We start from the raw sequence: 226394 nt of genomic DNA, 5'->3' as shown, positions 1-226394 counted from the left end.
CGACCTGATGGCCGCCATGCTGGAACAGAAGATCGGTCATCCCAAGGCCGGCGCCAACACCGCCTGGGTACCGTCGCCCACCGCCGCCGTGCTGCACGCCCTGCATTACCACCAGGTCAACGTCCAGCAGGTGCAGCAGGAGCTGGAACGCAGCGACGTCGACGCCGCCCGTGGCGAATTGCTCGCCGGGCTGCTCAGCGTGCCGGTGGCCGAGTCGCCGGACTGGTCCGCCGAAGCCATCCAGCAGGAACTGGACAACAACTGCCAGGGCATCCTCGGCTACGTGGTGCGCTGGGTCGACCAGGGCGTGGGCTGCTCCAAGGTGCCCGACATCCATGACGTCGGCCTGATGGAAGACCGCGCCACCCTGCGCATCTCCAGCCAGCACATCGCCAACTGGCTGCACCATGGCGTGGTCACGGCCGAACAGGTGGACGAGACGCTGCAGCGCATGGCCAAGGTGGTCGATGGCCAGAACGCCGGCGATACGCTCTACGAGCCCATGGCCGGCCACTTCGACAGCTCCTACGCCTACCGCGCCGCCCGCGACCTCATCTTCAAGGGCCGCGAGCAGCCCAGCGGCTACACCGAGCCGCTGCTGCACGCCTGGCGGTTGAAGAAGAAGGCTGGCATTTAAACGCTTAGATGACAGGTGCTCAGCCTGATGGTGGGGGCACCTGTCGTACCCATTGCGTGGATTCTCAGCAAAATTTTTGGCTTTCCGTGAACTTCCGTCGCGCCCGGTCCAATGAGCTTCAATGAGCTTCAATGAGCTTCAATGAGCTTCAATGAGCTTCAATGAGCTTCAATGAGCTTCAATGAGCTTCAATGAGCTTCAATGAGCTTCAATGAGCTTCAATGAGCTTCAATGAGCTTCAATGAGCTTCAATGAGCTTCAATGAGCTTCAATGAGCTTCAATGAGCTTCAATGAGCTTCAATGAGCTTCAATGAGCTTCAATGAGCTTCAATGAGCTTCAATGAGCTTCAATGAGCTTCAATGAGCGACCAGGCAGGATGGAAAGCACGCGATGGCAGTGAAAGAGGACATTCTTCAGGCCCTACGAGAGCGGATAGGCACTGAACGCCCCTGGATGAGCTCTACCGAGTTAGCAGCACGTCTCGGTACGACCAGCGTGGCAACCGTGAAACGCCATCTGGATGTATTGGTACGATCAGGTTACGTGCTACGGACGGGGCAGCGTCGAGGCACCCGCTACAGTCTGAATCCGGAGTCGTCTGCTGGTCTTGTCGCTGAGGCTTCACCTTCGCTGTCGGCCGCGCAGGCGTTGAAGAATCAGCTCCTGCAACCGTTGGCGAGCCGTAGGCCGGTAGGCTATCAAGCCAACTTCGTGGTCGACTATGTTCCGAATCAAAGCTTCTTGCTTCCTGAGTCCTTGGCGCACGCCTTGGCCGCCGAAGGGGGCATGAGTGGTCAGCAGCCTGCGGGTACCTACGCTCGGCGCGTCCTTGAGCCGCTGTTGATCGATCTGTCCTGGTCATCATCGCGTCTCGAGGGCAATTCCTTCTCCCTGCTCGCGACCGAGGAGCTGTTCAGGAAGGGTACGGCAGACGGGGATCTGGACGCGGTGATGCTGCTCAACCACAAGGCGGCCATCGAATTTCTGATCGACGCGGTACCCGACTACGGTCTGACCGCTGGGGTGATCCACAACCTGCATGCATTGCTGATGCAGGATTTGCTGGCGGATAGCGCAGGGCTGGGAGCCATTCGACACAAGATCGTCAATATCTTGGGGACCACCTACTACCCGTGTCAGGTGCCTGCGCAATTGCAAGAAATGTTCGAACTCATCCTCGACAAGGCACGGCAGATCAACAATCCCGTTGAGGCCACCTTCTTTCTCTGGGTGAATTTGGCGTACCTGCAACCCTTCGAAGATGGTAACAAGCGTACCAGCCGACTCGCTGCGAACGTCCCGTTGATGCTCTATAACTGTGCACCGCTTTCTTTCTTGGATATCGAAGCCCATGATTATGCCTACGCGATGATGGGGGTCTACGAACACTGTAATGTCGCCCTGGCGGTCGAGCTGTTCGAGCAGGTCTATCGGCGTTCGATCGCTAAGTATGCCGTGCAACTGGCGGCGGTAGGCATTCCTGATCCGGTGCGCCTGCGGCTGCGCAGTGCCCTCGGCGATGCGGTAGGGGTCGTGGTGCGTGAGCATCGGTCGATTGAGCAGGCCATGGCCACCGTGGCGCTGGTGGAGGACGACGTCGCCATATTCCGGCAGATGCTCGTCGATGAATTGCGCGCCCTGGGTATCCATAACTGCGCCCGCTATCGGCTGACGCTCAGCCAGACCCAACAGTGGATCGACGCCGGACGGCCCCAGTAGCCGACCACCGCCCCTTCCCTTGCCACTGGCGAATTTTTATACTATCGGGTCCCCCGTTCCCGGGATCATCATCGCCACGAGGAAGACCATGGCCCGCGTTACTGTCGAAGACTGCCTGGACAACGTAGACAACCGATTCGAGCTGGTCATGCTCGCCACCAAGCGCTCGCGCCAGCTGGCCACCGGCGGCAAGGAGCCCAAGGTACCGTGGGACAACGACAAGCCCACCGTCGTCGCCCTGCGCGAGATCGCCGAAGGCCTGGTCGATGAGGAAGTCATCCGTCTGGACGACATCGTCGAAGAAGAGCCGCTGTTTGCCGCTTTCGAAGTCAACGAAGAAGCGGACGGCGAGGCCCTCTAAGCCATGGCCGCCGAGCCTGCGTATGGTGACGTCCGCCCGACCGGCATCGATTTGCTGGCCGAGCGCCTGGCGGACTACCTGACCCCCGACCAGGTCAATCTGGTCAGGCGGGCCTACTACTACGCCGAGCAGGCTCACGATGGGCAGCGCCGCCGCAGCGGCGAGCCCTATGTCACCCATCCGCTGGCCGTCGCCAACATCCTCGCCGACATGCACATGGACCATCAGAGCCTGATGGCGGCCATGCTGCACGACGTGATCGAGGACACCGGTATCGCCAAGGAAGCCCTGGTCGCCCAGTTCGGCGAAACGGTGGCGGAGCTGGTGGACGGGGTCAGCAAGCTGACCCAGATGAAGTTTGAGACCAAGGCCGAGGCCCAGGCGGAGAACTTCCAGAAGATGACCATGGCGATGTCCAAGGACATCCGCGTCATCCTGGTCAAGCTGGCCGACCGGCTGCACAACATGCGCACCCTGGATGCCATGCCGCCGGACAAGAGCCGGCGCATCGCCAAGGAGACCCTGGAAATCTACGCGCCCATCGCCAACCGGCTGGGCATGCACGATTTCTACGTGGAATTCGAGGACCTGGGTTTCCGCGCCATGCACCCGATGCGCGCCGAACGCATCCAGCGGGCGGTCAAGACCGCGCGGGGCAATCGCCGCGAGATCCTCGGCAAGATCCAGGAGTCCCTGGCCAACTGCCTGGCCCGCGACGGCCTGGACGGCGAGGTGGTCGGGCGCGAAAAGCACCTGCACAGCATCTACCAGAAGATGCGCGGCAAGCGTAAGTCGTTCAACGAGATCATGGACGTCTACGGCTTCCGCATCATCGTCGACAAGGTCGACACCTGCTACCGGGTACTCGGCGCGGTGCACAATCTCTACAAGCCGTTCCCGGGACGCTTCAAGGACTACATCGCCATCCCCAAGGCGAACGGCTACCAGTCCCTGCACACCACCCTGTTCGGCATGCACGGCGTGCCCATCGAGATCCAGATCCGCACCCGCGAGATGGAAGAGATGGCCAACAACGGCATCGCCGCCCATGGCCTGTACAAGGCCGGGGGCGACGAGCCGCGCGCCAGCCATCTGCGCGCGCGCCAGTGGGTGAAGGGCATCCTCGAGTTGCAGCAGCGCGCGGGCAATTCCCTGGAATTCATCGAGAACGTGAAGATCGACCTCTTCCCCGACGAGGTCTACGTCTTCACGCCCAAGGGTCGCATCATGGAGCTGCCCAAGGGCTCCACGGCCGTGGACTTCGCCTATGCGGTGCATACCGACGTGGGCAACAGCTGCATCGCCTGCCGCATCAATCGCCGCCTGGCGCCGCTGTCGCAGCCGCTGGGCAGCGGTGAGACGGTGGAGATCGTCACCGCGCCCGGTGCCCGGCCCAATCCGGCCTGGCTCAACTTCGTGGTCACCGGCAAGGCGCGCACCAATATCCGTCATGCGCTCAAGCAGCAGCGTCGCTCCGAGTCCATCAGCCTTGGCGAGCGCCTGCTGAACAAGGCGCTGTCGGGCTTCGGCACTCAGCTGTCGAAGATCTCGCCGATGCGCATCCTCTCGGTGCTGGGCGAGTACAAGGGCGTGGTGCTGGAAGACCTGCTCGAGGAGATCGGCCTCGGCAATCGCATGGCCTACGTGGTGGCGCGGCGCCTGGTGTCCGGCAGCGAGCAGGAAGAGCCGCTGGAGCCGCAACCCGGCACCACGCCGCAGGGGCCGCTGGCCATCCGCGGCTCCGAAGGCCTGGTGATCAGCTACGCCAAGTGCTGCACGCCGATTCCGGGCGATCCCATCGTCGGCCACCTGTCAGCCGGCAAGGGCATGGTGATCCACCTGGAAAACTGTCGGAACATCGCCGAATTCCGGCACAACAGCGAAAAATGCATCGTGCTCAACTGGGCCAAGGACGTCACTGGCGAATTCAGCGTCGAATTGCGCGTCCAGCTGGAGCATCAGCGCGGCCTGATCGCCATGCTGGCGAACAACGTCACCGCGGCGGACGCCAACGTCGAGAAGATCGGCATGAACGAGCGCGACGGCCGGATCAGCGTGGTCCAGCTGGTGGTCAACGTGCGCGATCGGGTGCACCTGGCGCGGGTGATCAAGAAGCTGCGCACCCTCAAGGGCGTGGCCGGTATCACTCGGGTTCGCAGCTGAGGTTGCAGCGGGTCGCCACGGGCTTGCAGAATCGAGCCTTTCCCGCACAGGAGCGACCCATGAGCAAGCAAGTGATCCACACCGACAAGGCGCCCGCCGCCATTGGCACCTATTCCCAGGCGATCAAGGTCGGTGACACCGTCTATCTCTCCGGGCAGATCCCGCTCAATCCGACCAGCATGGAGCTGGTGGACGGCTTCGAGGCCCAGGTGGTCCAGGTGTTCGAGAACCTCAAGTCCGTGGCCGAAGCCGCCGGTGGTTCGCTGGCCGATATCGTCAAGTTGAACATCTTCCTGATCGACCTTTCGCACTTCGCCACCGTCAACGAGATCATGGGGCGCTACTTCCAGCAGCCCTATCCCGCTCGCGCCGCCATCGGCGTGGCCGCCCTGCCGAAGGGCTCCCAGGTGGAAATGGACGGGGTGCTGGTGCTGGGTTGATCCCGGCACAAGACCCGTAGGTTGGGTCGAGCGCAGCGAAGCCCAACAACAGAGCACGCTGTCTGCTCCGTTTTGTTGGGCTTCGACGGTGGAGCCGTCTCAACCCAACCTACGGCTCTAATCCTGCTCCAAACGAAAAAAGCCGACCGTCTCGCGACGGTCGGCTTTTTCATACCCGCTTGGATCAGGCCGGGATGGACTTGATCTTCGGCATCCGCGCCCAGCAACGATGCTTGGCGATGGCGGCGAAGAAGTCCTGCTGCACCGCCTTGAAGTCACCGCCGGTGAGCAGCGCCTCGTCGGGGCTCAGATAGACCGCCTTGAGCAGCTGCTCGGCTTCGCCGGTGAGGGCGATGGCCTTGAGATGCTTGTAGGCTTCCAGCAGGTAGTGCTTGATCACGCCGTCGTCGAGCATGGCCTTGACGCTCTCGGCGCCACCCGGCACATAGACCGCGTCCAGCGCTACCGAAGGCATGCCCTCGGCCGAGCCGTCCACGGCCACTTCGCTGCCGTCGGCGGCCTTGACCGGGCCGGCGGTGGGGCCGAGCACCTTCACATGGGCACCTTCGGCCTTGAGCGCCTGCTTGATGGCGTCCACTTCGCTGGCGATGACGCCGTCACCGACCAGTACCGCCACCTTGAAGCCCTTGATGTTGCCGGACAGCAGGTTGAGCTGGCTCAGCGCCGGCGACTTGTCGATGGACACCTTGCGCGGCTGTACGGTGGGCGCGGTGGGCGGGGTCACGCCGATCTTCTTGGCGACTTTCTGCGCCAGTTCCAGATCGATGTTGGCGAGGATCTCGTTGACCTGCCGCTCGCGGATCCACATCCGCTCGACCTTGCCCAGCTCGAAGCTGTAGGCATCGGCGACGTGCGACTGTTCGGCTTCCGACAGGCTGTTGTAGAACAGCGTGGCCTGGGAGAAATGGTCGCCGAAGGTTTCGCTGCGCTCACGTACCTTGTGGCCGTCGATGCGCTCGTAGTAGCTCTCGAAGCCGCCATCCTGGGGCGCCGGCGGAGTCTCCTTGGGCCAGCCACCATCGATGGAGTTGGGCTCGTAGGAAGCGCGACCCTTGTCGATGGTCATGCGGTACTTGGCGTCGCGTTGGCCGTTGTGATTCGGCACCACCGGGCGGTTGACCGGCAATTCGTGGAAGTTCGGTCCGCCGAGGCGGCTGATCTGGGTGTCGGTGTAGGAGAACAGGCGACCCTGCAGCAGGGGATCGTTGCTGAAGTCGATGCCGGGCACGACGTGGCCGGGACAGAAGGCCACCTGCTCGGTCTCGGCGAAGTAGTTGTCCGGATTGCGGTTGAGCACCAGCTTGCCCAGGGGCGTGATGGGCACCAGCTCCTCGGGGATGATCTTGGTGGCGTCGAGGATGTCCCAGTCGAATTTGTGCTCGTCTTCCTCGGGGATGATCTGCACACCGAATTCCCACTCGGGATAGTCACCGGCCTCGATGGCTTCCCAGAGGTCGCGGCGGTGGGCATCGGTGTCCTTGCCGGCCAGCTTCTGGGCTTCGTCCCACACCAGGGAACGCACGCCACCGGCGGGTTTCAGGTGGATCTTGACGAAGACGCCCCTGCCGGCGGTGTTGATCATGCGGAAGGTGTGGATGCCGAAGCCCTGCATGCTGCGCAGGTTCACCGGGATGGCCCGGTCGGTCATGGTCCAGAGCACCATGTGCGCCGACTCCGGCACCAGGGAGACGAAGTCCCAGAAGGTGTCGTGGGCGCTGCCGCCGGTGGGGATCTCGTTATGCGGCTCGGGTTTCACCGCATGGACGAAGTCGGGGAACTTGATGGCGTCCTGGATGAAGAAGACCGGCATGTTGTTGCCGACCATGTCCCAGTTGCCTTCCTCGGTGTAGAACTTGATGGCGAAGCCGCGCACGTCGCGCACGCTGTCACCGGAGCCGCGCGGGCCCTGTACGGTGGAGAAGCGCACGAACACCGGGGTCTGGTGGTTGGGATCACGGAAGAGGGCGGCCTTGGTCAGGTCGGACCAGTCCTGGTAGGGCTGGAAGTAGCCATAGGCACCGGTGCCACGGGCATGGACGATGCGTTCCGGGATGCGCTCGTGGTCGAAGTGGGTGATCTTCTCCCGCATGATGAAGTCTTCGAGCAGGGAAGGTCCGCGGGTGCCAGCGCGCAGCGAATTCTGGTTGTCGGCGATCTTCACGCCGTGATTGGTACGCAGTGCCTGGCCGGTGGCATCGGAACGGAATTGCTCCAGTTGCTCGATCTTCTTCGAGGTGTTCTGGCGATCCTGGGTGTCGGTACCGGCGAGTTCACTCTTGGGGGGCGTAGCCATGGAAAGTCCTCATCAGGCGCCTGGAGGGCGCTCTTTGCGTCCCCTACGGAATGTGGGGCGAATTCAGGCAGTCCTCTAGTGACTCGCTGGCGAGAGCGGGTGTTCCGCTTGGCTGATACGAGGCGACGGGCTGTTCGCCTGGCGCCCGCCAGGATCTAGGCTGGCCATATGCCGTTATTGGCGTAATACCCGACAACAAGTGCTAAGCAGATATAAGCGCGCACGTTAAACTGCGCGGCTGGATCACCATCCTGTTGTCTGACGATACCCACAAGGTTTTTCCATTGATCGAATTCCACGCTGTCCACAAGACGTACCGCACGCGCGGTCGCGAGGTCGCGGCGCTCCAGCCGGTCGACCTGAGGATCGAAGCCGGCGAGATCTTCGGCCTGATCGGCCATTCGGGTGCCGGCAAGAGCACCCTGCTGCGCCTGATCAACCGCCTCGAAGCTCCCAGTGGCGGTCGCCTCCAGGTCGATGGCGCCGAGGTCACCACCCTGGGCTCGACCGAGCTGCGCGATTTCCGCCGCCGCATCGGCATGATCTTCCAGCACTTCAACCTGCTTTCGTCCAAGACCGTGGCGGCCAACGTGGCCCTGCCGCTGGAACTGGCCGGCGGCCGCTCGCGGGCGCAGATCGCCCAACGGGTCGAAGAGCTGCTGGCGCGGGTCGGCCTGTCCGACCAAGCGCGCAAGTACCCGGCGCAACTCTCCGGCGGTCAGAAGCAGCGCGTCGGCATCGCCCGCGCCCTGGCCACCGAGCCGAAGATCCTGCTCTGCGACGAGGCCACCAGCGCCCTCGATCCCCAGACCACCGCCCAGGTGCTGCAACTGCTCGCCGAACTCAATCGCGAGCTGGGCCTGACCATCGTGCTGATCACCCACGAAATGGACGTGATCCGCCGCGTCTGCGATCGCGTCGCCGTGCTCGATGGCGGCGCCGTGGTGGAGCAGGGCACCGTCGCCGATGTCTTCCTGCACCCGCAGCACCCCACCACCCGCCGTTTCGTGTTCGAGGCCGAGCATCAGGACGAGACCGAACTGGCCGACGCCTATGCCCATGTCGAAGGCCGCATCCTGCGCCTGACCTTCCGCGGCGAAGCCACCTATGCACCGCTGCTGGGCCACGTCGCCCGGGAGACCGGTGTGGACTACAGCATTCTCGGCGGTCGCATCGACCGCATCCGGGACGAGCCCTATGGCCAGCTCACCATCGCTCTGGTGGGCGGTGACCTGGACGCCGCCCTGGCTCGCTTCCAGGCCGCCGACGTCACCGTGGAGGTCCTGCGCTGATGGACGAACTCTTCAGCAACATCGACTGGGCCGAGATCTGGCAGGCGACCCAGGACACCCTGGCCATGCTTGGCTGGTCCATGCTCTTCACCCTGATCCTCGGCCTGCCGCTGGGCGTGCTGCTGTTCCTCACCAGCCGTCGCCAGTTGCTGGAACAGCCGCTGGTCTACGGCATCCTCTCCTTCGTGGTCAACGTGCTGCGCTCGGTGCCCTTCATCATTCTGCTGATCCTGATGATCCCCATCACGGTCTGGCTGATCGGCACCTCGCTGGGCGTCGAGGGCGCCATTCCGCCGCTGGTGGTGGGCGCCGCGCCCTTCTTCGCCCGGCTGGTGGAGACCGCCCTGCGCGAGGTCGACCGCGGCATCATCGAGGCGACCCAGGCCATGGGCGCCAGTCTCTGGCAGATCGTCACCCGCACCCTGTTGCCCGAGGCCCTGCCCGGGCTGATCGCGGCCACCACCGTCACCGCCATCGCCCTGGTGTCCTACACCGCCATGGCTGGGGTGATCGGCGGCGGTGGCCTCGGCGATTTGGCCATCCGTTTCGGCTACCAGCGCTTTCAGACCGACGTCATGGTGGTCACGGTGCTCTTGCTGCTGGTGCTGGTCCAGGTACTGCAGATGGTCGGCGATCGCCTCGTCGCCCATTTCAGTCGTCGTTGATTCGGGCTTCATCCACTTGAAGGTCTTGCACAAGGAAAATCCCAGATGTCGCTGAAACGTACCCTGCTGTCCCTGGCCTTCGGCCTAGGTGTCGCCACCGCCGCCCAGGCCGCCGAGACCCTGACCGTCGCGGTCAATCCGGTTCCCCATGCGGAGATCCTGGAATTCATCAAGCCGCAGCTGGCCAAGGAAGGCGTGGACCTCAAGATCAAGGTCTTCACCGACTACATCCAGCCTGATCGCCAGACCGATCAGAAGCAGGTGGATGCCAACTACTTCCAGACCAAGCCCTATTACGCCAGCTACCAGAAGAGCAACCCGAGCAGCGACCAGGTGCCGGTGGTGGCGGTGCACGTCGAGCCCTTCGGTGCCTATTCGCAGAAGATCAAGGACATCAAGGAGCTCAAGGACGGCGCCACCGTGGCCATTCCCAACGATCCGAGCAACTCCGGTCGCGCGCTCCTGCTGATCGCCAAGCAGGGCCTGATCACCCTGAAGGATCCGAGCAACGTCACCGCCACCCCGCGTGACGTCGTCGAGAATCCCAAGCACCTCAAGTTCAAGGAGCTGGAAGCCGCGACCCTGCCGCGCGTGCTGAACCAGGTCGACCTGGCGCTGATCAACGCCAACTACGCTCTGGAAGCCAAGCTGGTACCGACCAAGGACGCCCTCTTCATCGAGAGCGGCGAGTCGCCCTACGCCAACCTGCTCTACACCCGCGCCGACAAGGCCAACGACCCGGCCATCCAGAAGCTGGCCAAGGCCCTGACCACCCCCGAGGTGAAGCAATTCATCGAGAAGAAGTACCAGGGCGCCGTCGTTCCCGCGTTCTGAGCCTCAGCTCCACCGCCGTCGACGCCCGCAGAGGCGCCGACGGTTCCACCCCGCTTTAGGAAACTGCCATGAAGAAATTGCTCGCCACCGCCGCCCTGCTGGCCGCCAGCCTGACCGCCCACGCCACCGAGACCCTCAGCGTCGCCGCCACCCCGGTGCCCCACGCCGAGATCCTCGAATTCGTCAAACCCCAGCTGGCCAAGGAAGGGGTGGACCTGCAGATCAAGGTCTTCACCGACTACGTGCAGCCCAATCTGCAGGTGGCCCAGAAGCGCCTGGACGCCAATTTCTTCCAGCACCAGCCCTACTTGGATGAATTCAACAAGAGCCGTGGCACCGACCTGGTGACCGTCGCCCAGGTCCACGTCGAGCCCTTCGGCATCTATTCGCAGAAGATCAAGAAGCTCGACGAAGTCCGCGAAGGCGCCGTCGTGGCCATCCCCAGCGATGCCACCAATGGCGGCCGCGCCCTGCTGCTGCTGGAGAAGGCCGGGCTGATCACGCTCAAGGACAGCGCCAACATCCTCGCCACGCCCAAGGACATCGCCGAGAATCCCAAGCAGCTCAAGTTCAAGGAGCTGGAAGCCGCGACCCTGCCGCGCGTGCTGAATCAGGTCGATCTGGCACTGATCAACACCAACTACGCCCTGGAAGCCAAGCTCAACCCGACCCAGGACGCTCTGCTGCTGGAAGGCAAGGAATCGCCCTACGCCAACATCCTGGTCGCCCGCCCGGACAACAAGGACAGCGACGCCATGCAGAAGCTGGCCAAGGCGCTGAACACCCCGGCGGTGAAGCAGTTCATCGAAGAAAAGTACAAGGGCGCCGTGGTGCCCGCCTTCTAGGCGTTGCCTGACATGAAAAACGCCGGCCCAGTGCCGGCGTTTTTCATGGGGCTCAGCGGCGTTTCAGGGGCATGACGCCCACTCCCAGGCCAAAGGGCCGAAAGACCGCTTGCAGCGTCGCCAGGGTGGGATTGCCTTCGTCCGCCAATACAGTCCCGACATCCCGGCTCTAAAGCATAAATCCAGGCATCAAATTGCCGTTTTCACTGTAACCGGCGCGCTGCCTCGGCGGCCGACGATCACCAGCAGCACGGCGGCGCCGACGGCCATCAGCAGCGGCACGGCATGGCCGGTGAGCCACTGGCTGGCGGCGCCGGTGACCAGGGGGCCGACCAGGCAGCCGAGCCCCCAAAGCTGGGCGATGCAGGCATTGGCGCTGACCAGTTCGGCATCGCGATAGCGTTCGCCCACCAGGATCAGCGCCAGGGTGAAGAGACCGCCCGCAGTAGCGCCGAACAGTACCAGCAGCGGCCAGACGCCCGGGGTATGCAGCAGCAGTGGCAAGGCCAGGCTGACCGCCAGCAGGCCCAGGGTGCAGCCAAGGAACAGCCCCTGGCGCGAGAGGCGGTCGGCGAGCAGCCCCAGCGGCAGTTGCAGCAGGGCATCGCCCACCACCACGGCGCTGACCATGTACAGCGCCAGTTGCTGGCCGAAGCCCTGGTTGAGGGCATAGACCGGCAGCAGGGTAAGGATCATCGCTTCGAAGCAGGCGAACAGCGCCACCGCCCAGGCGATGGCCGGAGCGCCGCGGCAGAAGTCCAGCAGCGCTCGCCAGGCCGCGGTATGGCCGCTGGCCGCTGGCGCGCCCCGGCGACCGAGCAGCAGGGCAGCGCCGCCGAGCATGAGCAGGGCGCCGAGCCAGAAACCCTGGTCGCCCTCGGTCCCCAGCACCCCTAGCAGCAGCGGGCCGGCCAGCTGACTCAGGGCGTAGCTGCTGCCATAGAGGGCCACCAGGCGGCCGCGCCAACGATCGGTGATGACCTGGTTCATCCAGCTTTCGCCGAGCACGAAGACCAGGGTGAGGATGGCGCCCAGGGCCAGGCGCAGGAGCAGCCACAGCGGATAGCTGGGTAGCAGCGACAGCAGGATCAGCGAGGCGGCGCCGCTCATCAGGCACAGCCGCATCAATCGCGGGGTACCGATCCGCGCCGCCAGGCGTCCGGCCAGGCTGGCGCCGGTGAGGATGCCGAGGGCCGGCGAGGCGGCCATGACGCCGATGGCGAAGCTGCCATAGCCCCAGCCCTCCAGCCGCAGCGAAACCAGCGGCATCGACAGGCCGATGGCCAGACCGACGCTGATGACACTGCCCAGCACGGCGAAATAGATGGCCCAGGGCATGGGCGATGACGAGGAATTCATGGGCTCAGCCTAGCTGATGGAGACAGGGGGTGGACAGTCGCCAGGCGCAACCAGGGCGCTCTGGGTATCAGTCGGGCTCCGGCACGGTTGGCCTTTGCCAGGCTTTCGCGTAGCGTTCGCGCTACCTGAAGCCGGTTGGGAGATAACAGAACATGCGGAAATGGCAGTGCATCGTGTGCGGCTATATCTATGACGAAGCCCTGGGCTGGCCGGACGACGGCATCGCGCCGGGGACGCGCTGGGAGGATGTGCCCGAGGATTGGCTGTGCCCGGATTGCGGCGTGGGCAAGGGCGACTTCGAGATGATCGCCATCGGCTGATCACCCCGCTCCGCGTCCTCCACGCGGACACAAAAAAGGCATCGCAGAGGCGATGCCTTTTGGCTGCAGCGGCGATCCGTGCCGCCTCATGCTCAGCCTTCGATGCTGTCCTTCAGCGCCTTGCCGGGCTTGAACGCCACCGTGTTGCTCGCACGAATCTTGACCGGCTCGCCAGTCTGGGGATTCTTCCCCATGCGGGCACCGCGGTGACGCGGCAGGAAAGTGCCGAAGCCGACCAGGGTAACGCTGTCCTTGCGGTGCAGCGCATTCGCGATCTCATCCAACAGCGTGTTGAGCACGACGTTGGCCTGTTCCTTTGGAAGTCCGACTTTTTCAGCGATCACCGTCGCCAATTCAGGCTTGCGCATAGCTACCTCTCGTGGGGTCATTTTTAGCCGTGTGGGCGTCGCATGGCTTTCCTGGCAAAGCGATTACCCCCGAGATAGAGGGTGGCCCGACACAAAGATCGTTGGTGCGACAAAAGTCGAACCAGATAGCGTTATAAGGCAAACCCGAGAAGAGCGAAAGTTAATTAGCAGACTATTAGCCATTGGTAGGATGACCGATGCCAACTTGGGCATTTATCAGTCAATTCAGGGGCTTTTTGTGGACAGGATGTCCACTTTATGGAGTGGCCTTTGCATGGCACCAGGATGCTGCGAGGCTCTGGCAAGCCAGTATCGCGATCAGCGATCGTGCTGGCAGTCTGGCCTTGCGTCAGCGGACGCTGGCGCTGGATGAAGCGTGGCGGAGCGCCCCTTGGCCGCTCCGCCACCCGGATCAGGCCGGTGCCTGGGTCGGCATGACCGGTTGACCCGCCGGTGCCTGGCCTTCCAGGCGCCGCTCCAGTGCCTTGGGCTCGATCACCAGCCGCATGCCATTGCTGGCCTGGGTCCGTCCCCAGTCTTCCAGCAGTTCCATGCAGGCATGATCGATATAGGAGACGCGCTCCAGGGGCACGTGCAGGGTAGTGCCCGGCTTGACCTGCTCCAGCACCTTGGTCAGCTGGGGTACGCGCAGGAAGGTCGCGGCGCCCACCAGGCGCAGATCGGCCTGGTCCGGCTGGTCTTCGCGATAGGTCAGGCTGACCTTGAGCTGCGCCGCCTTGACCGCCAGGAAGGCGATCGACAGGCCAAAGCCCACCAGCACCCCGGTCAGCAGATCGGTGGCGACGATCATCAGGGCGGTCAGGGCATAGATGACCATGGGCGTCCGGCCATAGCGCTTGAGTCCGGTCAGCGACTTGGGATCGGCCAGCTTGACGCCGGTGAACACCAGCACGCCGGCCAGGCTCGCCACCGGCACCAGCTTGAGCACGAAGGGCAGGGCGGCGACGAAGGCCAGTAGCCAGAGGCCATGCAGGATGGCGGAGGCGCGACTGGTGGCGCCGGCCTGCACATTGGCCGAGCTGCGCACGATGACCCCGGTCATGGGCAGCGCGCCGACGGCGCCGCAGAGCAGATTGCCGATCCCCTGGGCACCCAGTTCGCGGTCGAAGTGCGAGCGCGGCCCGTTGTGCATGCGGTCCACCGCGGCGGCCGAGAGCAGGGTCTCGGCGCTGGCGATGAAGGCCAGGGCGAGGGCGGCCACCACCAGTTCGGCGTTGGCCAGCATGCCGAGATCGGCGAAGGTCACCCAGTCGATGGCGTCGGCCAGGTTGTTGGGTACCTCCACCCGGCGGATGTCCAGCGCCAGCCAGAGACTGGCCAGGGTCGCCAGGGTCACGCCGATCAGGGCGCCGGGCAAGAAGCGCAGCGTCTGTGGGCGAAATTTCTCCCACAGCCACATGCTGGCGATGGTCAGCAGCCCGATCAGCGCCGCCTGGGCGCCGCTGCCACTGCCGTTCCACTGACCCGCCGCGGTGAGGGCGGCGCCCGGGAAGGCCAGCAGGTTGGAAAGACCCGAGGCCGCCGGTTTGGCGTCCAGCATCACATGCAGCTGCGACAGCACGATGAGGATGCCGATGCCGGCGAGCATGCCGTAGACCACCGCCGGCGAGGTGACGCGGAACCAGGCGCCCAGTCGGGTGAAGCCGGCGATGAGTTGCAGCAGGCCGGCGAGCAGCAGTACCGGGCCCAGCGCCTCGATGCCATGGCGGTTGATCAGGTCGAACACCAGCACCACCAGGCCGGCGGCCGGACCGCTGACCTGCAGCGGCGAGCCGGCGAGAAAGCCGACCACCAGGCCACCGATGATGCCGGTGATGATGCCCTTGGCCGGCGGCATGCCGGAGGCGATGGCGATCCCCATGCACAGCGGCAGGGCGACCAGAAACACTACCAGTGAGGCCAGGGCGTCGCGCGACAGGTTGCGCCCCGGGGTCTGTTGATTGCCAAGCATGGTCCTGGTCCTCCAGCGACTAGGAAAAAGGGTGCCCGCGCGTCATATCACGTCATATGACACGGTTCGGGATTCAGGCGGCTAGCGGCTAGGGTGGACGATCCCGATGGAGCCCCAGGTGGGATAGTCCTGCGCGGTGCGCTGTTATGGCGAGGGGGCGAGCGGCCCGTCTCGGAGTGGCCAGCCGGCGAACCGGCTGGCCGCGGTGGATCAGGCCGGTTGCAGGCGTGGACGCGGGGTGGCGACCGGCATGTTTTCGCCATCCAGGGGCAGGAAGCGCTCCTGTTGGGCGTCGTACGCCTTGATCTCGCTGGTCTCGATGGAATAGACCCAGCCGTGGATCTGCAGCTGACCGCTGGCCAGACGCGACGCCACCGAGGGGTGGGTGCGCAGGTGGACCAGCTGGGCCACCACGTTTTCCTCGGTGAGGAAGCCCAGGGTGCCGCCGTGGCCGCAGTCGCAATGGCCATGGTCTTCGACCACGGTACGGGCGACCTCGGCATGGCGCAGCCAGACCTTTACCGTCGGCATCTTTTCCAGCGGATCGGGATTGAGTACGGCTTTCATGGCGCCGCAGTCGGAGTGGCCGCAGATGATGATGTGCTTCACGCCCAGGGCCACGACCGCGTACTCGATGGCGGTGGAGACGCCGCCGTTCATCTGGCCATAGGGGGGCACCACGTTGCCGACGTTACGGGTCACGAACAGATCGCCTGGCGAACTCTGGGTGATCAGTTCCGGAACGATGCGCGAGTCGGCGCAGGTGATGAACATGGCCTTGGGCGACTGCGCACTGGCGAGTTTCTTGAACAGCGCTTCCTGTTCGGGAAAGACATCCTGGCGGAAACGCTTGAAACCATCGACCAGCTGCAGGAGGGCCTCGTCGGGTGCGCCGAAGGTATCCGTGTTGTCGCTCATCTGTTTCTGACCTCTTCTCAAGTACGCAATGGCAGCGGCAAGCGCTGGTTAGTGGCTAGACGCCCCCTGGCATCGCCTCGATACGCCCCGGCCCTCTTGGGCGCTGGTGGCTTCATTGTCTGGCGGTCCATCGCGTATCCGGGCAGCGTCCTGGTACCCGGCAGGTCATCTTGGTGACCTCAACCTTAATCCACGCTGAAACAATAGCGCGTGACGGACAACGCAGAAGATATTTCAAACTTATACTGAGATCATCCAGCCATTATCGCAGCACGATCAGCGCATTTAGCCCTTTTATCGACACGAAGGTGGAATTTCGCCGCCGAATCGCGTTTTTCCCCGTGAAGAAAACGTGAATTGCGATAGCCGAGAAGATTTCTTTGGTGATCAGTGGCTTGCGAGAGATGTGCAAAAATGTGAACACAATGCCGCTGGGGCAAATCGAGCGTCTTTCGCCCGCTTTGCATCCAGCCTGTGATCTGCGGCACAGTGCCGCAGCCTAGACCTTTCGGCAGGCTTTCAATAGTCCCAATGCCCTATAGGACAAGGGTTTGCTGCCTTTGCTCGATAGCGGCGCAGAAATCCGGTCCGACAACGGACTTCAGGATTTGCACGCTGCGGTCGATAGCGGGGGCTTTCCAGGCTCAACGGAAACTCTCCATGTCCTTTCGCAATCTCTCCATCGCGCGACGTGCCACCCTTGGTTTCGCCTTTATCGGTCTGCTCCTGCTGCTGCTCGGCGGCACCGCCCTGGTCAAGATGAACGACATCCGCGCCTCGGGTCTGGCCATCGAGGACCGCGCCATGCCGCGCGTGGCCGCGCTCGACGAGCTGACCGCCCTGACCCTGCGCCTGCGGGTGCTGTCCTATCGCCTGCTGCTCAATCGCGAGCCGGAGATCATCGCCAAGACCCAGGCGCTGTTCCAGCAGCGCAACGGCCAGATGCGCGCCGCCCAGCAGCGCTACGAGGCGCTGATCCAGTCCGACGAAGAGCGCACCGCCTACAGCCGCTACGGCCAGTTGATCACCCAGTACGACGGTCTGCAGCAGCGCATGCTGGCGTTCTCCACCGCCGATCAGCTGGAGCCCCTGCGCCGCCTGCTCAACGAAGACCTGCTGGCCAACTCCGATGCGGTCAACGGCGTGCTCAAGCAACTCACCGACCTGGTGGATCAGCAGACCGCCGCGGCCAACGCCCAGTCCGCTGCCGACTATGGCCATGCCATCCAGTGGCTGGTGCTGCTACTGGCGGCCACGGCGCTGCTGACCGTGGTCTTCGCCTGGCTGCTGATCCGCAGCATCACCCAGCCCATCGCCCGCGCCGTGCAGGCCGCCGAGGTGATCGCCACCGGCGACCTCAGCCAGGAAATCCACAGCGAAGGCCGCGACGAGGCCGCGCGCCTGCTGCAGGCGATGAAAACCATGCAGGGCCAGCTGCGCCAGACCCTGCAGGGCATCCTCGGCTCGGCCACCCAGCTCGCTTCGGCGGCGGAAGAACTCAATGCGGTGACCGATGAATCCAGTCGCGGCCTGCAACGCCAGAACGCCGAGATCGAACAGGCCGCCACCGCGGTGAACCAGATGTCGTCGGCGGTGGACGAGGTGGCGCGCAATGCCGTCAATACCTCCCAGGCCTCCCAGGAGTCGGCCGGCGTGGCCCGTGACGGCCGCGACCTGGTGCAGGAAACCGTAGGCGCCATCGCCACCATGAGCGACGACGTCCAGCACGGCGCCACCCTGGTGGGCGATCTGGCGGTACAGGTCAACGACATCGGCAAGGTGCTCGACGTGATCCGCAGCGTGGCCGAGCAGACCAATCTGCTGGCGCTCAATGCCGCCATCGAGGCGGCGCGCGCCGGTGAAGCGGGTCGCGGCTTCGCCGTGGTGGCCGACGAGGTGCGGGCCCTGGCCCATCGCACCCAGGAGTCGACCCGCGAGATCGAGACCTCCATCGGCACCATCCAGCAGGGCACCGATCAGGCGGTGGCGGCCATGCGCAGCAGCACCGAGCGCGCCCAGTCGACCCTGGAAGTGGCGCGCGGCGCCGGCCATGCCCTGGAGCGCATCCATGGCGCCATCGGCGGCATCAACGAGCGCAATCTGGTGATCGCCAGCGCAGCGGAAGAGCAGGCCCAGGTGGCCCGCGAAGTGGATCGCAACCTGGTGAACATCCGCGAGTTGTCGGTCCAGACCGCCGCGGGTGCCGAGCAGTCCAGCGCCGCCAGCGCCGAGCTGTCGCGCCTGGCCGTGGACCTCAATGGCCTGGTCACGCGCTTCCGCCTGTGAGCCAGACGGTTCCGGCCGCTTCGGTGGCCGGACGCTGCGGCCCTAGCCGGGGCCGAGCAGTTGCAGCACGCCGGTCAGCACCACCAGCAGACCCAGGGGCGAGGCGAGAAAGGACAGCAGCAGGCACCTCAGGCGAGGGCCGCGCGGGGTAGGGCAGGTCGTCATGACGTCAGGCAGCTCCGTGGCGAGAACGGGCGCCACGCCTGGCGCCCGGGCGAATTTTCTCCTGTAGCGGCGGCGACGTCATGCCAAGAAAACGTAAAGTTGGGTAAAGCCGCGGCTACCCCGGGACGCCTGTTCCCGGGTAGTCGCCTGGCGGGTCAGACGCGGAAGCGCGCCGCCAGGCCGTGGATCTCGCGGGTCAGTGCGACCAGCTGGCGACTGGAGGTCTCGATCTGGTCGGCGCCGCGCTTGGACACGCCCGCCAGTTCGCGGATGTTGATCAGGTTGCGATCCACCTCCCGCGCCACCTGGGCCTGTTCCTCGGCGGCGCTGGCGATGACCAGGTTGCGCTCGTTGATGTCGCCGATGGCGACGAAGATGTGCTCCAGGCTCTGGCCGGTCCGCTCGGTGGTTTCCAGGGTGGTGCCGGCCAGGGTGTTGCTGCGCTGGATGGCGGTCACCGCCTGACCGGTGCCGGCCTGGATGTTGCCGATCATCTGCTCGATCTCCAGGGTCGACTGGCGGGTGCGCTGGGCCAGGCTGCGCACCTCGTCGGCCACCACGGCGAAGCCACGGCCGGCGTCGCCGGCGCGCGCGGCCTCGATGGCGGCATTGAGCGCCAGCAGGTTGGTCTGCTCGGAGACCGCGCGGATCACGTCCAGCACCTTGCCGATCTGGTTGGCCTGCTGCGCCAGGCTGGCGATCACGGTTTCGCTTTCGTTGACCGTGGTCTGCATGCTCTGCAATTCACTGAGCACCTGGGCCACCTGGCCGCGACTGCCAGTGGCCAGGCGATCGGATTCGCGGGCGGTATCCGAGGTGGAGGCGGCATTGCGGGCCACCTCTTCCACGGCGGTGGTCATCTCGGTCACCGCCGTCACGGCCTGTTCCAGTTCCTGCTGTTGCTGATTCAGGGTGCGGTTGCTCTGGGCCGTCACCTCGCCCAGTTCCTGGGCGGCGCTGTCGAGTTGCTCGGCGGTGCGATTGAGCTGGGCCAGGGTGTCGCGCTGGCGGCTCTGCAGGGTGGCGAGGCCGGCGAACAGCTGGCCGATCTCGTCATGGCTGCGCACCTCGATACGGCGGGTCAGATCGCCTTCGCTCATGGCGGCGAAGTGCTCGCCGGCTTCGTTGAGCGGGGCCAGTACCCGGCGGGCGATGAACCAGCCGGAGAGTACCGCCAGCAGCAGGGTCAGACCGACCAGCAGCAGGCTGCCGATCTGGGCCTGGGACACGCGACTGTCGGAGGCGGCGAGGGTGGCTGCGATACGGCCGGTGATCTCGTCGGTGAAGGCCTGGCGGGTGTCGGCGAAGGCCGTGCTGGCCCCCTTGGCCCCGTCGCTGATACGGATGTAGCCGGGCAGGTCGCCGGCCCGGCAGGCGGCGATCTGTCCTTCGACGATGACCTTGTAGGCGTCGAAGGCCTTGAGCATGGCTTCGATCTGGCCGCTCAGCTTGGGATCGCTGACGCTGGCCTGCATGTCGGTAATCAGCTTGCGGGCGATGTCCAACCGCTCCAGCGCCAGCTTCACGCCTTTCTCGGCCTTGGCCGCATCGCCGTTGACCCGGTCGAGCATGGCGGTATGAGAGTTGGCGCTGGCGCGGCTGATCCAGGTGGCGGCGTTGTTGACCTTGTCCAGCTGTTCCATGGTCAGACTATCCAGGTCGCGGACCTGCTGGGCACTGGTCCAGGCGCTGAGCCACCCATACAGGCAAGCCAGCAGCAGGCAGGCGACGAACAGGCTGAGCACGCTGTACATCCCGGTACGAATTCTTGTTGTTTTGTTCATGTTGGGCTCTCTGACGACGTCGCTGGCTGGGGTGCGCAATACGACTTTGGTAAGGCTTTTCGCCAGCAGTACGCCAAAGGCATGAGCAGGCGTCGATGGCCTGGAGCCAGTCGGTATCAGTTAAGCGCCGAAAAGTCGTCGGATGTCTTCAGAAGGACAGGCAGGGTGGGCCCGACGGACGCCGGGCCCGGAGGGATCAGGACAGCGGGGTGAACTGGATGACTTCGACCCAGTAACCATCGGGGTCCTTGATGAAGGCGATTTCCTTCATGCTGCCGTCGGTCAGGCGCTTCTGGAAGGCCACGCCCAGTTGCTCGAAGCGCTCGCAGGCGGCGCGGATGTCCGGGACCGCCACGCAGGTGTGGCCGAAGCCGCGCGGATCGCTGTTGCCATTGTGGTAGCTGAAGCCGGCATCGTCTTCGGTGCCGTGGTTGTGGGTCAGTTCGAGAATGCCCGGGGTGGACTTGCGCCAGTGCTGGCGGGCCTGCGGATCTTCCGGCACCTGGTTGCGATCGACCAGGGCAAGAAAGGTCAGGCTGAACTTGGCGTCCGGGAAGTCCTTGTGATCGACCACGGTGAAACCCAGCACGCGGGTGTAGAAGTCCAGCGAGGTCTCCAGGTTCTTGACCCGCAGCATGGTGTGGTTGAAGACGAACTCGCGGGTGGCGGCGTCGGGCTGGGCGGTCACGCCCGGCAGGTTGTCGAATTGGCTCAGCGACATCAGAAGTCTCCGGTGAAGGGGTGTGGAAATTGGAGAGGCGGCCCCGCGCAACGTTCCCGGCGGGAAAGGCGCCTGGGCGGTCGCTCACGAAAAAGGGCGGGAAGTCTAAAGGCTTCCGGAACCGCTGCCCAAGGCTTCCTGACGCTTCTGGCCGTTGCGCTGTGCGACGAATGGTCGAAACCACCCAGCTAGACCCGCAGTCGGATTTTACAAGCGCACTGCCTGTGCGATCCCAAGGAGACTGATATGAGCAGCACCAGCGACAAGATCAAGGGTACCGCCAAAGAAGTGGCCGGCAAGGTCAAGCAAGGCGTCGGCGAAGCCACCGACAACTCGCGCATGAAAGGTGAGGGTCGTGCCCAGGAAGCCGAAGGCAAACTGCAAAAGAACGTCGGCAAGGGCAAGGAAGCGGTCAAGAACACCATCGACCGCGCCTGAGTCCAGGCTGTACGGAAAAGGCCGCCCCAGGGCGGCCTTTTCTTTTGCCCGTCAGGCCGGATCCAGCTCCGGATAATGGCGGAAGATGCCGTTCTCGCTGAAGGCCAGGCGGCGCGGCGAGGCCAGGTAGGCGGCGATGTTGGGTAGCGCGGCCACCCGCTCGGCCACCGCCAGCACCCGGGGTATCTCCGGCGCCAGGCGCCGCATGGCGTTGGGGAAGGCATAGGTCAGGCCGGCCACCACCTGGAACAGCGACAGGTCGACATAGGAGCGACGCTCGCCCACCAGCCAGGTATCACCCGTCGGGTTGTAACCCAGCACGCGTTCGAAATAGCTCAGATAGGTACGGATCCGTTCCCCGGCAAAGGCCTTGGCCCGGCGCCGGGCTTCGTCCTGCTGCTCTTCGTAGGTCAGGAAGATGGCCACCGGATGATGGACATCGTGGGCCTCGGCGGTGAGATCGGTGATGGTCAGCTGCAGGCCGTGGACCCAGAAGCGGGATTCTTCATCGGCCGGTACCAGGTCCAGCCGTGGCCCGAGGAACTGCAGGATGTTGGCGACATGGGAGACGACCTCGTCGCCGGCCTTGAGAAAGGGCGGGGCGAAGGGCGGCCGACGGGTCTTCTGGCCTTGCAGGTAGTCCTCCATGGCGGGTATGCCCAGACCTTCGTCCTCCGGGGCATTGCCGACATCCAGATAGCGTGCGCCGGCCTCTTCGAGCGCCAGGCGGACGAATTCGCCACGGCCCTGGATGCTGGGCCAGTAGTGCAGTTCATAACGCATGGAAACCTCCGTCGTCTGCTGGGAATACGGGTCCAGAAAAGCTGACCCACGGCCCGCTGCGGAGGTTTGCCCACCACGCGGCTTTCACGACGAAGCGCACAACCAATTCCCGTCGCTGAGACTCCTATCAACCAGCGGCTCGCGATAAGGACGGTGGGATGACAGGCAACAGCAGGCGGAAGGTTCCATGCGCATAGGCATTCTCACCCACGTGAAACACCCGGTACGCCAGCCCTTCGCCGGCGGTCTCGAAGCCTTCACCTACGACATCACCCTGCAACTGCGCGAACGTGGCCACGCGGTGACGCTGTTCGCCAGCTCGGCCTCGGCGCCGGAGCTGGACGTGGTGCCCATCCTCGACGACGGCAACTACGGCGCGGACGGCTGTCGGCGCAAGCGCAACGTGCTCAGCTCCGAGTATCTCGACGAGCACCACGGCTATCTCGACTGCATGCAGCGCATCGATGGCCATGGCTTCGACGTCATCTTCAACAACGCCCTGCACTATGTGCCGGTGACCATGTCCGGCCTGATCCACACCCCCATGCTCACGGTGCTGCACACCCCGCCGTTCTTCGAGCTGATCAACGCCATCGGCGAATTGCACAGGCGCGGTGGCGGCCATTACTGCACCGTCTCCCAGGCCAATGCCGACAACTGGGCGCACCTCGCGCCGGCCTGTCACGTGATTCCCAACGGCATCGACCTCGACGCCTGGCGCCCGCGCGATACGCCGATCGGCGACCATGCCCTCTGGTTCGGCCGCCTGGTACCGGACAAGGGGCCGCACCTGGCGCTGGATGCCGCGCGCGAGGCCGGCGTGCCCCTGCGCCTGGCCGGCCAGGCCACCGACGAGCGCTATTTCCGCCAGGACATCGCGCCGCGCCTGGGGGACCAGGCCGTCTACCTCGGTCACCTGGACCGTACCGCCCTGGCGGCTGAAGTCGCCCAGGCCCGCGCCTGTCTGGTCACGCCCTGCTGGGACGAACCCTTCGGCCTGATCGTCGCCGAGGCCCTGGCGTGCGGCACACCGGTCGCCGCCTTTGCCCGCGGAGCCCTGCCGGAACTGCTCACCGCCGAGACCGGCGCCCTGGCTCCGCCGGGCGATGTGCCGGCCCTGGCGGCGGCCCTGCGCGAAGCCCTGTCGCTGTCCCGCGACGCCTGCCGGGCGCGGGCCGAGGCCCAGTGGAGCCATCGGCTGATGATCGACCGCTACGAGCGCCTGCTCGCCGATGTCGCCGCCGGCCGGGTGGCCCGTGGCTAGACCGCCCGTGACTAGACTGCCCGTGACTGAGCTGAACATCGGTTACTACGCCCACCATCAGGGCGCCGGCCACGTGACCCGCGCCCTGGCCATCGCCGCCGCTTTCGACGGCCCCTTGACCCTATTCGGCAGTCGCTTGCCCGAGCAGGTGGCACTGCCCAACGTCCGGCTCTGCCCGCTGCCACCCGACGTGGCCCCTGGCGTCGAGGGCGAAGCCTTCGCCTGCCTGCACTATGCGCCGCTGGGCGTGGCAGGATTGCGCGAGCGCATGGGCCTGCTGGTGGACTGGTTCCGCCGCGCCTGGCCCTGCCTGCTGGTGGTCGACGTCTCGGTGGAGGTGGCGCTGCTGGCCCGGCTGTGCGGCGTGCCGACGATCTACCTGCGCCAGCGCGGCAGTCGCTTCGATGCCGCCCACGAACTGGCCTACGCCAGTGCCAGTCGCCTGCTCGCGCCCTATCCGGAATGCCTGGAAGAGCCTGCCACCCCGGCTCCCTGGCGGGCCAAGACCTGCTATGCCGGCAGCCTGTCGCGCTATGCCGGGCAGCAGCCCGATCGCATGCGCGAACCCGGCACGGTCACGGTCATCGCCGGCCATGGCGGCACCGCCTTCGGTCGCGCGCGGCTGGTCGCGGCGGCCCGGGCCTGTCCCGACTGGCACTGGACGGTACTGGGTCCGGTGCTGGACGACGCCACCGAGGCACCGGCCAACCTGAGCTTCCTGGGCAGCGTCGCCGATCCCGCACCCTGGCTGACCCGCGCCGAGCTGGTGGTCGGCTCGGCAGGTGACAGCCTGGTGGCGGAACTGGCCGACCTGCGCTGTCGTTTCCTCTGTCTGCCGGATGCCAGACCCTTCGACGAGCAACTGTCCACCGGCCGCCTGCTGGCCGCGCAGGGCCTGGCGATCACCTGCGAAAGCTGGCCCGCCGTCGACGCCTGGCCGGAACTGCTGGCCAGGACCCGCGGGCTCGATCCCGAGCGCTGGATGGCGATAAGCGACGGCGCGGGTGCCCAGCGCGCCGCCGCCTGTATTCGGCAGGTCGCCCAGGAGGTGCTGGCATGATCGTCCTGACCCTGGTCAAAGGTCGCGAGCGGCAACTGGCCAATCTCATCCGTGGGCTGGAATTGGCACCGACGCCTCCGGCGGCCCTGGTGGTGGTGCAGATGAACGAGCCGCCGCGTGCGCTGCACAGCCCAGGCTTTCCGATTCAGGTACTTGCCGTGGAAGGCGACGGCATCCTGCCCCTGGCCGCCGCGCGCAATGCCGCTGTAACCGCCGCACCGGGCGAGGAACTGGTGTTTCTCGACGTGGACTGCATCCCCGCGCCCGGATTGCTCGCGGCCTATCGCCAGGCGCTGACCGCGCGCCCCGCGGCCCTGCACCAGGGCTTCGTCCACTACCTGCCGGCCGGCATCGCGGAAGGCGACTGGACCCCGGAGGAGCTGTTCGCCAGGGGTGTCGTCCATCCCCTTCACCGGGATCGTCCGCCGGGCGAGGCGATTCCCCATCCGCTGTTCTGGTCGCTCAACTTCGCCTGTACCCGCGCCACCTTCGGCCGCATCGGCGGCTTCGACGAGGGTTATCGCGGCTATGGCGGCGAGGACACCGACTTCGCCTTTCGCGCCCGCGAGGCGGGGGTATCCGTCTACCAGGCCGAGGCGCGCGCTTTCCATCAGTACCATCCGACCTATCACCCACCGCTCAACCATTTCGCCAGCATCCTGGAGAACGCCCGGCGCTTCCGGGCACGCTGGGGGCTCTGGCCCATGGATGGCTGGCTGCGCGAATTCGCCGCCGCCGGCTTCATCCGTTTCGATGAAAGCCGCGGGATAGAGGAACTCAGGACGCCCACGGCCGCCGAGATCGCCGCCTGCCGGGATGCCTCGGGCTCCGGCTTCTGACATCAGGGCGCAACCAACCCGGCTGCTGCCACTCTGAAGGTAGGGCGAACCTGCAAAGCCGCCGGGTGCAGGCCGAGCAGGTCCGCTCCAGGAATCCTTCGTGAGGAACGTTCGTCAGGAGCCGTTATGTCCTTGTTTGCCTTCAGCCTGCGCGGCGTTTCGCCGTTCACCCTCATCAAGCGTGCCGTCCAGGAATTCGTGGCCGACGACATGCCCACCTATGCAGCGGCACTGGCCTACCAGATGCTGTTTTCGCTGTTTCCCTTCCTGCTGTTCCTGATCGCCCTGATCGGCTTCCTGCACCTGCCGGACTTCTTCACCTTCCTGCGCGAACAGGCCGCCTACCTGCTGCCGCCCACCGCCCTGGATACGGTCAATCCCATCATCGACCAACTGCAGACGCAGAAGGGCGGCCTGCTGTCCTTCAGTATCATCATCGCCCTGTGGTCCGCTTCGGGTGGCTTCCGCTCGCTGATGACCGCCATGAACAGCGCCTATGACGTGGTGGAAAGCCGCCCGGCCTGGAAGCGCATTCCGCTGTCGGTACTGCACACCATCGGTCTCGCCGGGCTGCTGCTCAGCGCCGCCGCCCTCATGGTGCTGGGCCCTCAGGTGATGAACTGGCTGGCCGCCTATGTAGGGCTGGAAGACTACATGGTGACCCTCTGGGCGCTGATCCGCTGGCCGCTGGCGGTGTTCCTGCTGATGATCGCCGTGGCGGCGCTCTACTACGTCACCCCGGACGTGAAGCAGAGCTTCCGCTTCATCACCCCCGGCTCGGTGCTGGCGGTGGTGGTCTGGATCCTGGCGTCCCTGGGCTTTGGCTACTATGTGCAGAACTTCGCCAACTACAATGCCACCTACGGCAGCATCGGCGCCATCATCGTGCTGTTGCTGTACTTCTATCTGTCTTCAGCGGTGCTGCTGTTCGGCGCGGAAATCAATGCGGTGATCGAGCACCACAGCGACGACGGCAAGGAAAAGGGCGAGAAGACGCCAGGCGATGGTGGCGTGGAAGCCGACGAAGAGATTCAGGCGGGGCAGGAAGAGGGCGCCCAGCAAGAAGGCGTCTTGGGTGAAGCACGGGTGGTCCAGCGACCGAATGGCCACAACTGAAGAGGTAGGGTGGATAACGGCGCAGCCTTATCCACCGCTCATCGGCGACCCTAGTTGTGGAAAACGCCAGGCGGTTTTCCACTTTGCGGGTCTAGGCGTATGCCTCATCGCGGCCATGGCGGTCCGCCGATGCGGCCGCTCCTACGGCCAACCTATGTACCTGTAGGAGCGGCCCACGGCCGCGATCAGACGGCTACTCCCACGACTTCGTAGAAGCAGCCGCACCAAAAGCCTCTTACTTCGCCTTGCCCTGATTGGCCACCGCAGCCATCTTGGCGGCGACCTCGTCCGGGTCGGCCAGGTAGTAGTGCTTGGTGGGCTTGAGATTCTCGTCGAACTCGTACACCAGCGGCACGCCGTTGGGGATGTTGAGGCTGACGATGTCGCTGTCGGAGATGTTGTCCAGGTACTTGATCAGGGCACGCATGGAGTTGCCATGGGCGACTACCAGCACGCGCTGGCCGCTGCGAATGGCCGGGGCCAGGACTTCGTTCCAATAGGGCAGCACGCGCTCGACGCAATCCTTGAGGCACTCGGTGCGCGGCACCTGGTCCAGCGACAGACCGGCATAGCGCGGGTCGGCGGCCAGGGCCTGCTGCTCCTCGACGCTCTGCTCGGGCGGCGGGACGTCATAGCTGCGACGCCAGACCAGCACCTGCTCCTCGCCATACTTGGCGGCGGTCTCGGACTTGTTGAGGCCGGTCAGGCCACCATAGTGACGCTCGTTGAGGCGCCAGTCGCTCACGACCGGCAGCCACATCTGGTCCATGCCTTCCTGCACATGCCACAGGGTACGCACGGCGCGCTTGAGCACCGAGACATGGGCCACGTCGAAGAGGAAGCCGGCGTCCCTGAGCGCCTGACCGCCCTCGTGGGCCTCGCGGATCCCCTGTTCGGTCAGATCCACATCCGCCCAGCCACTGAAGCGGTTTTCCAGGTTCCACGCCGACTGGCCATGGCGGATGAATACGACTTGCGACATGCGACCTCCATCTTGGGATTCATTGTTTGGCTCACGCCTACGCGAAGCTGTGCCAAACATACCGCAGATGGAGGCTGCCGGCATGGGCATCACGGAAACCGTGATGCGTCCGGCACTCGCGTCGAACGTCAGGCCACCAGGGCGCGACGGGTACGTTCGATGACGCGTTCCAGCCCGGCCGCAGCATTGTACTGCTCGGGGTAGAGACGCTCGCTGCGACAGGCGACACCGCGCTCGTCGACCACGGTAAAGCTGAAACCGCCCTTGCGCGAAGCCGGGGTGGTGATGCATTGGAACGGTGCAAAGGCCGCTTGAAGGTGTTGCATGGCCGCGATGGCCTGATTTTGAATGTTCATCTGTCTATCCTTGGGACCCACGCTCAGTCGGCGCGGTGAAATAACTCCAGCAACCTCGTACCCATAACGGCCGACGGCTGAATCTCTGGCTGGAGGAAGGCAGCGTGTGGGCAAGATGCCCAGGCATGCAGGTAAGTACTTGGGAAGGCAGGCAACCGGCCGGGCACGAGATTCAGAGGCCAGGGCGGCAGATCCTGAGCAATCGAGGGATCGGTTTGATCTGGATGACGCTTGTTTCACGCTGTTACAGCGAGCGGAAAGGCGTCCAGCGATTGGGGTCAGCTTGGTACTAACTCGATCAAGCTAGCAGGATCGATGCCAACCGCGCAAGCCCGTCGGTCGGCGACGGGCCTGATGGTCACTAGCGCTCGACGAGCTGCATCCAGGCGGCGGGATAGCGCGTACCGGCCACCTGTTCCGGGGTAAACAGCCGAGCCAATTCGGCGCCCTCGGCCGCGCTCAACCGCACGTCGAGCGCGGCAAGATTCTCCTGCAGATAACGCCGTCGGCGCGTGCCGGGGATAGGGATGATGTCCTCGCCCTGTGTCAGCACCCAGGCCAGGGCCAGCTGGCCGGGCGTGACGCCCTTGGCGCTGGCCAGGGCGCGTACCCGCTCCACCCGTTCCAGGTTGTGCTGGAAATTCTCGCCCTGGAAGCGCGGACTCAGGCGACGATAGTCATCCGCGGCGAAATCCTCCGGTGACTTCAGGGCGCCGGTGAGAAAGCCGCGGCCGAGCGGGCTGTAGGCCACCAGGGCGACTCCCAGTTCGCGGCAGGTGGCGAGCACGCCGTGCTCCTGGGGATCGCGCGACCACAGCGAAAACTCGCTCTGCAGGGCCGCGATGGGATGGACCCGCTGGGCGCGGCTCAGGGTCGCGCTGGAGGCCTCGCTCAGCCCCAGGTAACGCACCTTGCCGGCCTGCACCAGCTCGGCCATGGCGCCAACCGTCTCTTCGATCGGCACCTCGGGATCGACCCGGTGCTGGTAGTAGAGATCGAGATGCTCGACGCCCAGCCGACGCAGGCTGCCCTCCAGCGCCTGACGCACGTATTCGGGCCGGCCATTCACCCCGCGGGTATTGGGATCTTCGCTGCGCACCAGGCCGAACTTGCTGGCCAGGAATACCTGCTCGCGGCGTCCGCGCAGGGCTCGGCCCAGCAATTCCTCGTTGTGATGGGGACCATAGGCATCGGCGGTATCCAGCAGGGTCACGCCGCGTTCCAGGGCTAGGTCCAGGGTGGCCAGGGCCTCGGTCTCGTCGGTGGCGCCATAGAACTCGCTCATGCCCATGCAGCCCAGCCCCATAGCGGATACCTGCGGGCCGTTGCGGCCCAGTTGTCGTTGCAGCATGACATTCGCTCCTTTCGTGAAAGACCGGTCCAGTCTCGCTATTGAGAGCCTGTGAACAAAGCTGCTATCAAGACAGGCAGTATTCGATGGGATTGAAGAATCTTGGACCGATTGACAGCCATGCGCGGCTTCGTGCGTATCGTCGAGCGCCGCTCCTTCAGCCGTGCCGCCGCCGATCTCGGCCTGTCACCCGCAATGGCGACCCTGCTGGTGCAGCAGCTGGAAGCCCATCTGGGAGTAACGCTGCTGCATCGCACCACCCGCCGGGTCAGCCCGACCCTGGACGGCGCCGCCTACTACGAGCGCTGCGTCGGCTGGCTGGCCGAGCTGGACGATATCGAGGGCGCCTTCAGCCAGCGACGGCGCCAGCCACGCGGTCGACTGCGCGTCGATCTGCCCGGTGCCCTGGGGCGGGCGCTGGTGATTCCGGGGCTGCCGGACTTCTGCCGCCGCTATCCGGAGCTGGAGCTGGTCGTCAGCGCCGATGATCGACCGGTGGACGTGATCGGCGAGGGCATCGACTGCGTGCTGCGCAGTGGACCCCTGCTCGACGAGGGCCTGGCCGCCCAGGCGCTGGGCGAGCTGGTGCAGGTGACCTGTGCCAGTCCGGACTATCTGGCGCACCAGGGCCGGCCGGACAGCCTCGCGGACCTCGCCCAGCACCAGCTGGTGCATTATCGCTCCCAGCGCAGCGGTCGTCGGCTGCCCTTCGAATTCCGGCGCGAGGGTGAGCTGCACTGCCTGGATCAACCCGGACGCCTGACCCTCAGCGGCGCCGACGTCTATGTCGGTGCCGCCCTGGCCGGGCTGGGCCTGATCCAGGTGCCGCGCTATCACGTGGCAGCGGACCTGGCGGCCGGCCGGCTGTGCGAAGTCCTGCCCGACCAGCCACCGCCGGACTTGCCGCTGGCGGCGGTCTACCCCCTGGCCAGCCAGACCTCACCGCGGGTACGCGCCTGGGTCGAGTGGCTGGATGAGGTGTTCGCCGCGGTCGATCCGGCCTGGTTGCGCCGCTGACGCGACCGCTATCGACCCGCTTCGCGCGGCTCTGGCTGACCATGACCAAAGGCCTGGCCCAGGTCATCGCCCGAGGTGGTGCGGTTGTCGTCGGTACGCCACTTGGCGACCTCGGCGGCGCTGACCGGGGCGGCGTCGTTGCCCCAACTGGCGCGGATGAAGCTGACCACGTCGGCCACCTGGGCATCGTTCAGGCGCCAGCCGAAGGGCGGCATGACGATCATCGACGGCGCGGTGTGCAGGCCGGGCAGGGTGCCGCCCTTGAGCACGATGTTGATCAGCGAACTGGCATCCGCGGTACGCAGCACCGGATTGCCGGCCAGTGCCGGGAACACCCGGTCGTAACCCTGGCCATCGGTGCGGTGGCAGGCGGCGCAGTTGTCCACATAGACCTGGGCGCCACGAGCGCTGTCATCGCCGCGCCAGAGCGCCGCGGCGGCACGCCCGTCGGCCTGGAAGGGCGCATCGTGCGGATCCCTGGCCGGCAGGGTCTTGAGGTAACGGGCGATGGCCTGCAGATCGGCGTCGCTCAGGTACTGCAGGCTGTGCTGCACCACCTCGGTCATGCCGCCGAACACGGCGCTGTCGGCGGAGCGCCCGGTCTTGAGGAATTGCACCAGCTGCGCTTCGCTCCAGCGACCCAGGCCGTCGCGCTGGTCGCCGCGCAGATTCTTGGCGATCCAGCCTTCCAGGGGCGCGCTGCCGGCCAGGAAATCCTTGCCATCGGCGGGCGAGAGGGCCTTTTCCTGCATGGTGAAGGCGCGTGGCGTGTGGCAGGCGCCGCAGTGGCCGAGGCCTTCCACCAGGTAGGCGCCGCGAGCCACCACCGGGTCCTGGTCCGGGGCCGGCTGGAATTGCACCACCTCGGGCGCGAACAGCTGGCGCCAGATCGCCAGGGGCCAGCGCATGGACAGCGGCCAGGGGATGTCGCTATCGCGATTGGCCTGCTCGACCGGCGCCACGCCGTGCATGAAGTAGGCATAGAGGGCGCGCATGTCGCCCTCGCTGACCCGGGCATAGGAGGGGTAGGGCATGGCCGGATAGAGGGTATGACCCTCCTTGGCGATACCCTGGCGGATGGCGGCATCGAAGTCGGCATAGCTGTAGGCGCCGATGCCGGTCTGCCGATCCGGGGTGATGTTGGTGGAATAGAGGGTGCCGATGGGCGTCTGCATGGGCAGGCCGCCGGCGAAGGGCTGGCCGCCCGGCGCCGTGTGGCAGGCCACGCAGTCGCCGGCCCGGGCCAGGTATTCGCCTTGCTTGACCAGCGCCGGATCGGCGTCTTCGGCGGCCTGGGCCGTCAGCGTCAGGCCGGCGCCCAGCAGCAGGGTCGCGAGGGTACGGAAGATCATGGGCGCGCCTCTCATGCCTGCACCAGCGGGCCTGGATTCTTCAGGTACTGCTCGCGGATGGCCCGCGCCGACCAGTAGGTCAGGGCCGCCACCAGGCCGGTGGGGTTGTAGCCCAGACCCTGGGGAAAGGCCGAGGCGCCCGGCACGAAGACGTTGTGCACGTCCCAGCTCTGCAGGTAGCGATTGACCGCGCTGGTCTTGGGGTCGGTGCCCATGATGGCGCCACCGTTGAGGTGGGTGGTCTGGTAGCTGGCGGTGTTGAAGTGACCGCCGAAGTCCTTGACCGAGACGCTGATGTGCTCGGGGCTCATGGCCTCGGCGATCTTCCTCATCTTGGCGGCCATGAAGCGGGTCATGCGGATGTCGTTGTCCTTCCAGTCGAAGGTCATGCGCAGCAGCGGCTGGCCATAGGCGTCACGGTAGGTGGGGTCCAGGTCCAGGTAGTTGTCGCGATAGGACTGGTGCGCACCGTGGGCGTCCATCGACAGCTGATGGTTGTAGTAGCCAGCCTGGGCCTTTTTCCAGGCGCTGCCCCACTGCGGCGTGCCGGGCGGATTGGCCGCCCCGGCGATGGGCCGGGTGCCGGCCTGGTTGACCCACATGGGCGAGCCGCCGACGAAGCCGTGCGGACCGTGGTCGAAGTTGTCGGCGTTGAAGTCGTCCACCGCCACGCCATTGCCACCGGCGCCGATGAAGGGATTGGTGTGGTGCTGGTCCTGGCGGAAGAAGGCCTTGATGGTGGCCATGTTCTGGTAGGCGAAGTTGCGCCCGACCACACCCTCGCCGGTCTTGGGGTCATAGGGCTGGCCGATGCCCGACAGCAGCAGCAGGCGCACGTTGTTGAACTGGAAGGCGGCGAGGATGACGATGTCGGCCGGCTGCTCCAGCTCCTGGCCCTGGGCATCCAGGTAGGTCACCCCGGTGGCCTTCTTGCCGGTGCTGTCGAGATTGACCCTGAGCACATGGGCCTGGCTGCGCAACTCGAAGCGCGGCTCCTGCTTGAGCGCCGGCAGGATATTGAGATTCGGCGAGGCCTTGGAATACATGTAGCAGACGTAGCCGCTGCAGTAGCCGCAGAAGTTGCAGGGGCCCATCTGGCATCCATAGGGATTGGTGTAGGGCCCCGAGGTGTTGGCCGAGGGCAGGTTGTAGGGGTGATAGCCCACGTCCCGCGCGGCCTTTTCGAACAGTTGCGCCGAGACGGTGTTCTTTTGCGCCGGCAATGGGAAGTCGCTGGAGCGATCCGCGGCATAGGGGTTGCCGCCCTTGCCGTCGCCTACGACCTGGCCCTTGACGCTCCAAGCGGTGCCCGAGGTGCCAAAGACCTTTTCGGCGAAGTCGAAGTAGGGCTCCAGCTCGCTGTAGCTGACGCCGAAGTCCTGGATGGTCATGCCGTCGGGGATGAATTTCCTGCCGTAGCGCTCTTCATAGTGACTGCGCAGGCGCAACTCCACCGGATCGACGCGGAAGTGCACGCCCGACCAGTGCAGGCCGGCGCCGCCCACGCCATCGCCGGGCAGGAAGACACCGAGCTGGCGGTTGGGCAGGGCGACGTCGTTGACGTTGTGGCGGATGGTGACGGTTTCCTTGGAGACATCGACGAACAGCTTCTTGCGGATGCTGTAGGTGAGTTCGTCGATCACCTGTGGGTAGGAGCCGTCGGGATAGGTGTCGCGGTAGCTGCCGCGTTCCAGGGCCACCACGTCCAGGCCGGCCTCGGTCAGTTCCTTGGCCATGATGGCGCCGGTCCAGCCGAAACCGACGATCACTACCTGCTTGCTGGGCAATACCTTGGCCATCAACCGCGCTCCCCGCGAATGGAGACCGGCGGCAGCGGATAGCGCTCGTCGCGCTCCACCCAGTCCATGAAGTCGGCGCGGGCGCCGGGAAAATTCACCAGCTTCCAGCCGACCAGCTGCTTGTTGCCGCCATGCAGCGGATCGCAATAGAAGCCCTCCTTGGTGTTCTGCAGCAGCTGGGCGAAGAACAGCCTGGCCGGCACGCCCTCGAGCGCGGCGTCACCGCCTTCCAGGGCCTCGAGGGCCGCGTCCTGCTCGGCGGGTGCCAGCTCGGCGAAGACCTTGCCGTGCTGCTGACGGGTCCAGCGATCCACCGCGGCGATGCCCAGTCGATAGAGGTCCTGGGGTACCAGGCGACTCTGGTAGCCCATCTCCGGTGCGGCATCGACGGCGAAGGGACCCTGCATGTACCAGAGGCCGCCGCGGGCATAGGCGGTCTGCATCTGCCGGTCAATGAATTCCGGCGCGCCGGCTTCCAGCGCGCCCGGGCCGAGTTCGTCCGCTGGAATCAGCCGGGCCACCGCGGCCTGCACGAAGGCCCATTCCTCGGCGGTGAAGAACACCGGTTGATAGTGGTCGGCGCGCGGACTGCTGCCCGGCTTGCTTTCCGGGGTGGATGCGGCGAGGGCTAGGCCCGCGGGGGCACCGCCCGCCAGGGCAACCACGGGAATCAGGCTCAGGGACTTGCGCAGGAAGTCGCGGCGGGCCGGGACGGAATCGTCTGCGGACATGGTCGGGGTCTCATCAGGTGCCCGACGTGAAACCGCAGGGCTTATGGTTAGCTAGCTAATATGTTGGAATATTACCAATATCCACTGGCCGCGGTTACATTTTGTCGCAGGTGTGCAGAGGCCACGCAGCCCGGCAAGTTCCCTCGCTCCTGTCGCGACGTAAAAAGCGTGCAGGGCGCGGCCTCGGATGATCCTGGTGCGACGACGACCGGTCGCGACGCTCCAGGCACGGCGATCTTTCCGCTGTGGGCGGCATTTCCGGCCGCGCGGAGCGGGACGCTGGCACTCAGGTCCCGCCTGAGTTACCTAAGGTTCCACCTTTGCGAGCACCATAAGAGTGCAAGTTGCACAAGGTGATACCTAACGAAGCAGGCCGATCAGACTTGCGCGCTTAAAAGAAATCACTTTGCACATCAGATGGTTAGTGCGATAGCTCGGTGGAACGCCGCTTTTTCGCCGCTTCCCGCGAGGCATTGCACCCTTTGAGTTCATTTTGTGCCGATTTCAGCGGGGATGGCGCGCAAGTTGCACTTGGGAGGCTTTCCGTTGTCAGGTAACACCTTATGTCCAACGTAGAATGCAACCTTTCTCCGGCGCTCAAACCGCGCCACGTGACCATGTTGTCCATTGCCGGGGTAATCGGTGCCGGTCTGTTCGTCGGCTCCGGTCATGCCATCGCCGCGGCCGGTCCGGCCGTACTGCTGGCCTATGCCCTGGCCGGCACCCTGGTGGTGCTGGTCATGCGCATGCTGGGTGAAATGGCCGTCGCCTCGCCCGATACCGGTTCCTTTTCTTCTTATGCGCAGCAGGGCATCGGTCGCTGGGCCGGCTTTACCATCGGCTGGCTGTACTGGTGGTTCTGGGTGCTGGTGATTCCGCTGGAGGCGGTGGCCGCCGCGGCCATCCTCAGTGCCTGGTTCCCGGCGATCGCCACCTGGCAGTTCGCCCTGATCATCACCGGCATCCTGACCGTGACCAACCTGTTCAGCGTCGCCAAGTACGGCGAGTTCGAATTCTGGTTCGCCCTGCTCAAGGTCATCGCCATCGTCGCCTTCATCGCCCTGGGCGCGGCAGCCCTGGTCGGCGCCCTGCCGGGTCGCGAGGTCAGTGGCCTGAGCAACCTGATGGCCCATACCGGCGGCTTCATGCCCAATGGCTTCGGCGCGGTGCTGGGCGCCCTGCTGACCACCATGTTCAGCTTCATGGGGACCGAGATCGTCACCATCGCCGCCGCCGAGTCCAAGGACCCGTCGCGGCAGATCAGCAGGGCCACCAACTCGGTGATCTGGCGGATCGCGCTGTTCTATCTGGTCTCCATCTTCCTGGTGGTGTCCATGGTGCCCTGGAACGATGCCCAGCTGCCGCTGGTGGGTTCCTATCAGCGTGCCCTGGAGATCCTGTCGATCCCCAACGCCAAGCTGATCGTCGACTGCGTGGTGCTGGTCGCCGTGGCCAGCTGCCTGAACTCGGCGCTCTATACCGCGTCGCGCATGCTCTATTCCCTGGCTCGCCGTGGCGATGCCCCGGCCAAGCTGGGGCGCGCCTCCAGCAGCGGTGTACCGCGGGCCGCGGTGCTGGCCAGCACGGCGGTGGGCTTCCTCACCACCATCGCCAACTACACCATGCCCGAGGCGGTGTTCAGCTTCCTGCTGTCCACCTCCGGCGCCGTGGCCCTGCTGGTCTACCTGGTGATCGCCGTGACCCAGCTGCGCCTGAGACGCAAGCTGATGGCCCGCGGCGAGCACCTGGAATTCCGCATGTGGCTGTTCCCCTGGCTGACCTGGGCGGTGATCGTCTTCATCGTCGGCGCCCTGACCGTGATGCTGTTCAGCGACGCTCATCGCTTCGAGATCCTGGCGACCGGTCTGCTGGCACTGGTGGTCGTGGCCATCGGCACCTGGGTCGGCCGTCGCCAGCCCGCTACGCCGAATCTGGCTGCCGCCGCACGTTGATCGCGAGAAGCTTCCGACGTCGCCAGGCGTTGGGAGCGCTCCTTTCTGGAGCACGAAGGCATTTCCAGGCTGGACAGCAGGTGCGGTAACAGGTAGAACAGCACTCCTGTTTTGTTGGCTCGCGGCCAACTGTACAGCTCTTATCTTCGCGATGTTCCCTCTGGTAACCAAATTTTGCACTGCAATGGTGCAAGACGTTACAGAATGACCCAAATTGCAGCAGTACAGTTGCAATTGTGTGCAAGGTGATCCGCGATCCTTTCCCTGTACTGTTACTGGTGGTAGCACTCGTCCGGCGAGACAATGGCGCCATTCGATGACCAGTACCCGTCACAAGCGGGAAGGAAAGCCACCATGGAACGCACCTTCAGTTCCTCGCTGTACAACGCCAAGCCCAGCACCCGTGTTCCCGCTGCCCTGCGCGTTATCTCCACCCTGTCCACCTGGCAGCGTCGCATCGCCAGCCGCAATGAACTGGCCCGGCTGGATACCCGTATGCTGGCTGACGCCGGTATCACCGAGGCCCAGCGCTACCAGGAAATGCACAAGCCGTTCTGGCGCTAAGCCCGGCAGCTGCACAGTTTCCACAGACCCCGCTTCGGCGGGGTTTGTTTTGTCTGCCGTCCGGACAGCGGACAGCAAAAAGCCCCGGCATGCCGGGGCTTTTCGTTACCGCCAGGGGTGGGCGGTTACTGCATGTTGTTCTGGTTGCGGGCGTCGACCTTGTTGGGCTTGTCGCTCTTGAAGGGCACCTCGGCAGCGCCGTCGGCACCCCCTTTGACGGTAGTCTTGCCCGGCACCTCGGTGGTGGCGGCGCCATTGACGGCCGTGGCGCTCTTGGAGGGATCAGCCGCGAAGACACCCGTGGCCATCGACAGCATCACAGCAGCGGTAGAGGTGATCAGCAGCTTTTTCATGAGTTCGGCCTCGTCGAAATGAACCTGTGTATCCGATGGGGCCCGCAGCGGAAGGGCGGCGGGCATCAGCTGCAGACGGACAGGTCCACAGCGCACATCTCAGTTGACTGCCGCCCGGAATGCCGGGTTCCAGGGCATTTGTGAACATTTGTGGGTAAGTCGCCGCTCCGGTAGCAGGCGTTTGCACCTGGCCCTCGGTGTAGCGCTTCCCAAGTGGCGTCAGGCACCTGACAATTCGTCAGACGAACCCCCTGCGGCGCGCGTGGTCAGTTCGCAGATCGCGCCTCTTCCACCAACAAGGACAATCATGAGGGCTCTCCGCCTTGCTCGCCTCTGCCAGGTAACGGCTGCTCTGACCCTGGTAACGCTGTTACCGGGCTGCTCCCAGGAGCAACCCCCCACCGAGGAACTGGCACGGGTGGTGGTGGCGCAGCTGAGTCCGATACGGGATAGCCAGCGCATCCCCTTCACCGGCGATATCCAGGCACGTGTCCAGGCGCCGCTCGGCTTTCGGGTGAGTGGCAAGATCAGCGAACGGCTGGCGGACGTCGGTGATCGCGTGCGCGAGGGCCAGGTGCTGGCCCGGCTGGATCCCCAGGATCTGCGCAACAACCTGGCCGCCGCCCAGGCCCAGGTTGAGGCCCAGGAAGCCCGTACGCGGCTGGCACGGCTGGACTTCGAGCGCCAGGCCGCGCTGCTGCCCAAGGGTTACACCAGTCGCAGTCAGTACGACCAGGCCCAGGCCACCCTCGATGGCGCGCGCAGCGCTCTGCAGACCGCCATGGCCCAGCGCGACGATGCCCGCAAGCAACTCGGCTACACCGAACTGCGCGCCAGCGCCGCCGGGGTGCTGACCGCCCGCCATGCCGAAGCCGGGCAGGTGGTACAGGCCGGGGCGGCGATCTTCGATCTGGCGGTGAGTGGCGAGCTCGACGCCGTCTTCGATCTCTACGAGTCCCTGGCCCGCGAACTCAAGGTCGGCCAGACCCTGCCCGTCATCCTGCAGGCGCAACCGGCGATCGCGACCCGGGGCACCCTGCGCGAAATCGCGCCGACGGTGGCCAGCAGCGGCACGGTGCGCATCAAGGTGCAACTCGATCGACCGCCAGCGGCCATGACCCTGGGCGCGGTGGTCAACGCCCAACTGGAGGGCGTGGCCGAGCAGGGCTTCGCCCTGCCCTGGACGGCGCTCAATGGCACCACCGAACAGCCCGCCGCCTGGCGCCTCAATGACGATGGCCGGGTCAGCCTGCAGCCGCTGCGCATCGAGCGCTACACCCGTGACAGCATCATCGTCAGCGACGGGCTCAAGGCCGGTGACCGCATCGTGGTCGCCGGTGGCCAGGCGCTCAGTCCCGGGCAGAAGGTCGAGCTCGCCGAGCGCTCCGCCTTCAACGAGGTGTGGCCATGAAGCCTCTGCTGCCGCTCTGCCTGCTGCTGGTCCTGGCCGGCTGTTCCGACGACGAGGCCCCGCCGCCGCCGATCCGGCCGGTGGCGACCCTGACCCTCAGTGCCCCGCCGCCCGGGCGCGAAGTCTTCGCCGGCAGCATCCAGGCGCGCTACGAGAGCGTGCTGGGCTTTCGCGTCGGCGGCCGCATGACCCGCCGGCTGCTGGACGTGGGTCAGCCGGTGCGGCGTGGCCAGTTGCTGGCGGCACTGGACCCCACCGATCAGGACAATGCCCTGCGCAGCCGCCAGGGCCAGACCGCCGATGCCGACGCCCAGTGGCGCGATGCGCGCAACGATGCGCGGCGCCAGCAGCAGCTGTTCGACCAGGGGGTCGGCTCGCGCTCCCAGCTGGACCAGGCGCTGACCCGGCTGCATACCCTGGAAGCCTCCCGCGAGCAGGCCCAGAGCGCCGAGCGCCAGGCTCGCGACCAGCGCAACTATGCCGAACTCCAGAGTGATTTCGACGGGGTGATCACCGCCTGGCAGGCCGAAGTCGGCCAGGTGGTGTCCGCCGGTCAGCCGGTGGTACGGGTCGCCCGGCCGGATGTTCGCGAGGCGGTCCTGGATCTGCCGGCCCAGGCCATCGGCCAGCTGACCCCGGGGCGCGTCCTGACCGTGCGCATGGCCCTGGATCCCGAGGTGGCGGTGCAGGGCCGGGTGCGCGAGATCGAGCCCCAGGCCGATGCCACCACCCGTACCCGGCGGGTGCGCCTGACCCTGGATGAGCCGCCAGCCGCGCTGCGCATCGGCAGCCTGGTGCAGGGCGAGCTGGAGTCGCCACCGGCCGCGGGCCTGCCGCTGCCGATCCAGGCGCTGCGGCGCCAGAATGGCCAGACCCTGGTCTGGGTGGTGGCAGGCCAGGGCGAGCAGGCGCAGGTGCGCCAGCGTCCGGTCGAGGTGCTGCGCGAGGCCGCTGGCCTGGCGTGGATCGGCAACGGCCTGAAGGCGGGTGAGCGGGTGGTGACGGCAGGGGTGAACAGTCTCGAGGAGGGACAGCGGGTGAAGGATCAGGAGGGCGCTCGGCCATGAAAGGCTTCAACCTGTCGGACTGGGCGCTGCGCCACCAGTCCTTCGTCTGGTACCTGATGTTCGTCGCCCTGCTGATGGGCGTCTTCTCCTACATGAAGCTGGGGCGCGAGGAAGACCCGTCCTTTGCCATCAAGACCATGGTCATCCAGACCCGCTGGCCGGGGGCGACCACCGAGGAGACCCTGCGGCAGGTCACCGAGCGGGTGGAAAAGAAGCTCGAAGAGCTGGATTCGCTGGACTACACCAAGAGCTTCACCCGACCGGGCCAGTCCACGGTATTCGTCTATCTGCGTGACACCACGCCGGCCAAGGCGATTCCCGACATCTGGTACCAGGTGCGCAAGAAGGTCTCGGACATCCAGGGCGAATTCCCCCAGGGCATCCAGGGACCGGCCTTCAACGACGAATTCGGCGACGTCTTCGGCAGCATCTATGCCTTCACCGGCGACGGCTTCAGCATGCGCCAGCTGCGCGACCAGGTAGAGCAGGTGCGCCGCGAGATCCGCAGCGTGCCGGGCATCGGCAAGGTGCAGCTGATCGGCGCGGAGAACGAGGTCATCTACCTGGACTTCTCCACCCGCAAGCTGGCGGCCCTGGGCATCGACCAGCGCCAGGTGATGCAGAGTCTGCAACAGCAGAATGCGGTGACCCCCTCGGGGACCATCGAATCCGGCGCCGAGCGCATCAGCGTGCGCACCAGTGGCGAATTCCGCTCCACCGCCGACCTGGCCGCCGTCAATCTGCGCATCGACGACCGCTTCTATCGGCTCACCGACCTGGCCGACATCCGCAGTGGCTACGCCGATCCGCCCAGTTCGCTGTTTCGCTACAACGGCCAGCCGGCCATTGGCCTGGCCATCGCCATGAGCAGCGGCGGCAATATCCAGACCTTTGGCAAGGCGCTTACCGAAAAGATGCAGGAGCTGACGGCCGACCTGCCAGTGGGCATCGGCGTGCACGTGGTCTCCAACCAGGCGCAGGTGGTGGAAAAGGCCGTCGGCGGCTTTACCCGGGCGCTGTTCGAGGCGGTCATCATCGTGCTGGTGGTGAGCTTCATCAGTCTCGGCGTGCGCGCCGGCCTGGTGGTGGCGCTGTCGATCCCCCTGACCCTGGCGCTGGTGTTCGTCTTCATGGAGTACAGCGGCATCACCATGCAGCGGATCTCCCTGGGCGCCCTGATCATCGCCCTCGGTCTGCTGGTGGACGACGCCATGATCACCGTGGAGATGATGGTGACCAAGCGCGAGGAGGGCGAGTCGCTGCACCGCTCGGCGACCTTCGCCTACGAGTCGACCGCCTTTCCCATGCTCACCGGCACCCTGGTGACGGTGGCCGGCTTCGTGCCCATCGGGCTCAACTCCAGCAGCGCCGGCCAGTACACCTTCACCCTGTTCGCGGTGATCGCCGTGGCGCTGCTCTTGTCCTGGATCGTCGCGGTGTTCTTTTCGCCGGTGATCGGCGTGCACATCCTGCCGAAGAAGGTGAAGCAGAAGGACCACGACCAGCCCGGCCGCCTGGCTCGCTGGTCCGACGGCCTGTTGCTGGGCGCCATGCGCCATCGCTGGCTGACCATCGGCCTCACGGTGCTGCTGTTCGCCGCGGCGCTGTTCGCCATGAAGTTCGTGCAGAACCAGTTCTTCCCGTCCTCGGATCGACCCGAACTGCTGATCGACTTCAACCTGCCGCAGAACGCCTCCCTCGACGCCACCCGCGCGCAGATGGACAGATTCGAGAAAACCCTGGCCGACGATCCGGACGTGGCCCACTGGAGTTCCTATGTCGGCCAGGGCGCGGTGCGCTTCTATCTGCCGCTGGACCAGCAGCTGGAGAATCCCTTCTATGGCCAGGTGATCCTGGTGGCCAAGGACCTGGAGGCGCGCAATCGCCTGCTGCCCAAGCTCAAGCAGCGGCTGCGCCAGGACTTCGTCGGCCTGTCCGGCTACGTCCAGCCGCTGGAGATGGGTCCGCCGGTGGGTCGGCCGATCCAGTACCGCATCAGTGGCCCCGACGTCGCCGAGGTACGCCGCCAGGCGCTGGCGCTGGCCAGTGTGCTGGGCAAGAGTCCCCAGCTGGGCGACTTCCTCTACGACTGGAACGAGCCGGCGCGGATGCTCAAGGTCGAGGTCAACCAGGACAAGGCGCGGCAGCTGGGCTTCTCCTCCCAGAACGTGGCGCAGATCCTCAATGGCGTGGTGACCGGTACCCCGGTGACCCAGGTACGCGACGACATCTACCTGGTCAATGTGGTGGCGCGGGCCAGCGAGGCCGAGCGGCGCTCGGTGGAAACCCTGGAGAATCTGCAGATCATGACGCCCCAGGGCGTCGCGGTACCGCTCAAGGCTTTCGCCCGTATCGACTACGCCCTGGAGCAGCCGCTGGTGTGGCGCCGCGATCGGCTGCCCACCATTACCCTCAAGGCCTCGATCCTCAGCGAGATCCAGGCGCCGGATCTGGTCAAGCAGCTGCAACCGGACGTGGATGCCTTCATCGCCAAGCTGCCGCCGCGCTACCAGGTGGCGGTGGGTGGGACGGTGGAGGAGAGCAGCAAGGCCCAGGGCCCGATCGCCGAGGTGGTGCCGCTGATGCTGTTCCTCATGGCCACCTTCCTGATGATCCAGCTGCACAGCATCCGCAAGCTGTTCCTGGTGGCGAGCGTGGCGCCCCTCGGTCTGATCGGCGTGGTGCTGGGCCTGATCCCCTTCGGTCAGCCGCTGGGCTTCGTCGCCATCCTCGGGGTGCTGGCGCTGATCGGCATCATCATCCGCAACTCGGTGATCCTGGTGACCCAGATCGACGCCTTCGAACAGGCCGGTCGCTCGCCCTGGGACGCCGTGGTGGAAGCCACCCGGCACCGCCGCCGGCCGATCCTGCTGACCGCCGCGGCGGCCAGCCTGGGCATGATTCCCATCGCCCGCGAGGTGTTCTGGGGGCCCATGGCCTACGCCATGATCGGCGGCATCGTCGCGGCGACCCTGTTGACCCTGCTGTTCCTGCCGGCGCTGTACATCGCCAGCTATCGCATTCGCGAGCCGGGCCGTGAGGGGCGATGAACGAAGCGGTAGGGCAAAAAAACGGCCTTCTGGCGGAGGTCTCCAGGGGAGACATCTGCCAGAAGGCCGCAAGGAGCTATCCAAGGAGCCACTGCCGGAGGGAAGGATTCGCGCGGTCAGAATGTCGAATCCACAGCAGCTCACCGCACCACTATCGTGCGTGCGACTTTTTCAATAAAGTGACGGCTTGACGAAACTCCATTGCGAAAAAGGCAATAATGGATATTTTCCAAGGCATGCGCATCTTCGTCCGGGTGGTGGATCTGGGGAGTCTCACGGCTGCCGCCCACACCCTCGCCCTGTCTACCGCCCAGGTGTCGCGCCTGCTGGCGGAACTGGAAAGCCACCTGCAGACCCGGCTGCTGCACCGCACCACCCGGCGCCTGGCGCTGACCGAGGCAGGCGAGCGCTACCTCGAACGCTGCCGACGCATCCTGCAGGACGTCGGCGAAGCCGAAGCCGAAGCCAGCGGCGCCCATCTCAAGCCCCATGGCCATCTGCGGCTGCATTCCATGACCGGCCTGGGCACCCAGTTGCTGGCGCCCCTGGTGTCACGCTTCTGCACGCGCTATCCCCATGTCGAGATCGTCATGACGCTCTCGCAGAACCATCCGGCGCTGCTGGAGGATGGGCATGACATCGCCATCACCCTGGATACCGAACTGGCCGATTCGGATTTCGTCGCCCAGCGTCTCGGCGGTGTCTACAGCGTGGTCTGCGCGGCGCCCAGCTACCTGGCGCAGCGTCCGGCGCCCAAGGTGCCCGCCGATCTTGCCGAGCACGACTGCCTGCGCCTGATGGATCCGAACTTCTCCGAACGCTGGGTCTTCGCCGGCGAGGACGGCGAGCAGCAGGTCGCGCCGCGCTATGTCTTCCAGGTCAACGTCGCCGAGGCCCTGGCCAGCGTGGCCCGCCAGGGCATGGGCATCTGCCTGCTGCCCAGCTACATCGCGGTCAACTACCTGCGCGATGGCAGTCTGGTGCGGCTGCTGCCCAACTTCCGCCTGCGCGAGCGCAACATCCATGCGCTCTATCCCTCGCGGCGCTTTCTCGACGCCAAGATCAAGACCTGGATCGACTTCCTCAAGGAGGAATTGCCCGAGCGCCTGCAACTGGAGAACCGGGTGCTGGAAGACCAGCGCTACTGGGCCAAGGACTAGGCTTTGTCTGAAAAGCGCCTGCGCTCGGCCATGCGACGTTAAAGATCCGCTGGATCGCCAGCCCGGTCCGCTTCCTCGCGGATTTTTGCCTTGCCTAACCTTCGCTCGGCGACTTTTCAGACAAGCACCAAGGCAGAGCTTGTTGCGGGTTTTGTAACAGTGATTTAGTTAGCATACTATTTATTAGGCTGCGTTCTTTACCTAGAATGGTCCTGTACCCCGATGAACATGACCTGTTAGGAGTTCGCCATGAAACGTTCTCTGTCCGCCCTCGTGCTGACCCTTGCCACCCTGACCGCCGCCCAGTTCGCCGCTGCCGACGACAATCCCAGCCTGAGATACAAGCTGGTCGATCAGAATCATGCCGCCATGCAGCACTACGGCGATCAGGCCGCTCCCGCCGCCGACGCGCGTCGCTGAGCCGCTCCGCTTTCGAAAGACCACCCCTCCTTGCTCCTTTGGTCTTTCTCCGCCGCACCCTTCGGGTGCGGCTTTTTTATATCTGCGGCACACTGGGCCCCTGACCTTGTCGAGGTGCTCATGACCGCCATTTCCGCTCAACGACTTGCCGACCTGCGGGCCTTCCTGGCCGAGCAGGACGCCGATGCCTGCCTGATCCCCAGCGCCGATCCCCATCTGTCCGAATACCTGCCGGAACACTGGCAGGGCCGCGCCTGGTTGTCCGGTTTCACCGGCTCCGCCGGGCTGCTGCTGGTAACACGCCAGGCCGCTGGCGTCTGGACCGACAGCCGCTACTGGGAACAGGCCGCCCAGGAGCTGGCGGACAGCGGCATCGATCTGATGAAGCAGGTCGCCAGCCAGTCCCAGGCCCATCTGCAGTGGCTGGCCGAGCAGGTGCCCGCGGGCGGTACGGTATTGGTGGACGGCCAAGTGCTGTCGCTCGGCGCCGCGGCGGCCCTGCGCCGGGCACTGGAACCCAAGGGTATCCGGCTGCGGACCGACCTCGATCCGCTGGCGACGATCTGGACCGGGCGCCCTGCGCTGCCGGTCGCGCCGGTCTATGCCCATGCGGCGCCCCATGCGCCTCAGCCGCGCAGCGCCAAGCTCGCCCAGGTGCGCCAGGCAATGGCCGAGGCCGGCACTGCCTGGCATTTCATCTCTTCGCTGGACGACATCGCCTGGCTGCTCAACCTGCGTGGGGCGGATGTGCCCTACAACCCGGTGTTCCTCGCCCATCTGTTGCTGGGCAAGGACAGCTGCCAGCTGTTCATCGACCCGGCCAAGGTGCCGGCCGAGATCCGCACGGCCCTGGAAGCGGACGGCGTGACCCTGGCCGACTACCACCAGGCCGCCGCCGAACTGGCCAGCCTGCCGGCGGGTAGTCGCCTGCTGGTGGACCCGGCGCGGGTCACCCTGGGGCTGGCCGAGGCCGCGCCCCAGGGTGTCGAGCGGCGCGAGCAGATCAATCCCTCGACCCTGCTCAAGGCCTGCAAGACCGCCGCGGAAGTGGCCCAGGTGCGTACCGCCATGGAAGAGGATGGCGCGGCGCTGTGCGTCTTCTTCGCCCGCTTCGAGGCGGCCCTGGCCCGCGGCGAGCGCCTCACCGAGCTGACCGTGGACGACTGGCTGAGCGAAGCCCGCGCCGCCCGGCCGAACTTCGTCTCCCTGAGCTTCGCCACCATCGCCGGCTTCAATGCCGGCGGCGCCCTGCCGCATTACCGCGCCACCGAGGAGGCCCATGCCGAGCTCCAGGGCGACGGCCTGCTGCTGATCGACAGCGGCGGCCAGTACCTGGGCGGCACCACCGACATCACCCGGGTGGTGCCCATCGGCACCCCCAGCGCCGCCCAGCGCCGCGACTTCACCCTGGTGCTCAAGGGCATGCTGGCGCTGTCGCGAGCGCGCTTCCCGGCCGGCGTCGCCGCGCCGATGCTCGATGCCCTGGCGCGCGAGCCGATCTGGGCCGCCGGCATCGACTACGGCCACGGCACCGGTCACGGCGTGGGTTATTTCCTCAATGTGCACGAGGGACCGCAGTCGATTTCCTTCTATGCCACGGTCACCCCGCACCATGTGCTGCGCGAGGGCATGATCACCTCCAACGAACCGGGCATCTATCGGCCCGGCCAGTGGGGCGTGCGGCTGGAAAACCTGCTCTTGTGCACGAGTGCGGAAACCACCGAATTCGGCGATTTCCTGGCCTTCGAGACCCTGACGCTCTGTCCGCTGGACACCCGCTGCCTGGATCTGGCCCTGCTGCGCAGCGACGAGCTGGACTGGCTGGATGGCTATCACGCCGAGGTCCGCCGCCGCGTGCTGCCGCTGGTCGAGGGCGCCGCGCGCGACTGGCTGCTGGCCCGCACCGAACCCGTCGCGAGGACTGCCCGATGAGCAGCAACGCCCAGCAATTCGCCAGTGACAACTATTCCGGCATCTGCCCGGAAGCCTGGGCCGCCATGGCCGCGGCCAACGTCGGCCACGAGACCGCCTATGGCAACGACACCTGGACGGCGCGCGCCGCCGATCGCTTCCGCCAGCTGTTCGAGACCGACTGCGAGGTGTTCTTCGCCTTCAACGGCACCGCGGCCAACTCCCTGGCCCTGGCGGCGCTGTGCCAGAGCTACCACAGCGTGATCTGCTCCGATACCGCCCACGTCGAGACCGACGAATGCGGCGCGCCGGAGTTCTTTTCCAACGGCTCCAAGCTGCTGCTGGCTCCGGCCCATCAGGGCAAGCTGACGCCGGGCGCCATCCAGCAGATCGCCACCAAGCGCGCCGACATCCACTTTCCCAAACCGCGCGCGGTGACCGTCACCCAGGCTACCGAGGTAGGCACCCTCTATGGCCTCAACGAACTGCAGGCCATCAGCGCCACCTGCCGCGACCTCGGCCTGCACCTGCACATGGACGGCTCGCGCTTTTCCAACGCCGTGGCCGGCCTGGGCTGCACCCCGGCCGAGGTGACCTGGAAGGCCGGCGTCGACGTGCTCTGCTTTGGCGGTACCAAGAGCGGCATGGCGGTGGGGGAGGCCATCCTCTTCTTCAATCGCGAACTGGCCGAGGACTTCGAATACCGCTGCAAGCAGGCCGGCCAGCTGGCCTCCAAGATGAGATTCCTCTCCGCGCCCTGGCTGGGCGTGCTGGAAAACGACACCTGGCTGCGCCACGCCCGCCATGCCAACGCCATGGCCCAGTTGCTGGCCGAGCGCGTTCGCGACGTGCCCGGGGTGGACTTCATGTTCCCGGTGGAAGCCAATTCGGTATTCCTGCAGCTCTCGGAACCGGCGCTGGAATTCCTGCGCAACCGCGGTTGGCGCTTCTACACCTTCATCGGCAGCGGCGGGGCGCGTTTCATGTGCTCCTGGGACACCGAAGAGGCGCGGGTACTGGAACTGGCGGCGGATATTCGGACGGCCATGGGCGGGTAGGGCGCAGCGCGGCCGCTCCTACAGCAGCCAGATAGCCTGTAGGAGCGGCCCATGGCCGCGATCAGATCTGGCACGGGGATTATCGCAGCCGTGGCGGTGCGCCGATGGAACGGGCCCCGACGATTGATCGCGCTTTGGCCAGGGCGGATGGCGATGAACGCCTGCTCGGCCAACCCCCTCTCTCCTTGGGAGAAGGCTGGGGTGAGGGTATTCCTCGCCACGCTGTTCCAGTGGAAAAGGCTACGCCGTTTTCCACGCTACTGCGGCCCGTAGGTTGGGTTGAGAGGGCTCTACCGTCGAAGCCCAACATTGGCGACTCCGGGGCGATGTTGGGCTTCGCTGCGCTCAACCCAACCTACGGCGGCTCTGGGTGGAAAACGCAATGCGGTTTTCCACGCTACGGTGTTCACCGGGGACGCCGCCCGCCCCAACCGTTACCATGGCCGATCTCCTTCCCGTCTCCCGCGATCCATGGCCAAGAAGTCCAGCAAAGTCCTCACTGCCGCGGTCAATCCCGCCGCCCCCACGCTTATCGACGTGGCCCGGGTCGCCGGGGTGTCGCCGATCACCGTCTCGCGGGCGCTGAATCGACCGGAGATCGTCAGCGAGGCGGCGCGGGAGAAGGTGCTGGCGGCGGTGCAGGCCACCGGCTACGTGCCCAATCTGCTGGCCGGCGGTCTGGCCTCCAATCGCAGTCGCCTGGTGGCGCTGTTCGTGCCGACCATCGTCCACTCCATCTTCGCCGAGACCGTCCAGGCGCTGATGGCGCGCCTGTCCCAGGCCGGCTACCAGACTCTGCTGGGCCTGACCGGCTACAGCGCCGAACAGGAAGAGCAGCTGCTGGCCGCGGTGCTGGGGCGCAAGCCCGATGGCATCGTGCTGACCGGTACCCTGCATACCGCCGCCAGTCGCCAGCGCCTGGCCCAGGCCGGCATCCCGGTGGTGGAGTCCTGGGACCTGGGCGAAGACCCGCTGGACATGCAGGTGGGCTTTTCCCATGAAGCCGTGGGCCGGGCCCAGGCCGAGCATCTGCACGCCCGCGGCTATCGGCGCTTCGCCGTGGTCTCGGTGGATGACCCCCGCGCCCTGCGCCGCTGTCGCAGCCTGGTCGCGCGGCTGGCCGAGTTGGGCGTGGCGGAACCGCCGCTGGAGATCCTGCCAGCCCCCGCGCTGGTGGAGTCCGGGCGAGCTGGCCTGCGCCAGCTGCTGGCCCGTGACGAGGCCTTCGACGTGGTGGTCTGCAGTTCGGATACCGTCGCCCAGGGCGTCATGGCGGAAGCCGCCAGTCGCGGACTGCGCCTGCCCGAGGACCTGGCGGTGCTGGGCTTCGGCAATCTCTCCAGCGCTGCCCAGATGCACCCGGCGCTGTCGTCGGTCAGTGTCGAGGGCGATCGCATGGGCACCCTGGCGGCGGAGGCACTGCTGCAGCGTTTCAACGGGGGCGACCAGGGCCGGGAAGCAGTGCGCATCGACACCGGTTTCCATATCATCGACCGCGCCACGACCTGACCGTCGGTCCTTATCTTGTTAGACGTCGTACTTGTATGGTTGCGCAATCATGGCTTAGTCTTGGGCAAACGCAAGGGCTGAGACCGATTGTCGCATCGAGCTATGATTGCGCAATCATCCATGGCCCCGTGCTTTCAATAAAAACAATCACGCAAGAGGGATCCCCATGGATGCCACAAGACCGACCCGGGTGCGCTACCTGATCCTGTTGATGCTGTTCGTCGTGACCACCATCAACTACGCCGACCGCGCCACCATCGCCATCGCCGGCTCCAGCCTGCAGAAAGACCTCGGCATCAGCGCCGTGACCCTTGGCTATATCTTCTCCGCCTTCGGCTGGGCCTATGTGGCCGGGCAGATTCCCGGCGGCTGGCTGCTGGATCGCTTCGGTTCGAAGAAGGTCTATGCCGGCAGCATCTTCTTCTGGTCGTTCTTCACCCTGCTGCAGGGGCTGGTCGGCGGTCTGCCGGTGGCCTGGGCGGTCACTACCCTGTTCATGCTGAGATTCCTGGTCGGGCTGGCCGAGGCGCCGTCCTTCCCGGGCAATGCGCGTATCGTCGCCGCCTGGTTCCCCACCGCCGAACGCGGGACCGCCTCGGCGATCTTCAACTCGGCGCAGTATTTCGCCACCGCGCTGTTCGCGCCGATCATGGGCGGCATCGTCTTCCACTTCGGCTGGGAGCACGTCTTCGTCATCATGGGCGTCCTGGGCATCCTGTTCTCCGCGGTCTGGCTGAAGTACATCCACAATCCCAAGGAGCATCCGCGCATCAACGCCGCGGAGCTGGCGCACATCCGCGACAACGGCGGCCTGGTGGACATGGACAACGGCGCCCGCCAGCAGGGTGGCGGGCCCAAGTGGCACTACATCACCCAGCTGCTGACCAATCGCATGATGCTCGGCGTCTACCTCGGCCAGTACTGCATCAACGCCATCACCTATTTCTTCCTGACCTGGTTCCCGGTGTACCTGGTGCAGGAGCGCGGCATGACCATCCTCAAGGCCGGTTTCATCGCCTCGCTGCCGGCGATCTGCGGCTTCATCGGCGGGGTGCTCGGCGGGGTGATCTCCGACTACCTGCTGCGTCGCGGCCATTCCCTGACCTTCGCCCGCAAGCTGCCCATCGTCTGCGGCCTGCTGCTCTCCACCAGCATGATCTTTTGCAACTACGTCGACGCCGACTGGATGGTGGTGGGCTTCATGACCCTGGCCTTCTTCGGCAAGGGCATCGGTGCCCTGGGCTGGGCGGTGGTGGCGGACACCTCGCCCAAGCAGATCGCCGGTCTCTCTGGTGGCCTGTTCAACACCTTCGGCAACCTGGCCTCCATCACCACCCCCATCGTCATCGGCTACCTCATCGCCGCCACCGGCTCCTTCAAGTGGGCGCTGGTCTATGTCGGTGCCAATGCCCTGGTGGCCGTGTTCAGCTACCTGTTCATCGTCGGTCGCATCCAGCGCGTCGAGCTGCGTACCGCCGACGGCGAGATCCTGGGCGCGACCCAGCCTGACCCGGCCCGGGCCTGAGCCCCGGCAGAGGATAAGAATATGAACCTGATCGATCACCGTGATTCGCCGCGCTACATCAAGCTCCATCCCCTGGACAACGTCGGGGTGGTGGTCAACGAACCCGGCGTGGCCGCCGGCACCGCCTTCGCAGATGGCCTGACCACGGTCGAGGCCATTCCCCAGAGCCACAAGGTCTCCCTGGTGGATCTCCAGGAGGGCGCCGAGGTGGTGCGCTATGGCGAGGTCATCGGCTACGCCCTGCAGGACGTTCCCGCCGGCAGCTGGATCACCGAGGCCCTGCTGCGCATGCCGGAGCCGCCGGCGCTGGACAACCTGCCCAAGGCCACCGCGCCCGGCCAGGTCGGCGAACCCCTGGAGGGCTATACCTTCGAGGGATTCCGCAATCCGGACGGCAGCGTCGGCACCCGCAACATCCTGGCGGTGACCACCACCGTGCAGTGCGTGGTGGGGGTGCTGGACCACTGCGTGGAGCGGGTACGCAAGGAACTCCTGCCGCGCTACCCCAACGTCGACGACGTGGTGCCGCTGTCCCACAGCTACGGCTGCGGGGTGGCCATCAACGCCCCGGATGCGGTGATCCCCATCCGTACCCTGCACAACATCAGCCGCAACCCCAATTTCGGCGGCCAGGCCCTGGTCATCGGCCTGGGTTGCGAGAAGTTGCAGGCCAGCCAGCTGATGCCCGGCGATGACCTTACCGCCGGGCAGAACGAAGAGGAGTGGCTGTTCCGCCTGCAGGATTCGGCCAACGGCTTCGCCGGCATGGTCGAACAGATCATGGGGCTGATCGAGGCACGTCTGGCGGTGCTCAATGGGCGCCGCCGCGAGACGGTGCCGGCCGCGGAACTGGTGGTGGGCATGCAGTGCGGCGGCAGCGACGCCTTCTCCGGCATCACCGCCAATCCGGCCCTGGGCGTGGCCGCCGATCTGCTGGTGCGGGCCGGCGCCACCGTGATGTTTTCCGAGAACACCGAGGTGCGCGATGGCATCCACCTGCTGACCCCGCGCGCCGCCACTCCCGAGGTGGCCGACGCCCTGATCCGCGAGATGGACTGGTACGACCGCTACCTGGAGCGGGGTATGGCCGATCGCAGTGCTAATACCACCCCTGGCAACAAGAAGGGCGGGCTGAACAACATCGTCGAAAAGGCCATGGGGTCGATCGCCAAGTCGGGTACCAGCCCCATCGCCGGGGTCATCGCGCCCGGCGAGAAGATCCGCGGCAAGGGCCTGTACTTCGCCGCCACCCCGGCCAGCGACTTCATCTGCGGCACCCTGCAACTGGCGGCGGGCATGAACCTGCACATCTTCACCACCGGCCGTGGCACCCCCTATGGGCTGTCCATGGTGCCGGTGATCAAGGTCTCGACCCGCACCCAGCTGGCCGAGCGCTGGCCGGACCTGATCGACATCGATGCCGGACGCGTGGTGAGCGGGCGGCTGTCGCTGGAGGAGATGGGCTGGGAGATCTTCCAGTGCTACCTGGACGTGGCCAGCGGTCGCCGCCAGACCTGGGCCGAGCGCCATCGCCTGCACAACGACCTGGCGCTGTTCAATCCGGCCCCGGTGACCTGATCTATGCGGTAATGAAAAAGGGCCGATCCCCCTGGGATCGGCCCTTTTTTCTGAACGGCGATTTTACGCCGTGACGTCGCGGCGCGCTCAGTCGGCGAGGGCGCTACCGCTGACCGGTCGCAGGCGCTGCTGGCCGTCGTCTTCCGGATCACCCATCAGCACGTAGCCGAGGATGATGCCGACGAAGAGATTGCCGACGCCGATATCGAAGAGGTCGGTGGTCCAGCCGATCAGGCAGAGGCAGAAGGCGATGGCCAGCAGGGTGTGGCTGAGGCGGTCGGGCGCGGTGTGCAGGCGGATGAACACCGGCAGCTGCATGGCATAGCCGAGGATGCCGACCACGCCGAACACGCACCAGAGATAGACCACGCTGCTGTCGCTGGTGACGAAGAGGTCGATCCCCGGAACGGGGAAGGCGGCCATGGAGCTGCCGAACAGGCCGAAGCCGGCGCCTTCCACGGTCCAGCCATGGCGGCTCATTTCCGCGACGACATTCGGCCAGGTGTTGACCAGGCGATCGTAGAAGGAGGCCAGGCCGCTGTCGCTCGTCACCACCAGGGGGTCGAAGTCGCGGATCAGGCTCAGCACCGGCAGCAGCATGCCACCCACCACCGCCAGCAGGATCAGCGCATAGGTCGGCCACTGGAAGCGACGGGTCATCATCAGCGCCAGGGTAAAGGCGAAGGCCGCTGCCGGCGCCTTGCTGGTGGTGAGCAGGATGCCGAAAAAGCCGACCAGGGCGACCACCAGCCAGAGCGTCCTGGAACGGGCGAACTGCGCGAGGAACAGGCAGTAGACCGCGATCAGCGCCGCCAGCACGTTGGAGACCCGGGCGAAGCCGGCGATCCGGTCCTCTTCACCGGCGACCCACTGGGTATTGCCGGCGATGTCGTTGCCGCCGAGGTTGTAGCTGTAGCCTTTCCAGGGCACCGAGGTGTACTTGTCCAGGGCGATGCCGACCAGGCTGGCGAGCAGCAGCAGGAACATGGCCCGGCCCAGCAGGCGCCGCTGCTTGAGCAATTCGCGGCCGCAGACCAGGCCGAACAGCAGCGGGCTGTAGACGAACAGCGAGAACAGCACGTTGTTGAAGGTCCCGCCGTGCAGCAGGGCGAGGGCGGCGTAGGCCAGCCCGGCGAACAGGCCGACCCAGATCACCCGGGGCAGCTTGACCGTCGCCACCTGCAGGGCGAACAGCGCCAGGCAGGCGATCTTGGGCAGATAGACCAGCGCCGAGGCGCCGACCATGTCCAGGGCATAGCGCAGAAAGCCGGAAAAGGTCTCGACGACCAGCAGGCCGATGGCCGTCCACACCATGAGGGTGGAATAGCGCCATTCGAGCACACGCTGGAAGGGGGAGGGGGTGGCGGTTGCAACCGACATGATGATCATCCCTGTCTTGATGCCGATGGCGCCGGAGGCCACCAGTCCTGACGTAAGAAGCGAGGACCGTCGGGGCACGCCACCTTGGCGTTATCGACGGACTGCTGACGCAAAAGCGAAGGCGGGCACGCTACCGCCAGCGACGAATGAAACCAGTCGCGGCGAGGGCGTGAGAAGTAAGCCGAAGGGATGATAGCGGAGGGCTTCCGGCGCCTGTCAAACGGCGCCGGGCCGACCGGAAATCCTCAACGCGGATATCAGAAGCAGGCCACAAAAAGCCCGCTAATTGACCATCCGCCAGGTCAGGGGGTAGCGGTAGTCGCGGCCCTGGTTGGCCTTGATGCCGGCGATCACCGTCAGCACGAAGGCCACACAGGCCACCAGCAGCATCAGCGGAAAACCGATCAGCACCCACACCAGCAGCCAGCAGATCATGTGCAGCAGGGTGACGGTGAGCTGGAAGTTCAGCGCCTCCTTGCCCTGGCGGTCGATGAAGGGGTCGTCCTCGCGCTTGAACTGCCAGACCACCAGCGGACCTATCACGTTACCGATGAAGGGCACCACGAAGCCCAGGAAGGCGGCGTAGTGGCAGAGCATGGCCCAACGCCGGGCTTCGGCGCTGGGGGCGGGGACGAGATCGTGCATGAGGGCTTCCTTACTCGCCGCGCAGGGCGGCTTGCTGGAGCTCGAACAGGTCACGCAGGCCACCCTGGGCCAGTTCGAGCATGGCGTTGAGTTCGGCCGGCTGGAAGGGCGCGCCTTCGGCGGTGCCCTGAACCTCGATGAAGCCACCGGCATCGGTCATGATCACATTGAGATCGGTCTCGGCGGCGGAGTCTTCCAGGTAATCCAGGTCGAGCACCGGGGTGCCCTGGTAGATGCCCACGGAGATGGCGGCCACCATCTGCTTGAGCGGATTGCCCTTGAGATTGCCACGGCGCTTGAGCGCGCCCAGGGCGTCGACCAGGGCCACGCAGGCACCGGTCACCGAGGCGGTGCGGGTACCGCCGTCGGCCTGGATGACGTCGCAGTCGATGTAGATGGTGTTCTCACCCAGCTTGGACAGGTCGACGGCGGCGCGCAGCGAACGACCGATCAGCCGCTGGATCTCCAGGGTCCGACCGCCCTGCTTGCCCTTGGCTGCTTCACGCTGATTCCGTTCGCCGGTCGCACGCGGCAGCATGCCGTATTCGGCGGTGAGCCAGCCCTGGCCCTTGCCCTTGAGAAAGCGCGGCACCCCGGCCTCGACGCTGGCGGTGCAGATCACCTTGGTATCGCCGAACTCCACCAGAACCGAACCCTCGGCGTGCTTGGTGTACTGACGGGTGATGCGGATGGGGCGCAGCTGATCGGCGGCGCGGCCACTGGGACGCTTCATTGCGGGCTTCCTGTAAGGCGTAGATATCAGGTCCATAGTATAGAGAGCGTCCGGCTCATGCGACACGGATGCATTGGGTCGCTCCGATCAGGTGCGCTAGAATCGTGCGTTTTACATGCGTGGTCGCTCGGGATCGCCCCAGATCCGCGCATCGTCAGACGAGGATCCTGCCATGGTGCACAGCATGACGGCGTTCGCCCGGGTCGAGCGCCCGGGACCCCAGGGCACCCTGAGCTGGGAGTTGCGCTCGGTCAATCATCGCTACCTGGAGCCCCACCTGCGGCTGCCGGAGACCTTTCGCGATCTGGAGTCCGGCGTGCGCGAGGCGCTGCGCCGACGACTGTCGCGGGGCAAGCTGGAGTGCGTACTGCGCGAGGAGCGCGACGAGAGCGTGGCCCTGCGCATCGATGCCCGCCGGGCCGCGCAGCTGGTGGCCGCCGCCGAAGACATCGCCGCGCTGATCGCACGCCCGGCCAAGCTCGATCCCCTGGCCGTGCTGGCCTGGCCCGGGGTGCTGGCGGGCGCCGAGGTGGATGGCGCCGAACTCAAGGCCCAGACCCTGGCGCTGTTCGAGGCGGCGCTGGATGAATTGCTCGACGGCCGGCAGCGCGAGGGGCGCGAACTGGCGCGACTGATCGAGGAACGCCTGGCCCAGGTGCTGGCGGAGGTGGCGACGCTGCGCGCGCTGCTGCCCGAGCTGCTGGCACTGCAGCGGCGCCGTATCCTCGAGCGCTGCGCCGAGGCAGGCGTCGAGTTCGAACCGTCACGGCTGGAGCAGGAACTGGTGCTGCTGGCGCAGAAGAGCGACGTGGCCGAGGAGCTGGATCGGCTGGAGACTCATGTGGCCGAGGTGCGGCGGGTCCTGGCGGGCAGCGGCGCGGCCGGACGACGGCTGGATTTCCTCATGCAGGAACTCAATCGCGAGGCCAATACCCTGGGTTCTAAGGCCATCGACGCCCGTGCCTCCCAGGCGGCCATCAATCTCAAGGTGCTCATCGAACAGATGCGTGAGCAAGTGCAGAACATCGAATAGGCGGACCTTCATGACAGCCCTTCCCGGCACCCTCTACATCGTTTCCGCGCCCTCCGGCGCCGGCAAGACCAGCCTGGTCAAGGCCTTGCTGGATGCCCTGCCCGACATCCGCCTGTCAGTCTCCCACACCACCCGCGCCATGCGCCCGGGTGAAACCGACGGGGTGAACTACCACTTCGTCGATTGCGCGACCTTTACCAACTTGCTCGAACACGGCGACTTCCTCGAACACGCCGAGGTGTTCGGCAACTATTACGGTACCTCCCAGGCTGCCCTGGAACGTGACCTCGCCGAAGGTCACGACCTGATCCTGGAAATCGACTGGCAGGGCGCCCAGCAGGTCCGCCGCAAGCTGCCCCATGCCCAGTCGATATTCATCCTGCCGCCGAGCCAGGCCGCCCTGCGCCAGCGCCTGGACAATCGCGGCCAGGACAGCGCCGAAATCATCGAACGCCGCATGCGCGAGGCGGTGAGCGAGATGAGCCACTATGTCGAATACGACTACCTGATCATCAACGACGATTTCGCCAGCGCCCTGGAAGACCTCAAGTCGATCTTCCGCACCCGCCAGCTGCGCCTGGATCGCCAGCAGCGCCGCCACGATGACCTGCTGGTGGATCTGCTGGGCTGATACCGGCATCACGGCTCGCGTCCTCGGGGCGTGGGCCTGGCTGTTCCGCGTGGCTTCCGGACCGGGCATTCGACTGGTCCTCCGGGTTCTGAAATATTTGGTTACATTTTTCCCGGGCTTTGCCTCGGGCCGGTGACGGCTATCGATATTTTGGCCTTCGCGCTATTTATCTGGTTTTACGCAAGCAAGATTAGCCACCCTTTGCCGATCACTGGCTCTACTTGAATGCAGGGCCGCTTTTTATATGCCTATATAAAAGGTTAAAACAGCGGCCTGCTATTTGTGGCTGATCTATTCTGCCGGATGGCCAATCGTTGCTATTTGTTTAAATAAACGTTGGCTAGGCTTTTTTGACGACTGTCGAAGTTTCCCGCGGGCTGATATCGGGCGCCGAGATATCAACGTCGTTTTTGCTGGACCTTATCTGATTGCCTGACAACTTTCAGCGGAGTGCTTATCGGAGCTGACTTCGGTCATGAGCGTTCTGCTGCCTGCTCAGGCTGCCAGAGCCGCGTGGCTGCGCGCTTCGCGGGAATGTTCAGCCTTTCAATAGGACTTCCATTTGTTAGATGACTGTCGTAATAGGAGCGCTCGACATGAAATTGAAACCTATGGCCGCGCTGATAGTGGCAACCCTGATGGGGAGCACCGTTCAGGCAGCGGAGTCTTTGAATAACGGCCCTTACTTGCGGCTAAAGGTGCTGGGTAATACCGGTTTCGTCCTCAACAGATTGAAGTCGGAAGACACCAGGATCGTCGGCAGCGGTGAATACGACTATCTGGTAGTCGGGCCCAATGTGCAGGTCGACGGCAACGTCAAGAAGGAGATCAACAACGCCCTGGACCAGGGCAAACGCGTGATCTTCGACAATCAGCCCGGTCAGCACCTGGCCAGTGAGAACGCGGCCCTGGCGCTCGGCATGACCGTCGAGGCGGATGCCCTGATGGTGAGGAAGCCGGAGAAGGCCACCGGCCTGCTGATGACCCCCGTCGATCGGCCCCCGCGTACCGATGCCCTGTCCGCGAGCAAGGCCCAGACCGGCAAGCAGGGGCAGGCGAGCAATACCATCGAAAATGTCTTCGGACTTTGAGGGACCAAAGCCATGAATACCTTCGTTGAATCCACCCTGGTCGGGGCGCTCGGCTTCATTCTTTCGATCGGTCTGGCACAGGCTGGCGAGTGTTTCACCGACCACACCGAGCCCGTCATCCTGGGTGACGGGTCCCGGGCCTTCTCCACCCAGCAGGCCGCCAAGACCTGGGAGGACTGGATCTGGCGCGGACCGATCTTCCAGTGCTCGACGCGCGGGACCATCGACTGCACCTATACCTGGGGCGAGACCAAGACCTCCAGCTACGGCTGGTCGGTAGGGGTCAAGCTCAACGGGGAAAAGCTGCCCTTCATCGGCAAATACCTGAGCATCCTCGGCGTCGATGGCAGCTACAAGCAGGATCGCTCGATGAGTACTGCCTTCACCTGGGCCGTGAGGATAGAACCGGGCTATCGGGCGCAACCCATCCAGGTGGTGGAACGGCGCTGGAAGAGCGGCCAGTTCCGCGGTGCCTGGGTACGGACCGGCAGTTGTTCACGAGGCATCTCCAACCCACCCGGGATGCACTGGTACGACTGGGATTCCAAGCGGGTGGTCAGCAGCTGGAGCGGCAGCGTGGAGGTGAGCAGATACGCCACCTACCACGTCTATCGCTAGACCTGCGCCCGCGCCAAGGCCGGGTCATGGCGACCCGGCCTTGGCCGTCGAAGCGGCTGCTGGTCGAGTACCCAGGCCGTCCGCCGCCAACGCTCGTCAAAACCGCTCTTTGGATGGATGGCGATGGGGGCCTGGCTGATCACACTCAGCACGGGTCGTCCGTGCGCGACGCCCTCCTTGCAGTACGGTCGATTCCGCCATCTCGCCGGGGTCGCGGCTAGTCGTCCTGTCCCCGGTAGATTCCACTGGAGCGGAAGACCGTCATGAAGACCCCTACCTTGCTGGCGGCGCTGCTCGCTGGCTTCGCAGCGCCGGCATTCGCTGTCGAGCAGAGCATCACCCTGACCCAGACCGGTAATGACAATCAGGCCACCCTGAACCAGAGCGGTGGTCGCGCCAATAGCGTTGAGCAACTGCAAAGCGGCGACGGCAATCGCACGACCCTCGAACAGCGCCAGGCCTTTGGTGCCCAGGCGCGGATCGAGCAGACCTCCAGCGGCAATGGGCTGCAGATTTTCCAGGAAGGCAGTAATCAGCAGATTGCCGTGACCCAGTTGGAAAACGGCAACCACTTCGCAGAAATCACCCAGACCGGCGGTGGCGCGGGTAACAGCCTGGAACTTGAGCAGCGCGGCAATGCGGCTTCCGCCTATCTGCGTCAGGCGGGCGATCTCAACGTCCATAGTGTGCGTCAGGCGGGTTTTGGTGGGAACGAGCTGCGGGCGACCACTGCCGGGGATGGCAACCGGCTGATGGTGGAGCAGCGCAGCGGCGGGGTGGCCGAGGTAGTCCAGACCGGCAACGGTAACGCCGTGCAGCTGACGCAGAGCGTCTCATTCGCCGGCGGCAGCGCCACCTTGCGCCAGCAGGGTGATGGCAACGGCATCCAGGCGGACCAGGTTACCAGTCGTTATCGCAGTACCCTGGCGCTGACCCAGGCGGGCAATGGGAACCAGGCGACGCTGTCACAGCGCGCCGGCTTCAGCGACATCACCTTCAGCCAGCAGGGTAACAACAATGGGCTGAGCGCCGCTCAAACCGGTTTGGAAGCCCGGATCGCCGGCATCAGCGCAGGCGATGCCAACCAGGCGACCTTCGTCCAGAGCGGCGTGCGGGTGGAGGCGGAGCTCCAGCAGCAGGGGAGTGGCAACCTCGCGTCCATTACCCAGGACACGGTGCCGGACAGCTTCAGCGGCGCCAGTGCCTTCATCGGCCAGACCGGCGATGCCCATTCGGCGGCGATCGACCAGGTCGGCTCCACGGCGCGCATCACGCAGAGCGGCTTCGGTAACCAGGCGACGGTCTACCAACGCTGAAGGGAGACCGGCTGACCCCGACCGGGATCAGCCTGCCGAGGGCTTACAGCTTGATCCAGGTCGCCTTGAGCTCGGTGTACTTGTCGAAGGCGTGCAGGGACTTGTCGCGACCGTTGCCGGACTGCTTGAAGCCGCCGAAAGGCGCGGTCATGTCGCCGCCGTCGTACTGGTTGACCCAGACGCTGCCGGCACGCAGGGCGCGGGCGGTCCTGTGGGCCTTGGAGATGTCGCGGGTCCAGACCGCGGCGGCCAGGCCGTATTGGGTATCGTTGGCGATCTGCACGGCTTCCTCGGCGGTGTCGAAGGTGATCACCGAGAGCACCGGGCCGAAGATTTCTTCCCGGGCGATCTTCATGGCGTTGCTCACGCCGTCGAAGATGGTCGGCTCGACATAGACCCCGCCGGTCTCTTCCAGGGTGCGCTTGCCACCGGCCACCAGGGTGGCGCCTTCGGCATGGCCGGCTTCGATGTAGCGCAGCACGGTTTCCAGCTGGGTGGTGTCCACCAGGGCGCCGACGTTGGTCTCGGGGTCCAGTGCATGGCCGGGCTTCCAGCCCTTGAGGGCCTCGACCACCAGCGGCAGGAATTCCTCCTTGATGGAGCGCTCCACCAGCAGGCGCGAGCCGGCGGTGCAGACCTCGCCCTGGTTGAAGGCGATGCCGCTGGCGGCCGCGGCGGCGGCGTCCTTGAGGTCGGGGGCATCGGCGAAGACGATGTTGGGGCTCTTGCCACCGGCTTCCAGCCAGACGCGCTTCATGTTGGATTCGCCGGAGTAGGCCAGCAGCTGCTTGGCGACCCGGGTGGAACCGGTGAAGACGATGGTGTCGACGTCCGGGTGCAGGCCCAGGGCCTTGCCGACCTGATGGCCGTAGCCCGGCAGCACGTTGAACACCCCGGCGGGGATGCCCGCCTGCTGGGCCAGCTGGGCGACGCGGATGGCGGTCAGCGGCGATTTCTCCGAGGGCTTGAGCACCACCGAATTGCCGGTGGCCAGCGCCGGGCCGAGTTTCCAGCAGGCCATCATCAGCGGGAAGTTCCAGGGCACCACGGCGGCGACCACGCCGACCGGTTCGCGGGTGACCAGGCCGAGCTGGTCATGGGGCGTGGGGGCGACTTCGTCGTAGAGCTTGTCGATGGCCTCGGCGCTCCAGCGGATGGCATTGGCCGAGGCGGGCACGTCGATGGAGAAGGAGTCGGCGATGGGCTTGCCCATGTCCAGGGTTTCCAGCAGCGCCAGCTCTTCGGCATTGGCCAGCAGCAGGTCGGCGAAGCGGATCAGCACGCGCTTGCGCTGGGCCGGCGCCAGGTGCGCCCAGGTACCCTTCTGGAAGGCGGCGCGGGCGGCGGCCACGGCCAGGTCGGCGTCGGCGGCGTCACAGCTGGCGACCTTGGCGAGGAAGCGTCCGTCCACCGGACTCAGGCAATCGAAGGTGGCGCCGGCGGCGGCGTCGACATAGGCGCCGTCGATGAAGGCGCGACCTTCCAGGGTGAGACCTTGGAAGCGCTGCTCCCACTCGGCGCGGCTGGGCAAGCTCATGGGTGACTCCTCGCTAATGGCGGTGAGCAGCCACCCTAAACCGGCCCGGGAGGGTTATCAATATATTTGACAGTCGGCCGCCAAGGGCGCCGAAACGTGCATTTTATCGAACGCTGCGCTGGCGTTGGCGACTCAAGGTCAGGGCTGGCCGCGCCGTGGCCAGGGCGCCGCGCCGTTGCCGGGGCTGAAAGCACTGCTGGGTGAGCGGCGCCTCGACGCTGGCGTCCAGGTCATCGAGCCAGCCGTCCACGGCGTCTTCCAGGGCGGCGACGGTGAGCTGCCCCAGCACCTGGTGGGCGATGAGATTGCCCAGGCTGGGCGCCGTGGATTCGCCAGTGGCGCCCCACCAGGCGGCCAGGCGCTGCTGGAGGCCTTCGAGCAGACGATGGAGACGATAGGCCGCGGCCAGCAGCGCCAGGCTGGCGGAGGGCGCCTGGGCCAGGGCCGCCGGGGCGAAACCGGCCAGGGCGCGCTCGAGCACCCCGGCCAGGGGCGCCTCGAAGGCCACCGCCCGCGCCTGCAGCAGCAGGGCTTCGAGGGCATCGGGCACCTTGTCGACATAGGCACTGGCGAAGCGCTCCAGGGCCGCGCCGCGGGTGGCGTCGGCGCTGGTGGTGCGCGCCGCCTGGTCGGCAAAGGTGCGACTGGCCTCGCCACTGTCCCGAGCGCGCACCTGGGTGGTCTGGATCACGAGGCGCAAGGCGGCGGTATTCATGGCAGGGTCCTGCAGGGCTGAGCTGTGTTGGACGCCTCCAGGGTGGGCGGGTCACACCGTTCGTCCGGTGCCGGCAGCCGTCAGTGCCGGAGCATGAAGGTGTCGTATTCCAGGTCGTCCAGCACCCGGTCCAGGCGGTGCAGGCCGAGCAGCACGCAACAGGCCAGGGAGACGGTGAAGCCGTAGCCGAAGAAACTCGGACCCAGTTCGATGCTGAGCAGGGTCAGCGCCAGGTTGAGGCCGAGAAACAGGGTGCAGAGCATCAGCACGGTGTCGCGCCGGTCCAGGTAGAAGAAGACGTTGAGCAGGGCCATGAATACCACCTGGATGCTCACGCCCACCACGTCGATGTAGAACAGCGGCAGGTAGTAGTGCGACATGCCGAGCCAGGCCAGCAGCTGCGGCGCCAGCAGGAACACCAGCACCAGGGTCAGGCCCTGGACCTTGCAGATCTCCAGCAGGCCCTGGCGGATGGCCAGGATCATCTGTTCCTTGAGCTGGCTGATGTGCTGCAGGGTCTCGCCGCCGCGCACGGCGTTGAACACCCGCTCGTACCATTCGGCGAAGTCGGTCTCGATGCGCACCAGGAACACCGCCATGCCGGGGATGATGGCGAGGTAGGCGAGAAAGATCGGCAGGTCGTAGAGGATGGAGGCGCGCAGGGGGCCGATGACGGCGTCGGAGGTCAGCGGATTGAACCAGAAGACGAATTTGTCGACCCAGATGCCCAGGTTGTAGAACAGCCCGGTGACCAGCAGGCTGAGGAAGATCTGCTTGCGATCGAGGAAGTCGAAGGCCACCAGGCGGTCGGCCGGGTACTCGCGGATGATGTCGTAGAGAAACATGAACAGCAGCGCGGCGTGGCCCAGCAGCAGGGCCATCAGCAGGCCGTTCATGCCGAGGAAGCGCAGCACGAAGGCGGCGGCGATCATGATGGCGTAGCCCAGGGTCATCACCACCAGGATGCGGTTGTAGGCCTTCATCCCCGACAGGAAGATGATCACCAGCCAGAGATCGCAGAGGGTGACGAAGTTGGCCAGGACCAGCAGCCGGTAGGCGAAGGGCTGGTCGAACAGGGTGGCCAGCAGCAGGAAGCCCAGGCCCCCGGCGACCAGGGTCACCAGCAGCAGGATGCCCACCAGATTGGGCAGGATGCTCGTCTGTTTCTCCTCGAACAGCCGGTCCGAGACGAAGCGGGTGAAATACAGCTGCAGGCCGCCGGTGAGGATCAGCGAGCTGGCCATGAGGTAGGTCACCGTGACCAGGAATTGCCGGATCAGCACGCTGGGGGTGACGATGCCGGTGGCCAGCACGCCGATCAGCATGACGCTGATGATCGACAGCACCCAGGGGCCCGAACTGATCAGACCGGCGTAGACATAGGCACGCAGGGTGGCGGTGTAGGAGTCGCGCGCGAGGATCTTGCGCAGTTCGAAGCCGATGCCGGCCATGTCAGACGATCCTCCCGATGGCGTCCTGGTAGAGCTCGCGATAGCGTTCCAGCATCAGCGGCTCGGTGTAGTAGCGATTGACCCGGGCCAGCCCGGTGCGCTGCGCGGCCTGCCAGCGCCCCGGATTACGCAGCAGGGCGAGGATGGCACGGGCGGTGGCCTGGGGATCGGCGATGGCGACCACGCTGCCACCGGTGCCCAGGGCGCGGTCCTCGGGGATGGAGCCCTCGATCAGCTCGCGGCAGGAGCCGACGTCGCTGCTCACCACCGGCACGCCGGCGGCCCAGCCTTCGAGGATCACCAGCGGCTGGGCCTCGCTGATGGAGGTCAGCACCATGAGGCCGAGCTTGGGCAGGATGTCGCCGATCTTCTGGAAACCGAGGAATTTCACCTTGCCCTCCAGGCCCAGGCTGGTGACCAGGCTGTGGCATTCGGCGGCGTATTCCTCGTCTTCGTCTTCCGGACCGACCACCCAGGCCTCGGCCTCGGGCATGGCGCTGATCACCCCGCGCATGGCGCGGATGAAGGTCTTGACGTCCTTGATCGGCACCACCCGGCCCAGGAGCCCGACCACCGGCGGCACGCCCTCGGGGCGGCGCTCCAGGGCGTCCTGCCACTGGGTGAGGCTGATGCCGTTGGGGATCACCCGGCAGCGCGCGGGATCTGCGCCGTCCTGGATCTGCCGGCGGCGGTTGCCGTCATAGAGCGAGATGATCGGATCTGCGGCCTTGTAGGTGAGCAGCCCGATGCGCTCGAAGAAGCGGATCCACAGCCGGCGGATGTAGCTGACGTCCACGTCCAGCCCGGTGCGCAGGGCCTCGTCCGGGCCTTCGGCGATCCACTTGGCCTGGGCCAGGTCGATCTTGCGCTCCTTGGTGTAGATGCCGTGCTCGCTGAGCAGGAAGTTGCAGCCCCAGCGCCGCTGCAGGATGGCGCCGAGCATGCCGGCATAGCCGGTGGAGATGGAATGGATCATCCGCGGCCGTGGCAGGCGTCGCGCGGCCTCGGCCAGCATCAGCAGCGGCGCCTGCATGGCGCGCAGGGTCCAGAGGTAGTCGACGAAGGACGGGTCGGTGCAATAGCGCTCGTAGCCCTCGGTGATGGCTTCCCAGCTGGCGCGGCTGTACATGAAGTCGTCCAGGGTCACGCTGCCCTGGGCGAAGGCGTCCACTAGGGCATCGCCCTGGGCGGCGCTGGGTTCGTCCGGGTGGTGCAGGAAGGCGTGCAGATCGCGCAGCAGCTGCACCGGCGCCTGGCGCCGCGGACTGATGGGCGCGCCCTTGGGCACCCAGGAGCCGGCGAGGAAGTGTTCCTCGATGTGCACCACGTTGGGCGGGATGGCGTAGTGGCGCTTCTCGTAGTTCTCGCGCTGACCGCCGATGAAGAACACCGAGAAGGTCAGCTCCGGCAGGCCGAGGATCAGCTGGTTGACCCAGCTCGACACCCCGCCGCGCACATAGGGCCAGGTGCCCTCCAGGAGCAGGCAGACATCGGGCGTCACGGTCGCGGCGGGGGCGTCTTTCATAACCAGTACTTCACCAGGGCGGCAAACGGCGGCCGCTTCTTCAGATCCGCCGGCAGGCTGTCGAGCAGTGCCGGGATGACCGCGTAATCGCGGCGCAGAAAGGCGATTTCGGCGCGGAAGGGCGCCAGCTGGGCCAGGGGCACGCCCGCTGCTTCGGCGGCCTGGAAGAATTCCAGGGCCCGTTCCGGCTCGCCCTGTTCCAGGGCGATGCGCCCGGCGAGGATGCGCAGCTCTTCGTTTTCTTCACCGGCCAGGGCCAGTTCGACATGTTCCCGCGCCTGGCCGAGCACGTGGCGCAGGACGCTGCCCTGGGCCAGGCCCAGATAGGCCAGCTCCCAGTAGCCGCGGGCCAGGGTGCCGTGCAGCGCCGGCTGGCGTTCCGCGGGCGTGCTGGCCAGTTCGCCGAGCTGGGTCTCGATGCGCTGGTTGATCTGGCTTTCCTGCTGGTCGAGCATCGAATAGGCGAGCAGGCGCACGTCGTCGGCCGGATCGCGCAGGGCCAGCTTGAGGATGGGAATGGCGTCGCGCCCGGGCATGCGGCGGGTGGCGAACAGCGCGGTCAGGCGCTTGTCGGCACTGGGTGCATGACGCAGCACGTCCTGCAGGCCGCCATCGCTGAACAGCATCTCCTCGCGGCGCTCCAGCGGGCGGAACGGCAGATTGGGCACGCTGCGCGCTTCCCAGGCGATCTCGCGGCGCTTGCGCGGCAGATAGAGCGCCGGAAAGACCGCGGCGATCACCCCGGCCGCGCCCACCAGCGGAATGAAGAAGGCCAGGGCGAAGAGGAACAGCGGACTCCAGGGCAGCGGGCGCTGATAGCGCTTGGGCAGCAACAGCCAGACGCCACCCGCCAGCAGGGCACTGCCGGCGGCATGGGCGGTGACGAAGGCCAGGGCCGCCGCCGCCACCGGCAGGTTGGCGAACAGCAGCGCCCAGCTGCTGGCCTCGAAGGCGAAGGCGCCGCTAAACAGCCACTTGCTGTTCATGCAGGCCACACTCGTTGAACAGGAAGACGCGCAACTCCTGGGCGCGGGTCTTGGGCAGCAGCTCGTGTTCATGGCTGCGCACGCCCAGGCTTTCCAGGGTGCTGTCCTGGCCATGGCGTTCGGCCAGCAGCTGGCGCAGCCGGCGGCGATAGCCTTCCAGGCCATCGGAAGAGGTCAGCGGCAGGAGCACCAGCAGGCAGGGGTGGCCCGCCTGGTTGGTCAGGCGCAGTTGCAGGTCGAGGCCGCGGCGACTGCCCTCCAGCAGCGCCAGGGCGCGCTCGCCACCGTCGGCCTCGGTCATCTCGAAGCAGAACAGGCAGGCGGGCAGGGCGTGCTGCTGGGCATCGCGCAGCGAACGCTTGAGATGCTGGGAGAATTGCTGGGCGTCGTCGTCGGCCAGGGCCAGCGCCTGGTGATCGCTGCCCAGCAGGTCGGCGATATGGCCGGCGAGGATGGTCAGCAGATTGAGGGTGCGTTCGTTGAAGGAAAAGAACGGCATCTGCTCGATGGCCAGCACCGCCAGCAGCCGCTCCTCGGTGTCCAGCAGGGGCACGCAGGCCTGCAGCGCGGAATGCCGGGTCTCGCCGCGCTCCAGCAGCGCCTGGCGGATGCTCAGGGTCTCGCCGCGTTCCAGGGTCAGGCGCACCAGCAGGTCATCGGGATCAACGCCGGGCATCTCGCCCTGGCTGGCGAGGGCGCGACGATCCACCCGGCCATTGCCATCGACCCGGTACAGCCCGGCCACCCGCAGCGAGCCGTACTGGGTCAGCAGGCCGACGATGGGTTCGGCCAGGGCCTGCAGGGCGTCCTGCTCGCGGGGCACCTCGCGCAACTGGCGGCGCAGGTCGAGCAGGGAGCTGCGCAGGCTGAGGTCGTTGCCGGCGACACGCTGTTCCAGGCGATCGTGGGAGATGCGCAGGAGGTGGTGGGCGCGGGTGAATTCGTCCAGGCGCAGCTGGCGATAGTCGTTGGCCAGGTCCAGGCGCTCCAGGCGACGATTCCAGAGATCGCGGAATTCACCCACCAGCATGGCGCTGAGCAGCACGCCGACGATAAAGGACGGCGGGATCTCCTCGTAGGCCGGATAGCCCTGGCGGTGCAGATAGAGCAGCGCCACCACCAGCAGGCTGGCGCTCACCAGGCCACGCATGAAGCCATAGCGCACGCCCATCAGGATGGGCGCGAAGACCACCCAGGGAAAGGCCAGGCCGACCATCAGCGGGTCTTCCGGCACCAGCCAGAATCCCAGTCCCAGGGCGGCCGCCGTGACCAGCAGGGTTTCCAGCCAGGACAGGCGGCCACTGGCGCGGGGCGCCAGGGTGTAGTCCTTGTGGACGGATTGCAGGGCCATCAGCGCAACTGCAGCTCTTGCGCGGTGCCGCGCAGGACCTTCTGCGCGGTGGCTGCCAGGCTCTCGCGCGACCAGCCGGAGCGGGCGCCGCTGTTGCTCCAGACCACCCGGCCGCTGGCCGGCTCGATCACCTGGAGGGTCACGCCCACCGCCGGCTCGCCGTCCAGGCCGTTCTTGTACTGCCACTCGTCCACGCTGCCGGTGAGCACGTATTGCAGATTCTGCTGCCGCGCCCAGTCCAGGGCCGCGCGCTGGCGGGCCTTTTCGTCGTCGCTGGGATTGCCGCCCTGGCTGTCGTCGTAGACCTGCGGGCGGATGCCACGCTCGCCCAGCACGCTGACCAGGATCTGCGCGGCACGATCGCCGGCCATGGGAGCCTGGGCATAGTTGGCCAGGGGCACCAGGCCCCAGCGCGCATCCTTGGGCAGGGCCTCGCCGCTGGGACGGGTAAAGCTCGAGCAGCCGGCCAGCAGCACGGTGGCGACACTGGCGACGAGCAGACGCGTGATGTTCATGAGGTTTCTCCCTTGAAGCGGCCTAGCGACCGATTCGATTGCTGTATTGAATGCCCAGGGTGCTGCCGGCCTGACCGCCGCTGCCCTGGGGCGCGGACTGGTAGCCGGCGGTGAACGCCAGTTCGTCGTCGCCGAGCACTACCATGCCCAGGCCGACATTCAAACCGTAGTTGAATTCGCGCTCGGTCCACTGCCAGCCGACCAGGGTGTCCACCAGCCAGCTGTACTGGGGATGGGTGCGGTTGAGCGAACCGGGAATGCCGCGCCGCCAGCTGCTGCCGACATAGAGCTGGCCATAGCGATCCTGCAGGAGCTGGGTACCGCCCAGGGCCTCCAGGTCGGCCACGGTGACCTCGCCGTTCTCGCCACTGCCGGCCAGCGGCTGCAGGTAGCGGGTAACGCTGGCGGGCAGGGTGCTGCGCGCACTGTTCTGCTGGTAGGTGATGCCGCTGCGCACCTGCCAGGCGGGACCTTCGAAGAAGATCATGTGGCTCAGCTCCAGGTTGAAGGCGAAGCCGCTGCCTAGGGCATCCCCGTCCCGACTGGAATAGCGGTTGTGCGCCGCCCGCCAGCTCAGCTGGTCGCGTGGCGTAAGGTTGTGGCGACCCGCCAGGCTGACACTGTCACGCCGGCCCAGGGCGCGCAGATAGCCGCTCTCGTCGGGTTGCCGGTGCCAGTCCAGGGCCGCCTCGATCTCGGTGTTGCCATCGATACGCCAGGTGCGGGCGACACCCAGGCCCAGGCGATTGCTGTCCGACCGCTGGCTGGCGTCGACGGTGGTTTCCAGACCGCCGTCGGCCAGATTCTTCAGCACCTTGAGCAGCATCTGGTGTTCGTTGCCCAGGGCATCGGACTTGAGGCCGCTGCTCTCCACGCGATTCTGCTTGAGCTGGACATCGGCGTAGACGTCATCGCTGAGTCGCCGGGCGGCGCGCACCTCGCTGCCCTGTTCGACCAGGCCGCCATAGTCGCGGCGCTCCCAGCCGGCCTGGACGCCATTGGGCGTGCGCTCGGCCTGCTCGGTGGCCTGGCGCAGCAGCTGCCGCTGGATGACCTCCGGTGGTTCGTCGCCGGCGGCCGTCAGGGCCGCGGCCTGGGCGTCGCCGGCATGGCCGAGGCGCTGCAGCACCTCGACGCGCTGCGCCGGATCCAGATCGCCGGCCGCCAGCAACTTCTCCAGCTCGCCACGATTCTGCCGGCGCAGGACCTCCTGCAATTGCTCGTACTGGCGGACCTTGAGCCCGCGGCTCTTGGCCCAGGCCAGCCATTCGCTCTTGAGGCCGTCGTCGTTGTTCTGGCTGAGGGCATCGAGCCACTGGTCGAACCAGAGTTGCAGCATGCTCGGCGAGCCGTCCTGCCAGGCGCGCGCCTGGGCCAGCGCCGCCTGGGGGCCGCGCAGGCTGGAGAGCAGGCGCAGGTAGGTGGCATAGCGCTCGGGGGTGGCCGGCACCTCGTCGTTGGCCAGGTGCGGCGTGACCGCCTTGCGCAGCCGCAGCGCCGCGTCCTGGTGACCGGCGGCGTCCAGGGCGTCGGCATAGGCGGCCTGCACCAGCCAGTCCTGGGGATGGGCGTCCAGGTAGCGGCGATACCAGCCGAGCGCCTCTTCCGCCTGGCCCAGCAGCACCAGGCCGCTGCCGAAGGGCAGCCACAGCACGTCGCTGTCGCGGGCCCGGCCCTTCCAGTCGCGCAGCAGGGTGGCCAGTTCGGCCTGGCGATTCTGGTCGATCAGTAGCCACAGCAGCCGTTCGCGGAATCTGTCGTCGTCCGGGAAGCGCTGCAGCGCCTGGCGATAGCCCTCTTCGGCCTGGGCGACGCGGCCACGCTGGAAGTCCAGACCCGACCGCGCCAGCCAGACGGCGGGGTTGTCGGCCGAGGCCGGCGCGCGCGCGGCACTGGCCAGCAGCCGCTCCAGCGCCGCCGTGTCCTTGAGTTGCTCGGCCCATTGCAGGGCGTCGCTCAGGCGCTTCTGGTCCTTGTGCTTTTCCCAGCTCTTTTCCAGCAAGGCCAGGGCCTTGCGCGGCGCCGTGCGCAGATAGATCGCCAGCAGCCGGTCCTCGTCGTTGGCGGCCAGGCCCTTGTCGCTCGCGGCCAGGCGTTCGAAGGCCAACTGGGCCTCGCCGTCGCGCTCCAGTTCCCAGGCCAGCTCCGCCCGCAGGCGCCAGTAGTCGTCGCCCTGCCGCTGCTTGGCCGGCATGCCCTCGAGCACCTTCCAGGCCTCTTCGGGCTTGAACAGCTCCCAGACGGTGCCCGCCCAGGTCAGATACTCCGCGCTGGTCAGCGGGAATTTCTTGCCGAACGCTGCCCAGCCCGCGGCTTCGGCATCGCCCTGCTCGGTACGGGCCAGCAGCTGCTGCAGTCGCTCCCAGGCCAGGCGCTGCCTGGGCTGACGCCTGATGTAGTCCCGCAGCCAGCGCTCCTCGGCGGCGGGATCGCCCAGGGACTCGTAGGCGAAGATCAGCGCATCCAGTTCGGTCTTGTCCAGCTGGCGCTGCCGCGATGCCTCGGCCAGCAACTCGGCCACGGCATCGAAGCGAAACGCCCGGGCGGCCAGCTTCCAGGCGTGGTCGCGACGGGCCGGATCGTCCTGGCGTGCCAGCAGACGCAACCAGAGGTCGAGGGCTTCGTCCATATGCCCGGTCCATTCGCCCAGCTGGGCCAGTTCCGCGAGCAATTTTTCATCGTCCGGGCGCAGGGCCAGCAGCTGATGACCTTCCTCCCAGGCCCGCTCGGTGTCGCCGCGGCCCAGGGCCAGCCGGTAGGCGGCCTCCAGGGCGGCGGGATCGTCCGGTTGCCACTCGCGCCAGCGCTCGATCAGCCGCTGGGCCAGATCCAGGCGCCCGCTGCCCTGGGCGGCCGCCACCCCGGCCTGCAGCCAGGCGAGACCGCTGGCATCGGCTGGCAGACGCGGCAATTCCTGCTCCAGCAGGGCGGCGGCCTCGGCGCCCTGGCCGGCGGCGAGCCAGGCATCGAAGGCCTGGTGCCGGTAGCCCTGGCGCTGTTCGGCCGAATCGGCGAGATCGGCCAGGCGCAGATAGAGACGCGCGGCCTCCTGCTGACGGCCACCGGCCAGACTCCAGCGCGCCGCCTGTTCCAGCCACTGCTGGCGCCGCGGCGGATCGCGCCGGGCCAGCTCGACGTAACGCTGCGCCGCCGTGGCCGGATCCGCCAGTTGCAGGGCGCGCTCGGCCACCCGTTGCAGCTGGGGCGTGCTCAGGGTCGCCACGTCCAGGGCGCTCAGGCGTTGCGCCAGGCGTTCGCGATCGGCGTCGGCCAGACCTTGCGGCTGGGCTTCCGCCTGCAGGATGTCCATTTCCAGAGCGTAGAAGGGCGTCGAGGCCAGGGGCTCGGGCAGCAGTTGCAACTGACGCCGCGCCTCGTCGATGCGCCCCAGGGCGATCAACTGGTCGATCAGCTTCATGCGCAGCCCGGTATCGTCGGGCGTCGCCTTGAGCAGCACCTGCGCATAGCTGATGGAGACCTGGTCGGCCGGTTCCTCGCCGGGCAGGAAGACCTGCTTGCCATGAAAGGTCAGCACCAGCACCAGCGCGGTGAGGAGCGCGACCCCCAGCAGTGTCCAACCGCTCAGGAGCCGGGTTTTCTTAGCCGCAGACGATCTCACCGTCACTCACTCGTGTTAGCGGAAGTTTGAACGTCAGCAGTCCGGCCTGGCCTGATTGGCCCCTGTAGCGCTCGCGACCGACCCGCACCTCGCAGGCCGAGGGTGCGCGAAGGGTCATCTCCAGCGGAAATTGCCCGGCGAAGGCGAAGCGGATACGCGTCGGCGACAGGTAGTCCCATTGCTGCAGCGGGATGTTGGCCTCTTCGAGGGCGGGGGTGGGATCGCGGCTGTCGCGCAGGACCAGCCGCGCCTGAGCGCCGGCCAGGTGGACGTAGCGTCCCTGCGGCAGGTCGCGGACCCCGGCGATGCCCTTCGAACGCTGCAGATCCGGCCAGCCCAGGCGCGGATCCAGGCGCAGGGTGCGCAAACCGTCGAGGGCCTTGATCGACCAGCTGCCGTCGTCTTCCCGGGCCAGACTGGCGGTATAGAAGCCCCGCAGGCGGCTCAGGTAGTCGCTCATCCACAGCGACAGCGGATGCTCGGCGGCCATGCCCTGGTAGATCTCTTCCATGACCTTGAGCGAAGCCTGCTTGGTGCCCGAATAGAAGTGGTAGTAGAGATTCAGCCCGCGCAGCCGGCGGGGATGCTCGGTGCGCTCGAAGGTATAGAGCAGATCGCGAAAGCCGTAATAGGGACCGCGCCAGAGATTGGTGTAGACGTTCTCGTTGATGATGGGCGCATAGAACTGCAGACCGCCCGGGGTGGGGCGGATGAAGGGATACAGGCCGCTCACCGAGGGCTGCGACCGGGTGATGTGCGAGTTGCCGCCGTTCACGTTGAGCAGGCCGTTGTCGTAGGCGAGCTTGAGGGTCGCCGCATCGGGTTGGGCGTCACCGGACCAGAACACCATCTTCACCGGCTTCTGCGGGGTGGTCAGGCGTTCATTGATATAGCGCGTCGAGCCCACGATCTCCCGGGTTAAATCCACCTTGTCGTAGCCGGGAATCTGCATCATGTAGCCGTACTGGGCTTCGAAGTTCTCGCTCTGCTCGGAGACCGCCGGTTGCCAGAAGAACGGATGGCTGAAGGTGTGGGTGGCCACCTCCACCTTGGGATCGGCGAACAGGCGGCGGGCGATCGGCTCCAGTTGCGCGGTCAGCTCCGGATAGCGGCCCTTGGGGCCGACCTCGCCTTCGATGATCGAGGCCGAGGTCAGAAAGGGATGCGGCTGGATGAACCGCTCCAGCACCACCTGGCCGGAAAAGGGCGCGCCCGGAATCTCCGCCTTGGACGCGAAGGCGTCGCCGTCGATGTGCACGGTGGCGATGCGCCGGCCGTTTTCCGTGGTCGGATCGGGCACCGGCAGGGGCGGCAGTTGCAGCGTCTTCGCCGTGAAGGCGAAGGGGTCGATGATCCAGCGACTGGCTTCGGGACCGTCTTCCATGACATAGGGGCCGAAGGCGAAGCCGCCCCAGGCGGCCACGCCCATGGGCACGAAGGTCCCGCCCGGACCGCTCAGGCTGACCACCGGTGTCGGCCCGCCGGGTAGCGTCTGCACGGCGGGCAGGTCACGCGTCCGCAACTTGACCGGTGCCTCGAAGTTGCCGGCGAGGGCAGGGTCCGCCACCTTGAGGGTCAGGTTGTCGGGCAGCGGCTTGCGACTGACGCCCAGGCCCAGTCGCTTGAGCAGGGCCTCGTTGTCCAGCGGCAGGCCGCCAAGGATCAGCAATGGCGTCTTTTCGTCCAGGCGCTGGCCGATCCAGTCGCTGAAATCCCGCGAATTGGGCGGCGGGCCACTGGTCATCCAGACCACCACCCCGGCATAGAGGGCGCTGGGCCAGGCCGCGGGCAGTGGCTTGGAGGCATCGAAATAGTCCAGGCGATAGCCCTGGTACTCCAGGGCGCTGCCCAGGAAGCGGTGCACCGCCGACTGGCGCAGGGCGCCTTCCCGACCATCGTAGAGCAGCGCCAGTCGGCGTGGCTGCAGGGCCACCGAGCTGATGCCCAGGGTGTTGAGGTCGGGGGTGGTGATATAGGGCACGTAGCCTTCGTCGCGCAGCCGCTTGGCCAGGCGCCGGGCTTCGTCGCGCTGCTCCGGCGGCAGGTACTCGATGGCGATGACCGGGATACCGGCACTGCGCGCCGCTTCGATCCGCGGCTGCAGCCATTCGCGATCCGCGGCGCTGACCGGGCGATAGGTCTTCTTGCCGGCATCCCAGCCCGCGTAGATGGATTCGACCGCCATGGCGGCGGCGACCCCGGGCAATTCGGGTTGCACCTCGAAGCCGCGATTGAAGAACAGCTTGAGCGACGGCTGACGGCGGTGCAGGTCGGCCAGCAGGCTCTTGAGCGCCAGGCGCTGGCTTTCCCGCTGGTCCTCGGCCACCAGCTGGAAACTGTCGAGGGTATCGAGGAACAGCCCGGTGTAACCGGCCTTGGCCAATTGGGCGGCGCGCTCGAGCAGATAGGCACGCCAGACCGGCGATGCCAGGTTCATCACCTGGCTGCCCCAGGCCTTGTTGGCCACCGGGCTGGCACCGGCACTGAGGCCGGCCTTTTCCAGGGCCGCCGCATCGCCGGCGAATTCGCCAATGGACAGATAGGCGAAGGGTTGGGCGCCGGCCTCGTGCAGGGCGCGGACATCGGCGGCGCTGGCATGGCCGGGTTCGAGCACCACCCAGTCGAACTGCGCGAGTTCGGCTACCGGCGGCTTTTCCGCGTACCAGAACGCCACGCTGGCGGGCGCCGCTAGGGCCGTCCCCAGGAGGGACAGATAGCCCAGCAGCCCTACTGTCAGCTTGCGCCACCAACCGAAGCGGGACCTTGCTCTTGTTGCCTTACCTGACGCCACACCCAGTCCTTAAACGTGCCCAACTTCGGTATCAGGTTAGCTACATTACGCAAAAGCGTGACGAAAAACTGCCTGCGCCAGGCCGAGCGGCAGCAATTACGGGGCTAACAGGTATCGAAATAATTAATCGGCGACGGGCGAGGCCGTCTAGGCAGCGGATTTCAGATTTTCTGGCGGGAGAAATTGCGGGGATGCAGAGGGGGGTGTAGCAGAAAGTCAGAGGAATTGCCGTCATGCGCGGCGGTAACCGGCATGACGGCAAGCGAGCGCTATTACTTGAAGCTGCTGTTCAGGCTGGCGCTGGAGGACAGGATGTTGGTGGAACCCAGCAGTTGGCTGACGAAGCGGTTCCAGCGGGTGATACCGGCCGGGCCAACGAAGACCACGTCCTGCGGCTGCAGATGGAAGTTCTGCGCCAGCACATAGGCGGTCGGGTTCTTGGCCGCCAGGTGGAAGACCTGGGCAGTGGCACCCGGCGCCTTCAGATCTTCCGGGCCACGGATGACGTAGACGGCATCGGCGTTGGCGGTTTCCTGCTGGATGCCACCGGCCTCGCTCAGGGCTTCCATCAGGTTCAGGTTGGTGATCTTGTAGCTGACCGCTGCCGGGGAGCGGACTTCACCGACCACGTATACCTTGCGGGCATCGTTGTAGGGCAGGTGGATGCTGTCACCGTCCTTCAGGTAGATGCCGTACAGCTTGGAATCCTTGCGGTTCAGGCTGTCGGTATCCAGACGGTATTCCTTGCCGTCGCGGACCAGGGTCACGCCAGTCAGGTCGGCGCCACCGCTGTTGGCCACACCGACCTGACCCAGGGCTTCCACCAGGGTGATGGGCTTGGTGGTCAGGGGAATGGCATCGCCCTTGTTCACAGCACCGGAGATGGTGACCTTCTGGCTGCCGAACTTCAGCACGCTGACGTCAATCTGGGGATTGTCGATGAAGGTGGCCAGACGGCGGGAGATATCGGTGCGGATCTCTTCCAGGGTCTTGCCGGCGGCGCGCACGGTGCCGACGTAGGGGTAGAACAGGGTGCCATCCGGACGGACCAGGCGACCGTTGGCTTCCAGCTGCTGCTGGGCGCCGGACGGAGCGGTCAGTTCGGGGTGATCCCAGACGGTGATGTAGAGCAGGTCGCTCGCACCGACGCGGTAAGCCTGCGGCTTGTAGTCCAGCAGGGGCTTGAGGTCGGGAGCCTTGGACAGGGCCGCGGAATCCTGGCTCATCAGCAGCGAGCTGGTGATCGGGATCAGCTGGACCTTGGTGCCCTGGATGCTCGGATCGCTCTTCAGGTCGTCCTGGTCCAGGTACTGACCCGGGGAGTAGGCACAACCTTGCAGGACGATGCCGGACAGCAAGGCCAGAGCGGTAAATTTGGTTTTCATGTCATTCGTCCTTGATTGCTGATTGAGTGTGAGCAAGAGGAATAAATCGGAAGGTAGAAGCAACGAGCCGGTTATTCATGGTGTTCCTTCGCGAGACGCGGCGAGCCTCGACGGTGGACCAGGTTCCATGTGACCCGTCTGTCCAGCGTGCGAGAGAACTCGAGGTCTCAGCTTTTAGTTGTATGAGCACCTGAGTCTGCTGGTCTAGGACTGGCCTTTAGCCATCGAGTTCAGCGCCCCGGGAGCGGAAAAAGGTGACGCCGTTCGAAATCTGTCACATCTCCGCTAACGAGGTCCTATGACTTGGCAGTCATGTTTGTTCAGGTGTTTTTGCAGCAGGGCCGTCTGCGGCTTCTCCGCGCCGTTCTTCGGTTCGATGGCCAGAGGATAGTCGCCCCAGCCCGGACCGGCCGCCCAATAGGCGCTGGGTACGCACTGCTCGCCCAGATAGCTCAGCAGATTGTCCATGGCTTCCAGCCACTGTGGGTGTGCAGGTATCCCATATTCGCCAACGAAGCCGCGCAAATTGTGCTGTTTCAGCCATTCGATGAAGGGGCGGGTTCTTTCCACGCCGATCATGGGATGGACGCCCTTCATGCCCGAGGCGTAATTGCCGCTGGAATCGTCGTCGAAGTAGATATGGGCCTCATAGATGAGGTTGTCCGCCGGATCCTTGATCAGCAGATCGCCATTCACCTGGGGCCAGCGCTGGGCACTGGACCAGCTGTCGCCGGCGATGAAGATCGGCGTCTGCATGTCGACGCTGCGGATGCTGTCCACGGCCGTCTGCGCCGCGCGGGGCCAGAGACCCTGGGTGTCGTGGGGCTCGTTCATGACATCGTAGCCGTACAGCGCCGGATGCTTCTGGAAGGTCAGGGCCAGGCGTTTCCAGGCATCGGCGTAGCTGGCGTAGGGCACCTGGGACGAGCCGATCAGCTGACCGCGATAGCGCGCGTAGTTGTGCATGTCCAGGATCACGCGGATACCGTACTTGTCGGCGAAATCCAGGGTGCGCTGCAGCAGCGCGACCTGGGCCTGGTCCAGGTCACCACCCAGCTGGGGTTGCACCCGCTCCCAGAGGAAGGGGAAGCGGATGAAGCGGATGCCCTTGGCCGCGTAGCGGCGGAAGTAATCTTCGGTGGGATAGAAGTAGTTGGTGCCTTCCACGCCGGGCAGGACCTGGCCGGCGAAGCCGGCGGCCGACATGTTGATGCCGATGAGGTCCACCTTGGCCGTCGCCGACTCGGGCTGAGCCTGGCCATAAAGCGCCGCGGACAACAAGATGGTGGCCAGCAGGCCACCACCGATACGACGTTTCACTCGTGACACGGACAGCACCTCTCGTGTGTTGCGGAAATTCGTCAAGGCAGGCTCCCTCAGGAGCTCTGCTGATAGACCGGCGTGGGTTGCAGCGGCGGTGTGCGCCGGGCGAAGTATTCCAGCGCCAGATAGTCCACGGTCACCCGGATGGTCCAGGCGATGGCGGCGCCCATGATGGAGAAATGCTGGATGCAGACCACCAGCAGACCCAGGTAGGGCAGCAGTTCGGCGAGATGGATCATCGCGGTGGTCCGCGAATGACCGCGGGCCTGGATCTTGGCGAAGGGAATCTGCGCCAGGGCGTTGAAGATGAAGCCCACCACCAGGATGCGCAGGATCTGCGCGGCATCGCCGCCGTACTCCGGGCCCATCCATACGGTCATGATCCAGGGCGCCAGCGCCAGGATCGGCAGCACCATCGCCAGACTGATCAGCAGCAGGCCCCAGAAGGCCTTGTTGGCCTGGCGCGCGGCGTCCTCGCCGCTCTTGCTCAGCAGTGGGAACACCACCCGGGCCACGGCATTGGGGATGATCAGCATCCGCGAGACCGCCTCGGCCGGGGCGGTGTAGAAGGACACCCGGCTGGCGCCGACCATGTGCGACAGCACGAAGCGGTCGAAGTAGACCATCAGCGGACTGATGATGTTGCTTACCGTCATCCAGCTGCCGAATTTCAACAGCTCCTTGAACACCTCGGCCTTGAAGGTACGGATGCCTTCCGGGAAATCCTTGTGCAGCGGCCAGTAGGCCAGCGCCATGGAGACGATCCGGGCCAGCACCAGGCCGATCACGGTGGCGGAAAAGCTCGGTTCGATCAGCACCGCGATCAGCGGCGCGATCGCCAGCAGACTGTTGGAGAAGGTCCGCAGGATGTTGAATTCGCCGAAGCGCTCGTTGCCTTCCAGGTAGGCGAACCAGACCGTCGCCAGCAGGAAGGGCGGGACGCACAGGCTCAGCCAGCGAAAGCCGGCCACGGCATTGTCGAAATGCTCGGGCGAGACGTGCAGCAGACTCACCACCTTGCCGGCGCCGAACCACAGCAGCAGCGTCGCCAGCAGACTCAAGCCGATGACGGCGCCGGTGGCCGTACCCATGACCAGCCGGTTGCGCTCCTTGTCGCCGTGGTGCATGGCGACGGCGCGGATCACCGCGCGCGACAGGCCGGCATCGAACAGGGTGGCATAGCCGACAATGGCGAAGGCCAGGGTGAACAGGCCGAATTGCTCGACACCGAGCAGGCGCGACAGCACGCCCATGGTGGGCAGCGCGATGGCACTGGGAATGACGACACCCAGGATGTTCCAGGTGCTGTTTTTGATCATCGACATCGTGGGGGTGAAAACTCCTTGGGGCCGCCCGGCGGACGCCGGGCGGCACGAGGGATCAGACCGGGCGAGCCAGCTGGCTGCTCGGGCGCGGGTAGGGACTGCTGACGTAGGTCTCCGGGGCGGACGCGGAGCTGTAGTGGTGCAGCGTGCGCAGCGCCTGGATCACCATCAGGTAGCAGATGGTGGCTTGGAGGTACTCGAAGAAGCCGGCCAGCGGCCAGATCACCAGCTGGGCCAGGGTGGCGGTCACCACGAAACCGGTATCGGGATGCAGCATCTTCGCCCAGCGATAGTAGAGGAACAGCGATACCGGGATGATGATGAAGGCCAGGAAGCCGAAGCGGAACAGGGTGCCGAACACCCCGACGTCGGAGAGGAAGAAGTACTCGCCGAAATAGGGGATGAAGCCGTTGTTCCACATCAGCGACAGCGAGCCGCTCGGCAACCAGTGGTTCTGGCTGAGGTGGGAGAAGATGAAGCCGAGGGTCTGCTCGCGCACGCCGTCGGTAGGACCGTCCTGCACCGACTGGGCATAGAAGTCCAGATTCAGCCCCAGCACCTTCATCAGATCGGGGAAGATGAAGAAGGGCGACAGCAGCAGCCCCGCCACGCAGATCCAGACGATCGACTTGCTCTTCAGGCAGAACACGGTGAAGCACAGCGCCAGCACGATCAGCTGACGGGTCTGGGTACCGAACACCAGGGTCAGCAGGAAGAACATGGCCAGCACGATATGGACGGTCTTGCTGCGCGCCGAGCCATCGATCGGCGAGATGCCCTTGTTCCAGGTCTGGATGCAGTAGAAGTAGGCCAGGCACAGCGCCGGCGCACCGATGGAAGAGCGATCCGGACGGTCGAAGGAGGACTGCTTGTCACGCAGGTCCGGCAGCGCGCCGAACTTGAACATCCAGGCCATGACGGCGGCCAGCAGCGCGGTGATCAGCAGGGCCTTCTCGAATTGCGAGGCGGTCATGTTGCGCCCGAGGAACATCAGGGTGGCGAAACCGAAGCAGAACAGGATCCGCCGCTCCTCGATCAGGCCATAGATCAGCGGCTGACCGTAGAACAGGAAGGAAAAGATCGCCGGCAACCCGATGAAGACCACCGACGAATAGACGGCGTAGGTCATCAGGATCTTGAATTCGCGCTGCTGGGTGCCAATGCTGGTCAGCAGGTAGAAGAAGGTGAAGGCCATGCAGATGGCCAGATACAGCTCGTTCAGGTAGAGGATGCCGACCGGGTTGTGCGGGCTCTCGCCGAACACGTCCAGGTGCAGGATCAGCAACGGGATCAGGAGAACGAAGGAAACGGTACTTTTACGGAGAATGCTCATAGACCTACCCATCCAGACGGGACCACCGGACGGCTTGTCCGGTGGTCATCTTCCTTGCGGCTGAGAACGCTGCGGGGCAGCCACTCAGGTGCGTCGACTGCTGCGTTCCTTGAGATAGATGGGCAGGATGCTCAGCGCATCGTGCACATAACGCTTGGCCAGCCGCTTGGGCTCCGAGCACAGCCGGTGCAGCCATTCCAGCCTGGCTTTCTGCATCCAGCGCGGTGCGCGCTTGACGGTGCCCACGGCGAACAGGATGGACGCGCCGATGCACAGGCCGACACCGGTACGCTTGCTGCTGTCGATCTGCCGCGCGAGCTTTTCCTGACGCGGCGCCCCTACGGCATAGAGGATGAATTCCGACGGATTCTGCATCACGAAGTCGACGCATTTCTGCGTCTCCAGCGGATCGTTGATGAAGCCCATCGGCGGATTGTAGTGCGCCAGCTGGATGTGCGGATACATCCGGCGCAGCTTGCCGACGTCGTTCTCGCTGGAGCCGATCAGCACCACCGACAGGCGCTCGTCGTTGGCCTTGCGCAGGATGCTCAGGGTCAGATCGCTGCCGGTGATGACCTCGGGCACGGCGACGCCCAGCGACTTGAGGATGGGCATCAGGATCCGGCTGTCGCAGATGCGCTTGCCGGCGCGCTGGTAGGACTCGCGCATGTCGGCATTGCTCTGCAGCTGCACGACATGGTCGATGTTCGGCGTGACGATGTAGCTGTAGGGCCGATGGATGTCCTGGCTGATCGAGTTCAGCAGCTCGTCCTTGGTACCGGTGAAGAAGTCGATACCAAAGGCTTGGGTGCGTAGGTTAGACATGCATCGTCGCTCCCTTGAAGGCGCCCTTGACGCCAGACCAGGCCAGTTTCGGATTCTTGAATTCCTTGAGCACGGTGATGCCGGACAGCAACACGGCGGAGACCAGTGCGTAGGGGGTACCGTGGAACTTGCGATTGAAACGCGTCGCCGCGCGGTTGCGGAAGTAGTGATAGAAGGCGCTACGTCCACCCGAGCTCATGGAGCCGTAATGATAGAGCTGGCTCTCGGGTGAAACCTTAAGGGCGACGCCCTTGCGCTTGGCCTGGTGCTGCCAGTCCACCTCTTCGGAGTACATGAAGTAGGCTTCGTCCATGAATCCGATCTCGGTCAGCAGGCTGGCGCAGAACGCCATGCTGCAGCCCATGATGTAATCGGGTTCACGGTCCAGCTTGGCGATCTCGCTGACCTCGATGTCCTTGCCCAGCAGCTTGGACTTGCCCAGCAGCGGATAGAGGATGCCGCCGCCATAGCACTCCAGGCGACCGGTCTGGGAGCTCAGGATCACCGAACCGACGATGGTCTTGGGCGCGCGCTGCAGTTCGGCCAGCAATGGCGCGAAGGCATCGTCCTTGACGTAGGCGTCGTTGTTGACGACCCAGAAATGCTTGACCGCCAGATTGTCCAGCGCCCAGCGCATGCCGTAGTTGTTGCCACCGGCATAGCCGTCGTTGCGCGGACTGGCGAGCACGGTGACCTGGCTCAGGCCGTTTTCGGCCTGCCAGCGTTGCAGGACGTCGATGGAGCCGTCCTGGGAATCATTGTCCACCACCACCGTGTGATCGATGGACGGGCAGTGCTTGAGGATGCTCTCCACACAACTGATGGTTTCGTTGGGGGCCTTGTAGTTGAGCACCATGACTACGTTCATTGGCGTGTTCCTATTCTTCAGAATCATCAATCCGGTACAGCGTCGAGATCCAAGGCTGCCAAGCGTGGCCGGGTTCAGAGGCGAACCCTTCGAAATCGCTGTGTGAGGTAGTTTCTTGTTCGATGCGCCTGTACGAATACTGCCGCGATCCCTGAAGGGATTGGCTGGACGGCGCTCAGGCCGTCCAGCCGGGGTCGTGCATCAGCTCTTGGCGTCCTGCTCGTAGGAGTAGTGGTAGTTGCCATAGGAGCCGTAGTTACTGGCCTTGCGTTCGACGGCGTTGAAGATCACGCCCTTGAGCGGAATGCCGTTGAGGTCGAAGCGGCGCTTGGTCGCCTCAAGCTCCTTGACACTGTTCACGCCGAAACGTGCGACGATCAGGCTGGTACCGGCGTGGCTGCCGATGATGCCGGCCTCGGTCACCGCCAGGATCGGCGGGGTGTCGATGATCACGATGTCGTACAGCTCGCTGAATTTCTTCAGCACGGTGGTGAAGCGCAAGCTCATCAGCAGTTCCGACGGATTCGGCGGGAACTGGCCGCAGGAGACGAAATCCAGGCTGCCGACTTCGGTCTTCTTGATGGCGTCGTTCAGGGCGATGCGGCCACTCAGCAGATCGGACAGGCCGTCCTGCTGCTTGGTGTTCATCAGCTTGTGCAGATAGCCCTTGCGCATGTCGCCGTCGATCAGCAGGACGCGCTGGCCGGACTCGGCGATCACCGCGGCCAGGTTCGAGGACACGAAGGACTTGCCGACGCCCGGGCTGGGACCGGAGATCATCAGGATGTTGTTCTTGGCCTCGATCATGGCGAAGTGCAGGCTGGTACGCAGGCTGCGCAGCGCCTCGGTGCTCAGATCGGTCGGATGGGTGATGGCGGTCAGCGAGGATTCGCCCGGCTGCTTGGTGCCCAGTACCTTGGTGGTGTCCGCCTGGTTCTTGCTGTAGGGGATCGAGGCGTAGACCGGCAGACCGATCTGCTCGATGGCTTCCGGGGTCTCGACACCGCGACGCAGGGTATGGCGGGTGTAGACGATGGCCAGGCCGACGATGCCGCCGAGGATGATGGCGACGGCGATGATCAGCGGCTTGTTGGGCGCGGACGGATCGTCGACGTTGGCGTTGGCGTTGTCGATGATGCGGACGCTACCCACGGTACCGGCGCGAATGACTTCCAGTTCCTGAGCCTTGTTCAGCATCAGCGCATAGGTCTGGCCGGTCACTTCGATGTCGCGGTTCAGACGCAGCAGTTCCTGCTGGGTTTCCGGCAGCACTTCGACGCGCTTCTGCAGCTTGGCGCGCTCGGCCTGGAGTTGGCCCAGCTGGCTCATCAGCGCCTGGTAGGCCGGGTGCTGGCGAGTGAACTTGCGATCCATCTCGGTGCGCTTCAGGTTCAGCTCGGAGATCTGGTTGTCCAGGGCAACGGTCTGTTCCAGGACACCCTTGGTCTCGCTGTCGATATCGACCGACTTCTTGTTGGTCTGGTAGTAGTTCAGCGCGGACTGAGCCTTTTCCAGGTCGGATTTCACGACCGGGATCTGGGCACGCAGGAATTCCAGACTCTGGGTGGACTCGGCGGCGTTGCGATCGATGTTCTGCTGAACGTAGATGTCCGCGACTTCCTGGACGATGGCCTGGGCCTTCAGCGGATCCGCGTCCTGCAGACCGACACCGATGATGCCCGACATCTTGCCGCGCTCACCGGCGACGATGCGGCCTTGGTATTCCTGGATGGTCTTGGAGAAACGCTTCTTCATGATGGTGAATTCGGTGCCGGGGCGAGCCTGCAGCGTAGTCACCTTGATCTGGTACCCGGCATTGCTCACCGGCTGGCCGAGGCCACCGTGCAGTACCACTTCGTCGTCGGCATTGAAGACGGTGAAGTTCTGGTTGTCCTCGACCTTCAGCTTCATCGGCTTGTCGAGATTGCTGTCCGGTACTTCCAGCTGGTCGATGACCAGCTTCTCGCCGCCCCAGGCAAAGCTGTTCAGGCCGAGCAGGGGAGAGGCGACGTCGGTTTCATTCTGCGGATCGAAACGACGTGCGACGAAGTTGCCGATCAGCGGGAAGTAGCGCGGCTTGACCTCGATATCCAGCTTGAGGTTCTCGATCGCCTTGCCGATCACGGAGCGCGACTTGAGCAGCTCGATCTCGGTCACCGCCTCGGGCATGGGCGGCGGCATGCCGGTGGACTGATCGGTCAGTCGGGTAACGCCCTTCTTCTCCATTTCGATCTGGATCATGGCGTTGGACGAATACATCGGCGTGGCCAGGATGGCATAGCCGATACCGAGCGCAGCGAAAATGCCGATTACCGACAAGAGTTGCCATTTGTAATCGATCAACATACCGAAGAGTGCGGAGAAGTTGATATCCGACTCATTCTTAACTTCGGGAGTAAAGCGAGGCATCGTGGTCATGAAATTCCTTCTTCCCTATTTGATGTATGGAAGCCAACTGTCTACACAGCGCGTCAAAAGTATTTGGACATTTTGAAACATCTCTTTAGAAAGGCGATAAGGGTCTGGTACTTCTTGATTGCTCAACCATTTCCCGATCAGAAAAACCTTACCCCTGACTTCAGGAGCAATACTTTCGACGGAGCGTGAGTGGAACTCTTCCATGGTCAAAATCAAATCCGCCTTGCGCAGCATCTCTGCATCCGCCTGGCGAGCTTTGTGGGTCGTGAAATCGATGCCGTTCTCCCGTAGTAGTACCTCCTGAGCGGTCTTCTCGATGCCGTGGCCGACCAGCGCCCTGATGCCGGCCGAGCCGACCTGGACGTCACGGCCTTCCAGGGCCTTGGCCAGTAGTGCTTCTGCGACCGGGCTACGGCAGATGTTCCCTTCGCATACAACCAATATCGACTTGATCATTCTTCAAAACCTTCCTGTTGTCCGGACAACAGGTATCGACGGCAGATAGCCCAGCAATCCCCTTGGGAGTTGCTCGCTGCCGATGTAATTAGAGTCAGGAGTCCAGGCTCCAGATCGTCGTGCTGAGCAGTGGGGCCAGCGGCCCCGGCCAGACTCAGTATGCGTTCTTATTGATGAAGCCTTTGAACAGCGTGAGGAAGATGATCTTGACGTCCCACCAGAAGGACCAATGGTGGATGTAGTCCAGATCGAACTCGACGCGTTTCTGCATCTTGTCCAGGGTGTCGGTCTCGCCGCGCCAGCCGTTGACCTGAGCCCAGCCGGTAATGCCGGGCTTCATCTTATGGCGGAGCATGTAGCCCTGCACCAGCTTGCGGTACTGCTCGTTGTGAGCGACGGCATGGGGGCGGGGACCGACGATGGACATTTCGCCGCGGAGTACATTAATGAATTGAGGCAATTCATCGAGAGACGTACGTCGTAAAAATGCACCAAACGGGGTGATCCGGGAGTCATTCTTGGTGGCCTGGGTGACCTTGGCGCCGTTTTCCATGACCTTCATGCTGCGGAATTTCCACACTTCGATCGGCTTGCCATCCATGCCGTAGCGCTTCTGCTTGAAGAAGATCGGACCGGGCGAGGTGATCTTGATGCCGATGGCGATGGCCAGCATGGGCAGGGAGATCATGGCGAGGATGATCGAAGCCAGCACGATGTCCTCGATACGTTTGACGATATGGCTGGCGCCATCCATCGGGGTATCGAAGATGCTGATGCTGGGCAGGCCGTCCAGGCTTTCGCTGCGGGCGTGCAGCAGGTGGAACATGAAGATGTCCGGGATGATGTACACCGAAGCCGTGGTGTCGCTCAGCTCCTGGACCAGCCAGTTGATCTTGCTCTGATCGGCCATGCCCAGGGTGATGTAGACCTTGTCGACCAGGCCGGAGCGGACGTCCTGCATGAGTTGGTCGAGGCCGCCATTCAGCGCCGGGCTGGGCACGCCTTCCTCACCGGTATCCTGGTTGTCGCTATAGAAGCCGGCAATGCGCAGGCCCATCCAGGGCGCCGTGCTGATGGTGTGCGCCAGGCGCTGGGCAACCATGCCGTTGCCGGCGATGGCGACATTGCGGGTATTGATGCCAGCCTTGCGCAGGGAATGCATGATCGAGCGCAGCAGCACGCGATAGCCGCACAGGGTGCCCAGCGTCAGACCCAGCCAGCCCTGCATCACGCCAGGCGTCAGATAGGACTGATCGAAGAAGAAGTAGTCCACCATGAACACGGTCGCGAAGGTCAGCACCCAGTAGGTGGCGATCTTGAGCAGTTCATCGGTGATGCGCTCGCCGCGCCAGGAACCATAGACGTGGTTCAGCTCGGTGAGGAAGTGGAAGATCAGCAAGGACAGGAAGATGACGACCCAATGCTCGGGACGCATGCCGGTGTCCGACGCCCAGGTGCCTGCCACGTAGGCGCTCAGCGTGATCACGGCGAGATCGAGCAGGCGGTGTGCGAGCGAGATTGCCGAGGAATTCGTATGCAAAATGCCGCGTTCTTTCAAATTCATGGTTCCATCCTTGTGCGTATACCGTGCACGAACTTTCAACTGGGCGAGGCAGCTACCAGCGTATGAAATGTTCACTATGGCGCTCTAGGACCGATGACTGACCACCGATCGCTAAATGCCATGATGGCTGTAGCGACGTTAGGACTCGGCACTGATTAAGAGGTTCACACGGTAGAAAGGCCGGACGACGCTGTCGAGTTGCCCCAAATCAGGGCAAATAGCACGCCAGTCGGTCTGCGACGGGGGGAGGGAAGTGAAGAAGGGCGGAGTGCGTCACAACGCGGGCGGACGGCTGGCACACTTCTCTCGCATCAGGGTGCGATGAGTGGCTTGCCCGGGCAGCGGGAGGGGGTAAAACGTTCCGTCGGACTTTAATGCGGGATGCGGAAGTTGTGAGCTGGTTCGCCAAACAATGAGACAGCCAGACCGGTCAGGTCGGGTGTAGGCCAGTCCCTGGCCTGAAACACGCCTCAATGGCGATGGTGGGACTGAAAACTCAGGGGGGAATTGACGGGGAGGCTGGAGATCTTGGAATGCCAGGCTGAGTTTCTCGTGTTGTCGTGCGAGAACAGCAGGAACGACCAGCTGACAAGGAGGGAGGCCACCGCAAGCCAGGGCAGCTGGGCTTGGGCGAAGACGAGGCAACCGGCAACGCCGGTCCAAACGGGCAGGTAGTAGCGCATTTTTGTTATTCCTGCTTTTTTTGCGAGATTGCAACCTAACTATTGTGCAGACTTTGTGAGAAGTCCATCACCAAAAGGTATTTTTTACACTCCTCCGCTCAGATTCCGACAAACGTGCAGGGTAGAGCGGCTGTAGGCCTATACCAAGCGGCGTTTTTCCGCGGTCAGCAGCAGGTTTCGCGGTGTCAGGCTGGCGGGACAGAAGGTCCCCAACCTCACACTGTAACCTTGCTCCTGTAGGAACAGCGCCTGGTCCAGCACCAGCCAGAGCTCCAGAGGACGCCGGAACAGACCGGGCAGCAGTTCGAGATTACGAACTTCTGCCAGCCGCTGGAAGCCCCGGTGTTCCCAGAGGGGCCAGTCGATCCCGGTGGGCAGCCGCAATCCCTTGCGCCGCGCCAGTTCCGCACCGAAGGCCGAGAAGGGCTGGCGCAGCCAGTGGCTGGGCAGCGGCGGCGTATTCAGATAGGTATCGCAGCCCCTGATCTCGCGCTGCAGGAGATCGAATCCCAGCCGGCGGGCCATGGACAGGTCTCTGTCCCGCCGCACCCGCTGCCCGCCGGTGACGGTTTCACAGAGGGCCAGGCGCAGGGCTTCCCGGTCCAGCCGCAGCGCCGAGGCCTTGGCCGGCACCGACAGCGGACCATATGCCGCAGCGGCGATGCGGTCATAGCAGCAGGGCGCCAGGGCCAGTTGCTGGCAGCCCCGTTCCGCGGCCACCCTGAGCAGCTGGACGTGCAGGTCGCCGCAGGCGTGCAGGGCGACGGGGGTGTCGCGACTGCCGAGCGGTGCTCCTGCCAGCGGCTGGAGCACATCGGCCTGATAATGGTGCACCAGGGTTCGAGCCCGGTGGCTGAGCCTTTCGCCCTCCTCGACGAGAGCCGCATCGACCTCCAGGCAGACGGCCGGCGCACCCTGATGGGTCAGGTGCCTGGCGAGGTGGCCCTTGCCCGCACACCAGTCGACCCAGCGCTGTACGGGTTGCTGAAAGTCCAGCGTGCGGGCGAAGGCTTCTATCTGCAGCCATTTGCGTCCGGGCACGTCGACTTCCTGCCTGCCAGGCCGATCGCGACCGGGCTGCGCCTGGCGCTCCTCGACCTGACCCAGCGCCAGCGAGGTGGCGGCCAGCGAGCGGAAGGGTTCAGGTGCTTCCAGCAGCTGGGGAGTATTATGGGCCGCCTCGGCCGCTTCCAGACTGCGGGCCCGCAGCCAGCGGGCCAGATCCGGATGGCTCGATTCCCAGGCCAGTTCGCGTTCGACGAAGGGTCTGGGCCGCCACAGGTGCTGATGCCGGGTCAGAAAGAGATCCAGGGCGGTGAAGCGGTCTAGCAAGTCGGCGGCAAGCATGATGGCATTAGGCAATGACGGGATTGGCAGGAAGGCAGGGCCTGGCCACTATTGTCACTTCGCCCAGGCAGACTTGGGTATCGAAATTTCCGGCGCCCGGCTGCGCCAGCTGAGCCTTGCTCGACGACATTCGGACCCTGGCTTCCGGTAGCTGAAGCGCGCGAGGCCGAGCGGTGACCGTGAGTCAGCTTGATGAATCGATTTATCTCAAAGCCGGACATCTGGTCGTGTCACCACTACTTGTCGCGCTAACATTGTCTGTTCGGTATATCCCAGAAGGAAAATCCTATGAAGCCAACCTCCCCGCACAAGCTGCGTCTAGCGTTCAGATCCCTGCTGAAATCGGACAGTTGCTACCACACGGCGTCCGTCTTCGATCCCATGTCGGCGCGCATCGCCAATGATCTCGGTTTCGAAATGGGCATCCTTGGCGGGTCGGTGGCTTCCCTGCAGGTGCTGGCCGCGCCGGACTTCGCCCTGATCACCCTGAGCGAGTTCGTCGAGCAGGCCACGCGCATCGGTCGGGTCGCCCGGCTGCCCATCATCGCCGACGCCGATCATGGCTACGGCAATGCGCTGAACGTGATGCGCACCATCACCGAGCTCGAACGCGCCGGGGTGGCTGCCCTGACCATCGAGGACACCGTGCTGCCGGCCGGCTATGGCCGCAAGTCCACCGACCTGGTGAGCGTCGAGGAAGGCATCGGCAAGATCAAGGGCGCGCTGGAAGCCCGTATCGACGAAGCCCTGAGCATCTTTGCCCGGACCAATGCCACCGAATTGAGCACCGCGGAAGTCATCTCCCGCACCAAGGCCTACGAGGCCGCAGGCGCGGACGGTATCTGCATGGTCGGCATTCGCGATTTCGCGCACCTGGAAGAGATCACCCAGCACCTGAGCGTGCCGGTGATGCTGGTGACCTACGGCAATCCCCAGTTGCGTGACAACGCCCGCCTGGCCAAGGCCGGGGTGCGGGTCGTGGTGAACGGCCATGCCGCCTACTTCGCGGCGATCAAGGCGACCTATGATTGCCTCAGGGAGCAGCGCGACATCACCGCGTCCGACCTGTCCGCATCGGAACTCTCCACCAAGTACTCGACACTGCAGGAGTATCGAGTCTGGGCGCGGGAATTCATGGACGTGAAGGAGTAACCATCAGGCCGTGCTCAGCGAACTCGGCTGCAGGCCCTTGCTGGGAAAGGGCGTCACGATGTCCAGATCCAGGTCGGCGGGCAGGTGCAGGGCGGCGACCCGGGCTTCGACGAAGGCGCGCATTTCCTGACGGAAGCGCTTGGTGGCGAAGCGCTCGGCATTCTGCCGGCACGCCTGCTGGCTGATCGGTGTTTCCAGGGCCTCGAACTGGCGCACGGCGGCGCATAGCGAGGCAGCGGTCTGCTCCGGATAGAAGACGCCGGTCGGCTGTTGCGTATCCAGGCCGCGCACGGTTTCCAGGACGCCACCCCGGCCATAGGCGATGACGGGGGTACCGCAGGCCTGGGCTTCGATGGGGGTGATGCCGAAATCTTCCTCGGCGGCAAAGACGAAGGCCCGCGCCCGGCGCATGTGATCCAGCAGGCAGTCGAAATCCTGGTAGCCCAGCATGGTGACGTTGGGGCCGGCGACTTCCTTGGCCTTCTCGAATTCGGGGCCGGCGCCGATCACCACCAGCTTCTTGTCGGGCATCGAGCTGAAGGCTTCGACGATCATGGGCATGCGCTTGTAGGGCACCATGCGCGAGGCCGTGAGATAGAAGTCCTCCTTGCCGCCGCTGGGCGTGAAGCGACTGATGTCGACCGGCGGATAGATGACCTTGGCTTCGCGGCGATAGGCCTTGCTGATGCGCCGGGCGATGAAGTGGGAGTTGGCGACGAAGGCGTCCACGCCAGCGGCGGTGCGCTGATCCCAGATGCGGACGTAGTGCAGGATGACGCGCGCCAGCTTGCCCTTGAGGCCGCGGTCGAGACCGGCTTCCTTGAGGTACTGGTGCTGCAGGTCCCAGGCGTAGCGGATGGGCGAGTGGACGTAGCTGATGTGCAGCTGGTCCGGACCGGTCAGGACGCCCTTGGCCACCGCATGGCTGCTGGAGATGATCAGGTCGTAGCCGGACAGGTCGAGTTGCTCGATGGCGTGCGGCATCAGCGGCAGGTAGGTCTGATAGCGCTTCTTGGCCTGGGGCAGGCGCTGGATGAAGGTGGTGGTCGCCTGCTTGCCCTGCAATTGCGCCCGATCCTCGTCCGAAAGGAAGTCGATCACGCTGAACAGGTCCGCCTCCGGCCAGATGTCGAGCAGTTCGGCAAGCACGCGTTCGGCGCCAGCAAAGGTTACCAACCAATCGTGAACGATGGCGATTTTCATGTCGTCTTCCTTAAGCGTGAAATGAAATCAAGTGCTGGTGCTGATTCATGGAGTGCGGGTCTTTCTGGTCACTGCATATCCCCAGGGCAGCCGGGTGATCTCGATGCTGTCCGAAGGGCTGTCGAGCTCGTGCAACTTGATGGTTGGGCTTTGTGCAAAGACGGTGTCTGTTGCAGGCGTTTCGCAAGCAGCGGCGTTATCCGGACATTCCGCGGTCGCTGCCGCGATGTCGTCCGAGCCGCCTTGCAGTAGGTGGCATTCAGCGACCTGAAGGACGCGCCCGGACGTTCTCGTGTCGTTGTCGAGCGTCAGGGGTACCGAGGAGCGGCTCTGGCCTGCCATGGCGTTGCTTGTCTCTTCCATGAGTTCTTGATCGCTGAATTATTGTTCTGTGGTCGTTTCAGGCGGCCCTGGCCGTGGTCTTCGAGGAGCTCGCCAGGGCGCTGTCCAGCAGGTCGGAGACCTTGCTGGCCGAGGTCTGCCAGTTGAAGCGCTGGATGTTGGCCAGGCCCTTGGCGCGGAGCGCCTCCCTGAGCGGTGCGTCCTGCAGGATGGTGCGCATCGCCTGGGTGATGCTGGCCGTCTCGTAGGGGTCGAAATAGAGGACGCTGTCCTGCAGCACTTCCGGCATGGAGGCGGTATTGGCCGAGATCACCGGGCAGCCGCAGGCCTGGGCTTCGAGGGGCGGGATGCCGAACCCCTCGTAGAGCGACGGAAAGACGAAGGCGGTGGCCTGGCGATACTGGCGCGCCAGTTCGGCATCGTCGATGCGGCCGAGCAGCTTGACCCGCGGATCCCTGGCGGCCAGGGTCGCCAGATCGCTCTGGCCGAACACGGCGTGGCTGTCGCCGACGATACGCAATTCGACCTTGAGGTCCCGCGGCAGGGCGGCGAAGGCTTCCAGCATCCGCGAGAAGTTCTTGTGGTAGCTGGGCGAGGACACCGCCAGCAGATAGGGGGTATCGGCGCTGTCGATTCGCGGCGCCAGGGTGAAGGCGTCGGCGACGGCATTGGGTACGACCGTGATCGAGTCGCTCGGGTAGCGATAGAAGCGCGAGATCTCGTCCCGGGAGAATTCACTCACGGTGATCAGGGCATTCGAGCGCTTGAGCAGCATGGGGATCAGGCAGCGGTACGAGGTGCGGAATTTCCACGAGTAACTCTCTGGAAAGCGCACGTAGTTGATGTCGTGGTGGGTGGCGATCTGGTTGGTATAGAGCAGCGGCGCCGTGCTGCACAGCGACAGCAGCAGGGGGCTGCCCTGGCTCTTCAGCCAGTTCGGCAGGTCCCATTGCTCCCAGCGCTGGCCCTGGCGGGTGCCGATGATCTCGATGTTCAGCCGCTTGGCCACGTCGGGCCTGACGACGCCGGGCGGCGCGACGAAGCGCAGGTCGGATCGCAGCTTCGCCAGCTCCAGCGAGATGCATTCCGCGAAGCGCTGGACGCCGCGAAGATCCTGGGTGATGAAGCGGGAATTGACGATGATCATGATTCTGCCCGTTGCCGTGACCTGGGGTGGATCAGTTGGAAAGCTGTGTGTGAGGTACGTGAAGCGGCTTGGTGGAGCCGTGTTGCGCCTTGCCCAGGACGTCCTCGAAGAGCGTCAGGTACTGGTCAAGCATGGTGTCCATGCTCAGCAGATCGGCCACCGCGGTGCGACTCAGCAAACTCAGCCGCTGGCGCAGCTCGGCATCGTCATGCAGGCACTGCAGGGCGCGGCCCAGGGAGTCGCGGTCGTCGGGATTGCAGAGCAGGCCGTTGACCCCATCGCGGACGATCTCCGGCAGGCCGCCCATGCGGCTGGCGATGACCGGTTTGCGGAAGGCGCAGGCCTCGACGGCGACCATGCCGAAGGGCTCGGCCCACAGCGACGGCGCGACGAAGACGTCGATGCTCCGATAGAAGGCCTCGGGCTTCTGATAGCCGACGAAGCTGACCTTTTGCGGATCGGCCATTGCCTTGAGCTGGGTTTCGTAATCCAGCTGGCCCTTGCCGGCGATGGTCAGGGTCGCGTTGAGCGACAGCCGCTGGAACTGCTCGATCAGCCAGCCCACGCCCTTGTTCTCCGACAGGGTGCCCATGTAGCCGAAGCGGACGACGCCGTCCGGACTAGGGGTCGCGGTCTCGGCATTGCTGCCGGCGATCAGGCTGGCGTTATGGATCACCTGGCGTGGAACGCCGCCGAAGTAGCCCTTGTTGACGATGGTATCCAGCAGGTAGCGACTGACGCCGACGACGGCATCCACCTTGGCGGACTGCTCGGCGTGGGGCCGGCGCAGGGCCGCGCAGCTGCCACAGAGTTTCTGGCAGCTCTGGCCCTTCTTGAACAGGGTGTTCTTCGGGCACAGCAGGTACATGTCGTGCAGCACCTGCACGATGGGAACGCCGCTGGCGCGGATCTCGTCCCAGGCCGCGACCGACCAGCCGGACAGGTTGTGGCACACCACCAGGTCCGGCTTTTCCTGTTGCAGCACCTGGCGCAGGGGCGCTCGCATCGCGCTGTTGTACTGGTCGCGAAAGTGCCAGCCGAAGCGCGCCAGCGGACCGGGGCGCTGCTGGGTCAGGGGCCAGTAGAAATTCTTCAGCCCGGCGCGATAGACGCGAACGTCGTTCACCGTCTCCTGCCGCACACCCTGCTCGGGACCGGTCACCAGCACGGCCACGTCGTGACCGCGCTGCTGGAAGCCTTCCACGCTGCGTTGCAGGATGAGCTCCGCGCCACCGCCCACATGGGGCGGATAGAAGCTGTTGAGAAAGAGCAGTTTCATAGCGGATAGCTGCGGTTTATCCCCAGCGCGCCGGTTTCGCCGTCCTGGACCGCCTGCCGGATCAGCGCCAGGCGCTGACGGCTCTTGTCGTCACGGGCGAACAGCTTGAGCAGGGTGTGGAAGACGTAGCGGTTGAGGCTGTACATCGGCCGCGAGCTGGCCCAGACGTTCTTGTCGAACCAGGCCTGGTTGCGCGCGGCGTAGTAGGCACGGAAGTCCGAGCCGGCCTGCAGGTAGTTCTGGTAGACGTTGCTGGTGCCTTCCTTGATGTTCCAGGAGTGCTCCAGTTCTTCGAGCTCCGCCTCGGTGACCATGAACAGCTTTCCGCCGGCCTGGGTGATGCGGTAGGTGTACTCGGTGTCGTCGGAGTAGAGCACCAGCTCGCGCAGGGGCAGGCCGATGCGCTCATAGAGGCTGCGGTGGGCGAGCATGCCGCCATAGGGGGCGAAGGGCAGCTCGACCAGGGCTTCCGGCTGGCCACCGCGCGGACGGCCCCAGGGCAGGCGGCGCCAGATCTTGTAGGGGATGCGGGCCACGTGAAAGCCGAAGTAGCTCGAACGCGGCTGGGTGATCATCCGCGTCGGGATGCACTGGGCGATGTCGGCCTGCTGGGTCGGCCGGTAGCCGAGCACGGCGACCTTGTCGCGACCGTGGACGGCGCCGAGTTCGTCGAGGCGACGGTGCAGCACGTCGAGGGCATCGCCCAGGGGTGCGTTGTCGTCGTCCATCATCCAGATATGGGTGGTATCGGTGGCCAGGGCCGCTTCCAGGGCCACGGCGTAACCGTTGGCGGAACCGGTGTTCTCGCTCAGGGCGATCACCTTGACCTGACCGGGCCAGCGGGTCTCGAGGCTATCCAGCGACACCGTCGCCGCATTGCTCACCACGACGACCTGGTGAATGGTGCGTTCGGCCAGGGCGCGGGTGACCAGCTGCTCCAGATAGCCGAGGCGATTGCCGTAGGTGACGGTAACGACCGTGGTCTTGCATTGCATGAACAGATTCCTCCAAAGGGCCTTACAGTTCTTGGTCAGGCGCGCAGCCGCTGGTTGACGGTGGCGACTGCCGACAGTTGATCAAGAGCGACGCTGACCCGTTGTTCGCGTTGCAGGATGCGCAGCAGGATGATGGCCCGTTCGTTGCCATCGGCACTCAGGAACACGGCGTCCATTTCCAGCTCCTGGCTGTACTGGACCCGCACGGTCTCACCGGGCTGATGGCTGGGTGCAGGCTCCGCCAGCGCGGCGAGGCGCTGGCGGATGTCGTCGATGATGCCTTCGCTCACGGCCGTCGGCTGGGTGCCGAAACTGACGATCCGATTGACGCCGCGCGTCGAGCGGATGGGGTACCAGTTGTCGTTCACGTCGTTGAGCTGAATGAACAGGTACCCCGGGAACAGCGACTCGCTGCCGCTCGCGCGACTTCTGCCGGTGGCCTTGCGCTCGCGCTGGGGCCGGAAGCAGACGTAACCCTGTCTGCTCAGGTTTTCTTCGGCGCGGACTTCCTGGTTGGGCTTGGTCTGCACCAGATACCAGTGACCGGCGGGATGGGCGAGCGTCATGGGCGAGTTCCTTCTCTAGGGGCAGTCAGGCGCGGCGGAGCGGCGTATCAGGTACGGGGGCCGTATTCGTAGTAGCCGTAGACGCCATCGTCTTCCATGGACGTCGAGGCCTTGCGCTGCACGCCGTTGAGGATGGCGCCCTTGATGGTGATGCCGTTCTGGGCGAAGCGACGACGGGAGTTCTCCACCGCCTTGAGGGTGCTCTGACCGAAACGGGTGACCAGCAGCGTGGTGCCGGCGAGGCGACCCACCAGGGCGGCATCGGTTACCGCCAGGATCGGCGGGGTATCGATGATCACCAGGTCGTAGAGGCTGCCCACTTCGTCCAGCAGACGGGAGAAGTTGGCGTGCATCAGCAGCTCCGAGGGATTCGGCGCGGCCTGGCCACAGCTGATGATGTCCAGTTGGGCGATACCGCTCGGCACGATGGTTTCACGCAGCTTGCTGCGACCGGTCAGCAGCTCGGACAGGCCGGCTTGCGGTTGCAGGCCGAACACGCGGTGCAGATAGCCCTTGCGCATGTCGGCGTCGATCAGCAGCACGCGCTGACCCGATTGGGCGACCACGGTGGCGAGGTTGCTGGAAACGAAGGATTTGCCGACGCCCGGGGTCGGGCTGGAAATCATGATCACCCGGTTCTTGGCTTCCAGCATGGCGAAGTGCAGGCTGGATCTCAGGCTGCGCAGGGATTCCACCGCCAGGTTGGCCGGTTGCACCACGCTCAGCAGGTTGGGTTCGCCGGTACGGGTCTTCTTCTTCAGGCGACGGTTCAGGCGCTCCTGATCCTTGGTGAAGGGCAGGGTGGAATAGACCGGCAGGCCGATCTGCTCGACGGTGTCGGGATTCTCGATGCCCTTCTGGAAGGCCTGGCGGACGAACACCACCACCACGGAGGTGACCAGACCCAGCAGCAGCGACAGGATCAGCGCGATCTTGCGATTGGTGGCCGGCTCGTCGAGGTTGACGTCGGCGTTGTCGACCAGACGCACGTTGCCGATGGTGCCGGCGCGGATGATGTCCTGTTCCTGGGCCTGGTTGAGCAGCAGCTGATAGGTCTGGTTGGTGACCTTCATGTCGCGGTTCAGGCGCAGCAGTTCCTGCTGGGTGCTGGGCAGGGCTTCCACCTTGCGCTGCAGACTGCGTTTTTCCACTTCCAGCTGGGCGAGCTGGTTCAGCAGGGTCTTGTAGCTGGGGTGATCGCGGGTATAGAGGCGATCGTATTCGGCCTGCTTGAGCTTGAGCTGGGAGATGTTGGTGTCGAGGGTGACGATCTTGTCCAGGACGGCCTTGGTTTCCAGGCTGATGTCCACGGAGCGGCTGTTGGTCTGATAGCTGTTCAGGGCCGCTTCGGCGCTTTCCAGGTCCTTGCGCACCGCCGGCAGCTGGCCGCGCAGGAAGTCCAGGCGCTGGGCGGCTTCCGCCGAGCTGCGCTCGACGTTCTGCATGACGTACAGGCGGCTGATCTCGGACAGGACGCTCTTGGCCAGGTCGGGATTCTCGTCCGCCAGGGACAGGTAGATGATCCCCGACTCCTTGCCGGCTTCGCTGGTCTTGATGCGATTCTGATAGAGCTGCGCGGTGGTGATGACGCGATTGCGGGTCACCTTGAATTCGGTACCGGGGCGCGCGGTCAGGGTCTTGATCTGCATGCGATAGCCGTTACCGGTGGCCATCTGGCCGACCTGGCCGTCGAGCAGGGGCTGCTTGTCCTTGTCCAGCAGGCGATAGCGACCGTTGCTGCCGGCGACCACCGTCAGGGTCTCGCCGTACATGTCGTCCGGGACGTCGAACTGGAAGACGTCGATCTGCTCGCCGCCCCAGGCGAAGCCGCGCAGTTGCGGCCAGCTGTCCGCCAGCTGACCTGGCTTCTCGGCTTCGTAGTGGCGCCACAGGTAGTGGCCGATCAGCGGGAAGAAGCGCGGCTTGGCCTCGATGTCCAGGCGCAGATTCTCCACGGTCTTGGTCAGCACCGCGCGCGACTTCAGCAGCTCGATCTCGGCCACGGCCGGCGAGGCCGAATTGGGTCGCACCACGGTCTCGGCGACCGCCGTGAGCGCATTCTTCTTGGGTTCGATCTGGATCATCGCCCCGGCGACGTACTGCGGGGTGGACAGCACGGCGTAGGTGATGCCCACGGCCAGAAAGCCCGCGGTGATGCCCGCGATCAGCTTCTTGTGGTCAAGAAGCGTGAGGGCCATCGTCTTGAGATCCAGATGTTGTTCTTCGTGTTGTTCGAACGAAGAGCGCTGCATGACGGTCATTGGGGTCCCTTCCTTTTAGCTGGATACCTGGCAGCCGGAAAACTGCTCTGTGTAAGTTCAGTAGGTGACGCGTTTGGGGGCGAAGCGTCGGCCGATGTTGAGGGTGATGTTGCTGACCGCCCGCAGAAGCGCCTTGACCTTCTGCGTCGGTGGAATCGAAGACAGCGAAAGACTCAGGACCTGGCGCAGGAAGAAGACATGCAGGTCGCGCTCGCCCAGCCGGTAGTAGTAGTTGGCCAGGCAGTACTGGGTGTGGAGATCCATCTGCAGGCGCTTCTGGCTGGCACGCATGGAAAAGATCCCGCCCTCGTGCACGCGGTAGGCGGCGGGGCGGATCTCGTCCATGAACTTGCCCTTGCCGTGGGCTCCGAGCAGCGACCACCAGACGATGTCCATGAGCGCAGCGGTTTCCAGCTCCGGCGGCAGTTCCCGCAGGACATTGCGGAAGCAGGCGGTCAGGGTGGACAGCGGCAACGCCTTCTTCAGGTCGGTTTCGCTGCGGTCGTAGTGATCCTGGCCACCGAAACGCTGCGGATTGACGATCCCCTTGCTGTTGAAGGCATAGGAAGCGTGGAAGGTCAGGGCGTAGTCCCGGTTGTTCTCCAGAAAGTCCACCTGCAGCTGCAGCTTGCGCGGATCGTTCCAGTAGTCGTCGCCTTCGCAGTAGGCGATGTAGTCGCCGCGGGCGTGCTGGAACACCGGCATGCCATAGGGCTTGCCCTGGCTGTACTGGTTTTCCTTTTGCAGGATCAGGCGGATCAGCCGGGGATAGCGGCGCTCGTAGTCCTTGAGAATTTCCCGGGTGCCATCGGTCGAGGCGTCGTCGTTGACGATGATCTCGAAAGGAAAATCGGTCTGCTGGCGCAGGAAGCCGTCGATGGCCTGGCCGATGTACTCGCGATGGTTGAAGGTCAGGCAGACGATGCTGGCGACCGGCCGACTGCAATCCGTCGGCCAGTTCTTCATGATCTCTGCTTCGGTCCGAGCGTCCATGTCAGATACCTGCTTTGTAGAGTTGGGAAAACAGGCGCGAGCGGGTCTGTTTCGGAGAACAGAGCACGTAGCTCAGCGCCATCAGCACCAGGGTCAGGCCACCGCCCAGGGCGAGGGTGGCCAGGATGGCGAACCGCTCCTGCGGTTGAATCTCTTGGTACAGCAGCTTGCTCAGGCCCACGCCGATGGCGGTCACCACCACGGCCACCAGCAGGTCCTGGTTCCAGTAGCGCTGCAGATTCGGCGCGAAGCGGCCGTGGACGATCATCGGCCAGATCACGAAGGGGATCAGGCGCATGAAGAACCAGGCCAGCGCTGCGCCATAGGCGCCGTAGTGCAGGACCACCAGGATCACGATGGGCACCGAGATGGCCGCGGATACCAGGCTGTACCAGACGTGCAGGCGCAACTTGCCGTAGGCGTACTGCAGATAGAACTGGAACTGGCTCAGGGCGAGCAGCGCCGCGCCCAGGGCGTACCAGAACAGGATCGGCTCGCTCCAGTGCGCGGAGACCTTGTCGCCGGTCCAGGCGAAGACCAGCGCCTCGCCATGGAAGGCCACCATGGCCGCCAGCGGCAGCAGGATGGCGAAGGCGAAGCGCGCCGCGTTGCGATAGAGCCGTTCCAGTTCGAGCGGTTTGTCCTGGGACACCAGGACCGTCATGCGCGGCAGCAGGGCCTGTACCAGCGGATTGGTCAGGGTGACGATGCCGGTGGAGATCAGCGCCACCAGGCTGAAGTAGCCGTACTCGGCCAGGGGCAGCGCCTTGGACAGCACCAGCTTGTCGAGCTGGGTCAGGGCGATCCACAGGATCGAGGTAAAGGACATGCTCAGGGCGAAGGGCACGATGGGCTTCACCCGCTGCCAGTCGAAGCCGCTCCACCAGGTGGGGTTGGGCAGCAGGCGATAGGCCTTGAGCGCATAGACCAGCATCTCGAACACGGCGACGAAGGCCTGGAACACAAAGAAGTCCAGCGGCTCCTGGGAAATCCACATCACCAGGATCAGGCCGCCGAAGTAGCGGACGGTGGCGATCAGCACATTGACCAGGTTCAGCCAGCCGTGCAGCTCGACCCCCTGGACGCCGCTCTTGTACAGCGTCGACAGCAGGCGGAAGGCGATCATCAGCCCCATCAGGCCGATGCAATGGGCCACGGTCTCGGTGGGCAGGCCCTGGACGTTGAGCCAGTGACCCGCCATCCAGTCCGCATTCAGCTCGATGGCGACGAACGCCAGGGTCGCCAGGGGAATGAAGATGAATTCCAGCGAGCGCAGCAGCTGACCACGGGTGCGCCCGGCACCGGTCTGGCCACGGCCATGGGCGACATCGCGCACCAGGGACGCGGAGATGCCGACGTCGAGGAGTTGCAGCCAGGTCTGCAGCACGGCGAAGAAGCCGATCAGACCATAGGTTTCGGCACCCAGATGACCGAGATACATCGGCTGGATCAAGATGCCGATCAGCAGCGCATAGGCTTGGCCGGCATAGTTGATCAGGGTGTTGCGCAACACCGACACTTTCGCGGGACTGGTCATGGGAGATAGCGGGCCAGGGTCAAGTTAGAGCAGGAGAGGAGTCGCCGGGAAAATCCCAGCTCGGCAGCAGCTGTGCCGGGGTGATGAGTGCCCGCAGGGATTCCATGCTGGTCTTTTTCTGCTGCGCCAGGAGCAGGGTGTCGATCAGCAGGTCCTGGGTCGCCTGCGGCAGGTCCGGATAGAGCGGCACGCAGAGGATGCGGTGACTCAGCTTGCGCGAGACCGGCTTGATCGCCTGGGGCTGCAGGTAATCCAGGGTTTCCAGCGACGGATAGAAGTAGCGGCGCGGGTTGATGCCGACGGCGTTCAGGGCCTTCTTGGTGTCGAGCAGACTCGGCTCGTCACGCAGGGCCACCGGGAAGTAGCTGTAGTTCAGCTGGGTGCCGTAGGTGGGACGCTGCAGGTCGAATGCGCCCTGCAGGCGTCTCTCATAGTGCTGACCGATGACGGCGCGGCGGGCCAGGATGTCTTCCAGTTCGTCGAGGATGCACAGCCCCATGGCCGCGGAAACCTCGTTGAGCTTGGCGTTGATGCCCACGCCTTCGATGCGTTCGGCATCGACGATGCCGAAGTTGATCATGCGGCGGACGCGCTCGGCGAGTTCGTCGTCCTCGGTGATGATCGCGCCGCCTTCGATGGTGTGGAACAGCTTGGTGGCGTGGAAGCTGACGGTGGTGATGTCGCCCCACTGCAGTACCGAGCGGCCTTCGAACAGGGTGCCGAAGGCATGGGCGCCGTCGTAGACGACCTTCAGGCCGTGGCGGTTGGCGACCTGCTGCAGGCCGCGGACATCGCAGGGATTGCCGAACACGTGGGTGGCGACGATGGCCGAGGTGTCGTGCTCGATGGCGGCTTCGACGTTGGCCGGATCCAGGTTCCAGGTTTCCGGATGGATGTCGGCGAACACCGGCCGGATCCCTTCCCAGTGCAGGGTGCTGGTGGTGGCGACGAAGCTGAACGGCGTGGTGATGGCGCTGCCGGTCAGGCCCAGGGCGCGATAGGCGACCTGCAGGGCCAGGGTACCGTTGTTGACCAGGATGATGTTTCTGACGCCCAGGTAGTCGCGCAGGCGCTCTTCGAGCTGAGCGTGCAGAGGGCCCTGGTTGGTGATCCAGTTGTTGGCGTAGATCTTGTCGATATACGCCTTGAAGCGTTCCTTATCGCCAAGGTAGGGCTTGGTCACATTGATCATGATCCGGTACCTGCTTATCGAGTCCTTGATACGTGTCGGTTCGGTCAAGCGTGTTCGGCGACCGGACTGGCCGGTTGCCGGAAGGCGGCGCCGGGCTTGTCCAGACGTTCCAGAACCGACTCCAGGGCCTCGCGACTGGCATCGTTGTGGAACTGCCAGACCCCGTAGATGCGTCCGGAAAAGGACGCCTCGCTCCCCAGGCGAGGATCCACTGCCAGTCCCGAGCCCAGGCCGAACAGGTGCAGGCCCTTGAGGCGCTGGCCGTGCTGGTCCAGTGGGCTGCCGGCGGCATCGGAGTCCAGACCGCCGCGCAGGGTGCGCAGGGTCAGCGGACGGCCGTCCTGGCAGCGCAGCTCGGGCACGATGGGCTGGTAACCCATGCCCTGCACCAGCAGGGCGGCGCTGTCGAACAGCGTCTGGGCGCTGGCCAGTTGTTCGGCGCTGCCATCCAGTTGCAGCGTCTTGACCTTGACCGGGGTACCGCCGATGCCCTGACCGACAAGGACCTGGCGGCCGATCTCGTGGGCGCGGTAGCGCAGTCCGCCGGAGCGGTTGACCCGCTTGGAGATGGGGCAGATGTCCTGCAGCGGGTCGAAGGCGTAGCCGGCGGCCAGGGCTTCGGCGGCGGTCTCGTAGAACAGCCGGATCGGTGAGCGATGGACCAGGGTCAGTTCGCGCAGACCATCGTGGTGCAGGGCGCTGGCCAGGTTGTCGAGGGCGGAGAAGGCGCTGTGAGAGCCACCGACCACGCAGATCGGACCGCCATCCTTGAGGCGGGCCCGATAGCGCTGGCGCAGGGCTTCGGGTTGCAGGCGCAGCAGATTGTCGGAGCTGTCGATCGAGGCGCTCTGGGGCAGCTGCAGGCCCATGGCCTGGATGCTTTCTTCGAAGCTGTGGCGGGTCTGCTTGCCGCCCAGGTTCAGCACCAGGCTGGAGGTACGGACGCGGCGGATGGCGCCGGCCTGTTCCAGCCAGACGACATAGCTCGAGCCTTCGCAGGTCACTTCGATGATGCGGGTCTGGCGCCAGGTGGGGATGCCGTACTGGCGTTCGAGCCAGGGCAGGACCAGGCCGGCGGCCTGCTGGAAGAGCTGGCCGACGATGGGCAGCGCCGGTGCTTCCTGGGCATTCAGCTTGAGGTGGCGAAAGGTCGGGGACGCTTGCAGCGGGGCCAGGATGGGCGCCAGCAGCGGATCGCGCAGGCAGTCCAGAAAGACGTCGCTCACCGAGTTGGCGATGATCTGATAGTCACCCAGCTTGCCGGCGCCGAGTTCGGTCCCGGCGTCGACGATGATGGTGCCGGCCTGGGCGAGTTGCTCCAGGGCACCGCGCTTGATGGCATTGAACAGGAATCCCAGGCCTGCCGGACCGGCGCCGCCAATTAGACATCCTAATGTCGATTCCGATAGATCATTCCTTGCCATCGGGGCTTCCTCTCTGTGCGCCTTCGAGGCGCAATTAACGTGATTGAAACTGGCTTTCACAGTGCCCGGCAGTCAGCAAAAAATGCAGCGGATCGTTTTAATCTTTATTGACTTAATGACCGTCTGATGAATGTCGGTCAGTACCTGTTTTAACTCTTGCCAATAATTAATCCGCAGGTGTCGGCAGCAGAAGTAAGCGAACTTGCTCGAGCCTGTCTGCCAAGCACTTTCCACACTCATCCGGGCCAGGCTGCTGGTGACGGAGGCAGGCCGAAGTTGGTCTGGCTGAGCCACTTTTCGGCCTGGTACGGGCACGGTTGAAGTTGCCTGGGGGAAAAGAATTAAGTCCCGCTCGGGTGACATCCCTGTAGTCCTGCAGGTGCTTGCTGGCACGGTGATCGTCCCCTTCTGTCCAGCACCGGGCATGGCTACCGCACAGGTTTGCCGTGACGTGGGTGGTAACCGGTCCAATCGGGACATGGCTACCGCACGGGTTTGCACCTGGACGGGATGAACAGAGGGTTATTTACCGATATCAAGACCTGACAATGTTTGAGCAGGAACTTGAGAAGCCATCGGCGAGACGCAGAGGAGGGGGGAGGTAATGCTGTCTTCCCTGACCTGAACGGCGGCTGGTTCAGCGCGCAATCCCAGCGCTACTTCGAACTTGTCGCAATGATTGTCAAAAGGGTTAGCACTGTCAACGCGAGGTCCGGAGGGGAAATCCGGCCAGCGAGACGGCTATCGGCGCTGTTGTTATCGAGGAATCGCCAGCCAAATGAGGTGTGCTTGGCAAAAAATCGTCCAGCCGCGCGGCTTTTGGTGAAGGGGGTCGCAAAGCTTCTGCTGTCGAGGTCGATAAGTGTGACGAATATTTTGGCGATTGGTTAACAGAACCCGGGGCCCTAGTAGACGACCGGCGAGCACGAGAAATCAGCCTTTCGACATTGGGTATTACTGACTTCACGGCCTGCCTGACCAGCCTTCCAGCAGGGCGGGAAGCTCGCTCAGGCTGCGGATCTCCGCATCCGGCTTGCCAGGACCCTGCCAGGGGGTCTGCAAGGGGTTGAACCAGACGGCGCGGATACCGGCGCGCTGGGCGCCGGCGACATCGTCCACGGGGTTGTCGCCCACATGCACGGTGGCGTCGGCAGCGATGCCGGTGAGACGCAGGGCCTCGCGGAAAGGCATGGGGTCGGGTTTGCCGACGCCCAGCTGCTCGGCATTCAGGGCAAAGCGGAAGTAGTCGGCCAGGCCGATGGTCTGCACATCCGCATTACCGTTGGTCAGCACCCCCAGGGTATAGCGATCGGCGAGGCGCTCCAGGGTGGGGTGGACGTCGTCGAACAGGGTGACCTGCTGGCGAGCGGCCAGGTAGACCGCGAAGCCTGCTTCGGCCAGCTGGGCAGCCTCGGGCTCGACATAGCCGGCATCGAGCAGCGCCTGATGGATGACCCGGCGGCGCATCTCGCTGACCCGGTGCTTGAGACCGGCGTCCTGCTGCAGCAGGTGATCGCGGATCGCCCAGAGGTGCTCGACCGGAACGCTGCCCAGCCGCGGCGCGGAGGCGGCGAACCAGTCACGCAGCAGGGCTTCGGCGGAATGGATGACCGGCGCGATTTCCCAGAGGGTGTCGTCGAGGTCGAAGGTCACGAGGCGAATCGTCATCGGCTGGCCTTGCGCTTGGCGCGGGGGTGCGCCTTGTCATAGACCTCGGCGAGCTGGCCGAAGTCCAGGTGGGTGTAGATCTGGGTGGTGGCGATGTCGGCGTGGCCGAGCAACTCCTGGACCGCGCGCAGATCGCCGGAGGCGCTGAGCATGTGGCTGGCGAAGCTGTGCCTGAGCATGTGCGGATGCAGGTGCTGGCCCAGTTCGCGCACGCCGGCCTCGCGCACCCGCAGCTGTACCGCGCGGGGCGTCAGGCGCAGACCGCGCTGGCCGATGAACAGGGCGTCGTCGCGCGGTGCGGCCTGGAGCCGGACCCTGAGCCAGGCCTCCAGGGCGTCCCGGGCCTTGCTGCCGATGGGCAGCACCCGCTCCTTGTTGCCCTTGCCGCGCACCTGGACCAGGCCCTGGGCCAGATCCACGTCCGCGAGGTCCAGCCCGACCAGCTCGGAGAGGCGCAGTCCGGAGCTGTAGAAGAGCTCCAGCAGCGCCTGATCACGCAGGCCGAGAAAGTCGTCCTCCACGGCGCCATCGAGCAGCTGCATGGAGCGGTCGACGTCGAGCACCTTGGGCAGGGCCTTCTGTGCCTTGGGGGGCGTGAGTCCATGGGCCGGATCCTGGCTGCAGTGGCCTTCGCGGATCAGGTAGAGATAGAAGCCGCGGCAGGCCGACAGCAGCCGCGCCAGGCTGCGACTGGAGGCGCCGGCCCGGTGCAGCTGGGCGATCAGGGCGCGCAGACGGCGACCGTCCAGGCCGCCCCAGTCGCTCAGGCCTTCGGTTTCGACGAAGGTCAGCAGCTTGCGCAGGTCGCGCCGGTAGCCGTCGAGCGTGTGGGGCGAAACCTGGCGCTCCAGCCGCAGGTGGTCGAGATAGGCATCGAGCTGGACCTGCATGCTCCGCTCCCGGGCTCAGCGCACCGTACGCAAGGGGACGGGAAAGCGCGGCAGTACCCGCGCCAGGACTTCCGCGACGTGGCTCAGGAACAGCGTGCCCAGGCTGCTGCGATAGTGCTGGGGATCGGGGCTGCCGATCGCCAGAACGCCATGCAGACCCTGATGGGAGAGGGCGGCGACGGCCGCGGACCCGACCTCTTCCTTGGCCGAGTCGCCGAACAGGAAGGCCAGTTCGTGGGCGCGCAGGACACCGCTGGTGGTCTTCTCGCCGCCCAGCAGGCCGCCGATCACCTTTTGTGCTTCGGCAGGCGTGACGCTGCGGCCGACCGGCAGGGGATGCTCGTGGAACAGGATGAGGCCGACGTAGGGCACCTTGAATTCATGGCGCAGGCTGTCCTCGACGGTGCCTATCACCTCTTCGAGGCTGTTGGCGTCGAGCAGGCCGATGATCAGCCGCCGGGTCTTGTCGAACAGCCGGTCGTTGTCCCGCGCCACGTCCATCAGATGGGCCAGGCGATGGCGCATCTCGCCATTGCGATCGCGCAGCAGACCCAGTTGCCGCTCGACCAGGGAGATGGCGGTGCCCCGCTGGTGGGGGACGCGCATCTCCGCCAGCAGCTCTTCGCGATCGGCGAAGAAGTGCGGATGATCCAGCAGCCAGTCGGCGACCTGGTCCGCGGTCAGTTCCGGGGTGTCGCTCATACTCTTACCTGGCCTTCATAGACACGGGTGGCCGGACCGGTCATGAGCACCGGTTGACCGACGCCGTCCCACTCGATGTTGAGCAGGCCGCCCGGCAATTCGATGCTGACCGGCGATTTCAGCCAGCCCTGGCGGATCCCGGCCACGGCGGCGGCGCAGGCGCCGGTGCCGCAGGCGCGGGTCTCGCCGACGCCACGTTCCCAGACTCGCAGGCGGGCGCGCTGGGCGTCGATGATCTGCAGGAAGCCGATGTTGGCCTTTTGCGGAAAGCGCGGATGGCACTCCAGCTTGGGACCGAGGATGAGCACCGGGGCCTGGTCGACGTCGGCGACCCGCAGCACGCCATGGGGATTGCCCATGGAGACCACCGCCAGCTCGACCGTCTCGCCCTCGACCTGGACGGCATGACTCAGGGTCTCGGCCTCGGCGATGAAGGGGATCTCGGCCGCCTGCAGGCGTGGGGCGCCCATGTCGACGCGGACCTGGCCGTCGCCCTTGAGGTGCAACTCGATGATGCCGCCCTTGGTTTCGACGCGGATCTGCTTCTTGACCGTCAGGCGCTTGTCGAAGACGAAGCGGGCGAAGCAGCGGGCACCGTTGCCACACTGTTCGACCTCGGAGCCATCGGCGTTGAAGATGCGATAGCGAAAGTCCACGTCCGGGGTGCTGGGGGTCTCGACGATCAGCAGCTGGTCGAAGCCGACACCGGTCTTGCGGTCACCCCACAGGCGAACGTGCTTGGGCTGGATGTGCGCGTGCTGGCTGATCAGGTCGAGGACCATGAAATCGTTGCCCAGACCGTGCATCTTGGTGAAGCGCAGTTGCATGGAACTCCCCTCAGGCCGGCAGCCGGCTCTCGCCTGCGAAGAGTTCTTCCAGCGTCTCGCGCCGACGGACCAGGTGCGCCTGGTCGCCATCCACCATCACCTCGGCCGCACGGCCACGGGTGTTGTAGTTGGAACTCATGGTGAAGCCATAGGCCCCGGCGGAGCGGATGGCCAGCAGATCGCCTTCGGCCAGGACCAGCTCGCGGTCCTTGGCGAGGAAGTCGCCGGTCTCGCAGATGGGACCGACCAGGTCGTAGCGGCGGGCGTCGCCCTGGCGCTCGGTCACCGGCTCCACCGCCATCCAGGCCTGGTACAGCGCCGGACGGATCAGGTCGTTCATCGCCGCGTCGACGATGGCGAAATCCTTGTGGGCGGTGTGCTTGAGGTATTCCACGCGGGTCAGCAGGATGCCGGCGTTGGCGACGATGAAGCGGCCGGGTTCGAACACCAGGGTCAGGTGGCGCCCAGCGATGCGTTCGCGGATGGCCTGGATGTAGTCGCCGGCCAGCGGCGGCTGTTCGTCGCGATAGCGCACGCCCAGGCCGCCGCCGAGATCGAGATGGCGCAGGACGATACCGCGCTCGGCGAGGCGATCGATCAGCGCCAGCAGGCGGTCGAGGGCATCGAGGAAGGGCGGCAGGGTGGTGAGCTGGGAGCCGATGTGGCAGTCCACGCCGAGAATCTGCAGATTCGGCAGCTCGGCGGCGCGGGCATAGACCGCCTCGGCGTCGGCGATGTCGATGCCGAACTTGTTTTCCTTGAGACCGGTGGAGATGTAGGGGTGGGTACCGGCGTCGACATCGGGATTGACCCGCAACGAGATCGGCGCGACCACACCCAGCTCCGCAGCCACCTGTTGCAGCCGTTCCAGCTCGTCGGTGGATTCGACGTTGAAGCAGTGCACGCCCACTTCCAGGGCGCGGCGCATGTCGTCTCGGGCCTTGCCTACCCCGGAGAACACCACCCGGTGCGGATCGCCACCGGCGGCCAGGACGCGCTCCAGCTCGCCGCGGGAGACGATGTCGAAGCCGGCGCCGAGGCGGGCCAGGACGTTGAGCACGCCGAGGTTGGAGTTGGCCTTGACGGCAAAGCAGACCAGGTGCGGCAGACCGGCCAGCGCATCGGTATAGGCGCGGTACTGGCCCTCGATGTGCGCTCGCGAGTAGACGTAGGCGGGGGTGCCGAACTGCTGCGCCACGGCGCTCAGGGCTACCCCTTCCGCATGCAGTTCACCTGCACGGACAGCGAAGACTTCCATGGTGGCTCCTTAGAACACGTCGTGGCGGTGTTCTTTGGCGGCTTTCTGGTCGTCGGGCAGGTACAGCGGGCCTTTCTGACCGCAGCCGGCCAGCAGGCAGGCGCAGGCGATGAAGAGGAGAGACAGGCGCTTCATGACGCTAAACCTTTATTCAGGCGAATATTGCCCGGAGTATAACGGGGTTGAGCGACTCTTTGACACGCCCGGATGGCTGAAGCGCAGCTGCCGGCAGCAGCCGCGACTGGACGCCATCTGGGCGGCCCGCTACCGTGCGGCGATTCTTTCCCTTCTTTCGAGGATCGTCATGAGCCGGCTCAGCGAAGCGCAATTCCATCACCTCGTCGACCAGACCCAGCGCCAGGTCGAAGACGCCTATGACGACAGCGGGCTGGACCTCGATCTGGAAAATGCCGGTGGCGTGCTGACGATCAAGTTCGACAATGGCAGCCAGGTCATCCTCAGCCGTCAGCCCCCGCTGGTGCAGCTCTGGGTGGCGGCGCGCTCGGGTGGCTATCACTTCGACTGGGATGGCCAGAACTGGATCTGCGACACCTCGTCCGAGACCCTTGGTGCGCTGCTGGTACGGGTCACCCTGGAGCAGACCGGCGAGAGCGTGGCCCTGCCTGGGCTATGACGACCTGCGGTCGGTGCGGCTTGACCGCTGCCGCGACCTCTGTGCTAGCGTGACCTAAGAGCTTGTTCAAAAGCTGCTGCGCGTCGGCCAAACGGCGTTGAAAATGTCCTGGATCGCCAGCCCGGTCGGAATGCTCATTTACTCTTTGTAAACTCCGCTTCCTCAGCCATCTTCGCCTTGTTTGACTCTAACTCGCGAGCTTTTGAACAGGCTCTAACGGCGCCTTTCGAGCGCCGTTTTCTTTTGCCGCCCGTGTCGCGGCTTCCCACTGGGTGTCTGTTGCCCGTCATCTCGTTGGTCCGCCGCTGCTCGCGGCAGGGGCCGCGTCGTCTTGTCCTCCAGGAGTCCGCCATGCGCCATGCATCGCCCATCACCGTTTCCGCCGTCGATCTGCCCCGTCTCGAAAGGCTGCTCGACGCCCTGCCCGAATTCGGGCCCGTGGCCGAGGCCCTGGACGAGGAACTGGCCCAGGCGCGAGTAGTGGCGCCCGAGGAGATCGGTGCGGTAGTCACCATGAATTCGCGGGTGCGTTGCCGCGAGACCGATACCGGCAAGGAATACCAGGTGGTACTGGTCTATCCGGAGGACGCCGGTGGCGAGGGGCGGGTCTCGGTGCTGGCGCCGGCCGGCAGCGCGCTGCTCGGGGCGACGCCCGGCGAGCACCTCAGCTGGCCGGTGCCCGGCGGCAAGGAGCAGCAGGTTGAGCTGCTGGCGCTGGAGCCGGCCGAGGCCTAGTCGTCCGCCGGTTCCGGCAACTCGGGCAGGGCCCGTAGCAGGCGCTCGTAGTGGGCGCCGTCGAAGGGGCGGTCGGCGTCGAGCATGGCTGCGATCTCAAAGGACAGCGCCTGGGCCATCAGCAGCACCGCTTCCTCGCGGTCATAGCCGACCAGGGTCAGCTTGTTGAGTACGGCCTGGACATAGTCCGGCTCGCCGGCGGCGAGCTGGTTCTCCACCGCTTCGATCAGATGGGAGGAGACAAAGGATTCTTCGTCATCGGCGTGGTCAATCATGTCTGGATACCTTTTGTTACAGTGCGACCCCTGATTCTGGCCTGGAGTCTTCTCGATGATCACCTGCTATCGCCTGTCCGCCGACGAGCTGGTCGCGCAGCCCTTGTCGCCGGGAGACCCGCTGCCCGCGGATCTGCTCTGGGTCGATCTGCTCGATCCCAGTGAGGCGGAAGAGCGCTATCTGGAGCAGGCACTGGCGATGGATATCCCCACCCGGGAAGAAATCGCCGAGATCGAGGAATCCTCGCGACTCTATCAGACCGACCAGGCCCTGCACCTGACCACCACCGTGGTCAGCGGCTTCAGCGAGCATCAGCCGCAGGCCTCGGTGGTCAATTTCGTGCTGACGCCCGAGTGGCTGGTGACGGTGCGCTACGCCGAACTGGCCGCCTTCAAGACCTTTCTCGGCAAGGCCCAGCAGCAGGCGAGCCAGCACTGTCGCAGCGATGTCATCTTCGCCTCGCTGCTGGACAGCCTGGTGGATCGCGTGGCCGACATCCTCGAATCGGTACAGGCGCATCTCAATCGCCTGGCCAAGGCGGTGTTTCGCGAACCCCTGGATCCGCAACAGGCCAAGCAGCCGAAGACCGACCTGCAATCCATCGTCAAGCAGCTCGGTCGCAGCAACCAGCTGCTGGCCCAGCTCAGCGAGAGTTTGCTGGGCATCAACCGCATCGTCTCCTACCTGCGGCGGGCGGGTGCCACCTGGATCTCCGGGACGGCCAAGACCTGGCTCAAGACGCTGGAACGCGACGTCCGCTCGCTGAGCGATTACCAGGCCAAGATGAACGGCGAGATCGGCTTTCTGCTCGACGCCACCCTGGGCCTGATCAGCGTGGAGCAGAACAACATCGTCAAGGTGTTCACCATCGCCTCGGTGCTGTTCCTGCCACCGACCCTGGTGGGCACCATCTACGGCATGAACTTCAAGGTCATGCCGGAGCTGGACTGGCATTTCGGCTATCCGCTGGCGCTGGGCGCCATGGTGGTCTCGGCGCTGATTCCCTATGCCTGGTTCAAGTTTCGCCGCTGGCTGTAGCCGGCGGCATCCATCGCACCGCGAGGAGGCAAGTCTATGCGTATCGGATTCATCGGTCTGGGTGGCATGGGCCAGGGCATGGCCGCCAATCTGCTCAAGGCGGGCCATGAGGTGGTGGTCTGGAATCGCTCCCCGGAGCCGGTCCAGGCCCTGGTCGGGCAGGGTGCCCGCGCGGCAGCGACGCCGGCGGAGGCCTTCGATGTGGCGGTGGTCTTCAGCATCCTGGCCAATGACGCCGCTACCCGTGAGGTAGTCCTCGACAGCGGCGCCCTGCAGCAGGCGCGGGCGGGACTGATCCACGTCAGCATGGCCACCCTGTCGGTGGCGCTGGTCGACGAACTGGTCGCGCGCCATGCCGAGGCGGGCGTGGGTTATGTGGCGGCGCCGGTGTTCGGGCGCACCGACGTGGCCGCCAGTGGCCAGCTCAACATCGTGGTGGCGGGCGATCCCGAAGCGATCCAGCGCGTCCAGCCGCTGCTCGATGTGCTGGGACGCAAGACCTGGCCGGTGGGCGCGGAGCCGCGGCAGGCCAACGTGGTCAAGATCGCCGGCAACTTCATGATCGCCAGCGCCATCGAGACCATGGGCGAGAGTACCGCCCTGGCGCGCAGCTATGGCGTGGCGCCCGCAACGCTGCTGGAGATTCTCACCAGCACCCTGTTTGCCGCGCCGGTGTATCAGAACTACGGGCGCCTGCTGACCGAGCGAAAGTTCTCGCCGGCGGCCTTCAAGCTCAGCCTGGGACTCAAGGACGTCGGCCTGGCCCTGGCGGCCGGTCAGGAAAAGGCGGTACCGCTACCCTTCGCCAGCGTCCTGCGAGACAACCTGCTGGAGGCCGTCGCCCAGGGCGAGGGCGATCTGGACTGGATCGCGCTGGGGCAGAGATCGCACAAAAAGGCCGGCCTCGACTGAGAGCCTGCTCAAGGTCTGCTGCGCGTCGGCCAAACTCCGTTGAAAAGGCCCTGGGTCGCCAGCCCTACCTAGGCGGCCCCGTCGCAATGCTCGTTTACCACTCGTAAACTCGCGCGAGCCCGGTCCGCTTCCTCAGGCCTTTTCGCGGGGCCGCCCAGGCCTTTGAATAGGCTCTCGCGGCTACTTGCAGGCGGTGCCCAGCGCCGCCAGCGACAGCGGGTAGAACTGCAGGTTGTAGCCCGAGGTCTTGGCCTGGCTGCAGCGCTTGGTGCTGTAGAGGCCGTAGTCGATGATCATCACCGGCTTCTTCTGGGTGCGGAAGTAGCTGTAGGCGTTGCACTCGGCGTAGTCGTAGCAGCTCTCGTTGAGGGCGAAGTCGAACTTGCCGTAGAGGCTCGGCACCAGGTCCACGGCGTTCTTCAGGCCCACCAGCAGACTGCGCCTGTGCGCCTCGTCGGCCAGCCAGTTGAGGAAGTCCAGTTGCTGGGCCCTGGTCAGCTTGAGGCCGTTGGGGTTGCTGAAGGCGTCGACGTTGTCCGGGTCCACCCCCTGGCAGCCCTTCTGCACCGCCAGGTCCAGCCGCTTGGCCAGCAAGGCGCGGACGTCGGCACGGCGGATGTCCAGCCAGCGTTCGCCCGGCCAGGCGTCCAGCGCCTTGCCCAGAGCGGCCTTGGGATAGAGCGCGGCGTCGGACCGCCAGTCTTCCCAGGTGCCGGCGCTGAAATAGCAGATCACCGTCTTCCCGTTGCCCTTCAGGTTGGCGATCACCGCCTTGCTGGTGTCGTAGAGATCGATGTCGTAGAGGGTGCGATCGGGCTTTTGCAGCACGCCGTTCAACTGGACATGCCAGGTGAGCGTCTGTGGCAGCGGCGGCGGCAGGGCGGCCTGGCTGGACGCCGCGGCGAACATTCCGCAAAGCAGGATGGAACAGGCTGAAAGGCGCATGAGACTTGACTCGAACGGCTGGTCAAGTCTCCAGTATCGGCTGCCGGGTCGCAGTCCTGAGCGCCAGTCGTCGAACCTATCAACGGCTGGTCGGCCGTCGCCTGACCGGCTTTCCGGCCCCCTTGCGCAGAGAGCCCTGGCCTAGAGCCCTTGTCTTCGGATCAGGCGCCTGCTCGGCGGTGGAATGAGCCCTTGCGCCCGGTCGCCCTGCCGATGAGCGGCAGGGGCGAGGTCTTCGGCCGGCGGCTTGCTCGCCCGCGGAGGTGTGAGCGAGAAGCGCAGTGGCCGGATCAGCGCTGGGCCAGCAGCGCGCGACCGCGTTGCACGGCGGCGCGGACCTGGGCCGGGGCGGTGCCGCCGATGTGGTCGCGGGCATTGACCGAGCCTTCCAGGGTCAGGACGGCGAAGACGTCCTGCTCGATCTGGTCGCTGAAGCGCCGCAGTTCGTCCAGGCTCATCTCGGCCAGGTCCTTGCCGCTGTCCACGCCGTACTTGACCGCGTGGCCGACGATCTCGTGGCAGTCGCGGAAGGGCAGGCCCTTGCGCACCAGGTAGTCGGCGAGGTCGGTGGCGGTGGAGAAGCCGCGGCGGGCAGCCTCGCGCATGATCTCGCGCTTGGGCTTGATGGCCGGGACCATGTCGGCGAAGGCCCGCAGGGAATCGCGCAGGGTATCGGCGGCGTCGAACAGCGGTTCCTTGTCTTCCTGGTTGTCCTTGTTGTAGGCCAGCGGCTGGCCCTTCATCAGGGTCAGCAGGCCGGTGAGGGCGCCGAACACCCGGCCGGTCTTGCCGCGCACCAGTTCGGGGACATCGGGATTCTTCTTTTGCGGCATGATCGAGGAGCCGGTGCAGAAGCGGTCGGGCAGGTCGATGAACTGGAACTGGGCGCTGGTCCAGAGCACCAGTTCTTCGGAGCAGCGCGACAGGTGCATCATCGCCAGGGAGGCCGCGGCGCAGAATTCGATGGCGAAGTCGCGATCCGAGACGCCGTCCAGGGAATTGCCGCCGATGGCCTCGAAGCCCAGCAGTTCGCAGGTGACCTGGCGCTGGATGGGGTAGGTGGTGCCGGCCAGCGCGGCGCTGCCCAGGGGCATGCGGTTGACGCGCTTGCGGCAGTCGACCAGGCGCTCGTGGTCGCGGGAGAGCATCTCGAACCAGGCCAGCAGGTGGTGGCCGAAGGTCACCGGTTGCGCGGTCTGCAGATGGGTGAAGCCGGGCATGATGGTGTCGGCTTCGGCCTCGGCCAGTTGCAGCAGGCCTGCCTGCAGGCGGTTGAGCTCGACGAGGATGGCGTCGATCTCGTCGCGCAGCCACAGGCGGATGTCGGTGGCCACCTGGTCGTTGCGGCTGCGTCCGGTGTGCAGCTTCTTGCCGACCACGCCCAGGCGCTCGGTCAGGCGCGCCTCGATGTTCATGTGCACGTCTTCCAGGTCGACGCGCCACTCGAAGGTGCCGGCTTCGATCTCGCCGCGGATCTCTTCCAGCCCGGCGACGATGGCGTCGCGCTCGGCTTCGCTGAGCACGCCGGCCTGGGTCAGCATGCGGGCATGGGCCTGGCTGCCGAGGATGTCGTGGCGGTAGAGGCGCTTGTCGAAGTCCACCGAGGCGGTGAAGCGGGCGACGAAGGCGTCGACGGGTTCGCTGAAGCGTCCGCCCCAGGACTGGTTGGTTTTTTCGCTGCTCATGGATCGGCCTGCTGCTGGGCTTGTCGGTAAGGGTGAGAAGGGGCCGATGATAGCAGTCCTGGGCGGGCGCCGGCCCGATTCAACGGAGCCGACTTGCCGACGAGTGGTATCTGACCCACACTGCCTCCATGATACTCGAACGCCGCAAAACTCCCCGACCGGTCAAGGTCGACGACTTCTTCGTCCCGGCGCTCTGCGAACCGGAAGCCCTGCTCGTGCTGGTGGTGCTGGCCGAGCTGCTGGTGCTCGTCCTGGTGCTGGCAGAACCCTTCACCCTGCAGTTCAACTGGATCCGCCTGGCGCTGGTGTCGCTGTTCGTGCAGTGGATCGTGCTGCTGTCGGCGGCGCTGCTCTGTCGCCTGCGGCCCTGGTTGGCACGCCATCGACCGGTGGTGGCGGGCGGCTTCTGCTGCGCCATCGTGGTGGCGCTGACGCTGCTCTGCACCCTGGTGGCCGACTGGTTGCAACTGGCCGGACCGCTGCAGCGGGTCGGCGAGGTGCGGCTGTACATGAGACACGCGCTGATCGCCCTGATCATGTCCATGCTGCTGCTGCGCTACTTCTGGCTGCAGAGCCAGTGGCGCCGCCAGCAGCAGGCCGAATTGCAGGCGCGCATCGAGTCGCTGCAGGCGCGCATCCGCCCGCATTTCCTGTTCAACAGCCTGAACAGCATCGCCAGCCTGGTCGCCCTGGACGCCGACAAGGCCGAACGCGCGGTGCTGGACCTGTCGGCACTGTTTCGCGCCAGCCTGGCCCAGCCAGGCAGTCGGGTACGCTGGTCCGAGGAACTGGAACTGTCGCGGCGCTATCTGGAAATCGAGCGCCTGCGCCTGGGCGATCGCCTGCAGCTGCAGTGGGACGTGGACGGGGTGCCGGCGGACCTGCCGATTCCCCAGCTGACGCTGCAGCCGCTGCTGGAAAACGCCCTGATCTATGGTGTCGCGCCGCGCATCGAAGGTGGCCTGGTGACCATCTTCGCGACCTACCGGGACGGGGTCTTCGAACTGGTCATCAGCAATCCCTATGACCCGGAGGTGGAGCAGCAGCCACGCCCACCGAAGGGCACCCGTCAAGCTTTAAGCAATATCGAGGCGCGATTGACGGCACTTTTCGGACCAGCTGCGAGTCTCAAAATCGAACGCCGCGACCAGCGGCATACAACGTCTCTTCGCTATCCATGCGAGCGACTCATGCGGGAAGCCTGAGCTTATGAATGTCCTGATCGTCGATGACGAACCCTTGGCGCGCGAGCGTCTGGCCCGTCTGGTGGGGCAACTGGACGGTTATACCGCCCTGGAGCCAACAGCCACCAACGGTGAGGAAGCCCTCGCTTTGGTCGAAAACCTCAAGCCCGATATCGTCCTGCTCGACATCCGCATGCCGGGTCTGGACGGCCTGCAGGTGGCCGCACGACTCTGCGAGCGCGAATCGCCGCCTGCGGTGATCTTCGTGACCGCCCACGACGAATATGCGCTCGACGCCTTCCAGGTCAGCGCCGTGGGCTATCTGGTCAAGCCGGTGCGGCAGGAAGACCTGGCCGCTGCGCTGAGCAAGGCCCAGCGTCCCAACCGGATGCAGCTGGCTGCCCTGACCAAGCCGCCGGCCAGCGGTGGCCCGGGTCCGCGTAGCCACATCAGCGCTCGCACCCGCAAGGGCATCGAGCTGATCCCGCTGGACGACGTGGTCTACTTCATCGCCGATCACAAGTACGTGACCCTCAGGCATTCCGGCGGCGAGGTGCTGCTGGACGAGCCGCTCAAGGCGCTGGAAGACGAATTCGGCGAGCGCTTCGTGCGCATCCACCGCAATGCGCTGGTTTCCCGCGAGCGCATCGAGCGGTTGCAGCGGACGCCCCTGGGTCACTTCCAGCTGTTCCTCAAGGGCATGAACGGCGACGCCCTCACCGTCAGCCGCCGCCATGTGGCCGGTGTGCGCCGCCTGATGCACAGCATCTGACACGTTCATGGGCCGACGACCGGCGCGCAGCGCGAAAGCGGCGCCGGTCGATTTGCTATCATGGCCGGCAATCTGACGTCCTGACGTGCCGGTAATGCCCATGCCCCGCGAAATTCGTATCGCCACGCGCCAGAGTGCCCTGGCGCTCTGGCAAGCCAACTTTGTCAAAGACCGCCTCGAAGTGGCGCATCCGGGTCTGCGGGTAAGCCTGCTGCCGATGATCAGTCGCGGAGACAAGCTGCTCGACGCGCCGCTGGCCAAGATCGGTGGCAAGGGCCTGTTCGTCAAGGAACTGGAAAACGCCCTGCTCGAAGGCAGCGCCGACATCGCCGTGCACTCCATGAAGGATGTACCCATGGAGTTTCCCGCCGGCCTCGGCCTGTACGCCATCTGCGAGCGGGAAGACCCGCGCGACGCCTTCGTCTCCAATCGCTACGACGGTCTTGCCGAATTGCCCCGGGGCAGCGTGGTGGGGACGTCCAGCCTGAGACGCCAGGCCCAGTTGCTGGCCCTGCGCCCGGATCTCGAGATCCGCTTCCTGCGCGGCAACGTCAATACCCGGCTGGCCAAGCTCGATGCCGACCACTACGACGCCATCATCCTGGCCGCCGCCGGGCTGATCCGCCTGGGCTTCGCCGCGCGCATCCGTGAATGCCTCACCGTCGAGGACAGCCTGCCGGCAGGTGGCCAGGGCGCCGTGGGCATCGAGTGCCGGACCGACGATGCCGAGGTCCATGCGCTGCTCGAACCCCTGCACCATTTCGACACCGAACGCCGGGTCGCTGCCGAGCGCGCCCTGAATCGCCGTCTCAATGGCGGCTGCCAGGTGCCCATCGCCTGCTATGCCGTGCAGCAGGGCGAGTTGCTCTGGCTGCGCGGTCTGGTCGGCCAGCCCGATGGCGGCCTGCTGCTGCGCGCCGAGGCCCGCGGCCCGCTGAACGATCCCGCCACCCTTGGCGTGGCGGTGGCCGAGGACCTGCTCGCCCAGGGCGCCCAGGACATCCTCGATGCCGTCTACGGGACCAGCGGCGCATCATGAGCGGCTGGCGGCTACTGCTGACCCGGCCGGCGGAGGAGAATCCACCGCTCGCCGCCGCTCTGGACCAGGCGGGTATCGCCACTGCCAGCCTGCCCTTGCTGGACTTGCAGCCGCTGGCGGAAACGCCCGCACAGCGCTCGCTCTGGCTCGATCTCGATCGCTATGCTGCCGTGCTGGTGGTGAGCAAGCCGGCGGCCCGTCTGGGCCTCGCCGCCCTCGATCGATACTGGCCGCAACCGCCGCTGCAGGCCTGGTTCGCCGTGGGTGCGGCCACCGCCGCCGTGCTCGAAGACTATGGGCTGTTGGTGCACCACCCCCAACGCGAGGACAGCGAAGGCCTGCTGGCCCTGCCGGCCCTGGCCGCAGCCCTGCAGCGCCCGGCACCCGAGGTGCTGCTCCTGCGCGGGGAGGGCGGCCGTGATCTGCTGGTCGAAACCCTCACCGCCCGCGGCGCCCGCGTCGAGGTGCTCGAACTCTATCGCCGCCAATGCCCGGAGTACCCCGCAGGGCAGGTCCTAGAGACTCTGGCAGCGGAACGCCTGAATGCCATCATGGTCAGCAGTGGGCAGGGTTTCGCGCATCTGCAGGCCTGTGCGGGTGCGGATTGGCCCGCGGTGCGCCGTTATCCCCTGCTGGTACCCAGCGCCCGTGTGGCCGAACTGGCTCGCGCCAGCGGCTGCCAACTCATCATCGAGTGCCAGGGCGCCAGCGCCAGTGCCTTGATCGCCGCGCTTGCCCATCACCATCCGGATTGACCCTACAAGGAATTCCCGTGAGCGAAACTCAAGCCCCCCGCGCCGACGATGTCTCTCCCGATCCAGTCGTGACTCCCGCCTCGCCGCCGCCATCACCGCCACCGGCAGGCGTGCGCCGCAAGGGCTCGGGCAAGGCGTCCGGCCTGGCACTGCTGGCCCTGCTGGTAGCCGCCGGTGGCCTGGGTGTCGGCGGCTGGAGCGTTTGGCAACTGCAGCAGGTGCGCCAAGCCGAGCAGAGCCAGGCCGCCCAGGCCGAGGATCTGCGCAGCCAGTTGCGCCAGCTGGAAAACCGCAACCAGGCGTTGAGTGCCGATCTGGGCCGCCTGCCCTCGGCCAACGAGCTGGAAGAGCGCCGCCGTCAGCTTGCCGAGCTGCAGGGGGACCAGCAGCACCTCGCCGAGCAGTTCAAGGAGGTGGTCGGCCAGAGTCGCCAGGCCTGGCGCCTGACCGAGGCCGAGCACCTGCTGCGCATGGCGACCCTGCGCATGACCGCGCTGCAGGATGTGCCCAGTGCCCAGAACCTGCTGCAGGGCGTCGATGACATCCTCAAGGCGCAAAACGATCCGGCTGCCTTCAACGCGCGTCAGCAGGTGGCCAATGCCCAGCAGACCTTGCGCCAGCTGCCCGATCTGGACCGGACCGGGCAGTTCGTCCAGCTGGCCTCGTTGCGCAACCAGGTGCAGAGCCTGGAGCCCCTGCCGCCGCGCTTCTCCACCACGGTGGCCGACCAGCCCGGCGTGGAAAAGGCCGCGGTCCCGCCGAGCAATGCGCTGCAGCAATGGTGGCAGGATTTCCGCCAGCGCATCTCCAGCTACTTCCGCATCGACTTTTCCGCCGATCAGCCGATCCGTCCGCTGCTGGCCGAGGAGTCCCTCGCCCAGGTGCGCCTGGCCATGAGCCTGGCGCTGGAGCAGGCACAGTGGGCCGTGCTCAACGGCAATCAGGAGGTCTATCGACTCTCCATCGAGCAGGCCGAAGACGTCCTCGCCGCGCACTTCAACAACCAGAATCCAGACAGCCGTGCGGTCAAGCTGCGTCTGCAGGAGCTGGCCGAGCGCCCGGTCACCTTCGAAGCGCCTGACCTGACCCCGGCCCTGACCGCGCTGCAGGCCTACATCGCCCAGCGTCAGCAAATCCAGCCGAACAATGCCGCCGCCGGCGCGGCTCAGGAGAATCGCCCATGAAGCGCCTGTACCTGCTGTTCCTGTTCGCCCTGCTTGTCGGCCTGGGCGTCGCCGTGGTGCTGGCCAAGGAGCCGGGCTACGTCCTGCTGTCCTACAGCAACTTCCGCTACGAATCGAGTCTCTGGGCCTTCCTGGCGATGCTGGTGGCCGCCTGGCTGGCGCTCTACATCCTCAAGCTGGTGCTGGGTGCCCTGGGTCTGACCGGCAAGGTGCTCAACCCCTGGTCGCGGCACAATCGCCAGCGCCGCCTGGAGCAGGCGCGCCACAAGGGGCAGCTGGAACTGGCCGAAGGCAACTGGAGCGGGGCCCTCAAGCATCTGAAAGGCGCCGCCGAGCACGCCGACCAGCCGCTGTTCGTGCTGCTGGGCGCTGCCCGCGCCGCCAACGAACTGGGTGACCTGGAAGAACGGGATCGCCTGCTGCGCCAGGCTCGCGAGCGCGAACCCCAGGCCGAGCTGGCCATCGGCCTGCAACAGGCGCGGCTGCAGATCGACCGGGGCCAATACCTGGAAGCCCGCGACAGCCTGGCGCCGTTGCAGGCCAAGTATCCGAAGAATGGCGAGGTCCTGCTGCATCTGCAGCGCCTGCAGGTGACCCTGCGTGACTGGCCGGCGCTGATCGCCCTGTTGCCGCAACTGCGCAAGCAGCAGGTGCTGCGGCCCCAGGAACAGGATGACCTGGAACGCAAGGTCTGGATCGCCACCCTCGACGAGGTTCCCGCCCAGGGCGCGGAATCGGCGGTGGATTCCCAGTGGCAACAGGTGCCCACGGCGCTCAAGGGCGATGCCTCGGTGGTACTGGCCTATGCCCGTCAGCTGCGCGCCATCGGCCGCGACGATCTGGCCGAGGAGGTGCTGCACATCACCCTCAATCGCCAGTGGGACGAGCGCCTGGTGGAGCTCTATGGCCAGCTGCGTCCGCGTGACGCCAGTCGCCCGCTGCACCATGCCGAGGGCTGGCTCAAGGACCGACCCCAGGACGCGGTGCTGCTGCTGGCCCTGGGCCGGCTGTGCATGAACAACCAGCTGTGGGGCAAGGCACGCGAATATCTGGAGCGCAGCCTGGCGCAGCGGCCGTCCGCGGTCACCGCCGGTGAACTGGCACGAGTGGCCATCCAGCTGGGCGATGTGAACCGCAGCCAGCAGCTCCTGCAGAGCCAGTGGCGCGAGTCCGACGCCCCTTCGCTGCCGACGCCCAGGGTCTGACGGCGCACCTCGTCTGCCCGGGTCCTTGAAAGGTGCCCGGGCTTTCACTACCGTAACGTCCCAATTCCCTGTTGGAGACGGCGCGTCCGTGACTAGTCCCCGCTTCATCTTCCTGTTCATGGCCGCCACCTGCGCGGTGCTCATGGGCGTCGGTCTCTATCTCGAACACGTGGTCGGCCTCGAGCCGTGCCCGCTGTGCGTCATGCAACGGATCTTCTTCATCCTGGTCGGGGTGGTGGCGCTGATCGCCGGCATCCAGGCACCGGGCAAGCGTGGGCGGCGCATCTATGGCGTGGTCCTGCTGCTGCTGGCCGCGGCCGGTGCCGCCACCGCCGGCCGCCAGGTCTATCTGCAGACGGTCCCGGCGGAAGAGCTGGCGGCCTGCCTGCCGAGCCTGGACTACATGATGCAGGCGCTGCCCTTCCAGGAGATCATCCGCCTGGTCCTGCACGGCACCGCCGACTGCGCCGAGGTCAACTGGACGCTGTTCGGTCTGAGTATCCCGGAATGGAGCCTGCTGGCCTTCGTGCTGCTCATGGCCCTGAGCCTGGTCAAGGTCTTTCGCCGTCGCTAGTGTGGGGTTTCTGAAGCTCGCGCAAGAAGTGGCGAGTGAGTCTTGTTCGGTTCGGCGCCCCGGGCGGGCCAGGCGCCGGGACGGGTCATGGCAGGGCTATGGCGAGGAGTGCCAACGACGTCCAAGGCGGTCCGCCACTGCGGACAGGAAGCGCCGCCAAAATTGTGTGGTTAACTGCTGAAGCGCCACATTGGGCCTTTCTCCGAGCAACGGCACTCGCCTGGCGAGACGATGTCGGTATAGTTCCTGATAACCCCCGGGCGTCTGCGCCCGGACCGTCTTGCCCGTATAGAGAGCTGCCGTCATGCTAGAAACCTGCCGCAATGCCCAGGAACGCTGGGGTGGGGTCCACCAGCTGATCGACCGCTGGCTGATTGCCCGCCGCGAGCTGGTGACCGCCTACGAAACCCTGGACATGGAGCCCCTGCTGGGTCCGGTGCGCGAGGTCGGTGAACTGGAGCGACTCTGCGACATGCTGGTCGACTACATGTCCACCGCGCATTTCGAGATCTACGAGCAACTGGTGGCCGAAGCCCGTGAATTCCAGGACGAGCGCGCCATCGAGTTCGCCGACAGCGTCTATCCGCGCCTGCAGGCCCTGACCGACGCCGCCCTGAACTTCAACGACAGATTCGAGCGCGGGGCCTACCGGGACCCGGGTCTGCTGACCATCGAACTCAAGCTGCTGGGCGAAACCCTGCGCGAGCGCTTCGAGCTGGAAGACTGCCTCATCGAGGTGCTGCACACCTCGCACCAGCAACCGCGTCTGGCTTCGGTCTAGACTCGGATCATCCGCGCCGCCTCGGCCAGCAGGTCGAGGTCCGCTGCGGCTGCCTCGCGCGGTGCCAGCGCGTGCAGCCAGTCCTCCTGGTCCCGTGCCTCTCGGCACGGCCAATGGCCGGCGAGTCGCGCCAGACGCGCGAGCTGTTCACGTTCCGCTGCCAATTCCAGTCCCTTGAGCTGCTCGCGCAGTGCCGCCAGGCTTTCGTCCGCGCTGGACGCCGCCTTCCAGGCCTGCCGTAGCTGGCGCAGCGGACGCACCACCGTATCCTGCCAGTGCTGCGCGGCGCGGCGCAGCCGCGTCAGGCCTTCATTGTCGAGGGCGCAGGCACGCCGATCCAGCCAGAGTGCCGTCAGCACCAGGCAGACATCGGCACCGGCTTCCTGCAGACGCAAACAGGCGCCTTCCACACCGGGCCGGGCGTATACTGCCAACGCGAATTCCCACAGGTCCTCTTGCATGTCCGCCTCCCCATTCGTGGGTGGTGGAGCTGCTACACTCCGCCGCCATGATCCGACTACAGAACCTTACTCTACAGCGTGGTCCCCAGCGTCTGCTCGAAAGCGCTGAGCTGACCCTGCATCCCGGCCAGAAAGCCGGTCTGATCGGTGCCAATGGTGCCGGCAAATCCAGTCTCTTCGCCCTCCTGCGCGGCCAGCTCGGTGCCGACGCCGGCGACTGTCACATCCCGGCGGCCTGGCGCATCGCCCACATGCGCCAGGAGGTGGATACCCTGGAGCGGCTGGCGGTGGACTATGTGCTGGATGGCGACAGCGACTTGCGCCGCATCCAGCGCGAGCTGGCAGCCGCCGAGGCGGCCCAGGACGGCAACGCCCTGGGCCGGCTGCACGCCGACTTCGAGGCGGCCGACGGCTATACCGCCGACGCCCGGGCGCGCAAGCTGCTGGCCGGACTGGGCTTCACCGCCGCGCAGATGGAACGCCAGGTCGGCGACTTCTCCGGTGGCTGGCGGATGCGCCTGAACCTGGCCCAGGCGCTGATGTGCCCTTCGGACCTGCTGCTGCTCGACGAACCCACCAACCACCTGGATCTGGACGCCATCCTCTGGCTGGAAGACTGGCTCAAGGGCTATCCCGGCACCCTGATCCTGATCTCCCACGACCGCGACTTCCTCGATGCCGTGGTCGATCACGTGGTGCACCTGGACCAGCAGAAGCTCAATCTCTATCGTGGCGGCTATTCCAGCTTCGAGCGTACCCGCGCCGAACGCCTGGCGCAGCAGCAGCAGGCCTATGACAAGCAGCAGGCCCAGCGTGCCCACATGGAGAAGTACATCGCCCGCTTCAAGGCCCAGGCCACCAAGGCGCGCCAGGCACAGAGCCGGATCAAGGCCCTGGAACGCCTGGAAGAGCTGGCGCCGGCCCATGTCGACTCGCCCTTCGAATTCGTTTTCCGTGAGGCGGACAAGCTGTCCAGCCCACTGCTCGACCTGGCCGAAGGCCGACTCGGCTACGGCGAGACCACCATCCTGCACCCGGTCAAGCTGCAGCTGGCGCCGGGGGCACGCATCGGCCTGCTCGGCCCCAACGGCGCCGGCAAGTCGACCCTGATCAAGACCCTGGCTGCCGAGCTGGAACCCCTCGGCGGCCGCCTGCAGCGCGGCGAGAACCTGGCCATCGGCTACTTCGCCCAGCACCAGCTCGATTCCCTGGACGCCAAGGCCAGTCCGCTGCTGCACCTGCAGCGCATCGCCCCCGGCGAGCGCGAGCAGGGTCTGCGTGACTTCCTGGGTGGCTTCGACTTCCGTGGTCCGCGCTGCGACGAGGTGGTTTTGAATTTCTCCGGTGGCGAAAAGGCCCGGCTGGCCCTGGCGCTGATCGCCTGGCAGAAGCCCAACCTGCTGCTGCTGGATGAACCCACCAACCATCTGGATCTGGACATGCGCCTGGCGCTGACCCTGGCGCTGCAGGAATTCGCCGGGGCGGTGCTGGTGGTCTCCCACGATCGTCATCTGCTCAAGAGCACCACCGACGAATTCCTGCTGGTGGCCGATGGCAAGGTGCAGGCCTTCGACGGCGACCTGGACGACTACAGTCGCTGGCTGGTGGATTTCCGTGCCCGGCAGGTGCTCGTGGCGGACGGCGACGCGGCGGTCGACAAGACCGATCGCAAGGCGCAGCGCCAGGCCGCCGCCGCCCTGCGCCAGCAGCTGGCGCCGCTGAAGAAGGCCGCCGACAAGCTGGAAGCCGAGCTGGGCAAGCTGCAGGAAAGGCTCGCTACCCTGGAAGCCCGCCTGGGTGACAGCGGACTCTACGACGCTTCCCGCAAGGAGGAGCTGCGCCAGGCGCTGGCCGACCAGGCCACTGCCAAGACCCGCGAAGCCGAGCTGGAAGAACAGTGGCTGGAGGCCCTGGAGCGGTTGGAAGGTCTGCAAGCCGAACTCGAGGGGGCCTGATGACTCAGTGGCTGTACACCTGGCTGCCGGGTTGGGGCGACTACCTGCTGGTGGCCGGTCAGGTGGCCCTGGTGCTGCTGCTCGGCTACGTGCTGCAGCGTATCGTGGCCCGCGCCGTCACCGGCCTGGGCGAACGCTATCCGCTGCCGCCGCAGATCGTCCTCGGGCTGCGTGGAGTCCTGCGCTGGCTGATCATGGGCAGTGCCATCCTCATGGCGCTGGAGCGCTTCGGGGTCTCCGCGGCGGTGCTCTGGACGGCCATTTCCGGTTTCGTCGCGGTGGCCGCGGTGGCCTTCTTCGCCATCTGGAGCGTGCTCTCCAACCTGTTCTGCGCGGTGCTGATCTTTACCGTCGGCCCCTTTCGCCTGGGCGATCGCATCGAGGTGCTGGACGCTTCGGACAAGCCGGGCATCAAGGGGCGGGTGGTGGCCATCAACATGCTCTTCGTGACGCTGCAGGAACTGGACGATAACCAGGAAGCCACCCTGGTGCAGATCCCCAACACCCAATTCTTCCAGAAGTCGGTCCGGCGCTGGCGCGATGCCGACGGCTCCTTCGATTTCCATCTCGACAGGTGAATCCATGAGTCTGCAGGTCTGGACCGGTTTCTTCATTGCCTGCTGGATGATCAGCCTCTCGCCGGGGGCGGGCGCCGTCGCCTCCATGAGTGCCGGCGTCAACCACGGTTTCCGGCGCGGCTACTGGACGGCGCTGGGCCTGCAACTGGGACTGGCGCTGCAGATCGCCGTGGTCGCCGTGGGCGTCGGCGCCTTGCTGGCGACCTCGCAACTGGCCTTCACCCTGATCAAGTGGTTCGGCGTGGCCTATCTCGCCTACCTGGCCATCCGCCAATGGCGCGCCGCGCCGCTGGACCTGGGTGAGCAGGTGGTCGGCGAACGTCTGCCACCGCGGATCGGTGCCCTGGTCATGCGTGGCTTCCTGGTCAACGTGAGCAATCCCAAGGCGCTGATCTTCCTGCTCGCGGTGTTGCCGCAATTCGTCGATCCCCACGCGCCCCTGGCCGCGCAGTATCTGCTCATCGGGGTGACCATGGTCACCGTCGACCTGATCGTGATGGCCGGCTACACCGGTCTGGCTGCCCGGGTGCTGACCCTGCTGCGCACGCCTCGGCAGCAGCGCATCACCAACCGGGTGTTCGCCAGCCTGTTCCTCGCCGCGGCCGCGCTGCTGTCCACGGTGCGCCGCGCCGCGGTCTGAAGCCGGGCGCTACCAGACCACCGGCTGTCCCTGCCAATCCCAGAAACTGCCGGTCTCGGCCGGCGCCCGTGCGGCCAGCACCTCCAGCAGCCGTTCGGCCGCATAGGCGGGGGTGAACAGCTTGTCGGCCGGTACCCGGGCCTGGAAGGGCCGGGACAGCGCCGTGTCGGTGGTGCCAGGGTGCAGGGCCAGCACGCAACTCTGCGGATTGAGCCGAGCGAGTTCGATGCTGGCGCAGCGCAGGCCTTGGTTGAGCGCGGCCTTGGCCATCCGATAGCCATACCAGCCGCCCAGCTGGTTGTCGCCGATGGAGCCGACCCGCGCCGAGAGCGCGGCGATCTGACAGGGGTGCTGGCCCTTGAGCAGCGGCGTCAGCTGGCGGATCAGCAGCAGCGGCAGCACGGCATTGGCCAGATAGCTTTCCAGCAGCCCGGCCTGATCCACCTGCGTCAGACTCTTCTCGGCGCGCGCCCGCGCGCCCTGCAACAGCCCCGAGGCGCACAGCAGCAGATCCAGGCGGGACGTCTCGTCAGCCAGGCGGGCCGCGAGGTCGGGCTCGGCCAGCGGATCGACGTCGAGGCCGCGCAGGCGCGGGCCATGGCGCCGCTCCAGCGCGGCCAGACCGGCATGCCCTTCGGCCTGACGGGCGCAGGCCCAGACCCGCGCGACGTCGTCGCGGGCCAGCAATTGGTCGCACAGGGCCAGACCAAGGCCGCCGGTGGCGCCATACACCAGGACCTGGGCGGGCTGCTCCAGGCGTTGCCAGAAGGTCATGGGAGACTCCAGTCAGATCGCTATCCCTGTCCGACCGCGCCGCCGCGCTGGGGTGCGCCGCCGCGGCGCGGTATCCTGGGCTTTTGCCGGAGAAATCCCCCGTGATCCTGTGGATCGATGCCGATGCCTGTCCGCGCGCCGCCAAGGAGCTGGTCTGCAAGTTCGCCCTCAAGCGCAAGCTGGAGGTGGTGCTGGTGGCTGGCCAGCCGCAGATCAAGCCGCCCTTCGCCTGTGTGCGCCTGGTGGTGGTGCCCAGTGGCCCCGACGCCGCCGACGACCATCTGGTCGAGCAGGCGCAGCCCGGTGACCTGGTGATCTGCAGCGACATTCCCCTGGCCGACCGGCTGGTGAAGAAGGGCGTGGTCGCCCTCGATCCGCGCGGCCAGGAATTCGACGAGCGCAACATGGGCCAGCGCCTGGCCATGCGCAATCTGATGACCGACCTGCGCGACCAGGGCCAGATGGGCGGCGGCCAGGCCGGCTACGGCGAACGTGATCGCCAGGCCTTCGCCAATGCCCTGGATCGGCTGCTCACCCGCCTCCAGCGCAGCGCTGCTGGCTAGGTGCGGAGCGTCGGCTAGGCCGGGACGGCCGCGATGGCGGGTTGCTGCAGCCAGGTGCGCAGTTGCGGCAACGGCATGGGCCGGCCGAACAGATAGCCCTGCATGAAGTTGCAGCCGTTGGCCTGCAGGAACTGGCGTTGCTCGCTGGTTTCCACCCCTTCGGCGACCACGTTGAGGCCCAGCTTGTGCGCCATGGCGATGATCGCCGCGGCGATGGCCATGTCGTTGCTCTGCTTGGGGATGGTGCGGACGAAGGCGCGATCCACCTTGAGCGAGTCCACCGGCAGCCGGCTCAGATAGGCCAGGGATGAATAGCCGCTGCCGAAGTCGTCGATGGACACCCGCACGCCCAGCGTACGGATCTCGCCGAGCACCTCGACGGCCACGTTGAGACTGTGCATCAGGGCGTTCTCGGTCACCTCGAGGATCAGCGCCGACGCCGGCAGGTCCTCGGCCTGCAAGGTCCGGGCGATGGATTGGGGCAGCAGACGATCGCTCAGATTGAGTGCCGAGCAATTCACCGAAACGCGCAGTTCCGCATGCCCCTCACGGTGCAGCTGGGCGAGATCGGCGCAGGCCTGGCGCATGACCCAGCCATCCAGGTCGGCGATCAGGCCGGTTTCCTCGGCGACGCGCACGAAGCGTTCGGGGCTCAGTGGGCCCAGGACCGGATGCTGCCAGCGCACCAGCGCTTCCAGGGCCACCGGAGCGCCGCACGGATCGACGATGGGCTGATAGGCGACGTGCAGGCCGCCCTGGGCCAGGGCGTGGCGCAGGTCCATCTCCAGGCTGAGCAGGTCGTCGGCGTCGCGCTGGAGATCGGTGGTGAATCTCTGGCTGCGATTGCGTCCGCTGCGCTTGCAGTGGCCGACCGCAAGGCCCGCGCTGCGCAGCAACTGGCCGGCGTTGGCGCCGTCCTGGGGATAGTGGGCGATACCCAGGCTGAAGGTCATGGCGATGCGCTGTCCGGCCAGTTCGAAGGGCGGGCGCAACTGCTCCAGCAGGCGCATGGCCAGGGGCTGGCTGTCGCCGCGCTGGCCGAGCGGCAGCAACAGGCTGAATTCGTCGCCGGCATAGCGGGCCAGCGGCAGGTCGTTGTCGAGCACCGCGCGGATCCGCTGCGCCATCTGGATCAGCAATTCATCGCCAAGGGCATGCCCGAGGCTGTCGTTGATGCGCTTGAAGTGATCGATGTCCAGCATCAGCAGGGCGAACTGCTCACCGGTGCGCGCCTGGCCGATGGCCCGGTCGACGGTCTGGATGAAACTGCCGCCGTTGAGCAGGTGGGTGAGGGGGTCGTGCAGGGTGATCTGATCGAGGGTGGTCGAGACCCGCTCCAGCCGCAGGCGCTGGGCATTGAAGCGTTCGCCGGCCCAGGCGGCGAGCAGCCCCACCATGATGATGAACAGGGTGCCGAGGGCGATGCCCATGCCCAGCTCCAGGTGTTGATTCATTTCTGCCAGGCCGTCGGGTTCGAAGCCGATCGGCACGGCGAGGGTCAGGGCGGCCATGCCGGTGAAGTGCATGGAGACGATGGCGAAACCCAGGACCAGGCTGCCCAGCACGCGCAGCCAGAGGGTCCTGAGGCCGGTCCTGCCGCGCAGGCGGAAGGCCAGCAAAAGGGCGCCCAGGGACGCGAGGCTGGCGATCACCACGGAAATCACCACCAGCAGCGGATCATAGAGCTGCACGGCGACCGACTGCATCGCCAGCATGCCGGTGTAGTGCATGGTCGCGATGCCCAGGCCGGCGGCCAGGGCCGCGAGCAGGTACTGCGGTGCGGTCAGGGACTCGCGCCCGATCAGGTGCATGACCGTGTAGGACACGGCGACGGCGATCAGCAGCGAGGCCAGGGTCTGCAGGGGTGCATAGTGCACATGGATGCCGATCTTGAACGACAGCATGGCCAGGAAGTGCATCGACCAGATGCCTCCGCCCAGGGCGACGGCGCCGATCAGCTTGGCCAGTTCGCTGCCGCGGCGGGAGCGACTGTTGGTCACCCAGTCGGCCATGGCCAGGGCGGTGTAGCCGGCGGCGCTGGCGATCAGGTACGCCAGGACCACGAGTAGGCTTTCGTACTCGTTGGCAGCCAGGATCTGATGGCCGGGAGGCAGCAGGGTGGAGAAGTTCAGCATGCTCTATCGCCAGCGTGCACACGAGGTTTCGGGAGGGGTTGATGCTCAGGGCATCGGCAGCGGTAGCTGGGCCTTTAATCTGTTCGATCGACGTACCGGTTAGGGAGCGGCCTGCCGTCAGGCCTTGGGTGTCCGGCTGCGGCGCCATAGCCAGAGCAGCAGGCCGATCACCACCAGGCCACCTAGCACCATCAGTTCATACCGCTTGAGATTGCCCAGCACCCCTTCGAGGACGGCGCCGAAGTGAAAGGCGGCATAACCCAGCACCGTGGCCCAGACGATGGCGCCGATGCCGTTGAGGATCAGGTAGCGCGCCGGCGGATAGCCCGACAGGCCGATCGCCACCGGCATCACCGTGCGCAGGCCGTAGACGAAGCGAAAGCTCAGCACCCAGAGATCCGGATGGCGCCGGATGTGCGCCAGCGCCTTTTCGCCGGCGGCTTCCCACTTGGGTTTGCGCGCCAGCAGCTTGCGCCCATGGCGCCGGCCGAGGAAGTACCAGAGCTGATCGCCGGCATAGCTGCCGCAGAAGGCGACCAGGATGACGGTCTGGATGTTCATGTAGTCGCGGAAGGCCAGGAAGCCGGCCAGCACCAGAATGGTTTCGCCCTCGAAAAAGGTGCCGAGAAAAAGGGCGAAATAGCCGAAATCGTGGAGGAATTGTTGGAGCATTCGGCGCTACACGAGGTGAATAAAGATGGCGCAGCCTACCCCGGTTGGTGTCTGGAAAGAAAGTGTGACGGACTTCCGTCCGCCGGGTGCCAGACGGTCAGGCAGGGATTTCGCTGCGACCCTGTGTCACGCCGGGTCCAGCCGGCGTCTGCCTTGGATAGGACCTATAGGCACTCCATATTGTCATCTGCTGTTACCAATCGGTCATGATTGTGGCCTATAACCCATCACACTGACCCGTGATCCGGGTCTGGGAGTCGATCGTGAGTTTTACCCCCATCAGCCGTAGCTATCCTGCCACTCGCATGCGCCGTCAGCGCCGCGACGAGTTTTCCCGTCGTCTGATGCGCGAGCATGTGCTGACGGTGGATGACCTGATCCTGCCGGTCTTCGTGCTCGATGGCGAAGGCCGTCGCGAGGCCATTCCCTCGATGCCTGGCGTTGAGCGGCTGTCCATCGACCTGCTGCTGGAAGAGGCCGCCGAACTGGTGGCGCTGGGGATTCCCGCGGTCGCGCTGTTCCCGGTCACGCCCACCGAGCGCAAGTCGCTGGACGGCGCCGAGGCCTACAACCCCGACGGCATCGCCCAGCGCGCCACCCGGGCCCTGCGCGAGCATTTCCCGGAACTGGGGGTGATCACCGACGTGGCCCTGGATCCCTTCACCACCCACGGCCAGGACGGCATCCTCGACGAGCGCGGCTACGTGCTCAACGACATCTCGGTCGAGGTGCTGGTCAAGCAGGCGCTGTCTCATGCCGCTGCCGGCGCCCAGGTGATCGCCCCGTCGGACATGATGGACGGTCGCATCGGCGCCATCCGCGCCGCCCTGGAAGACGCCGACTATCACAACGTGCAGATCATGGCCTACTCGGCCAAGTACGCCAGCGCCTACTATGGGCCTTTCCGTGACGCCGTCGGCTCGGCCGCCAACCTGGGCAAGGGCAGCAAGGCCACCTACCAGATGGATCCGGGCAACAGCGACGAGGCCTTGCACGAGATCGCCGGCGACCTGGCCGAGGGCGCCGACTCGGTGATGGTCAAGCCGGGCATGCCCTACCTGGACATCGTCCGCCGGGTCCGCGAGGAATTCCGCGTGCCGACCTTCGTGTACCAGGTGAGCGGCGAGTACGCCATGCACATGGCCGCGATCCAGAACGGCTGGCTGTCCGAGGCCGTGATTCTCGAATCGCTCCTGGCCTTCAAGCGTGCCGGGGCCAACGGCATCCTCACCTATTTCGCCAAACGCGCCGCCCAACAACTTCGCCAGGGGCCTTCGCGTTCCTAAGGAGCTTCAATGAGTAGCCAGGGTTTCGTCGAAACCGATCTGCAACAGCCCGTCACCGCCGAGTCTCTGGAGACGCCGGAGGAGGCGATCGCGACGGACGTCGAGGTGCAGCCGTCCGCGCCCGTGCTCGAGGTGCCTGCCGCCCCCAGCGTGCCGGCGGCCAACGTGGACGACAGCAGCCTCTACATCCATCGCGAGCTGTCGCAGCTGCAGTTCAACATCCGCGTGCTGGAGCAGGCTCTCGACGAATCCTATCCGCTACTCGAGCGCCTCAAGTTCCTGCTGATCTTTTCCAGCAACCTGGACGAGTTCTTCGAGATCCGCGTGGCGGGCTTGAAGAAGCAGATCGCCTTCGCCCGCGAGCAGGCCGGGGCCGATGGCCTGCTGCCGCACCAGGCGCTGGCGCGCATCAGCGACATCGTCCACGGCCAGGTGGACCGGCAGTACGCCATCCTCAACGATGTCCTCCTGCCGGCCCTGGCCGAGCAGCGGATTCGCTTCATCCGCCGTCGTTACTGGGACGTCAAGATCAAGGCCTGGGTGCGCAAGTTCTTCCGCGACGAGATTGCGCCCATCATCACCCCCATCGGCCTGGACCCGACCCATCCCTTCCCGCTGCTGGTGAACAAGAGCCTCAACTTCATCGTCGAGCTGGAGGGCATGGACGCCTTTGGTCGCGACTCCGGTCTGGCCATCATCCCGGCGCCACGCCTGCTGCCGCGGATCATCCGGGTGCCGGAGGAAGTCGCGGGCCCCGGCGACAACTACGTCTTCCTGTCCTCGATGATCCACGCCCACGCCGACGATCTCTTCCCCGGCATGAAGGTCAAGGGCTGCTTCCAGTTCCGCCTGACCCGCAACGCCGATCTCTCGGTGGACACCGAGGATGTCGAAGACCTGGCGCGTGCCCTGCGTGGCGAGCTCTTCTCCCGCCGCTACGGCGATGCGGTGCGGGTCGAGGTGGTGGACATCTGCCCGAAACACCTTACCGACTACCTGCTCAAGCAGTTCAATCTGGGCGAGAGCGAGCTGTACAAGGTCAACGGCCCGGTCAACCTGACCCGGTTGTTCTCCATCACCGGGCTGGACAGCCATCCGGAATTGCAGAGCGCTCCCTTCACGCCGACCATTCCCAAGCTGCTGCAGAAGAAGGACAACCTCTTCAACGTGCTGGGCAAGCTCGATGTGCTGCTGCTGCACCCCTTCGAGTCCTTCACTCCGGTGATCGACCTGATGCGCCAGGCCGCCAAGGACCCCAACGTCCTGGCGATCAAGCAGACGCTCTACCGCAGCGGCGCCAACTCCGAGATCGTCGACGCCCTGGTGGACGCGGCGCGCAGTGGCAAGGAGGTGACCGCGGTCATCGAATTGCGCGCGCGCTTCGACGAGGAGTCCAACCTGCAGCTGGCCAGCCGCCTGCAGCAGGCCGGCGCCGTGGTCATCTATGGCGTGGTGGGCTTCAAGACCCACGCCAAGATGATGCTGATCCTGCGCCGCGAGAACGGCGAGCTGCGCCGCTATGCCCACCTGGGTACCGGCAACTACCACGCCGGCAACGCCAAGCTGTACACCGACTACAGCCTGCTGACCGCCGACGTGGCCCTGACCGAGGACGTGCACAAGCTGTTCAACCAGCTGATCGGCATGGGCAAGACCTTGCGCATGAAGAAGCTGCTGCACGCGCCCTTCACCCTGAAGAAGAACCTGCTGGAGATGATCAACCGCGAAGCGTTGGCGGCCAGCGAAGGGCGGCCGGCGCAGATCATGGCCAAGGTCAACGGCCTCACCGATGCCAAGGTCATCCGCGCCCTCTACAAGGCCAGCCAGGCCGGGGTGAAGATCGACCTGGTGGTGCGCGGCATGTGCTGCCTGCGCCCCGGTGTACCGGGTGTGTCCCACAACATCCAGGTGCGCTCCATCATCGGCCGCTTCCTGGAGCACAGCCGCATCTACTACTTCCTCAACGGTGGCGACGAGAAACTCTATCTCTCCAGCGCCGACTGGATGGAGCGCAACCTCGACATGCGCGTCGAGACCTGCTTCCCGGTGGAAGGCAAGAAGCTCATCACCCGGGTCAAGAAGGAGCTGGAAGGCTATCTCACCGACAACACCCAGGCCTGGGTACTGCAGGAAGACGGCAGCTACATCCGGCAATCGCCGACCGGCAACCAGAATGCCCGCAGTGTGCAGGCGACGCTGCTGGAGCGATTGGCCAGCCCGGTGGTGAATACGCGCTGAGGAAGTTTCGGGCCCATGCCGACGTGGGCCCTGGCCGGTTTCGTAGGTTGGGTTGAGCGGGAGCGAAGCCCAACAATGTTGAGTCGTTACTGGGTGCCGGGCTTATGGGTGCATTCGCTGATTATCGAGTGTTTTGATGGTTTTGTTTCGCCCACCCGGGCGAGTCACTTTTGCCAGTCGCGGCAAAAGTAACCAAAAACGCTGTCCCCACGTTTCGGCCCTCCGCTTCGCTCCGGGTCCCCTCGCTCCGGCGCCGCTCCAGTGGCACGGCACGAAGGGGCCTCCTGCCCCTCGCGCCTTGCTCGGCGTCCTGCCTCGCATCCCCTTCCGCGGCACCTACACTCGGCCTCACTGATGGGGACGAGGCGCCAGCCTGAGGATTCGGTATTTACTGTCTCTGTAGCGTGGAAAACCGCGCAGCGTTTTCCACTGTTGGGCACCGACACCATCAGTGGACAAGGCTTCGCCGTTGTCCACGCTACGGGCTACGGGCTACGGGCTACGGGCTACGGGCTACGGGCTACGGGCTACGGGCTACGGGCTACGGGTTATTCAACTAAAACTTTCAGGCTAGCGAATCGCCCCGTTCAGGAGGGCGAACGCCGGTGTCGTGGAGTGGGTCGAGCCGCATGGATGCGGCGAGAGGCCTAACGGGCCATGGACGGCCCGTGTAGGCCGACCCCGGAACGACGCTGGCGTGAGCGGACCCGGCGCGCAGCGTAGGGCCGGATGGTCGGGGCAAGCGTTTTTGCTTACTTTTTTCGCGACTGAAAAAAGTGAGTCGCCCGAGTGGGCGAAACAAGGAGTACCAGAAGACTTCGATAAAGAGCCAATGCACACAAAGAGTTGGGTACTAAAAACTCGAGGTGAAGCCCCCGCACCGTTGGGCTTCGCTTCCGCTCAACCCAACCTACAAAAAGTCCCCTCACCGCACGCTCAACTTGTACCCCACCCGCTCCAGCCACTGCGCCTCCTGTTCGAAGTCGGCCTGGGTCAGGGGGTTCTCCGCCAGCCAGCCATCGGGGAATTGCACGTCCAGACTGCGCTCGCCGGCGCTGAGCTGGACGTCCGGAATGCTCTTGTGGCGGATGTGGTGGAAGAGGATGGCGTAGCGCAGCAGCAGCGTCAGGCGCAGCAGCGGCTCGCCTTCCGCGCCCAGCTCCTGCAGGCGCTCCACGGGGATGTTGCGGCGATGGCCGCGCACCAGCAGGGCCAGGGCCTGCTGGTCGCGGCGGGAGAAGCCGGGCAGGTCCGAGTGCTCGATCAGGTAGGCGCCATGCTTGTGGTACTGGTAGTGGGCGATGTCCAGGCCGACGCCGTGCAGGCGCGCCGCCCAGCGCAGCAGTTCGGCATGATTCTCGTCGGTCAGGGCCCAGGCCTCGGCGACCTGTGCCAGGGACTTCAGGGCGCGCTTTTCCACCCGCTCGGCATGGCGCTGATCGACGTGGTAGCGCTCGGCCAGGGCGTTGAGGGTGCGTTCGCGGACGTCCTCGTGGCTGTGCCGGCCGATCATGTCGTAGAGCACCCCTTCGCGCAGGGCGCCTTCGGAGAGGTGCATTTCCTGCAGCTCCAGGGCCTTGAACAGGGCTTCGAGGATGGCCAGGCCGCCCGGCAGGATGGCGCGTCGATCCGGCTTCACGCCGTCGATGTTGAGCAGGTTGATGTCGCCCTGCTTGAGCAGCTTGCGCTTGAGCCACTCGATGCCCTCCGGGGTGATCTCGCCATTGCCGCGGCCGGCGGCCTGGATCGCCAGGGCCACCGCACGGATGGTGCCGGAAGCGCCAAGGGCCTGGTGCCAGCCCATCTCGCGCAGGCCCTGGTCGATGTTCATCAATTCCAGGCGGGCGGCGGTGTAGGCACGGGCGTACTGGGCGGCGGTGATCTTGCCGTCGGCGAAGAATCGCTTGGTGAAGCTGACGCAGCCCATCTGCAGGCTCTCGCGCTGCAGGGTCTCGAAGCGCTGGCCGATGATGAATTCGGTGCTGCCCCCGCCGATGTCGGTCACCAGGCGGCGTCCGGGCACATCGGGCATGGAGTGGGACACGCCCAGATAGATGAGGCGGGCCTCTTCGCGACCGGAGATGACCTCGACCGCATGGCCGAGCACGGCTTCGGCGCGCTGGATGAATTCGCCGCGGTTGCGCGCTTCACGCAGGGCGTTGGTGCCCACCACTCGCACGGCGCCGCGCGGCATGCCGGCGATCAGCTGGGCGAAGCGGCGCAGGCAGTCCAGGCCGCGCTGGATGGCCTCTTCACTGAGCAGGCGCGACTCGTCCAGGCCGGCAGCCAGCTGGATCTTTTCGCCCAGCCGCTCAAGGATGCGGATCTCCCCGTGGGAATGGCGCGCCCGGACGATGTGAAAGCTGTTCGAGCCCAGGTCGATGGCGGCGATCAGTTCGTGGGGTTCGGCTGGCGAAGGCTGCATCTGGAGGCTCTCGGCGATAAACCGCGCCATCGTGCCAGCTAGCCGGTGACGGCTTCAAGCGCACAGCGGTTACGGTTGCGCAAAGTGGCAGAAAAAATAGGGTTTTTCCGCCTCATGAAGCCACCTGGCCGATGAACTGGGCCAGTTCCGGCGTCTGCGGACGGGCGAACAGCTCCTGGGGATGACCGCTTTCGTGAACCTTGCCCTGGTGCATGAACACCAGCTTGTCGCCAACCTCGCGGGCGAATCTCATCTCGTGGGTGACCATGATCAGCGTCATGCCCTCGCGGGCCAGCTGCTTGACCACCGCCAGCACCTCGTTGACCAGTTCCGGATCCAGCGCCGAGGTGATTTCGTCGCAGAGCAGCACCTTGGGCGACATGGCCAGGGCGCGGGCGATGGCTACCCGCTGCTGCTGACCGCCGGAGAGGCGGTCCGGGTAGCTGTCGAATTTCTCCGCCAGACCGACCCGATCGAGCATTTGCCGCGCCAGGGCGCGGGCCTCGTCCTTGCTGGTCTTCTTGACCACCTGGGGCGCCAGCATCACGTTCTCGCCCACGGTCAGGTGCGGAAAGAGGTTGAACTGCTGGAAGACCATGCCGACCTTCTGCCGCAGCGATCGGAGATTGACCCGCGCGGCGTCCAGGTATTCGCCATCCACCTCGATGACGCCGTCGTTGATGGATTCCAGGCCGTTCAGGGTGCGCAGCAGGGTGCTCTTGCCCGAACCGCTCTTGCCGATGATGGCCACTACCTGGCCTTCCTCGACGGTCAGGTCGATGCCCTTGAGCACATGGTGGTTGCCATAGTGTTTGTGCAGGGCGGTCACTCTAAGCAGCGGCATGCAGTCTCCTTTCCAGCCAGCGTGCGGCCAGCGACAGCGGGTAGCAGAGGATGAAATAGCCCAGGGCGGCGAGGCCGTAGACGGTGAAGGGCTGAAAGGTGGCATTGGCGAGCATGCCGCCGATCTTGGTCAGCTCGGTGAAGCCGATGATGGAGGTCACCGCGGTGCCCTTGACCACCTGCACCGAGAACCCCACGGTGGGCGCCACGGCGATGCGCAGGGCCTGCGGCAGGATCACGTGGCGCAACTGTTCGAAGCGGGTCAGCGCCAGGCTTTCCGAGGCTTCCCACTGACCGTGGGGAATGGCTTCGACGCAGCCACGCCAGATCTCGGCGAGATAGGCGCTGGTGAACAGGGTCAGGGCCAGGCCGGCGGCCAGCCACGCGGGGACTTCCAGACCCAGCAGCGACAGCCCGAAGAAGGTCAGGAACAGCTGCATCAGCAGCGGGGTGCCCTGGAACAGCTCGATGTAGCCGCGCGCCAGCAGGCGTAGCGGCCGGAGCGTCGAGTTGCGCGCCAGCAGGACCAGTGCGCTGGCCAGGCCGCCGAAGAGGAAGGCCGCCAGCGACAGCACCAGGGTCAGGCCGAGGCCGCTGGCCAGGCTGCGCAGGATGTCGGCGAGCGTGAAGTCCATCAACGCCTCCTGACGATGAAGAAGACGCCCAGCCAATGCAGCGCCTGACGCACGCCAATGGCCATGAGCAGATAGATGAGGGTGGTCAGCAGATAGGTTTCGAAGGCGCGGAAGTTGCGCGACTGGATGAAGTTGGCGGCAAAGGTCAGCTCCTCGGTGGAAATCTGCGAGCACACCGCCGAGCCCAGCATCACGATCACCAGCTGGCTCGACAGCGCCGGCCAGACCTTGGCCAGGGCCGGACGCAGGATCACGTAGCGCAGGGTTTCGAAGCGGGTCAGGGCCAGGGCCGCCGCCGCTTCCAGCTGGCCACGCGGTATCGCCTGGATGCCGGCGCGGATGATCTCGGTTGAATAGGCGCCGAGGTTGATGACCATGGCCAGCACCGCCGCCTGGCCGGCTTCGATCCGCACCCCGATGGAGGGCAGGCCGAAGAAGATGAAGAACAGCTGGATCAGGAAGGGCGTATTGCGGATCAGCTCGACGTAGACCCCGAAGGCCTGGGCGAAGGGCTTCAGGCGCCAGGCGCGGCAGGTGGCACCGACGATGCCGATGAGGATACCGAAGAAGCCACCGATCACCGTCAGCTCAAGGGTGTAGAGCGCCCCCTTGAGCAGCAGGTCGCTCTGCGCGAGCACGGGCTGGAAGTCGAACTGATACGCCATGGCGCGTCGATCCTCAGAGAGCGGCCGGCAGGGGATCGCCCAGCCATTTTTCGGAGTTCTTGCTCAGGGTGCCGTCGGCGCGGGCCGCATCGATAATGGCATCGACCTTGTCCTTGAGCGCCGGCTCGTTCTTGTTGATGCCCACGTACACCGGCGAGTCCTTGAGCTTGACCTTGAGCACCGGTTCCTTGGCCGGGTTGCGGGCGCCGATCACCTTCATCACCACGCTGCCGCTGGCGATCAGCTCGGACTGCCCGGCCAGGTAGGCGGCGATGGTGGAGTTGTTGTCCTCGAAGCGCTTGATCACGCTGTCCTTCGGCGCCACGTCGGTGAGCGCCAGGTCTTCGATGGAGCCGCGCGTGACCGAGATCACCTTGCCGGCCAGCTGCTCGGGTGTGCTGATGGTGGCATCCTTGGGGCCGAAGACGCCGAGATAGAAGGGCGCATAGGGCTTGCTGAAGTCGATGACCTTTTCCCGGTCGGGATTCTTGCCCAGGCTGGAGATGACCAGGTCCACCTTGCCGGTGGTCAGGAAGGGAATGCGGTTGGTGCTGTTGACCGGGGTGACTTCCAGCTTCACGTTCAGCTTGTCCGCCATCAGTTGCGCGGTGTCGATATCCAGGCCGCGCGGTTTGAGATCCGGGCCGATCGAACCGAAGGGCGGGAAGTCCTGCGGCACGGCGACCCTCAGCACGCCGCGCTGCTGTATATCGGCCAGTTGATCGGCCTGGGCGGAAGTGTGCAGGGCGGTGAGGCCCAGGGCGAGCAGGGAGAGGGCGGTCCAGCGCTTGAGCATGACGAGACTCCGGAAGCAGGATGGGATGGCTCTACCAGTGCATTTCATGTGCCAGCCGCCTGCCAGAGGGGCGCAAGGGCCGTCAGGCTTGAGGATTGGTCTTACTGGTCTGAACAGTTGCTCCAGGACAGCCGCCTGCGCTGGCGCCTGCAGTGAGCCGCTTTGGTGCGCGGTTGTCGCGGCGTGCTCTGCCTTGGGGCTGCACTTGAAGTCGCTGGAAATTGGGCATAAAAGGCAAGCTTCCGGACTGACTGGCCTGACCACGCCATGCCCCTCGCTGCCACTCGCGCCGTACCCCAATATGCCGTCGACGCCATTCGCCGACTGATCGAGACCGAAGGCTATGCCCCCGGTGCGGCCCTGCCCGCGCAGCGTGAGCTGGCCGAGCGGCTGGGGGTGAGTCGCGCCTCCCTGCGCGAGGCGCTGTCCACCCTGAGCGCCCTGGGCCTGGTCAGCGTCCAGCCCGGGCGCGGCGTCTATGTGCAGGCAGCGACGGGTGCGGTGGACGGACACTGGCCCTTCGCCGACGAGGTGACGGCGGCCCATGTCTTCCAGCTGAGATTCGCCCTGGAAGGCTTCGCCGCAGGGCTGGCCGCCGTCACCCTGGGGCCTGCCGACCTGGATCGCCTGGAGGTCAATCTGGCCGCCCTGCACCGGGCGCTGCGGGCCAACGAGCTGGAAGAGGCGGCCGTGCTGGACTTCGACTTCCATCGCCAGCTGCTGCTGGCCGCGGACAACCCGGCCATGCTGGCGGTGATCACCAGCAGCCCCGAACGCTTCCACGAGAGCCAGAAGCTGCCCTTCGTGCGCCCCGAGCGGGCCCTGGAAACCTGGCAGGAACACCGGCGCATCCTCAGGGCCCTGAGCCGCCGCTCGCCCGCGTCGGCGCAAAAGGCCATGCGCGAACATATCCGCAATGCGGCCCTGCGCAGTGGAACCCCCTTCACGGTTCCTGCTGTCTAAACAGCGATCCACGATCGGTGGAACGGTGACCGGTCAGGGTTGCAAAGGCTTCGGAAATGCAGCTCGACTCCGCTTTCTCAGGCCTTGTCGCCCGTTTGCCAGATCGTGAACCACTTCTGCCATCAATGCCGGTCATAGCCACCATCAATGTTCGAATGCTTTCGAAGTGACGGCAGCAGGGCTATCATGGCCATACTTCAAGTCGCACCCGAATTCGGAGAGAGTCAATGAGCGAATACATCACCAACGTCAGCGACGCCAGCTTCGAGCAGGACGTGCTGAAGTCCGACAGCCCCGTGCTGGTCGACTACTGGGCCGAATGGTGCGGTCCGTGCAAGATGATCGCGCCGGTTCTGGACGAGATCGCCAAGGACTACCAGGGCAAGCTCAAGGTCTGCAAACTGAACATCGACGAAAACCAGGACACCCCGCCGAAGTACGGCGTGCGTGGCATCCCGACCCTGATGCTGTTCAAGAACGGCGCGGTCGAGGCCACCAAGGTCGGCGCCCTGTCCAAGTCGCAACTGGCCGCCTTCCTCGACGCCAACGTCTGAGGCAGCCAGTCGAAAGCCCCGCCATGCGGGGCTTTTTTATGCCCGGACGGCTGGACGAGTACCCATGCAGGTGCTAGATTCCAGCCACGACCCCATCAGCGGGCCGTCTTCTCATCTGCTGTAGCCGTCAGTTCTCCTCTTCAGAACGCATCCCGCGAAGCTAATCTCGCATCCGGCCGCTCAGCTCGAATCCCTCCTTCGCCTCTTCTCACGTCAACATACGTCTATGAATCTGACCGAACTCAAGCAAAAGCCCATCACGGAACTGTTGGAAATGGCGGATGCCGCGGGCTTGGAAAACATGGCCCGGTCCCGCAAGCAGGACATCATCTTTGCGCTGCTCAAGAAGCACGCCAAGGGTGGCGACGAGATTTCCGGGGATGGCGTGCTGGAGATCCTGCAGGACGGCTTCGGCTTCCTGCGTAGCGCCGACTCCTCCTACCTGGCCGGTCCCGACGACATCTATGTCTCTCCCAGCCAGATCCGCCGCTTCAACCTGCGTACCGGCGACACCATCATCGGCAAGATTCGTCCGCCGAAAGAGGGCGAGCGCTATTTCGCGCTGCTCAAGGTCGACACCATCAACTTCGACCGTCCGGAAAACGCCAAGAACAAGGTGCTGTTCGAGAACCTCACGCCCCTGTTCCCCACCAAGCGCCTGACCATGGAAGCCGGCAACGGCTCCACCGAAGACCTCACCGGTCGGGTCATCGACCTCTGCGCTCCCATCGGCAAGGGTCAGCGCGGGCTGATCGTCGCGCCGCGCCCAAGGCCGGCAAGACCATCATGCTGCAGAACATCGCGGCCAACATCACCCGCAACAATCCCGAGTGCTACCTCATCGTGCTGCTCATCGACGAGCGTCCCGAGGAAGTGACCGAGATGCAGCGCACGGTGCGCGGTGAAGTGGTGGCCTCCACCTTCGACGAGCCGCCGACCCGCCACGTGCAGGTCGCCGACATGGTGATCGAGAAGGCCAAGCGCCTGGTCGAGCACAAGAAGGACGTGGTCATCCTGCTGGATTCCATCACCCGTCTGGCCCGGGCCTTCAACACCGTGATCCCCAGCTCCGGCAAGGTGCTCACCGGTGGTGTCGACGCCCATGCCCTGGAGAAGCCCAAGCGCTTCTTCGGCGCCGCGCGCAACATCGAGGAAGGCGGCAGCCTGACCATCATCGCCACCGCGCTGGTAGAAACCGGCTCGAAGATGGACGAGGTGATCTACGAGGAATTCAAGGGCACCGGCAACATGGAGCTGCCCCTGGAGCGTCGGATCGCCGAGAAGCGCGTCTTCCCGGCCATCAACATCAACAAGTCCGGCACCCGCCGCGAAGAGTTGCTCACCGACGAGGAAGAGCTGTCGCGCATGTGGATCCTGCGCAAGATCCTGCATCCGATGGACGAGATCGCCGGCATCGAATTCCTCCTCGACAAGTTGCGTCAGACCAAGACCAACAGCGAGTTCTTCGATTCGATGAGGCGCAGCAAGTAAGGCGCAGTCGCATGCAAAGGCCGGGAAATCCCGGCCTTTGGCGTTTCTGGGCCAGTGCTTTCTCGATGCGCGACTCAGGCGGTAGACTGCCAGACTTTCCCCAGCGCCAAGAGGCCGCATGCAATACCGAGATCTGCGTGACTTCATCCGCAGCCTGGAGCAGCGTGGTGAACTGAAGCGCGTGACCGCCCCGGTCTCGCCGATCCTCGAGATGACCGAAATCTGCGACCGGACCCTGCGCAAGCAGGGGCCGGCGCTGCTGTTCGAGAATCCCGTGGGCTTCTCCATGCCCGTGCTGGGCAACCTGTTCGGTACGCCCCAGCGCGTGGCGCTGGGCATGGGCGCCGAGGACGTCGGCGCCTTGCGCGAGATCGGCAAGCTGCTGGCCTTTCTCAAGGAGCCCGAGCCGCCCAAGGGCCTCAAGGACGCCTGGTCGAAGCTGCCGATCTACAAGAAGGTCATCAGCATGGCGCCCAAGGTGCTCAAGGATGCGCCCTGCCAGGAGGTGATCGAAGAGGGCGAGGCGGTCGATCTAGGCAGGTTGCCGATCCAGCACTGCTGGCCGGGCGACGTGGCGCCGCTGATCACCTGGGGTCTGACGGTCACCCGCGGACCCAACAAGGAACGCCAGAACCTCGGCATCTATCGCCAGCAGGTCATCGGTCGCAACAAGCTGATCATGCGCTGGTTGAGTCACCGGGGCGGCGCGCTGGATTTCCGCGAGTGGTGCCAGAAGCATCCCGGCCAGCCCTACCCGGTGGCCGTGGCCCTGGGCGCCGATCCGGCCACCATCCTCGGCGCCGTCACCCCGGTACCCGACACCCTGTCCGAATACGCCTTCGCCGGCCTGCTGCGCGGCAGTCGCAGCGAACTGATCAAGTGCGTGGGCAACGACCTGCAGGTGCCGGCCAGTGCCGAGATCGTGCTGGAAGGGGTCATCCATCCGGGCGAGACCGCGCCGGAAGGGCCCTATGGCGATCACACCGGCTACTACAACGAGGTCGATACCTTCCCGGTCTTTACCGTGGAACGCATCACCCGCCGCCGCGACCCTATCTATCACAGCACCTACACCGGGCGGCCGCCGGACGAGCCGGCCATTCTCGGCGTGGCGCTCAACGAAGTCTTCGTGCCCATCCTGCAAAAGCAGTTTCCGGAGATCGTCGACTTCTACCTGCCGCCGGAAGGCTGCTCCTACCGCATGGCGGTGGTGACCATCAAGAAGCAGTACCCCGGCCACGCCAAGCGGGTGATGCTGGGCGTCTGGTCGTTCCTGCGGCAGTTCATGTACACCAAGTTCGTGATCGTCACCGACGACGACATCAATGCCCGCGACTGGAACGACGTCATCTGGGCCGTGACCACGCGCATGGATCCCAAGCGCGACACCGTGATGATCGACAACACTCCCATCGACTACCTGGACTTCGCCTCGCCGATCTCCGGCCTGGGCTCGAAGATGGGCCTGGATGCCACCCACAAGTGGCCGGGCGAAACCACCCGCGAGTGGGGGCGGGCGATCGTCAAGGACGAAGCGGTGGTCAAACGGGTGGACGAGATGTGGTCCAGTCTCGGGATCGACTAACGGAGACGACGATGAAGGTCACCCTGCAGCCCTCGGGTGCGGTACTGCAAACCCAGCCCGGCGAAGCCATCCTGGCCGCCGCGCAGCGCCTCGGCTACAGCGGGCCGCACAGCTGCCGCAATGGCAATTGCCAGCTCTGCGCCGCGCTGCTGGTGGAGGGCCAGGTCGCCCAGCACGGCCAGACCGTCGATCATGGCGAGATCTATGTCTGCGTGGCCGTACCCCTGAGCGACTGCCTGCTGCAGTGGGACGGCGTCCTCGCGCCTGGCGAATTGCCGGTGCGCCAGCTGGCCTGTCAGGTGGTGGCCCTGGATGACGTGGGTGGCGATGTCCGCCGGGTGCGCCTGCGTGCTCCCGCCGGGCGGCCGCCGCGCTATCACGCCGGTCAGTACCTGCTGATCCAGCGCGACGACGGCAAGCAGTCGGCCTTTTCCCTGGCCTCGGCGCCCCACCAGGGGCGTGAGCTGGAATTGCACGTGCTGGCGCGCGAGGCCAGCAGCCAGGCGCTGCTGGCGCAACTGGAAAGCAAGGGCATGGCCCAGGTCGAGCTGCCCTATGGCGACGCCCACCTGGCCGAACTGCCTGAAGGCCCCCTGGTACTGATCGCCGCCGGGACCGGCATGGCCCAGATGCACAGCCTGATCGAAGACGCCCGCACCCGGGGCTTCGCCCATCCGGTGCACCTCTATTGGGGCGTGCGCACGCCGGACGACTTCTATGCCATCGAGGCCTGGGACGCCTGGGCGGAACTGCCCAATCTCACCCTGAACCGGGTGGTGAGCGATGCCTGTGGCTGGGAAGGGCGCTGCGGTCTGCTGCACGAGGTGGTGCGTGCGGATTTCGCCGACCTGAGCGGCCTGCATGTCTATGCCAGCGGCTCGCCAGCGATGGTCTATGCCACCCTGGACGCCTTGGTGGAAGCCGGCATGGACGCGCACCAGATGCGCGCCGACGTCTTCGCCTACGCGCCGCGGAGTTAATGCGGATTGCTACGGCGCACTAGCATGGCCGCGATGGATACGTCCGTAGGGTGGAAAACCGCGCAGCGTTTTCCACCTTGAGCCCCGGTGGATGAGGCTACGCCGTCATCCACGCTACGGGGATCCTTTCCAGGCTCAGCGCGCCGACTTGGCCACCATGCCGGTGTGTCTCAGGGTCATCGCCAGGAAGACGATGGCCAGGACGCAGGAGCCGATCAGCAGCATGAAGCCGCCATCCCAGCCGAAGTGGTCCACGGTGTAGCCGACCAGGGCGTTGGCCGCGACCGAGCCTCCCAGGTAGCCGAACAGCCCGGTGAAGCCCGCGGCGGTGCCGGCGGCCTTCTTGGGTACCAGCTCCAGCGCCTGCAGGCCGATCAGCATCACCGGCCCGTAGATCAGGAAGCCGATGGATACCAGGGCCGCCAGGTCGATGCCGGGATTGCCTTCCGGGTTGAGCCAGTAGACCAGGGTGGCGACCAGCACGCCGAGCATGAACACCACGCCGGTGGCGCCGCGGTTGCCGCGGAACAGCTTGTCCGAGAGCCAGCCGCAGAGCAGGGTTCCGGGAATGCCGGCCCATTCGTAGAAGAAGTAGGCCCAGGAGGTCTTGTCCACCGAGAAGTGCTTGGCTTCCTTGAGGTAGGTGGGGGCCCAGTCCAGCACGCCATAGCGCAGCAGGTAGACGAAGACGTTGGCAAAGGCGATGTACCAGAGCAGGCGATTCTTCAGCACGTACTCGACGAAGATCTCCTTGGTGGAAAATTCGCGTTCGTGACCTTCGCTGTAGCCCTCGGGAAAGTCCTGTTTCCAGTGTTCCACCGATGGCAGGCCGCAGGACTGCGGGGTGTCGCGCATGGCGATGAAGGCGAAGACCGCCACCGCCAGGGCCACCACGGCCGGGACATAGAAGGCGGCGTGCCAGTCGTTGAACCAGGCCAGGCCGAGCAGGAACAGCGGGCCGATCAGGCCGCCGCCGACGTTGTGGGCGACGTTCCACACCGAGACCACCCCGCCACGCTCCTTCTGCGACCACCAGTGCACCATGGTGCGACCGCTGGGCGGCCAGCCCATGCCCTGGAACCAGCCGTTGAGGAACAGCAGGACGAACATGATGCTGACACTGGAGGTGGCCCAGGGTGCGAATCCGAACAGCAGCATCACCAGCGCCGACATCACCAGCCCGAAGGGCAGGAAATAGCGCGGATTGGAGCGGTCAGAGACCAGTCCCATGAGGAACTTGGACAGGCCGTAGGCGATGGCCACCGCGGACAGCGCCACGCCCAGTTCACCCCGGCTGTAGCCTTGCTCCACCAGGTAGGGCATGGCCAGCGAGAAGTTCTTGCGCAACAGGTAGTAGCCGGCGTAGCCGATAAAGATCCCGGCGAAGATCTGCCAGCGGAGACGGCGGTAGACGGGATCGATGCGATCGGCGGGCAGCGGCGTGCGATGGGCCGCGGGGGCGAAGATTCCAAGCATGGGAGCCTCGGTATTGTTATAAGTATTAATCGAAAACGAACATTCCAGGTTCGTTTTCGAATATTACAATGATATTACAGCCTGCATAGGCTTTTCCGCCCTGTGGCAGCGAGCGCCAGGATTCCCCCTTGATCTGTACGGGTTGCGCGCCTAGGGTGGCGCGTCTTTGCTGCCGTTTTCACGAGTCGTCATGCCTGCCTGGAAAGTCCTGTCCTCCCGCGCCCTGAACCTGGCCACCGCCCTGTTCGAACGCTATCCGCGGCTGATCGCCCTGGCCGGCTTCATTTCGGGGATCTGCAGTTTCCTGCTGGTGGACCGGCAGAAGGGCTTCGCTCCGGTGATGGCGGTGATCATGCTGGCGAGCTGGGTCTGGCTGATGCTGGAAAACGTGCTGCGGGGCTGGGTCAGCCGGCGTTTCGGCTGGGAATTGCCGCCACCGCTGCTGCGCTACGCCACCCAGTTGATCCACCAGGAAAGCCTGTTCTTCTGCCTGCCGTTCTTTGCCATCACCACGGCCTGGAACAGCGGTCAGGCGCTGTTCACCGGGCTGATCGGCGCGGCCGCCCTGGTCTCCATCATCGATCCGCTCTACTACAAGGCGCTGGCGCCGCGGCGCTGGGTATTCCTCAGCTACCACACCCTGACGCTGTTCGCGGTGCTGCTCACCGCCCTGCCGATCATCCTGCACCTGACCACCACCCAGAGCTACGAACTGGCCCTGGGCGTCGCCGTGCTGCTGTCCTTTCCCAGTCTGGCGGTGGCCTTCCGGGTACGCCTGGGCTGGCGCTGGCTGGGATTGCTGGGTCTGTGCCTGGCCATTGGTGCCTTCGGCTGGCTGGGCCGCGCCTGGGTGCCGCCGGCCACCCTGTGGCTGACCGACATGGGCATGAGCACCAACTTTGACAGCCTCAAGCGCCAGCCCGGCGATGCGGTGAAGAGCCTGAGCAGCGCCCAGCTGCGCACCCAGGGGCTCTATGCCTTTACCGCCATCAACGCACCGCGCGGCCTGAACGAGCGCATCTACCATGTCTGGCGCCATGCCGGTCAGGAGGTGGATCGGATTCCGCTGGATATCAGCGGCGGTCGCGAGGCGGGTTATCGCGCCTGGACCCACAAGCAGAACTTCCCCGGCGACGTGACCGGCCGTTGGCAGGTGCAAGTGGTGACGGACGTCGGCCAGGTGATCGGAACCCTCAGGTTCGAGGTGACCCCTTGAATCCCGCTGGCTATGCTGCAGCCATTCACCTCTAGAGGATTCGCCGTGAAAGCCGTCGCTGCCGTTTTGCTGTCCTTCTGCCTGGCCTTCGGTGCCTGGGCGAACGAAGAGAAGAAGGAAGGGGAGGCACCCAAGACCGAATTCTACAACCTGACCCCGGCGCTGGTCGGCAACTATGGCAGCGGGCCCAAGCTCAAGTACTACAAGGCCGACATCGCCCTGATGATGACCGGCAAGGAAGCCAAGGATAAGGTGGAGTTTCACGAGCCACTGATCCGCAACCAGCTGGTGATGCTCTTCGCCCAGCAGACCGACGAGACCCTGGCCGGCGTGGAAGCCCGCGAGAAACTGCGCCAGGAGGCGCTCAAGCAGGTGCAGAGCGTGCTCACCCAGGAGGAGGGCAAGCCGCTGGTGGAGGACCTGCTGTTCAACAACCTGATCATCCAGCCCTGAGGCCGGCGCTCAGCCGCGCGCCGCGGCGACGATCGCCGTCCACTCCGCCGGGCTGACCGGCATCACCGAGAGGCGGTTGCCCTTGCGCAGCAGGGCGAAGTCGGCGAGCTCCGGCAACTGGCGCAGGCGCGGCAGGGTCAGCACTCGCGGAAAGGCCTCGACGAAGGCGACCTGGCGCGCCGTCCAGGGATTGTTCTCGGCGCTGGCCCTGGGCGCATGGTAGGGGCTTTCGGGGTCCAGGGCGGTGGGGTCCGCGAAGGCCGCGCCGACGATGCGGCCGATGCCGGCGATGCCCGGTTCGGCGCAACTCGAATGATGAAAGAAGAACAGCTCGTCGGGTGCCATGGCGCGCAGGAAGTTACGCGCCTGGTAATTGCGTACCCCGTCCCAGCGCGCCTGGCCCAGGTGTTCCAGGTCGGCTAGCGAGAACTCATCGGGCTCGGATTTCAACAGCCAGCAGGCCACGGTTCGTCTCCTGACGAATGGAGGCTCGGGAGCTTCCAGGAAAGGGTCTGGTCGATTGCAAGGGGCGACCGCTTGTCGCAGAATGCCGCCCATTCCGGATGTAGTCTGATCGTACGCGCTGAGCATAACAGGGCGACGTCCTGTCCTGCCCAAAGGTGCCAGCAAGGGGGTGGCCCAGCTCGATGAAACGCAAACCTGATCTGTTATGGGTGCTGGTCTTGATCTTTACCCTGGGCGTGGTCACCACCGGGTACACCCAGAGTTTCTGGGAACAGCACCAGAGCCAGCAGCAGTACGCCCGCTATGCCAGCGACGTTCAGCCGACGCGGGAAGTCTCTCCCATCCGCTGAGCGTACCAGTCGCCATCGCTCACCACGGCCGCCATGGGCACGTCCCAGGCTGCCAGTGCCAGTCGCTCCACCTTCTGACATTCATGGGCGCAGCCGATCAGCTGCGGACTGTGCCATTGCCGCCGGCGCGCCAGGTAGGCCAGGTTGCGGTCATAGAAGCCTTTGCCCATGCCCAGGCGTCCGCCCTGGGGATCAAAGCCCACCAGCGGCATCAGGATCAGCCCCAGGGCCCAGGTCGGCCGACTCAGGCGCCGATCCGGGCGCGGCTCGGCGATACCGAAGCGATTGCGCACCCAGGATTCGCCGTGACCGACGCGCTGAAAGATCATCGCCGTCCGCGGCCACCGCGAGAGCACGGGCAGATAGGTGGCCTTGCCGCGGCGCTGGGCTTCTTCGAGCAGTGGACGCGGATCGATCTCGCCATCGCTGGGCAGATAGAAGGCGATATGTCGGGCGCGGCGAAATAGCGGATGCTGGGCGAGTTGCCGATAGAGCTGGCGGGCGGCCTGGCGTTGCTGGACGGGGGTGAGGGCGCGACGTCGCTGGCGAAGAAGCTTGCGCAGCGCGGGCCTGCTGAGATCGGGAGAAGGCGGGATGGTCATGGAAAAAAATGAGCTCTCCGGAATGCCGCTGCCGGTGTAGCCCTTGAACCCTTGGTTCAAGGTGGGAGAAGTCGTAGACCTTTAGGCTTTCCGCCGTAGCGGACATGCACACCAGCCTTACGAGCAACCCCCGGGGTGTTGCTTATCGGCTCGGGGACATGACCGACTGGCGCACACACCAGAGAGTGACCTCCAGTATACGCCCCTGAGCCGGGATGCAAACCCCCCTGCCGATCCACGGCTGGCGGTCAGGCGGTGGTGTCGTGTTCGGTGATCAGCGCCCGATCGACGCGATCCAGCAGGTCGCGTACCCGCTCGCGAGTGCTGCTGACTTCCAGGCTGACGTCGTCCTGGCGGTGCAGCAGTTCGTGGGTGATGTTGAGGGCGGCCATCACGGCCACGCGGTCGGCGCCGATGACCTTGCCGCTGCCGCGGATCTCGCGCATCTTGCCGTCCAGGTAGCGAGCGGTGCTCTCCAGGTTGGCGCGCTCGTCAGCCGGGCAGCTGATGCGATATTCCTTTTCCATTATCTGGACGGTCACGGTCTCGATGCTCATGAGTCCTGCTCCAAAGCTTTCAGGCGTAAAATCATCGCTTCGACCTTCGATCTGGCCAATTCGTTCTTTTCGATCAACTCGGCACGCTCCTGGCGCCAGTTGCGCTCGCCCTGGCGCAGTTGTCGATTCTGCCGCTGCAATTCCTCAAGACGCAGGAGCAGGCGCTCCACACGGTCACCGAGGGCTTCCAGATCGGCGTCGAGGGGCGTGTCGCGAGACTCGCGCATGAGGGCTACAGCTCCAGAAGGGTGCAACGAGATTGGCCGCCGGCGGGGTCAGCGCGTAGGATAAGGCTTCATTCTAGCCAGCGCCTCCCCTCGACGCCATGTCCAGCTCAGCATCCGCCTACGCCGCCTTCTCCACCCTGCTCGCCGAGGCCGCTTTGCCGGTCTCGCCCGCCGAACTCCACGGTCACCTGCTCGGGCGGGTCTGTGGGGGCGCGGGCTTCGACGAGAACGACTGGCTGGCCGCGGCCAGCGAGCTGCTCGGTGGCGCGCCTGGCGAGCGTCTGCAGGCGGCGCTGTCGGGTCTGTTGGGCATGGTGCAGCAGGAATTCGCCGGCCAGCAGGTGGCCCTGGTGCTGATGCTGCCGCCGGACGAGGTGTCGCTCGCCGAGCGCACCGCTGCCCTGGGCCAGTGGTGCCAGGGTTTCCTGGCCGGTTTCGGACTGTCCGGGCGTACCGGCGAGGTCTCGGGCGAGGCGCGCGAGGTGCTCGAGGACCTGGCGGCCATCGCTCAGATTCAGGAACCCGCCGAGGAAGGCGAAGAGGGCGAGAACGACTTCATGGAAGTCACCGAATACCTGCGTGTGGCGCCGCTGCTGCTGTACGGCGAATACGGGCGCGGCCCCACCCCCGAACCTGCGCCCGTGGTGCACTGAGCGGCCATGCCGCGGATCCACAAGGCCGAATTCGCCCGTCGCCGCCGCGCCCTGATGGCCGAGATCGGCCACGGCGGCATCGCCCTGCTGCCCGCCGCGCCGGTGTGCCTGCGCAATCGCGACATCGAGCAGCCCTATCGCCAGGACAGCGACTTCCAGTACCTCACCGGATTTCCCGAGCCCGAGGCCCTGGCCGTGCTGATTCCCGGCCGGGCCCACGGTGAATACCTGCTGTTCTGCCGCGAGCGGGACGCGGAGCTGGAGCGCTGGGAAGGCCGGCGCGTCGGTCAGGAAGGGGCGCTGGCCGACTATGGCGCGGACGATGCCTTTCCCATCGGCGATCTCGACGACATCCTGCCCGGCCTGCTGGAAGGCCGCGAGCGGGTCTACTACGCCATGGGTGCCCATCCGGAATTCGAGCGGCAACTGCTCAACTGGATCGAACTGATCCGCGCCAAGGCCGACCAGGGCGCCTCGCCGCCGCGGGAGCTGCTGGCGCTGGATACCCTGCTGCACGACAGCCGGCTGTACAAGTCGGCCGCCGAGGTGCGCCTGCTCAAGGCCGCCGCCGAATTGACCGGTGCGGCCCACCTGCGCGCCATGCAGGCCTGCCGGCCGGGGCTGCGCGAGTATCACCTGGAGGCGGAACTGGACTACTGCTTCCGCCAGGGGGGTGCCCGACTGGCGGCCTATGGCTCCATCGTCGCCGCCGGGGCCAATGCCTGCGTCATGCACTACCAGGCCAACGACGCGCCCCTGCGCGACGGCGACCTGGTGCTGATCGATGCCGGGTGCGAACTGGAATGCTATGCCAGCGACGTGACCCGCACCTTTCCGGTCAATGGCCGCTTCTCGCCGGAGCAGCGGCAGCTGTACGACATCGTGCTGGCCGCCAACCAGGCCGCCATTGCCTGCGTGGCGCCCGGGCGGCACTGGAACGAACCCCACGAAGCCACGGTCAGGGTGATCACCGAGGGGCTGTTGGCGCTGGGTCTGCTCCAGGGCGAGCTGGACGAGCTGATCGAGACGGGCGCCTGTCGGCAGTTCTACATGCACCGCGCCGGCCACTGGCTGGGGCTGGATGTCCATGACGTCGGCGAATACCGCATCGGCGATCAGTGGCGGATGCTGGAGCCGGGCATGGTGCTGACCGTGGAGCCCGGACTGTATATCCCGGTGGAGGCCGAGGTGCCGCGCAAATGGCGCGGCCTGGGTATCCGCATCGAGGACGAGGTGCTGGTGACGCGCAGTGGTTGCGAGGTGCTGACCGCCGGCCTGCCCAAGGCGGCCGCGGAGATCGAAGGCTTGATGGCGGCCGCGCGCGACCGCCGGGAGAACGCTCATGCAACGTCCTGATATCGCCATCATCGGTGGCGGCCTGGTGGGTGCCAGTCTGGCCCTGGCCCTGCAGGCCGGCGCCAAGGCGCGCGGCTGGCGCATCCTGCTGGTGGAGCCCTTCGCCCCCGGCGACACCTATCAGCCCAGCTACGATGCCCGCTCCTCGGCGCTGTCCTACGGCTCGCGGCTGATCTACCAGCGCCTCGGCGTCTGGGACGCCCTGGCCGAGCATGCCGAGGCGATCCGCAAGATCCAGGTCTCCGATCAGGGCCGCTTCGGCGTGACCCAGCTGCTCGCCCGCGACGAGAATTTGCCGGCGCTGGGCTATGTGGTGGAGAACGCCTGGATCGGCCAGGTGCTCTGGCAGGCCCTGGATCGCGAGGTGGTGGAATGGCGCTGCCCGGCGGAGGTGCGCACGCTCACCGCCATCGCCGATGGCTATCGCCTGGAGCTGGATGATGGCGACATCCTCGAATGCGGCCTGGCGGTACTGGCCGACGGCGGCCGCTCGGCGCTGCGCGAGTCCCTCGGCATCGAGGTGCGGCGGACGGTCTATGAGCAGACCGCGCTGATCGCCAACGTCTCGACCAATCTGGGTCATGGTGGTCGCGCCTTCGAGCGCTTCACCCCGCACGGCCCCCTGGCGCTGCTGCCCCTGCCGGGTCAGCGCAGCGCCCTGGTCTGGACCCAGCCGGATGCCGAGGCGCTGCGACTGCAACAGGCGCCCGACGCCGTCTTTCTCACCGAATTGCAGCAGGCGGTGGGCTATCGCCTCGGCAGCTTCACCCAGGTCGGTACCCGCCATGCCTATCCGTTGACCCTGCTGGAAGCCAATGAGCAGGTCCGCCCGCACCTGGTGGTCCTGGGCAATGCCGCCCACAGCCTGCACCCCATCGCCGGCCAGGGCTTCAACCTGTCCCTGCGCGATGTCGACAGTCTGGCCGAGTGCCTGCTGGAGAGCGCCGCGGTGCCCGGCGATTTCGCCACCCTGCAGGACTACCTGCAGCGCCAGCGCCTGGACCAGCAGCTGACCATCGGCTTTTCCGACCGTATCACCCGGCTGTTCTCCAACAGCCGGCCCTGGCTCAGTGCCGGACGCAACCTGGGCCTGGTCGGCCTGGAGCTGTGCCCGCCGGCCAAGAGTGCCTTCGCCCGCCAGGCCATGGGCCTGGGTACCCGTCCCTGACCTGCGAGGAGAAACGAGCATGCTGACCCATGCGGATCTGGTGATCGTCGGTGCCGGCATGGTCGGCAGCGCCCTGGCCCTGGCTCTGGCCGACAGCGGCCTGTCGGTGGTGCTGCTCGATCGCGGCCCGCTCACGCCGGGCGCGGTCGAAAGCGACCTGCCCTTCGAACCCCGGGTCAGCGCCCTGTCGCTGGCCAGTCAACGCATCCTGCAACGCCTCGGCGCCTGGGACGGCATCCTCGCACGCCGCGTCAGTCCCTACCAGGCCATGCACGTCTGGGACGGCTCTGGCACCGGCGCCGTGCATTTCGATGCCGCCAGCGTGCATGCCGAGGTGCTTGGCCATATCGTCGAGAATCGCGTGGTGCAGGACGCCCTGCTCGAACGCCTGGCCGAGGCCAACGTCCTGCTCCTGCCCGAAGCGCGCCTGGAATTGCTGCGCCGCTCCGGCGACCAGTGGCTGGTGCAACTGGCTGGCGACCGCCAGATCCGCGCCCCGCTGGTGGTGGCCGCCGATGGCGCCACCTCCGCCGTACGCCGCCTGGCCGGTCTGGAAACCCGCGAGTGGGACTATCTGCACCATGCCATCGTCACCAGCGTGCGCTGCGCCGAATCGCACCAGCGCACCGCCTGGCAGAGATTCACCGACGACGGCCCGCTGGCCTTCCTGCCGCTGGACCGCGGTGGCGATACCCGCTGGTGCTCCATCGTCTGGTCCTGCACGCCCAAGCAGGGCGAGCGGCTGATGGCCCTGGACGACGCGGCCTTCTGCCAGGCCCTGGGCGAGGCCTTCGAGCAGCGCCTGGGCAAGGTGGAATGCAGCGACACGCGGCTGTGCATCCCGTTGCGCCAGCGCCATGCCAAGCGCTATGTGGAACCCGGTCTGGCGCTGATCGGCGATGCCGCCCACGTCATCCACCCGCTGGCCGGGCAGGGCGTCAACCTGGGCTTTCTCGATGCCGCGGTACTGGCCGAGGAGTTGCGCCATGCCCAGGCGCGCGGTGAATCCATCGCCGAACAGCGGGTGCTGGAACGCTACGAGCGCCGCCGCATGCCGCACAACCTGGCGATGATGGCGGCGATGGAAGGCTTCCAGCGGCTGTTCCAGGACGACCGCCTGCCGCTGCGCTGGCTGCGCAACGCCGCGCTCAAACAGGTCGATCGCCACTTCGAAGCCAAGGCGCTGTTCGTCCGCCGCGCCCTGGGCCTGTCCGGCGATGTGCCGGAACTGGCCAGGGTCGTGGCCTGACGGCTCAGGCGTCGCCCAAGGATCCGGCCAGCTCCAGCACCTGCTGCCGCCAGGCGGCCTCGCGGGGCAGGGCGAGGAAGTGCGGGTTGAGGAAGGACTCGCGCATCTCGTAGGTGAGGGGCTGGCCGTCCAGGGTCAGCACCTCGCCGCCGGCGCCTTCCAGCACGCCCTGGGCGGCGGCGGTATCCCACTGGGAAGTGGGGGCGAGTCGGGGATAGAAGTCGGCCAGGCCTTCGGCCAGGAGACAGAACTTGAGCGAGCTGCCGACGCTGACCCGCTTGGGTTCGCCTACCAGGGTGTTCAGTCCGTCCAGCAGGCGTTCCTGCGCCGGACTGCCGTGGCGGCGGCTGGCGACCACGGTGAAGGCGTCTTCCGGCTGGACGCGCACGCCGATCTCGATGCCGTCTTCACCCTGGATGCGGAAAGCGCCCAGTTCCCGGCCGCCGCTGAAGCAGACGTCACGGGTGGGGATGCCGACCACGCCGAAGATCACCTGGCCACGTTCGACCAGGGCCACGTTGACGGTGAACTCCTCGCTGCCGTCGATGAATTCCTTGGTGCCGTCCAGGGGATCGACCACCCACCAGACGTCCCAGGCGCTGCGCGCCGCGAAGGGGATGTCACAGGCTTCTTCCGACAGCACCGGGACGTCCGGGGTCAGCCGCGCCAGGCCGTCGGCCAGTACCCGGTGGGCGGCGAGGTCGGCGGCGGTCACCGGCGAGTCGTCGCTCTTCTGCCGCACCGCCACGCCCTGCCGCCAATGGGGCAGGATGGCCGCGCCGGCCTGGCGCACCAGGTCGATGACGTTGAGCACCAGGGGGGCGGTAATGGAAACGGGCGCCATCATGCCGGCAATTCTCCGCGTTGGGTGAGCAGGTCGCGCACCAGATAGAGGGCGGCCAGGGCGCGGCCTTCGGAAAAGCGCGGATTCTGCACCAGCTGCGACAGCTCGCGCAGGTCGACGCTGCTGACCTCGAGCGGCTCGGGTTCATCGCCCGGCAGGCGCTCCGGATAGAGGTCGCGCGCCAGCACCACATGGATGCGCTGACTCATGTAGCCCGGGCTCAGCGACAGCGCGGTGAGGTATTCCAGCTGATGGGCGCCGAAACCGGCCTCTTCCTTGAGTTCGCGATTGGCGGCGTCGAGGATCTCTTCGCCCGGTTCCACCAGGCCCTTGGGCAGCGACAGTTCGTAGTCTTCCACGCCACCGCAATATTCCTCGATGAGCAGGGCGCGGGTGGCGTCCTGCAGGGCCACCACCATCACCGCACCGTGGCCGGTGCCCTTGTTGGCCAGGCGCTCATAGGTGCGCTCCTCGCCATTGGCGAAGCGCAACTGCATCTCCTCGACGGTGAACAGGCGGCTCTTGGCCACGATCTGTCGGGCGAGAACAGTGGGTTTCTGGCGCATGGACGGCTCCTGGGCTGGGCGGACGGGTATGATAACCCGCCTGTTACATGATCCGGAGTCACCATGACCCCTCTCGACTGGAGCCGTATCGATACCGTGTTGCTGGACATGGACGGCACCCTGCTCGATCTGCATTTCGACAACCATTTCTGGCTGGAGTACCTGCCGCAGCGCTATGCCGAGCGCCACGGCCAGTCCCTGGCGCTGGCCAAGGCCGAGCTGGAGCCGCTGTTTTTCAGCCACCAGGGCAAGCTGACCTGGTATTGCCTGGACTTCTGGAGCGCCGAGCTGGGTTTTTCCATGCGCGAGCTCAAGGAGGAGATCGCCCACCTGATCGCCCTGCGTCCGGATGCCGACACCTTCCTGGCCGCCCTGCAGCGCGCCGGCAAGAAGGTGGCGCTGATCACCAACGCCCACCGCGATTCCCTGTCGCTGAAGCTGGAGCGCATCGAGCTGGCGCCCTATTTCGACCGGCTGATCAGCTCCCACGACTATGGCTTCCCCAAGGAAGAACAGCAGTTCTGGCACGCCCTGCAGGCCGACTTCGCCTTCGATCCGGCGCGCACCCTGTTCATCGACGACAACCTGCCGATCCTGCGCAGCGCCCGCGACTACGGGGTTGCCCACCTGCTGGCGATCCACGAGCCGGACAGTCGGCGCGGACCCAAGGACAGCGAGGAATTCGAGGCGGTGCGGGATTATCGCGAGCTGCTGCCGCAGTGACGACTGTTGCAGTCCTGGCGACCCTCACCCCGGCCCTCTCCCGGCGGGAGAGGGGGCAGAGCGCCTGGAGGTAATCCGTGGACATCAAGCAACTGCGCTTTCTTATCGCCCTGGACGAGACGCGGCACTTCGGCCAGGCCGCGGCGCGCTGTCACGTCACCCAGCCAACGCTGTCCATGCGCCTGCGTGGCCTTGAAGACGAGCTGGGGGTGGAGCTGGTGCGCCGCGGGCAGCGCTTCGAGGGCTTCACCGAGGCCGGTCAGCGCATCCTCGCCTGGGCGCGTACCCTGATGGCCGCCCACGACGGCCTCTATGCCGAGGCGCAGGCCTTCCAGGGGCAACTGGTAGGTACGCTGCGGGTCGGCCTGGTGCCGCTGGCCAGCTTCGATCCCATGCCGCTGCTGCAGCACCTGCGCCTGCTGCACCCCAAGCTGCATTTCCAGCTGCAGGTGCTGAGCACCGAGCGCATCCTCGAAGCCGTGGCCAGCAATCGCCTGGAGCTGGGCATCTCCTACCTGGAGCACCTGGACCCGGCGCGCTTCGACAGCCTGACCCTGACCGAGACGCGCATGGGCCTGCTCTATGACGAGCGGCATTTCAGCTTCGACCAGGCCGCGCTGGACTGGCAGGCGGTGGCCGGATTGCCGCTCGGCCTGCTGACCGGCGCCATGCATTTTCGCCAGTCGGTGGACCACGGCTTTCGCAGCCTGGGCCTGACGCCGCAGCCGGTGCTGGAGACCGATGCGGTCTATCTGCTCCTGCAGGCGGTCAATGCCGGTCTGTGCTGCGCCGTGGTACCCCTGGCCGGCGGCTTCGATCGTCTTACACCCCATGCCCGGCTGATTCCCATCGACACGGCCCGTACCCTGACGCCCCTGGGCCTGCTCATTCGTCGGACCGAACCCCGACTGGCGGTCGCCGATGCCTGCTTCCAGGCGGTCAAGGCGCTCTACGCCGAGAGTGATAGATAGCGTTTATCAAGGCATCGGTCATAGCGATTAGACGCCCCGGGATGTGCTGGTTAATCTTTGATCTGTGTCAAACCGCCGCAGGTCGTTTTCGCCCATGTCCCAGGAATCGCCAGACCTCGTTGCCGCGCCCCCCGCTGGCTATGCCTTCGCCGAGCTGGAGCAGCCTGCCGCGCGAGGCGAACAGCCGCTGGCCGAAGAGGTGGCGCTGGCCATCGCCTACAACGGCATCAGCCATGCGGTGATGATGGCGACCCCGGCCGACGTGGAAGACTACGTGGTCGGTTTCAGCCTCAGCGCGGGTATCGTCGATGCCATCGACGACATCTATGGCATCCAGGTGCGGCGCGTGGGCGAGGCCCTCAATGTCGACGTCGAGATCAGCAGCCGCACCTTCTGGGCGCTCAAGCAGCAGCGCCGCCAGCTGGCCGGGACCAGTGGTTGCGGCCTGTGTGGGGTCGAGGCGCTGGAACAGGCGCTGCCGCAGCTGGATCGACTGCGCAAGGTGCGGCTGCCCCCGGCCGCTCATCTGCACGACCTGCGCCAGCGGATCGATGCTGCCCAGGATCTTGGTCAACGCAGCGGGGCGGTACATGCCGCGCTGTTCATCGACGGTCAGGGTGAACTGACCCTGTGCCGCGAAGACATCGGCCGCCACAACGCCCTGGACAAGCTCATCGGCGCCCTGCTGCGCCAGCGCCAGCCGGTGCGCGAGGGCTGCGTGGTGGTCACCAGTCGCTGCAGTCTCGAACTCATCCACAAGGCGGTGCGTGCCGGGCTCGCCACCCTCATCACCCTGTCGGCGCCCACCGGTCTCGCCGTGGAATGGGCGCGCCGCCATCGTCTCAATCTGATCCACCTGCCGCACCGGTCCCCACCGCGGGTCTATGCCCCGGCGCCCGTTGCCCCTTGATCCCACAGGTATCGCCATGAACAAACCTCAGCAGTCCTTCAAACCCTATCAAGGCCCCGCCGCCGGCTGGGGCGCCCTGAAGAGCGTGGTGCACTTCTGGCTCGACAGCGGCAACGCCTTCAAGAATCTGCGGACGCTGCTCAAGACCAACCAGGACCACGGTTTCGACTGCCCGGGCTGTGCCTGGGGCGAGGCGCCGGAAAACGGCCTGGTGAAGTTCTGCGAGAACGGCGCCAAGGCGGTCAACTGGGAAGCCACCAAACGCCGTGTCGATGCGGCCTTCTTCGCTCGCCACAGCGTGACCTCGCTGCAGGAACAGAGTGACTACTGGCTCGAATACCAGGGCCGGCTGACCGAGCCGCTGCGCTATGACGCCGCCACCGATCGCTATGTGCCCATCGCCTGGGACGCCGCCTTCGCGCTGATCGCCAAGGAGCTCAAGGCCCTGGCCAGCCCCGACGAGGCCGAGTTCTACACCTCGGGTCGCGCCAGCAACGAGGCGGCCTTCCTCTACCAGCTGTTCGTGCGCGCCTATGGCACCAACAATTTCCCCGACTGCTCGAACATGTGCCACGAGGCCAGTGGCGTCGGCCTGGGTCGCAGCATCGGCGTCGGCAAGGGCACCGTGACCTATCACGACCTGGACGAGGCCGATGCCATCTTCGTCATCGGCCAGAATCCCGGCACCAACCATCCGCGCATGATCGAGACCCTGCGCAACGCGGTGAAGCGCGGTGCCCAGGTGGTCTGCTTCAACCCGCTCAAGGAGCGTGGCCTGGAGCGCTTCCAGCATCCGCAGAATCCGCTGGAGATGCTCACCAACGACTCGCGGCCGACCAACACCGCCTATTTCCGTCCGGCCCTGGGCGGTGACATGGCGGCGCTGCGCGGCATCGCCAAGTACCTCCTGCAGTGGGAGCGCGAGGCCGCCGCCAAGGGTGGCAAGCGCGTCTTCGACCATGAATTCATCGCCGCCCATACCCTCGGCATGGACGACTACCTGGCCCAGGTCGACGCCACCTCCTGGGAGCTGATCGAGCGTCAGTCGGGGCTGTCGCTGCACGAGATCGAGCAGGCCGCGCGCATGTATGCCCGGGCCGAGAAGGTCATCATCTGCTGGGCCATGGGCATCACCCAGCACCGCCATTCGGTGGCCACGGTGCAGGAGATCGCCAATCTGCAGCTGCTCTGCGGCCAGATCGGCAAGCCTGGCGCCGGTCTCTGTCCGGTGCGCGGCCACAGCAACGTCCAGGGTGATCGCACCATGGGCATCGACGAGAAGGCCCCGGCCTGGCTCAGCGACGCCCTGGCCAAGCGCTTCGCCTTCGAGCCGCCGCGCAACCGCGGCCACAATACCGTGGAGGCCATCGCCGCCATGGAACAGGGGCAGGCCAAGGTCTTCATCGCCCTGGGCGGCAACTTCGCCCAGGCCACTCCGGACACTCCGCGCACCCACAAGGCGCTGCGCAAGTGCCGGCTGACCGTGCACATCGCCACCAAGCTCAACCGCAGCCACCTGGTGACCGGGCAGCAGGCGCTGATCCTGCCCTGCCTGGGTCGTACCGAGACGGACGTGCAGAAGGGCGGCAAGCAGGCCATCACCGTGGAAGACAGCTTCAGCATGGTGCATGCCTCGGCCGGCATCCTGCGGCCGCTGTCGGCGCAGATGAAGTCCGAGCCGGCCATCGTCGCCGGGCTGGCCAAGGCCGTGCTGGGCAACCATCCGGTGGACTGGGACTGGCTGATCGAGGACTACGACCGCATCCGCGACCTGATCGCCGACGTCATCCCCGGCTTCCAGGACTTCAATGCCCGGCTGGCCGCGCCAGGGGGCTTCTACCTGGGCAACAAGGCCGGGCGCCGGGAGTGGAACACCGCCACCGGCAAGGCCAATTTCGCCGCCAATGCGCTGCTGCATGACCTGCTGCCGGACGCGGTCCGCCGCCAGGGCGTGAAGCCGGATCTGATCCTGCAGACCATGAGATCCCACGACCAGTACAACACCACCATCTACAGCCTGGACGACCGCTATCGCGGCGTGAAGGGCCAGCGCGACGTGGTCTTCGTCAACCAGGCCGATCTGGATCGGCTGGGCGTGGCCGCCGGCGAGAAGGTGGATCTGGTCGCCCTGTGGGACGACGGCATCGAGCGCCGGGTCCGCGGCTTCACCGCGCTGCCGTTCGACATCCCGGTCGGCCAGGCCGCCGGCTACTACCCGGAGACCAATCCGCTGGTGCCCCTGGAGAGCTACGGCGAGGGCAGCTTCACGCCCACTTCCAAGTTCGTCGCCATCAAGGTCGAGAAGGCCAGCGCCGGCAACCGCATCGCCTCGGTGGCCTGAGCAGGGTAGGCTGTCCTCTCGATTCGGGAGGATAGCCATGCAACGCATCGTTACCTGGCTGGGTGAAGATCCGGTTCGCTGCCACCTACTTGCCATCCTCGCTGGACTACAACTGCCCGACGCCTGGCTGGCTGCAGGCTTCGTGCGCAACCTGGTCTGGGATCGCCTGCATGGCCATGCCGAATCGACGCCGCTGGCGGATCTGGATGTCATCTATTTCGACGCGACCGACTGTCGACCCGAGCGGGATAGGGAGATCGAAGCGCTGCTGTTGCAGCGAGCGCCAAATTGGCCTTGGTTGGTACGCAATCAGGCCGCCATGCACCTTCGCAATGACGATGCGCCCTATGGCTATAGCCTGGATGCCATGCGTTTTTGGGTCGAGGTAGAGTCTGCCCTAGCCGCGCGCCTGACCGCCCAAGGTGCGCTCGAAGTCGTCAGTCCCTTCGCCCAGGAAGGGCTTCTGGCCCTGCATCTCACGCCCAATCCCTGGCGGCCCCGGCCTGAAGCCTTTCGCCAGCGGCTCGCGACCAAAGGCTGGCTGGAGCGCTGGCCGCGATTGCAGGTACGGACGGATCGCCTGAACGACGACCAGGGTTGAGCAGCAGCGGCGCTGGGAAGGCGTCCATTGCCAGGAACTCGGCAACACGCCAGGCCTTGCCGCTGTAGTGACGTCGAAAGGCCTGTGCAGGAACTGTCGAGGGGTTCGGTGACAAACCCTGAGCGCCAGGTGGAACTACCTGTTAAGACAAGAGATAACGTTCAACCGATAACAAAAGAGCGTAGGTCGTGGAGCTCTTGTTTCAAGTTTATGACTATTGAGAATGCTCTTTCTCCAAAGACTGACGAACTTTGGTAAGGATGAAGGCTTTATTACTGCCATAACTTCGCGGTTGGTTTTAAACCGATAACAGGAATTCTTCCGTTCCAGGCTTCCGCCTGGTTGAAGTGTCGCCGAAGTGCATGGGGAAGACGCCCTTGGGCGTCATGCCTGAATGAGCCCCCCGGTCATCAACGTCCGGGGGTTTATGTCCGTGAAAGGCCGGCCAGGAGCTCAGCGGAACGGGAGCCGGCCAGGCCTCAGACCCTGAAGCGCGACGTCAGCTCTTGCAGCTGCAGGCTCAGGTTGGCCAGTTCGGTGCTGGAACCGGCGGTTTTCTCGGTGGCGGCGGCGGTCTGGTCGGCGACTTCGTGGACCTTGACCACGCTGCGGCTGATGTTTTCACCGGCCGCGCTCTGCTGCTCGACCGCGGTGGCGATCTGCTCGTTCATGGCCTCGATCTCGCTCACCGCACTGCTGACGCTGCCCAGGACCACGCCCGCCTGGCGGGTCAGGTCGACGCTGTCGCCGGTCAGCTGGATATTGCGGTCCAGGGCGGCGCTCATCTTGTCGGTGCTGCCGTGCAGCCGGGTGATGAGGCTGGCGATCTCGTCGGTGGAGGAGCGCGTCCGCTGCGCCAGGCCGCGCACCTCGTCGGCGACCACGGCGAAGCCACGTCCCGCTTCACCCGCGCGAGCGGCCTCGATGGCGGCGTTGAGCGCCAGCAGATTGGTCTGCTCGGCGACCGCCTTGATCACGTCCAGCACGCCGCCGATGCGGTCGGCGTCCTGCCTGAGCAACTCCATGGTGGCCTGGGTGCTGTCCACTTCCTGGGCCAGGGTCTGGATCTGGGTGGCGACCTGGTTGACCATCTCATCGCCCTCGCGGGTCTTGAGGGTGGCCTCGCGGGCGGTCGTCGACGCCTGTTCGGCATTGCGCGCCACCTCATTGATGGTGGCGCTCATCTGCTGCATGGCGGTGGCGATCTGCTCGGTTTCCATCTTCTGTGCCGAGGCGCCAGCGCGCGTCTGCTCGGTGATGGCGGAGAGTTCTTCGGCGGCACTGGCGACCTGGATGACGCCATCCTTCTGCTCGCGGACCAGGTCGCTCAGATTGACGATCATGAGCTGCATGGCCGCCTGCAGCTGACCGAGTTCGTCCTTGCGCTCCACCTCGATCTGCACGGTCAGGTCGCCGGCAGCGAGCTGCTCCACGGTCGCCAGGGTCTGGCGCAGCGGCGTCACGATGGAGCGGGTGATGATCCAGGCCGCGATCAGGCTGAGCAGTATCGCCAGCAGCAGCCCGCCAAAGAGCATCAGCTTGGCCTCGCGGATATCATCGAGGCGGAACTGGTTCTGTATCTGCTTCATTTCGTCGGAGGTCTTGAGCAGCACCTGGATATGCTGGTAGAGGCCCTGATTAACGTCCTGGTACGCCTTCTGGATACTGAACAGCTGTTGGACCTGGCGCTGATACTCGTCAAGGAGCCCTGGCAGCTGCTGCAATTCCGGGGTCGAGGGCAGGGTCTTGAGTACCTCGCCGACCCTGTCCAGGGACGCTTGCAGGGCCTCCTGCTGGGGGGCGGCTGACTTGAGTACATAGAGGTGCAGGTGGATCCGCAGCTGCTGCAGCGCCGCCAGCAGGGAAGGCAGCGGTGCGCTGGCCTGATCGCCTTCGCGGTTCAGGGCGCCGGACGCCTCCTGCAACCGCTTGTCCAGCATATCGCCCGTGTTGCGCACGTCCTGAAGCGTGGTGGTGCGGTCCTGGGTCACCTTCAGCGTCTGCCGATAGAGGTCACGGTATTCCTTGAGGGTCTGTTCGGTACGGGCCAGCAGCGCTTTGCTCTCCGGGCGTTTGAACAGCGGACGGGCATCCTGCAAATGCTGTTCGAGGGCATCGATGCCGCCTTTCCAGCGACCGGCCTGGTCCGCTTCCGGCAAGATCGCAAAGTCCTTGCGGGCATTGCGCATGTCGCGGGCGAGTAGCCCGATCTGGGTGAACTGTTCGATCAGGTTGCCGCGTCGGCCCAGGGCCTGGATGCCGTTCCAACCGGTATAGGCGATAGCCAGGGTCAGGATGATCAGGACGGTAAAGCCGGAAAACAGCTTCGTACGAACACTCATGTTGCTCATTTTCATGGGGCTATTTCCCAACGTTCGGCGGAAAGTTCCGGGGTTCGAGGAGTGCTGAGGGCGTCGGATTCTAGCCGAGGGTCATGGGGAAAAGTTTGGTATTTACAACATTTAAATAATGGTAAGTCTAATATTTATATAGGGACCTGAAGAGGGGTTTTGCTGTTTGCCAGTCTCCGGCATCAGGGCTATTGAAGAGTTGGATGTTTGGCCGGAAGTTTGAATGGAACGAGTGGTGCTGTTTCTAATAGGCTATTTTTTATTAGTCATGCTTTAGTGATGCGGCCAAAGGGTGGGGATCGAGAGGCCCTGGCCTGGATCCGGCAGGGAAGGGCGGCTGGAGGCCTCGTCGCCAGCAGGTGCGGCCCCCTGGCGGGGATGAGCGACGCCTCGCGCCATCAGTGGTTGTCCGGCGAACCCTGGAATGCCGCTAGACTCCATAGAAAGGTCATCCGCTTTCCCTCTCCGGCAAGGAATCCCCATGTCCACCACGGAGCGTCGCCGCGCCTTTCTGCAGCATCCGGGCTTTTCACGACTGTTCGCGCCAGGTCGTCTGACCCTGGGCTTTCTGCTGCCGCTGGAAGGCTATCCCGACGATCCCATGCCGACCCTGCGCGACCATGCCCGCCTGGCGCGGCTGGCCGACCAGCTGGGCTTCGCGGCGCTCTGGGCGCGCGACGTACCCTTCTACGATCCCGGCTTCAACGACGCCGGCCAGGTGTTCGAGCCCTTCACCTATCTCGGCTACCTGGCGGGCATCACCCAGCACCTGACCCTGGCCACCGGCAGCGCCGTCATCACCCTGCGCCATCCGCTGCACCTGGCCAAGATGGCGGCCTCGGTCGACCAGTTGAGCGATGGTCGGCTGGTGCTGGGTGTGGCCTCCGGCGATCGTCCGGTGGAATACCCGGCCTTTGGCCTGGAAAGCGAATTCGAGCGGCGGGGCGAGCGCTTTCGCGATGCCTTCGAGATGTTCCGGCTGGCCGGCGAGACTAATTTTCCCCGGGGTGAATTTCGCCGTTTCGGCGATCTGCAGGGATTGGCCGATCTGGTGCCCAAACCGGTGCACGGCCGCATCCCGGCGCTGGTGACCGGACGCAGTCGGCAGACGGTGGACTGGATCGCCGCCAAGGCCGATGGCTGGTTCTACTACTTCGTGCCCGCCGAGCATGTCCCGGCCCTGACACGGGTCTGGCGCGAGGCGCTGAACGAGATCGGTGGGCGCGAGCTGTTCAAGCCCTTTGCCCAGGGGCTGTTCTTCGAGCTGGCCAGCGATCCGGCCCAGCCGCCACGGCCCATCCATGCCGGACTGTCCTGCGGACGGCGAGCGCTGGTGGACTACCTTGCCCAGTTGCAGGAGGCGGGCGTCAATCACCTGGCCCTCAACCTGCGGCCCTCGCGGCGTCCGGCCAGCGAAGTGGTCCAGGAGCTGGGCGAATTCGTGCTGCCGCATTTTCCGTCCCTGGCCTGAAGCCAGTGCCTTGGTGTGAAGCCAGGTAACACTTGCCAGGCTAACGATCTCTCCTCGTCGGGCAGGCTCTCCTATGGCAGGGGTTCAACCTGGTCGCACCCCTTGGCCTGATCTCTGCATAGTCTTGCGATCTGTTACCCGCCTGCTGGTGCAACCGGATCGACGGTAGAACCTCATGGGTTGCACTTGGTTGCACTTTTCTTTCGAGCGGCGCTAAGCTGCGCCGAATTTCGACGCCTTCTTGCTTGAGGACCTGCGCATGGCCACTACCACTACCCTGGGCGTAAAGCTCGACGAAGCCACTCGCGATCGTCTCAAGGAAGCGGCGCGCCGCATTGATCGGACGCCTCACTGGCTGATCAAGCAGGCCATCTATACCTACCTGGAAACCCTGGAAAGTGGCGCGACCCTGGCCGATCTGCAGGGCATCGCCCAGCGGCTGGCAGAAGGCGACAACGAAGCCGTCGAGGCCCTGGCCGATCCGGTCTACCAGCCCTTCCTGGAGTTCGCCGAAAGCATCCTGCCGCAGTCCGTCCTGCGCTCGGCCATCACCGCCGCCTATCGCCGGCCGGAAGAAGAGCTGTTGCCGCTGCTGCTGGAACAGGCGCGCCTGCCCGCGGCCCAGGCCAAGGCGACCCACGAGCTGGCCCATCGCATCGCCGAGAAGCTGCGCAACGCCAAGGGTGCAACCGGGCGCTCCGGAATGGTGCAGAGTCTGCTCCGCGAGTTCTCGCTGTCCTCCCAGGAAGGCGTGGCCTTGATGTGCCTGGCCGAAGCCCTGCTGCGCATTCCGGACAAGGGCACCCGTGATGCCCTGATCCGCGACAAGATCAGCACCGGCAACTGGCAGCCGCACCTGGGCAACAGCCCGTCACTGTTCGTCAATGCCGCCACCTGGGGCCTGCTGCTGACCGGTCGCCTGGTGTCGACCCACAACGAGGCTGGCCTCACCAGCTCGCTCAATCGCCTCATCGGCAAGAGCGGCGAACCGGTGATCCGCAAGGGCGTGGACATGGCCATGCGCCTGATGGGCGAGCAGTTCGTCACCGGCGAGACCATCGCCGAGGCCCTGGCCAACGCCAGCAAGTTCGAGGCGAAGGGCTTCCGCTACAGCTACGACATGCTGGGCGAGGCCGCCCTGACCGAGGCCGACGCGCGCCGCTACCTGGCCTCCTACGAGCAGGCCATCCACTCCATCGGCAAGGCCTCCCACGGTCGCGGCATCTACGAAGGCCCGGGCATCTCCATCAAGCTCTCGGCCCTGCATCCGCGCTACAGCCGCGCCCAGTACGACCGGGTGATGAGCGAACTCTATCCGCGCCTGCTGGAGCTGACCCTGCTGGCCAAGCGCTACGACATCGGCCTGAACATCGACGCCGAGGAAGCCGATCGCCTGGAGATTTCCCTGGATCTGCTGGAGCGCCTGTCCTTCGAGCCGCAACTGGCCGGCTGGAACGGTATCGGCTTCGTCATCCAGGCCTACCAGAAGCGCTGCCCGCTGGTGATCGACTACCTGATCGACCTGGCCAGGCGCAGCCGTCGCCGCCTGATGATCCGGCTGGTCAAGGGCGCCTACTGGGACAGCGAGATCAAGCGCGCCCAGGTGGAAGGCCTGGAGGGCTATCCGGTCTATACCCGCAAGGTCTACACCGACGTGGCCTACCTGGCCTGTGCCCGCAAGCTGCTGGCCGCGCCGGAAGCCATCTACCCGCAATTCGCCACCCACAACGCCCACACCCTGGCCGCCATCTACCAGCTTGGCGGGCAGAACTACTACCCCGGCCAGTACGAATTCCAGTGCCTGCACGGCATGGGCGAGCCGCTGTACGAGCAGGTGGTAGGCAGCGTCAAGGACGGCAAGCTGGCGCGGCCGTGCCGCATCTATGCCCCGGTGGGCACCCACGAGACGCTGCTGGCCTACCTGGTCCGCCGCCTCCTGGAGAACGGTGCCAACACCTCCTTCGTCAACCGCATCGCCGACCATTCCATCTCCCTCGACGAGCTGGTGGCCGATCCGGTGGTGCAGATCGAGCAGCAGTCCACCAGCGAAGGCGCCATCGGCCTGCCGCATCCGCGCATTCCCCACCCGAGCGCCCTGTACGACGCCGAGCGTTGCAATTCCAGCGGTCTGGACCTGTCCAGCGAACACCGCCTGGGCTCGCTGTCGGCCGCGCTGCTGGCCAGCGGCAACACTGCCTGGGAAGCCCGCCCGCTGCTGGGTCGCACCAGCGAGCCGTCGATTCCGCAACCGGTGCTCAATCCGGCCGATCGCCGCGATCGCGTCGGCCAGGTCAGCAACGCTACCCGCGCCGATGTCGACATCGCCCTGGAAGAGGCCCTGGCCGCCGCCCCCATCTGGCAATCCACCCCGCCCGAGCAGCGCGCCGCGGCCCTGGATCGCGCCGCCGAATTGATGGAGGCCCAGCTGCAGCCATTGATGGGCCTCTTGGTGCGCGAAGCCGGCAAGACCTACGCCAACGCCATCGCCGAGGTGCGCGAGGCGGTGGATTTCCTGCGCTACTACGCCGCCCTGGTGCGGCGTGACTTCGCCAACGACAGCCACCGCCCCCTGGGTCCGGTGGTCTGCATCAGCCCCTGGAACTTCCCCCTGGCCATCTTCAGCGGTCAGATCGCCGCGGCCCTGGCCGCCGGCAACACCGTGCTGGCCAAGCCGGCCGAGCAGACGCCGCTGATCGCCGCCCAGGCCGTGCGCCTGTTGCTGGAAGCCGGCATCCCCGAGGGCGTGCTGCAACTGCTGCCGGGCGAGGGCTCCACCATCGGCGCCGCCCTGGTCAACGATGTACGGGTCAAGGGCGTGATGTTCACCGGCTCCACCGAGGTGGCCCAGATCCTGGCGCGCAACATCGCCGGGCGCCTGGATGCCCAGGGCCGGCCGATCCCGCTGATCGCCGAGACCGGCGGCCAGAACGCCATGATCGTCGACTCCTCGGCGCTGGCCGAGCAGGTGGTGACCGACGTGGTCGCTTCCGCCTTCGACAGCGCCGGTCAGCGTTGCTCGGCCCTGCGCGTGCTCTGCGTGCAGGACGACGTGGCCGATCGCGTGCTGGAGATGCTCAAGGGCGCCATGGCGGAGTGCCGCCTGGGTAACCCGGAGAATCTGGCCATCGACATCGGCCCGGTGATCGACGGCGAGGCCAAGGCCACCATCGACAAGCATATCCAGACCCTGAGAGGCAAAGGCCGCCGGGTGCACCAGGGCGGTCGTGTTGAAGGCGATGCCATCCACCGCGGCACCTTCGTCATGCCCACCCTGATCGAGCTGGAGAGCCTGGCCGAACTGGGTCGCGAGGTCTTCGGGCCGGTGCTGCACGTGGTGCGCTATGGTCGCAAGGACCTGGACAAGGTCATCGACCAGATCAACGCCACCGGCTACGGCCTGACCTTTGGCGTGCACACCCGCATCGACGAGACCATCGCCAAGGTGATCGAGCGCGCCCATGCCGGCAACCTCTACGTCAATCGCAACATGGTCGGCGCGGTGGTCGGGGTGCAGCCCTTCGGCGGCGAAGGCCTCTCGGGCACCGGTCCCAAGGCGGGCGGTCCGCTCTACCTCTATCGCTTGCTCAGCACGCGTCCGGATGGCGATCCCGCCGTGGCCCTGGCCAAGGGCAGCACCGGCGAAACCGAATGGCAGGTGCGCGACGCCCTGCGTCAGCAGGCTGGCAATCCGCTGGGCGCCCTGCACGACTGGGCCAGGCAGCAGGGCTTGGGCGAGCTGGAACAGGCCTGCCTGAGGTTCGCCGAAGAGTCCCTGAGCGGTCTGACCCGTCTGCTGCCGGGCCCGACCGGGGAGCGCAACAGCTACAGCCTGCTGCCGCGCAGCCGGGTACTGTGCCTGGCGGCCGACGAAGGCGATCTGCTGCTGCAACTGGCGGCGGTCATGGCGGTGGGCAGCACGGCCCTGATCGAGGAAGCCCACAAGGCCACCCTGAATCGCCTGCCGCAGGCCGTGCGCTCGCGGGTGCAGGTTGCCGCTGACTGGCGCAAGGACGAAGTCGCCTTCGAAGCGGTCCTGCACCACGGCGATTCCGATCAGCTGCGCCAGGTCTGCCAGCAGGTGGCCAAGCGCAATGGCCCCATCGTCGGCGTCCAGGGCCTGGCCCGTGGCGAGACTGCCATTCCGCTGGAACGCCTGCTCATCGAGCGCGCCTTGAGCGTGAACACGGCAGCGGCCGGCGGCAATGCCAGTCTGATGACCATCGGTTGAGGGCTCGTCGGGCTGAGCTGGATGCAGCGAAGTCCGACATTCGCGCAGCCGTTGGGCTTCGACGATGGAGCTGTCTCAACCCAACCTACGGCAGTTCATTCGTAGGTTGGGTTGAGCGCAGCGAAGCCCAACAGGCAGGCCATGGCCTCGCTCAGGCGAGACTCCAGCAGGGCCTAATACTGCGCCCCATACCCCTCAGGCTCCACCGGAAAGCCGCCGTCGTTCGCCGCGATCAGCTTGTTCAGGCGTACCGGGATGGCCTTGGCCGCCGGTACCTTGCTGCCTTCGGCATGGTGCCAGAGCGGAATCAGGGCGTTGCATTCCGGGTAGTAGCCGCCACAGGCGCCTTCCGGGATGTTGTAGGGCGTGACCCGCAGCGGCCCCACTTCGCGGCGCACGCCATCGTCGGCCACCGTCGACACCTGCACCTTGTCGCCTTCGGCCAGGCCCAGGCGTTCGATGTCGTTGCGATTCATGAAGAGCACCGCCCGGGTACCCTTCACGCCGCGGAAACGATCGTGATAGCCGTAGATGGTGGTGTTGAACTGGTCGTTGCTGCGCAGCGTCATGAGGGTCAGGACGTCACGCCCGCTCGCGGGCATGTCCGGATCCTCTTCCAGGCTGCGTGGCACGATGAGGTTGGCCTTGCCGGTTTCGGTCTTCCATTCGCGCTTGGCTGCCGGCAGCGGGCGATGGAAGCCACCTACCTCCCACATCCGCGCATTGAAGTCGTGGAAGATCTCCGGAAAGGAGAGGGCGATCTCGTCGCGGATCAGGGCGTAGTCTGCCACCCAGGCATCCCAGGCGACCCTGGGGTTGTCGGGCAGGGTAGCCTTGGCCAGCCCGGCGACGATGGCTGGCTCGGACAGCAACTCACCCTCGGGCGGCTCGGCCGCGCCGCGCCAGCCGTGGATGCAGCCGGTGCTGTCCTCGGTGCTATGGGCCTGCTCCACCTCGTTCTGGCGATCGATCTCGGTACGCCCCAGGCAGGGCAGCAGATAGGCTTTGTCCGCCGGCACCAGATGATTGCGATTGAGCTTGGTAGCAATCTGCACCGACAGGCGCAGGGTGCGCCAGGCGGGCTCCATCAGGCTGGTCTCGGGAATGGCGCGCAGGAAGTTACCGCCCAGGCCGATGAAGGCCTTTACCGAGCCGTCGAGGATGCCTTCGCAGGCCTCTACGGTATTGCGGCCCTTGTCTTGCGGCGGGGCGAAGCCGAAACGCTCGCCCAGCTGCTTCAACGGCGCCAGTTCCGGTTTTTCGGTGATACCCACGGTGCGCTGACCCTGGACATTGGAATGCCCCCGGACCGGACAGATACCGGCGCCAGGCTTGCCGAGGTTGCCGCGCAGCAGCAGCAGGTTGGCCAGCATCTGGATGGTTTCCACCCCGTAGCGATGCTGGGTCAGCCCCATGCCATAGATACCGATGACCTTCTGGCAGCGGGCATAGACGGCGGCGGCCGCCTCCAGCGCGCTGCGGGTGAGACCCGACTGGCGCTCCAGCTGGGGCCACTCCTGGCGTTGCAGCCATTCGCAGAAGTCGGCGAAGCCATGGCAGTGCTCGGCGATGAAGGCATGGTCGAGCACCGCGGGCTGGCCCTGTTCACGGGCCTGGTCATCGGCGGTCAGCAGCGCCTTGCACATGCCGGTAAGGGCCGCGAGGTCGCCGCCCGGCTTGAGCTGATGGTACTGGGTGCTGATCTGGGTGGGATGGTCGGTCAGCATCTCCACCGGCGATTGCGGATTGACGAAGGTCTCCAGGCCACGTTCGCGCAGGGGGTTGAAGGTGATGATGGGCGCGCCGCGTTTGCGTGCTTCCTGCAGGTCATGCAGCATCCGCGGGCTGTTGCTGCCCGGATTCTGGCCAAAGAACAGCAGGCAGTCGGTCTGATCGAAGTCGTCGAGGGTCACGGTGCCCACGGTCACGCCGATGCTCTTGGGCAGGGCCACCGAGGTGCTCTCGTGACACATGTTGGAACTGTCCGGCAGGTTGTTGGTGCCATACAGGCGGGCATAGAGCTGATAGAGGTAGGAGGTCTCCAGCGCGGCACGACCCGAGGCGTAGAAGATCACCGAATCCGGATCCAGTGCCTTGAGCTCGGCACTGATGTCGGCGAAGGCCTCGGCCCAGCTCACCGGCCGATAGCGATCGCTGGCGGCGTCGTAGCGCAGGGGGTGGGTCAGGCGTCCGACCTCTTCCAGGTCGTAGTCGCGCCAGCCGCGCAGTTCGGTGAGGGAATGGCCGGCAAAGAACTCCGGTCCGCACCTCTTGCTGGTGACCTCCCAGGCGGTGGCCTTGGCGCCGTTCTCGCAGAATTCCAGCGGGTGAGGCTTGCCGGGCTTGGCCCAGGCGCAACTCACGCAGGCGAAGCCACCGTGCTTGTTCTGCCTGGCCAGCAGGGCGCCGGACTTGAGCGGCACCCGTTCACGCAGGACGATTTCGGTCACCGAGCGCGCCGAGCCCCAGCCACCGGAGGGCGCATCGTAGCGTTCAACCTTGGGTTTGCCGATCTTGCTCATGGTGCGCCTCGTGTGACGGTCTGGCGATGTGCCTGTAGGTCATGGGACGGCGCGTCTGGGAGTAAGGTTCTGGCGGTCAGCCCGGCGGTGCGGCGAAGCCCAGTTGGCGCCAGCCTTCGTAGACCGCCACGGCCACGGTGTTGGACAGATTGAGACTGCGGCGATTGGGCAGCATGGGCAGGCGCAGCCGCTGTTCGGGCGGCAGGGACTCCAGCACCTCGGCCGGCAGGCCGCGACTTTCCGGGCCGAACAGCAGGGCGTCGCCCGGCGCATAGGCAATCTCGGTGAAGGGATGGCTGGCCTTGGTGGTGAAGGCCAGCAGTCGGGGTGGCTGCAAATCTGCTATACAGGCCGCGAGGCTGGCATGGGTCCGCACGCTGGACCACTCGTGGTAGTCCAAGCCGGCGCGGCGCAATTTCTTGTCGTCCAGCGCAAAGCCCAGCGGCTCGATCAGATGCAGGCGGCAGCCGGTGATGGCGCACAGGCGAATGACGTTGCCGGTATTGGGCGGAATTTCCGGTTGGTAGAGGATGATGTCGAACATGAAGGGCAGGGCGCCTGGCAAAGCGCCTATGGTACTGCGCCGCCGGCGCGCCGTCGCGAGCGGGGGCGGGCGATGAACCTCTGGCGCCGGCTGGTCGACTGGCTGCTGCGCGAACAGCGCGCCCGCCGGGACGAACTGGCGCGGGTGGAGGATCCCGACCTGCTCAAGGCCGAATGGCGCAGCCAGCGCCAGCGCCTGACCCTCTGGCTGGCCTCGGCGGCCCTGGGCGCCGGCCTGTTCGGCATGATCATCGGCCAGCTGGTGTACCAGCGTACCCATCCCGATCCCTGGTCGTCCGAGGCCCGCCGCCCGGTCATCCTGGGGGTGGACAGTCGCCAGGAAGCCGGCCGCTTCGAGTTGCTGATCACCGCCGATCGCTCGCTGTTCTACGAACGCTATCGCCCCGACGGCGCCCTCAGCCTGCGCCTGCCCCGTGCCCGCTGGGACGGCGGCGAACGCCAGGGGCGGGTGGCGCGGCCGGGCGGCAGCTTTTCCTGGACGGTGCGCCAGGACGGACAGGACCTGAAGGTTTTGCTGGTAGGCGTCGGCGGCGCCCTGCAGGCCAGTGATCGTATCGTCGAGGAAGGCGAGGACTGGGTGCTCCACGTCGAGGTCCCGCTGACCCCCTGAAATGCCCCGTTATCAGGCAAAGGACTGGTGGTTTGCACCAGAGCGGAACGGGATGTGGCGCCGGGTTGCCCAGATGCTTCGCCTTCCGCCGAAGGTCGTGCCGTCTCGGATTTTGCACTGGAAGCCCTCTGGAATGAGGCTTGTGGCTTTTCGTAGACGAAAAAAAGAGGCCATCACACTGGGTGATGGCCTCGGGAAGAAAAGAGGGGATTCCCCAGCCTGCCTGTACCGAGGTCCCCAAAAGGGTAGTTACCTAGGGTATTGCAGGAGGTGTGCCAGGTTTGCGTTTGTGGGGGTGGAGATTTTGTAGGTTGGGTTGAGCGCTAGCGAAGCCCAACAATGCGGAGCTGACAGTAGTGCCTTGGTTTATCGTTGCCCTAGCTGTTTAGCGTGGTCTGCTTGTAGCTCTTGTTTCGCCCACCCGGGCGAGTCACTTTTGCCAATCGCGGCTGCGCGTCCCGGACTACGCGGCCCGGACAAAAGTAACCAAAACCGCTTGCCCCGATCATCCGGCCCTTCGCTGCGCTCACCCTTCGGGCCAGCCTGCGGCTGTTACTCCGCCTCGCTACGTTTCGCTCACCCCAGCGCCGTTCCGGGGTCGGCCTACACGGGCCGTCCATGGCCCGTTAGGCCTCTCGCCGCATCCCTGCGGCTCGACCCACTCCACGACCCTGGCGTTCGCCCTCCTGAACGGGGCGATTCGCTAGCCTGAAAGTGTTGGTTGAAGAGCCCGTAGCGTGGACAACGGCGAAGCCTTGTCCACGGATGACGTCCGAGCTCAACTATGAAAAACGCTGCGCGGTTTTCCACGCTACGAATCTGGCTCTCCATGTAAACACCGCAGCCTCAGGCTGGCGCCCCGTCCCCGTCAGTGAGGCCGAGTTCCGGTGTCGTGGCGTGGGTTGCGAGGCAGGACGCCGAGCAAGGCGCGAGGGGCAGGAAGCCCCTTCGTGCCGTGCCCCTGGAGCGACGCCGAAAGGTGGGGACAGCGGTTTTGGTTACTTTTGTTCGGGACGCGTAGTCCGGGGCGCGCAGCCGCGACTGGTAAAAGTGACTCGCCCGGGTGGGCGAAACAAAAGGTACTCACAAAACTCGGGAAAACAGCCAAGGCGCCAATAAGACTTCGCGCCTAGCACAGACTTTCGCATTGTTGGGCTTCGGCGATGGAGCCGCCTCAGCCCAACCTACGGCACGGTCGATAACCTTCAGTCCTCCCCCTCCTCATCCGGCCCGTCCACCTTCATGCCCAGCTCCTTGATCTTGCGAGTCAGGGTGTTGCGGCCCCAGCCCAGCAGGACGGCGGCATCACGGCGGCGGCCGGCGGTGTGCTTGAGGGCGGTCTCGATCATGATGCGTTCGAAGGCCGGCACGGCGTTGTCCAGCAGGCTGGACTGGCCGCGGGTAAGGGCCTGGTCGGCCCACTGGCGCAGCGCCTGTTCCCAGTTGGCGGCGGGGGCGGCGTCCTGGGGCTGGTTGAGCAGCTCCGGTGGCAGATCGTCGATCAGCACCTCGCGGCTGGAGGCCATCACCGTGATCCAGCGGCAGGTGTTCTCCAGCTGGCGCACGTTGCCCTGCCAGGGCAGCCCTTTCATGTACTCCTCGGTCTCGCCGCGTAGGGTCTTGGGTTCCACGGCCAGTTCCTGGGCGGCGCGGGCGAGGAAGTGGCGGGCGAGGGCGGGGATGTCCTCGCGGCGATCGGCCAGGCGCGGGATATGGATGCGGATGACATTGAGGCGATGGAACAGGTCTTCGCGGAACTTGCCCTCGCGCACCAGGCCTTCGAGGTTCTGGTGGGTGGCGGCGATGATACGTACGTCCACCTTGACCGGGGTGTGGCCGCCGACGCGATAGAACTCGCCATCGGCCAGTACGCGCAGCAGGCGGGTCTGGGTGTCGGCCGGCATGTCGCCGATCTCGTCGAGGAACAGGGTGCCGCCGTCGGCCTGTTCGAAGCGGCCCCGGCGCTGAGCGGCGGCGCCGGTGAAGGCGCCTTTCTCGTGGCCGAACAGCTCGGACTCCATCAGATCCTTGGGGATGGCGGCCATGTTCAGGGCGATGAAGGGCGCCGCGGCGCGCGGACTGTGGCGGTGCAGGGCGTGGGCGACCAGCTCCTTGCCGGTACCGGATTCGCCATTGATCAGCACCGTGATGTTGGAGTGCGAGAGCCGGCCGATGGCGCGGAACACCTCCTGCATCGCCGGCGCCTCGCCGATGATCTCGGGGGTGCGGGTCAGGTGCGCCGGCTCGGCGAAGCCCTGCTGCTCCTGGGCGTGCTGTCCGGCGCGCTTGACCAGGGCCACGGCCTCGTCGACGTCGAAGGGCTTGGGCAGGTATTCGAAGGCGCCGCCCTGGTAGGAGGCCACGGCACTGTCCAGGTCGGAATGGGCGGTCATGATGATGACCGGCAGGCGCGGGTGCATCTCGCGGATGCGCGACAGCAGGTCCAGGCCACTGGTCCCCGGCATGCGGATGTCCGAGATCACCACGTCCGGCTGCTGGCGGCCAAGGCGGGTCATGACGCTGTCGGCGCTGTCGAAGGCGACGGTGGTCATGCCCTCCTGTTGCAGGGCTTTTTCCAGGACCCAGCGGATGGAACGGTCGTCGTCGACGATCCAGACGGTCTCCTGACGGCTCATGCGTACTCCTCGTTATTCCAGCGGCAGGAAGATGCTGAAGGCGGTGTGGCCAGGATGGCTTTCACACTCGATCAGCCCCTGGTGCTGGGTGATGATGTTCTGGGTGATGGCGAGCCCGAGGCCGGTGCCGTCGGGTCGACCGCTGACCATGGGATAGAAGATGGTTTCCTGCAGGTCCTGGGGGATGCCCGGACCGTTGTCGGTGATCTCCACCTTGCACACCAGGCGATGGCGGTGGTGGCCGATGGTGAACTGGCGCAGGGTGCGCGTTCTCAGAGTCACCCGGCCCAGGCGCAGTTCGTTCTGCTGGGAGATGGCCTGCATGGCGTTGCGCACGATATTGAGCACCGCCTGGATCATCTGCTCCCGGTCGATCATCAGGTCGGGAATGCTCGGATCGTAGTCGCGCACCAGGTTGATCAGACCCTGGCTTTCCGCTTCCACCAGGCTGCAGACCCGTTCGAGCACCTCGTGAACGTTAGTGATGGCGAGCTTCGGCAGCTTGTTGGAGCCGAGCATGCGATCGACCAGATTCCGCAGCCGGTCGGCTTCCTCGATGATGACGTTGGTGTAGTCCTTGAGCGCCTCTTCCGGCAGCTCGCGCGCCAGCAGCTGGGCCGCGCCGCGGATGCCGCCGAGGGGATTCTTGATCTCGTGGGCCAGGCCGCGCACCAGCAGCTTGGTGGTCTCCTGCTTGGAGATCTGCGCCTCTTCCTTGGTGATGCGCAGCAGGCGGTCGCGCGGATGGACTTCCAGCAGCAGCAGGGTGTTGTGGCGATCCAGGATCGGGGTCACCGCATAGTCCACCGTGAGGCTGTTGCCCGATGTGGAGATCAGCAGCGCCTCGCGCTTGGTGAAGGGGTGGGCATGGTCCACCGCCTGACGCAGCGCCTGCAGGGCCTCGGGCGATTCGGTGAACAGCTCGCTGATGAACTGGCCATGGCTGCGCTGGCCACTGATGGCCAGCAGCATCTCGGCCGCCGGGTTCATGTACTCCAGGCGCAACTCCGCATCGAGCAGGATGACCGCGGTGGTGAGGTTGTCGAGCAGGAGTCGATGGATGACGTCGGTAGGCATGAGGGGCCACAGCGCTATAGGGACGATAGGAAAATGCAAGAAGCAAACCAAGACGCCCCGAGTTAGGGCAGATGGCTGTAGCGTGCACTAACAGCCGCCGTACGGCGGGCAGAGCAAAACTGGATTTGTATCAAGATGGTGCACAATGAAAAAGCGCACCAAATTGGTGCGCTAGAGGAAGGGTAGCCAGGATTTCCTGGGTTCGGGCGGTTTCAGGTCCAGCGGGCACTCCGGGCGCTTGCCCCAATCCTTGTCGCTGCAGGGATGGGCCAGGCGCTTCTGCTCCAGAGAGGGGCGGCGCAGGTGGAAGGGCTGCGCCGGCGTCCGCTCCAGCACGTTGCCATCCGCGGCGAGGATCTCCCCCACCAGGCTGTGGCTGCCGCGATCCAGGTTGCCCAGGGGAAACACCGGACTGCGCCCGGCACCGGCTTCCTTGTCGTCAAGCAGCAGCCGGTAGCTGTGACCCGGCTGCAACGCCGGCTCGCTGACCAGGCTGACGATGAGTTGCCCTTCCTGATCGATCACCGTGGCATCCGGCTCGGGCACCAGGATGCGCAGCATCTGGTAGCGGAAGGGCGCTGCCTTGGGGGTCCTGGCCACCGGGGCGGCGGGGGTCGGACTCAGCTTGCGGGTCGGCTGGCCCTGCTGGTTGAGGTTGTTGGGCACCGTGATCGGCACCTGGGTCGCCTTGACGCCCTTGGGTGGCTGGTCGGTGTAGACCCGATTGCCTTCCTTGTCGACATAGCTGTAGACCGCCGCTTGGACGGGCGGCAGCAGGCAGAGCAGCAGCAGGATCAGCAGCGGACGCATCAGCGGGCCGGGCTGTTGACGCTGATGCGCTGCACGGTCACGGTCTTCTCGGCACTGGTCTGGATCACCTCGCCGTTGCCGGACAGCACCTGGGCCGCGAAGCGGTGCTCGCCGCGCTCCAGATTGGCCACGCCGAAGCGGGTGCTCTGGCCGGGGCTGCCGTAGGGCGCGCCGTCCACCAGCAATTGCAGCGACTGCCCCGGGCCCAGGGCCGGTTCCACGGCTACCCCCACCGAGAAGGTGCCGTTGTTGGCACGGATGGCCTCATCGTCGGGCACCTTGACCTCCAGGCGGCTGAAGGCCGGACCGGCGGGGGACGCCGCTGCAGGAGCACTGGGGGTGGGCGGCGCCGGTCGTGGATTGTCCACGGTATTGGTGGGCGCCACCTGCACCGGCTTGGCATTGGCCGAGGGCTGATCGCTGAATACCGTGTTGCCTTCGGCATCCACCGACTTGTAGATCGCGGCCTGGGCGGAGCAGGCAAGGCAGAGCAGACAGCAGGCAAGCAGGCGAGGCATGGCGGAATCTCGGCCGGGCGATGGGGATCAAGGGTAGCAGGCGCGTCGTGTGGGCAGGTAGGCAGCTCGGCCGCTCCGCGCTGGCGTCGGTCGCGGCGATTTTCCCAGGGCAAAAGAAAAGGCCTCCCGAAGGAGGCCTCTTTCAATTACCGCAGCGGGATCAGACGCTGTAGTACAGATCGTATTCCAGCGGGTGCACGAAGGTACGCACCTTGATCTCTTCCTCGGACTTCAGCTCGATGTAGGCATCGATGAACTCGTCGGTGAAGACGCCGCCCTTGGTCAGGAACGCGCGACCGGCGTCCAGGGCTTCCAGGGCTTCCTTCAGGCTGCCGCAGACCTGCGGGATCTTCTTGCCTTCTTCCGGCGGCAGATCGTACAGGTTCTTGTCGGCGGCATCGCCGGGGTGGATCTTGTTCTGGATACCGTCCAGGCCGGCCATCAGCAGGGCGGCGAAGCACAGGTAGGGGTTGGCAGCCGGATCCGGGAAGCGGGCTTCGATGCGGCGGGCTTTCGGGCTCGACACATAGGGGATGCGGATGGAGGCGGAGCGGTTACGGGCCGAGTAGGCCAGCATGACCGGGGCTTCGAAGCCGGGCACCAGACGCTTGTAGCTGTTGGTGGACGGGTTGGTGAAGCCGTTCAGCGCCTTGCCGTGCTTGATGATGCCGCCGATGAAGTACAGGGCGGTATCGGACAGGCCGGCATAGCCTTCGCCAGCGAAGGTGTTCTTGCCATCCTTGGAGATGGACATGTGCACGTGCATGCCGGAGCCGTTGTCGCCGTACAGGGGCTTGGGCATGAAGGTGGCGGTCTTGCCGTAGGCATCGGCCACGTTGTGCACGACGTACTTCAGGGTCTGGGTCTCGTCGGCCTTCTTGACCAGGGTGTTGAACTGCACACCGATCTCGTTCTGGCCAGCGGTCGCCACTTCGTGGTGGTGGACTTCCACGACCAGGCCCATCTCTTCCAGGGCGTTGCACATGGCGGTACGGATTTCGTGATCGTGATCGACCGGCGGAACCGGGAAGTAGCCGCCCTTGACGCCCGGACGGTGGCCCTTGTTGCCGGACTCGAAGTCGGCATCGGTGTTCCAGGAGGCCTGCTCGGAGAAGATCTTGAACATGGAGCCGGAGATGTCCGACTTGAACTTCACTTCGTCGAAGATGAAGAACTCGGGCTCCGGGCCGACGAACACGGTGTCGCCGATGCCGGTGGACTTCAGGTATTCCTCGGCAGCGCGGGCGATACCACGGGGGTCACGCTCGTAGGGCTGCATGGTGGAGGGTTCGATGATGTCGCAGACCAGGATCAGGGTCGGCTCTTCGGTGAACGGGTCCAGAACGGCGGTGCTGTCGTCGGGCAGCAGGATCATGTCGGAGGCTTCGATGCCTTTCCAGCCGGCGATGGAGGAGCCGTCGAACATCTTGCCGTGGGCGAAGAAATCTTCGTCCAGCGCGTCACGCGCCGGCATGGTGACGTGTTGCTGCTTGCCTTTGGTATCGGTGAAGCGCAGGTCTACCCACTTCACGTCGTTTTCTTTGATCAGTTGAACAGCCTTCGACATGGTTTCCTCCAGAGGAATTTCGGCCGGGAGCGGTTGGCGGTACTCCCGGTATCAGCTGTGCCCTTGAGGGGCGCTTCCGTACTGCCTGGTCAGCGACCGGCGTTCCACGAAAAGCGCCCTATGCTGGCCCAGGGGCGGCTGCCTCACAAGAGAGCAAGTTGTATGCCAGTGCCCTCAAATGGGCTGGAAGCCCTTCCTGACGCCAGTCGTGCCGTTTTCAGGCCAATCGGCGACGTATCTACGCACCAAGTTGGTGCTTATAAATTCTTCTCTGCACCTAAATGGCGCCGTAGATGATTTTGTCGGCTGAATTCGAGTGCGTGATGGTTTTCAGGTATGATATTCGCCCTTTTCTTTCGCGTTACCCGCCCCCCGTTTCCCGCTCATGAAGCTCATCATCAAGGTCTTTCCGGAAATCACCATCAAGAGTCGCCCGGTGCGCAAGAATTTCATTCGCCAGCTGGTGAAGAACATTCGTGTCGTGCTGCGCGATCTGGATCCGGATGTCCGCGTGGAAGGGGTCTGGGACAACATCACCCTGGAGACCGCGCTCGCCGAGCCGCGGCTGCTGGCGGAGCTGAAGCAGCGCCTGGCCTGCACCCCGGGCATCGGCCAGTTCCTCGAGGTCCACGAGTATCCGCTGGGCGACTTCGACTCGATTCTCGAGTTGTGCGTACGCCACTTCGGCGAGCGGGTGCGCGGCAAGGTGTTCTCGGTGCGCTGCAAGCGTGCCGGTCGCCATGGTTTTTCCTCGATGGACGTCGAGCGCCATGTCGGTGGTGGCCTGCGCGAACGCTGCGGCGGCGCCGGCATCGCCCTGAAGAATCCCGAGGTGAACGTTCGCCTGGAGATCCGTGACCAGCGGCTGTTCATCATCGACGAGCACCACGAAGGGCTGGGCGGCTATCCGCTGGGCGCCCTGGAGCAGGTGCTGGTGCTGATGTCCGGTGGTTTCGATTCCACCGTGGCCGCCTACCAGATGATGAGGCGCGGGATGGTCAGCCATTTCTGCTTCTTCAATCTCGGCGGGCGCGCCCACGAACTGGGCGTGATGGAAGTGGCCCACTATCTCTGGGAGAAGTACGGCCGCTCCCAGCGCGTGCTGTTCATCAGCGTGCCCTTCGAGGAAGTGGTGGGGCAGATCCTCACCCAGTGCGACGACAGCCACATGGGCGTGATCCTCAAGCGCATGATGCTGCGCGCGGCCAGTCGTATCGCCGAACAGCTGCAGATCGAGGCGCTGGTGACCGGCGAAGCCGTCTCCCAGGTCTCCAGCCAGACCCTGACCAACCTGGCGGTGATCGACAAGGCCACCGATACCCTGGTGCTGCGCCCGCTGCTGGCCAGCCACAAGCAGGACATCATCGACACCGCCCAGCGCATCGGCACCGCCGACTTCGCCAAGCACATGCCCGAGTACTGCGGCATCATCTCGGTGAATCCCACCACCAAGGCCAAGGCCCTGCGGGTGGAGCACGAGGAAGGCAAGTTCGACCTGGCGGTGCTCGACGCCGCCCTGGAACGCGCGCGCTTCATCACCGTCGACAAGGTGATCGAGGAGCTGGGCAAGGACGTGCAGGTGGAAGAGGTTGACCAACCGCTGCCCGGGCAGGTCGTGGTGGACATTCGCCATCCCGACGCCCAGGAAGACCAGCCGCTGGAGCTGCCCGGCATCGAGGTGCAGGCCATGCCGTTCTTCGCGCTCAACAGCCGTTTCAAGGAACTGGACGAGAATCGCCAGTACCTTCTCTATTGCGACCGCGGGGTGATGAGCCGGCTGCACGCCCATCACCTGCTCACCGAAGGGCACGCCAATGTGCGCGTTTATCGTCCGGCCTAAGCAGCCGGGCCTGCTGGGTGGCAGTATCCGCCACCGCCCTCCCGACCTCTTCTAGCCCGCCGGCCACGTGCCGGTCGGCCGCGTTTCGCGCCTTTGCAATCTCCGGCTGTCAGCCTGCTGGCTGAAGCTCCTTCATTTCTATACCGAGAACACCACTGTGATCGAGAATCTACGCAACATCGCCATCATCGCGCACGTCGACCATGGCAAGACCACCCTCGTCGACAAGCTGCTGCGCCTGTCCGGCACCCTGGACCGCAAAGAAGCGGAAAACGAGCGGGTGATGGACAGCAACGACCAGGAAAAGGAACGTGGCATCACCATCCTGGCCAAGAACACCGCCCTGAAGTGGGGCGACTACAACATCAACATCGTCGACACCCCCGGCCACGCCGACTTCGGTGGCGAGGTGGAGCGCGTGATGTCCATGGTCGACTCCGTGCTGCTGGTGGTCGACGCCCAGGACGGCCCCATGCCGCAGACCCGCTTCGTGACCCAGAAGGCCTTCAAGGCCGGCCTGCGTCCGATCGTGGTGGTCAACAAGATCGACCGTCCCGGCGCGCGTCCGGACTGGGTCATCGACCAGATCTTCGACCTGTTCGACAACCTCGGCGCCACCGATGAGCAGCTGGACTTCCCGATCGTCTACGCCAGCGCCCTGAACGGCATCGCCGGTCTGGACCACGAGAAGATGGACGACAACATGGATGCCCTGTTCCAGGCCATCGTCGACCACGTGCCGGCCCCGCAGGTCGATCTGGATGGCCCCTTCCAGATGCAGATCTCCCAGCTGGACTACAACAGCTTCCTCGGCGTGATCGGCATCGGCCGCATCGCCCGTGGCCGCATAAAGGCCAACACCCCGGTCGTCGCCATCAGCGACGACGGCAGCAAGCGCAACGGTCGCATCCTCAAGATCATGGGCCACTCCGGCCTGCAGCGCGTGGAAGTGGCCGAAGCCGAAGCCGGCGACATCGTCTGCGTCTCGGGCATGGACGAGCTGTTCATCTCCGACACCCTGTGCGATCCGCAGAACGTCGAAGCCCGTCCGCCGCTGACCGTCGACCAGCCCACCGTGAGCATGACCTTCCAGGTCAACGACTCGCCGTTCGCCGGTCGTGAAGGCAAGTTCGTCACCAGCCGCAACATCAAGGACCGGCTGGAGAAGGAACTGCTGCACAACGTGGCCCTGCGCGTCGAGCCGGGCGAGTCGGCCGAGAAGTTCAAGGTCTCCGGTCGTGGCGAGCTGCACCTGTCGGTACTGATCGAGAACATGCGCCGCGAAGGCTTCGAGATGGCCGTGGGCCGTCCGGAAGTGGTGATCATCGAGAAGGACGGCGTGAAGCAGGAGCCCTACGAGAACGTCTCCATCGACATCGAAGAGCAGCACCAGGGCTCGGTGATGGAGCAGATGGGTCTGCGCAAGGGCGATCTGACCAACATGATCCCCGACGGCAAGGGCCGTATCCGCCTGGAATACACCATCCCGGCGCGTGGCCTGATCGGCTTCCGTAACAACTTCCTGACCCTGACCTCGGGCAGCGGCATCCTGACCTCGACCTTCAGCCACTACGGCCCGATCAAGGCCGGCGAAGTGACCAACCGTCAGAACGGCGTGCTGGTCTCCATGGCCACCGGTACTGCGCTGACCTACTCGCTGGAAACCCTGCAGAGCCGCGGCAAGCTGTTCCTGGCGCCGGGCGACGAGATCTACGAAGGTCAGCTGTGCGGCATCAACAGCCGTGACAACGACCTGGTGCTCAACCCCACCAAGGGCAAGAAGCTGGACAACATGCGCGCCTCGGGCAAGGACGAAGTCATCGCCCTGGTGCCGCCGATCAAGTTCACCCTCGAGCAGGCGCTGGAATTCATCGCCGACGACGAGCTGGTGGAAGTGACGCCGAAGTCCATCCGTCTGCGCAAGAAGTACCTGAACGAGAACGACCGCAAGCGCTTCGAGCGTTCCAAGGTCTGATCCCGCCCGGGTATTACAGGAAAGCGCCTTCGGGCGCTTTTTTGTTGGCTGTTTTTCTGCGAGCGCGACGCGCGGAGCCGGTGGTTCTGCTAGGTTTGGTCTCATGGCCGCGCCACTCCGGACGGCCTCCTTGCAGGATGCTGCCATGCTCAAGAACACCCTCGTCGCCACCCTCACCCTGGCCGGTATTTTCGGGCTCGCCACGGCCCAGGCCGCCGGTTGCGGCACGCCACGCAATGCCTTCGACACCGTCTACTGCGCCAGCAACCTGTTCGCCCAGAGCGACAAGTCGCTGAACCAGACCTATGGCGAATTGCGCAAGCAGCTGCAGGCCGATCAGCAGGCCGTGCTCAAGCAGAGCCAGCTGGCCTGGATCAAGCAGCGCGACAGCCAGTGTGCCCGAGAGGAGGCCGATGGCTACTTCGTCAACCTGGACTGCGCCGTCAGCCTGACCGACAGCCGCCTGGAGGTGCTCAAGGAGCGCCTGCGCGAGTGCGCCAGCACCGGCTGCGAGGCGGGCAAGCTGGGGCAGTGAGGTAGCTGGCGGGGTAGAGATCTCGCCGTTCCCCCACCCCAGCCCTCTCCCAGAGGGAGAGGGGGCTATTCGAGCGGGCGCTCAGCATCATTGCCCCGGAGAAAACCGTAGCGTGGAAAACGGCGCAGCCTTTTCCACTGGGGGTTCGCCGCCAGAGAGCCCTCCCCCCCAACCCTTTCCCCGTGGGAGAGGGGCTATCCAAGCGGGCGCTCAACGTCAGCACCCCATGAGCGCTGCCACTGGTTGATCAGCAGACTCGACAGTCATGGCGGGCCGCCCTGGTCGAACTATCGACAGCCGTCTGGCATGCCGTCCAGACGGCATGAACGTCTTGCAAGTTTTTGTTCACTCCCAGATACAACGTCACAAAAACCGTCTAGCGTGGGGCTACACGCCCTGACGCGTGCTCCGATAACAACAATCAAGGATGCAGGCATGACATCTTTCCTCCGGCAACGCCTGCCGCTGGCCATCGCCCTGGCGACGACGCTCGCGGCAACCGCCCAGGCGGCTCCCAATCCCTACAGTGGCTTCACCGTGTTCGGCGACAGCCTGCTCGATGCCGGGCAGTTTCCCGACACCGGGGTCAACGGTGCCAGCCTCAGATTCACCAACCGCGTCGGGCCGGGCTACAGCCCGGCCAGCGGCGCGGTGACCGGACCGGTGTCCTCGATCCTGCTCGGCCAGCAACTGGGCTTCGATGTCCGCACCCTGGACGCCTCCACCTCGCTGATCAACCAGCGGATCGGCCTGAGCGACGGCGACAACTGGGCCACGGGCGGCTACACCACGGCGCAGATCCGCGATTCCATCACCGCTCGCAATGGCTCGGTGGTGGCGGTAGGGGGCCTGACCCTGCGCAGCCGGGACGGCTACCTGCCCGGACTCGCCAGCCAGGGACTCAGCCTGGATCCCAACACCCTGTTCTATATCAGCGGCGGGGGTAACGACTTCCTCCAGGGACTGGTCACCTCGCCGGCCACCGCGGCGGCCGCGGCCAATCGCCTGGGTGACGGCGTTGCCGCCCTGCAGCAGGCCGGCGCCCGCTACATGGTGGTCTGGCTGCTGCCCGACATCGGCCAGACCCCGGCCCTGGCCGGTTCGCCGCAACAGGCGGCCAGCTCGGCCCTGAGCCGGGTCTACAACCAGGCGCTGGTGGCGCGCCTGGCCGGCATCGACGCCGAGATCATCGGCCTCAACGTGCCCCAGCTGCTCGCCGAGGTGGTGGCCGAACCGGGGCGCTATGGCCTGGCCAGCGGGCAGAATCTGACCGGCACCTGCTTTAGCGGCGACAGCTGCACCCGCAACACCACCTATGGCCTGGGCGCGGCGGCGGCCGATCCCAGCCAGCTGCTGTTCAACGACCGCGTCCACCCGACCATCACCGGGCAGCGACTGATCGCCGACTACGCCTATTCGCTGCTGGCGGCGCCCTGGGAGGTCACCCTGCTGCCGGAGATGGCCCAGTCCACCCTCAGGGCGCACCAGGACGGCCTGCACCAGCGCTGGCTGGGCGACTGGCATGCCTGGCAGCCGGTGGGACGCTGGCAGGGCTATGTGGATACCAGCGCGCGGCGCCTGGACGTCGACGACCAGCGCAGCACCGCCGGTGGCGATGGCAACGGCTACAGCCTGGACCTGGGCGGCAGCTACCGAATCAGCGAGGAGTGGCGCCTCGGCGTGGCCGCCGGCGTCGCGCGCCAGCACCTGGAGCCCGGCGCGGCCGATTCCGACTATCGCCTCAACAGCTATCTGCTGAGTGCCTTCGCCCAGTACCAGGGCGAACGCCTCTGGGGCGATCTCACCGCCACCGGTGGCCGGCTGGACTATGACGACCTGAGCCGTCGCTTCGCGCTTGGCCCGACCACCCGCAGCGAGCAGGGCGATACCGACGGCGATCTGCGCGCCCTCTCGGCGCGCCTGGGCTATGACCTGGCAGCGGCCGGCAGCCCCTGGCACCTGAGTCCCTATCTCAGCGCCGACTATGCCCGTGTCCAGGTGGACGGCTACCGGGAGCGCGGCAATGACGCCACGGCGCTGGAATTCGACGACCAGTCGAGCACCTCGCGGCGGCTGGGGCTGGGCCTGCAGGGCCGCTGGCAACTCGCACCGGCCACGGCGCTGTTCGCCGATCTGGGCCGTGAGCGGGAGTTCGCCGATGGCACTCGCGATGTGACCATGCGCCTGAACAGCGTGCCAGGTCTGGACTACACCCTGGACGGCTATCAGCCCGACAGCGACCGCACCCGGCTGAGTCTGGGCGTGGTCCAGCGGCTGACGCCGGAGCTGACCCTGCGCGGCGGCTACAGCTATGCCGGTGCGGGCGATACCCATCAGCAGGGCGTGGGCCTGGGCCTGTCGCTGGATTTCTAAGCGCAGCCCCACCCGGTAGCGTTCGCTGACCTTGCGTCAGCGAGCGTCATCCCTAGCGCCGGCTGGGATCACCCAGCCGTTGGCGTTGCCAGTCGCGCAACTCGTCCAGGCGCCGCGGCGGGCAGACCAGAAAGCCCTGCAGGAGATCGCACCCGGCCTGGTGCAGGCAGAGCTGCTTGAGTTCGGTGTCCACGCCCTCGGCGATGACCTGGGCGTCGCGGGCATGGCAGAAGGCGATGAGCGCATCCAGGCTGGCCTGGTTGCCAGGCTGGCTGAGGCGCTCGACGATGAGCCGGTCGAACTTGATGGTGTCGGCGGGATAGTCGGTGACCTGCTGGATGGAGGTGTAGCCGACGCCGAAGTCGTCGATGGCCACGCGAAAGCCCTCGGCGCGCAATTCGTGCAGCAGCCCCAGCGTCCGCTCGTTCAGCTCGGCGGCGAAGGTCTCGGTGAATTCCAGCTCCAGGTGGCCCGGATCGACGCCGTGGTGGCGCACCCGCTCGCGCAGGTAGGGGACGATGTCGGCCTGGTCCAGTTGCGCGGATGACAGGTTGACGGACAGCACCAGCTCGCTGCCCAGCACCTCCTGGAGCGCCGGGTATTCGCGGCAGGCCTGGTCCACGACCCAGCGATCGATCCAGCGGAAGTGCCCCTGACGTTCGGCGATGGGGATGAATTCCGCCGGTGAAACCGGGCCGAGACGCGGCGAATTCCAGCGCAGCAGGGTTTCGGCGGAGCGCACCTGGTCGTTGCTGTCGACCGCCGGCATGTAGACGAGGTGGAATTCCTCGTCCGGGTTCATCCGCCGCAGGTGCTCGTCCAGCAGATCCTGGCGACGCTGGCGCGCGGCCAGTTCCGGGGTGAAATGCACCAGGCGATTGCCGCCTTCGTTCTTGGCCCGCTCCAGGGCCAGGTCGGCCTGGGCCAGCAGATCGGCCAGATCCAGCGGCGCCTCGGGGGCCGCCAGGCCGATGCTCAGGGTCACGGCATAGCGCCGTTCGCCGACCAGGGTGCCGTTGTCATAGTTCTGCTGCAACTGCTGGCCCAGGGCGAGGGCGTCGGTCGCCGCCGCCGGGCCACGTAGCAGGATGGCGAATTCATCGCCCGCCAGGCGGGTGAACACCAGCTCGTTGTCTGCCTGATAGGCCGCGAGCTGTTGCTGGGTCTGCCGGGCCACGGCCTGCAGCAATTCATCGCCCACCTCGTGGCTGAATCTGTCGTTCACCGACTTGAAATGGTCCAGGCCGAAATAGAGCAGGGCGATACGACGACCGTCCGGCTTGCCTGCCAGCCAGGATTCACCCATGAGCTGGAAATAGCGGCGATTGCCGATCTGGGTGAGGACGTCGGTGCGCAAGGCCGTGCGCAGCTGCGCCAGGATTGCCAGGTTGTTGTCGTGCAGGCGCTTCATGTTGGCGCCCAGGTGGCCGATCTCGCCGGGTTCGTCACCGGTTTCGAGCGCCTGGCGCTGGCCTTCCAGGACTTCCGTGAGCTGGCTGTCCAGGCGGGCGATGGGCCGGGTGATGTAGCGGCGGATCAACACGATCAGCACCAGGATGCAGGCCAGGGTCACCAGCAGGCCGCCGCTGAAATAGGCGATCGCCAGGCGGCGCAATTCCTTGTCCAGGCGCGCCGGGTCCGGAGTCAGGCGTACATAGAGATCAGGCGACAGCCGTTCGATGGCACTGAAATCGCCGGTACGGGCGGGTGGCGTTCTGCTGAACTCCAGGGGCGCGCCATAGCTTTGCTCCAGGCCATGGCGCAGGGCTTCCATCCGGTCCGGGCTGACCGCCAGCTGCAGCGTCATCGCCAGGCCACGCTGCCCCGGCAGGGGTGGTCCGGCGGTGCTCGGCAGCAACGAGGTGGTCGCCACCAGCAGTGAGCGCCCCTGTTCGTCGAGCAGATAGTCGCGCCGCTCCAGTGGTCCGTTCGGCTCCTTGGCCAGGCGTTCGAGCAGCTGGCGCTGGACGCCGCTCAGCTGGGCGAAGGGATCGCCACTGCGCTCGTAGTAGTAGGCCAGGCTGAGATCGGGGCGGGCGATCGCCAGCGAGATGCGACTGGGTGCATCGTCGCCAGCCAGCTGGCGCACCGCCAGTTGCAGCTGGGTACCCAGGGCTTCGTTGCGATAGGGCACCTCGGTCTGTCGCAGGAAGTTGCCCAGGGCGGCGCTGTTGGACAGGGCATAGAGCAGGTTGCGGCTGAAGTGATCGTACTCGCGATAGGTGGTTTCCAGCGCCGCCAGGTCGTGGCTGAGCCGCGAACGTTCGAGGCCGATCACCGCTTCGCGCTGCACCGTGTAGCCCAGTCCCACCAGGGTCAGGCTGCAGAGCAGGGCGACCGGCAGGATCAGCAGCAGGGCGCGCCTATTGAGCGTCATGGCGACCTACCAGAGCGCTGCCGATGCGTTGCCGGGTCTGGAAGGTGTCGGGTGGACCTTCACGAAAGACCTGGCTGCGGGCGAGCACGTCGTCGGGGGGGAACAGGCTGGGATCCTGGCGCAGGTCTGCCGGCAGCAGGCGCAGGGCGCCGGCGTTGGGGGTCGCCAGGTGCAGTTCCTCGGTCGCCAGCACGGCGTTGCGCGGCTCGTTGAGGAAGTCGATGAAGCGCCAGGCGGCCGCCTGGTGCCGGGAGCTGCTGAGCAGGGCCACGCAGTCCACCCACAGCAGGCTGCCTTCGCGAGGCGTGACGAAGCGCCAGGGCTGCCCGGGCGTGGCGGCATTGAGCAGGTGCTGGTCGCCGCTGTAGCCCAGGGCCAGCTCGATGCGATCGCTGTAGGCCGGATTGCGCAGGGCGCTGACCACGTACTGATAGGTCAGCACCGCCGGTGCCTGGGCCTTGAGCAGGGCGAAGCTGCGTCTGAGCAGCTCGGGATCGTCGCTGTTGATGGCGGCGCCGAGGGTGATCAGGGGCGGCACCAGCAGATCGTCGTGGTCTTCGAGCATGGCGATATGGCCGTGCAGAGCCGGCTCCGGCTGCAGCAGCGGCTGCCAGGACGAGGGCGCCTGGACCAGGCGGTCGCTGCGATAGAGCAGACCCAGGGTGCCCCAGACGTAGGGTACGGCATAGTCGCCGCAACTCTGGCGCCAGCGCGGATCCAGCTCGCGCAGATGCGGCAGGCGCTGGGGATCGATGCGTGTCAGCAGGCCGTCCTGGCCGAGGCGGGTGGCGCTGACCTCATTGATCACCACCAGGTCGAGATCGACATCGCCGCGCGCCAGGGTCGCGTCGCGCACGTCGCTGCTGTCGAAATGGATTTCCTGCACAGGGGAATGGGCCTTGGCCCAGCGCTGCAGCAGGGTGTCACTGAAGTAGCCTTCCCAGGTATAGAGTCGCAAGGACTCGGCAGCCGCCACAGGTGACGCGGACAGCCCGGTGAGCACCAGGCTGCAGACAAGGGAGAGGCAGTAGCGCATGCGGACGACTCGGCGGCAAGGACTGACTTGGATAGGAGCGGCCGAAAGGCCCTGGCGTTCACCCCAGGAACGTCAGGGCTCTTGCCAGTCTAGGAGTCTCCTGGGTATTCGCCAGCCGCCGCGGCGTCTATTGCACGCGCCGAGCCCGAGTCCCTCAATTCTGCAGCGGTGCCACCCCGGCACGCTGATGGGCGCGGGTCCAGGGCTTCTGCTCGTCGGCGAATTTCACCGCCAGACGCTCCAGCACTCGTTGCGTCGGCGCGTTGGTGCCATGCAGCAGCAACAGGGGCAACAGCAGCAGGCTGGCGCCCAGCGCCGCCTGGCGCGGTCTGAGGTTGACCTCCTGGCCCCGCAGCAGCCACAGCAGGCTGCCGCTGGCGGCGTAGCCGATGGGCAGGCCGGTCACCACTTCCGAGATCGAGTGATAGCCCAGCACCACCCGCGAGACGGCGATGAGCAGGGCGCACAGCGCGCCGAGGGCGGCTGCGCTCAGCTGCAGCGACGGCCGCGCCCGGCTGGCCAGCAGCCAACCGAGGACCGGCAGCACGCTGCCCACCAGCATGGAATGGCCGCTGAAGCCGGTGAAGTCCAGGCGGGGGATGCCCAGGCCCCAACCGAAGAAGGCGATCTTCGACAGGGCAACGCTGAGGCCGGCGGCACCAAACAGCAGCAACCAGAGCAGTGCCGCGCGCGCGGACAGACCGGCCAGCAGCCAGAGCGCGATCAGGACGGCGCAGGGAAGCATCACCGAAGAATCGCCGAAGTTGGTGATGAACAGCCACATGGATAAGCAGACTCCTGGGGAAGACGAGGCATTCTGACCATCAGATGCCCAGAGGTTGCATCGCGCGTGCCAGGCTGTGGACTGGCGCAAGAAAGCGCTGGGATCCCGCTGGCAGACCCAGAAAAAAGCCCCGGCACCAGAGGTGGCGGGGCTGTTTGCCGAGCGGGGTGTTACAGACCGGCGGCGGCGCGCAGGGCGGCGGCGCGGTCGGTGCGTTCCCAGGTGAAGGTGGTGAAGGTGTCGTCGCCCACGGTGACTTCCTGCGGGTGGCGGCCGAAGTGACCATAGGCCGCGGTGGCCTGGTACATCGGATGCAGCAGGTCGAGCATGGTGGTGATGGCGTAGGGGCGCAGGTCGAAATGCTCGCGCACCAGCTGCACGATCTTCTCGTCGCTGATCTTGGCGGTGCCGAAGGTATTGATCGAGATGGAGGTGGGCTGGGCCACGCCGATGGCGTAGGACACCTGGATCTCGCAACGATCGGCCAGGCCGGCGGCGACGATGTTCTTGGCCACGTAGCGGCCGGCGTAGGCGGCGCTGCGGTCGACCTTGGACGGGTCCTTGCCGGAGAAGGCGCCACCGCCGTGACGGGCCATGCCGCCGTAGCTGTCGACGATGATCTTGCGGCCGGTCAGACCGCAGTCACCCACCGGGCCGCCAATGATGAACTGGCCGGTCGGGTTGATGTGGAACTGGGTGTCCTTGTGCAGCAGCTCGGCGGGGATGACGTGCTTGACGATCAGCTCCATCACGGCTTCGCGCAGGTCGGCGTACTTGACCTCGGGATTGTGCTGGGTGGACAGCACGATGGCGTCGATGCCGACCACCTTGCCGCCTTCGTAGCGGCAGGTCACCTGGGACTTGGCGTCCGGACGCAGCCAGGGCAGCAGGCCCGACTTGCGTGCCTCGGCCTGACGTTCCACCAGGCGGTGGGAGAAGGTGATGGGCGCGGGCATCAGCACATCGGTCTCGTTGCAGGCATAGCCGAACATCAGGCCCTGGTCACCGGCGCCCTGATCTTCCGGCTTGCTGCGATCGACGCCCTGGGCGATGTCCACCGACTGCTTGCCGATGATGTTGACGATGCCGCAGGTGGCGCCGTCGAAGCCCACGTCCGAGCTGTCGTAGCCGATGTCGACGATGACGTCGCGCACCAGTTGCTCCAGGTCGACCCAGGCGGAGGTGGTGACCTCGCCGGCGACGATGGCCACACCGGTCTTGACCAGGGTCTCGCAGGCCACGCGGGCATGCTTGTCCTGGGTGATGATGGCGTCGAGCACGGCATCGGAGATCTGGTCGGCGATCTTGTCCGGATGGCCTTCGGACACGGACTCGGAGGTGAACAGGGAATATTCGCTCATCGAATGGTTCCTAAATTACCAGGGGGTAGGGGCCCGCAGGCCGGTCGAGACAGCAGTTTCCTTGCTGGACATGACGCCCTTGAGCGTCGGGTCCGCCCGCCACTGGCCAGTTGGCCTCATGACGGGGTGTTTCCCTGATCCGGGCGCGCGAACTGGCGCACCTGGATCTGAAAGCCGTTGCGCAGGCCCAGGTAGAGGCTTTCGCCCGCCTGCAGGCCGGCGGCCTGGGCCCAGCGCGCCAGTTCGTCCTGGTCGAAGCCCAGCCAGAGATCGCCACAGGCCGCGCGGGCCCAGGTCTGGTCGTGGGGGCAGAGGTCGGTGATCACCAGGCTGCCACCCGGCGCCACGCGCCGGGCCAGTTGCTGCAGGGCTTCCGCCGGTGCGGCCAGATGGTGCAGGACCATGTTGAGGACCACGCAGTCGGCCGCTGGCAGCGGCTCGGCGAGGGCGTCGGCCAGTTGCAGTTCGACATGGGCGAGACCGTCGCGCTGGCAGCGCTGACGCGCCAGTTCGAGCATGGCCGGGCTGTTGTCCACCGCCACCACCCGGGCGAAGCGCCGCGCCAGGTCCGGCAGGAAGGCGCCGTCGCCCGGGCCCACCTCCAGCGCGCAGCCGCGCGGATCCAGGGCCAGGGCGTCCAGCAGGCTGAGCAGGCCGTCGCGATACTGCGGCAGGCTGGCGATCAGGTCCTGCTGGGCCTGGAATTTTTCCGCCACCCGGGCGAAGAAGTCGCGACTCACCGCCGCGCGCTGGGCATGCACCTCGCCGATCCGCGCCTGCACGGCGCCGGGCAGGGCCAGGCTGTCCACCTCTTCGAGCAGGGCGGCGTGCAGGGCGCCTCCCAGGCTGCCGGGACGCGGCAGGGCGCGGCGATAGAAGATGGCATTGCCCTCGCGGCGGGTGGCCACCAGCTGCGCCTGGGCCAGCACCTTGAGGTGGTGGCTGATGCCGGACTGGCCGGTGGCGAAGATCTGTGCCAGTTCCAGCACGCCGAAGGAGGCGCTGTGCAGGGCGCGCAGGACGTTCAGGCGCAGGGGATCGCCACCGGCCTTGCACAGGGCGGCGAGGGTGTCTCCTGGTTCCTGGCCGAGCGCCGGCACGCGTAGGGGATTCATGGGGCGCTAGTCTAGAGACCCGTCCCGGGCCTCGCAAGAAAAGCATCAAAAAGTTTTGATACTTGTCCGCAACGGCTGGCCGCGCATACCTTCGTCGAGGAAGGTAAGATGCCGGGGCCTTTTGCTCAGCGGTCTTCGCGGCGTTGCGGTAACGACCGCGAGACTCGCGCGTCCAACCTGCAGCCCTCTTCCAGGAGCGTCACCGGGTAACCCATGTCCGTCCAGCCACCATCCCCTTCCGCGCCTGCTGCCGGCACGCGCCTGGTGATCTGCGAGCACTGCGATTCGGTGCATCGCCTCGAACCCCTCGCGGTGGGTGAGCGGGCGCATTGTCTGCGCTGTGGCGCCTTGCTCTATCGCGCCAGCCGCCTGGATATCCAGGGCCTGCTGGCGCTGGCGATCGCCGCGGCGGTGCTGTTCGTGATCGCCAATGTCGGGCCGATCCTGCAACTCAGCTTTCGCGGCCTGCACAGCGAGGCGACCCTGCTGGAATCGGTGGTCGCCATGAGTCGCGGCTTTGCCGGACCCATGGCGCTGGTGGTGGCCATGACCCTGTTCGTGGTGCCGCTGCTGCAGATCGTCCTGCTGCTCTGGGTGCTCGGCTTCGCCCAGCTCGGCCGCCGCGCGCCCGGCTTCGCCACGGCCATGGTCACCCTGCACTACCTGCGGCCCTGGAGCATGATCGAGGTCTTCGTGCTCGGCGCCCTGGTGGCGGTGATCAAGCTCGCCGGGTTGCTGCACGTGGTGGTGGGCCTGGGGCTGTTCGGCATGGTCGGGCTGATGGTGGTCCTGCTGATCATCGCCAAGCGCGACCTGCACCCGCTGTGGGACGCCGTCGGGGAGCGTGAGCCGTGACCGCGCCCCAGCTGCCGCCGCGCGCCGACGAACTCGGCCTGTGCCTCTGCCACGTCTGCGGCAAGGTCTGCACCGCGCCACGCCGGCACAAGGCCGGCTGCCCGCGCTGCGGCTCGGCCCTGCACCGGCGCAAGCCGAACGTCTATGCCAAGACCTGGGCCTATCTGCTCGCCGCGCTGATCCTCTATATCCCGGCCAATACCCTGCCGGTGATGTTCACCGGTACTCTGGGCCGCGGCACGGAAAGCACCATCCTCGAAGGGGTGATCGAATTCTGGGAGAACGGCTCCTGGGGCGTCGCCCTGGTGATCTTCATCGCCAGCGTGGCGGTGCCCTCCATCAAGTTCCTGGTGCTCGGCACCCTGCTGGTGACCTGCCAGCGCCGCAGCGACTGGGCCACTGCCCAGCGTGCCCGGCTCTATCGCTTCGTCGAGCTGATCGGCTACTGGTCGATGCTCGACGTGATCGTGGTGGCCCTGGTATCGGCGCTGGTGCACTTCGGTGCCCTGAGTTCGGCGGCGCCGCGCCTGGGTATCGTGTTCTTTGGTTTCGTGGTGGTGCTGACGATGCTCGCCGCGATGAGTTTCGATCCCCGCTTGATCTGGGATGCAGAGGTGAACGATGACGGACAGGCATGAACCCGACGCCCTGGCGCCTACCCCCGAGGTACGCCGCAGTCGCTGGAGCGTATCGCTGATCTGGCTGGTGCCCATCGTGGCGGCCCTGATCGGGCTGTCCATGGTGATCCACAGCTGGGCCTCGCGCGGTCCGACCATCACGGTGACCTTTCTCACCGCCGAGGGCCTGGAAGCCGGCAAGACCCAGGTCAAGTACAAGAACGTGGTGATCGGCACCGTCAGCGACATCCAGCTGGCGCCGGATCGCAACCGGGTGATCACCACCATCGAGCTGGAAAAGTCCGCCGAGGGCTTCGCCACCAAGGACGCCCGCTTCTGGGTGGTGCGCCCGCGCTTCGGCGTCAATGGCGTCTCGGGGGTCGACACCCTGGTGTCGGGTGCCTTCATCGGCGCCGACATCGGCGATTCCAGCGAATCCCATCGCGACTTCCGCGGTCTGGAGCAGCCACCGGCGCTGATCCACGGGGCCTCGGGCAAGAGATTCATCGTCACCGCCGACGACATCGGCTCCCTGGACGTCGGCTCGCCGGTCTATTACCGGCGCATCCAGGTCGGCCGGGTGGTGTCCTTCCACCTCAATCCGGATGGCAAGGGCGTCAGCGCCCAGGTCTTCATCGATTCGCCCTACGACCGCTTCGTCACCGCCAACAGCCGCTTCTGGAACGCCAGCGGGGTCGATGTCTCGCTCAGCGCCTCCGGGCTTAAGCTCAACACCCAGTCGCTGGCTACGGTGGTGGCGGGCGGCATCGCCTTCGTCACCCCCGAATGGCCGAAGGATCCGCAGGAGGCCCAGGAAGACCAGAACTTCACCCTGTTCGACGACCAGACCAGCGCCCTGGCTCCGCCGGATGGCGAGCCCTTCTATGTACGGATGAGATTCCAGCAGTCGCTGCGCGGGCTGTCGACCGGAGCGCCGGTCGAGTTCCTCGGCATGAACGTCGGCCGGGTGGTGTCCCTGACCCCCGACTACGAGGACAGCCAGGATCGCTTCTCGCTGATCGTCGGCGCGGTCATCTATCCCCAGCGGCTGGGTGATGTCGGCAAGCGCATCGAGACCAAGGACCGCGACGGCAAGCTGTTCGCCGGCTGGGTGGCCCGCGGCCTGCGCGCCCAGGCCCGCACCGGCAACCTGCTGACCGGCCAGCTCTACATTTCCGTCGACTTCGTGCCCAATGCGCCCAAGGTGGCCTTCGACCCCCAGGCCAAGCCACTGTCGATTCCCACCGTCACCGGCAGCTTCGATCGCCTGCAGGAGCAGATGGCCGGCATCGTCAACAAGATCGACAAGATTCCCTTCGATTCCATCGGCAAGAATCTCGACACCAGCCTGGCGCAGCTCAGCGGCACCCTCAAGCAGCTCAACGCCGGGGTCCTGCCGCAACTGACCACCACCCTGATGGGCGTGCAGCAGCTTACCGGCAGCGCCAGCCAGAGCCTGGGCGCCGATTCGCCGGTGCAGCAGAATCTGACCCAGACCCTCGAAGAGATGCAGCGCATGGCGCGCTCCCTGCGCGTGTTCGGCGACTACCTCGGCCGCCATCCGGAATCCCTGATCCGCGGTCTGGTGACCGATCCGCCGCCCAAGTTCGAGCCGGGCTCCCGCGATCCCGCCAAAGGAAAACTGCAATGAAGCGCCTGACCTGTCTGGCTCTGCCCCTGCTGCTGGCTGCCTGTTCGTCCAAGGCGCCGCTCAACTACCACACCCTGACCAGTGCCGCGGAGCCCGCGACCCAGGCGCGCAGCGCCGGCTTCCGCTTCGCCCTGCAGGGCGTCTCGGTACCACCGCAGGTGGATCAGCCGCAACTGGTGGTCCGCCAGGGCGACGGCATCGCCCTGCTGGAAAACGAACGCTGGATCGCGCCCCTGGCCGACGAGGTGCGCAGCGCCCTGTCCGCCGACCTATCCCGGGACCTCGGTACCCTGGACCTGGGCGATGCCCCGCGCGGCAGTGGCACCCCGGTGCTGCGCATCAAGGTGGATCTGCAGCGCTTCGATTCGCAGCCCGGGCGGGGCGTCCAGCAGGACGCGCTCTGGACCCTGCGCCTGGCCGGGCCGGGCGGCGAGCGGGTGCTGACCTGTGGCAGCCGGATCAGCCAGCCCGCCGGCGGCACCTATGCCGAGGTCGTGGCGGCGCATCGCCAGGCCCTGGCGACCCTGGCCAGGCGCATCGAACCGGTGGCACGCGCCTTCGTGGTCGACGACGCCACGGTCTGCCCGGCGGGCTGAGGCGACCGCGCCGATTGCTGGAAGTGCCCTGGCTGGGCCAGAATAACGGCCCCTTCGCTCTGCCTCTGCCAGGAGACACCGCAATGCCCAGCCGTCGTGATCGAGCCAACGCCATCCGCGCCCTCAGCATGGATGCCGTGCAAAAGGCCAACAGTGGCCACCCCGGCGCCCCCATGGGCATGGCCGACATCGCCGAGGTGCTCTGGCACGATCAGCTCAAGCACAACCCTGGCAATCCCCTGTGGGCCGACCGCGACCGCTTCGTGCTGTCCAACGGCCACGGCTCCATGCTCATCTATTCGCTGCTGCACCTGTCCGGCTACGACCTGTCCATCGACGACCTGAAGAATTTCCGGCAGCTGCACAGCAAGACCCCCGGCCACCCCGAATACGGCTACGCCCCCGGCATCGAGACCACCACCGGTCCCCTGGGCCAGGGCATCGCCAATGCCGTGGGCTTCGCCCTGGCGGAAAAGGTCATGGCTGCCCAGTTCAACCGCGACGGCCACCGGATCGTCGACCACCACACCTACGCCTTCCTCGGCGATGGCTGCATGATGGAAGGCATCTCCCACGAGGTCTGCTCCCTGGCCGGCACCCTGGGCCTGTCCAAGCTGATCGCCTTCTACGACGACAACGGCATCTCCATCGATGGCGAGGTCGAGGGCTGGTTCACCGACGACACCCCCAAGCGCTTCGAGAGCTACGGCTGGCAGGTGATCCGCAACGTCGACGGCCATGACGCCGACGAGATCCAGACCGCCCTGGATACCGCGCGCAAGAGCGACAGGCCCACCCTGATCTGCTGCAAGACCGTGATCGGCTACGGCGCGCCGCACAAGCAGGGCAAGGAGGAGTGCCACGGCGCGCCCCTGGGCAACGACGAGATCCAGGCCGCGCGCGACCTGCTCGGCTGGGCCCATGCGCCCTTCGAGATTCCCGCCGACATTTATGCCGAGTGGAGCGCCCGGGAGCGCGGCGCCGCCGCCGAGGCCGAGTGGAACGAGCGTTTCGCCGCCTACGCCCAGGCCCATCCGCAGCTCGCCGCCGAGTTCAAGCGCCGGATGGCCGGTGACCTGCCCACCGATTTCGCCGAACGCGCCGCCGCCTTCATCCAGGACGTCGCCAGCAAGGGCGAGACCATCGCCAGCCGCAAGGCCAGCCAGAACGCCCTGCAGTTCTTCGGTCCGCTGCTGCCCGAGCTGCTTGGCGGTTCCGCCGACCTGGCCGGCTCCAACCTGACCCTGTGGAAGGGCGCCAAGGGCGTCACCGCCGAAGACGCCAGCGGCAACTATGTTCACTACGGCGTACGTGAATTCGGCATGAGCGCCATCATGAACGGCGTCGCCCTGCACGGCGGCCTGGTGCCCTACGGCGCGACCTTCCTGATGTTCATGGAATACGCCCGCAACGCGGTGCGCATGTCGGCGTTGATGAAGCAGCGGGTGCTCTATGTCTTCACCCACGACTCCATCGGTCTCGGCGAGGACGGCCCCACCCACCAGCCGGTGGAGCAACTGGCTTCGCTGCGCTACACCCCCAACCTGGACACCTGGCGTCCGGCCGACGCGGTGGAATCCGCCATCGCCTGGACCTCGGCCCTAGAGCGTCGCGACGGTCCCAGCGCGCTGATCTTCTCCCGCCAGAACCTGGCCCACAGCGTGCGTGACGCAGCCACCCTGGGCAACGCCGCGCGTGGGGGCTACGTGCTCAAGGACTGCAACGGCGAACCCGAGCTGATCCTCATCGCCACCGGTTCCGAAGTGGGCCTGGCGGTGCAGGCCTACGAGCGTCTGACCGCCGAAGGGCGCCAGGTGCGCGTGGTCTCCATGCCCAGCACCAGCGTCTTCGACCGCCAGAGCCCCGAGTATCGCCAGCAGGTCCTGCCGGTGGAAGTCGGCGCGCGCATCGCCATCGAGGCCGGCATCGCCGACTTCTGGTACAAGTACGTCGGTCTCGACGGTCGCATCATCGGCATGCACACCTACGGCGAATCCGCCCCGGCGGCTGCGCTGTTCGAGCACTTCGGCTTCACCCTGGACAATGTCCTGGCGGTGGCCGGCGAGTTGCTGGAAGACTGAGTCCTGCTGCGGTAATCCGAAAAGCCACGCCTGGGCGTGGCTTTTTTGTGCGCGGGATTCGGCACGCGCTCAGGGATTCACCCGGATGCTCGGTCCCGCCAGGATGACCCCGGCGGCATCCAGCTGCACAAAGCTGCCGCCGGTCCTGAGGGTGAGGCGGGCGCCGGCTTCCAGGACGATCTTCTGGCCACTGTGCAGCCGGATCTCGCTACCGGCCTCGACCAGCAGGCTGCCGTCCAGCCGCAGATGCTGACTCGCGCCGATGTCCAGGTGATCGTCGGCGCGCACCTCGGTGCGGCGTTCGCCCTGGGTGATGCGGTGTTCCTCGGCGTGGAAGGTGCTGTAGCTGTTGCCCCGGATGCGCTGATGGCGCTCGTGGCCGATCTCGCTGCGATGGTCGTGGCCGATACGTTCGTCCCAGTCGCGCTGGGCATGGACGTGGATTTCCTCCTGCCCCTGGCGATCCTCGCTGCGAATTTCGTTGTAGCCGTGGCCCCCGGGGCTGCTCAGCGTCTTGAAGGTGCTGCGGGTCTTGTCCCTGGGCAGTTCCAGTGGCGGCCGCTGCTCGGCGTGGTACAGGCAGCCGATCACCAGCGGCTGATCGGGATCGCCTTCGAGAAAGCCGACCAGTACCTCCATGCCGATCCGCGGCAGGCTCAGGGCGCCGTGGCCGTTACCGGCCCAGCCGCTGGCGACCCGCAGCCAGCAACTGCTGCGCTCATCCGCCTGGCCTTCGCGATCCCAGTGGAATTGCACCTTGATCCGGCCCAGGGCATCGCAATGGATGTCCTCGCCGGCCGGTCCGGTGACCACGGCGCTCTGGGCGCCCAATAGTCGGGGTTTGGGATGGCGCAGGGGCAGGCGGAAGGGCAGCGCCCACGGCCGCGCGACAAAGCTGTTGCGATAGCCCTGGGCGAAGCCGTCGGCCGGGATGCGGTCGGCAACGTCTTCCTCCAGGACCTGCGGCTGGCGGCCCTGGTGCTGGATCTCGGTCAACAGCCAGAGCTGATTCCAGTCGGTACGCGGATGCTGTTCCAGGGGCAGGAGGTGCCCGCTCACCAGGCTGGGCTGGTCGCTCGTGCCCTGGGCCTGGAGGGCGTCGCCTCTCAGGCGTTCCAGGCGCCGGCTGCTCAGGCGCTGCCCGCTTGCGCGATCGGTGAAGCGACCGGGAAAGCCATAGTCTTCCAGCGCCGGTCGGGCCGGGTCGTCGCTGCCGCTCTGCAGGTGCAGCCGTGGCCGCAGCGGGTCGTGATCGCGCAGGAGGCTGGCGCTGCTGCGGATCTGCAGCGCGACCGCCAGGTGGCTGATCACGGGCTCGTCCGCCACCAGGCCGCTGCCGGGTAGGTAGCGGGTGGCACCCAGCTGCGCAAAGCCGGTGGCGTCATCGCCAAGGACCAGCACATGACCGTCGCGACGATGCTGGTGGTGGAAGTGCAGGCCCTCTTCCTCGCAGAGGCGGGTGAGAAAGGCCAGATCGCTTTCACCGTACTGCACGCAGTAGGCGCGCGGCGGATAGCGCGTCGGCCCCAGCGCGAAGCGATAGTCGCCGGCGAGGATGCCGTGCTCCTCGAGGAGCTGCGTGAGGATCTCGGGGACGCTGCGCCCCTGGAAGATGCGGGAATTGACGCGGTGGGCCAGGCGGGCCAGGCGTGGCACCAGCTCGGCGCGATAGCGGGTCAGGCGTTGGCCGGAATCGCCCTGGGCCACGGCGGCGAGCAGGCCGTGGATGCCCTGTTCGCCCGCACCCAGGGCGAGAAAGGCGGGCTGCTGCAACAGTGATTCTAGCGGCCAGTCCGGGCGCTCGCTGACCAGCTCAAGCTGGAAGCGATAGGGCTGGCCGATGGCTTCGTGGCCGACGAAGGCGAGCACCTGGAAATCGTGGGCGACGCCATCCAGCGTCAGGGTGAAGGTCGGGGCATTGGCTGAACGGGACATCGCATCGCATCCTTGCGCATGGAAAATTCCAGTTTGCGCTACAGGACTGCACTGGCTCAAGCGCTGGAAGTCCCATTCTAGAGCCTTCTAGCCGGCGGTTTCTGGCGCGGTGCCGGGTTGGGGCGCGGCGAAGAGATCCCGCGGCGGCGGCAGCGCGCCTTCCAGCTCCAGCAGGAATTGCTTGGTCGGCAGGCCGCCGCCAAAGCCGGTCAGGGCGCCGGACGCCCCTATCACCCGGTGGCAGGGCAGCACGATGGGCAGCGGATTGCGGCCATTGGCGGCGCCCACCGCGCGCATCGCCTGGGGGCGGCCGAGGTGGCTGGCGAGCTGACCATAGCTCCAGGTCTGGCCGTGAGGGATCTCCGCCAGGGCCTGCCAGACCGCCAGCTGGAAGGGGGTGCCGCGCGGTGCCAGCGGCAGCTCGAAGGTCTGGCGTTGGCCGGCGAAGTACTCGCCGAGTTGCTGGCGGGCCAGGTCGAGGATCGGATGGTCGGCGGCGCTCCAGCTGGCGTCGCGCTTGGCCAGGTAGCGATTCTCGGGAAACTCCACCACGCGCAGGCCACTGTCGTCGGCGGCCAGGGTGAGCGTTCCTATGGGGCTGTCCAGCAGGCAGTAGGCGATCATCGGGGCGACTCCTTGGCGAGACGGGTGGGAACGGGTTCGGCGGGCGCATCGGCGGGCGCCTTCCAGGTGGCTTCGCGCCAGACCTGCATCACCCCGTAGGCGCGCCAGGGCCGCCAGGCTTCGGCGCGGGCGTACAAGGCCTTGGCGGTGAGGCGTTCGCCCGGGGCAGCCAGGCGCTTCTGCAGCACCAGGTCTTCCACCGGACAGGCATCGGGGTGAGCCAGGGCGCGCAGGGCGATGTACTGGGCGGTCCAGGGACCGATGCCCTTGAGGGCGATCCAGCGCCGGGTGAAGTCGTCCAGGGTGCGTCCGGTGTCGAAGTCCACCTCGCCGGCGCGCAAGGCGCGGGCCACGGTGCCCAGGGTGCCGGCGCGGGCGCGGATCAGGCCGAGGCCGGTGAGGTCTTCCAGGGCGGCATCGGCCAGGGCGTCGACCGTGGGAAAGAAGTGGTGCAGACCGGCTGGTGGGCGACTGGCCTCGTGGCCGGGCTCGCCCCAGGGGCGCCCGAAGCGCTGCACCACTCGGGCGGTCATGGTGGTGGCCGCCACCACGCTGACCTGCTGGCCGATGACGGCGCGCACGGCGATCTCGAAGCCGTCCCAGCCACTGGGCAGGCGCAGGCCGGGCCGGCGCGCCACCAGTTCGGCGAGGGTCGGATCGACCGCCAGGCCCTGGGCGATGGCTTCGGGATCGGCGTCCAGATCGAACATGCGGCGGATCCGCGCCACTGCCGCTTGCAGCTCGCCAGGGGCGGCGCCGTGCAATTCCAGGCGCAGCGCCGGCGTGTCGGCGTCCCAGGCCGAGACGCGCAGCCAGCCCGGCTGTTCGGGGGTGCCGATCACCCGGGCGTAGCTGGTGTCGTCCAGCACCTCGACACCGGGCAGGGCGTGGCCGCGGAGGAAATCCAGCTGGGCGGTGAAGTCGTAGGGCGGACGATAGGCCAGGCGCAGGACCAGCACCGGCGAAGGCGCGGCCTGACCCTTGCGCACCTGGCTGGGGGCCAGGTCATAGGCGTCGCGAAAGGCAGTGTTGAAGCGTCTCAGGCTGCCGAAGCCGGCGGCCAGGGCCACCTCGGTGATCGGCAGCCGGGTCTCGCTGAGCAATTGCTTGGCGAACAGCAGCCGGCGGGTGGTGAGCACCGCCAGGGGCGCGGCGCCCAGGCGCTCGACGAACAGCCGGCGCAACTGGCGTTCGCTGAGATCGAGGCGGGCGGCGAGGGCGGGCAGGCCGCCGTCCTCCAGGCCTTCGTCCATCAGGCGCAGGGCACGGGCCAGGGTGGCGTCGCCGCGTTGCCAGTGGCCGCCGGCCGGGGAGAGTTCGGGGCGACACCTCAGGCAGGGGCGATAGCCGGCGGCCTCGGCGGCCGCGGCGCTGGGGTAGTAGCTGACGTTTTCCGGGCGCGGCGGTTGCGCCGGGCACACCGGCCGGCAATAGATGCCGGTGGTGAGCACCGCGGTGTAGAACAGGCCGTCGAAGCGCGGGTCCCGCGCCAGGCGGGCGCGTTCGAAGGCGGGAATATCGGGGAAGGCGTTCATGGCGGCAGGTTAGCACCGCCGGGAAGGGGTGACTGGCCGTTTTCGGACGGGACCGCTGAGGTGGGCGAGACATCTTTATCGCGGTCATGGCGGTTCGCCGGCGCGACCGCTCCTACAGGAGCATCAGGCGTTCGTAGGAGCGGCCCATGGCCGCGATTAGGTTAGAAATCCCAATCCTCGTCTTCGGTGCTCACCGCCTTGCCGATGACATAGGACGAACCCGAGCCGGAGAAGAAATCGTGGTTTTCGTCGGCGCTGGGCGACAGGGCGGCGAGGATCGCCGGGCTGACGTCGGTCATGCTGCTGGGGAACAGCGCTTCGAAGCCCAGGTTCATCAGCGCCTTGTTGGCGTTGTAGTGGAGGAATTTCTTCACGTCCTCGCTCCAGCCGACGCTGTCGTAGAGGTCCTCGGTGTAGGCCACCTCGTTGTCGTAGAGGTCCTGCAGCAGTTCGTAGGCGAAATCCTTGACCTGCTGGCGGCGCTCCGGACTTTCCTTGGCCAGGGCCTGCTGGAATTTGTAGCCGATGTAGTAGCCGTGCACCGCCTCGTCGCGAATGATCAGGCGGATCAGGTCGGCGGTATTGGTCAGCTTGGCGCGGCTGGACCAGTACATCGGCAGGTAGAAGCCCGAATAGAACAGGAAGGATTCCAGGAAGACGCTGGCCACCTTGCGCAGCAGCGGGTCCTCGGCGTGGTAGCGCGCGAGGATCAGGTCGGCCTTGGTCTGCAGATAGGGATTCTCTTCGCTCCAGCGATAGGCCTCGTCCACGTCCGGCGTCGAGCAGAGGGTGGAAAAGATCGAGCTGTAGGAGCGCGCATGGACCGCCTCCATGAAGCCGATGTTGGCGATCACCGCCTCTTCGTGGGGGGTGACGGCATCGGCCAGCAGGGTCGGGGCGCCCACGGCGTTCTGGATGGTGTCCAGCAGGGTCAGGCCGGTGAAGACGCGGATGGTCAGCTGCTGCTCCTTGGGCGTCAGGGTCGCCCAGGAGGGGATGTCGTTGGACAGCGGGATCTTTTCCGGCAGCCAGAAGTTGCCGGTCAGGCGGTTCCACACCTCCAGGTCCTTGTCGTCCTGGATGCGGTTCCAGTTGATGGCGTTGATGCGGTTCAGGCGCTGAGCGGTGACGGGTGCGTTCATGGCGATTTCCTCACAGGCTGCAGGACACGCAGCCCTGCACCTCGGTGCCTTCCAGGGCGGCCTGGCGCAGGCGGATGTAGTAGAGCGTCTTGATGCCCTTCTTCCAGGCATGGATCTGCGCCCGGTTGATGTCGCGGGTGGTGGCGGTGTCGCGGAAGAACAGCGTCAGCGACAGCCCCTGGTCGACATGGCGGGTGGCCTCGGCATAGGTGTCGATGATCTTTTCCGGGCCGATCTCGTAGGCGTCCTGGTAATACTCCTGGTTATCGTCGGCCAGGTAGGGCGCCGGGTAGTAGACGCGGCCCAGCTTGCCTTCCTTGCGGATCTCCACCTTGGCGACGATGGGGTGGATGCTCGAGGTGGAGTGGTTGATGTAGGAGATCGAGCCGGTGGGCGGGATGGCCTGGAGGTTGCGGTTGAACAGCCCATGGGCCATCACCGAGGCCTTGAGTTCCTGCCAGTCGGCGCGGGTCGGCAGGCGGATGCCGGCGGCCTCGAACAACTCGGCCACCCGGGGGGTACGGGGGGTGAAGTCGCCCTCGGTGTACTGGTCGAAATAGGCGCCGCTGGCGTACTTGGAGTCGGCGAAGCCCTGGAAGCTCTGGCCATGTTCGATGGCCAGGCGATTGGAGGCGCGCACCGCATGGTAGGTGACGGTGTAGAAATACAGGTTGGTGAAATCCAGGCCTTCCGGCGAGCCGTAGTGGATGTGCTCGCGGGCCAGGTAGCCGTGCAGGTTCATCTGCCCCAGGCCGATGGCGTGGGAGGCGGCGTTGCCGGCGGCCACCGAGGGCACGCAGCGGATGTCGCTCATCTCCGAGACCGCGGTGAGACCGCGGATGGCGGTCTCCACGGTGCGGCCCAGGTCCGGTGAATCCATGGTGCGGGCGATGTTCAGCGAGCCCAGGTTGCAGGAGATGTCCTGGCCGATGTGCTCATAGCCCAGGTCTTCGTCGAAGCGGCTGGGGGTGTTGACCTGGAGGATCTCCGAGCAGAGGTTGCTCATGTTGATGCGTCCGGCGATGGGGTTCGCGCGATTCACCGTGTCTTCGAACATCAGGTAGGGATAACCGGACTCGAACTGGATCTCCGCCAGGGTCTGGAAGAATTCCCGGGCGTTGATCTTGCGCTTGCGGATGCGCGCGTCGGCCACCATCTCCGCGTATTTCTCGCTGACGCTGATGTCGGCGAAGGGCACGCCATAGACCCGCTCCACGTCGTAGGGCGAGAACAGGTACATGTCGGCGTTGCGCTTGGCCAGCTCGAAGGTGATGTCCGGGATGACCACGCCGAGGGACAGGGTCTTGATGCGGATCTTCTCGTCGGCGTTCTCGCGCTTGGTGTCGAGGAATCTCAGGATGTCCGGGTGATGGGCGTTGAGGTAGACGGCGCCGGCGCCCTGGCGCGAACCCAGCTGGTTGGCATAGGAGAAGGCGTCTTCCAGCAGCTTCATGATCGGGATGATGCCGGAGGACTGGTTCTCGATGCGCTTGATCGGGGCGCCGACCTCGCGCACGTTGCTCAGCAGGAAGGCCACGCCACCGCCGCGCTTGGAGAGCTGCAGCGCCGAGTTCACGGCGCGGCCGATGGACTCCATGTTGTCTTCGATGCGCAGGAGGAAGCAGGACACCAGCTCGCCGCGCTGGCGCTTGCCGGCGTTCAGGAAGGTCGGGGTGGCCGGCTGGAAACGGCCGCTGATCATCTCGTCCACCAGGGACTCGGCCAGCTGTTCGTCACCGCGCGCCAGACTCAGGGCGACCATGCACACCCGGTCTTCGTAGCGTTCCAGGTAGCGCTGGCCGTCGAAGGTCTTGAGGGTGTAGCTGGTGTAGTACTTGAAGGCGCCGAGAAAGCTCTGGAAACGGAATTTGTAGGCATAGGCGCGCTCGAACAGCGCCTTCACGAAGGCCGGCGCGTACTGCTCCAGCACCGCCGCCTCGTAGTAGCCCTTGTCCACCAGATAGCCGAGTTTCTCGTCCAGGTTATGGAAGAACACCGTGTTCTGGTTGACGTGCTGCAGGAAGTACTGCCGCGCCGCCTGGCGGTCCTTGTCGAGTTGCAGCTCGCCGTTGGGACCGTAGAGATTGAGCATGGCGTTGAGCGCGTGATAGTCCGCGTCGCTGCCGGTCGGGGTCAGGCCTGCCGTTGCCAAAAGTCGTTCACTCCCGTGCGTACCCGGTCGACATCCTCCGTCGTGCCGAGCAATTCGAATTGGTAGAGCAGGGGCACCGCGCATTTCTGGGCGACGATGCGTCCACCCAGGCAGTAGCCCTCGCCGAAATTGGTGTTGCCGGCGGCGATGACGCCGCGGATCAGGGCGCGATTGTGCGGATCGTTGAGAAAGTGGATCACCGGCTTGGGCACCGCGCCCTTGCTGCCGCCGCCGCCATAGGTCGGCAAGACCAGGATGTAGGGCTCGCGGGCCTTGAGCGGTTCGGCGGCGGGATCCTGGGGAATGCGCCGCGCCGGCAGCCCGAGTTTCTCGACGAATCTATGGGTGTTCTCCGAGGTGCTGGAGAAATACAGCAGCTCGCCCATGGCCCCGGCCTCAAGCCACCAGCTGGCCGAGCTTGTCCGGGCGGAAGCCGGCCCAGTGGTCGTCACCGGCCACCACCACCGGCACCTGGCGATAGCCCAGGGATTCCACGGTCTGGCGCGCCTGGGCGTCCTGCTCGATATCCACCACCTGGTAGGTGATGCCCTGACGATCCAGGGCGCGATAGGTGGCGTTGCACTGCACGCAGGCGGGCTTGCTGTAGATGGTGATGGTCATGGCTGACTCCTGTCCTCAGTGGGGCGAATTCAAAGGAAAAAGCCTGACGCCAGCCGGCTTTTGCCAGGGCGGCGCGGGTCTTTTCCTTCGAGTTCGGCTTGGGCCTCAAGTTCGGTCCAGATACTACATATGGTGTTTTGTAATTTCTACAACACAACAAGTGGGGTTTTTGATCTGGGTCATGCTGTTGATCTATCACCCCTGGGTAACGATTTCTGCTTGCCCCTGAAGGGCCCTTTGGGTAGTCCTGACGTTCATGGAACTACCTCTACCGCTGCCCGGCTGACAACGATCCCGCGCGGATGCGGCAGGAGGCCCGGGCCAGGCGGCGGATTTCTTTCCTGTCTGCCAAGGAGAGCGCCTTTTTGTAGTGCGAAAGTCGACCTGACGACCCTGGCGACTCCCATTCGTCGTCGAACCGCCGCATAATCGGCCTTTCGCTTGCGCCCGAGTCAGTTCACGCATGAGTTCCGCTCGCTATCGCCTCGCTCTCAACGGCTACGGTCGCATCGGTCGTTGCGTGTTGCGCGCGCTGCACGAGCGCGGCGCGGCGACCGAGCTCGCCATCGTCGCCCTCAACGATCTGGCCGACCGGCCCAGCCTGGAATACCTCACCCGTTTCGATTCCACCCATGGCCGCTTTCCCGGCCGGGTCGCGCTGGAGGGTGAGCGCCTGCGCATCGGCGATCAGGCCCTGGAGATCCGCCGCGAGGCCGAGCCCGAGCGGGTGGACTGGCGGGCACTCGACGTCGATCTGGTGCTGGAATGCTCCGGTGCCTTCAGCACCCGTGCCGAGGCCGGGCGTTTTCTCGCCGCCGGTGCGCCGCGGGTGCTGTTCTCCCAGCCCATGGTCAGCGAGACCGACGTGGACGCCACCGTGGTCTACGGGGTCAACCAGCAGGCCCTGCGCGGTGACGAGACACTGGTCTCGAATGCCTCCTGTACCACCAACTGCAGCGTCCCGGTGCTGAAACTTTTGCACGAGACCCTGGGTCTGGAGTACGTCTCCATCACCACGATCCACTCGGCCATGAACGACCAGCCCGTGATCGACGCCTACCATGCCGAAGATCTGCGGCGGACGCGGTCGGCGTTCCAGTCGATCATCCCGGTGGCGACCGGCCTGGCGCGCGGCATCGAACGCCTGCTGCCCGAGCTCGGCGGGCGCATCCAGGCCCGCGCCGTGCGCGTACCCACGGTCAACGTCTCCTGCCTGGACATCACCTGCATCGTCGGCCGCGACACCACGGCGCCGGCGCTCAACACCCTGTTGCGTGACGCCGCCCAGAGCGGTCCCCTGGCCGGGCTGATCGACTACACCGAGTTGCCCCACGCCTCCTGCGATTTCAACCACGATCCCCATTCCGCCATCGTCGATGGCAGCCAGACCCGCGTTTCCGGCCCCCGGCTGGTCAATCTGCTGGTGTGGTTCGACAACGAATGGGGCTTCGCCAACCGCATGCTCGACGTCGCCGGCCATTGGCTGCGCATCGCCAAGCCCACCTGAAACAAGCACAACTAAGGGATTGCCTGTATGTCCGTGTTGAAAATGAGCGACCTCGATCTGAAGGGTAAGCGCGTCCTGATTCGCGAAGACCTCAACGTTCCGGTGAAGGAAGGCCAGATCAAGAGCGATGCCCGCCTGGTCGCCGCCCTGCCGACCCTCAAGCTGGCCCTGGAAAAAGGGGCCGCGGTGATCGTCTGCTCGCACCTGGGTCGTCCCACCGAAGGCGAGTTCAGCGAGGAAAACAGCCTGGCCCCGGTCGCGGCCTACCTGAGCAAGGCCCTGGGCCGCGAGGTGCCCCTGGTGAAGGACTACCTGGACGGCGTCCAGGTGGAGCCGGGTCAGCTGGTGCTGCTGGAGAACGTGCGCTTCAACGCGGGCGAGAAAAAGAACGCCGATGAGCTGGCGAAGAAATACGCCGCCCTGTGCGACATCTTCGTCATGGACGCCTTCGGCACCGCCCACCGCGCCGAGGGTTCGACCCATGGCGTGGCCAAGTTCGCCAAGGTCGCCGCGGCCGGTCCGCTGCTGGCCGCCGAGCTGGACGCCCTGGGCAAGGCGCTGGGCAATCCCGCCCGCCCGATGGCCGCCATCGTCGCCGGCTCCAAGGTCTCCACCAAGCTGGACGTGCTCAACTCCCTGGCGCAGATCTGCGACCAGCTGATCGTCGGCGGCGGCATCGCCAACACCTTCCTCGCCGCGGCCGGCTACAAGGTCGGCAAGTCGCTGTACGAAGCCGATCTGGTGGACACCGCCAAGGCCATCGCCGCCAAGGTCAGCGTGCCGCTGCCGGTGGACGTGGTGGTCGCCAAGGAATTCGCCGAGACCGCCCAGGCCACTACCAAGTCGATCAACGACGTGGCCGACGACGACATGATCCTCGACATCGGCCCGGTCAGCGCCCAGCAATTCGCCGACCTGCTCAAGTCGGCCAAGACCATCCTCTGGAACGGTCCGGTGGGCGTCTTCGAATTCGACCAGTTCGGCGAAGGCACCCGCACCCTGGCCCAGGCCATCGCCGACAGCGACGCCTTCTCCATCGCCGGTGGTGGCGACACCCTGGCCGCCATCGACAAGTACGGCATCGGCGAGAAGGTCTCCTATATCTCCACCGGTGGCGGCGCCTTCCTCGAATTCGTCGAGGGCAAGGTCCTGCCGGCCGTCGAAGTCCTCCAGCAACGCGCCCAGGAGTAATCGCCATGCGTACGCCGCTGCTTGTCTGTTCCGCTGTCCTGATGCTGGCCGGTTGCGCCGGTGGCAATGCCGACAAGGCCTGCGCAGTGTTCGCGCCGCCGCCTGCGGCGGCCGCCACGCCCACGGCGCAGAACGGCGAGCGCGTCGATACGCTCACCGGCAACGCCAGCCGCCCGGCCAGCGGTTGCGCCCAGTGAAGGGGCGCACGCTCGCCCTCGGGCTGCTGAGTCTCGCCCTGCTGGCCGGTTGCGCCGGCCGCGGCGCGCAGCAGACCGGAGGCTGGACCCACTGGGTCTGCGATTCCAAGGCGGCCTTCGACTGGCGCTATGTGGATCGCAGCCAGTCCATCGTCGACCTCAAGCTGGAAGGCGATGGCCTGATCCGCCATCTCAACCGCGAACCGGCCACCGATGGCCAGTCCTATACCGACGGGCTGGTGGCTTTGCATATCCGCGGCGACCAGGGCCTCGTCTACTGGATCGCCAACAACGACCTCATCGGTCGCGGCTGCCGGACGCCTTGAACGGGCGAATGTCAGCTGAACCGATTAATCCAGGGCGGCCAGGGGTCGGCCGCTTGAACCCTGCCAGCCGCTCATGCAGGCTGGCGCCACCACCGCCTTTGTAGGGAGATAATCACCAATGGCACTCGTCAGCATGCGTCAGCTGCTGGATCACGCCGCCGAATTCGGCTACGGCGTTCCGGCCTTCAACGTCAACAACCTCGAGCAGATGCGCGCCATCATGGAAGCCGCCGACAAGACCGATTCGCCGGTCATCGTCCAGGCCTCCGCCGGTGCCCGCAAGTACGCCGGCGCTCCCTTCCTGCGTCACCTGATCCTGGCCGCGGTGGAAGAATTCCCGCATATCCCGGTGGTCATGCACCAGGACCACGGCACCACCCCCGACATCTGCCAGCGCTCGATCCAGCTGGGCTTCTCCTCGGTGATGATGGACGGCTCGCTGATGGCCGACGGCAAGACGCCGTCCGACTACGACTACAACGTGCGCGTCACCCAGCAGACCGTGGCCTTCGCCCATGCCTGCGGCGTGTCCGTGGAAGGCGAGCTGGGTTGCCTGGGCAGCCTGGAGACCGGCATGGCCGGTGAAGAAGACGGCGTGGGCGCCGAAGGCACCCTGGATCACAGCCAGCTGCTGACCGATCCGGAAGAAGCCGCCCAGTTCGTCAAGGCCACCAAGGTCGATGCCCTGGCCATCGCCATCGGCACCAGCCACGGCGCCTACAAGTTCACCAAGCCGCCGACCGGAGACACCCTGTCGATCCAGCGCATCAAGGAAATCCACGCGCGCATCCCGGACACCCACCTGGTCATGCACGGCTCCAGCTCGGTGCCCCAGGAGTGGCTGAAGATCATCAACGAGTACGGTGGCGACATCAAGGAAACCTACGGCGTGCCGGTCGAAGAGATCGTCGAAGGCATCAAGTACGGGGTCCGCAAGGTCAACATCGACACCGACCTGCGTCTGGCGTCCACCGGTGCCATCCGCGAGTTCATGGCCAAGAACCGCAGCGAGTTCGATCCGCGCAAGTACCTGGCCAAGACCGTGACCGCCATGCGTGAAGTCTGCATCGCCCGTTACGAAGCCTTCGGCACCGCCGGCCAGGCCTCCAAGATCAAGCCGATCTCCCTGGATGCCATGTTCGAGCGTTATGCCCGCGGCGAACTGGATCCCAAGGTCAACTGATCCCAGGTTGCAGAAAAGGCCCCGTAAGGGGCCTTTTTTTCGCCTGTCGATCGCTTGCAGCCCGAACGGTGGCGCGCCGCGTCCTACCGCCCGGTTGCGGTCAGGACCTCTTCCATCCAGGCGACCATGGCGGCGCCGTCCATGTCCAGGCAGACCGTTACCAGCGGGTTGCCGGACCAGCGCCCGTCTAGGTAGGCGCGACCCTCGGGCGCGAAGAAGGTCTGGCCTTCCGCCAGGCCTTCGGTGCCGACGCTGAGATGGCCGCGCGCGGTGTGGAACAGCTCAGGACGGCGCAGGTAGGCGAGGGCGCAGCTGTCGTGGGGGTGGCAGCCGTCGATGTCCTTCACGCTGCGGTAGAAGTCCGCATAAAAATCATAGCTGCGCGCGAGCACCTCACCCAGGGCGCCCTGGCACGCCGCGATGCGCTGCAGGCGGGGCGGGTCGAGGACGGCGCGGTGGGTGGCGTCGAGGCCGACCAGGGTCAGCGGCCAGGGGGCGGCGAAGACCCGCGCCGCGGCATGGGGATCGGAAAAGATATTGGCTTCGGCCACCGGCGTGACGTTGCCCGGCTCGACGATGGCGCCGCCCATCACCACCACCTCGCGGACGCGGTCGACGATCGTGGGATCCAGCGCCAGGGCGAGAGCCAGGTTGCCCAGCGGCCCGACCGCCACCAGGGTGATCTCGCCCGGTCGCAGGCGGGTCTGCTCGACGATGAAACGCGCGGCGTCCAGGGCGTGGGGCGCCTGGCCCGGCGCGGGGAGCTGCTGATTGCCCAGGCCATCCTGGCCATGCACATGCAGGGCATGGTTGCCGGCCGGCTTGACCAGGGGTTCGGCGACGCCCGCGGCGACGGGCGTGTCCCGGCCAGCCAGCTCGGTGAGCAGCAGGGCGTTACGGGTCGCCGTGGTGACCGGCACATTGCCAAAGGTGGTGGTCAGGCCGATCGCCTCGAAGGCGGAATCGGCAAACAGCAGGGCGATGGCCTGGGCGTCGTCCACGCCAGGATCGGTATCGAAGATGATGGGAAGGGACAAGAGGCTTTCTCCGGCTCGGATCTCTTCCCAGGCTACCCGAGGGGCAGCGCCTCTTGCTAGCTGGGCAGGTCCAACTCGCCCAGCGCATCCGGCTGGTTGCGAAACGCCCGGGCGAAGACCTCGCGATTGCGGGCCATGAACAGCCCCAGGTCTTCGCACTGCTTTTCGGCAAGACCGGGTACGGCCTTGTCCAGCACGCTGGCGAGCGACTCGGCCAGCTCCAACATCTTGTCGTGACGATCGGCTTCGGCTTTATCCATGAACAGGCGCTCCGGATCTCGGCTGCTGCGATACAACACTTCGACGGCCATGCGTCACCTCGTATTCTGTATCTGGTTATATATACAGTATTCGGCTTGCGGTGGGATTGCAAGGACTACCGCTCGGCGGTCAGCATCCTGCCAGTCATGGCAATTTGCCAATCGTTCGACATTTCTGCGTGTCGCTGAATTTGCGTCGGGAAACTTAAGCGCGGAAGCTGGTCTCTGAGTCTGGACCAAACGGGCAGAGCTGCCCGCCTTTATCCGGATCACCTCCGGCTCACGGAACGAGACCGCCAATGCCTGCCATCTTTATCCGTCCGCTTATTGCCGCGCTTGACCGCTCCAGGTCGATCGAGGTGCGGGCGTGAGTTCGACCCTCGTCATCCTGGCCATCACCGTTGCCAGCTTCCTGCTGGGATTCCTGCGCGACCTGTTGATCGCCCGGCAATTCGGCGTGAGCTGGGAAGCCGACCTGATCTTTGTCGCGCTCATCCTGCCGGTGTTCTTCGAGAGCTTCTTCGGCCTCGCCTTGCGCGATGCCATGATTCCCTATCTGCAACGCATCCGTGACCGCTGCAACGCCCAGTACGAGCAGGTCGGTCGCTGGCTGTACTGGCGCATCGGCCTGTTCGGCCTGCTGCTGTCGGTGATCGGTGTCCTCGCCAGTCCCTGGCTGATGCATGCGCTGGCGCCGGGCTGGAGCGATGAGCAGGTCGAGACCGGCAAGCTGGTCTTCGCGGTCGGCACCCTGCTGATCTGCGTGCAGGCCGTCCTCTATTGCCAGGGCGCGCTGCTCAACCTGGACCGCATCTTCATCCTGCCGATGACGCGGACGCTGATGCTCAATCTGGGCGCCATCCTGGCCATCGTCATCCTGCAGCCGAGTGGCATCGCACTGTTCACCGGCATGCTGCTGCCCCAGGTGCTGCTGATCGTCATCCAGCACCGGCGGCTGGGCTATCTCAGCCAGCGCTCGGTAGCCTTCGAGAAACCCGAGGGCAGTCCCTTCGCCGTGACCTTCGCGCCGGTGCTGCTCGCCGCCGGCGCCCAGCAGGGCTGCATGCTGGCGGAGCGCTTCTTCGCCTCGCTGCTGGCCGAGGGCAATATCACCATGCTGTCCTTTTCCTACCGCATCGTGACCATTCCGCTGACGCTCTATGCGCTGTCGATCCTGGCGATGATCTTTCCCGAGCTGACCCGCAGCTGGAACGAGGGCAATGCCGACAAGTACAGCGCGCTGATGCGCAAGGCGCTGCTCGGCACCCTGCTGTTCCTGGTGCCGGCCGCCGTGGTGCTGTTCAGCTATTCGGAGCCGGTGGTCAAGGTGCTGCTGGAGCGCGGAGCCTTCGGCGCCGAGCAGAGCGCGGCGACCGCGACCCTGGTGGTGGCCTATGCCCTCGGCCTGCCCTGGATGGGCCTCGCCCTGCTGTGGGGGCGTGCCCTGCTGTCGCAGCAGCGCGCCCGCACCTTCCTCTACACCACCCTGGCCAGCTCCTTCATCACCGTGACGCTGGACGCTGTCCTCTACCAGCCGTTCGGCGCCCAGGGGCTGGCCTATTCCTTTACCACCGGGGCCTTCCTGCAGGCCGTGTTCATGGCGCTGGCGCTTTATCGCCACTCCCTGGCCGGACTGCACCTGTCACTGCTGCTGCGCTGGTTCAGCGCCGGCAGTGCAGTCGCCCTGCTGACTTTCCTGTTGCCCAAGCCGGTCGGCCTGCTGGAGCTGATCGTCAGCATCAGCGTGGCGATGCTGGGCTTCCTGGTGCTGTTGCTGGCGCTGGGCGAGCGTGACCTGTTCCGCCGCGGCTATTGGGCGCGCGGTGACAACGGCGCGGGGCGCGCAGAACCGACGAGTTGAATCGCCGTCACGGTACGGCTAGGAAAAAGGTGGCGATCTGCGGCCATTGGTCGCTATCTGTTACGAAGTCATGAATTTTTGATTTGGCTTCGAGTCGCACGGAAAGATTGATCCCAGTCATAGAATTTCTAATGGAAGCGGTTTTTCCATTTGCAAGAGATCGGACACGCAGTTGGGGTCGGCACTTCGCATGGTGGTCTTGCTCGCCACCGACATTCTCTTTGAAAGGAATCGATCCTATGTCCTCCCAATCCCCTGTCACCCGTATCGGCATCGTCGGTACCGGCATGATCTCGCGCTGCCTGGCCCGGCTCATCAGCCGTCACTATGACGACATGACCGTGACCCGCGTCCTGACCCGCCGGCCCATCGCCACGGTTACCGACTATCCGCTGACCGAGGCGCTCACCCAGTCGGTGGCGGATCTCATCGATCATTGCGATCTGCTGGTGGAATGCAGTGGCGACCCCTACCACGGTACCGAGATCATCGAGCGCGCCTTCGAGGCCGGCATCAAGGTGGTCACCATCAATGCCGAACTGCAGGTGACGACCGGTTCCTACCTGGCCGGCAAGGGTTTCCTGACCGAGGCCGAGGGCGACCAGCCGGGTTCGCTGGCGGCGCTGCACGAAGAAGCCGTGCAGATGGGCTTCAAGCCGCTGGTCTACGGCAACATGAAGGGCTATCTGAACCACAATCCGACGCCGGAAGACATGGCCTACTGGTCCGCGCGCCAGGGCACCAGCGTCGACCAGACCACCTCCTTCACCGATGGCACCAAGGTGCAGATCGAGCAGGTGGTGGTGGGCAACAACTATGGCGCCACCATCACCCGCCAGGGCCTGGAAGGCCTCAACTCGACCAATCTGCAGGACAGCGCGAACATCCTGGCGCAGATGGCCGAGCAACTGGGCACGCCCATCGTCGACTACGTGATCCCGAGCGGCTACTCCGCGGGTGGCGTCTTCGTCGTCGGTCGCCATGACGAAGACCAGGCCGGCGCCATCGAATACTTCAAGCTGGGCAAGGGTCCGTACTATGTCCTGGTACGCCCCTTCCACCTGTGCTCCCTGGAAGTCGGCAAGACCCTGCGTCGCGTCATCGCCGGCGGCAAGATCCTGCTCAACAACTCCACCACGCCGACCCTGAGCGTGGCCGCCATCATGAAGAAGCCCATGGCGGCTGGCGACATCATCGAGCGCGGCATCGGTGGCTACAGCGTGCGCGGCGAAGCGGTGAAGATCGCCGAGTGCCCGGATCACCTGCCGATCGGCCTGCTCAAGCACAGCGTGCTGAAGCGGGCCATGGAGCCGGGTCAGATCGTCACCTTCGACGACGTCGAACTGACGCCCAGCCGCGCCCTGGACATCGTCCTGCAACAGCACCGCGAGGCGATCCATCGCCAGCTGCTGGAAACCCAGCTGAGCGAGGCGGCCTGGAACGCGACGGCCGACCTGGCACCGGTGGCACTGCCCAAGGCGGTAGGGGCGGTCCTGTCCTGATTCTGCTGACGCGGAAAGCGAAGGGGCCCTGAGGGCCCCTTTTTCATTGCCCGCCGCTGGCGGCGGCGCGAAGACGGGCGACGGTCGCGGGCAACTCGTCCATGTGGGCGACCAGGGCGGTCACGCCCAGGGCGCTCAGGGTCTCGCCATGGCTCGGCGGAATATGGCTGGCACCGGTGAAGCCGATGACGCGCATGCCGGCGGCCAGGGCCGCACGTGCGCCGGTGGCGCTGTCTTCGATCACCAGGCAGCGCTCTGGCGCGACGCCCAGGGTCCTGGCCGCGAGCAGATAGACATCGGGTGCCGGCTTGGGCCGGGCGACCATGTCGGCGCTGAAGATGTGGCCCGCTACCCGCGCCACCAGATCGGCCCGGCGGACCGAGGATTCGACGCTGTGCCTGAGGCTGTTGGAGGCGACCGCCAGCGGCAGGTCGATGCTCTCCAGGGCACGCTTCACCCCGGGAATGGGCTCGACGCTGGTAGCGATCAGCGTTTCCGCCTGGGCGCGCAGGTCGCTGAACAGTGCCGGCGGCAGGGTGATACCGAAGCGCTGTTCGACCAGGGCGAAGATATCTCGGGTGGTCAGGCCGAAGGTGCCGTGCAGCAGGGCCTCGAGTTCGGCGCGCGGTGCATGGGCGGCCAGGCCGTCGAGGACGACCCGTTCGGCGAGGATTTCACTGTCGACCAGCACGCCATCGCAATCGCTGATCAGCAGTTCCACAGGGGTGACGTTCATCGGTATTCCTTGCAGGGGGATTTCAGGGTAGAGCAACGGGCCCGGGGCCCTTCGACAGCTGCGGCAGACGGCGGCGAAGCAGTCTGGCTGCGGTTTTGCAGGGCTGTCCGGGTGGCCGAAAACCGGCTCGACAGTACCGTGCGCGAGGTGACAAAACAGCCCTTGTCGAAAAGGGTTTCGCCCTCCGGAGGGTAATCGCTTTCCAGAAAAATATGGCGTAGAGTTCGAGAACTGTGTTTGCTTGGGTCGCCGTCGATCGTGACCTGAGGCGGTAGGCTCTTCGTCCACCCCTTGCTGCTCGATTCTTGTTACTCCTTGCAACTCAGTACCGGGCGTCTGGTCAATGCAACGCATAACCGCGCCAGCCAGTGTCAATAACAAACTCGTGATTCCAAGGAGCAACACCCGTCATGTCGAATCGTCAGAACGGTACCGTCAAGTGGTTCAACGAAACCAAAGGCTATGGCTTCATCACTCCCGAGAGCGGTCCGGACGTGTTCGTGCACTTCCGCGCCATCGAAGGCACTGGTTTCAAGACCCTGGCTGAAGGCCAGAAGGTCAGCTTCGAAGTCGTGCAAGGCCAGAAGGGCATGCAGGCAGAGCGCGTACAGGTCGTCTGACACCTGACATCGCCCGAAGCTCACGAAAAACCCCGGCCAGGCCGGGGTTTTTCGTTTCTGCCGGTTGGACCGGCGCGGCCGGCCGCCTCACTCCACGTTCTGCGCGCTCTTTTCCGGCTCGGCCGCCAGCGGCTTGACCCGCCGGCCGGTCTCGCGCGAAGCCTGCAGGAAGATCGCCGCCGCCAGCATCGACAGGGCGCCGACGCTGAGCAAGGTCGCGCGAAAGGCAGACAGCACCTCGGTGTCACCATAGTCGTCCTGGAAACCGCCCAGCAGGGCGGCGGCGCAGGCGACGCCGAAGCTCATGGCCAGTTGCATCACCACCGACAGCAGGCTGTTGCCGCTGGCTGCCTGCTGGTCGTGCAGGTCGATGAGGGTGATGGTGTTCATGGCGGTGAACTGCATGGAATTCACCGCGCCCAGGATGCCCAGGTGGATGAGCAACCAGACGAAGGGCGTGGCAGGGCCGATCAGGGCGAGACTGGCGATCAGGCACCCCAGCAGCAGGGTGTTGCCCACCAGCAGGCGTCGATAGCCGAGCCGCCCGATCAGCGGACCGGCGATGGGCTTGGCCAGCATCGCCGACAGCGCCAGGGGCATCATCAGCAGACCGGCCTGGGTCGGCGAATAGCCGAGGCCCACCTGGAACAGCAGCGGGATGAGGAAGGGCAGGGCGCCGCTGCCGAGGCGGGCGAAGAGATTGCCGAAGATGCCCACCGCGAAGCTGCGGATGCGAAACAGCTCGGCGGAGAACAGCGGCTGGTCGTGGTGCAGGGCGCGCAACCAGTAGGCGACCATGCAGGCCATGCCGCCCATCAGCAGCAGCACCACCCGCACATGGGGCAGGTGCAGTTCGCCGAGGCCTTCCAGGGCGACGCTGATGAGGATCATGGCGGTGCCGAAGAGCAGGAAGCCCAGGCCGTCGAAGCGTTGCGGAAGGGGGCTGCGCAGATCCGGCAGCAGGCGGCGGGTGGCCAGGCAGCCAAGGATGCCGACTGGCAGATTGATCAGGAAGATCCAGTGCCAGGACACGGCTTCCACCAGCCAGCCACCCAGCGCCGGGCCCGCCAGGGGACCGATGAGGCCGGGAATGGTGATGAAGCTGAGGATGCGCACCAGCTCGCTGCGCGGATAGACGCGCAGGATCACCAGGCGCCCCACCGGCAGCATCAGCGAACCCCCGAGGCCCTGGATGACCCGGGCGGCGATCAGCAGGTTGAGGCTGGGCGCCAGGGCGCAAAGCAGCGAGCCAAAGGTGAAGAGGGCAATGGCGGTGAAGAAGACGCGGCGACTGCCGAAGCGATCGGAGATCCAGCCCGAGGCCGGAATCAGCAGCGCGACGGTGAGCAGGTAGGCGATCACCACCCCCTGCATGCGCAGCGGATTCTCGCCGAGGTCGGCGGCCATGCGCGGCAGGGCGGTGTTGACGATGGTCGCGTCCAGCGACTGCATGAAGAAGGCGACGGCGATCAGCCAGGGAAGCCAGCGGGTCGTGGTGGTATCCAGCGTCGGGGTGGGCATGAGAGATCCTTGTCGAGACAGCCGACTACCCGCTCTCTGACTGTCTGCACGCGGCAGGGTGCCCCGCTTGATCAGCGCGAGCGGGAATCTAGCAGCGCCTCGATCCGCTGGTCCTTCTCTGCCCAGAGCGTGCTGACCCACTGCTGGAAGCCTGCGCGAAATTCCGCATCTTCGCTGTAGTCACCCGCCCAGCGCGCCGGATCCAGAGGTCGCGCGCGGATATCGATGATAACGCGTTTGACGCGTCCGCAGAGCAGGTCCCAGAAGCCGGGCACGCGACCGTCCGGATAGACCAGGGTGACATCCAGCAGGGTGTCCAGCTGTTCGCCCATGGCGGCGAGGACGAAGGCCATGCCGCCAGCCTTGGGCTTGAGCAGGTGGCGATAGGGCGAGTGCTGCTCGGCATGCTTGGCGGCGGTGAAGCGCGTGCCTTCCAGGTAATTGACGATGGTCACCGGCTGGCGGCGGAATTTCTCGCAGGCGCGGCGGGTGATGGCTAGGTCCGCGCCCTTGAGTTCCGGGCGGCGCGCCAGCTGGGCGCGGGAGTATCTCTTCATGAAGGGATAGTCCAGCGCCCACCAGGCGAGCCCCAGGAAGGGCACCCAGATGAGCTCCTTCTTCAGGAAGAACTTGAAGTAGGGCACCTTGCCGTTGAAGGTCTCGATGAGCGCGGGGATGTCGACCCAGGACTGGTGGTTGCAGATGACCAGGTAGGAGCTGTCGCGGTTGAGTGCCTCGGTGCCGCGGATGTCCCAGGCGGTGGGGGTGAGATGGGCGAAGATGATCTTGTTGATCTCGGCCCAGGTCTCGGCGATGGCGGTGACCACCCGGGAGCAGAGGTCGCGCAGGGCGACGATGGGCAGCAGCTTGATCAGGGCGAATGCCAGCAGCGGACCGATCATGACCAGGGTGTTCAGCAGGAGCAGCGCGGAGACGGTGATACCGGTCAGGAGGTGCATGGATTCTCTCGTCTAGAACTTGGGGCGATGGTCTTTGGCGTGACATAGCATTTTGCGATCATCTGCTCTGGATGGCTGCTGCCGATCAGTTGCGAAGTGAACGCCATGCTCAAGAAGGTTACCAGTGCCGAGGTCTGCCTCGGCATGTACATCCACAGATTCGAAGGCAGTTGGATCGACCATCCGTTCTGGAAGGCGCGCTTCCTGCTCCAGGAACCGCGCGACCTGCAGAAGATCCAGGACAGCGCCGTGACCGCGGTGTGGATCGATGTCGCGAAAGGGCTGGATTGCCCGCCGCCAGCGGAACGCTCGCCCGCGGTGGATCCGGTGCTGCTCCCCGAGCCCGTCGCCGCGCCGGCCATTGCCCCCGAGGTGCCAGCCGTTGCCGCGCCGGTCCCGGTTGCCGGCACCGCGCCAGGCGCCGCCCTGAGCTGTCCGCAGGAAATGGCCCAGGCTTCCGCAGTGAGCGCCCACGCCAAGCAGGAGGTGGCGCGGCTGTTCCAGGACGTGCGCCTGGGCCAGGCCATCGAGCTGAGCGAGGTGGCGACCGTGGTCGAGCAGATCTCGGCGTCGGTGCTGCGGCATCCCACGGCGCTGATCAGTCTGACGCGGCTGCGCACGGCCGACGAGTATACCTATATCCATTCGGTGTCGGTCTGCGCCCTCATGACGGCGGTGGCACGGCAGATGGAGCTGCCGGCGGACCAGGTGCAACTGGCCGGCCAGGCTGGCCTGCTGCATGACGTGGGCAAGATGCGCACCCCTCTCGAGGTACTCAACAAGCCGGGCAAGCTGAGCGAGGCGGAATTCGCCGTGATGCAGCGGCATCCCGCGGAGGGCGTCGCCCTGTTGCAGCAGTGGGGCGCGACCGCGGAGGTCATCGACGTCTGCCTGCACCATCATGAGAAATTCGATGGCAGCGGCTATCCCCATGGCCTGGCCGGTACGCAGATCAGTCTGCTGTCGCGCATCGCCGCGGTCTGCGACGTCTACGACGCCATCTCCTCGACCCGGCCCTACAAGACCGCCTGGAGTCCCGCCGAAGCGATCCGGCGCATGGCGGAGTGGAAGGGGCATTTCGATCCCCAGGTATTCCAGGCCTTCGTCAAGACGCTGGGCATCTATCCGATCGGTTCCCTGGTACGGCTGAACAACGAGCAACTGGCGGTGGTGGTCGAGCAGCACTCGGACAGCCTGCTGACCCCGCAGGTGCGGGTGTTCTTTTCCGCCCGCTCGCGCACCCCGCTGCCGCAGCGGCTGCTGGATCTCGCCCGGCCGCCCGCCGATGAGCGCATCGTGCGGCGGGAGGATCCGGAGGAGTGGGGTTTTCGCAATCTGGAGCGGCTCTGGCAGCAGGCCTAGCGCCGGCTCAGGGGCGGGTCGTCTGCAGCGAGGGGCGCTCGCCGGTACGGGCGTACCAGGCGGCGATGCGCGGGCAGTCGCTGCGCCAGGCGAAGGTGGGGATGCGGAAGTCCAGATAGCCCAGCAGGCAGGCCATGCCCAGGCAGGCCACGTCGAATTCGCCTTCCAGCTCGGTGATCGCCTCGCGCTCGAAGTAGTCCAGCGCCCGGGCGATCTTCTCCTGCTGGTTGTCCAGCCAGAGCTTCCATTGCATGCCCGGCGGGCGCATGAAGCTCTCGTAGCGGATCTGCACCGCGGCTTCCATCATGGCGTCGCACAGCGAAGCCAGGGTCAGGCGGCGCCAGCGCTCCGGACCCTGGCGCGGGATCAGCGGGGTGCGCTCGTGCAGGGTGTCCAGGTAGTCGAGGATGACGCGACTGTCGTGCAGGCAGGTGCCATCGGCCAGGCGCAGGGCAGGAATCTTGCCGGCCGGATTGGTATCGAGAACATCGCGATTGGGATTGAGCGGCGTCTGCTGGACGATTTCCACTTCCACCTGCTCGATCAGATCCGTCTCGTGGAGCATCACCACGACTTTGCGACCGAAGGGCGAGGCGGGAGTGTGGTACAGGATCATGGACATGGGCCGGGCTCTCCAGAATGCAGGACTGCATTCGCTTGTGGCGAATCCCTGCACTGTAAGCCCTAGGCCGGCCCGGATAAAAGATGGCCTTGGTCGTAGCCGGCCGGATCAGGCCAGGCCGGGCAGCTCGACGTACACCCCCAGCCCGCGTCCTTGCAGGCCTTCGCCCAGGTGCAGGCTGCCGCCATGGATTTCGACGATACGCTTGACGATGGGCAGGCCCAGGCCGCTACCGACGTTCTGGCCGGCACTCTCGCTGCGGTAGAAACGGGTAAAGATCACCGCCCGCTCTTCCGGACTGACCCCGGGGCCGCTGTCGCAGACATTGATGCGCACCCGGCCGGGCACGTCCTCGACGACCCGCACCAGTACCTGACCCCCGCTGGGGGTGTAGCGGATGGCGTTGCCCACCAGGTTGGTGAGCAGCACGCCCAGCCAGGTGGGAATGCCGGACAACTTGACCTCCTGATCCTCCAGCACCAGGTCGATGTTCTTCTCGATGGCCAGGGGCGCGAGTTCCGACAGGGTATCCGCCGCCAGCCGGCCGAGATGGACCGGGACGAACTGCTCCTGCAGCGCACCACTGTCCAGGCGGGCCAGGAGCAGGATCTGCTCCATCAGTTGGCTGATGCGTTCGGCGCTGCGGCGTACCTGCACCAGGCCGCGGGCGTGGGCCTGGGGATCGCTGGACCTCAGGGCGACCTGGGTGTGGGTCAGCAAGCTGGCGAGGGGCGTGCGGATCTCGTGGGCGGCGTCGCTGGTCAGGCGCCGCTCGGCTTCCAGGGCGCCGTCCAGGCGCTGCAGCAAGGCGTTGATCTCCTCGACCAGGACCGCGGCTTCCAGGGGAACCTGATTCAGCACCAGGGGCTCCAGGCGCTGGGCGGAGCGCTGCTTGATCTGCGCCGCCAGCTGACGCAGGGGTTCGAGACCCCGGGTGACGCCGAACCAGATGAGTGCGGCCAGCACTGGCAGGGCCAGCGCCAGGGGAAACAGCGAGCCGAGCAGCAGCAGGTTGGTGGCACCGCGGCGATCGGCCAGGTTCTCGTAGATCCAGATGCGTCCGTCGCCGCTGCTCAGGCGCAGCACGCGCCAGTGCTGCCCCTCGGCCAGCAGACTGCTGAAGCCGGGTGGCTGGTCGGCCAGGCCGGCGGGTGGCGCGGGGGTACCGAGGCGCTGGTCACCGGCCTGCAGCAGATAGCCAAGGGCGTTGCGGCGCTTGAACAGCGGCAGGTCGGCGATGGCCGTGCGGCTGCGTTCCAGGGCGCGCGCCGCGGGCGGCAGGCTGTGGTCGCCCCCCTCGCTGAGGGTGGCCAGGTGCAGGGCGGCCGAGCCGAAGTCGAGCATGTCTTCGTCCGCCAGGCGATTCACCTGGCGCAGCACCAACTGGTAGGTCACCAGGGCGGCGATCAGCCAGCAGGCGAATATTCCACACAGCAGCAGCGTCAGCAGACGCCGCCGCAGCGAGACGGCGGGGCCGTCGGTCATGGAGCCGGCCGCTCGGGCTGGTCGATGCCGTAACCGATGCCGCGCACGGTGCGGATCAGGCTGGTGCCGAGCTTGCGCCTGAGGTGATGGATATGGACCTCGATGGCATTGCTCTCGACGTCGCCGTCCCAGCCATAGAGTGCCTGTTCCAGGCGATTGCGCGAGAGCACCTTGCCCATGTTTTCCAGCAGCAGGCGCAGCAGGGCGTATTCGCGCGGTGCCAGTTCGACCGGCTGGCCGGCCAGGGTCACCCGGTGGGTGGCCGGATCGACCCGCAGGTCGTTGTGCTCCAGTTGCGGCAGCGCCCGACCGGCACTGCGCCGGGTAAGGGCGCGCACCCGGGCGAGCAGTTCGTCCAGATCGAAGGGCTTGGTCAGGTAGTCGTCGGCGCCGGTGTCCAGGCCGGTGACCCGGTCGGTGACCTTGTCGCGGGCGGTGAGGATCAGCACCGGGGTGGCGTCGCCGCGCTTGCGCAGGGCGGCCAGGACCTCGAGTCCCGAACGGCGGGGCAGGCCGATGTCGAGCACCACCAGATCGAAGGGATCGGTTTCCAGCGCAGCCTGGGCAGCCTGGCCGTCGGTCACCCAATCGACGGTATCGCCTTCCAGCGCCAGACCGGCGCGGATGCCGTCGCCCAGCAGCATGTCGTCTTCGGCCAGCAGTATTCTCATCGGATTTTCCCAGGCGGTTGAGCGGTTGTACCGCTCCGGGCCGGCCTCGGCAAGAGCGGTGACCACCTCCAGGATGGTCAGCCTCCAGCCTAGGCCAAGGCGCTTAAGGGCGGATTAACGACGCTCAGGGGCGCTGGGCGCTGACCCGCCAGAGGGTATTGCCGACGTCGTCGGCCACCAACAGGCCGCCACGACCATCGTTGACCACCCCGACCGGTCGCCCCTGGGCTTCCTCCTGGCCATTGAGGAAACCGGTCAGCAGGTCCCGCGGCGGGCCGCTGGGCTTGCCGTCCTGGAAGGGCACGAAGATGACCTTGTAGCCGCTCTTGGGATCGCGATTCCAGGAGCCGTGCTGACCAACGAACAGGCCATGGCGGAAAGCCGTCGGCAACTGGCTGTCAGCGCGGGCGAAGGCGAGGCCCAGGGAGGCTGTGTGGGTGCCCAGGGCATAGTCGGGGGTCAGCGCCTTGGCCACCAGATCCGGACGGGGCGGTTGCACCCGGCTGTCCACGGTCTTGCCCCAATAGCTGTAGGGCCAGCCATAGAAGCCGCCATCCTGGACCGAGGTGGCATAGTCCGGGACCAGGTCGCTGCCGATCTCGTCGCGCTCGTTGACCACCGTCCACAGCTTGCCGGTGGTGGGCTCCCAGTCCAGGCCATTGGGATTGCGCAGGCCGGTGGCGAACAGGCGCTTCTGGCCACTGGCGCGGTCCAGCTCCCAGATGGCGGCGCGGCCTTCCTCGATGTCCAGGCCGTTTTCGCCGACGTTGCTGTTGGAGCCCACGGTGAGATAGAGCTTCTTGCCGTCGCGGCTGGCGATGACGTTCTTGGTCCAGTGGTGATTGATGCCGGCCGGCAGGTCGGTGACCTTCACCGGCGGGCCTTCCAGGCGAGTCGCCCCGGGGCGGTAGATGAAGCGCACCAGGGCATCGGCGTTGGCGACATAGAAGTCCTCGCCCACCAGCGCCATGCCGAAGGGCGAATGCAGCTGCTCGGCGAAGACCAGGCGGGTCTCGGCGACGCCATCACCGTCGGCATCACGCAGCAGGGTGATGCGGTCGGCGCTGGGTACCCCGGCGCCGGCCTTCTTCATGAACAGGCCGGCGATCCAGTTCTTGATGCCGGGAAAATCATCGCGCCTGGGCGCATTGCTTTCCGCCACCAGCACATCCCCATTGGGTAGCACATAGAGCCAGCGCGGATGGTCCAGCCCGCGGGCGAAGGCCTGGACCTGGGTGCCGGGCGCGGCGGTGGGCTTGCCGCCCTCGGGCCAACCGATCGCCGGCGCCACGTTGATGGTCGGCAGCAGCGTCTTGTGGGGCTCTGGCAAGGTGGGTGACGGGCCATACCCGGCTTCGCGCTGCAGCCGCGCGGTCTCACCACAGCCAAGGAGGGTCACGGCGGCCAGGGTCATCACGGCCAGGGTACGCAGGGGAGGACGCGCGTTCAGGGGCATGGCAGGGCTCTCGCGAAGGGCTCGCAGGATAGAGCACGGCGTCCAGGGAACGTTCCGGGCCTGGTCCTGGAGGATCACCGACAGGCTCGTTCCGAGTGGTTTTGAAAATGACTCCTTTTGATCTGTCGGTCTTTTTACGTGCCACGGCTCCTCACCCGTCCTTTTATGGATACAGAAAGTCGTGTCGATTCAAGGCGTTAGCCTGACTGCGCTGGTGCGTATGGAAAAGTGGCGGCTATCTGACGCGAATTAAAGCGTAACTGGCTGTTTTTGCTGGAAAAAAATCTCTAAAGCTGGCGGCTGGGACGCCGATAGCTGCCCCAACAATGACGACGAAGTCGCACCCAGTGGCGCCGCAACAGGACGCGGCCGCCTGAGCTCGCCTACGTCAGAACCCGCTAGCTTGCGGGGGCGGGGAGTCTTTCTCTTTCACAGGTGCAGTCATGCAATCCCTTACCCGGCGCTTGCGCCAGTTTTCCCTGCGTCTGGCCGGTACCCTGGCCCTGAGCAGCGCCCTCTTCGGTTCGGCCCAGGCGGTCGAGCTGGTCGGTCTCAACTTCTCCGGTGCCGGCTTCGCCAGCCAGGTGCTGCCCGGTCTCAACAACCGCAACTACATCTTCCCCAGCGAACAGCACTTCAAGGACTGGAGCGCCAAGGGCATCAAGCTGGTGCGCTTTCCGATCATCTGGGAACGCATCCAGCCCAGGCTGAATGCCACGCTGGATCCGGACTATGGCGCCCTGGTCACCCAGACGCTCAACTATGCCCAGAAGTACGGCGTCAAGGTGATCCTCGATCTGCACAACTATGCGCGCTATCGCGGCGAGGTCATCGGCGCCGGCAAGGTCACCTACTTCAACTACTGGGACGTGACCTATCGCCTGGCTTTCCGCTTCGGCAAGCATCCGGCGCTCTACGGCTACGACATCATGAACGAGCCCCACGACGCCGTGGCCTTCTGGCCGACCGCCGCCCAGCACGGCATCAACGGCATCCGTACCGTGGACAGCGTCCATCCCATCATCGTCGAGGGCAACGGCTGGTCCAGCGCCGCCCGCTGGCCGCAGTGGAACGACCCCCTGCTGGCGCTCAAGGACCCGGCCAACAAGCTGATCTTTTCCGCCCACGTCTACTTCGACAATGACGGCGGCGGCCAGTACGCCAGCAAGGACATGAGCGGCTTCGACCCCATGGTCGGGGTGAATCGCGTCAAGCCCTTCGTCGACTGGCTGAAGAAGAACGGCAAGCAGGGCTACATCGGCGAATTCGGCGTACCGGACGACGATCCGCGCTGGCTGGTGGCCATGGACAACATGCTGGCCTATCTCAAGCAGCACTGCATTCCGGCCAGCTACTGGGCCGCCGGTCCCGGCTGGGGCAACTACAACCTGGCGGTGGAGCCCGTCAACGGCGTGGATCGCCCCCAGTGGGCGACGCTGAAGAAGTACGTCGACAACAGCAGCTGCGCGAGCATCGGCCCCAATTAAGCCCTGCCGGCGATGGCGGTCCCCGGGGTCGGCAGGCTACCCTTGCCTTTTAACCGTGCCAGCCCCGAGGACCTCTCATGAGCCAGATTCCCGCCGACCTGCGTTATGCCGCCAGCCACGAATGGGCGCGCCTGGAAGCCGATGGTAGCGTTACCGTCGGCATTTCCGATCATGCCCAGGAGGCCTTGGGCGATGTGGTGTTCATCGAACTGCCGGAAGTCGGCAAGACCCTCGCCGCCGGTGACCAGGCCGGGGTGGTGGAGTCGGTCAAGGCGGCCTCGGACATCTATGCCCCGGTGGGCGGCGAGGTGATCGCCGTCAACGAGGCGCTGGCCGACGCGCCCGAGCAGGTCAATGGCGAGCCCTATGGCGCCTGGTTCTTCAAGCTCAAGCCGCAGGATGCGGCCGAGCTGGACAGGCTGCTCGACGCCGACGGCTATCGCGCCGCCAGCGAAAGCTGAGGCACCGCTCGCCGTCCTGAGCCCGGATGAAAAAGAACCCCGCGCGGCATGACCGGCGGGGTTCTTTTTTTGCCTGGCCCCTTACTGGGTCAGGATACGCATGGCGAGGTCGCTGTCGCTGGCCTGGAGGCCCGGCTCGGCGGCGCGCATGTCGCGCAGCGCGGCTTCCAGGTAAGGGCCGCGGATCTGGCCGTTGCTGGCCAGGTAGGAGCTGGCGTCGTCCTGGGTGGCGGCGACGATCTTGTGGTCGTCACGGCTGGTGGTATAGAACGAGCCGGAGGTTGCCCCCAGGGTCGCGGCATGCCGCCAGAACCGCGCATCCGCATTGGCGGCGGTGGTCGCGGCCAGCAGCGGCAGGCCGATCAGGGAAACCAGAGCAAGCTTCTTCAGGCGCATGGATGAGATCTCCTTCTTGAGGTCTCCTATAGAGAGCTCGGACGTCCGCTGAGTTCCAGAGCTCCGCATCAGCCTAGCGCTGGATCATGCTGTGGATGCGTTCGGCCAGGGCGTCGATGTCGAACGGCTTGATCAGCATGTCCATGTTCTCGCCGAGGAATTCGCCGCGCACCTTGGCGTTCTTGGCATAGCCGGTGATGAACAGCACCTTGAGCTCGGGCCGCCGGCCACGGGCGATCTCGGCGAGCTGGCGACCGTTCATGCCGGGCAGGCCGACATCGCTGATGAGCAGGTCCAGGCGCTGATCGCTCTCGATGATCGGCAGGGCGCCGTCGGCATCGCTCGCCTCCAGGGCGGTGTAGCCCAGTTCGGCGAGCACCTCCAGCACGATCATGCGCACGGCGTATTCGTCTTCCACCACCAGCACGGTCTGGCCGGCCTCGGCACGGGGTGCGACCTTGAGCGTCGGCTGATCGGTGCTGACCGCCGCCATCTCGGGGTGGCGTGGCAGATAGAGACTGATGGTGGTGCCCTGGCCCTGCTCGGTGTCGATGCGCGCGGTGCCGCCGGACTGCTTGACGAAGCCGTAGATCATCGA

At 65.8% G+C, this 226394-nt stretch carries 198 protein-coding genes, 1 other RNA gene and 3 pseudogenes (2 of these 202 cut by a window edge); 94 read left to right on the top strand and 108 right to left on the bottom strand.

What is annotated here, in order from left to right:
- From QE393_RS18975 to QE393_RS18955, 5 genes are all read left to right on the top strand, one after another.
- On the top strand, nt 1-637 hold the 3' portion of the coding sequence (locus QE393_RS18975; RefSeq protein ID WP_273805350.1) for a malate synthase G. Its footprint begins 1538 nt before the window's first position; the window shows 637 of its 2175 coding nt (coding positions 1539-2175); the start codon falls outside the window, past its left edge; the stop codon is at nt 635-637.
- Between the two features lie 392 nt (nt 638-1029).
- A complete protein-coding gene (locus QE393_RS18970) occupies nt 1030-2358 on the top strand; it encodes a Fic family protein (protein ID WP_273806950.1) in 1329 nt (442 codons plus the stop codon).
- Nucleotides 2359-2446: 88 nt separating this feature from the next.
- Nucleotides 2447-2719, top strand: a complete 273-nt coding sequence (gene rpoZ, locus QE393_RS18965) for a DNA-directed RNA polymerase subunit omega (protein ID WP_007161465.1) — start codon at nt 2447-2449, stop codon at nt 2717-2719.
- A 3-nt stretch (nt 2720-2722) separates the two neighbouring features.
- Nucleotides 2723-4882, top strand: coding sequence for a bifunctional GTP diphosphokinase/guanosine-3',5'-bis pyrophosphate 3'-pyrophosphohydrolase (spoT, locus tag QE393_RS18960; RefSeq protein WP_273806949.1), 2160 nt, complete (start codon nt 2723-2725; stop codon nt 4880-4882).
- 59 nt (nt 4883-4941) lie between these two features.
- The gene (locus QE393_RS18955; RefSeq protein ID WP_064307739.1) at nt 4942-5322 is read left to right on the top strand and encodes a RidA family protein; all 381 of its coding nucleotides are present in this window, start codon (nt 4942-4944) and stop codon (nt 5320-5322) included.
- Nucleotides 5323-5506: 184 nt separating this feature from the next.
- On the opposite strand, the gene katE is transcribed toward QE393_RS18955, so the two are convergent.
- Nucleotides 5507-7636, bottom strand: a complete 2130-nt coding sequence (gene katE, locus QE393_RS18950; protein WP_273806947.1) for a catalase HPII — start codon at nt 7634-7636, stop codon at nt 5507-5509.
- A gap of 284 nt (nt 7637-7920) precedes the next feature.
- On the opposite strand from katE, the gene QE393_RS18945 reads away from it, so the two are divergent.
- From QE393_RS18945 to QE393_RS18930, 4 genes are all read left to right on the top strand, one after another.
- Complete coding sequence (locus QE393_RS18945) at nt 7921-8928, top strand: methionine ABC transporter ATP-binding protein (protein ID WP_158889638.1); 1008 nt, start codon at nt 7921-7923, stop codon at nt 8926-8928.
- On the top strand, nt 8928-9593 hold the full coding sequence (locus tag QE393_RS18940) for a methionine ABC transporter permease (protein ID WP_017639302.1): 666 nt from the start codon (nt 8928-8930) through the stop codon (nt 9591-9593). The genes QE393_RS18945 and QE393_RS18940 overlap by 1 nt, the downstream gene beginning before the upstream one ends.
- 51 nt (nt 9594-9644) lie before the next feature.
- On the top strand, nt 9645-10427 hold the full coding sequence (locus QE393_RS18935; protein WP_371913873.1) for a MetQ/NlpA family ABC transporter substrate-binding protein: 783 nt from the start codon (nt 9645-9647) through the stop codon (nt 10425-10427).
- A 68-nt stretch (nt 10428-10495) separates the two neighbouring features.
- The gene (locus QE393_RS18930) at nt 10496-11272 is read left to right on the top strand and encodes a MetQ/NlpA family ABC transporter substrate-binding protein (protein WP_273806946.1); all 777 of its coding nucleotides are present in this window, start codon (nt 10496-10498) and stop codon (nt 11270-11272) included.
- A gap of 189 nt (nt 11273-11461) precedes the next feature.
- Here QE393_RS18930 and QE393_RS18925 read toward each other — a convergent pair whose 3' ends face one another.
- Complete coding sequence (locus tag QE393_RS18925; protein ID WP_273806957.1) at nt 11462-12610, bottom strand: MFS transporter; 1149 nt, start codon at nt 12608-12610, stop codon at nt 11462-11464.
- Nucleotides 12611-12783: 173 nt separating this feature from the next.
- Between QE393_RS18925 and QE393_RS18920 the strand changes: the two genes are divergently transcribed.
- Complete coding sequence (locus QE393_RS18920) at nt 12784-12951, top strand: rubredoxin (protein WP_007161456.1); 168 nt, start codon at nt 12784-12786, stop codon at nt 12949-12951.
- Nucleotides 12952-13043: 92 nt separating this feature from the next.
- On the opposite strand, the gene QE393_RS18915 is transcribed toward QE393_RS18920, so the two are convergent.
- The 3 genes from QE393_RS18915 to QE393_RS18905 form a co-directional block, all read right to left on the bottom strand.
- Nucleotides 13044-13319 carry an HU family DNA-binding protein gene (locus tag QE393_RS18915; protein ID WP_017639309.1) on the bottom strand — a complete coding sequence of 92 codons (276 nt, stop codon included), beginning with the start codon at nt 13317-13319 and terminating at the stop codon, nt 13044-13046.
- 412 nt (nt 13320-13731) lie between these two features.
- Entirely contained in the window at nt 13732-15291 is a 1560-nt protein-coding gene (locus tag QE393_RS18910) for a SulP family inorganic anion transporter (RefSeq protein ID WP_273862593.1), read from the bottom strand.
- Nucleotides 15292-15501: 210 nt separating this feature from the next.
- The gene (locus QE393_RS18905) at nt 15502-16209 is read right to left on the bottom strand and encodes a carbonic anhydrase (RefSeq protein WP_133860378.1); all 708 of its coding nucleotides are present in this window, start codon (nt 16207-16209) and stop codon (nt 15502-15504) included.
- 531 nt (nt 16210-16740) lie between these two features.
- Between QE393_RS18905 and QE393_RS22650 the strand changes: the two are divergent.
- A pseudogene (locus tag QE393_RS22650) lies at nt 16741-17640 on the top strand (MCP four helix bundle domain-containing protein); the annotation flags it as partial.
- Entirely contained in the window at nt 17623-18495 is an 873-nt protein-coding gene (locus QE393_RS22645) for a methyl-accepting chemotaxis protein (RefSeq protein WP_405046310.1), read from the top strand. The pseudogene QE393_RS22650 and the gene QE393_RS22645, both read left to right, overlap by 18 nt.
- 42 nt (nt 18496-18537) lie before the next feature.
- Here QE393_RS22645 and QE393_RS18895 read toward each other — a convergent pair whose 3' ends face one another.
- The 3 genes from QE393_RS18895 to gloA all read right to left on the bottom strand — a co-directional run bounded on the left by QE393_RS18895 (nt 18538) and on the right by gloA (nt 21165).
- The gene (locus QE393_RS18895) at nt 18538-18660 is read right to left on the bottom strand and encodes a hypothetical protein (RefSeq protein ID WP_007161451.1); all 123 of its coding nucleotides are present in this window, start codon (nt 18658-18660) and stop codon (nt 18538-18540) included.
- 155 nt (nt 18661-18815) lie between these two features.
- Nucleotides 18816-20444 (bottom strand): methyl-accepting chemotaxis protein, encoded by a 1629-nt coding sequence (locus tag QE393_RS18890; protein ID WP_273806943.1) that lies wholly within the window; start codon nt 20442-20444, stop codon nt 18816-18818.
- Nucleotides 20445-20640: 196 nt separating this feature from the next.
- Entirely contained in the window at nt 20641-21165 is a 525-nt protein-coding gene (gene gloA, locus QE393_RS18885) for a lactoylglutathione lyase (protein ID WP_133860381.1), read from the bottom strand.
- Nucleotides 21166-21411: 246 nt separating this feature from the next.
- Between gloA and QE393_RS18880 the strand changes: the two genes are divergently transcribed.
- Complete coding sequence (locus tag QE393_RS18880) at nt 21412-21603, top strand: CsbD family protein (protein WP_007161448.1); 192 nt, start codon at nt 21412-21414, stop codon at nt 21601-21603.
- A gap of 51 nt (nt 21604-21654) precedes the next feature.
- Here the strand turns inward: QE393_RS18880 and QE393_RS18875 are convergent, their stop codons facing one another.
- On the bottom strand, nt 21655-22386 hold the full coding sequence (locus QE393_RS18875) for a glutathione S-transferase (RefSeq protein ID WP_273806940.1): 732 nt from the start codon (nt 22384-22386) through the stop codon (nt 21655-21657).
- Nucleotides 22387-22573: 187 nt separating this feature from the next.
- Between QE393_RS18875 and QE393_RS18870 the strand changes: the two genes are divergently transcribed.
- The 4 genes from QE393_RS18870 to QE393_RS18855 all read left to right on the top strand — a co-directional run bounded on the left by QE393_RS18870 (nt 22574) and on the right by QE393_RS18855 (nt 26665).
- Nucleotides 22574-23650: a glycosyltransferase gene (locus QE393_RS18870; RefSeq protein ID WP_273806939.1), complete on the top strand. Its 1077-nt coding sequence runs from the start codon at nt 22574-22576 to the stop codon at nt 23648-23650.
- Between the two features lie 22 nt (nt 23651-23672).
- Nucleotides 23673-24710, top strand: coding sequence for a hypothetical protein (locus tag QE393_RS18865; protein ID WP_310045012.1), 1038 nt, complete (start codon nt 23673-23675; stop codon nt 24708-24710).
- Complete coding sequence (locus QE393_RS18860) at nt 24707-25549, top strand: galactosyltransferase-related protein (RefSeq protein ID WP_273806937.1); 843 nt, start codon at nt 24707-24709, stop codon at nt 25547-25549. The genes QE393_RS18865 and QE393_RS18860 overlap by 4 nt, the downstream gene beginning before the upstream one ends.
- Before the next feature lie 126 nt (nt 25550-25675).
- Complete coding sequence (locus QE393_RS18855; RefSeq protein WP_273806935.1) at nt 25676-26665, top strand: YihY/virulence factor BrkB family protein; 990 nt, start codon at nt 25676-25678, stop codon at nt 26663-26665.
- Between the two features lie 235 nt (nt 26666-26900).
- Here the strand turns inward: QE393_RS18855 and gpmA are convergent, their stop codons facing one another.
- The 3 genes from gpmA to QE393_RS18840 all read right to left on the bottom strand — a co-directional run bounded on the left by gpmA (nt 26901) and on the right by QE393_RS18840 (nt 29354).
- Nucleotides 26901-27647, bottom strand: a complete 747-nt coding sequence (gene gpmA, locus QE393_RS18850) for a 2,3-diphosphoglycerate-dependent phosphoglycerate mutase (RefSeq protein WP_273806934.1) — start codon at nt 27645-27647, stop codon at nt 26901-26903.
- Nucleotides 27648-27775: 128 nt separating this feature from the next.
- Nucleotides 27776-28003, bottom strand: coding sequence for a hypothetical protein (locus QE393_RS18845; RefSeq protein ID WP_059316634.1), 228 nt, complete (start codon nt 28001-28003; stop codon nt 27776-27778).
- Nucleotides 28004-28364: 361 nt separating this feature from the next.
- Nucleotides 28365-29354, bottom strand: coding sequence for an aldo/keto reductase (locus QE393_RS18840; protein ID WP_273806932.1), 990 nt, complete (start codon nt 29352-29354; stop codon nt 28365-28367).
- Nucleotides 29355-29456: 102 nt separating this feature from the next.
- Here QE393_RS18840 and QE393_RS18835 point away from each other — a divergent pair, with 102 nt between their 5' ends.
- Nucleotides 29457-30371 carry a LysR family transcriptional regulator gene (locus tag QE393_RS18835; RefSeq protein ID WP_273806931.1) on the top strand — a complete coding sequence of 305 codons (915 nt, stop codon included), beginning with the start codon at nt 29457-29459 and terminating at the stop codon, nt 30369-30371.
- Nucleotides 30372-30379: 8 nt separating this feature from the next.
- Here the strand turns inward: QE393_RS18835 and QE393_RS18830 are convergent, their stop codons facing one another.
- Genes QE393_RS18830 through QE393_RS18820 form a run of 3 tightly spaced genes read right to left on the bottom strand, consistent with a single transcriptional unit; the run spans nt 30380 to nt 34253 of the window.
- On the bottom strand, nt 30380-31723 hold the full coding sequence (locus QE393_RS18830) for a cytochrome c (RefSeq protein WP_273806930.1): 1344 nt from the start codon (nt 31721-31723) through the stop codon (nt 30380-30382).
- An 11-nt stretch (nt 31724-31734) separates the two neighbouring features.
- Nucleotides 31735-33522, bottom strand: a complete 1788-nt coding sequence (locus QE393_RS18825; protein WP_310045007.1) for a GMC family oxidoreductase — start codon at nt 33520-33522, stop codon at nt 31735-31737.
- Nucleotides 33522-34253, bottom strand: a complete 732-nt coding sequence (locus QE393_RS18820; RefSeq protein ID WP_310045006.1) for a gluconate 2-dehydrogenase subunit 3 family protein — start codon at nt 34251-34253, stop codon at nt 33522-33524. The genes QE393_RS18825 and QE393_RS18820 overlap by 1 nt, the downstream gene beginning before the upstream one ends.
- Nucleotides 34254-34816: 563 nt before the next feature.
- Between QE393_RS18820 and gabP the strand changes: the two genes are divergently transcribed.
- Together gabP and QE393_RS18810 are read left to right on the top strand one after the other, a co-directional pair.
- Complete coding sequence (gabP, locus tag QE393_RS18815) at nt 34817-36205, top strand: GABA permease (RefSeq protein ID WP_273806927.1); 1389 nt, start codon at nt 34817-34819, stop codon at nt 36203-36205.
- A gap of 354 nt (nt 36206-36559) precedes the next feature.
- Nucleotides 36560-36769: a DUF1127 domain-containing protein gene (locus QE393_RS18810; protein ID WP_133860393.1), complete on the top strand. Its 210-nt coding sequence runs from the start codon at nt 36560-36562 to the stop codon at nt 36767-36769.
- Nucleotides 36770-36894: 125 nt separating this feature from the next.
- Here the strand turns inward: QE393_RS18810 and QE393_RS18805 are convergent, their stop codons facing one another.
- Complete coding sequence (locus QE393_RS18805; RefSeq protein ID WP_273806926.1) at nt 36895-37122, bottom strand: hypothetical protein; 228 nt, start codon at nt 37120-37122, stop codon at nt 36895-36897.
- A 307-nt stretch (nt 37123-37429) separates the two neighbouring features.
- Between QE393_RS18805 and QE393_RS18800 the strand changes: the two genes are divergently transcribed.
- The 10 genes from QE393_RS18800 to garD all read left to right on the top strand — a co-directional run bounded on the left by QE393_RS18800 (nt 37430) and on the right by garD (nt 51811).
- Nucleotides 37430-38533: an efflux RND transporter periplasmic adaptor subunit gene (locus QE393_RS18800; protein ID WP_310045004.1), complete on the top strand. Its 1104-nt coding sequence runs from the start codon at nt 37430-37432 to the stop codon at nt 38531-38533.
- Nucleotides 38530-39600: an efflux RND transporter periplasmic adaptor subunit gene (locus QE393_RS18795; protein WP_310045003.1), complete on the top strand. Its 1071-nt coding sequence runs from the start codon at nt 38530-38532 to the stop codon at nt 39598-39600. The genes QE393_RS18800 and QE393_RS18795 overlap by 4 nt, the downstream gene beginning before the upstream one ends.
- Nucleotides 39597-42650 carry an efflux RND transporter permease subunit gene (locus QE393_RS18790; RefSeq protein WP_273806923.1) on the top strand — a complete coding sequence of 1018 codons (3054 nt, stop codon included), beginning with the start codon at nt 39597-39599 and terminating at the stop codon, nt 42648-42650. Before QE393_RS18795 ends, QE393_RS18790 begins: the two co-directional genes overlap by 4 nt.
- A 218-nt stretch (nt 42651-42868) precedes the next feature.
- Nucleotides 42869-43810 carry a LysR family transcriptional regulator gene (locus QE393_RS18785; protein ID WP_310045001.1) on the top strand — a complete coding sequence of 314 codons (942 nt, stop codon included), beginning with the start codon at nt 42869-42871 and terminating at the stop codon, nt 43808-43810.
- Nucleotides 43811-44059: 249 nt separating this feature from the next.
- Complete coding sequence (locus QE393_RS18780; protein ID WP_273806921.1) at nt 44060-44230, top strand: hypothetical protein; 171 nt, start codon at nt 44060-44062, stop codon at nt 44228-44230.
- A gap of 120 nt (nt 44231-44350) precedes the next feature.
- Nucleotides 44351-46162: an aminopeptidase P family protein gene (locus tag QE393_RS18775; protein ID WP_310044999.1), complete on the top strand. Its 1812-nt coding sequence runs from the start codon at nt 44351-44353 to the stop codon at nt 46160-46162.
- Nucleotides 46159-47199: a low specificity L-threonine aldolase gene (locus tag QE393_RS18770; protein WP_273806919.1), complete on the top strand. Its 1041-nt coding sequence runs from the start codon at nt 46159-46161 to the stop codon at nt 47197-47199. The genes QE393_RS18775 and QE393_RS18770 overlap by 4 nt, the downstream gene beginning before the upstream one ends.
- A 471-nt stretch (nt 47200-47670) precedes the next feature.
- Complete coding sequence (locus QE393_RS18765; RefSeq protein WP_273806918.1) at nt 47671-48708, top strand: LacI family DNA-binding transcriptional regulator; 1038 nt, start codon at nt 47671-47673, stop codon at nt 48706-48708.
- 166 nt (nt 48709-48874) lie between these two features.
- On the top strand, nt 48875-50233 hold the full coding sequence (locus QE393_RS18760; RefSeq protein ID WP_273806917.1) for an MFS transporter: 1359 nt from the start codon (nt 48875-48877) through the stop codon (nt 50231-50233).
- A 21-nt stretch (nt 50234-50254) separates the two neighbouring features.
- A complete protein-coding gene (garD, locus tag QE393_RS18755) occupies nt 50255-51811 on the top strand; it encodes a galactarate dehydratase (protein WP_273806916.1) in 1557 nt (518 codons plus the stop codon).
- An 87-nt stretch (nt 51812-51898) separates the two neighbouring features.
- On the opposite strand, the gene QE393_RS18750 is transcribed toward garD, so the two are convergent.
- The 3 genes from QE393_RS18750 to rph form a co-directional block, all read right to left on the bottom strand.
- Nucleotides 51899-53191: a hypothetical protein gene (locus QE393_RS18750; RefSeq protein ID WP_273806915.1), complete on the bottom strand. Its 1293-nt coding sequence runs from the start codon at nt 53189-53191 to the stop codon at nt 51899-51901.
- 282 nt (nt 53192-53473) lie between these two features.
- On the bottom strand, nt 53474-53836 hold the full coding sequence (locus QE393_RS18745) for a DUF4870 domain-containing protein (RefSeq protein ID WP_017639343.1): 363 nt from the start codon (nt 53834-53836) through the stop codon (nt 53474-53476).
- 10 nt (nt 53837-53846) lie between these two features.
- Entirely contained in the window at nt 53847-54569 is a 723-nt protein-coding gene (gene rph, locus QE393_RS18740) for a ribonuclease PH (RefSeq protein ID WP_017639344.1), read from the bottom strand.
- A gap of 172 nt (nt 54570-54741) precedes the next feature.
- On the opposite strand from rph, the gene QE393_RS18735 reads away from it, so the two are divergent.
- The 5 genes from QE393_RS18735 to QE393_RS18715 all read left to right on the top strand — a co-directional run bounded on the left by QE393_RS18735 (nt 54742) and on the right by QE393_RS18715 (nt 59258).
- The gene (locus QE393_RS18735) at nt 54742-55602 is read left to right on the top strand and encodes a YicC/YloC family endoribonuclease (RefSeq protein ID WP_133860405.1); all 861 of its coding nucleotides are present in this window, start codon (nt 54742-54744) and stop codon (nt 55600-55602) included.
- 10 nt (nt 55603-55612) lie between these two features.
- Nucleotides 55613-56233, top strand: coding sequence for a guanylate kinase (gene gmk / locus QE393_RS18730; protein WP_133860406.1), 621 nt, complete (start codon nt 55613-55615; stop codon nt 56231-56233).
- Between the two features lie 596 nt (nt 56234-56829).
- Nucleotides 56830-57324 carry a hypothetical protein gene (locus QE393_RS18725; RefSeq protein ID WP_273806911.1) on the top strand — a complete coding sequence of 165 codons (495 nt, stop codon included), beginning with the start codon at nt 56830-56832 and terminating at the stop codon, nt 57322-57324.
- Between the two features lie 12 nt (nt 57325-57336).
- A complete protein-coding gene (locus QE393_RS18720) occupies nt 57337-57942 on the top strand; it encodes a hypothetical protein (protein WP_273806910.1) in 606 nt (201 codons plus the stop codon).
- A 263-nt stretch (nt 57943-58205) separates the two neighbouring features.
- Nucleotides 58206-59258, top strand: coding sequence for a hypothetical protein (locus QE393_RS18715; protein ID WP_273806909.1), 1053 nt, complete (start codon nt 58206-58208; stop codon nt 59256-59258).
- 43 nt (nt 59259-59301) lie between these two features.
- Here QE393_RS18715 and QE393_RS18710 read toward each other — a convergent pair whose 3' ends face one another.
- The 20 genes from QE393_RS18710 to QE393_RS18615 form a co-directional block, all read right to left on the bottom strand.
- Nucleotides 59302-60795, bottom strand: a complete 1494-nt coding sequence (locus QE393_RS18710; RefSeq protein WP_273806908.1) for an aldehyde dehydrogenase — start codon at nt 60793-60795, stop codon at nt 59302-59304.
- Nucleotides 60796-60898: 103 nt separating this feature from the next.
- The gene (locus tag QE393_RS18705) at nt 60899-61510 is read right to left on the bottom strand and encodes a hypothetical protein (protein ID WP_273806907.1); all 612 of its coding nucleotides are present in this window, start codon (nt 61508-61510) and stop codon (nt 60899-60901) included.
- 80 nt (nt 61511-61590) lie between these two features.
- On the bottom strand, nt 61591-62961 hold the full coding sequence (gene pelG / locus QE393_RS18700; protein WP_273806906.1) for an exopolysaccharide Pel transporter PelG: 1371 nt from the start codon (nt 62959-62961) through the stop codon (nt 61591-61593).
- A 1-nt stretch (nt 62962) separates the two neighbouring features.
- On the bottom strand, nt 62963-64486 hold the full coding sequence (gene pelF, locus QE393_RS18695) for a GT4 family glycosyltransferase PelF (protein WP_273806905.1): 1524 nt from the start codon (nt 64484-64486) through the stop codon (nt 62963-62965).
- Nucleotides 64483-65472 (bottom strand): HEAT repeat domain-containing protein, encoded by a 990-nt coding sequence (locus QE393_RS18690; RefSeq protein ID WP_273806904.1) that lies wholly within the window; start codon nt 65470-65472, stop codon nt 64483-64485. Before QE393_RS18690 ends, pelF begins: the two co-directional genes overlap by 4 nt.
- Nucleotides 65450-66823 carry a PelD GGDEF domain-containing protein gene (locus QE393_RS18685; RefSeq protein WP_310044993.1) on the bottom strand — a complete coding sequence of 458 codons (1374 nt, stop codon included), beginning with the start codon at nt 66821-66823 and terminating at the stop codon, nt 65450-65452. Before QE393_RS18685 ends, QE393_RS18690 begins: the two co-directional genes overlap by 23 nt.
- Complete coding sequence (locus tag QE393_RS18680) at nt 66823-67338, bottom strand: penicillin-binding protein activator LpoB (protein ID WP_133860416.1); 516 nt, start codon at nt 67336-67338, stop codon at nt 66823-66825. The genes QE393_RS18685 and QE393_RS18680 overlap by 1 nt, the downstream gene beginning before the upstream one ends.
- 22 nt (nt 67339-67360) lie before the next feature.
- Nucleotides 67361-70957, bottom strand: coding sequence for a tetratricopeptide repeat protein (locus tag QE393_RS18675; protein WP_273806902.1), 3597 nt, complete (start codon nt 70955-70957; stop codon nt 67361-67363).
- Nucleotides 70938-73694 carry a bifunctional glycoside hydrolase 114/ polysaccharide deacetylase family protein gene (locus QE393_RS18670; RefSeq protein ID WP_310045649.1) on the bottom strand — a complete coding sequence of 919 codons (2757 nt, stop codon included), beginning with the start codon at nt 73692-73694 and terminating at the stop codon, nt 70938-70940. The genes QE393_RS18675 and QE393_RS18670 overlap by 20 nt, the downstream gene beginning before the upstream one ends.
- Before the next feature lie 326 nt (nt 73695-74020).
- Nucleotides 74021-75133 (bottom strand): polysaccharide biosynthesis/export family protein, encoded by a 1113-nt coding sequence (locus QE393_RS18665; RefSeq protein WP_310044989.1) that lies wholly within the window; start codon nt 75131-75133, stop codon nt 74021-74023.
- 285 nt (nt 75134-75418) lie between these two features.
- Entirely contained in the window at nt 75419-76453 is a 1035-nt protein-coding gene (locus QE393_RS18660) for a glycoside hydrolase family 5 protein (RefSeq protein WP_310045648.1), read from the bottom strand.
- Nucleotides 76454-76509: 56 nt separating this feature from the next.
- The gene (locus tag QE393_RS18655) at nt 76510-77781 is read right to left on the bottom strand and encodes a flippase (RefSeq protein WP_310044988.1); all 1272 of its coding nucleotides are present in this window, start codon (nt 77779-77781) and stop codon (nt 76510-76512) included.
- Nucleotides 77782-77836: 55 nt separating this feature from the next.
- Complete coding sequence (locus QE393_RS18650) at nt 77837-79114, bottom strand: hypothetical protein (RefSeq protein ID WP_273806899.1); 1278 nt, start codon at nt 79112-79114, stop codon at nt 77837-77839.
- 84 nt (nt 79115-79198) lie between these two features.
- On the bottom strand, nt 79199-79939 hold the full coding sequence (locus tag QE393_RS18645) for a WecB/TagA/CpsF family glycosyltransferase (RefSeq protein WP_158889710.1): 741 nt from the start codon (nt 79937-79939) through the stop codon (nt 79199-79201).
- A complete protein-coding gene (locus tag QE393_RS18640; protein WP_273806898.1) occupies nt 79932-80807 on the bottom strand; it encodes a glycosyltransferase family 2 protein in 876 nt (291 codons plus the stop codon). The genes QE393_RS18645 and QE393_RS18640 overlap by 8 nt, the downstream gene beginning before the upstream one ends.
- A 201-nt stretch (nt 80808-81008) precedes the next feature.
- Nucleotides 81009-83225, bottom strand: coding sequence for a polysaccharide biosynthesis tyrosine autokinase (locus tag QE393_RS18635; RefSeq protein ID WP_133860421.1), 2217 nt, complete (start codon nt 83223-83225; stop codon nt 81009-81011).
- 15 nt (nt 83226-83240) lie between these two features.
- The gene (locus tag QE393_RS18630) at nt 83241-83681 is read right to left on the bottom strand and encodes a low molecular weight protein-tyrosine-phosphatase (protein WP_133860422.1); all 441 of its coding nucleotides are present in this window, start codon (nt 83679-83681) and stop codon (nt 83241-83243) included.
- A gap of 154 nt (nt 83682-83835) precedes the next feature.
- Nucleotides 83836-85245 carry an undecaprenyl-phosphate glucose phosphotransferase gene (locus tag QE393_RS18625; RefSeq protein WP_133860423.1) on the bottom strand — a complete coding sequence of 470 codons (1410 nt, stop codon included), beginning with the start codon at nt 85243-85245 and terminating at the stop codon, nt 83836-83838.
- 470 nt (nt 85246-85715) lie between these two features.
- The gene (locus QE393_RS18620) at nt 85716-85928 is read right to left on the bottom strand and encodes a hypothetical protein (RefSeq protein WP_133860424.1); all 213 of its coding nucleotides are present in this window, start codon (nt 85926-85928) and stop codon (nt 85716-85718) included.
- Nucleotides 85929-86066: 138 nt separating this feature from the next.
- On the bottom strand, nt 86067-87275 hold the full coding sequence (locus QE393_RS18615; protein ID WP_273806897.1) for a methyltransferase: 1209 nt from the start codon (nt 87273-87275) through the stop codon (nt 86067-86069).
- A 288-nt stretch (nt 87276-87563) separates the two neighbouring features.
- On the opposite strand from QE393_RS18615, the gene QE393_RS18610 reads away from it, so the two are divergent.
- Nucleotides 87564-88427, top strand: a complete 864-nt coding sequence (locus QE393_RS18610) for an oxaloacetate decarboxylase (RefSeq protein WP_133860426.1) — start codon at nt 87564-87566, stop codon at nt 88425-88427.
- 3 nt (nt 88428-88430) lie between these two features.
- Here QE393_RS18610 and QE393_RS18605 read toward each other — a convergent pair whose 3' ends face one another.
- From QE393_RS18605 to QE393_RS18525, 17 genes are all read right to left on the bottom strand, one after another.
- Entirely contained in the window at nt 88431-89630 is a 1200-nt protein-coding gene (locus QE393_RS18605) for a glycosyltransferase family 4 protein (RefSeq protein WP_273806896.1), read from the bottom strand.
- A gap of 45 nt (nt 89631-89675) precedes the next feature.
- A complete protein-coding gene (locus tag QE393_RS18600) occupies nt 89676-89993 on the bottom strand; it encodes a hypothetical protein (protein ID WP_273806895.1) in 318 nt (105 codons plus the stop codon).
- A 37-nt stretch (nt 89994-90030) separates the two neighbouring features.
- Entirely contained in the window at nt 90031-91119 is a 1089-nt protein-coding gene (locus QE393_RS18595; protein WP_133860429.1) for a glycosyltransferase family 1 protein, read from the bottom strand.
- A gap of 31 nt (nt 91120-91150) precedes the next feature.
- Nucleotides 91151-92398, bottom strand: coding sequence for a glycosyltransferase family 4 protein (locus tag QE393_RS18590; protein ID WP_273806894.1), 1248 nt, complete (start codon nt 92396-92398; stop codon nt 91151-91153).
- Nucleotides 92395-93393: a glycosyltransferase gene (locus tag QE393_RS18585; RefSeq protein WP_183631823.1), complete on the bottom strand. Its 999-nt coding sequence runs from the start codon at nt 93391-93393 to the stop codon at nt 92395-92397. The genes QE393_RS18590 and QE393_RS18585 overlap by 4 nt, the downstream gene beginning before the upstream one ends.
- Before the next feature lie 35 nt (nt 93394-93428).
- The gene (rfaH, locus tag QE393_RS18580) at nt 93429-93959 is read right to left on the bottom strand and encodes a transcription/translation regulatory transformer protein RfaH (protein ID WP_273806893.1); all 531 of its coding nucleotides are present in this window, start codon (nt 93957-93959) and stop codon (nt 93429-93431) included.
- Between the two features lie 47 nt (nt 93960-94006).
- Nucleotides 94007-96220, bottom strand: coding sequence for a polysaccharide biosynthesis tyrosine autokinase (locus QE393_RS18575; protein WP_273806892.1), 2214 nt, complete (start codon nt 96218-96220; stop codon nt 94007-94009).
- 57 nt (nt 96221-96277) lie between these two features.
- A complete protein-coding gene (locus tag QE393_RS18570) occupies nt 96278-97213 on the bottom strand; it encodes a glycosyltransferase (RefSeq protein WP_273806891.1) in 936 nt (311 codons plus the stop codon).
- A gap of 1 nt (nt 97214) precedes the next feature.
- Nucleotides 97215-98750 (bottom strand): lipopolysaccharide biosynthesis protein, encoded by a 1536-nt coding sequence (locus tag QE393_RS18565; protein WP_273806890.1) that lies wholly within the window; start codon nt 98748-98750, stop codon nt 97215-97217.
- A 19-nt stretch (nt 98751-98769) separates the two neighbouring features.
- Nucleotides 98770-99942, bottom strand: coding sequence for a DegT/DnrJ/EryC1/StrS aminotransferase family protein (locus QE393_RS18560; protein WP_133860436.1), 1173 nt, complete (start codon nt 99940-99942; stop codon nt 98770-98772).
- Nucleotides 99943-99986: 44 nt separating this feature from the next.
- A complete protein-coding gene (locus QE393_RS18555) occupies nt 99987-101366 on the bottom strand; it encodes a pyridine nucleotide-disulfide oxidoreductase (RefSeq protein ID WP_273806889.1) in 1380 nt (459 codons plus the stop codon).
- Between the two features lie 963 nt (nt 101367-102329).
- Nucleotides 102330-103034, bottom strand: coding sequence for an HAD family hydrolase (locus QE393_RS18550; RefSeq protein ID WP_273806888.1), 705 nt, complete (start codon nt 103032-103034; stop codon nt 102330-102332).
- Nucleotides 103031-103924: a tyrosine recombinase XerC gene (gene xerC, locus QE393_RS18545; protein ID WP_273806887.1), complete on the bottom strand. Its 894-nt coding sequence runs from the start codon at nt 103922-103924 to the stop codon at nt 103031-103033. Before xerC ends, QE393_RS18550 begins: the two co-directional genes overlap by 4 nt.
- 15 nt (nt 103925-103939) lie before the next feature.
- Nucleotides 103940-104626: a DUF484 family protein gene (locus tag QE393_RS18540; protein ID WP_017639383.1), complete on the bottom strand. Its 687-nt coding sequence runs from the start codon at nt 104624-104626 to the stop codon at nt 103940-103942.
- A complete protein-coding gene (gene dapF / locus QE393_RS18535) occupies nt 104623-105453 on the bottom strand; it encodes a diaminopimelate epimerase (RefSeq protein ID WP_273806886.1) in 831 nt (276 codons plus the stop codon). The genes QE393_RS18540 and dapF overlap by 4 nt, the downstream gene beginning before the upstream one ends.
- Nucleotides 105454-105463: 10 nt before the next feature.
- Nucleotides 105464-106711 carry a diaminopimelate decarboxylase gene (lysA, locus tag QE393_RS18530; protein WP_310044979.1) on the bottom strand — a complete coding sequence of 416 codons (1248 nt, stop codon included), beginning with the start codon at nt 106709-106711 and terminating at the stop codon, nt 105464-105466.
- A 9-nt stretch (nt 106712-106720) separates the two neighbouring features.
- Nucleotides 106721-106846 (bottom strand): LPS translocon maturation chaperone LptM, encoded by a 126-nt coding sequence (locus tag QE393_RS18525; RefSeq protein ID WP_007161378.1) that lies wholly within the window; start codon nt 106844-106846, stop codon nt 106721-106723.
- Nucleotides 106847-107015: 169 nt separating this feature from the next.
- Here QE393_RS18525 and cyaY point away from each other — a divergent pair, with 169 nt between their 5' ends.
- Nucleotides 107016-107345, top strand: a complete 330-nt coding sequence (gene cyaY / locus QE393_RS18520; RefSeq protein WP_027598165.1) for an iron donor protein CyaY — start codon at nt 107016-107018, stop codon at nt 107343-107345.
- Between the two features lie 351 nt (nt 107346-107696).
- Nucleotides 107697-108080, top strand: coding sequence for a nucleoside diphosphate kinase regulator (gene rnk, locus QE393_RS18515; RefSeq protein ID WP_007161376.1), 384 nt, complete (start codon nt 107697-107699; stop codon nt 108078-108080).
- Here rnk and QE393_RS18510 read toward each other — a convergent pair.
- On the bottom strand, nt 108077-108355 hold the full coding sequence (locus tag QE393_RS18510) for a hypothetical protein (RefSeq protein ID WP_273806881.1): 279 nt from the start codon (nt 108353-108355) through the stop codon (nt 108077-108079). The two genes, rnk and QE393_RS18510, sit on opposite strands and share 4 nt — an antisense overlap.
- A 55-nt stretch (nt 108356-108410) precedes the next feature.
- Between QE393_RS18510 and QE393_RS18505 the strand changes: the two genes are divergently transcribed.
- Nucleotides 108411-109394: a magnesium transporter CorA family protein gene (locus tag QE393_RS18505; protein ID WP_310044976.1), complete on the top strand. Its 984-nt coding sequence runs from the start codon at nt 108411-108413 to the stop codon at nt 109392-109394.
- Between the two features lie 36 nt (nt 109395-109430).
- Nucleotides 109431-110306, top strand: coding sequence for an NAD(P)-dependent oxidoreductase (locus QE393_RS18500; RefSeq protein WP_273806879.1), 876 nt, complete (start codon nt 109431-109433; stop codon nt 110304-110306).
- Between the two features lie 180 nt (nt 110307-110486).
- On the opposite strand, the gene QE393_RS18495 is transcribed toward QE393_RS18500, so the two are convergent.
- Together QE393_RS18495 and argH are read right to left on the bottom strand one after the other, a co-directional pair.
- The gene (locus tag QE393_RS18495) at nt 110487-111251 is read right to left on the bottom strand and encodes an endo alpha-1,4 polygalactosaminidase (protein WP_310044975.1); all 765 of its coding nucleotides are present in this window, start codon (nt 111249-111251) and stop codon (nt 110487-110489) included.
- Nucleotides 111252-111541: 290 nt separating this feature from the next.
- Nucleotides 111542-112936, bottom strand: coding sequence for an argininosuccinate lyase (gene argH / locus QE393_RS18490; RefSeq protein ID WP_310044974.1), 1395 nt, complete (start codon nt 112934-112936; stop codon nt 111542-111544).
- A 128-nt stretch (nt 112937-113064) separates the two neighbouring features.
- Between argH and QE393_RS18485 the strand changes: the two genes are divergently transcribed.
- From QE393_RS18485 to rsd, 8 genes are all read left to right on the top strand, one after another.
- Nucleotides 113065-114141: a sensor histidine kinase gene (locus QE393_RS18485; RefSeq protein ID WP_133860446.1), complete on the top strand. Its 1077-nt coding sequence runs from the start codon at nt 113065-113067 to the stop codon at nt 114139-114141.
- Nucleotides 114142-114145: 4 nt separating this feature from the next.
- On the top strand, nt 114146-114892 hold the full coding sequence (locus tag QE393_RS18480) for a LytTR family DNA-binding domain-containing protein (RefSeq protein WP_007161369.1): 747 nt from the start codon (nt 114146-114148) through the stop codon (nt 114890-114892).
- A gap of 100 nt (nt 114893-114992) precedes the next feature.
- The gene (gene hemC, locus QE393_RS18475) at nt 114993-115931 is read left to right on the top strand and encodes a hydroxymethylbilane synthase (protein ID WP_310044972.1); all 939 of its coding nucleotides are present in this window, start codon (nt 114993-114995) and stop codon (nt 115929-115931) included.
- Nucleotides 115928-116686 (top strand): uroporphyrinogen-III synthase, encoded by a 759-nt coding sequence (locus QE393_RS18470; protein WP_273806874.1) that lies wholly within the window; start codon nt 115928-115930, stop codon nt 116684-116686. The genes hemC and QE393_RS18470 overlap by 4 nt, the downstream gene beginning before the upstream one ends.
- A 17-nt stretch (nt 116687-116703) precedes the next feature.
- Nucleotides 116704-117870, top strand: coding sequence for a uroporphyrinogen-III C-methyltransferase (locus QE393_RS18465; RefSeq protein WP_273806873.1), 1167 nt, complete (start codon nt 116704-116706; stop codon nt 117868-117870).
- A complete protein-coding gene (locus QE393_RS18460) occupies nt 117867-119075 on the top strand; it encodes a heme biosynthesis HemY N-terminal domain-containing protein (RefSeq protein WP_273806872.1) in 1209 nt (402 codons plus the stop codon). Before QE393_RS18465 ends, QE393_RS18460 begins: the two co-directional genes overlap by 4 nt.
- Before the next feature lie 88 nt (nt 119076-119163).
- The gene (locus QE393_RS18455; protein ID WP_133860451.1) at nt 119164-119649 is read left to right on the top strand and encodes a disulfide bond formation protein B; all 486 of its coding nucleotides are present in this window, start codon (nt 119164-119166) and stop codon (nt 119647-119649) included.
- Nucleotides 119650-119953: 304 nt separating this feature from the next.
- A complete protein-coding gene (gene rsd / locus QE393_RS18450) occupies nt 119954-120430 on the top strand; it encodes a sigma D regulator (protein WP_133860452.1) in 477 nt (158 codons plus the stop codon).
- Here rsd and QE393_RS18445 read toward each other — a convergent pair.
- Entirely contained in the window at nt 120427-120891 is a 465-nt protein-coding gene (locus QE393_RS18445; protein ID WP_273806871.1) for a TIGR02444 family protein, read from the bottom strand. The two genes, rsd and QE393_RS18445, sit on opposite strands and share 4 nt — an antisense overlap.
- Before the next feature lie 47 nt (nt 120892-120938).
- On the opposite strand from QE393_RS18445, the gene QE393_RS18440 reads away from it, so the two are divergent.
- The 3 genes from QE393_RS18440 to rhtB are packed head-to-tail and all read left to right on the top strand — an operon-like array spanning nt 120939 to nt 124064.
- On the top strand, nt 120939-122846 hold the full coding sequence (locus tag QE393_RS18440; RefSeq protein WP_273806870.1) for an ATP-binding cassette domain-containing protein: 1908 nt from the start codon (nt 120939-120941) through the stop codon (nt 122844-122846).
- Nucleotides 122846-123424 (top strand): mechanosensitive ion channel family protein, encoded by a 579-nt coding sequence (locus QE393_RS18435; RefSeq protein WP_133860455.1) that lies wholly within the window; start codon nt 122846-122848, stop codon nt 123422-123424. The genes QE393_RS18440 and QE393_RS18435 overlap by 1 nt, the downstream gene beginning before the upstream one ends.
- A 4-nt stretch (nt 123425-123428) precedes the next feature.
- Nucleotides 123429-124064: a homoserine/homoserine lactone efflux protein gene (gene rhtB / locus QE393_RS18430; protein ID WP_273806869.1), complete on the top strand. Its 636-nt coding sequence runs from the start codon at nt 123429-123431 to the stop codon at nt 124062-124064.
- Nucleotides 124065-124073: 9 nt separating this feature from the next.
- Here rhtB and QE393_RS18425 read toward each other — a convergent pair whose 3' ends face one another.
- Nucleotides 124074-124838, bottom strand: a complete 765-nt coding sequence (locus tag QE393_RS18425; protein ID WP_273806868.1) for an SDR family NAD(P)-dependent oxidoreductase — start codon at nt 124836-124838, stop codon at nt 124074-124076.
- 101 nt (nt 124839-124939) lie between these two features.
- Here QE393_RS18425 and QE393_RS18420 point away from each other — a divergent pair, with 101 nt between their 5' ends.
- Complete coding sequence (locus QE393_RS18420; protein WP_158889768.1) at nt 124940-125401, top strand: YaiI/YqxD family protein; 462 nt, start codon at nt 124940-124942, stop codon at nt 125399-125401.
- Between the two features lie 14 nt (nt 125402-125415).
- Here QE393_RS18420 and QE393_RS18415 read toward each other — a convergent pair whose 3' ends face one another.
- Both QE393_RS18415 and QE393_RS18410 read right to left on the bottom strand, forming a co-directional pair.
- The gene (locus tag QE393_RS18415) at nt 125416-127536 is read right to left on the bottom strand and encodes a bifunctional diguanylate cyclase/phosphodiesterase (protein WP_273806867.1); all 2121 of its coding nucleotides are present in this window, start codon (nt 127534-127536) and stop codon (nt 125416-125418) included.
- Nucleotides 127537-127653: 117 nt separating this feature from the next.
- Nucleotides 127654-128208 carry a DedA family protein gene (locus QE393_RS18410; protein ID WP_133860460.1) on the bottom strand — a complete coding sequence of 185 codons (555 nt, stop codon included), beginning with the start codon at nt 128206-128208 and terminating at the stop codon, nt 127654-127656.
- A 263-nt stretch (nt 128209-128471) separates the two neighbouring features.
- Between QE393_RS18410 and hemB the strand changes: the two genes are divergently transcribed.
- Nucleotides 128472-129494: a porphobilinogen synthase gene (gene hemB, locus QE393_RS18405; protein WP_273806866.1), complete on the top strand. Its 1023-nt coding sequence runs from the start codon at nt 128472-128474 to the stop codon at nt 129492-129494.
- 9 nt (nt 129495-129503) lie between these two features.
- Nucleotides 129504-131732, top strand: coding sequence for a polyphosphate kinase 1 (gene ppk1 / locus QE393_RS18400; protein WP_273806865.1), 2229 nt, complete (start codon nt 129504-129506; stop codon nt 131730-131732).
- 925 nt (nt 131733-132657) lie between these two features.
- On the opposite strand, the gene ppx is transcribed toward ppk1, so the two are convergent.
- The 5 genes from ppx to QE393_RS18375 form a co-directional block, all read right to left on the bottom strand.
- Nucleotides 132658-134157, bottom strand: a complete 1500-nt coding sequence (gene ppx / locus QE393_RS18395) for an exopolyphosphatase (RefSeq protein WP_273806864.1) — start codon at nt 134155-134157, stop codon at nt 132658-132660.
- Nucleotides 134158-134269: 112 nt separating this feature from the next.
- The gene (locus QE393_RS18390; RefSeq protein WP_183631757.1) at nt 134270-135001 is read right to left on the bottom strand and encodes an amino acid ABC transporter ATP-binding protein; all 732 of its coding nucleotides are present in this window, start codon (nt 134999-135001) and stop codon (nt 134270-134272) included.
- Entirely contained in the window at nt 134988-135638 is a 651-nt protein-coding gene (locus tag QE393_RS18385; protein WP_178118366.1) for an amino acid ABC transporter permease, read from the bottom strand. Before QE393_RS18385 ends, QE393_RS18390 begins: the two co-directional genes overlap by 14 nt.
- Entirely contained in the window at nt 135635-136300 is a 666-nt protein-coding gene (locus QE393_RS18380; protein ID WP_273806863.1) for an amino acid ABC transporter permease, read from the bottom strand. The genes QE393_RS18385 and QE393_RS18380 overlap by 4 nt, the downstream gene beginning before the upstream one ends.
- Before the next feature lie 13 nt (nt 136301-136313).
- Complete coding sequence (locus tag QE393_RS18375; protein WP_273806862.1) at nt 136314-137096, bottom strand: transporter substrate-binding domain-containing protein; 783 nt, start codon at nt 137094-137096, stop codon at nt 136314-136316.
- Nucleotides 137097-137363: 267 nt separating this feature from the next.
- Here QE393_RS18375 and QE393_RS18370 point away from each other — a divergent pair, with 267 nt between their 5' ends.
- The 5 genes and pseudogenes from QE393_RS18370 to QE393_RS18350 all read left to right on the top strand — a co-directional run bounded on the left by QE393_RS18370 (nt 137364) and on the right by QE393_RS18350 (nt 142669).
- Complete coding sequence (locus QE393_RS18370) at nt 137364-138059, top strand: FadR/GntR family transcriptional regulator (protein WP_273806860.1); 696 nt, start codon at nt 137364-137366, stop codon at nt 138057-138059.
- Between the two features lie 227 nt (nt 138060-138286).
- A complete protein-coding gene (trxA, locus tag QE393_RS18365) occupies nt 138287-138613 on the top strand; it encodes a thioredoxin TrxA (RefSeq protein WP_017639417.1) in 327 nt (108 codons plus the stop codon).
- Nucleotides 138614-138839: 226 nt separating this feature from the next.
- A pseudogene (rho, locus tag QE393_RS18360) lies at nt 138840-140104 on the top strand (transcription termination factor Rho).
- Between the two features lie 118 nt (nt 140105-140222).
- Nucleotides 140223-141689 carry a 4-hydroxy-3-polyprenylbenzoate decarboxylase gene (ubiD, locus tag QE393_RS18355; RefSeq protein WP_273806858.1) on the top strand — a complete coding sequence of 489 codons (1467 nt, stop codon included), beginning with the start codon at nt 140223-140225 and terminating at the stop codon, nt 141687-141689.
- Nucleotides 141690-141700: 11 nt separating this feature from the next.
- The gene (locus QE393_RS18350) at nt 141701-142669 is read left to right on the top strand and encodes a CDP-6-deoxy-delta-3,4-glucoseen reductase (RefSeq protein WP_273806857.1); all 969 of its coding nucleotides are present in this window, start codon (nt 141701-141703) and stop codon (nt 142667-142669) included.
- A 135-nt stretch (nt 142670-142804) separates the two neighbouring features.
- On the opposite strand, the gene glpT is transcribed toward QE393_RS18350, so the two are convergent.
- Nucleotides 142805-144145, bottom strand: a complete 1341-nt coding sequence (glpT, locus tag QE393_RS18345; protein WP_310044967.1) for a glycerol-3-phosphate transporter — start codon at nt 144143-144145, stop codon at nt 142805-142807.
- A 190-nt stretch (nt 144146-144335) separates the two neighbouring features.
- Here glpT and QE393_RS18340 point away from each other — a divergent pair, with 190 nt between their 5' ends.
- Complete coding sequence (locus QE393_RS18340; RefSeq protein ID WP_273806855.1) at nt 144336-145361, top strand: DUF5924 family protein; 1026 nt, start codon at nt 144336-144338, stop codon at nt 145359-145361.
- Nucleotides 145362-145406: 45 nt separating this feature from the next.
- Complete coding sequence (locus tag QE393_RS18335) at nt 145407-145814, top strand: flagellar basal body-associated protein FliL (protein WP_273806854.1); 408 nt, start codon at nt 145407-145409, stop codon at nt 145812-145814.
- Nucleotides 145815-145823: 9 nt separating this feature from the next.
- Here the strand turns inward: QE393_RS18335 and QE393_RS18330 are convergent, their stop codons facing one another.
- Nucleotides 145824-146279: an EVE domain-containing protein gene (locus QE393_RS18330; protein ID WP_273806853.1), complete on the bottom strand. Its 456-nt coding sequence runs from the start codon at nt 146277-146279 to the stop codon at nt 145824-145826.
- Nucleotides 146280-146461: 182 nt separating this feature from the next.
- On the opposite strand from QE393_RS18330, the gene QE393_RS18325 reads away from it, so the two are divergent.
- On the top strand, nt 146462-146629 hold the full coding sequence (locus QE393_RS18325; RefSeq protein WP_166655883.1) for a hypothetical protein: 168 nt from the start codon (nt 146462-146464) through the stop codon (nt 146627-146629).
- On the opposite strand, the gene QE393_RS18320 is transcribed toward QE393_RS18325, so the two are convergent.
- The 4 genes from QE393_RS18320 to QE393_RS18305 all read right to left on the bottom strand — a co-directional run bounded on the left by QE393_RS18320 (nt 146596) and on the right by QE393_RS18305 (nt 148015).
- Nucleotides 146596-147225 (bottom strand): 5-formyltetrahydrofolate cyclo-ligase, encoded by a 630-nt coding sequence (locus tag QE393_RS18320; protein WP_273806954.1) that lies wholly within the window; start codon nt 147223-147225, stop codon nt 146596-146598. The two genes, QE393_RS18325 and QE393_RS18320, sit on opposite strands and share 34 nt — an antisense overlap.
- A gap of 16 nt (nt 147226-147241) precedes the next feature.
- Nucleotides 147242-147419: non-coding RNA, 6S RNA (gene ssrS / locus QE393_RS18315), on the bottom strand.
- A 60-nt stretch (nt 147420-147479) separates the two neighbouring features.
- Nucleotides 147480-147788 (bottom strand): cell division protein ZapA, encoded by a 309-nt coding sequence (locus QE393_RS18310; RefSeq protein ID WP_133860477.1) that lies wholly within the window; start codon nt 147786-147788, stop codon nt 147480-147482.
- Nucleotides 147785-148015: a TIGR02449 family protein gene (locus tag QE393_RS18305; protein WP_007161334.1), complete on the bottom strand. Its 231-nt coding sequence runs from the start codon at nt 148013-148015 to the stop codon at nt 147785-147787. Before QE393_RS18305 ends, QE393_RS18310 begins: the two co-directional genes overlap by 4 nt.
- A 98-nt stretch (nt 148016-148113) precedes the next feature.
- On the opposite strand from QE393_RS18305, the gene QE393_RS18300 reads away from it, so the two are divergent.
- Genes QE393_RS18300 through QE393_RS18285 form a run of 4 tightly spaced genes read left to right on the top strand, consistent with a single transcriptional unit; the run spans nt 148114 to nt 152441 of the window.
- Nucleotides 148114-148668, top strand: coding sequence for a UPF0149 family protein (locus QE393_RS18300; protein ID WP_273806852.1), 555 nt, complete (start codon nt 148114-148116; stop codon nt 148666-148668).
- A gap of 6 nt (nt 148669-148674) precedes the next feature.
- Entirely contained in the window at nt 148675-150024 is a 1350-nt protein-coding gene (gene pepP / locus QE393_RS18295; RefSeq protein ID WP_273806851.1) for a Xaa-Pro aminopeptidase, read from the top strand.
- Nucleotides 150011-151192 (top strand): 2-octaprenyl-6-methoxyphenyl hydroxylase, encoded by a 1182-nt coding sequence (gene ubiH, locus QE393_RS18290; RefSeq protein ID WP_310044963.1) that lies wholly within the window; start codon nt 150011-150013, stop codon nt 151190-151192. The genes pepP and ubiH overlap by 14 nt, the downstream gene beginning before the upstream one ends.
- A 19-nt stretch (nt 151193-151211) precedes the next feature.
- Complete coding sequence (locus QE393_RS18285) at nt 151212-152441, top strand: 2-octaprenyl-3-methyl-6-methoxy-1,4-benzoquinol hydroxylase (protein WP_273806849.1); 1230 nt, start codon at nt 151212-151214, stop codon at nt 152439-152441.
- 4 nt (nt 152442-152445) lie between these two features.
- Here QE393_RS18285 and cysQ read toward each other — a convergent pair whose 3' ends face one another.
- Together cysQ and nudE are read right to left on the bottom strand one after the other, a co-directional pair.
- Nucleotides 152446-153288 carry a 3'(2'),5'-bisphosphate nucleotidase CysQ gene (gene cysQ, locus QE393_RS18280; protein ID WP_310044961.1) on the bottom strand — a complete coding sequence of 281 codons (843 nt, stop codon included), beginning with the start codon at nt 153286-153288 and terminating at the stop codon, nt 152446-152448.
- Nucleotides 153285-153851: an ADP compounds hydrolase NudE gene (gene nudE / locus QE393_RS18275; RefSeq protein ID WP_059316538.1), complete on the bottom strand. Its 567-nt coding sequence runs from the start codon at nt 153849-153851 to the stop codon at nt 153285-153287. The genes cysQ and nudE overlap by 4 nt, the downstream gene beginning before the upstream one ends.
- A 63-nt stretch (nt 153852-153914) precedes the next feature.
- Here nudE and yrfG point away from each other — a divergent pair, with 63 nt between their 5' ends.
- The 5 genes from yrfG (at nt 153915) to QE393_RS18250 (ending at nt 159397) form a co-directional block, all read left to right on the top strand.
- The gene (gene yrfG / locus QE393_RS18270; protein WP_273806846.1) at nt 153915-154574 is read left to right on the top strand and encodes a GMP/IMP nucleotidase; all 660 of its coding nucleotides are present in this window, start codon (nt 153915-153917) and stop codon (nt 154572-154574) included.
- Between the two features lie 77 nt (nt 154575-154651).
- The gene (locus tag QE393_RS18265; protein ID WP_273806845.1) at nt 154652-155545 is read left to right on the top strand and encodes a LysR family transcriptional regulator; all 894 of its coding nucleotides are present in this window, start codon (nt 154652-154654) and stop codon (nt 155543-155545) included.
- A gap of 94 nt (nt 155546-155639) precedes the next feature.
- Complete coding sequence (gene fdhD, locus QE393_RS18260) at nt 155640-156455, top strand: formate dehydrogenase accessory sulfurtransferase FdhD (RefSeq protein WP_273806844.1); 816 nt, start codon at nt 155640-155642, stop codon at nt 156453-156455.
- A 16-nt stretch (nt 156456-156471) separates the two neighbouring features.
- The gene (locus QE393_RS18255) at nt 156472-158796 is read left to right on the top strand and encodes an FdhF/YdeP family oxidoreductase (protein WP_310044957.1); all 2325 of its coding nucleotides are present in this window, start codon (nt 156472-156474) and stop codon (nt 158794-158796) included.
- Nucleotides 158797-158833: 37 nt separating this feature from the next.
- Complete coding sequence (locus QE393_RS18250) at nt 158834-159397, top strand: nucleotidyltransferase family protein (RefSeq protein ID WP_310044956.1); 564 nt, start codon at nt 158834-158836, stop codon at nt 159395-159397.
- A gap of 479 nt (nt 159398-159876) precedes the next feature.
- Here the strand turns inward: QE393_RS18250 and QE393_RS22640 are convergent, their stop codons facing one another.
- Nucleotides 159877-160590 (bottom strand): methyl-accepting chemotaxis protein, encoded by a 714-nt coding sequence (locus QE393_RS22640; protein ID WP_405046309.1) that lies wholly within the window; start codon nt 160588-160590, stop codon nt 159877-159879.
- A 144-nt stretch (nt 160591-160734) separates the two neighbouring features.
- A pseudogene (locus QE393_RS22635) lies at nt 160735-161739 on the bottom strand (methyl-accepting chemotaxis protein); the annotation flags it as partial.
- 490 nt (nt 161740-162229) lie between these two features.
- Here QE393_RS22635 and QE393_RS18240 point away from each other — a divergent pair.
- Both QE393_RS18240 and putA read left to right on the top strand, forming a co-directional pair.
- Nucleotides 162230-163219: an LLM class oxidoreductase gene (locus QE393_RS18240; RefSeq protein WP_273806837.1), complete on the top strand. Its 990-nt coding sequence runs from the start codon at nt 162230-162232 to the stop codon at nt 163217-163219.
- A 259-nt stretch (nt 163220-163478) separates the two neighbouring features.
- Nucleotides 163479-167447, top strand: a complete 3969-nt coding sequence (gene putA, locus QE393_RS18235) for a trifunctional transcriptional regulator/proline dehydrogenase/L-glutamate gamma-semialdehyde dehydrogenase (protein ID WP_310044950.1) — start codon at nt 163479-163481, stop codon at nt 167445-167447.
- Nucleotides 167448-167620: 173 nt separating this feature from the next.
- Here putA and QE393_RS18230 read toward each other — a convergent pair whose 3' ends face one another.
- Both QE393_RS18230 and QE393_RS18225 read right to left on the bottom strand, forming a co-directional pair.
- Complete coding sequence (locus QE393_RS18230; RefSeq protein ID WP_273806835.1) at nt 167621-169969, bottom strand: FdhF/YdeP family oxidoreductase; 2349 nt, start codon at nt 169967-169969, stop codon at nt 167621-167623.
- Nucleotides 169970-170045: 76 nt separating this feature from the next.
- Entirely contained in the window at nt 170046-170513 is a 468-nt protein-coding gene (locus QE393_RS18225) for a tRNA (cytidine(34)-2'-O)-methyltransferase (RefSeq protein ID WP_007161318.1), read from the bottom strand.
- A gap of 72 nt (nt 170514-170585) precedes the next feature.
- On the opposite strand from QE393_RS18225, the gene QE393_RS18220 reads away from it, so the two are divergent.
- On the top strand, nt 170586-171143 hold the full coding sequence (locus QE393_RS18220; RefSeq protein ID WP_310044947.1) for a hypothetical protein: 558 nt from the start codon (nt 170586-170588) through the stop codon (nt 171141-171143).
- 1205 nt (nt 171144-172348) lie between these two features.
- Here the strand turns inward: QE393_RS18220 and ntrC are convergent.
- The 5 genes from ntrC to glnA all read right to left on the bottom strand — a co-directional run bounded on the left by ntrC (nt 172349) and on the right by glnA (nt 177751).
- The gene (ntrC, locus tag QE393_RS18215) at nt 172349-173779 is read right to left on the bottom strand and encodes a nitrogen regulation protein NR(I) (RefSeq protein WP_007161316.1); all 1431 of its coding nucleotides are present in this window, start codon (nt 173777-173779) and stop codon (nt 172349-172351) included.
- 12 nt (nt 173780-173791) lie between these two features.
- Nucleotides 173792-174856: a nitrogen regulation protein NR(II) gene (gene glnL, locus QE393_RS18210; protein WP_208693123.1), complete on the bottom strand. Its 1065-nt coding sequence runs from the start codon at nt 174854-174856 to the stop codon at nt 173792-173794.
- Nucleotides 174857-175027: 171 nt separating this feature from the next.
- Nucleotides 175028-175666: a DUF4124 domain-containing protein gene (locus QE393_RS18205; protein ID WP_310044944.1), complete on the bottom strand. Its 639-nt coding sequence runs from the start codon at nt 175664-175666 to the stop codon at nt 175028-175030.
- Nucleotides 175666-176184, bottom strand: coding sequence for a DUF4124 domain-containing protein (locus tag QE393_RS18200; protein WP_310044942.1), 519 nt, complete (start codon nt 176182-176184; stop codon nt 175666-175668). The genes QE393_RS18205 and QE393_RS18200 overlap by 1 nt, the downstream gene beginning before the upstream one ends.
- A 160-nt stretch (nt 176185-176344) precedes the next feature.
- Nucleotides 176345-177751: a glutamate--ammonia ligase gene (glnA, locus tag QE393_RS18195; RefSeq protein ID WP_017639449.1), complete on the bottom strand. Its 1407-nt coding sequence runs from the start codon at nt 177749-177751 to the stop codon at nt 176345-176347.
- A 385-nt stretch (nt 177752-178136) separates the two neighbouring features.
- Here glnA and thiI point away from each other — a divergent pair, with 385 nt between their 5' ends.
- From thiI to QE393_RS18175, 4 genes are all read left to right on the top strand, one after another.
- Nucleotides 178137-179591, top strand: a complete 1455-nt coding sequence (gene thiI / locus QE393_RS18190) for a tRNA uracil 4-sulfurtransferase ThiI (protein ID WP_273806828.1) — start codon at nt 178137-178139, stop codon at nt 179589-179591.
- A 157-nt stretch (nt 179592-179748) separates the two neighbouring features.
- On the top strand, nt 179749-181566 hold the full coding sequence (gene typA, locus QE393_RS18185; RefSeq protein ID WP_183631680.1) for a translational GTPase TypA: 1818 nt from the start codon (nt 179749-179751) through the stop codon (nt 181564-181566).
- A gap of 145 nt (nt 181567-181711) precedes the next feature.
- A complete protein-coding gene (locus QE393_RS18180; RefSeq protein WP_273806826.1) occupies nt 181712-182101 on the top strand; it encodes a lysozyme inhibitor LprI family protein in 390 nt (129 codons plus the stop codon).
- 435 nt (nt 182102-182536) lie between these two features.
- On the top strand, nt 182537-184474 hold the full coding sequence (locus QE393_RS18175) for an autotransporter domain-containing SGNH/GDSL hydrolase family protein (protein WP_273806825.1): 1938 nt from the start codon (nt 182537-182539) through the stop codon (nt 184472-184474).
- A 52-nt stretch (nt 184475-184526) separates the two neighbouring features.
- On the opposite strand, the gene QE393_RS18170 is transcribed toward QE393_RS18175, so the two are convergent.
- The 5 genes from QE393_RS18170 to QE393_RS18150 all read right to left on the bottom strand — a co-directional run bounded on the left by QE393_RS18170 (nt 184527) and on the right by QE393_RS18150 (nt 191147).
- On the bottom strand, nt 184527-186851 hold the full coding sequence (locus tag QE393_RS18170; protein WP_273806823.1) for a bifunctional diguanylate cyclase/phosphodiesterase: 2325 nt from the start codon (nt 186849-186851) through the stop codon (nt 184527-184529).
- Nucleotides 186838-187887: a spermidine/putrescine ABC transporter substrate-binding protein gene (locus QE393_RS18165; RefSeq protein ID WP_310044939.1), complete on the bottom strand. Its 1050-nt coding sequence runs from the start codon at nt 187885-187887 to the stop codon at nt 186838-186840. The genes QE393_RS18170 and QE393_RS18165 overlap by 14 nt, the downstream gene beginning before the upstream one ends.
- Nucleotides 187888-188041: 154 nt before the next feature.
- A complete protein-coding gene (locus QE393_RS18160; protein WP_208693115.1) occupies nt 188042-188671 on the bottom strand; it encodes a phosphatase PAP2 family protein in 630 nt (209 codons plus the stop codon).
- Between the two features lie 170 nt (nt 188672-188841).
- On the bottom strand, nt 188842-190032 hold the full coding sequence (gene metK, locus QE393_RS18155) for a methionine adenosyltransferase (protein WP_064307819.1): 1191 nt from the start codon (nt 190030-190032) through the stop codon (nt 188842-188844).
- Between the two features lie 116 nt (nt 190033-190148).
- The gene (locus tag QE393_RS18150; protein ID WP_273806820.1) at nt 190149-191147 is read right to left on the bottom strand and encodes a metalloregulator ArsR/SmtB family transcription factor; all 999 of its coding nucleotides are present in this window, start codon (nt 191145-191147) and stop codon (nt 190149-190151) included.
- A gap of 213 nt (nt 191148-191360) precedes the next feature.
- On the opposite strand from QE393_RS18150, the gene QE393_RS18145 reads away from it, so the two are divergent.
- The 5 genes from QE393_RS18145 to tkt all read left to right on the top strand — a co-directional run bounded on the left by QE393_RS18145 (nt 191361) and on the right by tkt (nt 196947).
- A complete protein-coding gene (locus QE393_RS18145; protein WP_133860511.1) occupies nt 191361-192002 on the top strand; it encodes a paraquat-inducible protein A in 642 nt (213 codons plus the stop codon).
- Nucleotides 191999-192640: a paraquat-inducible protein A gene (locus QE393_RS18140; RefSeq protein WP_405046262.1), complete on the top strand. Its 642-nt coding sequence runs from the start codon at nt 191999-192001 to the stop codon at nt 192638-192640. The genes QE393_RS18145 and QE393_RS18140 overlap by 4 nt, the downstream gene beginning before the upstream one ends.
- Nucleotides 192624-194270 (top strand): intermembrane transport protein PqiB, encoded by a 1647-nt coding sequence (locus QE393_RS18135; protein ID WP_273806819.1) that lies wholly within the window; start codon nt 192624-192626, stop codon nt 194268-194270. Before QE393_RS18140 ends, QE393_RS18135 begins: the two co-directional genes overlap by 17 nt.
- Nucleotides 194267-194866: a membrane integrity-associated transporter subunit PqiC gene (locus QE393_RS18130; RefSeq protein WP_273806818.1), complete on the top strand. Its 600-nt coding sequence runs from the start codon at nt 194267-194269 to the stop codon at nt 194864-194866. Before QE393_RS18135 ends, QE393_RS18130 begins: the two co-directional genes overlap by 4 nt.
- 83 nt (nt 194867-194949) lie before the next feature.
- On the top strand, nt 194950-196947 hold the full coding sequence (tkt, locus tag QE393_RS18125; protein ID WP_273806817.1) for a transketolase: 1998 nt from the start codon (nt 194950-194952) through the stop codon (nt 196945-196947).
- A 69-nt stretch (nt 196948-197016) separates the two neighbouring features.
- Here tkt and QE393_RS18120 read toward each other — a convergent pair whose 3' ends face one another.
- The 7 genes from QE393_RS18120 to nrdH all read right to left on the bottom strand — a co-directional run bounded on the left by QE393_RS18120 (nt 197017) and on the right by nrdH (nt 204956).
- Nucleotides 197017-198882, bottom strand: a complete 1866-nt coding sequence (locus tag QE393_RS18120) for a type VI secretion system tip protein VgrG (RefSeq protein ID WP_310044932.1) — start codon at nt 198880-198882, stop codon at nt 197017-197019.
- Between the two features lie 87 nt (nt 198883-198969).
- Entirely contained in the window at nt 198970-199506 is a 537-nt protein-coding gene (locus tag QE393_RS18115; RefSeq protein WP_310044929.1) for a methylated-DNA--[protein]-cysteine S-methyltransferase, read from the bottom strand.
- The gene (locus QE393_RS18110; RefSeq protein ID WP_310044928.1) at nt 199503-201041 is read right to left on the bottom strand and encodes an AlkA N-terminal domain-containing protein; all 1539 of its coding nucleotides are present in this window, start codon (nt 201039-201041) and stop codon (nt 199503-199505) included. Before QE393_RS18110 ends, QE393_RS18115 begins: the two co-directional genes overlap by 4 nt.
- A 161-nt stretch (nt 201042-201202) precedes the next feature.
- Nucleotides 201203-202183, bottom strand: coding sequence for a class 1b ribonucleoside-diphosphate reductase subunit beta (nrdF, locus tag QE393_RS18105; RefSeq protein ID WP_310044925.1), 981 nt, complete (start codon nt 202181-202183; stop codon nt 201203-201205).
- A 10-nt stretch (nt 202184-202193) separates the two neighbouring features.
- Nucleotides 202194-204335 carry a class 1b ribonucleoside-diphosphate reductase subunit alpha gene (gene nrdE, locus QE393_RS18100; protein ID WP_310044922.1) on the bottom strand — a complete coding sequence of 714 codons (2142 nt, stop codon included), beginning with the start codon at nt 204333-204335 and terminating at the stop codon, nt 202194-202196.
- Nucleotides 204317-204721 (bottom strand): class Ib ribonucleoside-diphosphate reductase assembly flavoprotein NrdI, encoded by a 405-nt coding sequence (gene nrdI / locus QE393_RS18095; protein ID WP_027598230.1) that lies wholly within the window; start codon nt 204719-204721, stop codon nt 204317-204319. Before nrdI ends, nrdE begins: the two co-directional genes overlap by 19 nt.
- A 10-nt stretch (nt 204722-204731) precedes the next feature.
- On the bottom strand, nt 204732-204956 hold the full coding sequence (gene nrdH / locus QE393_RS18090; RefSeq protein WP_059230613.1) for a glutaredoxin-like protein NrdH: 225 nt from the start codon (nt 204954-204956) through the stop codon (nt 204732-204734).
- A 463-nt stretch (nt 204957-205419) separates the two neighbouring features.
- Here nrdH and epd point away from each other — a divergent pair, with 463 nt between their 5' ends.
- The 5 genes from epd to fba all read left to right on the top strand — a co-directional run bounded on the left by epd (nt 205420) and on the right by fba (nt 209360).
- Entirely contained in the window at nt 205420-206463 is a 1044-nt protein-coding gene (gene epd, locus QE393_RS18085) for an erythrose-4-phosphate dehydrogenase (protein WP_310044920.1), read from the top strand.
- A gap of 27 nt (nt 206464-206490) precedes the next feature.
- Complete coding sequence (locus tag QE393_RS18080) at nt 206491-207654, top strand: phosphoglycerate kinase (protein WP_027598233.1); 1164 nt, start codon at nt 206491-206493, stop codon at nt 207652-207654.
- Nucleotides 207655-207659: 5 nt separating this feature from the next.
- Nucleotides 207660-207851 carry a hypothetical protein gene (locus QE393_RS18075; protein ID WP_158890124.1) on the top strand — a complete coding sequence of 64 codons (192 nt, stop codon included), beginning with the start codon at nt 207660-207662 and terminating at the stop codon, nt 207849-207851.
- Nucleotides 207848-208177 (top strand): MliC family protein, encoded by a 330-nt coding sequence (locus QE393_RS18070; protein WP_158890122.1) that lies wholly within the window; start codon nt 207848-207850, stop codon nt 208175-208177. The genes QE393_RS18075 and QE393_RS18070 overlap by 4 nt, the downstream gene beginning before the upstream one ends.
- Nucleotides 208178-208295: 118 nt before the next feature.
- Nucleotides 208296-209360 carry a class II fructose-bisphosphate aldolase gene (gene fba, locus QE393_RS18065; protein ID WP_059316498.1) on the top strand — a complete coding sequence of 355 codons (1065 nt, stop codon included), beginning with the start codon at nt 208296-208298 and terminating at the stop codon, nt 209358-209360.
- Nucleotides 209361-209443: 83 nt separating this feature from the next.
- Here fba and QE393_RS18060 read toward each other — a convergent pair whose 3' ends face one another.
- A complete protein-coding gene (locus QE393_RS18060; RefSeq protein WP_310044918.1) occupies nt 209444-210397 on the bottom strand; it encodes a nucleoside hydrolase in 954 nt (317 codons plus the stop codon).
- 56 nt (nt 210398-210453) lie between these two features.
- On the bottom strand, nt 210454-210708 hold the full coding sequence (locus QE393_RS18055; protein ID WP_007161283.1) for a YebG family protein: 255 nt from the start codon (nt 210706-210708) through the stop codon (nt 210454-210456).
- A 316-nt stretch (nt 210709-211024) separates the two neighbouring features.
- Here QE393_RS18055 and QE393_RS18050 point away from each other — a divergent pair, with 316 nt between their 5' ends.
- Both QE393_RS18050 and QE393_RS18045 read left to right on the top strand, forming a co-directional pair.
- Nucleotides 211025-212518, top strand: a complete 1494-nt coding sequence (locus QE393_RS18050) for a lipid II flippase MurJ (protein ID WP_310044916.1) — start codon at nt 211025-211027, stop codon at nt 212516-212518.
- A gap of 287 nt (nt 212519-212805) precedes the next feature.
- Complete coding sequence (locus QE393_RS18045) at nt 212806-214020, top strand: NAD(P)-dependent oxidoreductase (RefSeq protein WP_273806952.1); 1215 nt, start codon at nt 212806-212808, stop codon at nt 214018-214020.
- Between the two features lie 43 nt (nt 214021-214063).
- Here the strand turns inward: QE393_RS18045 and QE393_RS18040 are convergent, their stop codons facing one another.
- Nucleotides 214064-214756: an HAD-IA family hydrolase gene (locus QE393_RS18040; protein WP_273806806.1), complete on the bottom strand. Its 693-nt coding sequence runs from the start codon at nt 214754-214756 to the stop codon at nt 214064-214066.
- A 410-nt stretch (nt 214757-215166) separates the two neighbouring features.
- On the opposite strand from QE393_RS18040, the gene QE393_RS18035 reads away from it, so the two are divergent.
- On the top strand, nt 215167-215376 hold the full coding sequence (locus QE393_RS18035) for a cold-shock protein (RefSeq protein ID WP_133860530.1): 210 nt from the start codon (nt 215167-215169) through the stop codon (nt 215374-215376).
- Nucleotides 215377-215463: 87 nt separating this feature from the next.
- On the opposite strand, the gene mdtD is transcribed toward QE393_RS18035, so the two are convergent.
- Entirely contained in the window at nt 215464-216897 is a 1434-nt protein-coding gene (mdtD, locus tag QE393_RS18030) for a multidrug transporter subunit MdtD (RefSeq protein ID WP_310044913.1), read from the bottom strand.
- Nucleotides 216898-216968: 71 nt separating this feature from the next.
- Entirely contained in the window at nt 216969-217856 is an 888-nt protein-coding gene (locus QE393_RS18025; RefSeq protein WP_273806803.1) for an acyltransferase, read from the bottom strand.
- 105 nt (nt 217857-217961) lie between these two features.
- On the opposite strand from QE393_RS18025, the gene QE393_RS18020 reads away from it, so the two are divergent.
- Nucleotides 217962-219218, top strand: a complete 1257-nt coding sequence (locus QE393_RS18020) for an HD-GYP domain-containing protein (RefSeq protein ID WP_310044911.1) — start codon at nt 217962-217964, stop codon at nt 219216-219218.
- A 7-nt stretch (nt 219219-219225) separates the two neighbouring features.
- Here the strand turns inward: QE393_RS18020 and QE393_RS18015 are convergent, their stop codons facing one another.
- From QE393_RS18015 to QE393_RS18000, 4 genes are all read right to left on the bottom strand, one after another.
- The gene (locus QE393_RS18015) at nt 219226-219840 is read right to left on the bottom strand and encodes a glutathione S-transferase family protein (protein WP_273806801.1); all 615 of its coding nucleotides are present in this window, start codon (nt 219838-219840) and stop codon (nt 219226-219228) included.
- Between the two features lie 108 nt (nt 219841-219948).
- The gene (locus tag QE393_RS18010) at nt 219949-221325 is read right to left on the bottom strand and encodes a HAMP domain-containing sensor histidine kinase (protein WP_273806800.1); all 1377 of its coding nucleotides are present in this window, start codon (nt 221323-221325) and stop codon (nt 219949-219951) included.
- Nucleotides 221322-221996 carry a response regulator gene (locus tag QE393_RS18005; protein ID WP_133860536.1) on the bottom strand — a complete coding sequence of 225 codons (675 nt, stop codon included), beginning with the start codon at nt 221994-221996 and terminating at the stop codon, nt 221322-221324. The genes QE393_RS18010 and QE393_RS18005 overlap by 4 nt, the downstream gene beginning before the upstream one ends.
- 124 nt (nt 221997-222120) lie before the next feature.
- Nucleotides 222121-223410, bottom strand: a complete 1290-nt coding sequence (locus tag QE393_RS18000; protein ID WP_273806951.1) for a sorbosone dehydrogenase family protein — start codon at nt 223408-223410, stop codon at nt 222121-222123.
- Nucleotides 223411-223895: 485 nt separating this feature from the next.
- Here QE393_RS18000 and QE393_RS17995 point away from each other — a divergent pair, with 485 nt between their 5' ends.
- Together QE393_RS17995 and gcvH are read left to right on the top strand one after the other, a co-directional pair.
- Nucleotides 223896-224939, top strand: a complete 1044-nt coding sequence (locus QE393_RS17995; protein ID WP_273806799.1) for a glycoside hydrolase family 5 protein — start codon at nt 223896-223898, stop codon at nt 224937-224939.
- A 77-nt stretch (nt 224940-225016) separates the two neighbouring features.
- Entirely contained in the window at nt 225017-225400 is a 384-nt protein-coding gene (gcvH, locus tag QE393_RS17990) for a glycine cleavage system protein GcvH (RefSeq protein ID WP_158895189.1), read from the top strand.
- 81 nt (nt 225401-225481) lie between these two features.
- On the opposite strand, the gene QE393_RS17985 is transcribed toward gcvH, so the two are convergent.
- Both QE393_RS17985 and QE393_RS17980 read right to left on the bottom strand, forming a co-directional pair.
- A complete protein-coding gene (locus tag QE393_RS17985; protein WP_183631615.1) occupies nt 225482-225796 on the bottom strand; it encodes a DUF2388 domain-containing protein in 315 nt (104 codons plus the stop codon).
- Between the two features lie 73 nt (nt 225797-225869).
- Nucleotides 225870-226394, bottom strand: the end of a protein-coding gene (locus tag QE393_RS17980; protein ID WP_273806798.1) for a PAS domain S-box protein. The gene runs 3822 nt beyond the window's last position; only the last 525 of its 4347 coding nucleotides appear in the window; its start codon lies beyond the right edge, outside the window — the gene reads right to left on this strand; its stop codon occupies nt 225870-225872.

It is taken from the genome of Pseudomonas sp. SORGH_AS_0211 (assembly GCF_031453455.1).
Taxonomy (GTDB): domain Bacteria; phylum Pseudomonadota; class Gammaproteobacteria; order Pseudomonadales; family Pseudomonadaceae; genus Chryseomonas; species Chryseomonas aestiva.
This window is presented reverse-complemented; position numbering and strand designations above follow the sequence as displayed.

What these genes read in the sequence shown, in the direction of transcription:
- QE393_RS18970 (WP_273806950.1), top strand. Translation starts at nt 1,030, where the DNA reads ATGGCAGTGAAAGAGGACATTCTTCAGGCCCTACGAGAGCGGATAGGC.
- rpoZ (WP_007161465.1), top strand. Translation starts at nt 2,447, where the DNA reads ATGGCCCGCGTTACTGTCGAAGACTGCCTGGACAACGTAGACAACCGA.
- spoT (WP_273806949.1), top strand. Translation starts at nt 2,723, where the DNA reads ATGGCCGCCGAGCCTGCGTATGGTGACGTCCGCCCGACCGGCATCGAT.
- QE393_RS18955 (WP_064307739.1), top strand. Translation starts at nt 4,942, where the DNA reads ATGAGCAAGCAAGTGATCCACACCGACAAGGCGCCCGCCGCCATTGGC.
- katE (WP_273806947.1), bottom strand. Translation starts at nt 7,636, where the DNA reads ATGGCTACGCCCCCCAAGAGTGAACTCGCCGGTACCGACACCCAGGAT.
- QE393_RS18940 (WP_017639302.1), top strand. Translation starts at nt 8,928, where the DNA reads ATGGACGAACTCTTCAGCAACATCGACTGGGCCGAGATCTGGCAGGCG.
- QE393_RS18930 (WP_273806946.1), top strand. Translation starts at nt 10,496, where the DNA reads ATGAAGAAATTGCTCGCCACCGCCGCCCTGCTGGCCGCCAGCCTGACC.
- QE393_RS18925 (WP_273806957.1), bottom strand. Translation starts at nt 12,610, where the DNA reads ATGCCCTGGGCCATCTATTTCGCCGTGCTGGGCAGTGTCATCAGCGTC.
- QE393_RS18920 (WP_007161456.1), top strand. Translation starts at nt 12,784, where the DNA reads ATGCGGAAATGGCAGTGCATCGTGTGCGGCTATATCTATGACGAAGCC.
- QE393_RS18915 (WP_017639309.1), bottom strand. Translation starts at nt 13,319, where the DNA reads ATGCGCAAGCCTGAATTGGCGACGGTGATCGCTGAAAAAGTCGGACTT.
- QE393_RS18910 (WP_273862593.1), bottom strand. Translation starts at nt 15,291, where the DNA reads ATGCTTGGCAATCAACAGACCCCGGGGCGCAACCTGTCGCGCGACGCC.
- QE393_RS18905 (WP_133860378.1), bottom strand. Translation starts at nt 16,209, where the DNA reads ATGAGCGACAACACGGATACCTTCGGCGCACCCGACGAGGCCCTCCTG.
- QE393_RS22645 (WP_405046310.1), top strand. Translation starts at nt 17,623, where the DNA reads ATGAAAACCATGCAGGGCCAGCTGCGCCAGACCCTGCAGGGCATCCTC.
- QE393_RS18895 (WP_007161451.1), bottom strand. Translation starts at nt 18,660, where the DNA reads ATGACGACCTGCCCTACCCCGCGCGGCCCTCGCCTGAGGTGCCTGCTG.
- QE393_RS18890 (WP_273806943.1), bottom strand. Translation starts at nt 20,444, where the DNA reads ATGAACAAAACAACAAGAATTCGTACCGGGATGTACAGCGTGCTCAGC.
- gloA (WP_133860381.1), bottom strand. Translation starts at nt 21,165, where the DNA reads ATGTCGCTGAGCCAATTCGACAACCTGCCGGGCGTGACCGCCCAGCCC.
- QE393_RS18880 (WP_007161448.1), top strand. Translation starts at nt 21,412, where the DNA reads ATGAGCAGCACCAGCGACAAGATCAAGGGTACCGCCAAAGAAGTGGCC.
- QE393_RS18875 (WP_273806940.1), bottom strand. Translation starts at nt 22,386, where the DNA reads ATGCGTTATGAACTGCACTACTGGCCCAGCATCCAGGGCCGTGGCGAA.
- QE393_RS18870 (WP_273806939.1), top strand. Translation starts at nt 22,574, where the DNA reads ATGCGCATAGGCATTCTCACCCACGTGAAACACCCGGTACGCCAGCCC.
- QE393_RS18860 (WP_273806937.1), top strand. Translation starts at nt 24,707, where the DNA reads ATGATCGTCCTGACCCTGGTCAAAGGTCGCGAGCGGCAACTGGCCAAT.
- QE393_RS18855 (WP_273806935.1), top strand. Translation starts at nt 25,676, where the DNA reads ATGTCCTTGTTTGCCTTCAGCCTGCGCGGCGTTTCGCCGTTCACCCTC.
- gpmA (WP_273806934.1), bottom strand. Translation starts at nt 27,647, where the DNA reads ATGTCGCAAGTCGTATTCATCCGCCATGGCCAGTCGGCGTGGAACCTG.
- QE393_RS18845 (WP_059316634.1), bottom strand. Translation starts at nt 28,003, where the DNA reads ATGAACATTCAAAATCAGGCCATCGCGGCCATGCAACACCTTCAAGCG.
- QE393_RS18840 (WP_273806932.1), bottom strand. Translation starts at nt 29,354, where the DNA reads ATGCTGCAACGACAACTGGGCCGCAACGGCCCGCAGGTATCCGCTATG.
- QE393_RS18830 (WP_273806930.1), bottom strand. Translation starts at nt 31,723, where the DNA reads ATGATCTTCCGTACCCTCGCGACCCTGCTGCTGGGCGCCGGCCTGACG.
- QE393_RS18825 (WP_310045007.1), bottom strand. Translation starts at nt 33,522, where the DNA reads ATGGCCAAGGTATTGCCCAGCAAGCAGGTAGTGATCGTCGGTTTCGGC.
- QE393_RS18820 (WP_310045006.1), bottom strand. Translation starts at nt 34,253, where the DNA reads ATGTCCGCAGACGATTCCGTCCCGGCCCGCCGCGACTTCCTGCGCAAG.
- gabP (WP_273806927.1), top strand. Translation starts at nt 34,817, where the DNA reads ATGTCCAACGTAGAATGCAACCTTTCTCCGGCGCTCAAACCGCGCCAC.
- QE393_RS18810 (WP_133860393.1), top strand. Translation starts at nt 36,560, where the DNA reads ATGGAACGCACCTTCAGTTCCTCGCTGTACAACGCCAAGCCCAGCACC.
- QE393_RS18805 (WP_273806926.1), bottom strand. Translation starts at nt 37,122, where the DNA reads ATGAAAAAGCTGCTGATCACCTCTACCGCTGCTGTGATGCTGTCGATG.
- QE393_RS18800 (WP_310045004.1), top strand. Translation starts at nt 37,430, where the DNA reads ATGAGGGCTCTCCGCCTTGCTCGCCTCTGCCAGGTAACGGCTGCTCTG.
- QE393_RS18795 (WP_310045003.1), top strand. Translation starts at nt 38,530, where the DNA reads ATGAAGCCTCTGCTGCCGCTCTGCCTGCTGCTGGTCCTGGCCGGCTGT.
- QE393_RS18790 (WP_273806923.1), top strand. Translation starts at nt 39,597, where the DNA reads ATGAAAGGCTTCAACCTGTCGGACTGGGCGCTGCGCCACCAGTCCTTC.
- QE393_RS18785 (WP_310045001.1), top strand. Translation starts at nt 42,869, where the DNA reads ATGGATATTTTCCAAGGCATGCGCATCTTCGTCCGGGTGGTGGATCTG.
- QE393_RS18780 (WP_273806921.1), top strand. Translation starts at nt 44,060, where the DNA reads ATGAAACGTTCTCTGTCCGCCCTCGTGCTGACCCTTGCCACCCTGACC.
- QE393_RS18775 (WP_310044999.1), top strand. Translation starts at nt 44,351, where the DNA reads ATGACCGCCATTTCCGCTCAACGACTTGCCGACCTGCGGGCCTTCCTG.
- QE393_RS18770 (WP_273806919.1), top strand. Translation starts at nt 46,159, where the DNA reads ATGAGCAGCAACGCCCAGCAATTCGCCAGTGACAACTATTCCGGCATC.
- QE393_RS18765 (WP_273806918.1), top strand. Translation starts at nt 47,671, where the DNA reads ATGGCCAAGAAGTCCAGCAAAGTCCTCACTGCCGCGGTCAATCCCGCC.
- QE393_RS18760 (WP_273806917.1), top strand. Translation starts at nt 48,875, where the DNA reads ATGGATGCCACAAGACCGACCCGGGTGCGCTACCTGATCCTGTTGATG.
- garD (WP_273806916.1), top strand. Translation starts at nt 50,255, where the DNA reads ATGAACCTGATCGATCACCGTGATTCGCCGCGCTACATCAAGCTCCAT.
- QE393_RS18750 (WP_273806915.1), bottom strand. Translation starts at nt 53,191, where the DNA reads ATGTCGGTTGCAACCGCCACCCCCTCCCCCTTCCAGCGTGTGCTCGAA.
- QE393_RS18745 (WP_017639343.1), bottom strand. Translation starts at nt 53,836, where the DNA reads ATGCACGATCTCGTCCCCGCCCCCAGCGCCGAAGCCCGGCGTTGGGCC.
- rph (WP_017639344.1), bottom strand. Translation starts at nt 54,569, where the DNA reads ATGAAGCGTCCCAGTGGCCGCGCCGCCGATCAGCTGCGCCCCATCCGC.
- QE393_RS18735 (WP_133860405.1), top strand. Translation starts at nt 54,742, where the DNA reads ATGGTGCACAGCATGACGGCGTTCGCCCGGGTCGAGCGCCCGGGACCC.
- gmk (WP_133860406.1), top strand. Translation starts at nt 55,613, where the DNA reads ATGACAGCCCTTCCCGGCACCCTCTACATCGTTTCCGCGCCCTCCGGC.
- QE393_RS18725 (WP_273806911.1), top strand. Translation starts at nt 56,830, where the DNA reads ATGAAATTGAAACCTATGGCCGCGCTGATAGTGGCAACCCTGATGGGG.
- QE393_RS18720 (WP_273806910.1), top strand. Translation starts at nt 57,337, where the DNA reads ATGAATACCTTCGTTGAATCCACCCTGGTCGGGGCGCTCGGCTTCATT.
- QE393_RS18715 (WP_273806909.1), top strand. Translation starts at nt 58,206, where the DNA reads ATGAAGACCCCTACCTTGCTGGCGGCGCTGCTCGCTGGCTTCGCAGCG.
- QE393_RS18710 (WP_273806908.1), bottom strand. Translation starts at nt 60,795, where the DNA reads ATGAGCTTGCCCAGCCGCGCCGAGTGGGAGCAGCGCTTCCAAGGTCTC.
- QE393_RS18705 (WP_273806907.1), bottom strand. Translation starts at nt 61,510, where the DNA reads ATGAATACCGCCGCCTTGCGCCTCGTGATCCAGACCACCCAGGTGCGC.
- pelG (WP_273806906.1), bottom strand. Translation starts at nt 62,961, where the DNA reads ATGGCCGGCATCGGCTTCGAACTGCGCAAGATCCTCGCGCGCGACTCC.
- pelF (WP_273806905.1), bottom strand. Translation starts at nt 64,486, where the DNA reads ATGAAAGACGCCCCCGCCGCGACCGTGACGCCCGATGTCTGCCTGCTC.
- QE393_RS18690 (WP_273806904.1), bottom strand. Translation starts at nt 65,472, where the DNA reads ATGAACAGCAAGTGGCTGTTTAGCGGCGCCTTCGCCTTCGAGGCCAGC.
- QE393_RS18685 (WP_310044993.1), bottom strand. Translation starts at nt 66,823, where the DNA reads ATGGCCCTGCAATCCGTCCACAAGGACTACACCCTGGCGCCCCGCGCC.
- QE393_RS18680 (WP_133860416.1), bottom strand. Translation starts at nt 67,338, where the DNA reads ATGAACATCACGCGTCTGCTCGTCGCCAGTGTCGCCACCGTGCTGCTG.
- QE393_RS18665 (WP_310044989.1), bottom strand. Translation starts at nt 75,133, where the DNA reads ATGAAAACCAAATTTACCGCTCTGGCCTTGCTGTCCGGCATCGTCCTG.
- QE393_RS18655 (WP_310044988.1), bottom strand. Translation starts at nt 77,781, where the DNA reads ATGTCGATGATCAAAAACAGCACCTGGAACATCCTGGGTGTCGTCATT.
- QE393_RS18650 (WP_273806899.1), bottom strand. Translation starts at nt 79,114, where the DNA reads ATGAGCATTCTCCGTAAAAGTACCGTTTCCTTCGTTCTCCTGATCCCG.
- QE393_RS18645 (WP_158889710.1), bottom strand. Translation starts at nt 79,939, where the DNA reads ATGTCTAACCTACGCACCCAAGCCTTTGGTATCGACTTCTTCACCGGT.
- QE393_RS18640 (WP_273806898.1), bottom strand. Translation starts at nt 80,807, where the DNA reads ATGAACGTAGTCATGGTGCTCAACTACAAGGCCCCCAACGAAACCATC.
- QE393_RS18635 (WP_133860421.1), bottom strand. Translation starts at nt 83,225, where the DNA reads ATGACCACGATGCCTCGCTTTACTCCCGAAGTTAAGAATGAGTCGGAT.
- QE393_RS18630 (WP_133860422.1), bottom strand. Translation starts at nt 83,681, where the DNA reads ATGATCAAGTCGATATTGGTTGTATGCGAAGGGAACATCTGCCGTAGC.
- QE393_RS18625 (WP_133860423.1), bottom strand. Translation starts at nt 85,245, where the DNA reads ATGAATTTGAAAGAACGCGGCATTTTGCATACGAATTCCTCGGCAATC.
- QE393_RS18620 (WP_133860424.1), bottom strand. Translation starts at nt 85,928, where the DNA reads ATGCGCTACTACCTGCCCGTTTGGACCGGCGTTGCCGGTTGCCTCGTC.
- QE393_RS18615 (WP_273806897.1), bottom strand. Translation starts at nt 87,275, where the DNA reads ATGCTTGCCGCCGACTTGCTAGACCGCTTCACCGCCCTGGATCTCTTT.
- QE393_RS18610 (WP_133860426.1), top strand. Translation starts at nt 87,564, where the DNA reads ATGAAGCCAACCTCCCCGCACAAGCTGCGTCTAGCGTTCAGATCCCTG.
- QE393_RS18605 (WP_273806896.1), bottom strand. Translation starts at nt 89,630, where the DNA reads ATGAAAATCGCCATCGTTCACGATTGGTTGGTAACCTTTGCTGGCGCC.
- QE393_RS18600 (WP_273806895.1), bottom strand. Translation starts at nt 89,993, where the DNA reads ATGGAAGAGACAAGCAACGCCATGGCAGGCCAGAGCCGCTCCTCGGTA.
- QE393_RS18595 (WP_133860429.1), bottom strand. Translation starts at nt 91,119, where the DNA reads ATGATCATCGTCAATTCCCGCTTCATCACCCAGGATCTTCGCGGCGTC.
- QE393_RS18590 (WP_273806894.1), bottom strand. Translation starts at nt 92,398, where the DNA reads ATGAAACTGCTCTTTCTCAACAGCTTCTATCCGCCCCATGTGGGCGGT.
- QE393_RS18585 (WP_183631823.1), bottom strand. Translation starts at nt 93,393, where the DNA reads ATGCAATGCAAGACCACGGTCGTTACCGTCACCTACGGCAATCGCCTC.
- rfaH (WP_273806893.1), bottom strand. Translation starts at nt 93,959, where the DNA reads ATGACGCTCGCCCATCCCGCCGGTCACTGGTATCTGGTGCAGACCAAG.
- QE393_RS18575 (WP_273806892.1), bottom strand. Translation starts at nt 96,220, where the DNA reads ATGACCGTCATGCAGCGCTCTTCGTTCGAACAACACGAAGAACAACAT.
- QE393_RS18570 (WP_273806891.1), bottom strand. Translation starts at nt 97,213, where the DNA reads ATGGACGCTCGGACCGAAGCAGAGATCATGAAGAACTGGCCGACGGAT.
- QE393_RS18565 (WP_273806890.1), bottom strand. Translation starts at nt 98,750, where the DNA reads ATGACCAGTCCCGCGAAAGTGTCGGTGTTGCGCAACACCCTGATCAAC.
- QE393_RS18560 (WP_133860436.1), bottom strand. Translation starts at nt 99,942, where the DNA reads ATGATCAATGTGACCAAGCCCTACCTTGGCGATAAGGAACGCTTCAAG.
- QE393_RS18555 (WP_273806889.1), bottom strand. Translation starts at nt 101,366, where the DNA reads ATGGCAAGGAATGATCTATCGGAATCGACATTAGGATGTCTAATTGGC.
- QE393_RS18550 (WP_273806888.1), bottom strand. Translation starts at nt 103,034, where the DNA reads ATGACGATTCGCCTCGTGACCTTCGACCTCGACGACACCCTCTGGGAA.
- xerC (WP_273806887.1), bottom strand. Translation starts at nt 103,924, where the DNA reads ATGCAGGTCCAGCTCGATGCCTATCTCGACCACCTGCGGCTGGAGCGC.
- QE393_RS18540 (WP_017639383.1), bottom strand. Translation starts at nt 104,626, where the DNA reads ATGAGCGACACCCCGGAACTGACCGCGGACCAGGTCGCCGACTGGCTG.
- dapF (WP_273806886.1), bottom strand. Translation starts at nt 105,453, where the DNA reads ATGCAACTGCGCTTCACCAAGATGCACGGTCTGGGCAACGATTTCATG.
- lysA (WP_310044979.1), bottom strand. Translation starts at nt 106,711, where the DNA reads ATGGAAGTCTTCGCTGTCCGTGCAGGTGAACTGCATGCGGAAGGGGTA.
- QE393_RS18525 (WP_007161378.1), bottom strand. Translation starts at nt 106,846, where the DNA reads ATGAAGCGCCTGTCTCTCCTCTTCATCGCCTGCGCCTGCCTGCTGGCC.
- cyaY (WP_027598165.1), top strand. Translation starts at nt 107,016, where the DNA reads ATGAGCCGGCTCAGCGAAGCGCAATTCCATCACCTCGTCGACCAGACC.
- rnk (WP_007161376.1), top strand. Translation starts at nt 107,697, where the DNA reads ATGCGCCATGCATCGCCCATCACCGTTTCCGCCGTCGATCTGCCCCGT.
- QE393_RS18510 (WP_273806881.1), bottom strand. Translation starts at nt 108,355, where the DNA reads ATGATTGACCACGCCGATGACGAAGAATCCTTTGTCTCCTCCCATCTG.
- QE393_RS18505 (WP_310044976.1), top strand. Translation starts at nt 108,411, where the DNA reads ATGATCACCTGCTATCGCCTGTCCGCCGACGAGCTGGTCGCGCAGCCC.
- QE393_RS18500 (WP_273806879.1), top strand. Translation starts at nt 109,431, where the DNA reads ATGCGTATCGGATTCATCGGTCTGGGTGGCATGGGCCAGGGCATGGCC.
- QE393_RS18495 (WP_310044975.1), bottom strand. Translation starts at nt 111,251, where the DNA reads ATGCGCCTTTCAGCCTGTTCCATCCTGCTTTGCGGAATGTTCGCCGCG.
- argH (WP_310044974.1), bottom strand. Translation starts at nt 112,936, where the DNA reads ATGAGCAGCGAAAAAACCAACCAGTCCTGGGGCGGACGCTTCAGCGAA.
- QE393_RS18485 (WP_133860446.1), top strand. Translation starts at nt 113,065, where the DNA reads ATGATACTCGAACGCCGCAAAACTCCCCGACCGGTCAAGGTCGACGAC.
- QE393_RS18480 (WP_007161369.1), top strand. Translation starts at nt 114,146, where the DNA reads ATGAATGTCCTGATCGTCGATGACGAACCCTTGGCGCGCGAGCGTCTG.
- hemC (WP_310044972.1), top strand. Translation starts at nt 114,993, where the DNA reads ATGCCCCGCGAAATTCGTATCGCCACGCGCCAGAGTGCCCTGGCGCTC.
- QE393_RS18470 (WP_273806874.1), top strand. Translation starts at nt 115,928, where the DNA reads ATGAGCGGCTGGCGGCTACTGCTGACCCGGCCGGCGGAGGAGAATCCA.
- QE393_RS18460 (WP_273806872.1), top strand. Translation starts at nt 117,867, where the DNA reads ATGAAGCGCCTGTACCTGCTGTTCCTGTTCGCCCTGCTTGTCGGCCTG.
- rsd (WP_133860452.1), top strand. Translation starts at nt 119,954, where the DNA reads ATGCTAGAAACCTGCCGCAATGCCCAGGAACGCTGGGGTGGGGTCCAC.
- QE393_RS18445 (WP_273806871.1), bottom strand. Translation starts at nt 120,891, where the DNA reads ATGCAAGAGGACCTGTGGGAATTCGCGTTGGCAGTATACGCCCGGCCC.
- QE393_RS18440 (WP_273806870.1), top strand. Translation starts at nt 120,939, where the DNA reads ATGATCCGACTACAGAACCTTACTCTACAGCGTGGTCCCCAGCGTCTG.
- QE393_RS18435 (WP_133860455.1), top strand. Translation starts at nt 122,846, where the DNA reads ATGACTCAGTGGCTGTACACCTGGCTGCCGGGTTGGGGCGACTACCTG.
- rhtB (WP_273806869.1), top strand. Translation starts at nt 123,429, where the DNA reads ATGAGTCTGCAGGTCTGGACCGGTTTCTTCATTGCCTGCTGGATGATC.
- QE393_RS18425 (WP_273806868.1), bottom strand. Translation starts at nt 124,838, where the DNA reads ATGACCTTCTGGCAACGCCTGGAGCAGCCCGCCCAGGTCCTGGTGTAT.
- QE393_RS18415 (WP_273806867.1), bottom strand. Translation starts at nt 127,536, where the DNA reads ATGCTGAACTTCTCCACCCTGCTGCCTCCCGGCCATCAGATCCTGGCT.
- QE393_RS18410 (WP_133860460.1), bottom strand. Translation starts at nt 128,208, where the DNA reads ATGCTCCAACAATTCCTCCACGATTTCGGCTATTTCGCCCTTTTTCTC.
- ppk1 (WP_273806865.1), top strand. Translation starts at nt 129,504, where the DNA reads ATGAGTAGCCAGGGTTTCGTCGAAACCGATCTGCAACAGCCCGTCACC.
- ppx (WP_273806864.1), bottom strand. Translation starts at nt 134,157, where the DNA reads ATGCAGCCTTCGCCAGCCGAACCCCACGAACTGATCGCCGCCATCGAC.
- QE393_RS18390 (WP_183631757.1), bottom strand. Translation starts at nt 135,001, where the DNA reads ATGCCGCTGCTTAGAGTGACCGCCCTGCACAAACACTATGGCAACCAC.
- QE393_RS18380 (WP_273806863.1), bottom strand. Translation starts at nt 136,300, where the DNA reads ATGGCGTATCAGTTCGACTTCCAGCCCGTGCTCGCGCAGAGCGACCTG.
- QE393_RS18375 (WP_273806862.1), bottom strand. Translation starts at nt 137,096, where the DNA reads ATGCTCAAGCGCTGGACCGCCCTCTCCCTGCTCGCCCTGGGCCTCACC.
- QE393_RS18370 (WP_273806860.1), top strand. Translation starts at nt 137,364, where the DNA reads ATGCCCCTCGCTGCCACTCGCGCCGTACCCCAATATGCCGTCGACGCC.
- trxA (WP_017639417.1), top strand. Translation starts at nt 138,287, where the DNA reads ATGAGCGAATACATCACCAACGTCAGCGACGCCAGCTTCGAGCAGGAC.
- ubiD (WP_273806858.1), top strand. Translation starts at nt 140,223, where the DNA reads ATGCAATACCGAGATCTGCGTGACTTCATCCGCAGCCTGGAGCAGCGT.
- QE393_RS18350 (WP_273806857.1), top strand. Translation starts at nt 141,701, where the DNA reads ATGAAGGTCACCCTGCAGCCCTCGGGTGCGGTACTGCAAACCCAGCCC.
- glpT (WP_310044967.1), bottom strand. Translation starts at nt 144,145, where the DNA reads ATGCTTGGAATCTTCGCCCCCGCGGCCCATCGCACGCCGCTGCCCGCC.
- QE393_RS18340 (WP_273806855.1), top strand. Translation starts at nt 144,336, where the DNA reads ATGCCTGCCTGGAAAGTCCTGTCCTCCCGCGCCCTGAACCTGGCCACC.
- QE393_RS18325 (WP_166655883.1), top strand. Translation starts at nt 146,462, where the DNA reads ATGAAACGCAAACCTGATCTGTTATGGGTGCTGGTCTTGATCTTTACC.
- QE393_RS18310 (WP_133860477.1), bottom strand. Translation starts at nt 147,788, where the DNA reads ATGAGCATCGAGACCGTGACCGTCCAGATAATGGAAAAGGAATATCGC.
- QE393_RS18305 (WP_007161334.1), bottom strand. Translation starts at nt 148,015, where the DNA reads ATGCGCGAGTCTCGCGACACGCCCCTCGACGCCGATCTGGAAGCCCTC.
- QE393_RS18300 (WP_273806852.1), top strand. Translation starts at nt 148,114, where the DNA reads ATGTCCAGCTCAGCATCCGCCTACGCCGCCTTCTCCACCCTGCTCGCC.
- pepP (WP_273806851.1), top strand. Translation starts at nt 148,675, where the DNA reads ATGCCGCGGATCCACAAGGCCGAATTCGCCCGTCGCCGCCGCGCCCTG.
- ubiH (WP_310044963.1), top strand. Translation starts at nt 150,011, where the DNA reads ATGCAACGTCCTGATATCGCCATCATCGGTGGCGGCCTGGTGGGTGCC.
- QE393_RS18285 (WP_273806849.1), top strand. Translation starts at nt 151,212, where the DNA reads ATGCTGACCCATGCGGATCTGGTGATCGTCGGTGCCGGCATGGTCGGC.
- cysQ (WP_310044961.1), bottom strand. Translation starts at nt 153,288, where the DNA reads ATGATGGCGCCCGTTTCCATTACCGCCCCCCTGGTGCTCAACGTCATC.
- nudE (WP_059316538.1), bottom strand. Translation starts at nt 153,851, where the DNA reads ATGCGCCAGAAACCCACTGTTCTCGCCCGACAGATCGTGGCCAAGAGC.
- yrfG (WP_273806846.1), top strand. Translation starts at nt 153,915, where the DNA reads ATGACCCCTCTCGACTGGAGCCGTATCGATACCGTGTTGCTGGACATG.
- fdhD (WP_273806844.1), top strand. Translation starts at nt 155,640, where the DNA reads ATGTCCCAGGAATCGCCAGACCTCGTTGCCGCGCCCCCCGCTGGCTAT.
- QE393_RS18255 (WP_310044957.1), top strand. Translation starts at nt 156,472, where the DNA reads ATGAACAAACCTCAGCAGTCCTTCAAACCCTATCAAGGCCCCGCCGCC.
- QE393_RS18250 (WP_310044956.1), top strand. Translation starts at nt 158,834, where the DNA reads ATGCAACGCATCGTTACCTGGCTGGGTGAAGATCCGGTTCGCTGCCAC.
- QE393_RS22640 (WP_405046309.1), bottom strand. Translation starts at nt 160,590, where the DNA reads ATGCAGCAGATGAGCGCCACCATCAATGAGGTGGCGCGCAATGCCGAA.
- QE393_RS18240 (WP_273806837.1), top strand. Translation starts at nt 162,230, where the DNA reads ATGTCCACCACGGAGCGTCGCCGCGCCTTTCTGCAGCATCCGGGCTTT.
- putA (WP_310044950.1), top strand. Translation starts at nt 163,479, where the DNA reads ATGGCCACTACCACTACCCTGGGCGTAAAGCTCGACGAAGCCACTCGC.
- QE393_RS18230 (WP_273806835.1), bottom strand. Translation starts at nt 169,969, where the DNA reads ATGAGCAAGATCGGCAAACCCAAGGTTGAACGCTACGATGCGCCCTCC.
- QE393_RS18225 (WP_007161318.1), bottom strand. Translation starts at nt 170,513, where the DNA reads ATGTTCGACATCATCCTCTACCAACCGGAAATTCCGCCCAATACCGGC.
- QE393_RS18220 (WP_310044947.1), top strand. Translation starts at nt 170,586, where the DNA reads ATGAACCTCTGGCGCCGGCTGGTCGACTGGCTGCTGCGCGAACAGCGC.
- ntrC (WP_007161316.1), bottom strand. Translation starts at nt 173,779, where the DNA reads ATGAGCCGTCAGGAGACCGTCTGGATCGTCGACGACGACCGTTCCATC.
- glnL (WP_208693123.1), bottom strand. Translation starts at nt 174,856, where the DNA reads ATGCCTACCGACGTCATCCATCGACTCCTGCTCGACAACCTCACCACC.
- QE393_RS18205 (WP_310044944.1), bottom strand. Translation starts at nt 175,666, where the DNA reads ATGCGTCCGCTGCTGATCCTGCTGCTGCTCTGCCTGCTGCCGCCCGTC.
- QE393_RS18200 (WP_310044942.1), bottom strand. Translation starts at nt 176,184, where the DNA reads ATGCCTCGCCTGCTTGCCTGCTGTCTGCTCTGCCTTGCCTGCTCCGCC.
- glnA (WP_017639449.1), bottom strand. Translation starts at nt 177,751, where the DNA reads ATGTCGAAGGCTGTTCAACTGATCAAAGAAAACGACGTGAAGTGGGTA.
- thiI (WP_273806828.1), top strand. Translation starts at nt 178,137, where the DNA reads ATGAAGCTCATCATCAAGGTCTTTCCGGAAATCACCATCAAGAGTCGC.
- QE393_RS18180 (WP_273806826.1), top strand. Translation starts at nt 181,712, where the DNA reads ATGCTCAAGAACACCCTCGTCGCCACCCTCACCCTGGCCGGTATTTTC.
- QE393_RS18175 (WP_273806825.1), top strand. Translation starts at nt 182,537, where the DNA reads ATGACATCTTTCCTCCGGCAACGCCTGCCGCTGGCCATCGCCCTGGCG.
- QE393_RS18170 (WP_273806823.1), bottom strand. Translation starts at nt 186,851, where the DNA reads ATGACGCTCAATAGGCGCGCCCTGCTGCTGATCCTGCCGGTCGCCCTG.
- QE393_RS18165 (WP_310044939.1), bottom strand. Translation starts at nt 187,887, where the DNA reads ATGCGCTACTGCCTCTCCCTTGTCTGCAGCCTGGTGCTCACCGGGCTG.
- QE393_RS18160 (WP_208693115.1), bottom strand. Translation starts at nt 188,671, where the DNA reads ATGTGGCTGTTCATCACCAACTTCGGCGATTCTTCGGTGATGCTTCCC.
- metK (WP_064307819.1), bottom strand. Translation starts at nt 190,032, where the DNA reads ATGAGCGAATATTCCCTGTTCACCTCCGAGTCCGTGTCCGAAGGCCAT.
- QE393_RS18150 (WP_273806820.1), bottom strand. Translation starts at nt 191,147, where the DNA reads ATGAATCCCCTACGCGTGCCGGCGCTCGGCCAGGAACCAGGAGACACC.
- QE393_RS18145 (WP_133860511.1), top strand. Translation starts at nt 191,361, where the DNA reads ATGTCCGTCCAGCCACCATCCCCTTCCGCGCCTGCTGCCGGCACGCGC.
- QE393_RS18135 (WP_273806819.1), top strand. Translation starts at nt 192,624, where the DNA reads ATGACGGACAGGCATGAACCCGACGCCCTGGCGCCTACCCCCGAGGTA.
- QE393_RS18130 (WP_273806818.1), top strand. Translation starts at nt 194,267, where the DNA reads ATGAAGCGCCTGACCTGTCTGGCTCTGCCCCTGCTGCTGGCTGCCTGT.
- tkt (WP_273806817.1), top strand. Translation starts at nt 194,950, where the DNA reads ATGCCCAGCCGTCGTGATCGAGCCAACGCCATCCGCGCCCTCAGCATG.
- QE393_RS18120 (WP_310044932.1), bottom strand. Translation starts at nt 198,882, where the DNA reads ATGTCCCGTTCAGCCAATGCCCCGACCTTCACCCTGACGCTGGATGGC.
- QE393_RS18115 (WP_310044929.1), bottom strand. Translation starts at nt 199,506, where the DNA reads ATGATCGCCTACTGCCTGCTGGACAGCCCCATAGGAACGCTCACCCTG.
- QE393_RS18110 (WP_310044928.1), bottom strand. Translation starts at nt 201,041, where the DNA reads ATGAACGCCTTCCCCGATATTCCCGCCTTCGAACGCGCCCGCCTGGCG.
- nrdF (WP_310044925.1), bottom strand. Translation starts at nt 202,183, where the DNA reads ATGAACGCACCCGTCACCGCTCAGCGCCTGAACCGCATCAACGCCATC.
- nrdI (WP_027598230.1), bottom strand. Translation starts at nt 204,721, where the DNA reads ATGGGCGAGCTGCTGTATTTCTCCAGCACCTCGGAGAACACCCATAGA.
- nrdH (WP_059230613.1), bottom strand. Translation starts at nt 204,956, where the DNA reads ATGACCATCACCATCTACAGCAAGCCCGCCTGCGTGCAGTGCAACGCC.
- epd (WP_310044920.1), top strand. Translation starts at nt 205,420, where the DNA reads ATGAGTTCCGCTCGCTATCGCCTCGCTCTCAACGGCTACGGTCGCATC.
- QE393_RS18080 (WP_027598233.1), top strand. Translation starts at nt 206,491, where the DNA reads ATGTCCGTGTTGAAAATGAGCGACCTCGATCTGAAGGGTAAGCGCGTC.
- QE393_RS18075 (WP_158890124.1), top strand. Translation starts at nt 207,660, where the DNA reads ATGCGTACGCCGCTGCTTGTCTGTTCCGCTGTCCTGATGCTGGCCGGT.
- fba (WP_059316498.1), top strand. Translation starts at nt 208,296, where the DNA reads ATGGCACTCGTCAGCATGCGTCAGCTGCTGGATCACGCCGCCGAATTC.
- QE393_RS18055 (WP_007161283.1), bottom strand. Translation starts at nt 210,708, where the DNA reads ATGGCCGTCGAAGTGTTGTATCGCAGCAGCCGAGATCCGGAGCGCCTG.
- QE393_RS18045 (WP_273806952.1), top strand. Translation starts at nt 212,806, where the DNA reads ATGATCTCGCGCTGCCTGGCCCGGCTCATCAGCCGTCACTATGACGAC.
- QE393_RS18040 (WP_273806806.1), bottom strand. Translation starts at nt 214,756, where the DNA reads ATGAACGTCACCCCTGTGGAACTGCTGATCAGCGATTGCGATGGCGTG.
- QE393_RS18035 (WP_133860530.1), top strand. Translation starts at nt 215,167, where the DNA reads ATGTCGAATCGTCAGAACGGTACCGTCAAGTGGTTCAACGAAACCAAA.
- mdtD (WP_310044913.1), bottom strand. Translation starts at nt 216,897, where the DNA reads ATGCCCACCCCGACGCTGGATACCACCACGACCCGCTGGCTTCCCTGG.
- QE393_RS18025 (WP_273806803.1), bottom strand. Translation starts at nt 217,856, where the DNA reads ATGCACCTCCTGACCGGTATCACCGTCTCCGCGCTGCTCCTGCTGAAC.
- QE393_RS18020 (WP_310044911.1), top strand. Translation starts at nt 217,962, where the DNA reads ATGCTCAAGAAGGTTACCAGTGCCGAGGTCTGCCTCGGCATGTACATC.
- QE393_RS18015 (WP_273806801.1), bottom strand. Translation starts at nt 219,840, where the DNA reads ATGTCCATGATCCTGTACCACACTCCCGCCTCGCCCTTCGGTCGCAAA.
- QE393_RS18010 (WP_273806800.1), bottom strand. Translation starts at nt 221,325, where the DNA reads ATGACCGACGGCCCCGCCGTCTCGCTGCGGCGGCGTCTGCTGACGCTG.
- QE393_RS18005 (WP_133860536.1), bottom strand. Translation starts at nt 221,996, where the DNA reads ATGAGAATACTGCTGGCCGAAGACGACATGCTGCTGGGCGACGGCATC.
- QE393_RS18000 (WP_273806951.1), bottom strand. Translation starts at nt 223,410, where the DNA reads ATGACCCTGGCCGCCGTGACCCTCCTTGGCTGTGGTGAGACCGCGCGG.
- QE393_RS17995 (WP_273806799.1), top strand. Translation starts at nt 223,896, where the DNA reads ATGCAATCCCTTACCCGGCGCTTGCGCCAGTTTTCCCTGCGTCTGGCC.
- gcvH (WP_158895189.1), top strand. Translation starts at nt 225,017, where the DNA reads ATGAGCCAGATTCCCGCCGACCTGCGTTATGCCGCCAGCCACGAATGG.
- QE393_RS17985 (WP_183631615.1), bottom strand. Translation starts at nt 225,796, where the DNA reads ATGCGCCTGAAGAAGCTTGCTCTGGTTTCCCTGATCGGCCTGCCGCTG.